At 62.2% G+C, this 226,657-nt stretch carries 230 protein-coding genes, 4 tRNA genes and 1 pseudogene (2 of these 235 running past the window's edge); 133 read left to right on the forward strand and 102 right to left on the reverse strand.

Annotated elements, in window-relative coordinates; translation table 11 throughout:
• The 10 genes in view from SM755_RS17530 to secY are tightly spaced (at most 3 nt apart) and all read left to right on the forward strand, a layout consistent with a single transcriptional unit that may run on beyond the window.
• Positions 1-125, forward strand: partial view of a 30S ribosomal protein S14 gene (locus SM755_RS17530; protein WP_006108949.1) — the 3' portion only. The gene continues 88 nt to the left of window position 1, outside the view; the window shows 125 of its 213 coding nt (coding positions 89-213); its start codon lies beyond the left edge, outside the window; the stop codon is at positions 123-125.
• Position 126: 1 nt separating this feature from the next.
• On the forward strand, positions 127-519 hold the full coding sequence (locus SM755_RS17535; RefSeq protein WP_323173792.1) for a 30S ribosomal protein S8: 393 nt from the start codon (positions 127-129) through the stop codon (positions 517-519).
• 2 nt (positions 520-521) lie between these two features.
• On the forward strand, positions 522-1,061 hold the full coding sequence (locus tag SM755_RS17540) for a 50S ribosomal protein L6 (protein WP_006666645.1): 540 nt from the start codon (positions 522-524) through the stop codon (positions 1,059-1,061).
• A gap of 3 nt (positions 1,062-1,064) precedes the next feature.
• A complete protein-coding gene (locus SM755_RS17545; RefSeq protein WP_006666644.1) occupies positions 1,065-1,778 on the forward strand; it encodes a 50S ribosomal protein L32e in 714 nt (237 codons plus the stop codon).
• A complete protein-coding gene (locus tag SM755_RS17550; RefSeq protein WP_006108945.1) occupies positions 1,771-2,220 on the forward strand; it encodes a 50S ribosomal protein L19e in 450 nt (149 codons plus the stop codon). The genes SM755_RS17545 and SM755_RS17550 overlap by 8 nt, the downstream gene beginning before the upstream one ends.
• Positions 2,220-2,768, forward strand: a complete 549-nt coding sequence (locus SM755_RS17555; RefSeq protein WP_006108944.1) for a 50S ribosomal protein L18 — start codon at positions 2,220-2,222, stop codon at positions 2,766-2,768. The genes SM755_RS17550 and SM755_RS17555 overlap by 1 nt, the downstream gene beginning before the upstream one ends.
• Positions 2,765-3,424 carry a 30S ribosomal protein S5 gene (locus SM755_RS17560; RefSeq protein WP_006666642.1) on the forward strand — a complete coding sequence of 220 codons (660 nt, stop codon included), beginning with the start codon at positions 2,765-2,767 and terminating at the stop codon, positions 3,422-3,424. Before SM755_RS17555 ends, SM755_RS17560 begins: the two co-directional genes overlap by 4 nt.
• Entirely contained in the window at positions 3,424-3,891 is a 468-nt protein-coding gene (locus SM755_RS17565) for a 50S ribosomal protein L30 (RefSeq protein WP_006666641.1), read from the forward strand. The genes SM755_RS17560 and SM755_RS17565 overlap by 1 nt, the downstream gene beginning before the upstream one ends.
• Before the next feature lie 2 nt (positions 3,892-3,893).
• On the forward strand, positions 3,894-4,400 hold the full coding sequence (locus SM755_RS17570) for an uL15m family ribosomal protein (RefSeq protein ID WP_323173793.1): 507 nt from the start codon (positions 3,894-3,896) through the stop codon (positions 4,398-4,400).
• 3 nt (positions 4,401-4,403) lie between these two features.
• On the forward strand, positions 4,404-5,870 hold the full coding sequence (gene secY / locus SM755_RS17575) for a preprotein translocase subunit SecY (protein WP_006666639.1): 1,467 nt from the start codon (positions 4,404-4,406) through the stop codon (positions 5,868-5,870).
• Positions 5,871-6,222: 352 nt separating this feature from the next.
• On the opposite strand, the gene SM755_RS17580 is transcribed toward secY, so the two are convergent.
• The 5 genes from SM755_RS17580 to SM755_RS17600 all read right to left on the reverse strand — a co-directional run bounded on the left by SM755_RS17580 (position 6,223) and on the right by SM755_RS17600 (position 13,268).
• On the reverse strand, positions 6,223-8,211 hold the full coding sequence (locus SM755_RS17580; protein WP_323173794.1) for a hypothetical protein: 1,989 nt from the start codon (positions 8,209-8,211) through the stop codon (positions 6,223-6,225).
• Between the two features lie 73 nt (positions 8,212-8,284).
• Positions 8,285-8,545, reverse strand: coding sequence for a cytochrome C oxidase subunit IV family protein (locus SM755_RS17585; RefSeq protein ID WP_006666637.1), 261 nt, complete (start codon positions 8,543-8,545; stop codon positions 8,285-8,287).
• A 241-nt stretch (positions 8,546-8,786) separates the two neighbouring features.
• Positions 8,787-11,267 (reverse strand): cbb3-type cytochrome c oxidase subunit I, encoded by a 2,481-nt coding sequence (locus SM755_RS17590; protein WP_323173795.1) that lies wholly within the window; start codon positions 11,265-11,267, stop codon positions 8,787-8,789.
• A complete protein-coding gene (gene coxB, locus SM755_RS17595; protein ID WP_323173796.1) occupies positions 11,264-12,322 on the reverse strand; it encodes a cytochrome c oxidase subunit II in 1,059 nt (352 codons plus the stop codon). Before coxB ends, SM755_RS17590 begins: the two co-directional genes overlap by 4 nt.
• 463 nt (positions 12,323-12,785) lie before the next feature.
• Positions 12,786-13,268, reverse strand: coding sequence for a hypothetical protein (locus SM755_RS17600; protein ID WP_323173797.1), 483 nt, complete (start codon positions 13,266-13,268; stop codon positions 12,786-12,788).
• Positions 13,269-13,327: 59 nt separating this feature from the next.
• Here SM755_RS17600 and SM755_RS17605 point away from each other — a divergent pair, with 59 nt between their 5' ends.
• Positions 13,328-13,963 carry an adenylate kinase gene (locus SM755_RS17605; RefSeq protein ID WP_323173798.1) on the forward strand — a complete coding sequence of 212 codons (636 nt, stop codon included), beginning with the start codon at positions 13,328-13,330 and terminating at the stop codon, positions 13,961-13,963.
• 11 nt (positions 13,964-13,974) lie between these two features.
• On the opposite strand, the gene SM755_RS17610 is transcribed toward SM755_RS17605, so the two are convergent.
• Positions 13,975-15,402 carry a hypothetical protein gene (locus SM755_RS17610; RefSeq protein WP_323174067.1) on the reverse strand — a complete coding sequence of 476 codons (1,428 nt, stop codon included), beginning with the start codon at positions 15,400-15,402 and terminating at the stop codon, positions 13,975-13,977.
• Positions 15,403-15,697: 295 nt separating this feature from the next.
• Between SM755_RS17610 and SM755_RS17615 the strand changes: the two genes are divergently transcribed.
• The 9 genes from SM755_RS17615 to SM755_RS17655 all read left to right on the forward strand — a co-directional run bounded on the left by SM755_RS17615 (position 15,698) and on the right by SM755_RS17655 (position 21,445).
• A complete protein-coding gene (locus tag SM755_RS17615) occupies positions 15,698-16,651 on the forward strand; it encodes a DUF106 domain-containing protein (RefSeq protein ID WP_323173799.1) in 954 nt (317 codons plus the stop codon).
• A gap of 79 nt (positions 16,652-16,730) precedes the next feature.
• Complete coding sequence (gene cmk / locus SM755_RS17620; protein WP_323173800.1) at positions 16,731-17,306, forward strand: (d)CMP kinase; 576 nt, start codon at positions 16,731-16,733, stop codon at positions 17,304-17,306.
• Between the two features lie 2 nt (positions 17,307-17,308).
• The gene (locus SM755_RS17625; protein WP_323173801.1) at positions 17,309-18,235 is read left to right on the forward strand and encodes an RNA-guided pseudouridylation complex pseudouridine synthase subunit Cbf5; all 927 of its coding nucleotides are present in this window, start codon (positions 17,309-17,311) and stop codon (positions 18,233-18,235) included.
• A gap of 202 nt (positions 18,236-18,437) precedes the next feature.
• Positions 18,438-18,508 (forward strand) — tRNA-Pro (locus SM755_RS17630).
• 109 nt (positions 18,509-18,617) lie between these two features.
• A complete protein-coding gene (locus SM755_RS17635; protein ID WP_323173802.1) occupies positions 18,618-18,857 on the forward strand; it encodes a hypothetical protein in 240 nt (79 codons plus the stop codon).
• On the forward strand, positions 18,850-19,128 hold the full coding sequence (locus SM755_RS17640; RefSeq protein ID WP_323173803.1) for a hypothetical protein: 279 nt from the start codon (positions 18,850-18,852) through the stop codon (positions 19,126-19,128). Before SM755_RS17635 ends, SM755_RS17640 begins: the two co-directional genes overlap by 8 nt.
• Positions 19,125-19,493: a hypothetical protein gene (locus SM755_RS17645; protein ID WP_323173804.1), complete on the forward strand. Its 369-nt coding sequence runs from the start codon at positions 19,125-19,127 to the stop codon at positions 19,491-19,493. Before SM755_RS17640 ends, SM755_RS17645 begins: the two co-directional genes overlap by 4 nt.
• Complete coding sequence (locus SM755_RS17650; protein WP_323173805.1) at positions 19,483-19,683, forward strand: sigma factor-like helix-turn-helix DNA-binding protein; 201 nt, start codon at positions 19,483-19,485, stop codon at positions 19,681-19,683. The genes SM755_RS17645 and SM755_RS17650 overlap by 11 nt, the downstream gene beginning before the upstream one ends.
• A 112-nt stretch (positions 19,684-19,795) precedes the next feature.
• Entirely contained in the window at positions 19,796-21,445 is a 1,650-nt protein-coding gene (locus SM755_RS17655) for a winged helix-turn-helix domain-containing protein (RefSeq protein ID WP_323173806.1), read from the forward strand.
• A 492-nt stretch (positions 21,446-21,937) separates the two neighbouring features.
• Here SM755_RS17655 and SM755_RS17660 read toward each other — a convergent pair whose 3' ends face one another.
• The gene (locus tag SM755_RS17660; protein ID WP_323173807.1) at positions 21,938-22,387 is read right to left on the reverse strand and encodes a hypothetical protein; all 450 of its coding nucleotides are present in this window, start codon (positions 22,385-22,387) and stop codon (positions 21,938-21,940) included.
• 555 nt (positions 22,388-22,942) lie between these two features.
• On the opposite strand from SM755_RS17660, the gene SM755_RS17665 reads away from it, so the two are divergent.
• On the forward strand, positions 22,943-23,197 hold the full coding sequence (locus SM755_RS17665) for a hypothetical protein (RefSeq protein WP_323173808.1): 255 nt from the start codon (positions 22,943-22,945) through the stop codon (positions 23,195-23,197).
• Here the strand turns inward: SM755_RS17665 and SM755_RS17670 are convergent.
• The 7 genes from SM755_RS17670 to SM755_RS17700 all read right to left on the reverse strand — a co-directional run bounded on the left by SM755_RS17670 (position 23,194) and on the right by SM755_RS17700 (position 29,264).
• Entirely contained in the window at positions 23,194-23,577 is a 384-nt protein-coding gene (locus SM755_RS17670; RefSeq protein ID WP_323173809.1) for a hypothetical protein, read from the reverse strand. The genes SM755_RS17665 and SM755_RS17670 overlap by 4 nt on opposite strands.
• Before the next feature lie 185 nt (positions 23,578-23,762).
• Positions 23,763-24,929, reverse strand: coding sequence for a hypothetical protein (locus tag SM755_RS17675; protein ID WP_006826071.1), 1,167 nt, complete (start codon positions 24,927-24,929; stop codon positions 23,763-23,765).
• Positions 24,922-25,734, reverse strand: a complete 813-nt coding sequence (locus tag SM755_RS17680) for a hypothetical protein (RefSeq protein WP_323173810.1) — start codon at positions 25,732-25,734, stop codon at positions 24,922-24,924. Before SM755_RS17680 ends, SM755_RS17675 begins: the two co-directional genes overlap by 8 nt.
• The gene (locus tag SM755_RS17685; protein ID WP_323173811.1) at positions 25,731-26,312 is read right to left on the reverse strand and encodes a hypothetical protein; all 582 of its coding nucleotides are present in this window, start codon (positions 26,310-26,312) and stop codon (positions 25,731-25,733) included. Before SM755_RS17685 ends, SM755_RS17680 begins: the two co-directional genes overlap by 4 nt.
• Position 26,313: 1 nt before the next feature.
• Positions 26,314-28,275 carry a hypothetical protein gene (locus tag SM755_RS17690; protein WP_323173812.1) on the reverse strand — a complete coding sequence of 654 codons (1,962 nt, stop codon included), beginning with the start codon at positions 28,273-28,275 and terminating at the stop codon, positions 26,314-26,316.
• Entirely contained in the window at positions 28,275-28,814 is a 540-nt protein-coding gene (locus SM755_RS17695) for a hypothetical protein (RefSeq protein WP_323173813.1), read from the reverse strand. Before SM755_RS17695 ends, SM755_RS17690 begins: the two co-directional genes overlap by 1 nt.
• 18 nt (positions 28,815-28,832) lie before the next feature.
• Complete coding sequence (locus SM755_RS17700; RefSeq protein ID WP_006826076.1) at positions 28,833-29,264, reverse strand: hypothetical protein; 432 nt, start codon at positions 29,262-29,264, stop codon at positions 28,833-28,835.
• A gap of 121 nt (positions 29,265-29,385) precedes the next feature.
• Here SM755_RS17700 and SM755_RS17705 point away from each other — a divergent pair, with 121 nt between their 5' ends.
• Positions 29,386-29,571 (forward strand): hypothetical protein, encoded by a 186-nt coding sequence (locus tag SM755_RS17705; protein ID WP_323173814.1) that lies wholly within the window; start codon positions 29,386-29,388, stop codon positions 29,569-29,571.
• A gap of 14 nt (positions 29,572-29,585) precedes the next feature.
• On the opposite strand, the gene SM755_RS17710 is transcribed toward SM755_RS17705, so the two are convergent.
• A complete protein-coding gene (locus SM755_RS17710; protein ID WP_323173815.1) occupies positions 29,586-30,092 on the reverse strand; it encodes a type IV pilin N-terminal domain-containing protein in 507 nt (168 codons plus the stop codon).
• A 344-nt stretch (positions 30,093-30,436) separates the two neighbouring features.
• Here SM755_RS17710 and SM755_RS17715 point away from each other — a divergent pair, with 344 nt between their 5' ends.
• Positions 30,437-31,228 (forward strand): hypothetical protein, encoded by a 792-nt coding sequence (locus SM755_RS17715; protein ID WP_323173816.1) that lies wholly within the window; start codon positions 30,437-30,439, stop codon positions 31,226-31,228.
• A gap of 54 nt (positions 31,229-31,282) precedes the next feature.
• Here the strand turns inward: SM755_RS17715 and SM755_RS17720 are convergent, their stop codons facing one another.
• Positions 31,283-31,537 (reverse strand): winged helix-turn-helix domain-containing protein, encoded by a 255-nt coding sequence (locus SM755_RS17720; protein WP_323173817.1) that lies wholly within the window; start codon positions 31,535-31,537, stop codon positions 31,283-31,285.
• 640 nt (positions 31,538-32,177) lie between these two features.
• Here SM755_RS17720 and SM755_RS17725 point away from each other — a divergent pair.
• From SM755_RS17725 to SM755_RS17745, 5 genes are all read left to right on the forward strand, one after another.
• Positions 32,178-33,263: a site-specific integrase gene (locus SM755_RS17725; protein WP_323173818.1), complete on the forward strand. Its 1,086-nt coding sequence runs from the start codon at positions 32,178-32,180 to the stop codon at positions 33,261-33,263.
• A gap of 331 nt (positions 33,264-33,594) precedes the next feature.
• Positions 33,595-34,074 carry an Lrp/AsnC family transcriptional regulator gene (locus SM755_RS17730; protein ID WP_323173819.1) on the forward strand — a complete coding sequence of 160 codons (480 nt, stop codon included), beginning with the start codon at positions 33,595-33,597 and terminating at the stop codon, positions 34,072-34,074.
• Between the two features lie 169 nt (positions 34,075-34,243).
• Entirely contained in the window at positions 34,244-34,504 is a 261-nt protein-coding gene (locus SM755_RS17735) for a HalOD1 output domain-containing protein (protein ID WP_323173820.1), read from the forward strand.
• Between the two features lie 304 nt (positions 34,505-34,808).
• Positions 34,809-35,660: a hypothetical protein gene (locus SM755_RS17740; RefSeq protein ID WP_323173821.1), complete on the forward strand. Its 852-nt coding sequence runs from the start codon at positions 34,809-34,811 to the stop codon at positions 35,658-35,660.
• Positions 35,661-35,697: 37 nt separating this feature from the next.
• Positions 35,698-36,405: an acyltransferase gene (locus SM755_RS17745; RefSeq protein WP_323173822.1), complete on the forward strand. Its 708-nt coding sequence runs from the start codon at positions 35,698-35,700 to the stop codon at positions 36,403-36,405.
• A gap of 164 nt (positions 36,406-36,569) precedes the next feature.
• Here the strand turns inward: SM755_RS17745 and SM755_RS17750 are convergent, their stop codons facing one another.
• Positions 36,570-37,739, reverse strand: a complete 1,170-nt coding sequence (locus tag SM755_RS17750) for an NAD(P)/FAD-dependent oxidoreductase (protein WP_323173823.1) — start codon at positions 37,737-37,739, stop codon at positions 36,570-36,572.
• Between the two features lie 175 nt (positions 37,740-37,914).
• On the opposite strand from SM755_RS17750, the gene SM755_RS17755 reads away from it, so the two are divergent.
• The gene (locus tag SM755_RS17755) at positions 37,915-38,595 is read left to right on the forward strand and encodes a metal-dependent transcriptional regulator (protein ID WP_323173824.1); all 681 of its coding nucleotides are present in this window, start codon (positions 37,915-37,917) and stop codon (positions 38,593-38,595) included.
• 251 nt (positions 38,596-38,846) lie between these two features.
• Positions 38,847-39,380 carry an Rrf2 family transcriptional regulator gene (locus SM755_RS17760; protein WP_323173825.1) on the forward strand — a complete coding sequence of 178 codons (534 nt, stop codon included), beginning with the start codon at positions 38,847-38,849 and terminating at the stop codon, positions 39,378-39,380.
• A 743-nt stretch (positions 39,381-40,123) separates the two neighbouring features.
• Here the strand turns inward: SM755_RS17760 and gyrA are convergent.
• Positions 40,124-42,625, reverse strand: coding sequence for a DNA gyrase subunit A (gyrA, locus tag SM755_RS17765; RefSeq protein ID WP_323173826.1), 2,502 nt, complete (start codon positions 42,623-42,625; stop codon positions 40,124-40,126).
• A 13-nt stretch (positions 42,626-42,638) separates the two neighbouring features.
• Positions 42,639-44,573 (reverse strand): DNA topoisomerase (ATP-hydrolyzing) subunit B, encoded by a 1,935-nt coding sequence (gene gyrB, locus SM755_RS17770; RefSeq protein ID WP_323173827.1) that lies wholly within the window; start codon positions 44,571-44,573, stop codon positions 42,639-42,641.
• A gap of 273 nt (positions 44,574-44,846) precedes the next feature.
• Between gyrB and SM755_RS17775 the strand changes: the two genes are divergently transcribed.
• Entirely contained in the window at positions 44,847-45,374 is a 528-nt protein-coding gene (locus tag SM755_RS17775) for a hypothetical protein (RefSeq protein WP_323173828.1), read from the forward strand.
• Between the two features lie 167 nt (positions 45,375-45,541).
• On the opposite strand, the gene SM755_RS17780 is transcribed toward SM755_RS17775, so the two are convergent.
• A complete protein-coding gene (locus tag SM755_RS17780) occupies positions 45,542-46,504 on the reverse strand; it encodes a transcription initiation factor IIB family protein (protein ID WP_006108914.1) in 963 nt (320 codons plus the stop codon).
• Between the two features lie 162 nt (positions 46,505-46,666).
• Between SM755_RS17780 and rnhA the strand changes: the two genes are divergently transcribed.
• Positions 46,667-47,260, forward strand: a complete 594-nt coding sequence (rnhA, locus tag SM755_RS17785) for a ribonuclease HI (protein WP_323173829.1) — start codon at positions 46,667-46,669, stop codon at positions 47,258-47,260.
• Positions 47,261-47,358: 98 nt separating this feature from the next.
• A complete protein-coding gene (locus SM755_RS17790) occupies positions 47,359-48,084 on the forward strand; it encodes a hypothetical protein (RefSeq protein WP_323173830.1) in 726 nt (241 codons plus the stop codon).
• A gap of 111 nt (positions 48,085-48,195) precedes the next feature.
• Here SM755_RS17790 and SM755_RS17795 read toward each other — a convergent pair whose 3' ends face one another.
• The gene (locus SM755_RS17795; protein ID WP_006666616.1) at positions 48,196-48,555 is read right to left on the reverse strand and encodes a PadR family transcriptional regulator; all 360 of its coding nucleotides are present in this window, start codon (positions 48,553-48,555) and stop codon (positions 48,196-48,198) included.
• A 201-nt stretch (positions 48,556-48,756) separates the two neighbouring features.
• Here SM755_RS17795 and SM755_RS17800 point away from each other — a divergent pair, with 201 nt between their 5' ends.
• From SM755_RS17800 to SM755_RS17850, 11 genes are all read left to right on the forward strand, one after another.
• Entirely contained in the window at positions 48,757-49,290 is a 534-nt protein-coding gene (locus SM755_RS17800; RefSeq protein WP_323173831.1) for an inorganic diphosphatase, read from the forward strand.
• 139 nt (positions 49,291-49,429) lie between these two features.
• The gene (locus tag SM755_RS17805) at positions 49,430-49,567 is read left to right on the forward strand and encodes a hypothetical protein (RefSeq protein ID WP_006666614.1); all 138 of its coding nucleotides are present in this window, start codon (positions 49,430-49,432) and stop codon (positions 49,565-49,567) included.
• A gap of 203 nt (positions 49,568-49,770) precedes the next feature.
• Positions 49,771-51,114: an alkaline phosphatase family protein gene (locus SM755_RS17810; RefSeq protein ID WP_323173832.1), complete on the forward strand. Its 1,344-nt coding sequence runs from the start codon at positions 49,771-49,773 to the stop codon at positions 51,112-51,114.
• 105 nt (positions 51,115-51,219) lie between these two features.
• On the forward strand, positions 51,220-51,672 hold the full coding sequence (locus SM755_RS17815; protein ID WP_323174068.1) for a DUF371 domain-containing protein: 453 nt from the start codon (positions 51,220-51,222) through the stop codon (positions 51,670-51,672).
• A 52-nt stretch (positions 51,673-51,724) separates the two neighbouring features.
• On the forward strand, positions 51,725-51,904 hold the full coding sequence (locus SM755_RS17820; protein WP_006666611.1) for a hypothetical protein: 180 nt from the start codon (positions 51,725-51,727) through the stop codon (positions 51,902-51,904).
• Between the two features lie 69 nt (positions 51,905-51,973).
• Positions 51,974-52,804, forward strand: coding sequence for an endonuclease III (gene nth / locus SM755_RS17825; protein WP_323173833.1), 831 nt, complete (start codon positions 51,974-51,976; stop codon positions 52,802-52,804).
• 104 nt (positions 52,805-52,908) lie between these two features.
• Positions 52,909-53,406, forward strand: a complete 498-nt coding sequence (locus SM755_RS17830) for an isoprenylcysteine carboxylmethyltransferase family protein (protein ID WP_323173834.1) — start codon at positions 52,909-52,911, stop codon at positions 53,404-53,406.
• A gap of 94 nt (positions 53,407-53,500) precedes the next feature.
• Positions 53,501-54,643, forward strand: coding sequence for an extracellular solute-binding protein (locus tag SM755_RS17835; protein ID WP_323173835.1), 1,143 nt, complete (start codon positions 53,501-53,503; stop codon positions 54,641-54,643).
• 62 nt (positions 54,644-54,705) lie between these two features.
• Positions 54,706-55,839, forward strand: coding sequence for an ABC transporter ATP-binding protein (locus tag SM755_RS17840; protein ID WP_323173836.1), 1,134 nt, complete (start codon positions 54,706-54,708; stop codon positions 55,837-55,839).
• 14 nt (positions 55,840-55,853) lie between these two features.
• On the forward strand, positions 55,854-56,783 hold the full coding sequence (locus SM755_RS17845; RefSeq protein WP_323173837.1) for an ABC transporter permease: 930 nt from the start codon (positions 55,854-55,856) through the stop codon (positions 56,781-56,783).
• Positions 56,776-57,582, forward strand: a complete 807-nt coding sequence (locus SM755_RS17850) for an ABC transporter permease (RefSeq protein ID WP_323173838.1) — start codon at positions 56,776-56,778, stop codon at positions 57,580-57,582. Before SM755_RS17845 ends, SM755_RS17850 begins: the two co-directional genes overlap by 8 nt.
• Before the next feature lie 314 nt (positions 57,583-57,896).
• Here the strand turns inward: SM755_RS17850 and SM755_RS17855 are convergent, their stop codons facing one another.
• Positions 57,897-58,100, reverse strand: coding sequence for a hypothetical protein (locus tag SM755_RS17855; protein ID WP_323173839.1), 204 nt, complete (start codon positions 58,098-58,100; stop codon positions 57,897-57,899).
• Between the two features lie 325 nt (positions 58,101-58,425).
• Here SM755_RS17855 and SM755_RS17860 point away from each other — a divergent pair, with 325 nt between their 5' ends.
• Together SM755_RS17860 and SM755_RS17865 are read left to right on the forward strand one after the other, a co-directional pair.
• On the forward strand, positions 58,426-58,866 hold the full coding sequence (locus SM755_RS17860; protein ID WP_006666603.1) for a hypothetical protein: 441 nt from the start codon (positions 58,426-58,428) through the stop codon (positions 58,864-58,866).
• Between the two features lie 72 nt (positions 58,867-58,938).
• Entirely contained in the window at positions 58,939-59,625 is a 687-nt protein-coding gene (locus SM755_RS17865) for an RNA ligase partner protein (RefSeq protein ID WP_006666602.1), read from the forward strand.
• 48 nt (positions 59,626-59,673) lie between these two features.
• On the opposite strand, the gene SM755_RS17870 is transcribed toward SM755_RS17865, so the two are convergent.
• Positions 59,674-59,940, reverse strand: a complete 267-nt coding sequence (locus tag SM755_RS17870; protein WP_006108897.1) for an elongation factor 1-beta — start codon at positions 59,938-59,940, stop codon at positions 59,674-59,676.
• A 9-nt stretch (positions 59,941-59,949) separates the two neighbouring features.
• Complete coding sequence (locus SM755_RS17875; protein ID WP_006666601.1) at positions 59,950-60,129, reverse strand: HVO_2753 family zinc finger protein; 180 nt, start codon at positions 60,127-60,129, stop codon at positions 59,950-59,952.
• A 440-nt stretch (positions 60,130-60,569) separates the two neighbouring features.
• Here SM755_RS17875 and SM755_RS17880 point away from each other — a divergent pair, with 440 nt between their 5' ends.
• The 3 genes from SM755_RS17880 to nhaC all read left to right on the forward strand — a co-directional run bounded on the left by SM755_RS17880 (position 60,570) and on the right by nhaC (position 63,848).
• On the forward strand, positions 60,570-61,919 hold the full coding sequence (locus SM755_RS17880; protein WP_323173840.1) for an Nre family DNA repair protein: 1,350 nt from the start codon (positions 60,570-60,572) through the stop codon (positions 61,917-61,919).
• 99 nt (positions 61,920-62,018) lie between these two features.
• Positions 62,019-62,273: a hypothetical protein gene (locus SM755_RS17885; RefSeq protein ID WP_323173841.1), complete on the forward strand. Its 255-nt coding sequence runs from the start codon at positions 62,019-62,021 to the stop codon at positions 62,271-62,273.
• 138 nt (positions 62,274-62,411) lie between these two features.
• On the forward strand, positions 62,412-63,848 hold the full coding sequence (gene nhaC, locus SM755_RS17890) for a Na+/H+ antiporter NhaC (RefSeq protein ID WP_323173842.1): 1,437 nt from the start codon (positions 62,412-62,414) through the stop codon (positions 63,846-63,848).
• A 17-nt stretch (positions 63,849-63,865) separates the two neighbouring features.
• Here nhaC and SM755_RS17895 read toward each other — a convergent pair whose 3' ends face one another.
• The 3 genes from SM755_RS17895 to SM755_RS17905 all read right to left on the reverse strand — a co-directional run bounded on the left by SM755_RS17895 (position 63,866) and on the right by SM755_RS17905 (position 66,399).
• Entirely contained in the window at positions 63,866-64,972 is a 1,107-nt protein-coding gene (locus tag SM755_RS17895; protein ID WP_323173843.1) for an AI-2E family transporter, read from the reverse strand.
• An 88-nt stretch (positions 64,973-65,060) separates the two neighbouring features.
• A complete protein-coding gene (locus tag SM755_RS17900; RefSeq protein ID WP_323173844.1) occupies positions 65,061-65,525 on the reverse strand; it encodes a DUF302 domain-containing protein in 465 nt (154 codons plus the stop codon).
• Between the two features lie 679 nt (positions 65,526-66,204).
• Positions 66,205-66,399: a cold-shock protein gene (locus tag SM755_RS17905; RefSeq protein WP_006108889.1), complete on the reverse strand. Its 195-nt coding sequence runs from the start codon at positions 66,397-66,399 to the stop codon at positions 66,205-66,207.
• 572 nt (positions 66,400-66,971) lie between these two features.
• Here SM755_RS17905 and SM755_RS17910 point away from each other — a divergent pair.
• The 5 genes from SM755_RS17910 to SM755_RS17930 all read left to right on the forward strand — a co-directional run bounded on the left by SM755_RS17910 (position 66,972) and on the right by SM755_RS17930 (position 74,845).
• Positions 66,972-69,290, forward strand: coding sequence for an amino acid permease (locus SM755_RS17910; RefSeq protein WP_323173845.1), 2,319 nt, complete (start codon positions 66,972-66,974; stop codon positions 69,288-69,290).
• Between the two features lie 232 nt (positions 69,291-69,522).
• Complete coding sequence (locus SM755_RS17915) at positions 69,523-71,853, forward strand: amino acid permease (protein ID WP_323173846.1); 2,331 nt, start codon at positions 69,523-69,525, stop codon at positions 71,851-71,853.
• Between the two features lie 77 nt (positions 71,854-71,930).
• Positions 71,931-72,872, forward strand: a complete 942-nt coding sequence (locus SM755_RS17920) for an NOP5/NOP56 family protein (protein ID WP_323173847.1) — start codon at positions 71,931-71,933, stop codon at positions 72,870-72,872.
• Positions 72,865-73,512, forward strand: a complete 648-nt coding sequence (locus SM755_RS17925; RefSeq protein WP_323173848.1) for a fibrillarin-like rRNA/tRNA 2'-O-methyltransferase — start codon at positions 72,865-72,867, stop codon at positions 73,510-73,512. Before SM755_RS17920 ends, SM755_RS17925 begins: the two co-directional genes overlap by 8 nt.
• Positions 73,513-73,606: 94 nt before the next feature.
• Positions 73,607-74,845 (forward strand): PQQ-binding-like beta-propeller repeat protein, encoded by a 1,239-nt coding sequence (locus SM755_RS17930; RefSeq protein ID WP_323173849.1) that lies wholly within the window; start codon positions 73,607-73,609, stop codon positions 74,843-74,845.
• Positions 74,846-74,959: 114 nt separating this feature from the next.
• Here SM755_RS17930 and SM755_RS17935 read toward each other — a convergent pair whose 3' ends face one another.
• Positions 74,960-76,480, reverse strand: a complete 1,521-nt coding sequence (locus tag SM755_RS17935; protein WP_323173850.1) for a TrkH family potassium uptake protein — start codon at positions 76,478-76,480, stop codon at positions 74,960-74,962.
• Positions 76,480-77,814, reverse strand: a complete 1,335-nt coding sequence (trkA, locus tag SM755_RS17940; protein WP_323173851.1) for a Trk system potassium transporter TrkA — start codon at positions 77,812-77,814, stop codon at positions 76,480-76,482. The genes SM755_RS17935 and trkA overlap by 1 nt, the downstream gene beginning before the upstream one ends.
• Before the next feature lie 435 nt (positions 77,815-78,249).
• Between trkA and SM755_RS17945 the strand changes: the two genes are divergently transcribed.
• From SM755_RS17945 to SM755_RS17970, 6 genes are all read left to right on the forward strand, one after another.
• On the forward strand, positions 78,250-78,921 hold the full coding sequence (locus SM755_RS17945; protein WP_323173852.1) for a TrkA family potassium uptake protein: 672 nt from the start codon (positions 78,250-78,252) through the stop codon (positions 78,919-78,921).
• A gap of 2 nt (positions 78,922-78,923) precedes the next feature.
• A complete protein-coding gene (locus SM755_RS17950) occupies positions 78,924-80,465 on the forward strand; it encodes a TrkH family potassium uptake protein (RefSeq protein ID WP_323173853.1) in 1,542 nt (513 codons plus the stop codon).
• 135 nt (positions 80,466-80,600) lie between these two features.
• Positions 80,601-81,395 carry a TrkA C-terminal domain-containing protein gene (locus tag SM755_RS17955; protein ID WP_323173854.1) on the forward strand — a complete coding sequence of 265 codons (795 nt, stop codon included), beginning with the start codon at positions 80,601-80,603 and terminating at the stop codon, positions 81,393-81,395.
• 1 nt (position 81,396) lies between these two features.
• Complete coding sequence (locus tag SM755_RS17960) at positions 81,397-81,657, forward strand: hypothetical protein (protein WP_323173855.1); 261 nt, start codon at positions 81,397-81,399, stop codon at positions 81,655-81,657.
• A gap of 288 nt (positions 81,658-81,945) precedes the next feature.
• Positions 81,946-83,562 carry a long-chain-fatty-acid--CoA ligase gene (locus SM755_RS17965; protein WP_323173856.1) on the forward strand — a complete coding sequence of 539 codons (1,617 nt, stop codon included), beginning with the start codon at positions 81,946-81,948 and terminating at the stop codon, positions 83,560-83,562.
• Between the two features lie 133 nt (positions 83,563-83,695).
• Complete coding sequence (locus tag SM755_RS17970; RefSeq protein ID WP_006666581.1) at positions 83,696-84,778, forward strand: glutamate--cysteine ligase; 1,083 nt, start codon at positions 83,696-83,698, stop codon at positions 84,776-84,778.
• A 341-nt stretch (positions 84,779-85,119) separates the two neighbouring features.
• On the opposite strand, the gene SM755_RS17975 is transcribed toward SM755_RS17970, so the two are convergent.
• Both SM755_RS17975 and gfcR read right to left on the reverse strand, forming a co-directional pair.
• Positions 85,120-85,437, reverse strand: a complete 318-nt coding sequence (locus SM755_RS17975) for a hypothetical protein (protein ID WP_323173857.1) — start codon at positions 85,435-85,437, stop codon at positions 85,120-85,122.
• Between the two features lie 567 nt (positions 85,438-86,004).
• Entirely contained in the window at positions 86,005-86,679 is a 675-nt protein-coding gene (gene gfcR / locus SM755_RS17980) for a transcriptional regulator GfcR (RefSeq protein WP_006666579.1), read from the reverse strand.
• 166 nt (positions 86,680-86,845) lie between these two features.
• Between gfcR and SM755_RS17985 the strand changes: the two genes are divergently transcribed.
• The 3 genes from SM755_RS17985 to SM755_RS17995 all read left to right on the forward strand — a co-directional run bounded on the left by SM755_RS17985 (position 86,846) and on the right by SM755_RS17995 (position 89,799).
• Positions 86,846-88,123, forward strand: coding sequence for an HAD hydrolase family protein (locus SM755_RS17985; RefSeq protein WP_323173858.1), 1,278 nt, complete (start codon positions 86,846-86,848; stop codon positions 88,121-88,123).
• Positions 88,124-88,459: 336 nt separating this feature from the next.
• Positions 88,460-89,200, forward strand: coding sequence for a helix-turn-helix domain-containing protein (locus SM755_RS17990; protein WP_323173859.1), 741 nt, complete (start codon positions 88,460-88,462; stop codon positions 89,198-89,200).
• Between the two features lie 50 nt (positions 89,201-89,250).
• Positions 89,251-89,799 (forward strand): HAD family hydrolase, encoded by a 549-nt coding sequence (locus SM755_RS17995; RefSeq protein WP_323173860.1) that lies wholly within the window; start codon positions 89,251-89,253, stop codon positions 89,797-89,799.
• Between the two features lie 136 nt (positions 89,800-89,935).
• Here the strand turns inward: SM755_RS17995 and SM755_RS18000 are convergent, their stop codons facing one another.
• Positions 89,936-90,169 carry a DUF5822 domain-containing protein gene (locus tag SM755_RS18000; RefSeq protein ID WP_006666575.1) on the reverse strand — a complete coding sequence of 78 codons (234 nt, stop codon included), beginning with the start codon at positions 90,167-90,169 and terminating at the stop codon, positions 89,936-89,938.
• Positions 90,170-90,288: 119 nt separating this feature from the next.
• Here SM755_RS18000 and panB point away from each other — a divergent pair, with 119 nt between their 5' ends.
• A complete protein-coding gene (gene panB / locus SM755_RS18005; RefSeq protein WP_323173861.1) occupies positions 90,289-91,101 on the forward strand; it encodes a 3-methyl-2-oxobutanoate hydroxymethyltransferase in 813 nt (270 codons plus the stop codon).
• Between the two features lie 96 nt (positions 91,102-91,197).
• On the opposite strand, the gene SM755_RS18010 is transcribed toward panB, so the two are convergent.
• Positions 91,198-91,980: an alpha/beta hydrolase gene (locus SM755_RS18010; protein ID WP_323173862.1), complete on the reverse strand. Its 783-nt coding sequence runs from the start codon at positions 91,978-91,980 to the stop codon at positions 91,198-91,200.
• A 67-nt stretch (positions 91,981-92,047) separates the two neighbouring features.
• Positions 92,048-92,518, reverse strand: coding sequence for an NYN domain-containing protein (locus SM755_RS18015; RefSeq protein ID WP_006666572.1), 471 nt, complete (start codon positions 92,516-92,518; stop codon positions 92,048-92,050).
• 276 nt (positions 92,519-92,794) lie between these two features.
• On the opposite strand from SM755_RS18015, the gene SM755_RS18020 reads away from it, so the two are divergent.
• From SM755_RS18020 to gcvH, 3 genes are all read left to right on the forward strand, one after another.
• Positions 92,795-94,387, forward strand: a complete 1,593-nt coding sequence (locus SM755_RS18020) for a S8 family peptidase (protein ID WP_323173863.1) — start codon at positions 92,795-92,797, stop codon at positions 94,385-94,387.
• 213 nt (positions 94,388-94,600) lie between these two features.
• Positions 94,601-95,698, forward strand: coding sequence for a glycine cleavage system aminomethyltransferase GcvT (gcvT, locus tag SM755_RS18025; RefSeq protein ID WP_323173864.1), 1,098 nt, complete (start codon positions 94,601-94,603; stop codon positions 95,696-95,698).
• Between the two features lie 150 nt (positions 95,699-95,848).
• Entirely contained in the window at positions 95,849-96,256 is a 408-nt protein-coding gene (gene gcvH, locus SM755_RS18030) for a glycine cleavage system protein GcvH (RefSeq protein WP_323173865.1), read from the forward strand.
• Between the two features lie 34 nt (positions 96,257-96,290).
• Here the strand turns inward: gcvH and SM755_RS18035 are convergent, their stop codons facing one another.
• From SM755_RS18035 to SM755_RS18045, 3 genes are all read right to left on the reverse strand, one after another.
• Positions 96,291-96,668, reverse strand: coding sequence for a hypothetical protein (locus tag SM755_RS18035; protein WP_323173866.1), 378 nt, complete (start codon positions 96,666-96,668; stop codon positions 96,291-96,293).
• Positions 96,646-97,356, reverse strand: coding sequence for a helix-turn-helix domain-containing protein (locus SM755_RS18040; protein ID WP_006666567.1), 711 nt, complete (start codon positions 97,354-97,356; stop codon positions 96,646-96,648). The genes SM755_RS18035 and SM755_RS18040 overlap by 23 nt, the downstream gene beginning before the upstream one ends.
• A 237-nt stretch (positions 97,357-97,593) precedes the next feature.
• Positions 97,594-97,794 carry a hypothetical protein gene (locus SM755_RS18045; protein ID WP_006666566.1) on the reverse strand — a complete coding sequence of 67 codons (201 nt, stop codon included), beginning with the start codon at positions 97,792-97,794 and terminating at the stop codon, positions 97,594-97,596.
• 239 nt (positions 97,795-98,033) lie between these two features.
• Here SM755_RS18045 and SM755_RS18050 point away from each other — a divergent pair, with 239 nt between their 5' ends.
• Complete coding sequence (locus SM755_RS18050; protein WP_006108860.1) at positions 98,034-98,384, forward strand: winged helix-turn-helix domain-containing protein; 351 nt, start codon at positions 98,034-98,036, stop codon at positions 98,382-98,384.
• Positions 98,385-98,607: 223 nt separating this feature from the next.
• A complete protein-coding gene (locus tag SM755_RS18055) occupies positions 98,608-98,886 on the forward strand; it encodes a hypothetical protein (protein WP_193364811.1) in 279 nt (92 codons plus the stop codon).
• Between the two features lie 23 nt (positions 98,887-98,909).
• Here the strand turns inward: SM755_RS18055 and SM755_RS18060 are convergent, their stop codons facing one another.
• Together SM755_RS18060 and SM755_RS18065 are read right to left on the reverse strand one after the other, a co-directional pair.
• Entirely contained in the window at positions 98,910-99,659 is a 750-nt protein-coding gene (locus SM755_RS18060) for a molybdopterin-binding protein (protein WP_323173867.1), read from the reverse strand.
• Between the two features lie 54 nt (positions 99,660-99,713).
• Positions 99,714-100,826 (reverse strand): peptidase, encoded by a 1,113-nt coding sequence (locus tag SM755_RS18065; protein ID WP_323173868.1) that lies wholly within the window; start codon positions 100,824-100,826, stop codon positions 99,714-99,716.
• Between the two features lie 337 nt (positions 100,827-101,163).
• Here SM755_RS18065 and SM755_RS18070 point away from each other — a divergent pair, with 337 nt between their 5' ends.
• From SM755_RS18070 to SM755_RS18080, 3 genes are read left to right on the forward strand one after another with little or no spacing between them, the layout of a single operon-like run.
• Complete coding sequence (locus tag SM755_RS18070) at positions 101,164-101,394, forward strand: AbrB/MazE/SpoVT family DNA-binding domain-containing protein (RefSeq protein WP_323173869.1); 231 nt, start codon at positions 101,164-101,166, stop codon at positions 101,392-101,394.
• Positions 101,395-101,769, forward strand: a complete 375-nt coding sequence (locus SM755_RS18075) for a PIN domain-containing protein (RefSeq protein ID WP_323173870.1) — start codon at positions 101,395-101,397, stop codon at positions 101,767-101,769.
• A gap of 42 nt (positions 101,770-101,811) precedes the next feature.
• Positions 101,812-103,350 carry a replication factor C large subunit gene (locus tag SM755_RS18080; protein ID WP_323173871.1) on the forward strand — a complete coding sequence of 513 codons (1,539 nt, stop codon included), beginning with the start codon at positions 101,812-101,814 and terminating at the stop codon, positions 103,348-103,350.
• 167 nt (positions 103,351-103,517) lie between these two features.
• Here SM755_RS18080 and SM755_RS18085 read toward each other — a convergent pair whose 3' ends face one another.
• Together SM755_RS18085 and rbcL are read right to left on the reverse strand one after the other, a co-directional pair.
• Positions 103,518-104,741 carry an 8-amino-7-oxononanoate synthase gene (locus tag SM755_RS18085; protein ID WP_323173872.1) on the reverse strand — a complete coding sequence of 408 codons (1,224 nt, stop codon included), beginning with the start codon at positions 104,739-104,741 and terminating at the stop codon, positions 103,518-103,520.
• Positions 104,742-104,843: 102 nt separating this feature from the next.
• Positions 104,844-106,100: a type III ribulose-bisphosphate carboxylase gene (rbcL, locus tag SM755_RS18090; protein WP_323173873.1), complete on the reverse strand. Its 1,257-nt coding sequence runs from the start codon at positions 106,098-106,100 to the stop codon at positions 104,844-104,846.
• Positions 106,101-106,372: 272 nt separating this feature from the next.
• Here rbcL and SM755_RS18095 point away from each other — a divergent pair, with 272 nt between their 5' ends.
• Positions 106,373-107,242: a hypothetical protein gene (locus SM755_RS18095; protein WP_323173874.1), complete on the forward strand. Its 870-nt coding sequence runs from the start codon at positions 106,373-106,375 to the stop codon at positions 107,240-107,242.
• 101 nt (positions 107,243-107,343) lie between these two features.
• Here the strand turns inward: SM755_RS18095 and SM755_RS18100 are convergent, their stop codons facing one another.
• Complete coding sequence (locus SM755_RS18100) at positions 107,344-107,496, reverse strand: hypothetical protein (protein ID WP_323173875.1); 153 nt, start codon at positions 107,494-107,496, stop codon at positions 107,344-107,346.
• Between the two features lie 143 nt (positions 107,497-107,639).
• Here SM755_RS18100 and SM755_RS18105 point away from each other — a divergent pair, with 143 nt between their 5' ends.
• On the forward strand, positions 107,640-107,918 hold the full coding sequence (locus SM755_RS18105) for a hypothetical protein (protein WP_006666555.1): 279 nt from the start codon (positions 107,640-107,642) through the stop codon (positions 107,916-107,918).
• A gap of 106 nt (positions 107,919-108,024) precedes the next feature.
• Here SM755_RS18105 and sucD read toward each other — a convergent pair whose 3' ends face one another.
• The gene (gene sucD / locus SM755_RS18110; protein ID WP_006108849.1) at positions 108,025-108,897 is read right to left on the reverse strand and encodes a succinate--CoA ligase subunit alpha; all 873 of its coding nucleotides are present in this window, start codon (positions 108,895-108,897) and stop codon (positions 108,025-108,027) included.
• The gene (sucC, locus tag SM755_RS18115; protein WP_323173876.1) at positions 108,894-110,048 is read right to left on the reverse strand and encodes an ADP-forming succinate--CoA ligase subunit beta; all 1,155 of its coding nucleotides are present in this window, start codon (positions 110,046-110,048) and stop codon (positions 108,894-108,896) included. Before sucC ends, sucD begins: the two co-directional genes overlap by 4 nt.
• Positions 110,049-110,348: 300 nt before the next feature.
• Here sucC and SM755_RS18120 point away from each other — a divergent pair, with 300 nt between their 5' ends.
• Entirely contained in the window at positions 110,349-111,221 is an 873-nt protein-coding gene (locus SM755_RS18120) for a UbiA family prenyltransferase (RefSeq protein WP_323173877.1), read from the forward strand.
• Positions 111,222-111,244: 23 nt separating this feature from the next.
• Here SM755_RS18120 and SM755_RS18125 read toward each other — a convergent pair whose 3' ends face one another.
• Positions 111,245-111,472, reverse strand: coding sequence for a DUF5795 family protein (locus SM755_RS18125; protein ID WP_006108846.1), 228 nt, complete (start codon positions 111,470-111,472; stop codon positions 111,245-111,247).
• 138 nt (positions 111,473-111,610) lie between these two features.
• Between SM755_RS18125 and SM755_RS18130 the strand changes: the two genes are divergently transcribed.
• Both SM755_RS18130 and SM755_RS18135 read left to right on the forward strand, forming a co-directional pair.
• A complete protein-coding gene (locus tag SM755_RS18130; RefSeq protein WP_006666552.1) occupies positions 111,611-111,847 on the forward strand; it encodes a hypothetical protein in 237 nt (78 codons plus the stop codon).
• A gap of 389 nt (positions 111,848-112,236) precedes the next feature.
• On the forward strand, positions 112,237-114,612 hold the full coding sequence (locus SM755_RS18135; protein ID WP_323173878.1) for a PQQ-dependent sugar dehydrogenase: 2,376 nt from the start codon (positions 112,237-112,239) through the stop codon (positions 114,610-114,612).
• 614 nt (positions 114,613-115,226) lie between these two features.
• Here SM755_RS18135 and SM755_RS18140 read toward each other — a convergent pair.
• The 5 genes from SM755_RS18140 to SM755_RS18160 form a co-directional block, all read right to left on the reverse strand.
• Entirely contained in the window at positions 115,227-117,221 is a 1,995-nt protein-coding gene (locus SM755_RS18140; RefSeq protein ID WP_323173879.1) for a PQQ-binding-like beta-propeller repeat protein, read from the reverse strand.
• 6 nt (positions 117,222-117,227) lie between these two features.
• Positions 117,228-118,166, reverse strand: a complete 939-nt coding sequence (locus tag SM755_RS18145; protein ID WP_323173880.1) for a hypothetical protein — start codon at positions 118,164-118,166, stop codon at positions 117,228-117,230.
• Positions 118,167-118,626: 460 nt separating this feature from the next.
• Positions 118,627-118,701: transfer RNA gene (locus tag SM755_RS18150), tRNA-Glu, on the reverse strand.
• A 212-nt stretch (positions 118,702-118,913) separates the two neighbouring features.
• Positions 118,914-120,323, reverse strand: a complete 1,410-nt coding sequence (locus tag SM755_RS18155; protein ID WP_323173881.1) for an alkaline phosphatase family protein — start codon at positions 120,321-120,323, stop codon at positions 118,914-118,916.
• Positions 120,320-121,561 (reverse strand): inositol-3-phosphate synthase, encoded by a 1,242-nt coding sequence (locus tag SM755_RS18160; protein WP_323173882.1) that lies wholly within the window; start codon positions 121,559-121,561, stop codon positions 120,320-120,322. Before SM755_RS18160 ends, SM755_RS18155 begins: the two co-directional genes overlap by 4 nt.
• 301 nt (positions 121,562-121,862) lie before the next feature.
• On the opposite strand from SM755_RS18160, the gene SM755_RS18165 reads away from it, so the two are divergent.
• The 4 genes from SM755_RS18165 to SM755_RS18180 all read left to right on the forward strand — a co-directional run bounded on the left by SM755_RS18165 (position 121,863) and on the right by SM755_RS18180 (position 125,418).
• Positions 121,863-122,663: a TatD family hydrolase gene (locus SM755_RS18165; RefSeq protein WP_323173883.1), complete on the forward strand. Its 801-nt coding sequence runs from the start codon at positions 121,863-121,865 to the stop codon at positions 122,661-122,663.
• A 3-nt stretch (positions 122,664-122,666) separates the two neighbouring features.
• A complete protein-coding gene (locus tag SM755_RS18170; RefSeq protein ID WP_323173884.1) occupies positions 122,667-123,497 on the forward strand; it encodes a sugar phosphate isomerase/epimerase family protein in 831 nt (276 codons plus the stop codon).
• Between the two features lies 1 nt (position 123,498).
• Entirely contained in the window at positions 123,499-124,461 is a 963-nt protein-coding gene (locus SM755_RS18175) for a UbiA family prenyltransferase (protein ID WP_323173885.1), read from the forward strand.
• A 108-nt stretch (positions 124,462-124,569) separates the two neighbouring features.
• Positions 124,570-125,418, forward strand: coding sequence for a sugar phosphate isomerase/epimerase family protein (locus tag SM755_RS18180; protein WP_323173886.1), 849 nt, complete (start codon positions 124,570-124,572; stop codon positions 125,416-125,418).
• Between the two features lie 219 nt (positions 125,419-125,637).
• Here the strand turns inward: SM755_RS18180 and SM755_RS18185 are convergent, their stop codons facing one another.
• Complete coding sequence (locus SM755_RS18185) at positions 125,638-126,279, reverse strand: helix-turn-helix domain-containing protein (RefSeq protein ID WP_323173887.1); 642 nt, start codon at positions 126,277-126,279, stop codon at positions 125,638-125,640.
• Between the two features lie 197 nt (positions 126,280-126,476).
• Between SM755_RS18185 and SM755_RS18190 the strand changes: the two genes are divergently transcribed.
• Positions 126,477-127,196 carry a class I SAM-dependent methyltransferase gene (locus SM755_RS18190; protein ID WP_323173888.1) on the forward strand — a complete coding sequence of 240 codons (720 nt, stop codon included), beginning with the start codon at positions 126,477-126,479 and terminating at the stop codon, positions 127,194-127,196.
• A 446-nt stretch (positions 127,197-127,642) separates the two neighbouring features.
• A complete protein-coding gene (locus SM755_RS18195; RefSeq protein WP_323173889.1) occupies positions 127,643-128,380 on the forward strand; it encodes a fumarylacetoacetate hydrolase family protein in 738 nt (245 codons plus the stop codon).
• A 15-nt stretch (positions 128,381-128,395) separates the two neighbouring features.
• On the opposite strand, the gene SM755_RS18200 is transcribed toward SM755_RS18195, so the two are convergent.
• Positions 128,396-128,683, reverse strand: coding sequence for a DUF357 domain-containing protein (locus SM755_RS18200; protein WP_323173890.1), 288 nt, complete (start codon positions 128,681-128,683; stop codon positions 128,396-128,398).
• Between the two features lie 228 nt (positions 128,684-128,911).
• Here SM755_RS18200 and SM755_RS18205 point away from each other — a divergent pair, with 228 nt between their 5' ends.
• Positions 128,912-130,225: a DUF389 domain-containing protein gene (locus SM755_RS18205; protein ID WP_323173891.1), complete on the forward strand. Its 1,314-nt coding sequence runs from the start codon at positions 128,912-128,914 to the stop codon at positions 130,223-130,225.
• A 132-nt stretch (positions 130,226-130,357) separates the two neighbouring features.
• Positions 130,358-131,677 (forward strand): FAD-dependent oxidoreductase, encoded by a 1,320-nt coding sequence (locus SM755_RS18210; protein WP_323173892.1) that lies wholly within the window; start codon positions 130,358-130,360, stop codon positions 131,675-131,677.
• 50 nt (positions 131,678-131,727) lie between these two features.
• On the opposite strand, the gene SM755_RS18215 is transcribed toward SM755_RS18210, so the two are convergent.
• The gene (locus SM755_RS18215) at positions 131,728-133,422 is read right to left on the reverse strand and encodes an HTTM domain-containing protein (protein ID WP_323173893.1); all 1,695 of its coding nucleotides are present in this window, start codon (positions 133,420-133,422) and stop codon (positions 131,728-131,730) included.
• A 241-nt stretch (positions 133,423-133,663) separates the two neighbouring features.
• On the opposite strand from SM755_RS18215, the gene SM755_RS18220 reads away from it, so the two are divergent.
• The 3 genes from SM755_RS18220 to SM755_RS18230 all read left to right on the forward strand — a co-directional run bounded on the left by SM755_RS18220 (position 133,664) and on the right by SM755_RS18230 (position 138,668).
• Positions 133,664-134,092 (forward strand): thiol-disulfide oxidoreductase DCC family protein, encoded by a 429-nt coding sequence (locus SM755_RS18220; protein ID WP_323173894.1) that lies wholly within the window; start codon positions 133,664-133,666, stop codon positions 134,090-134,092.
• A 337-nt stretch (positions 134,093-134,429) separates the two neighbouring features.
• Complete coding sequence (locus tag SM755_RS18225) at positions 134,430-136,043, forward strand: hypothetical protein (protein ID WP_323173895.1); 1,614 nt, start codon at positions 134,430-134,432, stop codon at positions 136,041-136,043.
• Between the two features lie 36 nt (positions 136,044-136,079).
• Positions 136,080-138,668 carry an MMPL family transporter gene (locus SM755_RS18230; RefSeq protein WP_323173896.1) on the forward strand — a complete coding sequence of 863 codons (2,589 nt, stop codon included), beginning with the start codon at positions 136,080-136,082 and terminating at the stop codon, positions 138,666-138,668.
• A 41-nt stretch (positions 138,669-138,709) separates the two neighbouring features.
• Here SM755_RS18230 and SM755_RS18235 read toward each other — a convergent pair whose 3' ends face one another.
• The 7 genes from SM755_RS18235 to SM755_RS18265 all read right to left on the reverse strand — a co-directional run bounded on the left by SM755_RS18235 (position 138,710) and on the right by SM755_RS18265 (position 146,731).
• The gene (locus SM755_RS18235; protein WP_323173897.1) at positions 138,710-139,234 is read right to left on the reverse strand and encodes a metal-dependent hydrolase; all 525 of its coding nucleotides are present in this window, start codon (positions 139,232-139,234) and stop codon (positions 138,710-138,712) included.
• Positions 139,218-139,832 (reverse strand): hypothetical protein, encoded by a 615-nt coding sequence (locus SM755_RS18240; protein WP_323173898.1) that lies wholly within the window; start codon positions 139,830-139,832, stop codon positions 139,218-139,220. Before SM755_RS18240 ends, SM755_RS18235 begins: the two co-directional genes overlap by 17 nt.
• Before the next feature lie 90 nt (positions 139,833-139,922).
• The gene (locus SM755_RS18245; protein ID WP_323173899.1) at positions 139,923-141,650 is read right to left on the reverse strand and encodes a sugar transferase; all 1,728 of its coding nucleotides are present in this window, start codon (positions 141,648-141,650) and stop codon (positions 139,923-139,925) included.
• Positions 141,651-141,808: 158 nt separating this feature from the next.
• A complete protein-coding gene (locus SM755_RS18250; protein WP_323173900.1) occupies positions 141,809-142,600 on the reverse strand; it encodes a VOC family protein in 792 nt (263 codons plus the stop codon).
• 48 nt (positions 142,601-142,648) lie between these two features.
• Positions 142,649-144,385, reverse strand: a complete 1,737-nt coding sequence (locus tag SM755_RS18255; RefSeq protein WP_323173901.1) for a Na+/H+ antiporter NhaC family protein — start codon at positions 144,383-144,385, stop codon at positions 142,649-142,651.
• Between the two features lie 99 nt (positions 144,386-144,484).
• Complete coding sequence (locus tag SM755_RS18260) at positions 144,485-145,522, reverse strand: hypothetical protein (RefSeq protein WP_323173902.1); 1,038 nt, start codon at positions 145,520-145,522, stop codon at positions 144,485-144,487.
• Positions 145,523-145,618: 96 nt separating this feature from the next.
• Positions 145,619-146,731, reverse strand: coding sequence for a GTP-binding protein (locus tag SM755_RS18265; protein ID WP_323173903.1), 1,113 nt, complete (start codon positions 146,729-146,731; stop codon positions 145,619-145,621).
• Between the two features lie 210 nt (positions 146,732-146,941).
• Here SM755_RS18265 and SM755_RS18270 point away from each other — a divergent pair, with 210 nt between their 5' ends.
• Entirely contained in the window at positions 146,942-147,145 is a 204-nt protein-coding gene (locus tag SM755_RS18270) for a hypothetical protein (RefSeq protein WP_006108815.1), read from the forward strand.
• A 35-nt stretch (positions 147,146-147,180) separates the two neighbouring features.
• On the opposite strand, the gene SM755_RS18275 is transcribed toward SM755_RS18270, so the two are convergent.
• Positions 147,181-148,569 (reverse strand): tRNA(Ile)(2)-agmatinylcytidine synthase, encoded by a 1,389-nt coding sequence (locus SM755_RS18275; protein WP_323173904.1) that lies wholly within the window; start codon positions 148,567-148,569, stop codon positions 147,181-147,183.
• Between the two features lie 235 nt (positions 148,570-148,804).
• Between SM755_RS18275 and SM755_RS18280 the strand changes: the two genes are divergently transcribed.
• On the forward strand, positions 148,805-149,770 hold the full coding sequence (locus tag SM755_RS18280) for a transcriptional regulator (RefSeq protein WP_006666522.1): 966 nt from the start codon (positions 148,805-148,807) through the stop codon (positions 149,768-149,770).
• A 136-nt stretch (positions 149,771-149,906) separates the two neighbouring features.
• Here the strand turns inward: SM755_RS18280 and SM755_RS18285 are convergent, their stop codons facing one another.
• Positions 149,907-150,152 (reverse strand): glutathione S-transferase N-terminal domain-containing protein, encoded by a 246-nt coding sequence (locus tag SM755_RS18285; RefSeq protein ID WP_323173905.1) that lies wholly within the window; start codon positions 150,150-150,152, stop codon positions 149,907-149,909.
• Between the two features lie 222 nt (positions 150,153-150,374).
• Positions 150,375-151,820, reverse strand: a complete 1,446-nt coding sequence (locus SM755_RS18290) for an NCS2 family permease (protein ID WP_323173906.1) — start codon at positions 151,818-151,820, stop codon at positions 150,375-150,377.
• Positions 151,821-152,003: 183 nt separating this feature from the next.
• Between SM755_RS18290 and SM755_RS18295 the strand changes: the two genes are divergently transcribed.
• The gene (locus SM755_RS18295; protein WP_006666519.1) at positions 152,004-152,654 is read left to right on the forward strand and encodes a TrkA family potassium uptake protein; all 651 of its coding nucleotides are present in this window, start codon (positions 152,004-152,006) and stop codon (positions 152,652-152,654) included.
• A gap of 3 nt (positions 152,655-152,657) precedes the next feature.
• Here SM755_RS18295 and SM755_RS18300 read toward each other — a convergent pair whose 3' ends face one another.
• The 3 genes from SM755_RS18300 to SM755_RS18310 all read right to left on the reverse strand — a co-directional run bounded on the left by SM755_RS18300 (position 152,658) and on the right by SM755_RS18310 (position 155,806).
• Positions 152,658-153,812: a DNA methyltransferase gene (locus SM755_RS18300; protein ID WP_323173907.1), complete on the reverse strand. Its 1,155-nt coding sequence runs from the start codon at positions 153,810-153,812 to the stop codon at positions 152,658-152,660.
• A gap of 150 nt (positions 153,813-153,962) precedes the next feature.
• The gene (locus SM755_RS18305; protein WP_323173908.1) at positions 153,963-154,238 is read right to left on the reverse strand and encodes a TRAM domain-containing protein; all 276 of its coding nucleotides are present in this window, start codon (positions 154,236-154,238) and stop codon (positions 153,963-153,965) included.
• The gene (locus SM755_RS18310) at positions 154,235-155,806 is read right to left on the reverse strand and encodes a Na+/H+ antiporter NhaC family protein (RefSeq protein ID WP_323173909.1); all 1,572 of its coding nucleotides are present in this window, start codon (positions 155,804-155,806) and stop codon (positions 154,235-154,237) included. The genes SM755_RS18305 and SM755_RS18310 overlap by 4 nt, the downstream gene beginning before the upstream one ends.
• A 145-nt stretch (positions 155,807-155,951) precedes the next feature.
• On the opposite strand from SM755_RS18310, the gene SM755_RS18315 reads away from it, so the two are divergent.
• The gene (locus SM755_RS18315) at positions 155,952-157,055 is read left to right on the forward strand and encodes a calcium/sodium antiporter (protein ID WP_323173910.1); all 1,104 of its coding nucleotides are present in this window, start codon (positions 155,952-155,954) and stop codon (positions 157,053-157,055) included.
• A gap of 56 nt (positions 157,056-157,111) precedes the next feature.
• A complete protein-coding gene (locus SM755_RS18320; RefSeq protein ID WP_323173911.1) occupies positions 157,112-158,116 on the forward strand; it encodes a glutathione S-transferase family protein in 1,005 nt (334 codons plus the stop codon).
• Between the two features lie 50 nt (positions 158,117-158,166).
• Here SM755_RS18320 and SM755_RS18325 read toward each other — a convergent pair whose 3' ends face one another.
• From SM755_RS18325 to SM755_RS18335, 3 genes are all read right to left on the reverse strand, one after another.
• On the reverse strand, positions 158,167-158,376 hold the full coding sequence (locus tag SM755_RS18325) for a hypothetical protein (RefSeq protein WP_006666513.1): 210 nt from the start codon (positions 158,374-158,376) through the stop codon (positions 158,167-158,169).
• 98 nt (positions 158,377-158,474) lie between these two features.
• Positions 158,475-158,900, reverse strand: a complete 426-nt coding sequence (locus tag SM755_RS18330) for a hypothetical protein (RefSeq protein ID WP_323173912.1) — start codon at positions 158,898-158,900, stop codon at positions 158,475-158,477.
• Between the two features lie 78 nt (positions 158,901-158,978).
• Positions 158,979-159,749, reverse strand: coding sequence for an NAD(P)-dependent oxidoreductase (locus SM755_RS18335; RefSeq protein ID WP_323173913.1), 771 nt, complete (start codon positions 159,747-159,749; stop codon positions 158,979-158,981).
• Positions 159,750-160,144: 395 nt separating this feature from the next.
• Here SM755_RS18335 and SM755_RS18340 point away from each other — a divergent pair, with 395 nt between their 5' ends.
• From SM755_RS18340 to SM755_RS18350, 3 genes are all read left to right on the forward strand, one after another.
• Positions 160,145-160,630 carry an SRPBCC domain-containing protein gene (locus tag SM755_RS18340; RefSeq protein ID WP_323173914.1) on the forward strand — a complete coding sequence of 162 codons (486 nt, stop codon included), beginning with the start codon at positions 160,145-160,147 and terminating at the stop codon, positions 160,628-160,630.
• 432 nt (positions 160,631-161,062) lie between these two features.
• Positions 161,063-161,209, forward strand: coding sequence for a hypothetical protein (locus SM755_RS18345; protein ID WP_323173915.1), 147 nt, complete (start codon positions 161,063-161,065; stop codon positions 161,207-161,209).
• Entirely contained in the window at positions 161,199-161,876 is a 678-nt protein-coding gene (locus SM755_RS18350; RefSeq protein WP_323173916.1) for a DUF6735 family protein, read from the forward strand. The genes SM755_RS18345 and SM755_RS18350 overlap by 11 nt, the downstream gene beginning before the upstream one ends.
• Before the next feature lie 50 nt (positions 161,877-161,926).
• Here the strand turns inward: SM755_RS18350 and SM755_RS18355 are convergent, their stop codons facing one another.
• A complete protein-coding gene (locus SM755_RS18355; RefSeq protein ID WP_323173917.1) occupies positions 161,927-163,747 on the reverse strand; it encodes a DNA mismatch repair protein in 1,821 nt (606 codons plus the stop codon).
• Between the two features lie 207 nt (positions 163,748-163,954).
• Here SM755_RS18355 and purF point away from each other — a divergent pair, with 207 nt between their 5' ends.
• Positions 163,955-165,427: an amidophosphoribosyltransferase gene (gene purF, locus SM755_RS18360; RefSeq protein ID WP_323174069.1), complete on the forward strand. Its 1,473-nt coding sequence runs from the start codon at positions 163,955-163,957 to the stop codon at positions 165,425-165,427.
• Between the two features lie 150 nt (positions 165,428-165,577).
• Positions 165,578-165,721, forward strand: coding sequence for a hypothetical protein (locus SM755_RS18365; protein ID WP_323173918.1), 144 nt, complete (start codon positions 165,578-165,580; stop codon positions 165,719-165,721).
• Positions 165,722-165,750: 29 nt separating this feature from the next.
• Here SM755_RS18365 and SM755_RS18370 read toward each other — a convergent pair whose 3' ends face one another.
• On the reverse strand, positions 165,751-166,320 hold the full coding sequence (locus tag SM755_RS18370; protein ID WP_323173919.1) for a DUF420 domain-containing protein: 570 nt from the start codon (positions 166,318-166,320) through the stop codon (positions 165,751-165,753).
• 283 nt (positions 166,321-166,603) lie between these two features.
• Positions 166,604-166,688 (reverse strand) — tRNA-Leu (locus SM755_RS18375).
• A gap of 143 nt (positions 166,689-166,831) precedes the next feature.
• On the opposite strand from SM755_RS18375, the gene SM755_RS18380 reads away from it, so the two are divergent.
• The 4 genes from SM755_RS18380 to SM755_RS18395 all read left to right on the forward strand — a co-directional run bounded on the left by SM755_RS18380 (position 166,832) and on the right by SM755_RS18395 (position 171,255).
• Entirely contained in the window at positions 166,832-167,359 is a 528-nt protein-coding gene (locus tag SM755_RS18380; RefSeq protein ID WP_323173920.1) for a multiprotein-bridging factor 1 family protein, read from the forward strand.
• Positions 167,360-167,459: 100 nt separating this feature from the next.
• Positions 167,460-168,749 (forward strand): DHHA1 domain-containing protein, encoded by a 1,290-nt coding sequence (locus SM755_RS18385; protein WP_323173921.1) that lies wholly within the window; start codon positions 167,460-167,462, stop codon positions 168,747-168,749.
• Positions 168,750-168,959: 210 nt separating this feature from the next.
• Positions 168,960-169,451 carry a redoxin domain-containing protein gene (locus tag SM755_RS18390; RefSeq protein WP_323173922.1) on the forward strand — a complete coding sequence of 164 codons (492 nt, stop codon included), beginning with the start codon at positions 168,960-168,962 and terminating at the stop codon, positions 169,449-169,451.
• 358 nt (positions 169,452-169,809) lie between these two features.
• Complete coding sequence (locus tag SM755_RS18395) at positions 169,810-171,255, forward strand: SLC13 family permease (protein WP_323173923.1); 1,446 nt, start codon at positions 169,810-169,812, stop codon at positions 171,253-171,255.
• Positions 171,256-171,503: 248 nt separating this feature from the next.
• Here SM755_RS18395 and SM755_RS18400 read toward each other — a convergent pair whose 3' ends face one another.
• The 3 genes from SM755_RS18400 to SM755_RS18410 are packed head-to-tail and all read right to left on the reverse strand — an operon-like array spanning position 171,504 to position 174,734.
• Positions 171,504-172,484: an ABC transporter permease subunit gene (locus tag SM755_RS18400; RefSeq protein WP_323173924.1), complete on the reverse strand. Its 981-nt coding sequence runs from the start codon at positions 172,482-172,484 to the stop codon at positions 171,504-171,506.
• Complete coding sequence (locus SM755_RS18405; RefSeq protein WP_323173925.1) at positions 172,481-173,515, reverse strand: sugar ABC transporter permease; 1,035 nt, start codon at positions 173,513-173,515, stop codon at positions 172,481-172,483. The genes SM755_RS18400 and SM755_RS18405 overlap by 4 nt, the downstream gene beginning before the upstream one ends.
• Positions 173,516-173,537: 22 nt before the next feature.
• Positions 173,538-174,734 (reverse strand): extracellular solute-binding protein, encoded by a 1,197-nt coding sequence (locus SM755_RS18410; protein WP_323173926.1) that lies wholly within the window; start codon positions 174,732-174,734, stop codon positions 173,538-173,540.
• 247 nt (positions 174,735-174,981) lie between these two features.
• Between SM755_RS18410 and SM755_RS18415 the strand changes: the two genes are divergently transcribed.
• Positions 174,982-176,145 carry an ABC transporter ATP-binding protein gene (locus SM755_RS18415; RefSeq protein ID WP_323173927.1) on the forward strand — a complete coding sequence of 388 codons (1,164 nt, stop codon included), beginning with the start codon at positions 174,982-174,984 and terminating at the stop codon, positions 176,143-176,145.
• 96 nt (positions 176,146-176,241) lie between these two features.
• Here the strand turns inward: SM755_RS18415 and SM755_RS18420 are convergent, their stop codons facing one another.
• On the reverse strand, positions 176,242-178,392 hold the full coding sequence (locus SM755_RS18420; RefSeq protein WP_323173928.1) for a glucan 1,4-alpha-glucosidase: 2,151 nt from the start codon (positions 178,390-178,392) through the stop codon (positions 176,242-176,244).
• 157 nt (positions 178,393-178,549) lie between these two features.
• Here SM755_RS18420 and SM755_RS18425 point away from each other — a divergent pair, with 157 nt between their 5' ends.
• On the forward strand, positions 178,550-179,626 hold the full coding sequence (locus SM755_RS18425; RefSeq protein WP_006666495.1) for a TrmB family transcriptional regulator sugar-binding domain-containing protein: 1,077 nt from the start codon (positions 178,550-178,552) through the stop codon (positions 179,624-179,626).
• A 57-nt stretch (positions 179,627-179,683) separates the two neighbouring features.
• On the opposite strand, the gene SM755_RS18430 is transcribed toward SM755_RS18425, so the two are convergent.
• Together SM755_RS18430 and SM755_RS18435 are read right to left on the reverse strand one after the other, a co-directional pair.
• Positions 179,684-181,027 carry a transposase gene (locus tag SM755_RS18430; RefSeq protein ID WP_323173929.1) on the reverse strand — a complete coding sequence of 448 codons (1,344 nt, stop codon included), beginning with the start codon at positions 181,025-181,027 and terminating at the stop codon, positions 179,684-179,686.
• 3 nt (positions 181,028-181,030) lie between these two features.
• On the reverse strand, positions 181,031-181,180 hold the full coding sequence (locus SM755_RS18435) for a DUF2080 family transposase-associated protein (RefSeq protein WP_006666493.1): 150 nt from the start codon (positions 181,178-181,180) through the stop codon (positions 181,031-181,033).
• A gap of 374 nt (positions 181,181-181,554) precedes the next feature.
• Here SM755_RS18435 and SM755_RS18440 point away from each other — a divergent pair, with 374 nt between their 5' ends.
• The 5 genes from SM755_RS18440 to SM755_RS18460 all read left to right on the forward strand — a co-directional run bounded on the left by SM755_RS18440 (position 181,555) and on the right by SM755_RS18460 (position 187,456).
• On the forward strand, positions 181,555-182,208 hold the full coding sequence (locus tag SM755_RS18440) for a bifunctional 4-hydroxy-2-oxoglutarate aldolase/2-dehydro-3-deoxy-phosphogluconate aldolase (RefSeq protein WP_323173930.1): 654 nt from the start codon (positions 181,555-181,557) through the stop codon (positions 182,206-182,208).
• 505 nt (positions 182,209-182,713) lie between these two features.
• The gene (locus tag SM755_RS18445; RefSeq protein ID WP_323173931.1) at positions 182,714-183,793 is read left to right on the forward strand and encodes a glucose 1-dehydrogenase; all 1,080 of its coding nucleotides are present in this window, start codon (positions 182,714-182,716) and stop codon (positions 183,791-183,793) included.
• Between the two features lie 64 nt (positions 183,794-183,857).
• Positions 183,858-185,096 carry a mandelate racemase/muconate lactonizing enzyme family protein gene (locus SM755_RS18450; RefSeq protein WP_323173932.1) on the forward strand — a complete coding sequence of 413 codons (1,239 nt, stop codon included), beginning with the start codon at positions 183,858-183,860 and terminating at the stop codon, positions 185,094-185,096.
• A 161-nt stretch (positions 185,097-185,257) separates the two neighbouring features.
• A complete protein-coding gene (locus SM755_RS18455; protein WP_323173933.1) occupies positions 185,258-186,415 on the forward strand; it encodes a trypsin-like peptidase domain-containing protein in 1,158 nt (385 codons plus the stop codon).
• A gap of 78 nt (positions 186,416-186,493) precedes the next feature.
• Positions 186,494-187,456, forward strand: a complete 963-nt coding sequence (locus SM755_RS18460; protein ID WP_323173934.1) for a TIGR03557 family F420-dependent LLM class oxidoreductase — start codon at positions 186,494-186,496, stop codon at positions 187,454-187,456.
• Positions 187,457-187,466: 10 nt separating this feature from the next.
• Here SM755_RS18460 and SM755_RS18465 read toward each other — a convergent pair whose 3' ends face one another.
• The gene (locus tag SM755_RS18465; protein ID WP_323173935.1) at positions 187,467-187,706 is read right to left on the reverse strand and encodes a hypothetical protein; all 240 of its coding nucleotides are present in this window, start codon (positions 187,704-187,706) and stop codon (positions 187,467-187,469) included.
• A 100-nt stretch (positions 187,707-187,806) separates the two neighbouring features.
• Here SM755_RS18465 and SM755_RS18470 point away from each other — a divergent pair, with 100 nt between their 5' ends.
• Both SM755_RS18470 and SM755_RS18475 read left to right on the forward strand, forming a co-directional pair.
• Positions 187,807-187,983, forward strand: coding sequence for a protein translocase SEC61 complex subunit gamma (locus SM755_RS18470; protein WP_006108780.1), 177 nt, complete (start codon positions 187,807-187,809; stop codon positions 187,981-187,983).
• On the forward strand, positions 187,983-188,420 hold the full coding sequence (locus SM755_RS18475) for a transcription elongation factor Spt5 (RefSeq protein ID WP_006666486.1): 438 nt from the start codon (positions 187,983-187,985) through the stop codon (positions 188,418-188,420). Before SM755_RS18470 ends, SM755_RS18475 begins: the two co-directional genes overlap by 1 nt.
• A gap of 93 nt (positions 188,421-188,513) precedes the next feature.
• On the opposite strand, the gene SM755_RS18480 is transcribed toward SM755_RS18475, so the two are convergent.
• Positions 188,514-188,801, reverse strand: coding sequence for a hypothetical protein (locus SM755_RS18480; RefSeq protein ID WP_006666485.1), 288 nt, complete (start codon positions 188,799-188,801; stop codon positions 188,514-188,516).
• 265 nt (positions 188,802-189,066) lie between these two features.
• Between SM755_RS18480 and SM755_RS18485 the strand changes: the two genes are divergently transcribed.
• A complete protein-coding gene (locus SM755_RS18485) occupies positions 189,067-189,840 on the forward strand; it encodes a PHP-associated domain-containing protein (RefSeq protein WP_323173936.1) in 774 nt (257 codons plus the stop codon).
• Positions 189,841-189,939: 99 nt separating this feature from the next.
• On the opposite strand, the gene SM755_RS18490 is transcribed toward SM755_RS18485, so the two are convergent.
• Genes SM755_RS18490 through SM755_RS18500 form a run of 3 tightly spaced genes read right to left on the reverse strand, consistent with a single transcriptional unit; the run spans position 189,940 to position 192,701 of the window.
• Complete coding sequence (locus SM755_RS18490; RefSeq protein ID WP_323173937.1) at positions 189,940-190,446, reverse strand: Mut7-C RNAse domain-containing protein; 507 nt, start codon at positions 190,444-190,446, stop codon at positions 189,940-189,942.
• A gap of 27 nt (positions 190,447-190,473) precedes the next feature.
• On the reverse strand, positions 190,474-192,255 hold the full coding sequence (gene polX, locus SM755_RS18495) for a DNA polymerase/3'-5' exonuclease PolX (protein ID WP_323173938.1): 1,782 nt from the start codon (positions 192,253-192,255) through the stop codon (positions 190,474-190,476).
• Positions 192,256-192,260: 5 nt separating this feature from the next.
• A complete protein-coding gene (locus SM755_RS18500; RefSeq protein WP_006666481.1) occupies positions 192,261-192,701 on the reverse strand; it encodes a DUF5788 family protein in 441 nt (146 codons plus the stop codon).
• A gap of 127 nt (positions 192,702-192,828) precedes the next feature.
• Between SM755_RS18500 and SM755_RS18505 the strand changes: the two genes are divergently transcribed.
• The 5 genes from SM755_RS18505 (at position 192,829) to SM755_RS18525 (ending at position 198,111) form a co-directional block, all read left to right on the forward strand.
• On the forward strand, positions 192,829-193,776 hold the full coding sequence (locus SM755_RS18505) for a rhomboid family intramembrane serine protease (RefSeq protein ID WP_323173939.1): 948 nt from the start codon (positions 192,829-192,831) through the stop codon (positions 193,774-193,776).
• 233 nt (positions 193,777-194,009) lie between these two features.
• The gene (locus tag SM755_RS18510; RefSeq protein WP_323173940.1) at positions 194,010-194,813 is read left to right on the forward strand and encodes an endonuclease V; all 804 of its coding nucleotides are present in this window, start codon (positions 194,010-194,012) and stop codon (positions 194,811-194,813) included.
• Between the two features lie 122 nt (positions 194,814-194,935).
• Positions 194,936-196,306, forward strand: coding sequence for an MATE family efflux transporter (locus SM755_RS18515; protein ID WP_323173941.1), 1,371 nt, complete (start codon positions 194,936-194,938; stop codon positions 196,304-196,306).
• Positions 196,307-196,423: 117 nt separating this feature from the next.
• Positions 196,424-197,443, forward strand: a complete 1,020-nt coding sequence (locus tag SM755_RS18520; protein WP_323173942.1) for an SDR family oxidoreductase — start codon at positions 196,424-196,426, stop codon at positions 197,441-197,443.
• A gap of 65 nt (positions 197,444-197,508) precedes the next feature.
• Positions 197,509-198,111 carry a hypothetical protein gene (locus SM755_RS18525; protein WP_323173943.1) on the forward strand — a complete coding sequence of 201 codons (603 nt, stop codon included), beginning with the start codon at positions 197,509-197,511 and terminating at the stop codon, positions 198,109-198,111.
• Between the two features lie 22 nt (positions 198,112-198,133).
• Here SM755_RS18525 and SM755_RS18530 read toward each other — a convergent pair whose 3' ends face one another.
• Positions 198,134-198,361: a MarR family transcriptional regulator gene (locus SM755_RS18530; protein ID WP_006666475.1), complete on the reverse strand. Its 228-nt coding sequence runs from the start codon at positions 198,359-198,361 to the stop codon at positions 198,134-198,136.
• A gap of 228 nt (positions 198,362-198,589) precedes the next feature.
• Positions 198,590-198,789, reverse strand: a pseudogene (locus tag SM755_RS18535) (anion permease); the annotation flags it as partial.
• A 407-nt stretch (positions 198,790-199,196) separates the two neighbouring features.
• On the opposite strand from SM755_RS18535, the gene SM755_RS18540 reads away from it, so the two are divergent.
• Positions 199,197-199,601, forward strand: coding sequence for a hypothetical protein (locus SM755_RS18540; protein ID WP_006666473.1), 405 nt, complete (start codon positions 199,197-199,199; stop codon positions 199,599-199,601).
• A gap of 242 nt (positions 199,602-199,843) precedes the next feature.
• On the opposite strand, the gene SM755_RS18545 is transcribed toward SM755_RS18540, so the two are convergent.
• From SM755_RS18545 to SM755_RS18560, 4 genes are all read right to left on the reverse strand, one after another.
• The gene (locus SM755_RS18545; RefSeq protein ID WP_323173944.1) at positions 199,844-201,100 is read right to left on the reverse strand and encodes a TRC40/GET3/ArsA family transport-energizing ATPase; all 1,257 of its coding nucleotides are present in this window, start codon (positions 201,098-201,100) and stop codon (positions 199,844-199,846) included.
• A 92-nt stretch (positions 201,101-201,192) separates the two neighbouring features.
• The gene (locus tag SM755_RS18550) at positions 201,193-201,636 is read right to left on the reverse strand and encodes a universal stress protein (protein WP_323173945.1); all 444 of its coding nucleotides are present in this window, start codon (positions 201,634-201,636) and stop codon (positions 201,193-201,195) included.
• The gene (locus SM755_RS18555) at positions 201,633-202,025 is read right to left on the reverse strand and encodes a DUF2267 domain-containing protein (RefSeq protein WP_323173946.1); all 393 of its coding nucleotides are present in this window, start codon (positions 202,023-202,025) and stop codon (positions 201,633-201,635) included. Before SM755_RS18555 ends, SM755_RS18550 begins: the two co-directional genes overlap by 4 nt.
• Positions 202,026-202,184: 159 nt before the next feature.
• Positions 202,185-203,285, reverse strand: a complete 1,101-nt coding sequence (locus SM755_RS18560) for a pyridoxal phosphate-dependent aminotransferase (RefSeq protein ID WP_323173947.1) — start codon at positions 203,283-203,285, stop codon at positions 202,185-202,187.
• Between the two features lie 165 nt (positions 203,286-203,450).
• Between SM755_RS18560 and SM755_RS18565 the strand changes: the two genes are divergently transcribed.
• Both SM755_RS18565 and SM755_RS18570 read left to right on the forward strand, forming a co-directional pair.
• Positions 203,451-204,056, forward strand: a complete 606-nt coding sequence (locus SM755_RS18565) for a CinA family protein (RefSeq protein ID WP_323173948.1) — start codon at positions 203,451-203,453, stop codon at positions 204,054-204,056.
• 48 nt (positions 204,057-204,104) lie between these two features.
• The gene (locus SM755_RS18570; RefSeq protein WP_323173949.1) at positions 204,105-204,590 is read left to right on the forward strand and encodes a metal-dependent hydrolase; all 486 of its coding nucleotides are present in this window, start codon (positions 204,105-204,107) and stop codon (positions 204,588-204,590) included.
• A gap of 23 nt (positions 204,591-204,613) precedes the next feature.
• Here the strand turns inward: SM755_RS18570 and SM755_RS18575 are convergent, their stop codons facing one another.
• The gene (locus tag SM755_RS18575; RefSeq protein WP_323173950.1) at positions 204,614-205,618 is read right to left on the reverse strand and encodes a hypothetical protein; all 1,005 of its coding nucleotides are present in this window, start codon (positions 205,616-205,618) and stop codon (positions 204,614-204,616) included.
• Between the two features lie 104 nt (positions 205,619-205,722).
• Entirely contained in the window at positions 205,723-207,426 is a 1,704-nt protein-coding gene (locus SM755_RS18580) for a thiamine pyrophosphate-dependent enzyme (protein WP_323173951.1), read from the reverse strand.
• A 157-nt stretch (positions 207,427-207,583) separates the two neighbouring features.
• Between SM755_RS18580 and SM755_RS18585 the strand changes: the two genes are divergently transcribed.
• Both SM755_RS18585 and SM755_RS18590 read left to right on the forward strand, forming a co-directional pair.
• Complete coding sequence (locus SM755_RS18585) at positions 207,584-207,871, forward strand: DUF5789 family protein (protein WP_323173952.1); 288 nt, start codon at positions 207,584-207,586, stop codon at positions 207,869-207,871.
• A gap of 9 nt (positions 207,872-207,880) precedes the next feature.
• A complete protein-coding gene (locus SM755_RS18590) occupies positions 207,881-208,588 on the forward strand; it encodes a CPBP family glutamic-type intramembrane protease (protein ID WP_323173953.1) in 708 nt (235 codons plus the stop codon).
• Between the two features lie 83 nt (positions 208,589-208,671).
• On the opposite strand, the gene SM755_RS18595 is transcribed toward SM755_RS18590, so the two are convergent.
• The 5 genes from SM755_RS18595 to SM755_RS18615 form a co-directional block, all read right to left on the reverse strand.
• Positions 208,672-209,799 carry a DUF63 family protein gene (locus tag SM755_RS18595; RefSeq protein WP_323173954.1) on the reverse strand — a complete coding sequence of 376 codons (1,128 nt, stop codon included), beginning with the start codon at positions 209,797-209,799 and terminating at the stop codon, positions 208,672-208,674.
• A gap of 84 nt (positions 209,800-209,883) precedes the next feature.
• Positions 209,884-210,753, reverse strand: coding sequence for an inositol monophosphatase (locus SM755_RS18600; protein WP_323173955.1), 870 nt, complete (start codon positions 210,751-210,753; stop codon positions 209,884-209,886).
• A gap of 177 nt (positions 210,754-210,930) precedes the next feature.
• On the reverse strand, positions 210,931-211,827 hold the full coding sequence (gene map / locus SM755_RS18605; protein WP_323173956.1) for a type II methionyl aminopeptidase: 897 nt from the start codon (positions 211,825-211,827) through the stop codon (positions 210,931-210,933).
• 299 nt (positions 211,828-212,126) lie between these two features.
• A tRNA-Leu gene (locus tag SM755_RS18610) sits at positions 212,127-212,209 on the reverse strand.
• Positions 212,210-212,504: 295 nt separating this feature from the next.
• Positions 212,505-212,900 (reverse strand): CopG family ribbon-helix-helix protein, encoded by a 396-nt coding sequence (locus SM755_RS18615; RefSeq protein WP_006666459.1) that lies wholly within the window; start codon positions 212,898-212,900, stop codon positions 212,505-212,507.
• Positions 212,901-213,003: 103 nt separating this feature from the next.
• Between SM755_RS18615 and SM755_RS18620 the strand changes: the two genes are divergently transcribed.
• Together SM755_RS18620 and SM755_RS18625 are read left to right on the forward strand one after the other, a co-directional pair.
• The gene (locus SM755_RS18620) at positions 213,004-213,843 is read left to right on the forward strand and encodes a hypothetical protein (protein WP_323173957.1); all 840 of its coding nucleotides are present in this window, start codon (positions 213,004-213,006) and stop codon (positions 213,841-213,843) included.
• A gap of 246 nt (positions 213,844-214,089) precedes the next feature.
• On the forward strand, positions 214,090-214,413 hold the full coding sequence (locus SM755_RS18625; protein WP_323173958.1) for a carboxypeptidase regulatory-like domain-containing protein: 324 nt from the start codon (positions 214,090-214,092) through the stop codon (positions 214,411-214,413).
• Between the two features lie 7 nt (positions 214,414-214,420).
• On the opposite strand, the gene SM755_RS18630 is transcribed toward SM755_RS18625, so the two are convergent.
• Complete coding sequence (locus tag SM755_RS18630) at positions 214,421-214,576, reverse strand: hypothetical protein (RefSeq protein ID WP_162832071.1); 156 nt, start codon at positions 214,574-214,576, stop codon at positions 214,421-214,423.
• A gap of 123 nt (positions 214,577-214,699) precedes the next feature.
• Here SM755_RS18630 and SM755_RS18635 point away from each other — a divergent pair, with 123 nt between their 5' ends.
• The 5 genes from SM755_RS18635 to SM755_RS18655 all read left to right on the forward strand — a co-directional run bounded on the left by SM755_RS18635 (position 214,700) and on the right by SM755_RS18655 (position 218,107).
• Positions 214,700-215,191: a DUF309 domain-containing protein gene (locus tag SM755_RS18635; protein ID WP_006666456.1), complete on the forward strand. Its 492-nt coding sequence runs from the start codon at positions 214,700-214,702 to the stop codon at positions 215,189-215,191.
• Positions 215,192-215,251: 60 nt separating this feature from the next.
• On the forward strand, positions 215,252-216,049 hold the full coding sequence (locus SM755_RS18640) for a succinylglutamate desuccinylase/aspartoacylase family protein (RefSeq protein WP_323173959.1): 798 nt from the start codon (positions 215,252-215,254) through the stop codon (positions 216,047-216,049).
• A gap of 348 nt (positions 216,050-216,397) precedes the next feature.
• The gene (locus SM755_RS18645; protein WP_049903786.1) at positions 216,398-216,829 is read left to right on the forward strand and encodes a CBS domain-containing protein; all 432 of its coding nucleotides are present in this window, start codon (positions 216,398-216,400) and stop codon (positions 216,827-216,829) included.
• A 203-nt stretch (positions 216,830-217,032) separates the two neighbouring features.
• Positions 217,033-217,377: a glutaredoxin gene (locus tag SM755_RS18650; protein ID WP_006666453.1), complete on the forward strand. Its 345-nt coding sequence runs from the start codon at positions 217,033-217,035 to the stop codon at positions 217,375-217,377.
• 148 nt (positions 217,378-217,525) lie between these two features.
• Positions 217,526-218,107 (forward strand): hypothetical protein, encoded by a 582-nt coding sequence (locus SM755_RS18655; RefSeq protein WP_049904516.1) that lies wholly within the window; start codon positions 217,526-217,528, stop codon positions 218,105-218,107.
• Positions 218,108-218,226: 119 nt separating this feature from the next.
• On the opposite strand, the gene SM755_RS18660 is transcribed toward SM755_RS18655, so the two are convergent.
• Positions 218,227-219,663 (reverse strand): hypothetical protein, encoded by a 1,437-nt coding sequence (locus tag SM755_RS18660; protein ID WP_323173960.1) that lies wholly within the window; start codon positions 219,661-219,663, stop codon positions 218,227-218,229.
• Positions 219,664-220,226: 563 nt separating this feature from the next.
• On the opposite strand from SM755_RS18660, the gene SM755_RS18665 reads away from it, so the two are divergent.
• The 4 genes from SM755_RS18665 to SM755_RS18680 all read left to right on the forward strand — a co-directional run bounded on the left by SM755_RS18665 (position 220,227) and on the right by SM755_RS18680 (position 223,968).
• Positions 220,227-220,400: a hypothetical protein gene (locus SM755_RS18665; protein ID WP_323173961.1), complete on the forward strand. Its 174-nt coding sequence runs from the start codon at positions 220,227-220,229 to the stop codon at positions 220,398-220,400.
• The gene (gene wecB, locus SM755_RS18670) at positions 220,400-221,509 is read left to right on the forward strand and encodes a non-hydrolyzing UDP-N-acetylglucosamine 2-epimerase (protein ID WP_323173962.1); all 1,110 of its coding nucleotides are present in this window, start codon (positions 220,400-220,402) and stop codon (positions 221,507-221,509) included. The genes SM755_RS18665 and wecB overlap by 1 nt, the downstream gene beginning before the upstream one ends.
• A gap of 122 nt (positions 221,510-221,631) precedes the next feature.
• Positions 221,632-222,603: a phosphoadenosine phosphosulfate reductase family protein gene (locus tag SM755_RS18675; protein WP_323173963.1), complete on the forward strand. Its 972-nt coding sequence runs from the start codon at positions 221,632-221,634 to the stop codon at positions 222,601-222,603.
• 165 nt (positions 222,604-222,768) lie between these two features.
• Positions 222,769-223,968 (forward strand): AGE family epimerase/isomerase, encoded by a 1,200-nt coding sequence (locus tag SM755_RS18680; RefSeq protein ID WP_323173964.1) that lies wholly within the window; start codon positions 222,769-222,771, stop codon positions 223,966-223,968.
• Between the two features lie 26 nt (positions 223,969-223,994).
• Here the strand turns inward: SM755_RS18680 and SM755_RS18685 are convergent, their stop codons facing one another.
• The 4 genes from SM755_RS18685 to SM755_RS18700 form a co-directional block, all read right to left on the reverse strand.
• On the reverse strand, positions 223,995-224,189 hold the full coding sequence (locus SM755_RS18685) for a hypothetical protein (RefSeq protein WP_323173965.1): 195 nt from the start codon (positions 224,187-224,189) through the stop codon (positions 223,995-223,997).
• A gap of 96 nt (positions 224,190-224,285) precedes the next feature.
• Positions 224,286-225,035 (reverse strand): hypothetical protein, encoded by a 750-nt coding sequence (locus SM755_RS18690; RefSeq protein WP_323173966.1) that lies wholly within the window; start codon positions 225,033-225,035, stop codon positions 224,286-224,288.
• Between the two features lie 119 nt (positions 225,036-225,154).
• Complete coding sequence (locus SM755_RS18695; protein WP_323173967.1) at positions 225,155-225,997, reverse strand: aldo/keto reductase; 843 nt, start codon at positions 225,995-225,997, stop codon at positions 225,155-225,157.
• 104 nt (positions 225,998-226,101) lie between these two features.
• On the reverse strand, positions 226,102-226,657 hold the end of the coding sequence (locus SM755_RS18700; RefSeq protein ID WP_323173968.1) for a geranylgeranyl reductase family protein. The gene runs 821 nt beyond the window's last position; the window shows 556 of its 1,377 coding nt (coding positions 822-1,377); its start codon lies beyond the right edge, outside the window; it ends in the stop codon at positions 226,102-226,104.

The following is a 226,657-nucleotide window of genomic DNA, read 5'->3' on the forward strand; positions in this document are numbered from 1 at the left end:
GCCAGATCGAAGAGTGCCAGCGCTGTGGCCGCAAGCAGGGGTTAGTCGGCAAGTACGATATCAACCTCTGTCGGCAGTGCTTCCGTGAGATCGCCCGCGACATGGGATTCAAGAAGTATCGATAATATGACTGGAAACGATCCACTCAGCAACGCGCTCTCGGGGCTCGACAACGCCGAGAGCGTGGGGCATCTCACCCACGAGGTAACACCCGCCTCGAACGAAATCGGCAGCGTGCTCGAGGTCTTCTACGACCGCGGGTACATCGACGGCTTCGAGTTCGTCGACAACGGCAAGGCCGGTCAGTTCGAGGTCGAACTGAAAGGAGCGATCAACGAGTGTGGCCCCGTCAAGCCCCGCTACAGCGTCGGTTCCGAGGACTTCGAGAAGTGGGAGAAGCGGTTCCTCCCGGCTCGAGACTTCGGTGCGCTAGTCGTCACGACGAGTGACGGCATCATGAGCCATTACGAGGCTCGTGAGAAGGGGATCGGTGGCCAGGTGATCGCATACGTCTACTAACCATGCGAGTCGAACTGGACATCCCTGACAACGTAACCGTCGAGATCGACCACCTCGATGTGACCGTCGATGGACCGGAAGGCACCGTTTCCCGGCGTCTCTGGTACCCCGACGTGACCGTCGACGTGGAGGATGACACCGTGGTCATCGAGAGCGAGGCCGAGGACGCAAAGACGAACGCGACCGTCGGCACCTTCGAGAGCCACGTTTCGAACGCTTTCCACGGCGTGACCGAGGGCTGGGAGTACAAGATGGAAGTCTTCTACTCTCACTTCCCGATGCAGGTCCGCGCGGAGGGCGAGGAGGTCGTCATCGAGAACTTCCTCGGCGAGAAGGCAGCGCGACGTACGACTATCCACGGTGAGACCACCGTCTCCGTCGACGACGAACGAATCGTCCTCACTGGCCCCGACAAGGAAGATGTCGGCCAGACGGCGGCGGACATCGAGCAGCTGACGAAGGTCAGCGGCAAGGACACCCGCGTCTTCCAGGACGGGGTCTACATCACCGAAAAACCCGCCACCGAAACCGGAGGTGCCTGATAGATGGCAGACGAACAACCACAGGAACTCGAAGACATCAGTGGCGTCGGTGCGAGCAAGGCAGACGCCCTTCGCGAGGCCGGCTTCGAGTCCATCGCGGACGTCAAGGAAGCCGACCAGGACGACCTGGCCGAAGCCGACGGCGTCGGCAACGCGCTCGCAGCGCGTATCAAGGCCGACGTCGGCGATCTCGAGGTCTCTGAGGAGACCGAGGCCGAGATCGAAGACGAAAGTGCCGAGGACGAAGCGGAACCTGCCGAAGACGTCGAAACCGAACTGCAGGCCCGCGGCCTGACCGAGAAGACGCCGGACCTCTCCGACGATGAACAGCGCCTTCTCAACCGCCGCAAGAGCGAAGGCAAGCCGCAGTTCAACCGGCAGGACTACCACATGAAAAAGCGAACGCCGGAGTCCTGGCGACGCCCGCGCGGTCAGCTCTCGAAGCAGCGCAAGGGCATCAAGGGCAAAGGCCCGAAAGTCGAAGCCGGCTACCGCACGCCCACCGACGTTCGGGGGAAACACCCGAGCGGCTTCGAAGAGGTCTACGTCGAGAACGTCGACGACCTCGAGGGTGTCGACGGCGACACGGAAGCGGTCCGTATCGCCTCCGCCGTTGGCGCACGCAAGCGCGAACGCATCGAGGAGGTCGCCGAAGACGAGGGCGTTCGCGTCCTGAACCCAACCTACGAAGAGGTCGAGGTGGAATCCAATGACTGATCTTTCCGCACAGAAACGACTCGCTGCCGACGTCTTAGACGTGGGCAAGAATCGTGTCTGGCTCGACCCCGAAGCCCAGGCCGACATCGCCGAGGCCATCACCCGCGACGAAATCCGTGAACTCGTCGAGGACGGCCGTATTCAGGCTGACGACGCCAAAGGGAACTCTCGCGGTCGTGCACGCGAACGGAACGAAAAGCGTGCCTACGGCCACCAGAAGGGCCCGGGCAAGCGCCGCGGCAAGAAAGGCGCACGCCAGAACGAGAAAGAAGAGTGGCAAAACCAGATTCGCGCACAGCGACGGAAGCTGCGTGAACTCCGCGACAAGGGCGAACTGACGCCCACGCAGTACCGCGAGCTCTACAAGAAGGCTGGCGGTGGCGAGTTCCGTAGCGTCCGGTACCTGTTGAACTACATCGATGAGAACTACGGTGACCAATAATGGCGACAGGACCACGATATAAAGTGCCAATGCGGCGTCGCCGTGAGGTCCGGACGGATTACCATCAGAGGTTGCGCCTGCTGAAATCGGGCAAGCCCCGCCTCGTTGCTCGCAAGAGTAACAAGCACACTACGGCGCAGCTGATCGTTCCCGGACCTCAGGGGGACGAGACGCTCGCAAGTGCACACTCGAGCGATCTCGAGGAGTACGGTTGGGACGCGCCCACGAGTAACATCTCTGCAGCCTACCTAACCGGCCTGCTGGCCGGTAAACGGGCAGTCGAAGCCGACATCGAGGAGGCAGTCCTCGACATCGGCCTCAACACGGCAACGCCCGGAAACAAGGTGTTCGCAGTGCAGGAGGGCGCAATCGACGCCGGCCTCGAAATTCCGCACAACGACAGCGTGCTCGCAGACTGGTCGCGTACTCGCGGCGAACACATCGCCGAGTACGCCGAACAGTTAGACGAGCCGCTGTACAGCGGTGACTTCGACGCAACCGAACTCCCAGAACACTTCGACGAGGTACGAGAGGCGATTCTCGAATGAGTGGAAACAACTACAACGACAACGGATGGGAACCCGTTACCCGTCTCGGCCGGAAGGTCCAGGAGGGCGACATCGATACGATGGAGGCCGCCCTCAACTCGGGACTCCCGCTCAAGGAACCCGAACTCGTCGACCAGCTCCTTCCCGGGCTGGACGACGAAGTGCTTGACATCAACATGGTCCAGCGCATGACCGACTCCGGGCGACGCGTGAAGTTCCGTTGTGTCGTCGCCGTCGGCAACCGCGACGGCTACATCGGCTATGCGGAAGGTCGAGACGACCAGGTCGGGTCTGCTATCCAGAAGGCAATCGGTATCGCGAAACTGAACATCATCAAGGTCCCGCGCGGCTCCGGTTCGTGGGAGGACCGCTCGGACCGTCCACACTCGCTGACTCGCCAGACGACCGGCAAAGCCGGCTCCGTCGAGGTCGAGGTCATTCCGGCCCCCGAAGGACTCGGGCTCGCCGCGAGTGACACGGTCCGTGCCGTCCTCGAACTGGCCGGCATCGAAAACGCCTGGACCAAGAGCCACGGCAACACGCGAACGACCGTCAACCTCGCGAAAGCGACGTTCAACGCACTCGAGAACGCCTCGCAGTCGCGACACCCGCGGGCACGCGAGACCACCCGTGACGAAGCGGAGGTGACCGAGTGATGAAGGCAGTCGTTCAGGTCCGTGGCGAAGTGAATCGCCAGCAGACCGTCCAGGACACCCTGGAAATGCTCAACATTCACGGCGTCAACCACTGCGCACTCATCCCCGAAACCGACACCTACCGTGGCATGATCACGAAGGTTAACGACTACGTCGCCCACGGGGAACCCGACGCCGACGTGCTCGAAACGGTGCTCGCAAAGCGAGCGGAACCGCTCGAGGGCCGCCAGTCCGACGTCGACGAGGAGTGGCTCAGCGAGAACACCGAGTTCAGCGACTTCGCTGCACTCGCCGAGGCGCTACTCGACGAGGAAACGACGCTTCGCGAGGAGGGACTGTCGCCGACGCTGCGACTGCACCCGCCACGTGGCGGTCACAATGGGATCAAAAAGCCAACCGCGGAGGGCGGCCAACTCGGAAAACATACAACCGAGGACATTAACGTCCTGTTAGAATCGATGCGATAACAATGACGAGCAAAAAACGACGCCAGCGTGGATCGCGAACCCACAGCGGTGGCTCCCACAAAAACCGACGTGGGGCCGGACACCGTGGTGGACGCGGCCGCGCCGGGCGAAGCAAACACGAGTTCCACAACTACGAACCGAAGGGGAAACACGGCTTCAAGCGACCGCAGGGAATCCGCGAGGATGTCGCCGAGATCGACGTTCAGAAGGTAGACGAGGACGCGATCCTGTACGTCGCAGACGACCTTGCCGAGGAAACCGACGACGGATATGAACTCGACGCTCGCGATATCGTCGAGGACGGCCACGAGGTCGATGTCGTCAAGGTTCTCGGATCGGGACAGGTACGCAACGCACTCGACGTTACTGCAGATGCGTTCTCGGAAGCGGCTCGCGAGAAGATCGAGGCGGCCGGCGGTGAGGCGATCGTCTCGGAGCGAGGACAAGAGCGGGCCGAAGCTGACGAAACTGCGTCCGATCAGGAAGCCGAAGAACAGGACGAGGAGTAACATATGGGATGGAAGGAAGCTGCTGAACCGGTCTTAACGCGGATGCCCGCAGTCCGCCGTCCGGAGGGACACGTTCCCTTTAAACGCAAGCTTGCGTGGACGGCTGGCATCCTGATGTTGTACTTCTTCCTGACGAACATCTCGCTGCTCGGGGTGCAGTCCGGTGGCGCAACCGACCTCTTCGGTGAGTTCCGTGCGATCCTCGCCGGCTCACAGGGGTCGTTGTTGCAGGTCGGTATTGGACCGATCGTCACCGCGAGCATCGTCTTGCAACTGCTTGGCGGTGCGAACCTACTCGGTCTCGACACCGACGACCCGCGCGACCAGGTCCTCTATCAGGGCCTGCAGAAGCTGCTGGTCGTCGTTATGGTGGTGCTGACCGGGCTGCCGATAGTGTTCGCCAGCGGCTTCCTGCCAGCTCAGTCGTCACTGCAGTTCGGGGGACTCACCCTCGACCATATGCAGGTCCAGCTTCTGATGTTCGCCCAGATCTTCGCCGGCGGTATCCTCATCCTCTACATGGACGAGGTCGTCAGCAAGTGGGGCGTCGGGAGCGGGATCGGGCTGTTCATCATCGCCGGCGTGAGCCAGCGACTCGTTACCGGACTCATCCAGCCAACTGCGGGTGGGTTCTTCTACGACTGGTATCAGATCATCACCGGTCAGGTGGCCGTCGGTTCGGTCTTCGCTGGTGATGGACTGTACACCATCCTGTTTCAGGAGGGACACATTATCGCGCTGCTAACGACGGTCTTGATCTTCGCGATCGTCGTCTACGCGGAATCGGTTCGCGTGGAAATTCCACTCAGCCACGCCCGCGTCAAAGGCGCTCGCGGTCGCTTCCCAGTGAAGCTCATCTACGCGAGCGTCCTGCCGATGATTCTTGTCCGGGCACTGCAGGCGAACGTCCAGTTTATCGGACAGATTATGTCTTCGCAGCTGGGAGCCAACATGCCCGAGTTCCTCGGGACCTACAACGCTAATGGACAACCCGTGAGCGGGTTCTTCTACTACGTCGCGCCGATCTACTCACCGAACGACTGGATGTGGTGGACCGGCGAAGTCTCCCAAGCGGCGTGGATGGTGATGATCCGCGTCTCCATCGACCTGGTATTCATGATCGCCGGCGGTGCGATCTTCGCCGTCTTCTGGGTCGAGACCACTGACATGGGTCCGGAATCCACAGCCAAGCAGATCCAGAACTCGGGGATGCAGATCCCCGGCTTCCGCCAGAACGTCGGCGTCATCGAGAAGGTCATGGAACGGTACATTCCGCAAGTGACTATCATCGGTGGTGCACTCGTCGGCCTGCTCGCCGTCTGGGCGAACATGCTCGGCACAATCGGGTCCATCAGTGGAACCGGTCTACTGCTGGCTGTCTCCATCACATACAAGCTCTACGAAGAGATTGCCGAAGAGCAGATGATGGAGATGCATCCGATGATGCGCCAGATGTTCGGCAAGGAATAGCTGCTGTCGCCGATCTCCGGTTTTTCTTTCTCGCAGTCGTGATCGGACCCGTAGTAACAACTGCAACGATTTACACACCACTCACACAACCGTCGTGCGTCGTGCCCGAGTATGCGAACTTGCAGTGGCTACTCGTTCCCTCCGATGGCCGTGGAGGTGAGTCCGAGTGTGAACTCTATCCACCGGCTGTCGAGAACAGTGTGCCTGAGTTGTTTATCCATCCCAGCGATAAACGCGAACTGTGCACGCACCTCTACTTGAATTGGAGATTCAGTTACGTTCGGAGACCGTTCGTCATCCCATGGTACCTGAGAGAAGCCGAACCCGGTAGTCTCTACCAACCTGTTTCGCTTTACTCTCCTTTCGCCTCGTCCCACGACCCGACCTCGTACACGTCCGTCTGTTTGTCGACGATGGGAAGGTCCGCAAGCGCCTCCCTATCGAAAGCATCAGCGTTTTCCGTAGCTACATCTCCAAGATCGTCGACAGCGACGTACGTTTTTCCGACACCGTCGTCCTGCTTCGTCGTCGGTACCAACTGATCGAGCAGTGCACCGACATCTTCGAACGTTGCGCCCCCGCGAACGCGTATCGTCTCCCCGTCGAGTTCAACGTTCGTCCGCGTGAGATCGAGATTCCACTCGTCGAGAGCGGAAACGAATGCAGCCCCGTCCGAACCACCGAGCGGATCGAACTGGACCGACTTGGCCAGATAGTCCGCAGTCCGGTTAGCAACGGTTTCCCGTGGCAACTCGAACTCTCCTTCGAGATCGACGGTGCTGCGATCGGTTGTGATCTCGAGATCAAAGGCGGTATCCGGTCGTGAACCGAGTCCGCGTGCAGCGCGTTCGTCAACGTAGTCGGACCAATTCTCGGTCGCACCGGTTATAGTCGCTGTAACACTGTAGCGCCGATCGGACTGTCCCTGCGTGCCCGTGTCGTGTGCTTGATTCGGTGTCGTCTCTCCCTCCGCGTTCCATTCGAGCACCGTTTGGAGGTCCGCCTCCCGCTGCGCATCGAGTCTCGCCTGGAGGTTCGTCTCGGTGTCAGTTCCGTTCGCGTTCGGGGACGCCCTCTCGAGGCGTTCCGGTTCGATAATCGCCCGAAGTGCCCGCTCGTAGTTTGCCAGTTTCACGTTCCAGTCAGTCCGGGTCGTCTGTCCCATCCCCTGGCCCGTCTGTTTCGGCGTCGTCTCCTGGGTGAACTCGGCAGTCTCGATCTCGAGTTCAGAGAGCGCCGTCGTAAGGACACGCTCGTTTTCCGGGGTGGATTGCTGTACAGTACTTCCCTCCGTCGTGGCCCCGTCACTTCCTGTTAGTGTCGTCGACAGCGCGCGTTCGATTCCCTCGTTGAGTCCCGTGTAGGTTACTGTGAACTCGAGGTCGAGTTCGTAGTCCGATTGTGCAGCCGTCGAAGCGGCCGTCTGATTCGAGTCCGTTGTATTCGATGCTGTCTCTTCCGCAACCAGTGCGTACTGTTCGAGTTCGACGCTGCTCTCGCCGCCGAACCTGGCCGCAATCGAGCCGAACTCCGTCTCGAGGGTATCACTGGCGTTTGCACGCGTTTGCCAGCGAGAGACGGCACTTGAATCGATCCGAGTACGGCGCTCGATGTGCATCCTGTACTCTCCGTCGGTACTCTCGCTCTCGGTGACAGAAACTGACAGATATCGCGGTGTCCCTGTCCCTGTCCCCGTCCCCGCCGTCGAGGACGTGCTCGTGGCCGTCCCGGTCGTTGTGATCGCATCCGGCGTGAGACGGATCTCACCGGTCGTTGATCCCGACAGGCGCTCTTCCATATGCTCTGTCGGCCCCGTCGCCGAGAGTGTTGCCTCGAACTCGTTTGTGTCCCGACTGAACTCGCCGGACGCATCGAGGTCAAGCGTCGATCCGTGGGTTGGCTGGTTGAGAACCTCTTCACCGTCAGCGAGCTGTGCCGGTGTCACTGGTATCTCCGTACCTTCTGTTTTGCGGTCCTGTCCAGCGAGTTCAGTGGTGAGTTCGGTAAGCGCAGTCGTTGCAGTAACGCTCCGCCGAACCGGGCTCTGCGTGTCGTTGAGTGAGTTCTCGTAGACGAGGATGGCCCCGCCGTCGGCTGTGAGATAGACGTCATCCGCTGTGCCGTGTCTAGCGCCGGCCTCGGCAGGCGTGTCGTAGGTTGGTATGTCATCCGGTAGCTGTGGACCGTTCTCGGAGAGCAGCGAGTCCTGCGGCGTTGAACCGTACATATATGTCAGTCCGAGACTGAACACAGCGAGACAGGCGAGCCCGATAACGAGAAGGGCTGCAATCGTATTACTGGCCTGTGTTGTTTCGGTGTCTGACCATGGCCAGCGATCCATGTCAGATGCTACTGGCTAGATGCGTATAAAGTTCAACAATTAGATGCGAGTCGGCTCGCCCGCGACCGTTGGCTCACTGGATCGAGTATCCAGCGGCGATGACGAGCAGGAACACCATGAATACGGCCGTTGCCATCATGTAACTGATCGCTCGTGGCTCTTCGATCAGGTGCTGATAGTAGCCGGCGATCAGCAGGATCTTCGTGACTGCCAAGACGATCGTCCCGCCGATGGCCGTTGCGTACGCGAAGTTGAACTCGAAGAAGACGAACTTCCCCGTCGCCAGTGCCACCAGGAGGATGTAGATCAGGGTGTACGTTCGAAGGTTGGCCATTAGTGTGGAATGTGGGTGACGGATACTTATACCTTCCTCATACGTACTGCCGCTCCTCCTACGGTGGTTTTATCCACCGAATCCGTTCCGTCTCGGGGAGACCGAATCAGGCGTCGAGTTCGTGGCTGGATCATCCAACGAATCGAACGAAGACGGTGCCACAGCGACTCAAACGGACAGCAGGAAATCAGTTTCTCATTGCATGTAGATCGGAATCAAGCGGTGTGACCGCTTGAGTCGTCTACATCAGGTAGAACAGTGGGAACAGGAGCACCCACACGATGTCCACGAAGTGCCAGTAGAGTCCGAAGAACTCCACCGGCCGATGGTCCTCGAGGTACGCGTCGATGCTGATGATCCGATAGATCATAAACAGCGCGACGAGGACGCCGAGGATCACGTGTAAGGCGTGGAGGCCGGTCGTCACGTAGTAGATCGAGTACTCGATGCTGTACCACCAGTAGTGGCCGTCGCCCATCTTCTGGGTGTACTCGAAGGCCTTGACACCCATGAACGCCAGTGCGAGCAACACCGTCGCACCCATCGCACCGAGGAGCCCGCTCTTGTTCTTTCGCTCTGCCATCACCAGCGCGATGATGACGGTAAAGCTCGAGGTGAGCAGGATGTACGTGTTGACCAACCCGGCCATCGTGATCGGGTCGAACTCCCAGTCCATCCAGCCCATGTGGAGGCGCATGAAGATGTACGCACCGATCGCAGCGCCGAAGACGATGACGTCCGACGCGAGGAACACCCAGATACCGAACTTCGTATTTCCAATGCCGCCGAACGGCCAGCGCTCGGCGATGTTCATCACGGGTGCATCGAACTTCTCGCGACCGAACTGGAACAGCGAGATCCCCATAATCGCCATCCCGAGCGCGATCAGCACTGGATACATGATATCCGGCTGGGTCTCGAAGCCGACCAGTCCTTCCGGCGGTTCGGCCGTCCCCTCGGCGAAGTTGGCGACGAACGGCGTCAGCCCGGACAGTCCGAGGAAGAACACGAACGTTCCGACGCCGATTCCGAACGGCCAGATACTGGCGTGGTCTGCGTGTTCGGCTTCGTGTTCGACACTCGCTTCAGCCGTGTTGCCCTGTCCGTGTGCAACACCGCCGTCAGTTGCAGCCGGCGAGTCGTCGACGAACTCGAGTCGACCGCTGGCGTAACTCGGCCGTCCGTCCCAGTTCTCGAGCGGTGGCGGCGAGGGGATTGCCCACTCGGCCGTCCGGGAGTACTCCCACGGATTGTCGGGAGCCGTGGGCCCGGAGATCCAACTCTTCGCGAACGTGAAGAACATAATCAGGAACGAGAGCCCGAGGACGAACGCCCCGACAGTCGCGATCTGGTGGTAGATCTGGGCGCTCTCGCCGTAGTGGAAGACGCGCCGTGGCGTTTCCCAGGCGAGGAACATCGGGAAGTACAGCATGTTGAACCCGATGAAGTAGACTGCGAAGTTTAACTTCCCAAGCGCCTCCGAGTACATCTTTCCAGTTATCTTTGGCCACCAGTAGTAGAGGCCGGCGACCAGCGCCGTCACCCCGGAAACCATCACGTAGTGGAAGTGAGCGACGACCCAGTAGGTGCCACGGAACTCGTAGTCGAGCACGACGGCACCGAGGAAGACCCCCGTAATGCCACCGAGGATGAACAACACGAGCGCACCCAGGCTAAAGAGGAACGGCGTCGTGAACCGAACCCGTCCCTTGACCATCGTGTAGATCAACGAGAAGACCATCAGGTCGAACGGGAGCGAAATCCCGATCGTCGTGGCCATGTACAGCGTCTTGATCTCCAGGTTGATCGTCGTCAGGAACATGTGGTGCATCCAGACGAGGAACGACTGGACCGCCACGAGAACCATCGCGATGATGACCCATTTGCGGCCGACGAGGCGCCGTCCAGTGAACGTCTGGAACGTCTCGAACATGATCCCTAACGCCGGGAAGAAGACGATATACACCTCGGGATGGCCGAAGAACCAGAACAGGTGCGCCCACAACAGGCTCGACCCCTGATCCGTCATGAAGTACTCGGTCAGGAACAACCGGTCGATCGAGAGCAACAACAGTGCTGCGAGCAACGCCGCGAAGGCAAACAGCATCATCCAGACCGTCAGGAGCCACGACCAGGTGAACATCGGCATGTTCCAGAGGCCAAGTCCTTCGGCCCGTGAGCGGTGAATCGTCGTCAGGAAGTTCACCGACCCGATCGTGATCGACATGACGAACAACGTCAGTGCGAGTATCGCTGCGTTATTGCCTGCCGTCGCGTCCATTGCAGGCGTGTACATCGGCACGTTCAGCGGCGCATACAGCGTCCACCCGCCGGCGTACGTCTGCCCTTGGAAGAACGAGAGGACGAACAGAATCCCCGAGAACAGGTAAAACCAGTAACTCAGGGCGTTCAGTCGCGGAAACGCGAGATCCTTCGCACCGATCTGGAGCGGCACCAGATAGTTCGCGAACCCGGATGCGATCGGTGAGAGGAACCAGAAAACCATCAACAGTCCGTGCGTCGAGACTGCCTGGTTGAACTGGACCGGCTCGAGGATACCGAGTCCGCCCGGTTCCCAGAGCTGCACGCGGAACAGCAGCGCCATCGCGCCGCCCAGCAGGAGGAAAAACAGCGCTGTCGTGATGTACAGAATCCCAACGTCCTTGTGGTTCGTCGTGACAAGCCAGCGCTTGACGGACGTCATCGGCGGTAGATCACTCATTCGCCGTCACCCCCCGTGTCGTCTTGCTGTTGGTCGGTTTCGTTTCCGGCACCGTCTTCGCCACCGTTCCCGCCATCAGCGTCGTTTGTTCCGTCGTCATTACTCTCTTCACCTTCCTCACCGGAACTCGCCGTTTCGAACGTATAGGTCTCGTCGACTGGTCCGGTGAAATCGACGCTCTCTTCGATCGGTTCGTACTGATCGTCAGTCGGCGTGATCGTCAGGTTGTACTGGCCACCCTGTTCGATCTCGTCGATGGTGATCGATCCGTTCTCGAACTCATCGGCCGAGTACGTGTAGGTCAGATCCTGCTCGTACTGGTCGTTCTCCTCGTGGACGAGTTCAAGTTCGTAACCGTCGGTCACGCGCTCTTCGTTTTCGTCCTCGACCGTAATCGTCATCGTGAGCTGCTCGTCGACCCACTGTTCGAACTCGTCTTCCGAGAGCACGGTAACGTCGGAGTTCATCCCGGAGTGACCGAAGCCACACAGTTCGAAGCACTCGACGGTGTAGTTCCCGCCTTCGTCCGCCTCGAACCAGGTTTCGTCGGTTTCGCCGGGAATCGCGTCGGCTTTGACGCGTAAATCTGAGATGCCGAACGTGTGCCAGACGTCCTGTGATGTTGTCTCTATCCAGATGGGCGTATCGGCAGGGATGACGAGTCCTTCATCGAGGGAGCCAGTCTCGATACCGTTCTCGTAGTTAAAGTCCCAACCGAACGCGTATCCTTCGACATCGATCTCGAGCGCGTCCTCGTCGGGGGTGTCCGGGCCGTCTTCGACGACAAGCAGCATGCCGTACGACCAGACGACCAGCGAAATGACGATGATCGCGCTCAGTCCGAACGAGAGGAATAACTTCTTGCCGCCCTGTCCGCCTGTCGGGAGTTCCCCAAGCGTTGGCAGATCCTCATCGGCTTTCGTCTCGCCGTCATCACGATACTTGTACGCGTTGTACAAGGTGTAGGAGATAACGACGACGCCGACGAGTGTCCCGAGACCGAGGAACACGAGGAAGATCTCATCGAAGATATCGACTCGGGTCTGCGCCTGCATCGGGGTCGTGTATGCGTTGAAGATCGTATTCACCTCTGTTGAAGCCGTCTATATGTCGGACCGTGGTTTCCGGGACCACTTATCTATTTGGAAACGGGCCGGGGTGCGCTCTTTCCCGTCGTAAACGGGCTCTCTGTGTCCGTCGATGGCTGGCGTCGATCCGGCCGCCCGTGACAGACCCAACGAGCCCGTTGACATGGTCCTCGGGACTCTTGTTGGAGTCAGTCCTTTTCTTTCTGTCGCTAATTCGCCGCGAGTTCAGTTGCAAAGACGAACGCTCACGCGCACGCGAGTGCAGTCATGCGAACAGGTTCGGTGTGGCGGGCGTGGTAGAGACAGCGAGCCGAGGGGTTTGCACTGCTATGGCGGCGATTCGTGCTCGCGCGCGGTTGGTGTGAGAGGAGTGACTAGTGCGAGTGGGACTGCAATCGCTCTCGAGTGGTCGCTAGTAGAGATAGTAGTCCTAGAGATCGACCACCCAGACGCGGCCGTCCGACGGAAGGTGATACACGGTCTGAAAGACGGCATCGATAAACTGCGCGATCCGGTTTGGGTCCGCCTTCGCGCTCACTCGGACGTTGATGCCGGCCGCGTCTTCGGATCGCGTGAGATCGTCGATCTTGAATACGGGAAATTCGTCGAGAAGCCCCTTGAGTCGGTCGAGTTCATCGTCGGTGCAGTCGATGTTGATCGTGCCGTCGCTGAACTGGAGCCACGGGATGCCGAGAGCGGGATCGAGGTCGGGAGCAGTGGACGCGTCAGGATCGCGTTCCGATTTGGTGTCGCGGTCGGATTGGAACTCAGATTCGGCGTCGGATGTCGACTCGAATACGTCTGGATCGGCTTCGAACGTCACGAACCCGCTGCCGCGAGTTCGGTGTGCCGTAATCGCATCGCCGTAGAGTTCTTGGCGCGCTTTCGGTGTGGTCGCATCGAACCGGGTCATACCGGGATAGATGTGCCCGTTTCTTTAAGCCTTTATGCGCCGGCGCTGAACGGGAGGATATGGTACAGCCACGAATTTTGATTCTCGGGGCACCCGGGGCGGGCAAAGGGACACAAAGTGCAAATATCGTCGACGAGTTCGGGGTCGATCACATCACCACCGGTGATGCACTTCGAGCCAACAAGGAGATGGATCTCTCGGATATGGACACCGAGTACGATACCCCTGGCGAGTACATGGACCAGGGTGAACTCGTTCCCGACAAAGTCGTCAACGCGATCGTCGACGAGGCGCTCTCCCAGGCGGATGGCTTCGTTCTCGACGGCTACCCGCGCAATCTGGACCAGGCCGAAGAGCTCGAGGAGATGACCGATCTCGATGTCGTTCTCTATCTCGATGTCGACGAGGAAGAACTCGTACACCGGCTCACCGGTCGGCGTTTGGACCCGGAAACGGGAGATATCTACCACGTCGAGTACAACCCGCCGGAGGACCCGGAAGTCGAAGCGCGACTCGAGCAGCGCGAGGACGACACGGAAGAGACCGTTCGCGAGCGACTCCGGGTATACGAAGAGAATACGGAACCGGTCGTCGAGTACTACGAGGAGAAGGGAACGCTCGAGCGGATCGATGGGAATCAGGCACCGGATGCGGTTTGGGAGTCCCTCAAGGGAACGATCGAGGACGCGGCCTAACGTCAGCTACTTCAGTCGTTCTTGACATCGATTTCGTATTCTGCAATATTGAGATAGGTAAGCTGTGGTGCCGGCTCGTATCCGGGCGGGATCACCTCGATTTCAGAACTATTCATCGGCTGCTCGTTGACGTCATTGAAGTTGCTTCGCTCGGAAATGGAGTGTGCGATAATCGAGCCGTCGAACTCCGGGCTCCCCTGTATGTGGATCTGGTACTCCTCGTCGTTGTTCGAGTTCACTTGCCAGCCGTCGAACCCGTCTTCACCGGGCGTTTTGTCGCTGGCGGCATACAACAGCCCTTCGACGTAGCCGTTACCGAAATCGACTCCCATCTCCGAAGTGCCGTAGAGTTGGAGATTCGACTCGTCATCGCCACACGTCTGGGTGAACTCGTTGTTGCCGACATCGATATCCCCGGTCGCGTAGATCTTTGCCTGGTTCGATCCATCGGGGCCACACGCGTCGACTGTGATATCGTAGCCGGAGATATCGTCGTCGAGTACGAGTACCGCATCCCCGTCTTCGAGCGAGAAGGTGAGTTCGTCGGCAGCATCTAACGACCCTTCCGCAGCGAAATATGTTCCAGCGGTGATTTCGGACCAGTCGCCGGTGTCAATGTGTGATTCGTTCTCTCTGAAATCGGCTTTCATCTCGGAGATGATACCATCTAACGGTTTGAACTGCTCGCTCCCGATATCATCGAATTCGCCGCCGGATTGGTGGGCGTCGTAGTTGGATTCGTCGCTGAGAGCGACACCTCTGGAGAACGCGTTATCGATGTCTTCGTAGCCAAGCCGGACCTTCAGTGCTCCATCGTCGTTTGCAGCGCCATAACAGCCCTGTTGTAGCGACGTATCGCCTGCTTCGCTCGTAAAGTGCTGTTCCCATCCCAGACAGTATTCGCTCTCGATTTCGATGAAGACGTGGTCGTCCTTGATGTAATTCATCGAATTCGCGTGCGCACTGGCCTGTTCAATCGCGATATCGCCCGAGTCGATCGTCTTGTTCTCGGTTAGTTCGACGACCGGAAACGAGAGCGTATTCGTCCGATGGTCGTAATTGATCGGTGGAGTCGACAGTATCCGCGTCTGCGTGCCGGTTTCACGGAATACAGCACCACCCTCGTAAGCAAGCCGCGTTCCGTCATCGGCGTCGTATTCGATGGTTCCGATCGTTCCGTTCGCGATCGGGGTGGTCGTCCCGCTATTGTTTTCCGCCCAGATTTCGTACGTTGCGGAGTCGTGATGGGCGATGGCACCGTGTTCACCGGCTTCCAGATTGGAGCCGTGGGTAACGTCGTTGTTCGTCGTCGCCGTCGAAATCTGTTGGCTCAACTCGACGAACGCCTGCTCGACTCGTTCCTGTTCGGACTGTTGTTCCGTCTGCCCGATTCCCTCTCCGGCGACAAGCAAGACGCCGATACTACCGGCTGCCACCATCCCGATCAGGAGGACGATTCCAAGCACGGACGATTGTGCCCGGCTTGATCCCCCCACCGACCGCTCCCTTCGTCGAACCCTCATAGAGACGCAACTCGTGAACGCGAGTATAATACAATCGACCGATCAAATACTTCAATTCCGTTTATCTCTTCCATCTGTGGCGTTATAATAAGGGTTCAGTAGAAGGATATCGGGACAGAGCCATCTCCTGTTGGTTTCCACCGACGCGAGTAGCTGGCTTCCGAAGATAAACACTTGTATACCGAACCTGCCCTAGCCCTAGTATACCCAGATGACACGGACAGTCGAGAAGATCAATTCCCTCGTCCACGAGGATTCCTCGATGAATGCGGCACTCGAGTCTATCCGCGAGGAAGCCGATGAAAACGGCGGCGAGGTCCAGTGGGGCGATGTGAGCGACGAGCTGACGAGCGGACAGTGGGGACGACTGATCGAGAAAGGGATACTGGTCGATGGCGACGACGGCTTCGAGATCTCCGACCGGGATGCCTATGATGAGGCACTCGACGGTGATGGTTCCAGTAGCGGAGTCAGTACCGATGTCGATATCGACGCCGAGGCATCCAAGTGGTCCCAATGGGACAAAATAGCCGGAGCCGCCTCGCTGCTTTTGATGTTTGGCTACTGGCTCAACCCGATCAAACAGATCGTCGGCAGTACACTCAACAATGCGCTCGGCCCGCTCGATGCCGCGTTACCGTTCTACGCCGTTATCCTTTCTATTGCCCTGATAACCGGCCTGTACTCGACGCTGTTGCAAGCGAACCTCATGAACCCCGAGATCATGAGCAAGTACCAAGAGCGAATGCAGGCGATGCAGGACAAACAGCAAGACGTTCGCGAACGCAAGGAAGAAGCCGAAGAACGCGGCGCAAGCGAGGCCGAAATCGAACGGCTCGAAGATGAACTCGAAGACGTTCGCGAGGAGCAGATGGAAGCGATGGCGGAGAACATGGGCATGTTCAAAGAGCAGATCCGGCCGATGGTCTGGATTATGCTGTTGACCATTCCGCTGTTCCTCTGGATGCACTGGAAGATCAACGGCGTCGGACTGACCGGAACCGAGGCGACCGTCGTCATGCCGATCGCCGGGGAAGTCCAGTGGACCGACTCTATCGCCGGTCCGATGCAGGCCTGGATCGTCTGGTACTTCCTGTGCTCGGTCGGCTTCCAGCAACTTCTTCGCAAGTCGCTGAACATCGATATGACGCCATCGGGTACCTGAACGGGCCGACCACTCATCGACTGTCGCCATCGTTCTCACGATTCAAAACCCATTTTACCGACCACCCCGCAGATCGGATATGTTACTCACCGTCTCTGGTCCGCCAGGAAGCGGAAAGAGCACAACTGCAGCGTTACTTGCCGATGCGTTCGACCTGGAACACGTCAGCGGTGGCGACATCTTCCGCCAGCTCGCGGACGAACGCGGGTATACCCCTCTCGAGTTCAACAAACTCGCCGAGGAGAACGACCAGATCGATCGCGATCTCGACCGGCGACTTCGGGAGATCGCGGTGGATGAGGACGATCTCGTGCTCGAATCCCGGCTCGCGGGGTGGCTTGCGGCCGAGCAGGCGGACTTTCGGTTCTGGCTCGATGCGCCCCCCCGCGTCCGAGGACAGCGGATCGCAGAGCGCGAGGAAAAAGCGCCCGAGCGGGCGACAGAGGAGACCCAGGCGCGCGAGGCGAGCGAAGCACAGCGGTACGAGGAGTATTACGGCATCGATATCCGAGACTTGACGATCTATGACCTCTCGGTCAATACGGCGCGTTGGGACCCAGATTCCGTGCTCGATATGCTCGTGACTGCTGTCGAGGAGTACAACGCCACGGCTGACGAGGGACAGGCACAGATCGATCTCGACGACGATTTCTAGGGATGACACGACGCCTTCGCGGTCCACCCGCCGATCGCTCGCCGGCCGAACTGCTCACCTTCGGTGTCGTCAATCTCGATAAGCCGCCGGGACCGTCCTCGCATCAGGTCAGCGGCTGGTTGCGCGACGCCGTCGCCGAGACGCTTGCCGAACGCGATACCGGCGAAGCTATCGACCAGGCTGCTCACGCTGGCACGCTCGATCCCAAGGTGACGGGCTGTCTCCCGACGATGCTGGGGGAGGCGACCCGCCTCGCGCAGGTCTTTCTCGAGGGCGAGAAAGAATACGTCGCCGTCCTCGAATGCCACGGGACGATACCGACTGACGCGAAATCGATTCTCGCCGAGTTCGAAGGGCCGATTTACCAGAAGCCACCCCGGAAGAGCGCCGTCTCGCGCCGGCTTCGCGTTCGCGAGATTTACGACCTCGATGTGCTCGAACGAGACGGTCGCCAACTTCTCCTGCGGATTCGCTGTGAAAGTGGAACATACGTCCGCAAACTCTGTCACGACCTCGGACTCGCGCTTGGCACCGGCGGGCACATGGGCCATCTGCGTCGCACTGCGACGACGCCGTTCGACGACACGGATCTGTACACAGCCACCGAGTTCCTCGACGCGCTCGCGTTCTGGATCGAGGATGACGACCCCGAACCGCTTCGGGCCGTCGTCGATCCTGCGGAGCGAATCCTCGAGGGAATTCCCCAGCTCACTATCGCAGACAGCGCCGCTCGCGAGGTCGCAAACGGTGCCCCGGTCTACGCGCCGGGCGTCCTCGATAGCGACGCGGCCCTCAACGATCCGTCGACCGACCAACCGCTCGTTGCCTGCTACACGCCGAACGGCGCCGCTGTCTGTCTCGGTGAACTCGTCGGTGACCCCGAGGCTACATCGGGCGTTGTCGTCGATCTAGAACGAGTACTCGTCTGATTGATGGAGTTATGGCCCGGTAGTCGCGCGGACATCGTCGTCACTGGCAGTCGCTCTTCGATCGACAGCCCCGATAGCCGGCTGTGATGTACTGTCCGTCCTGGTTTCACGGCGTCTTCTTTCCACTCGGTATACCGTGGCGAGTTGTGGTATCGGGTTAAAACGACACTCTTAAACGGTAGACACTCGTCCTACCACGTGCGGGACCGTGGGGTAGTGGTATCCTCTGCGGATGGGGTCCGTAGGACCCGAGTTCAATTCTCGGCGGTCCCACTCGAAATTATCTAAGTGTTCAACTCCTGGCGGTTCAGGGGGTTGAAACGCCCGAAAATCCAATTCTCGGTTTCGAGATATTTCCACCTACTAGACAGTATTTCTGGGGGTGGTCTGCGTGACGATCGCGCCGTGGCCAGCCGTCGACCACTCGACGTGCGACCACTGCGGTGCTCACGTCACCGATCGGTTCCGACGCGTCTTCGGTGACGACCAGGACCGCGCCCATCGCTGCGGTGACTGCGATTCGTACGCGCGACTGACCCGCGGGTCTGCAGCTGGCGTCGACGTTCCGGTTCCCGATCCGGAAACGTCGCCCGGCCGTCACGGAGGTGAGGCCGATGCCTGAACGGGTCGACCCGCGAAACCTCCCGTCAGGCTACTCGCCGGCGTTTCTCGAACTTCGCGACGGCCTGGTGTGCGTAGCGGACGCGACCGTCCGCGACTCGGGCTGGCTCGAGTTCACCGAGTGGTCTGGCACGACCGGTCTGCTGCCGCCGCGAGAGTGTGGCCGGGTGAAGTTCATCGCGACGGAACTCGTCGAGGACGAGCTCCGACGACGTATCGCGGACGCGGATATCCGCGCGGAATACGGTCCAAAAACGGAGGTAAGCCGATGAGCCGAACCGGTCTGCAGAAGTTCGGAGTCATGGCTCCTACGGTCGTCCGTGAGCCGACGCGAGACCGCGACAACATCCTAATTTGCCCGGAGTGCGGGCACCCTGTTCCGAAGACGAAGGGGTCACAGCGGATCGAAAAGCCCGACCTCGTGAACGTGGTTCTCGCGGCCTCTTTCGACGAAATCGTTACGTTTGGATGGTGCTGCGACCGCCACCCCTACGACATCGTGTTGCCCATGCGTGCGGGTGGCTCTGATGCCGGAGCCTTGATCGATGGGTGGACCGGCGTCAAGCTGCGATTCTCTGACGAGCACGTCCGCCACATTCCGGTCCCGGAACGGGAGGTGAGCGAGCATGTCCAGTGAGCAGGCGACGCTGGTCGACTTTGGGCCGGATCTCTCTGTACTGACCGATGCCGAACGCGAGGCGTACGTCGCCTGCCGAGAGAACGGCACCGGTGTTCGCGAGTTCGCTCGCCGGACCGATCGACGACCGGGGACGATCGGGAACCTGCTCAGCCGAGCGGAGGCCAAGCTTGAGGAGGGAACGCGATGAGCCGACCCGTCGAGAACAGCGAGTGCGAGCGGTGCGGTGAGTCGGTTGATGGGCTTCGTCGTCTCTGTGACGACTGTACGCGCGACGTTCGAAACGCGCGGGAGGGACCGCTGTGAGCGTCGATACTGCCGATGACCCGGTGCAGTTCGATGATGTCACCGGGTCCGAGTCCGATACCTTCCCGAAGCCGCGTGCGCACGGTGCCGCGGTGATGAATCATCTCGCCGATGTCCAGGAGCCGAACGCTGGCCGGAGTGCCGATCGCGGGACGCTGTACGATCGGTCGCTGTCCTATTGGCGCGAGCACGTCGGAGACCGCGACCTCGAGCCTCACGTAGCCGTTGAAGACTTCGAGGCTGATTGGTTGCCGTCTGGTGACTACGCCTTGGTCCTCACGTCGTCGCGATGGAAGGCCGGTACCGGCCGCGGTGACGACTATCGAGCGTACTACGAACAGCACTTGAAGCTCCGCGAATGGGGAGCAGAAGACGATAACGGCGAGCGTGATCTTCGAAAGCCACCGCTTGCGTTACACGTTGAGATCATGCCCCAGTTCCGCGAAATGGTCTACAAGAGCGGTGATCCCCTTGAGTGCCCATACGGCGAGGGAACGCGGTTGCTCGCCTGGACGACGTGGGCGGAAGATCCGTTCGAGATGGAGCGCCGGATGTACGATGCACTTCGAGCAGTGTACGGTGCTGACGCAGTGGACCTTGATGATCGCGTCGACGACGCCCGCCGGCTTCCAAAAGCCGAGGCGCACATTCGGTTCCACATCGATAGGAAGAACGCGCTCGTCGAGACGCTCGACCAATCGAAGCAGCTCATCGATTGGGGCGGCGAGTCCGAGATCGAAGCTCACCAGCGACGCCAGAAAGAAGGCTGGCTCGAGGCGCTCGTTGAGAGTGACCGCTGGCACCTTCTCGGATTCGATCCGAAGCGCTACAGCACGGAGATGAAAATCTACCAGGCGAACCAGTGGCACAAGAAGTCGCGCAGTGATCCGTTCCACCACCCGAAGCTCGAGGCCTCGTACGCGGGCGTCGATCGGGGAGAACTCCCGCACGTTTCCGAATGGGACGAGGTACTCGACCACCTTCGGACGGTCGTCGCGACGCATGCACGATGGGCTGGAATCGAGCGGTCGGACCTCATCGAGGATGATTTCTTCGATGGGCCGATGTCCCCGCCGTGGAAGTTCGAGCGACCCACAGGACGCCGTGAGATGCTTCGTCAGCGGTACGAGGATCTGGCGACGGACATCTATCGGGAGGCACTGAAGGAGTCGACCACGGCCGTCTACGACATCCTTCGGGTAATCGCTGAGCACGACGGGGCGACCTACGACGCCCTCGAGGAGCAGACGGGCCTGGCGAGATCGACGATTCGGTACCACGTTCGTCGACTCGCTGAAACTGGCGTCGTCTCTCGTGAAGGGAATCCAGTGATGGTATTCTTCGTCTCCCGCATCGTCTTGGAGCGAGCGCGCGAGATCTTGCGGGAAGTCCATCCGGGAGACACGGCGGAGCAGCAGGACGAACGCGCCGAGGAACGCCGTGAGAAGCGCGAAGGTGGTGACGACCAGACAGACGCGGACGACGAGGAAAGCGACGAGAGCGACGAGACGGAGACGATCGGCTTCGAGTACCTCGAGCGGTTGAGCGCGTCGATCCACGACGTCGCCTACCTCTTCGAGCGCGATCAGCTGGACGATCGCGACGTTCGGGTGCGGGCCGACGAACTCCCGCCGCCGTTGCAGTAGGCGGTCGTCGGTCCGGTTTGCGTCGCTGAATAGCGGCAGTACTCGCGTTCTCTTCTTTCTTTCACCGTTTCCTACCTGTCTCATTACACACCGAGTCAATACGTCTGTTTCCCGAGCGGTATTTTACTTTCACCAGCCTGTTAATGAGCGGTCTCGGCGAACGCTGGGCCAGTTTCGCGGTTTCGCGCGAAAAATAGAACCGGCGAATCGCGGCTTGTATGTCGCGTAATCGCTGGTATCAGTGGTTGGCGCGGGTATCGGGGTTGCCGGGTACCCCTACGGTAGGTGCCCCTAAGGGGGCAGGGTAATTGCGCGGCGCGCAGAGCGCGTGCCGCGCTAGCGCAAAGATCAGTCGGCCGGTTCAAGACAGTAGAGCGGCGCTTCCCCATTGGTAGGATGAGTCAGGACCTCGATAACCGTGATTGTCAGATATACCTACGAGGGTTTATCAGTGAAGCTAGTGCCAGACATAGTGTCATGCGACATTCTCAGTCAAAGGAAAGCCGATAAGAGTTGATCTAGTACTGCTAATAATATAGGCGATGTAAATAACACAAGCAAGATAGTGTATGAAATTACAATAATAATCTGTTTTGTACTATGATCGATTTCATACAAGGCATGCCAAGATACGAATATTGTACCATAGAAAAACAATAAGGCACCACCCACAAGTTCAATATTTTCATTAATGAAGGCAAAATATGTAAATAGTAGGACGATACTCCCTTTCAACACTATCTTCCAAAAATAACCGGTCTCTCTAGCCAAATATTCATCAATAAATCTTATGAGTTTTTCCGCACCACGTTCTAACATTGCCGCTGAAAAAGATATTACGAAAAATTGAACAAATGTCGAGTATCGATCGTCTGATATCGGTATGTAATCTATTATTGGGCTTAATATGAGGGCTATGGCCATGATTGACAGTATTGGCACGAATTGTGGATTCTTTAGTAGTTTAACATATACGTTGGTCGGAAGTTCGTCTTTGTGTTTATAATTCCTGATTATTTTCTCATTTTTATTCTCTACTCGAGGTCGCAAATCAAGAATGCCCTGATGAATTATTGCTATAAAACACAACATAAATGGAGTTGCCAAAAATAACAAAAATATGCCTACTGAATTCATTATCTCGAGTTATGAATGGCTTTCTTCGGTAGTGTGATTGTGATTAAGTTGACTAACGTTCCAAGTATTTCCGGTTCTGCGATCATTCACCAGTTTGTAATTATAGAAGGTATATAAATCATAATTCCCACTCTCTATCCTTTCTTCCTACCTCCGTCCCCCCTCGGGGTTGCACGTCGGCAAAACCGGTTTCCCGAATATGCACACGAGTTCGAGCAGACCGTGTGCATATTCCGGGCCGATCGACACCACGAGATAGAATTCTTCTCTGGTGGGCCGACAGGTTCGTCCGGGTTTGGGCCGATATGGGCCGTTCAGTGAGTCGAAAAAACTAGGATTTCGGGGGTCGTGTGTACGAGTATGCGAATCCGAACGGACGGTGACTACGCGTACCGACGAGACGCTATCGAACGTGCAGCCGACTTCTACGACTGTAACAAGACGAAAGCGGTCGTGAGTGCCTGCGACGACGTGCCGCATTTCGTCCAGGCGGCTCGCCAGGTACTCGCCCGTGATGATCTTACCCTCGAGCAGCGCCGGGAGATCGCCGAGACACTATCGACGAGAGCAGTGAGTTTCGAGGTCGACACCGAGATCGTCGTCGACACCGATTAAAAAATAGAGTCGATCGAGATTTTCGCCTGTTTCGTGTCCCGGTGATCGCCACCGCCGTGCCACGTGAGCAGCGGGAGATTCGACGCTTTGCACATCTTGTCCTTGACGATCGTGCAGCCGGACTGTCCATGCGGCCGGTAGACGACGAAACAATACCAGCCGTTGTGTCGACGCAACGTGTCGTGATAGGCTTTGTAGACCTTGAAATTCCCCGGCTGGCCGTCTGAGTGTTCGAGCATGGTCGATTTGATTTCGACCGGCGTTCCGTTCTGAAACCGCGCGTCGTGCCAGCTGGCCCGCTCGAGAGAGAAGCGCCGCTTTTTCGCCATCCGTTTCTCACACGCTGTGCCGAAGTGGTTCGCGCGTTTCGATCGGTTCATTTCTCACCTATCGATACTCCGATTGTTCACGCGTCGCGCTCGTCGCGCATCTTTATTTATTTCTCCGCTTGGTGTCGGGAACGAATAGCAGGCGATGGGCTGCGGTACGCGGCCCTGTCGGGCCGCGCCCATAGCTACAGTAAAGGGGTGGCTGTTGCCGTTGGCAGGTTGCCAACTGGACGCCCTCATGCGATTACCTCCTCGACCTTGCCAAGGGTTTCAGCGTGCTTTCCCTCTTCCCGATATTCGTTCCAGCGAGTTCGGACCCATTCGCGGCTGTACGGCACAAATTTCTCGACTTCGCGGTTTGGCATTCCCTCCTCTTTGCACCTGATGACGGTCCAGATTGCCGTCTGTCGGGCCGCCTCACCCGCCTCCATTTCCTCGGTTTCGTCGCCGTACTGCGACCAACTCCAATCGCTCGCTTCCTTCGTGTTGTACCGGAAGTCCGTCGGCGGAACGCCTTCGATCTCTCCCTCGATGTCAGCCAGTTGCGCGTTCCGAATCGAGTCGGCGATGACGGCCTTCTTCTTGCTCACCTTCTTGACGATCGTCCCGACGCGCCAGAGCATCGGATGGATCGACCGCTCGCCGTGTGCGATGTAGATGAGTGCACCGCCGTACTTCCGGATCTTGTAGACCAGCGGGGCCATTTTCTTCCGCGTCTCATGTCCCTGCTTGCCCGTCCCGCTGGCGGCGCTCGAGAACTCGTCGCCGATGTACAGTTTGTCTCGTTGGCTGTGCTCAAGTGGGTCACCGTCTTGCTCGACCCATTCCATGAGTGTACCGTAGTCTCCGATCCAGCCGTCCTGTACGTCGCCGTCGTCGTCTACCCAGCGGTCTTTCTCCTCGAGGGACTGGATGTTCGTCCCGAGGAGGGAGTTCTCCTGATGGAGCGCTCGCCACCGCTGTGCGAGCAAACAGGCGAAGTCGGTCTTTCCCGCGCCCATCTCGCCCAAGACGACGATTACCGGGGCCGGGCCGTTGATAAGTTCGTCCACTGTTCCGATCGCCTTCAGTCCGCTCACGTCCGCTCGCTTTGATGTGTCTCCGACGATGTGCTTGATAGTCGGCATATCGCCGTTTTCCATCGCTCTTCGGAAGGTTTCAGTTCCCTCTACCAGCCGGATCTGACGGTGCTTTTCGAGGTCTTTGCACTGACCGGGCATCTTGTCTGGCCGGTCGGCGTCGGTCGGATCGTAGTGAATCGATCGAACCGACATTGCTCGAGAGATATTTTCGTCTCGAACGATACCGCCGTGGTCGGCGATTTCGCGGTTCTCTCGCTCTCCGTAGCCATCCTGATATTCCCGTGCTTCTCCGGTGACGTGTAATGCATTGTCATCAGTCATGTGCTGGCCCTCCATCGGTAGCAGCCGCCTGCTGGCTTTCCTGATCGAACGTGATGGGGTCAGGGTCTGTCGGATCAAACTCCTGCTCGTACTCGCCGAGGTCGCTGATCTCGTCGCTACTCCACTCGTTGGCGTCCTCCTCGGCCGCCTCGAATCGGTCCTTCACGCTTGTCTTCTGGGTCATCAACCCGCGTTCGTCCGCCTCCGCGTGCGCGTTGATCGTGTCGCGTTCGATTTCGATTCCCATCCGGCTGATTCGCCCGCGCAACTTGTTGTAGGCGATTGCCGTCTCGACCAGTTCGCCGTGGATGTCCTCGAGCATGGCTTTCACCGTGACCAGTTTCGAGTCTGAGAGTTGCGAGAAGTAACATCCGGTAACGATGAGCGTGCCGTTCTTACCCTGGTCCGGGTGCCAGTCGAACTCTCGAACCTCGTATGCAGATTCGTCGTTACAGCGGTACGGAGACGGTCCCTCGACCGTCTTCTCATCCCACACGCCTGGTTCGACGTACAGTTTCCGGCGGACATCGTCGACGGCGTTGATGTGGTGCACTTCGACCATATTCCGGTTGCGGAGCCGACGCGCTCCTGTAACGAACAGCCCGAGCAGCGGCGGCCCAAGAAGCAACAGTGCCGCGAAGATTCCCTTCGTAACTGGCGGCACTCCTGGGATCTCCGGGCGAATCCAGAGTAGCGCCGCGCCGAGTGAGACGGCAATGCCAGCCACGAGTAGCTGGCCTTCGGCAAGCAGGTAGGTCAACCGGTCCGACCAGCTGCCGAACGTTGAACTCGTGTCCCCGCTCATGTCTCGATCACTCCGCTCTCCTCGCTGCGGACGACGTACGCGGCACCGAGGGCCGCGAGTCCGGTCGTCATGATGACGCCGGTAAATAACCCAGATTCACCGCCGAACGTGCGGAAGGGATTCGATTCGGCCGTGCCCACACTTACAAACGCGCCAGTCCCCTGTTGGAGTGATCGTCGCGTCGCGATCGCGACGCCCGTTCCCTGCCGATCGGTGACCGGCATGGTGACCGTGTTCGATCCCTCGTCTAACTCCGTCTCTTGGTAGTTGAAGCTCCCCGTGCCCTCTTCGAAGTCGCCGGCTTCGGTCATCGACACTTCTGTTTCCGATTCTGCCTCGATCTCGATCGTGAACATTCCTGGTGCGTATTCCCAGTCGGTGATCCGAGTGCCGCTGTCGATCTCTTGGAGATACTCGTCGGTCGCTTCGGCTGTCGTCTGGTTGTCCTCGAGCGACTCGTTGCCCTGGTCGCTCGTGTTGCCGGGGTCCTCCTGCGCCGCGATCGGGACGGCCGCCACGCCCATGCCCATCGCGAGCGCCACCGCTGCCACTGTTACGAAAACGAAAATCCGTCTCATCTCACTCACCCAGTCCCGGAATCATGTCGGTCACGAACCCGACGACAGCGAGCACAGCGACGGCGATAATTCCGAGTCCGATCAATCCACCGCCGTCGCCACCGAAGAACGTCGGCAGTCCGAGACCACCATCACCTCCTGTTTCCTCGATGATGACTTTCGTCGTCTCCTCGCGCGTCTCCTGTTCGCGGTCGGCCGCGTCCTCGGATCTCTCCTTGTACGTCTGGAAGTCGTCACTCGGCTCGACTTGATCGGGCACGTTGAACTCGAGGTACTTGGCGTCCGGTTTCTCGTTAACTCCGAGAACCGTGAACGAGTCTTTCAGATGGGGTACGACAACCGTCCCCTCGTCCTCTGGCGTTATCGTGTCGTCCGCGAACGGATCAACTTGATACGAAGATGAGTCAGACCCGTCGTGAGTGATCTGAACAGAGTCTCCGTCAGCTATGTCCATCGAGACGGCCGTTTCCGAGGTCGTCCCATCCTCGTCGGTGACGTAGAACGTCGTATGGCCTGCAGAGACATCGATCGTCGCCTCTCCGTCCGAGTTGACCGAGTGCGTGGTATCGCCGCCCTTCACGTCGATCAGAGCATCCGATATCGCAGTCCCTGCCCCATCGACAACTGTTATCGTCACTGTTGCCGTCTTTGATTGCGTCTCAGGGACTGTCCGCAACTCTCCAGCCATGTAGAGACGACCAATCGTGTTATCGGGGTTGATTGAGTCTCCTACCGGCAGTCCTTCGTCTGCCGGATCTGTCCAGAATAATTGACCCTCGATTTGGACGCCGTTCTCGAGTTCGATCACCGCGGCGTCGCTGGCCTCGCCCATCCACATCGCCCGGAAGATCCCTGCGGCTTCCTTCCAGCTCGACAGGTCGCCGTCGCGGGCTTCCTCAAGGATCGCCGAACCGCTTGAAATCGAATGCACGTCTATCTCGCCGTCGACCGCGGGCTGATAGAGGTTCGAGACCATCGTCTCGACGTGGGTCAGTTCGTCGTCGAGAATCGTCAGAAGCTCGTCGTGAATTTTCCACCACTCATAAGAGTCGAGCATATCGATGGTATTGCCTGACTCACGGTCTTTCGCTGTCAGGCCCCAGTAATAGTTGGAGGCCGATCCGGTGTAATTCCCGTCAGCATCGAAGTTTTGGAGCGGACTGACTGACGGGGAGGTTGATCCAGATGCCTCCGACCACGGGACAAGAGTTGATCCAGCGGTCCCGACGTTTATGATCGACACCGGGTGAGTCTCGCCATTGACGAGTTCAGCAGTGCCTTCGTAGTCCGTAGATGTCGATTCCTTGGTAATCTCCTCCGAATTCGACTCGAGGTCTCCATTCCCGACCCATCGGAACACGTCGAAAACCTCGAGATTCGAGTCGTCCGCGACTAGCGGAGATCGGTTCAGGACTTTCGTCACTTGCGCCGAATAGGCGTCGAAAAAGTTCGCCTCGACTTTCGCGAACGCATTCCGCACGGCATCCTTCGCGTTCGATTGAGCGGTTGACTCCCCCGCCTCATCGGAGGCAGCCTGCATAATCTCGAATGCAGCATCCGAACGGGATAGTTGCCGGAGCGACGACACGTCTCCCTCCAGTGATTCCATCATCGGTTCTTGGACCATTTGCATCTCGTTCGCATCCGTCCAGATCCGATCATGGAGCTCATTCGACCGCTTTTCGAGAATCTGCTCGGTCGAATCGTCGCTGCCGGTTGCGATCGCGCCGACCACAATCCCCGCGATCGCCGCACCCGACGCGAGTGTCGCGGCCGTCGCCAGCGCGATCGCTCGCGCTCTCCCGATCGGAGAGAACTGGGGAACAACCCGATCGCCGACGAGCATCATGCCGCCTAGGGCGGTCCCGGTAGCCGCCGTCCGGCGGAACAGGTCACGTCGAGTGAGTGAGACTGATTCGCCGGACTCGACCTCGTGATCCGTGGGCTGTGGGCCGGCCGACATCAGGCACCTCCCGCGCGCAGACGAGTGGCTAGTGCTACGCCGATCGCCGAGATCGCGGCGAATGCCCCGAAGCCGGGCGACCCGTCGAGCCCGCCATCGAACCAGCCGCCACCGATCGACTCGTCATCGGCCGCGACGTAGGCGCTGTCAACGTTGTTCTCGTTCCCGACCGTCAGGATGGCCCGATACTCGCTCCCGCTTGAGAACACAGTCGAGTTCAGATTGTACTGGTCGGTGACCGTGGCGTTCGGGTCGACGGTCCAGGAGTCTTCCAGGACGGGCGTCGCGCTGGCCCCGCTCTGGTTGAACTCAGATGCGTCGTAGACGGTCAACTCGGCCGTTTCGCTCGATGTGTTCTCGAAGCTATTCGCGAAAACGATGTCGGCTTCGACGTATTCGGTTTCGTTGCTCGTTTCGACTGTGCGGTTCTCGATTTCGTCATTCTGGGCGGCCGCAACGCCAGCGAAGCCAGCAACGCTGATCGTGACGAGTACCAGTGCTGTGACGACTGCGACCGTGTATGATTTCGAAAATTCCATTGTAAGCCTCCGTATCGATTACTTGTAGGCAATCAGGTAGAACGCGGCTCCGTTCAGGAAGACGGTGAACCAGCCGACGTACCACATCGACTCGAGCGCGATCGCGACGGCCGGGACCAGCGCCCCGAGTACGTTCAGGATCACCGCCAGCAGCATCACGACCGTCTCGACCTCGGTATAGTCTTCAGGCGTGTTCTCGTTGGTCAACCATCCGATCACCAGGACACCCATCGAAATGATGAACGCGTAGGTGACCTCGGTCCCGTGGGCGGCATAGAGCGCGTCCGAGAGCGAGAGGTTCAGCGGCTCGCTGAACTGCAGTGTGCCGACCGCCCCGATCGAGAACGACGCCAGGACGAAGATCGGCGCGAGGATGCTGTCCGTCAGATCAATACCGTCTTCCCGACGAATCGTGTCGGGAACGTACTTCTGCGGTAGGCTGAGTGCCATACTTCCCCGCCTGGAACCCCCCTGCACGAAAACCTCAGCAAAACCGTGGCACGGCCTTGGTGACACCTTGGTATCGCCGATAGTCACCAACCTTTATACGAAGGCGGGTTGCCCGCCGGATATGGCACTGAACAAACTCCGAAAACTCGATCAGAACTCGCTCGGCGTGACGCTCCCTAAAGACGATCTCCGTGTTGAAGGACTGCTCGACGAGAACGGCGAGTTACAAGACGAGCATCAGATCCACATCCGCCATGTCGACGACGGCGAATGGAAACTTGAACTTATTAAAGAAATTAGAGAGTAATAACCTCTACGTGTTTATGGTGACGGCTCAGTGTCGTATTCTACATCAAATGTAGTTATCTGACTTTCACTATCTCCGGAAACAGCGATAATTCTTAATTCAGCAGTGTCACCGTTACTTCTGTCGAAGCCTGCATCATAATTTGTGGAGCCATCAAGATCAGATTCGTCTGTTAAGTCGATAGAATCTCCGGTTCCATCAAACGTAAACATACTTGACTTATCAACAGCACTACTACCATCATTGAATACGTTAGTATCTGACCGGACAAAGAACTTATCTGCATCACCGGTATCAGAGAGCGTGAGAACAATCTCACCATCCTGGTAGTCAATATCACTGTCAACAACGGCATTAACCGGTCCATCACCCATACTGTCACCCATATCTAACACGAATGCCGCGATCACAGCTGCGAGAATGACAGTGATTGCGACCATTAAGATAACCCCGATAACGGGCGATACTGCGCGCTCTTCTTCGTTGCCAATCAGCTTGGCGCGGTATTTTGTAAGATCCATTGTTTGCTTTGGATTTCGTTTGCGCACCCACCAACGGTGAGAAGACTTATTCCGGAAACCCTGGTAGGCACCCGGTGACGTTCGAGGGGGTTGGAGATCGTATCCTCGATCGTCGTCTTCTCGTCGTCTTCTGGTGCTGATAGCAACCAGTAGAGTACCGGTATATATAACTAATCGATAGTGTACTCTTTTGGGTCACATCAGGAACTCCATGGGTTTCAGATCTGATAATCAGTGGTCCGCAGAAACCTTACAGCACCCCCTTGAACCGACTCCCTCTTGCGGTTTGGGGATTTGACGAGAGAACGGTAATACCAAAGCCAGTTCAGTCCTACGAGTTCCACATGACAGGGACTGTGTTCGTGACCGCTCGCGATCTCGCGCGCACCTACGACGGCGGGGCCTACGAGAACGCGTGGGAAGCGGTCGAGCAGTACCGCGAGGCAACCCGCTATGCGAACACACACGATGCCGGTTCAGGCGCTACCGCGTCGGCATTGGATCTTCCGCGTGGTCGGCTTCGCACCTGGATCGACGACGGTGGGGCACCGGATGTCGTCCACGGGATCGACACCGCACGCGAGTATGGGTGGCTCGAGTGCACACTCAATGACAATGTATTCACCGGGCTGAACGCGCTGGTTGCGAATATCTTCTCGGGCGGCGCGATTGCCGAACAGTACTATCGACCTTCGTTCGCGCTGAACCACTACGGCGCGGACTCGCACGTGATCGATGCACTCGAGCTGGTCGGCGTCGACTACGAGATCGTCGATGATCGGGACGGTCGCGCTGATGAGGCTCGTCCAACAGCGGATGGGACTGTCCTTGGGCGTGTACTTGCCGTACTCGGTGCTCCCGTCGGGCCGAAAACCAGCCAGCAACTCTCACTCCCGAGCTATCTCGTGGCCGGTTCCGAAGAGGTCAGTGAGACGTTTGTCTACGCGTATCTTGAGAACCGGGCCGTCTATCACGACGGGAAGGACACTCTGACGATCACCGAGGAACGAAACGATTCGTACCTGTCTGGACTGGCAGCGCTCATCAACGAGATTGCAGGCGGCGGCGTCACACGCGGCGAGGAATCGATCACGATCTCGGCTGACGCAGCTCGGTCGCTCGGCACAGTTCGGTAGTACGATTGAACCGGCTTCCACAAGCGAAAGCGTAGCTACACCAAGTGCCCGGGTCTATTCTTCTAGCTCCTCGGCGTCGAGTTCTCCCGTGAGATACGCCCGGCCACGGTCAGTAATTCGATAGTAGCTTCCGTTGACCTTCTCGATGAGGCCAGCCTTCTGGAGCTTGCTCATTCGTCGCGAAACCCAGTTTCGCGAATAATCTAAATTGATCGCTGTCACCGCGGGAGAGAGAATGAGATCGGACTCATCGAGTATCTCGAGAATCCGATTATCGGTCTGGTTCATCCACTCAACCCGCGGACGCATACCCGCTCATCGTAGTCTCGCATTTAACAGATAGCGAAACCTGTTTCACCAAATTACGTTCGGTGTTCGGTAGAACACGGATTGTTGGGTTAGAGTTAAGTTCCCCCCGTGTCTGGATCGGAGCAACGGAAGTCAGACGGACCCGCCGGTACCCGGTCGGGTTCTCGTCAGAAACGCGGACCCGATGCTTGGGACATCGGCCCGCCTGGCCTCCGTATTTCAGCTACGGAAGCATGCAATCGCTCGACGTAACGGGGGATAAAGCCCCCGATCGGCAGTATCGATTAGGCTACGGCCCACAGCCCACGGCCGAGCCAAACGAGTTCAGAACCACTTCCGGAAACGGAATCGGAAAGAATCGGAAATTATCGGAAACGCGCGAGAGTGTCCAGAACGGCCGAAATTCAGGTATACTGATTTATCGGAAAGAATCGGAAACGACCCTGCAACGATTAAGAAGTACCCGTCCCTTCGCTCTAATCTACCGACGGACAGCGACCGCGCGCGCCCCCGAGAACCAATCAACGGCGCGCACGGTGAGTCCGCGGTCCCACAAGTGTGAGACCATGACGAACCAGACACGCGACCACAGTAAGCGTATCGCATTTTGTAACCAGAGCTGCGCGTCCGGGGTGAATCGATGAGAACTGACCTCGAGCCGATGGCGCCGCGCGAAGCGGTCAACATGTGGATCGATCGGTTACAGTCCACGCGGGCCGACGAGACGCTAAAGAGCTACCGTTACCGGTTGAAGCCGTTCCTCGAGTGGTGTGAAAAAGAGGGAATCGATAATCTGAACGACCTCACTAGTCGCGACGTTTTCCAGTTCGATTCGCACCGTCGCGCTGATGGGCTACAAGTATCGACACTAAACAACCAGATCGGTACTCTCAAGCAGTTCATCCAGTTCTGTGAACGGATCGACGCAGTCCCGGCTGGGCTTCCGACGAAGGTCGAAGTCCCATCCGTTGACCTGGCCGAACGGGTCAACGACGAACTGCTATCCGCCGATCGCGCCGCAACGATCCGTGAGAACCTCCACCGATACGAGCGCGCGTCTCGCCGGCAGGCGATGTTCGAACTGCTCTGGCACACCGGGTGCCGACTCGGTGGGCTTCGCGCGCTCGACCTCGGCGATTGCTTCTTCGATGAGTCGGACCTCGAGCGGCTTCGGCATCAGGACGACATCGAGGGTGCCGCCCTCGATGCGGTTGAGGTTCCGTTTGTCTACTTCCGGAATCGACCGGAAACGCCGCTGAAGAACAAACGAGAGGGAGAGCGCCCGGTTGCAATCGATCGGGACGTAGCGGACAGAGTACAGGAGTATATCGGCGTGAACCGGGTTCATCGACCCGGTTCGAACGACCGCCAGCCGCTGTTCACGACGGAGAAGGGAGACAACGCCAGGGTATCGAAGTCGAGTATCCGGCGTGAGATCTACATTCTGACGCAGCCGTGCCGGTGGGGTCGCTGTCCGCACGATCGTGACACGACGAACTGCGAAGCCCTGGAACACGGGAAAGAAGCGCGGTGTCCCTCGAGCCGGTCCCCGCACCCGTTGCGTACCGGTTCGATCACGCACATGCGCGACCAGGGCTGGCCGCCCGAAGTTGTTGCCGAGAGAGTGAACGCCACCCCTGAAGTGATCAGGGAGCACTACGACCACCCCGACCCGATTCGGCGGATGCAATCCCGCCGCGAGTTCCTTACGGAGGATTCAGAATGAGTACAACCATCGATCAGAGTAGCGTGCGCAAAAGGCGAATTGTTGACCTCGGCGGTCCCACTCGAAATTATCTAAGTGTTCAACTCCTGGCGGTTCAGGGGGTTGAAACGCCCGAAAAACCAATTCTCGGTTTCGGTATATCTCTACATAGCAGACAATACAAGAGGGGCGGGCGGCGTGACCATCGCGCCGTAACTAATCGCTTGCTGTACCCTTGAGACGTGATTAGAACCCATTCCGTCGCCCTATCACTCTGCAAACGCAATTGGTGAACGGTTCGTCTAGTCGCTGTTATCACAAGTTCCTTCGACGTTCCATCCGTAGACGCCCCATGGCACAGGACGTATTAGATGAGACTGACCGCGGCATTCTGTATCTGCTCCAGCAGAACGCACGGGAGGCGACGGCAGCTGAAATCGCTGAAGCAGTCGGGGTCTCTGCGGGGACCGTTCGAAATCGAATCGATCGACTCGAAGAACAGGGGGTTCTCGAGGGGTATATTCCGGATATCGATTACGAAACGGCGGGCTTCGAGCTCCACATTTTGTTTACGTGCACGTCCGAAACCCAGCCGACGACCGAGTTCGTTGAGGAGGTGCTCGATCAGCATGGAGTCGTAACTGTTCGCAAACTGCTTGCCGGAGACCAAAACCTCCACGTTGAGGCCGTTGGGACAAGTACAGGTGATATCTCTCAGATTGCAAAGACGCTACAAGAGTGCGGGCTCGATATCAGCCGATCGGAGGTTCTCGAGGCGGAGTTTCGCCAACCGTTCAATCACTTTGGACAGAAGCTTGCGGACAAGAAGTGAGACGCGATGTCTGTACCGGCACTATCTCTTCGTCGCGTTGCTTTCGACGGTCTTGTCTAACAGACCTATTTGATCCTTTCCTTCGAAAAGCGCAGTAATAATCACTTCAGGACAGGCTATCGAGAATGCTGGGATCATTCTTATGGCCGTCGAGTTCTGGTATCCAGCTATGGCATCCCGTCCTGAGACTCATCCCCCAGAGACAGACGAACTCTGTACGAAAATCGTCGAGGCGGTCGCCGAACGGAAACAGTGTGATGCGACCGAGTTGCCGCCGCTGTACGAGACCATCGATCCCGCTGCGATCACTGGTCTCTTCGGATCGACACCGACACACTCACGCCCCACCGGACGGCTCACGTTCGAATACTGCGAGTACCGCGTCGCGGTCGATGCGGGAGGCTCGGTTTCGATCACCTCGTATGGGTGACCTGCCTGTCGGTGTCGGGGCCGTGGCTGTTTTCTCGCTTCCGCGTGGTCGTTCACTCAGAAATATCCCCCTCGTCCATCGCTCGCGTTTCCGAGGCGACGAATTTTGCGAGTTTTCGTTTCGTATGGGCTGAGACGAGATGCTCCTCGAGTTCTTGCTCTTGCACCGGAGATTCACGGCACAGTGGACATTCGATGGGCGTTCTGGACGCCATAGAATAGACACGGTCGTCTACAGGAAAAGCGTTCGCCGGTAGTGTGGATCGAGTAATTTAATCAGTCACTGCTCGTATTGAGAGGAACTGATGACAGTCGTACTCGCTGGGATCGGGGCCGACAGCACGAATCTCGGTGCACTTGGGCCGCTGTACGACGATGGCCGCTTCGAATACGTTCCGATTCCGGAGAAGACCCGTAAAACGAGCGAGACAGCGACGCTTGGATCGTGGACCCTCCGCTACGATGATCGGGCCGCCGCAGACCTGACGACTCGGATCGAGCCACAACCGATCCGAAACGGTGTTGACTCGGTCTCTGGCGCTGCACTTGCGGAGTGGCCGCTGCACCGTGATCCGAACTTCGAGGCGCTAACCTACGGTGAACATCGATCCAACGGCTACGTCTCCCGTCTTCGATCGCTCGAACCGGGCGATATCGTCGGCTTCTACGCCGGCCTCCGCCGCCCGGAGGGAGATCGCGCACACCGGTACTTGATCGGATACGTCACCGTCGATAGCGTCGCCGTTATCACCCCCGAAATGTGCGAGACGGATCGCGAGGCGATTCTCGCAGCCAACCCGGAGAACGCACACGTAAAACGCGCACGGGAACGAGACGGTGAACTCTATCGGCAGGACAAACCGGTTGTGATCGTCGCCGGCCGCGAACCAGGTGGTCTCTTCGACCGCTATCCCATCCGTCTCAGCGAGTACTACGTCAAACCGGGCAACGTACAAGCACAGTATTATCTTCGTGAGGAAATCGAAACGGAATGGAACGTCCGCGCGGGCGGGCAGAACATGCTCTTCAAGCCGGCCTACCGATGTGAACTCTCGAGCGAGGCGTTCCGGAACCTGGTTGGCCCCCGTACTGATCGAACGCCAGCCGACGCGATGGATGACAGTTCGGCCAGTACGCAACCCGACAGCGGCCGGTGAGCGACTCATGTGAGGATCGGTCAGTTTCTTGTAGTACTTGACCGACAACCCAGACGTGACCGCCGATAACTCCCGTTCCCGTCACGACCGCATTCGACGCCACCCCACGCCCGGTGTTCGGAACTCGCTCGCTCACTGGACGAGCGCAAAGCACCCGCTTCGGGTTGCGCTCAACTACCTCTTCGTCTGGTTCGCTCGCATTTCTCCGAGCCTCCGCCTGCGGCGCTGGTGCTTGCGCCGACTCGGCGTTACCGTCGGACCCGGTGTTTCCTGGGGTCTCGAGGCGACCCCTGATGTCTTCTGGCCGGAACTGATCACGATGGAGAAACACGCAATCGTCGGCTACGACGCAACGCTGCTCTGTCACGAGTTCTTGCAGGACGAGTATCGGACGGGTGAGATCGTCGTCGGCGAGCGAGCAATGATCGGTGCCGGGGCGATCGTGTTGCCGGGCGTCGAGATCGGTGCGGGTGCAAGCGTCGCGGCGAACTCGTTGGTGACGAGGGATGTCGAACCGGGGACCACCGTCGCGGGTGTACCGGCGCGGAAGATGGGAGGTGAGAGTGAGAGTGAGAGCCAGGGTGAGACTCAGAGTCAGAGCCAGAGTTGGAGTCAGGGTCAGACAGAGTGCACGGCAGACCAAAAGCGAACGGAGTGGGGACAAACGGGTGGTGTGGACGGAGATCACGGAAACGGCGATGGATCCGGAGACGCCGAAGAGAACGATGAATCAAGCAACACGTAATCGGCCGTATCGAGTTCGGCGCGGGCGGTGATGTGTGCTGGGTAGCGGGTGACGGGTAGCGGGTGACGGGTAGCGAGTGACGGGTAGCGGGTGACGGGTAGCGAGTGACGGGTAGCGGGTGACGGGTAGCGAGTGACGGGTTGCGAGTAGCGAGTGTTCGTCGCCTACAGCGCCGACCAGGATTTGCGGGCTTCGTTCCAGGAGGTGATATCGGCGATCCAGCGGGCAGCGATCATCTTCTTCAGGTTCTTTGCGGGGACGCCACCGAAGGTGTCGACGGGCAGTGAGATACCAAGGGCCGGTTTGACTTTGTGAGCGACTGCCTTCTCGCCGACGGAGATGACAGTACCCTTGTCGTCGTATTCCCAGGTTTTGAGCGGGCGGTTTTCGATCGCTCGGGAGATGTTTTCGCCGACGATCTCGGCGGCCTGCCAGGCGGCCTGTGCGGTCGGCGGCGCGGGCTGGTCGCCTTGGTCGATGAGCGCCGAGTCACCGATCGCGAAGACGTTGTCGACGGAGGTCTGGAAGTTCGCCGCAACGTTGACGCGGTTGTGTTCCTTTTCGAGTGCAGCGTCGTCGAGTGCGTCGCGGCCGGTAATGCCGCCGGTCCAGATGAGTACGTCGTGGTCGAGTGGCTCGCCTTCGTCGAACTCGATGACCTCGTCGGTCGCTTCGGTAATCGGGTCGTCCGTGTGGATGCGAACGCCGGCGTCTTCGAGAAGGTCCCGGAGGGCCTGCTGGATTTCCGGGTCGTTACCGGGGAAGATTTCGTCGAGCGCTTCGACGAGGTGGATTTCGATCGGTGCGCGGTGGGCATCGCGGAACTCGGCGATTTCGCCGGCGGTCTGGATGCCGGAAAGTCCGGCACCGCCGACGACGATCTGTGCGGGTTCGCCGCGGGTGGCGTCCTGGCTTGCTTCTTTGACGGCGTCGTGGATTTCCAGGGCGTCGTCAAGGCTTTTCAGCGTGAGTGAGTGTTCCTCAAGCCCGGGGATGCCGTAGTAGGCGGTCTGGCTGCCGAGCGCAACGAGGACGTAGTCGTATTCGACGGGATCGCTATCCGCGAGTTCGACGAGTTGGTCGTCAGTATCCAGGCCGACGACTTCGTCCTGAATGAATCGGGTCGACGGATCGGCAACCTGGGTAACGGGGAACGTGATGTCAGATTGCACGTCCGGGTCACGGATCACGCGATGGGACTCGTGTAAGACGAGGTGGTAGTCGACATCAGCGATCCAGGTCAATCGTGCGTTGCCGCCGAGTTCCGACTGGAGCTTGCTGATCGCGCCGGTACCAGCGTACCCGGCACCGAGCACGACGACGTTTTCAGTCATACCTCACAGTCTGAAACACTACGATACAAAGGTGTTGGAACTCGTATCAGTGTGTTTCTCGTTGTCATGGTGTGGTGACGCAACCGTGCCGGCCGTGATGGTCGGTCCATCCCGAACTCGACGAGGGAGCTGTCGTCGACAGGTTTAGGGTTAGATGGATCTAAATCGGTGTACGATGATGCTGAGCGACGTGATGGAGGATTACCTCAAGGCGATCTATCAGCTCCAGGGCGAGCACGAGGAACGGATCAAGACCTCCGCGATCGCCGATGAACTCGAGGTCACGTCGCCGACCGTTACCAGCATGCTCGAGAAACTAGAGGAACGCGGGTTGGTCGACCGCGAGAAGTACCGCGGCGTCACGCTCACGGACGAAGGTGAAACTGTCGCCCTCGAAGTCGTCCGTCACCACCGCCTGCTCGAGGCCTACCTCACCGAACATCTCGACTACGATTGGTCCGAAGTTCACGCCGAGGCGGATCGTCTCGAACACCACATCAGCGAGGACTTCGAGGCCCGCGTTGCGGATGCCCTCGACGAACCGGAGGTCGATCCACACGGCTCGCCGATTCCGAGTGCCGATCTCGAACCACCCGACCGCTCGGCGGGCAAGTCAGTTACCGAGTTCGCCGAGGGCGATGTCGTCGTCGTCGAAGAAGTCGCCGACCACGACCCGGAAGTCCTGTCGTATCTCGCCACTCACGGCGTCGAACCCGGCGTCGAACTCGAGATTCTCGAAGTCGCTCCATTCGGAATGGTTACCGCACGGTCGAGCGAGACCGTCGACGACGTTTCGTTACCGGAGGGTGTCGCCCATCACGTCCGCGTTACATCCCTCCCGCAAGCGGAGTCATAACGACGAGCCTGCAGTCGAGTTAGTTCTCGATATCCTCCCGCACCCGTGCCCCTAATCGCTCACTCACAATTGGCTTGTGCGATTCTGCTCGTGTTCTCTTCGCCACGAATCCGCTGCCGCAGTTGTGCGGATCTCTCATGTCCACTGTTCGGTCGTTTGAGATTATACTGGTATGTTTTCGCACGTCAAAATCGACTCAACGGCCGACCGTACCCGCCGGGTTTAAGGAATTCAACTACGAATAATCCGCTATGTCATCAATCGAGCTGACCCCCAGTCAGAAGAAAATCCTGCGTGCACTGACGAATCTCCACAAAGAATCCGAAGACGCCATCAAAGGCGAGGACATCGCCGAACAGGTAGACCGGAACCCGGGGACCATCCGCAACCAGATGCAGAGTCTCAAGGCGCTCCAGCTCGTCGAAGGTGTCCCCGGCCCCAAGGGCGGGTACAAGCCGACCGCCGCCGCCTTCGAAGCGCTCGAAATCCAGCAGATGGACGATCCGGCCTCCGTGCCGATCGAACACGAGGGCGAACCGATCACCGACGTCATCGTCGAAGAGATCGACCTCTCGAGCGTTCACCATCCTGAACTCTGTCGCGCGGAGATCCACCTGCAGGGCGCTATCAGCGGTATTCACGAGGACGACGCCGTTACCGTCGGCCCGACGCCGCTCTCGAAGCTCCTCATCGACGGCCGTGTCGACGGCAAAGACGACACGAACAACATCCTCATTCTGCGTATCGAAGACATGGTTGCTCCCGCCGAAGAAGCCGCACACTGAGGGGTCACAGAACGAACTCGTTCTCTCATCTGCCGTTTTCTCGTTCCGCACAGCGACGCGACTGTTACTGTTACTCGAATGCGTCGGAGAGCCGACCGCATTCCGGTGAACGCGTCTTATCGGCCGGCCTCCCCTCAGTGAGCTTTCCATCCACTAATTTCGTCCGCCAATGCCACGTGTGCGAACGTGAATCCGAGTAAAGCTAGCATGAAACCACCGACGGCGCTGGTTACGTGTTCGCTCGGAACGTCGACTCGCTGTCCAGTGATCAGCACCGCGACGGCGAAGAGAACGATCGCAATCGCTCGTCCAGTTGCGCCGATTTCTCGAAACCAGGTTCCAATACGTCTGCCAATCGGTGACGCAGCGACCGGGCCCAATGAAATGACACCGACGACGAACCCGATTGCCATCCTTCCCCAGTAAATCGTCTCTAGGGACGCTAGATTGACCGGGATCCACACCAGGACGAGACAGGCTACGAGCACGTCCGTCCACGTCGGTGTCCGGTCGGGGACCCATCTTTGCAGGACCACTGTCCGTCGAATACTGGACCGAACTGATATAGTTTCCGTTCGGAGCGACCGAGACTCGTACTGCCCATCTCGCGTACCGGTGCGGTACGCCGTATCGGGTCCGTACTGCACGCTCACGGGAATCTGCGACGAGTTCAGAACGATAAACAGCGGTCCCCAATCCCCAATCCAATCCAAACGCGGAATCAACAACCCGTCGGATGGGGATCAGTTCGACGCGTCCGCTTCAGCCGCCTCGGTTGCGTCGTCCGTCTTGCCCACTGACGCCGGAATCACGTCGACGCTTGCGACAGCATCGTCGGCCTCGACGTCCATCACGATCACGCCCATCGTGTTGCGGCCGACCTCCGAAATTTCGTCGACGCGCGTGCGGACGATCTGTCCCCGCTCGCTCATGAGCACGGCTTGGTCATCTTCCGACACCGCCTTCGCGGCTGTAACGGGTCCGTTTCGGTCCCCCGTCTTGATGTCGATCAGGCCCTTGCCGTACCGCGACTGGGTGCGATACTCCGACAACGGCGTCCGCTTGCCGTAGCCGTTGCGCGTGACGGTCAGCAGATCCTGCTCGTCGCCCTCGTCGGTCGCGACCAAGCCGGCAACGGCATCGTCGCCCTCGAGTTCAATGCCGTTGACGCCGCGGGCGTTGCGCCCCATCGACCGGACTTCGTCCTCGTCAAACCGGATCGTCATGCCGCCTTCGGTGGCGATGACGAGGTCCTGGCTGCCGTTGGTCACCTCGACGTCGACGAGTTCGTCGCCCTCCTGCAGGTCAGCTGCGATGATCCCGGTCGAGCGGATGTTATCGAACTCGGAGCCGGCGGTCCGCTTGACGTAGCCGTGCCGGGTCGCCATCGTGACGAACTCGTCGTCGCCGAAGGCGTCGGTATCGACGATCGCCGTGATGTCCTCGCCCTGGTCGAGATCGAGAATATTGACCGCCGATTTTCCGCGTGCGGTGCGGCCCATCTCGGGGATTTCGTAGGTTTTGAGCTGGTAGACTTTGCCCTGATTCGTAAAGCAGAGCAGGTAGTCGTGGGTGTTTGCGCGGAAGACCGTCGACACGCGGTCGTCCTCTTTGACATCCGCGCCGATGATCCCTTTGCCGCCTCGACCCTGGGGGTCGAAGGTCTCGATCGGCATCCGCTTGACGTAGTCGTCTTCGGTCATGACGACGACGACCTCTTCTTCGGGGATGAGGTCCTCGTGGGTAACTGTGCCCTGGTCCTCGATGATCGAGGTGCGCCGATCGTCGCCGTACTCGGCTTTGATCTCGCGGAGTTCGTCTTTGATGACGCCCAGCAATTCAGACTCGCTCTCGAGGATCGTCGTCAGGCGTTCGATCTCGGCTTGCACGTCTTCGTACTCGTCCTCGATCTCGGCGGCTTCCATCGAGGTGAGACTGCCGAGTTGCATCCGAACGATGTGGGTCGCCTGCTCTTCGGAGAACTCGTAGGCCTCCCGAAGCGCCGCCTTCGCGTCGTCGCGCGTCTCGCTGTTTCTGATCAGGTCGACGACATCCTCGGCGTTTTCGACTGCCGTCAGCCGTCCGTCGAGGATGTGGGCGCGCTCCTCGGCTTCGGCGAGGTCGTACTCGCTGCGTCGGCGCACGACTTCGCGGCGGTGGGCGATGTACTCCTCTAAGGTTTCCTTGAGCGAGAGTACCTGTGGCTGGCCGTCGACCAGTGCGAGGTTGATAACGCCGAAGGTCTTCTCCAAGTGGTTCTCGAGGAGTTTGTTCTTGACGACGTCGACGTTCGCGCCGCGGTTGCACTCGACGACGATGCGGACGCCGTCGCGGTCGGACTCGTCGCGCAGGTCCGAAATCCCCTCGATATCGCCCTCGTTGACGTCCTCAGCGATGCGCTCGACGAGGCGGGCCTTGTTGGTCTGGAAGGGGAGTTCGGTGATGACGATGCGCTCGCGGCCCGACTGCCACTCCTCGACTTCGAACTCGGCCCGGACGCGGATGCGCCCGCGGCCGGTCTTGTAGGCGGAGTAGATGGCGTCGCGGCCGACGATATTCGCCCCGGTCGGGAAGTCCGGCCCCTTCACGTGGTCCATCAGGTCCTCGACCGTCGCCTCGGGGTCGTCGATCAACTCGATCGTCGCGTCGATGACCTCCCCGAGGTTGTGCGGCGGGATATTCGTCGACATCCCGACGGCGATCCCCGAGGAACCGTTGACCAGGAGGTTCGGAAACGCCGAGGGCAACACCTCGGGCTCTTGCAGGCGGTCGTCGTAGTTCGCGGAGAAGTCGACCGTGTCCTTATCGATATCGGCAAGTAGCTCCTCGGAAATCGGGGACATCCGCGCCTCGGTGTATCGCTGAGCGGCCGGCGGATCGCCGTCCATCGAGCCGAAGTTGCCCTGGCCGTCGACTAACGGGTAGCGCATCGAGAAGTCCTGGGACATCCGGACCATCGCGTCATAGATCGGGCTGTCGCCGTGTGGGTGGTAGTCACCCATCGTCTCCCCGACGATCGAGGAAGACTTGCGGTGGGAAGAACCCGAGGTGACGCCCATTTCGTGCATCGCGTACAAGATGCGCCGGTGGACGGGCTTGAGACCGTCCTCGACGCGCGGGAGCGCACGACCTGCGATGACGGACATCGCGTAGTCGATGTAGCTCTGTTCCATCTCGTCTTCGATGCGGATGTTTTCGACCGAACGAGCCTCTACGTCTGTCGGATCGGGTACGTCTGAACTCATATCTCTCTCACCACTAGATGTCGATCCACTCTGCCTCCGGCGCGTTCTCCTTGATGAACTGCTTTCGCGGCTCGACCGCGTCGCCCATCAGCACCGAGAACATCTTGTCCGCTGCCGCGGCATCCTCGACCGTGATCTGCTTTAAGATGCGGTTGTCCGGATTCATCGTCGTCTCCCAGAGCTGTTCGGGATTCATCTCGCCGAGTCCCTTGAACCGCTGGACCTGCGAGGGATTGCCGTTGCACTTCTCTTCGACGATTTCGTCGCGTTCGGCGTCCGTCATCGCGTCGTAGGTCTCGCCGCGATAGCGGATGCGATAGAGCGGCGGCTGGGTCGCGTAGACGTATCCGCCCTCGAGCAGCGGCCGCATATGCCGGTAGAAGAACGTCAACAGGAGCGTCCGAATGTGCGCGCCGTCAACGTCGGCGTCCGTCGCCATGATGATCTTCTTGTAGCGGACGTCTTCGACGTTGAACTCGTCGCCGATCCCCGCGCCGATCCCGGTGATCATGTTCCGGATCTCGTCGTTCTCAAGTATCCGATCCAAGCGGTGTTTTTCCACGTTCAGTATCTTCCCTTTGATCGGAAGCACGGCCTGGAACTCCGGATTTCGCGCCTGTTTTGCACTGCCGCCGGCGGAATCACCCTCCGCGATGAACAACTCTGCCTTTTCCGGGTCTTTCGTCTGACAGTCCGCGAGTTTCCCCGGCAGGGATGTCGAATCGAGAGCGGATTTCCGACGCGTCAGCTCTTCTGCCTTCTGGGCTGCCTTCCGCGCCTTTGCGGCCTCGACGGCCTTCATCACGATTGCCTGGGCTGTATCGGGATGTTCCTCGAAGTACGTGCCGAGACCGTCGTGCATCGCGCCCTCGACGACGCCGCGAACCTCCGAGTTCCCCAGTTTCGTCTTCGTCTGGCCTTCGAACTGCGGATCGGGGTGTTTGACCGAAATAACGGCCGTCAGCCCCTCGCGGATGTCCTCGCCCTTGAGGTTCTCCTCTATGTCCGAGAGTAGATCGTTCTCGTTCGCGTAGTCGTTCACGACGCGCGTGAGCGCCGTCTTGAATCCGGTCAGGTGGGTCCCGCCCTCGCGCGTGTTGATGTTGTTCGCGAACGCGTGAATCGAACCCTGCAGCTCCTGGGTCGCCTGCATCGCCACCTCGACGCGGACGTTCTGGTCTTCGTCCTCGAAGTAGATCACGTCCTCGTGCATCGCCGACCGAGTCTCGTTCAGATACTCGACGAACTCGCGGATGCCACCCTGGTACTCGTACGTTTCCGCGAGTTCATCGCCGTCTTCGGTCGCGGACTCGCGCTCGTCGCGGAGCGTAATCTGGACGCCCGAGTTCAGGAAGGCGAGTTCGCGAAGCCGGTTCGACAGCGTCGAGAAGGCCATATCGGTCGTCTCGAAGATGTCGGTGTCCGGCCAGAACTGGATCGTCGTCCCGGTTGCCTCGCCGGGCTCCATGTCGCGGACGCGTTCCATGTCGCCGGCGGGTTCGCCGGTCTCGAACGTGTGTTCGTAGACACCCCCATCGCGTTTGACCTCGGTCTCGAGGCGAGCGGAGAGGGCGTTGACGACGCTCACGCCGACGCCGTGGAGGCCGCCGGAGACCTGGTAGGACTTGTTGTCGAACTTGCCGCCGGCGTGGAGGACGGTGAGAATCACCTCGAGTGCGGGGCGGTCGTACTCCTCGTGCGTGTCGACGGGGATTCCACGGCCGTCGTCCGCGACGCTGACCGAGCCGTCTTCGTGGATCGTGACGGTAATCTCGTCGCAGTACCCGGCCAGTGCCTCGTCGATCGAGTTGTCCACCACTTCGTAGACGAGATGGTGGAGGCCTCGAGAGTCGGTAGAACCGATGTACATTGCCGGCCGTTTTCGTACGGCTTCCAGGCCTTCGAGGACCTGGATCTGTCCGGCACCGTACTCGCTTTCCTGGGACATATAACTCTAAAACCTGCTTTCGCATAGCGGCCGGTCACTAATAAAACTCACGTACGCGCGCGAGCGCGACCGCCACGCACGGTTCGTCTCTGTCGGCGGAGCAGCTGTTTCCAGTCCCCAGTGTGGCGGTGTCACCGCTCCAGTGGCCCGATTCGAGTACGGTGAGTTGGTTGGCGGTGCGGTGTGTCTGACTGGTTCTGGGCTCGTTCTACGCGGGCCTGCAGCCGTGGGCAGCAGACTCTTTTCGACCACGGAGTGAGCCAGGTACGGACAATGACCAGACCAACCTGGGATGCAAGTGAGCACGAGCGGACCGCAAAACACGACGAGCGCGGCCGGAATGCTGACGCCGTCGCCGCTCGAGACGTGATCGAACACGAACCGAACTCGGAACGGCGAGGAACGTGGCTTTCGGCGAGTATCGTCCTCCTGGGAGCCATCGTGATCGGACAGGCAATCGCTGTCGACATTGTGCCGGGACAACGCTGGAACGCGTATCTCACCGGAACGGCGCTGATAGCCGCTGGAGGGTACAATTACGCTCGTCGGGCAGATAGAGACCTGGGAAGTACCGGTGTCGCCGCGCTGAGTACAATCGTCGGGGTCTGGCTCGTCGTATCGCCGTTCGTAATAGGTCTAGACGGCGGGCGCAGTGCAACGAACGAGTTCAGTGTGGCGGCCATGGTTGGCAGTGGACTCCTGGTGGTCGTGATCGGGAGCTATAGCACGGTTGTGACCCGCAAACGCCGCCGGAACGCCGAGATGCGCCGGACGGCAGTGTATGATCGGCGGGGACAGTGAGTTTGTGCGGTGGGTGCCACGCAGAATCGGTGGAGGCTGCGGTTGCCAACGGTTCGAGACGGCAAAACTGCGCAGTGTCGGTGGTTGACAGTGGTCTCGTGCGGGTACTGGTCAGCGGGACGGTCCCGATAAAAGTGGTAGTGGTAGTGACTGGTGAGCGAACGGTGTTACCCGTGGATTCCCATCGCTTCGATCTGTTCTTGGTACCGGTTGCGGATGGTGACTTCGGTCACCTGGGCTACGTCTGCGACCTCGCGCTGGGTCTTTTTTTCGTTACAGAGCAGTGACGCAGCGTAGATCGCGGCGGCAGCGTAGCCAGTCGGTGATTTCCCGGAAAGGAGTCCTTCTTCGGCCGTCTTCTCGATGATTTCGTTGGCCTTGGTCTGGACTTCTTCGGAGAGTTCGAGTTCAGAACAGAAGCGGGGGACGTATTTTTTCGGGTCGACGGGTCGCATCTCGAGGCCGAGTTCCTGCGAGATATAGCGATACGTGCGACCGATTTCCTTGCGTTCGACGCGTGAGACTTCCGAGATTTCTTCGAGACTGCGCGGGATTCCTTCCTTTCGACAGGCGGCATACAGCGCCGAGGTGGCGACGCCCTCGATCGATCGGCCGCGGATGAGGTCTTCTTTGAGTGCGCGTCGGTAGATGACCGAGGCGACTTCGCGGACCGATCGCGGGACACCCAGTGCGGACGCCATTCGATCGATTTCGCTGAGTGCGAACTGCAGATTTCGTTCGCCAGCGTCCTTGGTGCGGATCCGTTCTTGCCACTTGCGCAGCCGGTGCATCTGACTGCGCTTTTTGGATGAAATAGAGCGCCCGTAGGCGTCTTTGTCCTTCCAGTCGATCGTCGTCGTCAGTCCCTTGTCGTGCATCGTCTGGGTCGTCGGCGCACCGACGCGGGACTTCTCCTGTCGTTCCTGGTGGTTAAACGCCCGCCACTCAGGACCGGGATCGATTTTCTCCTCTTCCACGACGAGCCCACAATCCTCACAGATGAGCTCACCCCGGTCGGAGTCCTTTACGAGATTGTCCGATTCACACTCGGGGCAGGCACGTACCCCCTCCTGATCCTCGGTCTCGTCCGTCTCACGCGTTCGCTCCCGCTGGCGGGTGGACCGTGTCATCGCACTTTTATAGTAGTATCACGATAGTACATAAACCTTTGGTAATCTGTTTCGACTATTGACGGAAAACGCGGAATATCGACCGATATAGCGCGTCAGGACCGCAGTTTGTGATTTGAAACCGGAAAACCTTTATCCGGAACTGGCCGATCACAGGACCGAATGCCGGTTCTCGAGTGTGACGTCGACGCCGCGCGTGACCGCCTCACAGACGCCGGTGTCGCCGTCGAATCCGGAAATACGGATCACGAACGCTGGCGTGCGAGTCGCGGCGGCGCGACGGCCGTCGCCTACGACGACAAAATCGTCATCCAGGGCAGCGATCCGCGCGAACTCGAAGCCCTGCTCCGCGAGGGCGGTGGACGCGCCCACGTCTACTTCGACGGCGGCGCGCGCGGCAATCCCGGCCCCGCCGGAATCGGCTGGGTGATCGTCACGGGCGATGGTATCGTTGCCGAGGGCAGTAAACGAATCGGTCGTGCGACGAACAACCAGGCCGAATACGAGGCACTCATCGCCGCTCTCGAGGCCGCTCGCGACTACGGCTACGACGAACTCCACGTTCGCGGCGACTCCGAACTCATCGTCAAACAGGTCCGCGGCGAGTACAACACGAACGATCCGGACCTCCGCGAGAAACGCGTCACCGTCCACGAACTGCTGACCGCGTTCGACGAGTGGACCCTCGAACACGTCCCCCGCGAAGTCAACAGTCGCGCGGACGAACTCGCAAACGAAGCGCTCGATCAGGGCTGACTCGGTTTCGTCTCTCGATGGCCGCGCGTCGTACCTGACGGCGAATCGACGGCAAGGAGACCAGCAAGCGGAAAGTCCTCCGCCGCGAACGACTCGATATGAGCGATCCGAACGGAACTGAGCGCGATGAGGCGCTATCCCGGAGCGACGACACCGCCGCGGCTGACACCGATTCTGCCACAGCCGACACCGATCCCGCCACGGCGGAACCCAACGACGAACTCCCCGCCGATATCGTCGACGAGGCCGAACGCCTCACGCGACTCGCGCGCAAGACCCCCGACGAAAACGAGGCTACAGCCTACGAAAACCGACGCGCCGACCTGCTCGCCGACCACGGTTTCAGCGCGCGCGTTCGCGAGGAGGACGATGCGGTGCTCGTCTGCCACCCCGAGGAGTGGCACGACGACGATGCCGGCGTTATCAGGACCGATCGAATCGACGACCTCTCGCGCGCGATCGAAATCCCGCTCGAGGGGACCGGCGATCCGGACGACTGGGACGCGGTCGACGCGCAGAATCGTGACCTCGTCGCGCAGGTCCGAGCCGCCCACGGTGACACCCACGGCGAGAACGCACGCCTCCTCGCCGATTTCGCGGGCAACCACTACGCCAAGCCGATCCAGTCGCTGACAGCAGCTGAACTCGAGGAGTTCCTAGCAGAGTACGTCGTCCGCAACGCCTGGCCCTCGGACGCACAGCAGGCCGTTCTCTGGGAGTCAGTCGAATTGGCTTTCGAGACCGCTGGCGAGTCCGTGACGATCGATGGAGCCGTCTCGGATGACGCAAGCGGTGTGCAGGTGACGCGCGAGGAGAACTCGTAGGATTTGTCCGCCGCTTTCGGCGTTTTCGTCGTTCACCCACGTTGTAACTCGTCGCTGCTACCCGTCGCTTTCGTCGACGACAAAAGAGTTCAGTATCGAACGCGGTGGCGTTCAGTAGCTGCTCTCGATGATGTCGCGGATCTCGTCCGCGCGGTCGTCGCCGGTGACGACTTTCGAGAGCGTCCAGTTGATACCGTCGAGGACGGCCTCGTAGCCGTCGTCGGTCAGCGAGTACTGGTTGGTTCGCTTGTCGAGTTCGCTCTTTTCGACCAGCCCGAGGTCGACGAGCTCGTCGAGGTTGGGGTAGAGACGGCCGTGGTTGACTTCGGTGCCGTAGTAGTCCTCGAGTTCGCGCTTGATCGCCAGGCCGTACATCGGTTCCTTGGCGAGGATGACGAGGATGTTGTTCTGGAACGCCGTAAGTTCTCGTGCGATACTCTGTTCGCCGGTGATTGATTGTGCCTCTGACATACCTGTGCAAATGTCACCAGACTATTTAAGGCTTGCCAACTATTCGGCGATCCCGCCGGTTTCGGCGTGATTTAGGGGTTGGCGGCGAATGCGGATGGATCCACATCTGGTGCCCGTGTGTCGGCTGTCTGGCAACCGTCACGTAGAATGTGAAACGTGATTAGGAAAGTACTTTTTGATCCACCGTAGAGTGTGCGGTGCATGGTCAATCTCTGGGAAGACTTAGAGACCGGACCGAATCCGCCCGAAGAGATCTACGCCGTCGTCGAGTGTCTCAAGGGCGAGCGGAACAAGTACGAGTACGACAAGGACGTCCCGGGCGTCGTCCTGGACCGCGTGCTCCACAGCAACGTCCACTATCCCAGCGACTACGGTTTCATCCCGCAGTCGTACTACGACGACGAAGATCCGTTCGACGTGCTCGTGCTCGTCGAGGATCAGACGTTCCCCGGCTGCGTCATCGAAGCGCGCCCCGTCGCGCTGATGAAGATGGACGACGACGGCGAGCAGGACGACAAGGTCATCGCCGTCCCCACCGAGGACCCGCGCTACGATCACATCGAGGATCTCGACGATATCCCGCAGCAGCAACTCGACGAAATCGACGAGTTCTTCTCGACCTACAAGAACCTGGAGGCGGGCAAGGAAGTCGAGACGCAGGGCTGGGAGGACAAACAGGCCGCCTACGACGCGATCGAACACGCACAGGACCTCTACGAAGAGCACTTCGAGTAAGCGTTCTCGGAGCGGCGGCGTTCACACCTCACCATCTCTTTGTCGGGCGTCGATTCATCCGAGTTATGCGACGCTAACCGACTCATGCATTATGAGCATGGGTAATTTTAACCGGGTATAGGTCGTAGGTCGAATCGTCATGGCAGCAACGAACCCGTCCCCGCGCGAGTCAGTGCCGGCCGACGATCAGTCCAGTGCCGGCGTCGGAATGCGCCACCTGACGGTGGTTCCGACGAACTTCGAACCCGAGCCGGCCGACCGCGACGACGAGCACTGATCGTGGATCCGCAGTTACCTGGTCCCCGCTCGGCCCCGCTCGTTCTATCCGCTCCACTCGCCCCCATCAACCGGCATTTTTCTCCCGGTAGCGTCGGCTGCAGATGAGAGGAGGTGCGACGAAATCCGTGCAGGAGCTATCCCCCTTCTCAAAAGAGTGTCTCGAAACGAACCTTCTTGTATGCGGTCGAACTACGTCCGTCTATGGGTCTCTTCGATCGACTGCGGGGCGACGAATCCCCCCGTGTCGCCTTTATCGGAATCGACGGTGTGCCGTATAGTCTCCTCTCGGAGAACGAGGACCTGTTCCCCAACATGGCCGAACTCGCGGCCGACGGCACCGCAAGCGAGATCTCGAGCATCGTGCCGCCCGAATCGAGCGCCTGCTGGCCGTCGCTCACGACCGGCGTCAATCCCGGCGAAACGGGCGTCTACGGCTTTCAAGATCGCGAAGTCGGGACCTATGACACCTACGTTCCGATGGGCAGCGAAGTCCAGGCCACCCGCGTCTGGGACCGCGTCCAGGAGGACGGACGCAAGGCGACCGTCATGAACGTCCCCGTCACGTTCCCGCCACAGCGCAACGTCCAGCGGATGGTCTCCGGATTCCTCTCGCCGGGCCTCGAAAAGGCCGCCTACCCCGACGACGTGCGTGACTATCTCGACTCGCTCGACTACCGGATCGACGTCAACCCGAAACTGGGCCACGACGAGGACAAAGAAGCGTTCATCGAGGACGCCCACGAGACGATCGACGCCCGATTCGAGGCGTTCAAACACTACTTCGAGGAGGACGACTGGGACCTCTTCTTCGGCGTCTTCATGACGACCGACCGAGTCAACCACTTCCTCTTCAAAGACTACGAGCGCGACGGCCAGTACAAAGACGAGTTCATCGAGTTCTACCAGACGGTCGACGACTACATCGGTCGCCTGCGCGAGACGCTGCCGGAGGACGTGACCCTCATCGTCGCCTCGGACCACGGCTTTACCAGCCTCGACTACGAGGTCCACTTCAACGAGTGGCTTCGGGAGAACGGCTGGCTCTCCTTCAACACCGACGAGCCGGAAGAGCTGGGCGATATCGCCGACGAAACGAGAGCCTACTCGTTCATCCCCGGCCGGTTCTACATCAATCTCGAGGGCCGCGAGCCCCGCGGCTCGGTCCCCGAAGACGAGTACGATGCGGTCCGCGACGAGTTGAAAGCCGAACTCGAGGCGCTCGAGGGGCCCGAGGGACGGCCGGTCGTCGACCGCGTCGTCGAGAAGGAAGACGCCTTCCGCGGCGACCACGACGACATCGCGCCGGATCTGGTCGCGATCCCGAGCAACGGGTTCGACCTGAAGTCCGGGTTCAAAGCGGATTCGGAAGTGTTCACGACCGGGCCGCGAAACGGCATGCACAACTTCGACGATACCTCGCTGTACATCGACGATCCGGACGCCTCCATCGGCGACGCCGACCTCTTCGATATCGCGCCGACCATTCTCGATCTGATGGACGTCGAGTTCAATCGGAGCGAGTTCGACGGCGCGAGTTTGCTGTAGTTTCGCGCGACATCGATTGCTCGCAGGTCGCCGGGAACGATCGAAGTCGCACCTGTTTTCTGCACCAGGGCCCGTCGCTCGGGTATGACCGGCGATTCGGACGCGATGGACGAGATAGACGAGACGGACGACGACGCCGACAAATACACCGAAGTCATTCACGCAACGGGGCACGAACACGTCAGCGCCGCCCACGCGAGTACCTTCGAGATAACGACCGACGACTACCTGACCCCCGCGGGCGACTGCATCCTCGCAATCGACGCCGACCGCGCGCCCGCGGACTTCGATCCCGAGTTCGTCGCCGCGTGCCGGGACGCGGACGCGACGATTACCGTCACCGTCGAGGTCGACGGCCACCGCGAGTCGGTCACGGGCCGCGGCCATCCCAACCTCGAGTTCACCAACGAGCGCAGCGCGGTCGGGCGGACCAGCGACTACGTCGACGATCGAACGATCGTGGTCGGGGCTTCGTTCGCCGCCGAGGGATTCGATCGTGAACTCGTCGCGGCGCTTGCTTCGGGTGCCGAGACGACGGTGACGCTGACGGTCGAGTAGCGACTCGGCAGACGGCCAGAACACCAATATGGGAGAGCACTCATCGATCAGTATGTCACAACGCGTTATCTGTCCGTACTGCGAGACGAAAGTCGGTGTTGACATCAAGCGCACGGTCCTTCGAACGCGCGAACGGACCGGTTCGCTGGCCGACGGCTACGATCGGTCGGCGACGTGTGGCGAGTGCGGGGAGAAATTCGCCTGCAAGGTCGAAGATCCGCTTAGCCACTGATCTGTGCTGCGTTCCGTGTTGCAGTCCAGGAGAGAAAGACCGATAGTCATTGCTCGCTGAAACTGATCTATGAGCGACGAGTCGACTCCGAACCCGGACCCGGAGCCAGCCGTCAATATCAGCGGCGGAACGACAGGCGGTGGCGTCGCCGCCGAGTTCAACCCTGCAAGCGCGGATACCCGTGCAGAATGCGTCGTCGATCGGCTCGGCGAACGATACTGGCAGAAGACCTACGGCGGGCAGGATGCCTTTCCCTGTCTCGTCCGCACCATCCTGAGTCAGAACACGAGCGACAAGGCAAGCCAACCCGCTCATGACGCCCTGATCGACCGCTACGGCGGTTCCGATGTCGATCTCGCCGCTGAACTCGCCGCTGCGGAGCAGTCGCAACTCGCCGAAACGATCAGTTCCGCCGGGCTCTACAACCAGAAATCCGAGATGATAATCGGTGCCGCCGAGTGGGTTTGTGACGAGTTCGGCTCGGCGGCTGCGTTCGACGCCTTCGTCGCGGACGAAGCGCCCGGTGAGGTCCGCGAGACGCTGCTCGACGTTCGCGGTGTCGGCCCGAAGACGGCCGACTGCGTGTTGCTCTTCGCTGGCGGTCGCGGCGGCGTCTTCCCGGTCGATACCCACGTGCACCGGATCTATCGGCGGCTGGGGATCGCGCCGCCGGACGCGGATCACGAGGACGTGCGCGAGGTGGTAGAAGACGAGGTGCCGACCGCGAAGTGCGGGTTCGGCCACACCGCGACGATCCAGTTCGGTCGGGAGTTCTGTACGGCGCGGAAGCCGGCCTGTCTCGACGATCCGGAGGCGTGTCCGATGGCCGATATCTGCGATCAGGTCGGCGTTTACCCCGCAACCGGCGAGGTTATTGACCCGGCGGAAACGATTGAGTGAGACGACGAGCGTCACCGAGGTGACGAACTATCGTCGGATACGCGTGGAGTACATCGCTGTAACCGACGAGTACGTCTTTCATCCTTCGAACCGTCTTGTCGGACATGGCCCGATCGTTCGCGCTCCTGAAAACCGCCGTCTTCACCGCTATCGTTCCGGGTACCGTCGCCGGACTGATCCCGTGGCTGCTCGGCCGGCACGACCTCGAATATCAGGCCTTCGACTCGCCTCTCGTACAGCGGCTCGGCCGACTCTCGCTCGTCAGCGGCGCACTCTTGTACTGTCACACCGCGTTTCGGTTCGCGGACGAAGACGGGACGCCCTCGCCGCGCGACGAACCGGCCGAACTCGTCACTGGCGGCGTCTACGCCTACACCCGTAATCCGATGTACATCGGCGTCGTGCTAGTCGTCCTCGGCCAGGCGGTCCGCTTCCGGTCGGCGCTCGTTCTCTGGTGGGCCGTCGGTTGTGCGCTTGGCTTCCAGAGACGGATCGTCACCTACGAGGAGCCGAACCTGGCGGCGAAACACGGCGAGGCATACGCCGAGTACGCGGCGCGGGTTCCGCGCTGGCTTCCACGAGTTCAGCGCACGGACGGGTGAGCGATTCTGTTCGGAGCTGCAGTCCGTATAACTGAGATGTTTTTCGGACATCACAACGGTTTTATGTCGCAACCGGGGTAGAACCGGGGCACCAATGGCTGCAGGCCCAGAACGGGATGCAGAGACCAGTAAAACAAAGTCAGCGATTGAGTCGAGAACTGAATCTGTGGGCAAATCGACATCGAGACGCCGGCTACTGTCCGCAACGGCAGTGGGATCCGTTACCGCACTCGCCGGATGTGCCAAATTGCTCGGGCACGGAGATCCATTGCGCGTGAGTATCTGGAGCGGAAATTATGCGGATCGCTTCGAAGAGGGCGTCGTCGGACGGTACGAAGACGAGTTCGAAACGCCGATCGAGATCTATCCCGGCTGGAGCAACATCCTTACGGATATCCAGACGGCACCAGCGGACGACCCGCCGTTCGACGTGACCGTCGCCGAGGGAAATTTCTACTACTATGGTCGCCAGGACGATCTCTTCGAACCGATCCGGACGGAGAACGTTCCCAACGCCGAGGAGATCATCGACTTCTATCGGGAGATGCGCAACACGGAGTACGGGCTGCCGGTCGACGGCGCACCCTGTACGATCATCCATCGGGAGGATGCGGATATCGATCCCGAAACCTGGGGCGACCTCTCGTCAACCGCCATCGAATCGAGTTCGGGGATCGGCGTCGATACCGGGTTCTGGTGGTATCCCCTCTACGCTGCGGCGATCGGCATGGACGAGGAAGACGGCGCCGGGGAGATGCACGATACGGCGTACCACGAGGATGTGCTCACCCAGGTCGCAGACTGGAACGTCCAGAGCTGGGCGAGTTCGGGCGAGGACATCTGGCAAGCGTTTGAGAACGGCGTCATCGATGCGGCCCAGTGGTACTACGACCAGACGGCCTACGACATCGAGGACTACGACGGGCTGACTCACACGATGCCGGAGCAGACGACGGGCTGGCTCAACAACTGGTGTGTCGTCCGCGGAACCGACAAGCGAGACGAGGCCGAGCAGTTCATCAATTTCCTGCTCGACGCCGACGTGCAGTCGTCGTGGTCCGAGAGCCACCCTATGGTGTTTAGCAACGAGAACATCGAGTACGCCAGGGGGCTGGAAGAAGACCTTCCGACGACGACCGAGGAAGCACAGAACATCGCGTTCCCCGATTGGGAGTTCCTCTCCGAACACAACGCGATCCTCTCCGACGAGTTCACGAGTATCCAACAGCGGTCCTGATTGCACCAGCGAAAGACCACACACGAGTGTCCGAGTTCTGAGTGAACACGATACCAATACGAATGTCAGAGATCACGCTACACGACCTCGAAAAGCAGTATGGCGAAACGACCGCCGTCGAAGACGTTTCGGTCGAGATTCGAGACGGCGAACTGTTGTGCCTGCTCGGCCCGAGCGGAAGCGGAAAGTCCACGACGCTCCGCATGATCGCCGGGCTCGAAACGCCGACGAGCGGCACCATCTCGATCGAGGCGGACGACGTTACCGACCAGCCAGCGTACGAACGCAACACCTCGACCGTCTTCCAGGACTGGGCGCTGTTCCCGCACAAGTCCGTCCTCGAGAACGTCGCGTTCGGACTGAAGATGCGCGGCATGTCGAAAGACGACCGGCAAAAACGAGCGCAGTCGATGCTCGAACGCGTCCAGATGGGCGGCTACGGCGATGACGACCCGACGAACCTGAGCGGCGGCCAGAAACAACGCGTCGCCCTCGCTCGCTCGCTCGCGGTCAATCCCGATGTCCTCTTGCTCGACGAGCCGCTGTCGAACCTCGACAAACGGCTCCGCGAGGACATGCAGATCGAACTTCGCGAGATCCACGAGGACTTAGAGGAAACGTTCGTCCACGTCACGCACGACCAGGACGAGGCGTTCACGCTCGCCGACCGAATCGGCATCATGAACGAAGGCGAACTCGTCCAGGTCGGCGACCCCGACGAGGTCTACGAGAACCCGAAGAACCGCTTTATCGAGGCCTTCCTCGGTGACACCAACTTCGTCGACGCCGTCGTCACGCGCACGAGTTCGGACGCCGTTCACGTCGATACCGAACTCGGTACTGAACTCGTCTTACCGACGGACGGCGGATCGGACGTCGACGAGGGGACCGAGCTCACGCTGTCGCTGCGTCCCGAAATCCTCTCGATCAACGGCGAGGGTCGCCCGGAGGCGGCCGGCAAACAGCCGGTCGCCACGGATGGAAGCGCACACAACGCCGTCACCGGCACGGTCGAAAACGTCATCTACCGCGGGTCGACCGTGCGCTACTCCGTCTCGATCAACGGATCGTCCATGTTCGCCGAACGAACCGACGCGAGCACCGGCGCTCACGCGTCCGGCGACGACATTCGACTCGAGTGGGACGGCGAGGACGTGCTCGCGTTCCGTGACGATGGCACACGCGTTACCCTATAACACCTGAGATACCAATGACTACTACGAACACGCGCGACCCGAGTTCACTCGACCGAATTCGAGATGCGGTCGTCGGCCAGTCGAACTCGCGGCGGGCGCTGGTGTTGATGGCACCGCTGATCGCGTTCGAATTACTGGTCTTCGTGATTCCGTTCTTCATCCTGCTGCGGATTAGCGTCGCATCCGGATCGGCTGATCTCCCCTACGAACCGGGGACGTGGTCGCTCGATGCGTATTCGTCGGTGATCGAGAACATCCTCTCGTTCGATCTCTTCTGGAGTATTCTCGTCTACTCGTTCGTCCTGGGCGGGGCCGTGACGATCGTAACCGTCGGTATCGCCCTGTTCTACGCGTACGCGATCTGGCGCTCGAACGGCCTCGTCAAGTCGCTCCTGTTGTTCTCGGTTATCCTGCCGTTGCTTACGACGTTGGTCATCCGGACCTACGCGTTCACGCCGCTGCTCTCGCCGACGGGCACGGTAAACGAGATTCTGCTCTCGTTGAACCTCGTCTCGGAACCGATTCAGTTCGTGCCGGGTGTAGTCGGTGTCGGGATCGGTCAACTCTACATCGTCCTTCCGTACGCTGTCCTGGCGATTTACAGCGTCATGGCGACGATCGACTGGGACATCGTCGAGGCGGCGCGCGACCTCGGCGCAAGTCGACCGCGGTCGGTGGTCGAAGTCGTCGTCCCCCAGGTGATGCCGGGCGTGATCGTCGCGACCGTCATTTCCTTCGCCTGGAGCGTCGGCTCGTACGCCGCGCCGGGGCTGCTCTCGGACAATTACACGTTCGCAATCTACATCGAGAGACTCCTCCTGACCGACCAGCGCTACCCCACCGCCGCCGCCTTTTCGGTCATCATGCTCGTCCTGATGCTCATCAGCACGGGCGTGCTCTTTGCGATCCTCAACCGCTTCGGAGGTGACTTCGACCTTGCATAGAGAAACCGTCGAAAACCGTGTGTTCCGAGCCAGCTACCTGGCGCTGCTAGTGTTTATGCTGTTGCCGCTGTTCGTCGTCGTCGTCACGTCGTTCTCGCAGGCGGGCCGACTCGCCTTCCCGCCCGAAAGCTACTCGCTCGCCTGGTACGGCGAGTTCTTCGAGAGCACACGCTGGCTCAGAGCCTTCACGAACAGTATTCTCATCGGCGTCGGGACGGCGCTGCTCGCGTCGCTTCTCGGCGTGACCGGGGCCTTCGGGCAGGAACTCGACACTGACGACTCCCTCGGGGCGATACTGCAACCGCTCGTGCTGATCCCGCTGTTGATCCCGCCGGTGGTCCTCGGCATCACGCTGTTGATGTACTTCAGCGAGGTCGGCCTGCGCGGCTCCTACGCGAGTATCATCCTGGCGCACACGCTCTGGGCGACGCCGCTCGTCTACTTCGTCATGCGATCGGTCTTTAGCCGGTTCGACTGGCAGCAACTCGATGCGGCCCACGACCTCGGTGCGGGACCGGTGCGCTCGTTCGTCCACGTCGTCCTGCCGAACGTGAAACACGGCATCCTCGTCGGCGCGCTGCTCGCGTTCATCATCAGCCTTCAGGAGTTCGTGATGGCGCTGTTCCTCTCGACGCCGAGCACGACGACGATTCCGGTGCTCGCCTGGACGCAGATCCGCCAGGCGCTCGATCCGATGGTGAGCGTCGTCTCGACGTTCCTCATCCTGATCTCGATCGGGGCGATCGTTCTCGCGGCGATCGCGACGAATCTGGAGTGGCTGTCGAAGCAACTGTCCTGAACTCGGCGTTTCCGAACGCAACAGCTGTTCTCCGCGTTTCTCTCGGCGCTTTCGAGACCGCGTGCTGTCGATAGGGATGAGGCGTCTGGTGACGAGTTACGAGTTCAGTGAAGCGCGTGCGAGTGCACCCGGGCGTCGCGTTTGCGGGCCGAGTTGTGCGGTGGTGTCGGTAGCTGTCGCCGTGGTTCCGATGGCTGTGGTGGTGATGGTGATGGTGATAGTGGTCGTCTCGAACACCCCCGCCAACTCGGCTGCCCGCCGCGACCCGAGTTCACCGACGCGGCTGGGACGTGGCTGAACTCGGTTCGCGAGGATCAGTCGGACCCGGATCGGTCGGGGTCCGGCGGGGCGACGCGACAGCCACAGGGGCCGGCGACGGCCTCGCCCGGACCGATCATGGAGGTCTGCGTGATGGGTGTCCCACAGCGGGGACAGCGCGGGAGGCTGACGGTCTCCGGATCGTCCGTCGTCCCGGTGTCGCCGCTTTGCGCATCGCTCGCGCCGGTGTCGTCGGTCATGCCGACCGGCACCTCGTTTCTCCCGTCCTCTCGACAGAACGCGTTGCTACTGATCGAATCGAACGATGCGTCAGTCGTGCGGGATGTTTATATCCCGTGAGAATGTACGCAAACATGGCTTCGAGCTGCGCGTTAGAAGCCACGTCTCGGGTGTTACAGCACCCGGGGCACTTTCGTACCCGGCGTCGTGGCTTCCGTTCTAATTGTTGAACGGTAGTGACTTATATCTACCGTTGGCCAACAGGAACGAGTTCGTGCGGACGGCGCGTCGACCGGTGGGAGCCAAGCGGAATTCTCATCGGGCTGGGGGACCAACCGACGGGCAATGCGAATCGAACTCCGCGTCTGTCAGCACTGTCTCGACGGCGATCACGCGAGCGCCCAGAAGTCGGCACTCCTCCAGGACATGGTCGACTGCGCTGAAAAGATTCAGGAGTACAAGGAGGTTCTCGATCTCGACGCCGTCCACATCCGTCGCGTCCGCGACGACGAACCCGGCAAGCCCGAGGCGCTGCCGGTCGTCGCCGCGACGATTCAGAACGACCAGATCGTCCTGAACGACACGCAACTCGTCGCCGAGGGACAGGACGGAAACATGCTCCTGTACGCAAACCCCGACGACATCCTGACGGTGCTTGCGGGCAATATCGACGAAATCAGCAAGGCCGTCACCGAAGACGTGACCGTCGACCTCTCCGACCGCGGCGCACAGATCGTCTCCCAGGCCGACCTGGGTGCCAACCGCGACCGGCAACCCGACCCGTGACGTAACTGCCTCTCGAGACCGGCTGCTCTCGCTGCGATGGGGTTATTTCCCCGTTCGACCCCTACACTCCCCATGGCCACGGCCACCTCCGGCGGGGCGTTCAAACAGCGGTTCGTCCTCGATACCTCGCTGTTTCTCACCGAGGAAATCCGACGCGACGACGAGTCACTCGAGCCGGCCATCCTTCGACTCCTCGAGCTGATCGCGAACGCCCGGCTCAACCTCGGCATCTCGTGTTACGTCCCGCCGACGATCCACGACGAGCTCACGACGATGCTCGCGGACCGCGAGGTCGACGATGCGGTCTTCTCCCGGCTCAACACCTGGGTCATCCGCAAACACCCAGACCGATACGCGGTCACCATTCCCGCCCACGTCGTCTACAGCTTCGTCGACGAGATGAGCGGTCGCGTCGACCGCGGCCTCCGCGTCTCCGAAACCGCAGTCCGTCGCGCCGAAACCGCAACCGACGAGACGGTTCCGGACCACGACCACAAGACCGAAACCGACGCGATCATCTCCGACCTCCGCCAGAAGTACCGCAGCGCCATGCGAACCGGCGTGCTCGACTCCCGGGAGGACTTCGACCTCCTGATCCTCGCTCGTGAACTCGATGCCGGCGTCGTCACCGAGGACACGGGTATCATCGACTGGACCGAGGACTTCGGTCTGCGCTACATCAGGGGCCGAGAGTTCCCGGACCTCCTCGAACAGTATCTCACGGCGATCGATTCCGACGCCAAACGAACCGTCGACTAACCGAACCAACACTCTCACGAAAAGCAATCCGCAATCTGCAGTAGCGCGTTATATCCGACCGACGTTGTCGACATCGACGCTTTCGACGCCGTCAACGCCAGTGAAGTTCTCCTCGACGGTCTCCGTGCCGCCCGCACCGTCGGGAACGATCACGGTCGGGTACAGTGCGACGAGACCGAACGCGACCTCCTCACGCTCGACGCCGTTGATCTTCGCACCCTCCGGAAGGGCGGTCTCGAGACGCTCCTGGAGCGCGTCCAGGTCGATCTCTGGGCTGTCCGGCATGACCTTGATTTTGGCAGCTACTTTTCCCATCGTAACACCTCAGGGTCCCATAAACCCGCAGTCGGGGCACTCGTACAGGTTGCTCTGCTTTCGACACTTGGCACAGCGGTAAATCTGCTGGCCGCACTCCGGGCACTTGAACGCGGCTGCGTTCGTGCCGGCGATATTGATCCCACAGGAGACGCAGGACCGTGTCTGACGATCGTCCGTCGTACTCATACCCCTCCTTTTCCGCCCGCCGTTTTTAACGGTTGTCTTTTGCGCGTTCGAACACGACCGAACTCGATCCGGATTTGGATTCGGGTCGTGGACTCGGACGTGCACGTGTACCCGATTCGGCAGTCACCGAATCGACTCCTTGCCGTCCCCTCCCTCTCTTCGAGGATTCTCTGACTCAGAAAACGCCCGAGAGGTTACTTTATGTCCCGGGGGAAATCAGTGAGTGCGGCCTGGTGCCCGCTGTCTGCTAGCCACTGGCTGCTGGCTGATTGGCGATGGTCGATTCGCGGTGCCCGATACTCGACCACCTCGCCCACCTGCCGGGCCGCTGCCTCTGACATTTCGCCTGGGGCCCACCGAGCACGATACCTCTAGTGATTGCTCGCGTGGGCCACCCGGCAACTCAACATTCAAACGCCAGCGCTTCCTATAGCGAGTGAATGCGCCTCGACGATTACATCGAGGAACTCGAACCCGACGAGGAAGCAAAACGCCGCCGCCTCGCAAAGGAAAAGTCCTACGCGATTACGGACCACCTGGAAGAGTTCGAACAGCGGTTTGACGACGCCCTCAGCGGCGACACCCTCGTCGGATCGACGGCGCCCTCCATCTTCGTCGGTCGATCGAACTACCCCGACATTCCGATCGGCGTACTCTCGCCCGTCGGCGACGAGGACGCCGCCGAGGAGTACGTCACCGACGGCAACTGGTACCAGCAGGGGTACGCCATCGACGATGTGCTCCAGCGCCGGACCGGCCTGCTGAACTCGAACAAGCGCGCGAACGTGGACTCGCCGAGCATCGCGAGCCGGCTCACCCCCTCGGTCCACGATAGCTGGGACGGCTTCGTCGGCGTCCAGCGCGAGGTTGCCATCGCGGATCGACCGGTCGACCTGGAGATCGGACTCGACGACACGCCCGACCTCAGTCTCGATGCGGGGACGGACGTTGCGACGCCACGGGGCCCGCGTGCAAACGCTCGCAACGCCGAACTCCGGGAGAATCCCTACGTCCCGAAACCGGTCAAGAAAACGTTGGAGGACGACGACTGGCTGGCCCAGGGCGCGATGACCTACCTCTACCGGCGCGGCTTCGACGTCTACGACATCAACTCGATCCTCTCGGCCGGCGCGCTCGGCGAGACCAAACAGCGCCGGCTCGTCCCGACACGGTGGTCGATCACCGCCGTCGACGACACCGTCGGCCAGTTCCTCCGCGGCCGTATCCGGTCCGAACCGAGCATCGACGAGGTGCAGGTTAGAGTCAACGAGTACATGGGCAACCGCTACTGGATCGTCCTCGCCCCCGGCAACTGGGAGTTCGAACTCGTCGAGATGAAAGCGCCGGGCAGCATCTGGAACCCGAACCAGAACGGCGACATCTGGCTCCAGAGTGCGAACGAGGGCTACGACGGCCGCACGAGCTACGTCGAAGAAACCGCCGGCGCGTACTACGCCGCGCGACTCGGCGTCCTCGAATACCTCGAGTCGATCGGCCGCCAGGCGAAGTGTCTCGTCCTCCGCGAGGTATCGGACGACTACTGGGCCCCCGTCGGCGTCTGGCAGGTCCGCGAAAGCGTCCGCAACGCCTTCGACGGCACGCCCGGCAGTGCGAGTTCCCATCCGGCCGGCAAGCGAGAATCGCTCGCGGGCGAGTACGGCGAAGCCGAAACCTTCCACCAGGCGGTAGCGGCAATCGCACCGCAGTTACCGGTCTCCTACGCCCGACTCCAGCGCAAATCCGAACTCGCGGCGGGACTGCAGACGAACCTGAGCGCCTTCTCACACTGACTCCTGCTCGTCCCAACGTCGATACGAACCGGCGAGGTGATGGGACGACACAGCCGAAACGGGGGAACGCCTTTGACCGCACGGCGTCTCGATACCGGTATGCTCACACCGACTCCTGGGGCTCTCCCGCCCGACATCGGGACCGCACTGGCCGCCCTTTTTCTCCTGTTCGGCGTCCCCACGCTCATCTTTGGCTTCATCTTTCTCTACACCGGGTACGTCCGCTACGATGCCGAACAGTACCTCGCTGAACTCGACGCGACCGAGGACGCCGACACAGCACCGAGTTCACCAGGATCACAATCACGGTCACGTTCTGACGACGCGGAATCGTCACAAACCGACGGCGAATAACCGGTTTTTGCTCGAGCAACCAGCTTCCTGTCCGATAGGGAGACTGTGAGACGTGCATCCGTGGCGCTCGGTACCAGATTGCATGCTTAGAAGTAATAAACCATTGTTCTTTTATTCTCGTGCTGCATATCACGGCCAATGGCACTCGACTTTACGCCGACGTCGATCGACGAACTCGACCCAGAGCGCCGGCCCTCGTTCAGGCTGGCGCTCGTTCCGGTCTTGCTGATCGTCGTCTTCCTCGGCATCGGTTCGGCCGTGCTCGGGCTCGATCCGCACGCGCCGTTGCTCTGGAGTATCGTCGCAACAGGGGCCTACGGGTACTCCCTTGGCTACTCATGGGATGAACTCTACGAGGGGATTTCGAACGCCCTCATGATGGGGCTGCAGGCGCTTTTGATCATCTTCACCATCTACGCGCTCATCGCGACCTGGATCGACGCCGGAACGATTCCCGCGATGATGTACTACGGCCTCGAGTTGCTGTCGCCGTCGGTGTTCCTCCCCGTTGCGACGATCCTCGCCGCCGTCGTCGCGTTCGCGATCGGCTCCTCGTGGACGACGGTCGGGACCCTCGGCGTGGCGTTCGTCGGCATCGGTTCGGGACTCGGCGTCCCCGCGCCGATGACCGTCGGTGCCGTCATCTCTGGAGCCTATGCTGGTGACAAACAATCGCCGCTTTCGGACACGACGAACCTCGCGGCCGGCGTGACGAACACGCCGCTTTACGACCACATATACCGCATGCGAACTGGAACCGCGATCGCGTTCGGCATCACGGTCGCGCTCTTTGCACTCCTCGGGCTCCAGACGAGCGGCTCCGTTCCCGGCGGCCAGATCGCCGAGATCCAGTCCGCCGTCGCGAGTTCGTATTCCCTCTCGCTGCTCGCGTTCCTCCCGCTCGTGCTCACCTTCGGCCTCGCGCTGCGGGGTTATCCCGCCCTCCCGACGCTCGTCGTCGGCGCGATCGCCGGCGCGCTGACGTCGGTCGTCGTCCAGGGCCACGACTTCGTCGCCGCCTGGGAGGTTTTCATCGGCGGTACCGAACCCGCCACGGGCTCTGAACTCGTCAATGAACTCCTCAACGTCGGCGGGCTCACGGGTTCGGCCTGGACGATCACCGTCGTCGTCGCCGCGCTCTCGCTCGGCGGCCTGCTCGAGCGGACCGGCGTGCTCGCCGTACTCGCCCACCACCTCTCGAAGGGCGTCGGCAGTTCCCGCGGTCTCATCGCCGGTACCGGACTGTCCGCCATCGCGATCAACGTTCTCACCGCCCAGCAGTACATGAGCATCGTCCTGCCGGGGATGACGCTGCGGAATCTCTACGACGAGTTCTCCTTGGATAGCGACGAACTCTCGCGCGCCGTCGAGGCCGCCGGGACGCCGACCGGCGCACTCATCCCGTGGCACGCCGGCGGGGTCTACATGGCTTCCGTGACCGGCGTCGGGACGCTCGAGTACGCGCCGTTTTACCTGTTCGGGCTGCTTTCGCCAGTCGTGCTCTTCCTGATGACGCTGACGGGCGTCGGCGTTCCATCGACGACCCGGTTCGACCAACCCCAGCACGCGGACTGAGACGCGACGCTCGTCGGCTACTGTTCTGCCGGCGGCGTCGCCGCCGACTCCGGATTCGAAACGGGTTCCGTCGCCTGTCCGGTCGGCTCGGATCGCGTCCGCCGCTGCGGTTTCAGCGATGTCTTGTTGAAGACATTCAGTCCCGCTTTAAACACCGCCAGCAGCACGGGGCCGAGGAACAGACCCATAATGCCGAGCAGGTAGATCCCGCCGATAACGCCGACGATGACGACCGCCGGATGCAATCCGGAGCCCTTGTCGACGGCGTAGGCTCGCAGGTAGTTATCGACCAGCGACAGGACTGTGAGCCCGTACAAGAGCATCGCAACGGCGCGGGCCGTTCCGCTCGTCAACAGCAGGTAGCCGACTGCGGGTGCCCAGACGAGCCAGACTCCGACCGCGGGCAGAAAGGAGAGAATAACCATGATGACGGTCCAGAACGCGACGTTCGGAACGCCGAGGAGGTAGAAGCCGAGTCCGCCGAGCAGCCCCTCGACAACCGCAACGAGGACGTGACTCTCGATGACCGCCCACGTGACCACGTAAATCTCATCGAACAGTTCGTCCCGAACGCGATCCTCGAGCGGTACGACCTCGCGGAGCCAGTCGACGAGTTCGTCGCCGTCGGCGAGCAGGTAGTACAGCAGGAAGACGAACACGAGCAGGCCGACGCCCATCTCGATACCCCGGTTTATCAGGCCCGGCAGTTCTGAGAGGGCGATTTCGACGGCATCGGAGAGCGAGGCTTCGAGTTCGTCGAGGGCGGCGGTTTCGAGCGACTGCACGTGCTCGGTGTCGAGACCGAACTCGTCGGTTGCGACGGTGCGGAGCCGGTCGAGCGTGGTGGCGACGTCCAGGTCGGTCGCAAACGAGACGACGGTGTTGAGGACGGCCAGTGAGACGATCAGGAGGGGGACGATGGCCCCGACGATAGCGAGTGCCGTGAGGACGAGGGCGGCGATGCGAGCGCCGACGTAGGGTTCGAGCCGTTCGAACGCGGGGTAGAGGATGAACGCGAGGAGCGCGGCACCCATCACGTACTGAAGAAGCGGTGCGACCATCAGGGCGGCGATTGCAGCGAGGACGAGGAGGAGGAGGGCGAAGGAGGTCGTTCGAACGTCCATACGCCTACGTGAACTGTTTGACACGTAAGTGTTGACATTCGGTACTATCAGGAATTCGTGATTACTGAGAGAATCGGCGTCGGCCCAGTTACTCCGACACGGAAGCGTCTGCGGACCTGAGCTCGTCGAACAGTTCGTCGGTGAGGTCGCCGGTCTCGTCGACGATCTCCGCCCAGGCGTCGGTATCGGGTGCCATGCCGAGCAGCCGCGCAATTTTCATAATCGAGATGTGATAGACTCGCTGCCGGCCCGGTTCCTCCTCCCAGACGATCACGTTACAGGGGAACAGCCCGCCGATTTTCATCGTCTCGTCGAGTGCCCGATCCGCGATCTCGGGGTTGCAGGCACCGAGCACGTAGTACGGGTCGCGGTCGGCGTCGACTTTCTCGTTTAACAGCTCCGAGGGGGAGAACTCGGCAGGGATACCGAAGCCGGTGTCCAGACAGACCTCGCGGACGTATTCGATCGCTTCCTCGTGGTCCATCTCGAGGACCGCCTGTTTCTCGCCAAACGCTTCCGGGTCAATCGTCGCGGGGTCGATCGGGAGACTCATAGTAACCAGTTTCTCATCCCGGGTCTTAATCGATGGGCATTCAGTGCTGTCGTCGAGAGCGAACTCGAACTGGACCACAGTACGACAGCTCCCTACCAGTCGTTGGTAGCACGGCTTTTATTCAGAATACGATTGAGGATGAATTAGGTGGGTAACTACGTGTGCGAGTAGCCCATGCCACCATACTGAGTGCGAACTACTGTGAGTCCACAGATCGTTCGAGAGTTTTGAGACCAAGATAGACGACTGCTCCTACGAAAAGACCCTCTATAGCTGCGTTCGCCACAGTAGATTCGATGAAAGTTAGCTGTAGTAATTGAGTGACTGCCGTACCAAGAACCGCAAAAATGCCGGCGGCGAACGCAAATTTGAACCTAACCATATCGTAGTTAGAAAATATACACCTGGCTGTTTTGGTGGTAGATAGTCCTCATTATATTTCCACCAATTGTCTCTCCCGTGCTGATACGATCCCTGTACGTAACGCGAGTTCACGCGACCATCTGAATAACGAACTCGTGCGACTATCTATCGTTACTCGCTCGGCCGTCTGTGCCATTGGCTACGCGAATAGTGATCGTACGGTGGCTATCGCGCCGCTTGTCACGTGTACTGACTCGGTCTGCGAGAAAAACGAAGTCACACAGTCTCGTCTGCTGACGATCCGGTGAACTCGTCGTTATTCGCGAACGACGTTCGTTGCGCGAGGGCCTTTGGGGGCCTGTTCAATGTCGAATTCGATCTCGGTCCCTTCCGTCAGATCCTCGCCGCCAACGTCTTCCATGTGGAAGAACACGTCGTCGTCAGCATCTTCCGTCTCGATGAAACCGTAGCCGCCTGTGTCGTTGAAGAAATCAACCGTTCCGTTTGCCATTGCGACTATACAAAATCCGGGTACACGGTTAAGTCTTCTGAAGCCCTCCTCAAAATATTCGATTAGGTATTCAAACGTACTATTTTCGATATCTATTGTGGGTGTTTGACCACACCACGTCTTCTTCGGCGGATCGCCGCCGTTCCATCACAATCACGGCCAACTTCTGTGGTATCTCCGTTTCTCGGGGTTTCCGAGGGACAGTGCCCGTATTTACCGCCATCGTCCACCGACTCGTGTGCGTTCGTTCGGGCGTCCGTCGGTTGTTGTCCCGGATCAGTGATCCTCGACGAGTCACTACCCGTCGGTATTACTTCTCGAAATTCTCGCCCGGCAAACGAACCAGTTAAGAGGAAAGTCCCACTTCGGTCACGTATGTTTGAATCGTCGCGAAACGTCTCCGACCAGATACAGCTTTCCCCGCTCCGTCGCGTCCGCAGAGCGTCGGGGTACAGCATCGACGAAGGATAACGGATGAGCCACCACACCACACCGTTCACAGCAATACCAATGACTCACTCACTTTCGATTCTCGATTCCTACGGACGGCGACAGCGGGGGCGATCGCACCGATGAGCGCCGCCGACGAAGAACTCGCCAAGGACCTCGGGCCGCTCGCCGCGCTCACCATCGGCGTCGGGACGATGATCGGTGCCGGTATCTTCGTTCTTCCCGGTACCGCCGTGGCTGAACTCGGGCCGCTCGCCGCGCTCGCGTTCGTTATCGGCGGCGTCGTTGCGATGTTGACCGCCCTCTCCGCTTCCGAACTGGGGACCGCGATGCCGGTCTCGGGCGGCGCGTACTACTACATCAACGAGGGACTCGGCCCGCTGTTCGGCTCGATCGCCGGCTGGGGGAACTGGATGGGACTCGCGTTCGCCTCGGCGTTCTACATGTACGGCTTTGGCGAGTATATCAACCAGTTCGTCTCGATCTCGGGGCTGACGATCGGCCTGGTCGCCCTCGAACCGGCGCAGATAATCGGACTGATCGGCGCAGCGTTTTTCATCTTCGTCAATTACGTCGGCGCGAAGGAGACCGGGCTCTTGCAGAATGTCATCGTCGTCGTACTAATGGGGATTCTGGCCGTCTTTACGTTGTTCGGGTTGCTCAACGCCGAACTCGAAACGCTCCGGCCGGTCGACCCGTTCGGCTGGTCGCAGCTGTTCCCGGTGACAGGGCTCATCTTCGTCTCCTACCTCGGCTTCGTCCAGATCACCTCCGTCGGGGAGGAGATCAAGAACCCTGGGAAAAACCTTCCGCGGGCGGTCATCGGCAGCGTTCTTATCGTCACGGTGTCCTACGCCGTTATTTTGCTGGCGATGCTGGCGGCCGTGGAGACCGACGTGGTCGCAAACAACGAAACGGCGGTTGTCGAGGTCGCGGAGCTCCTGATTGGCCCGCTCGGCGGCTACGCGCTGCTGTTTGGCGGGCTACTCGCGACCGCGTCGTCGGCCAACGCATCGATTCTCGCCTCGTCGCGGATCAACTTCGCCATGGGTCGTGACAAACTCGTGTCGCCGAAGCTCAACGAGATCCACCCGCGCTTTGCAACGCCGTACCGTGCAATCGCGATTACGGGTGCGCTCATTCTGGTGTTTCTCACCTTTGGCGGCCTCGAAGCGCTGTCCACCGCGGGGAGCGTGCTCCATCTCATCGTGTACGGACTCCTGAACCTCGCGCTGATCGTGTTCCGGGAGGCCGAGCCGGCGGGATACGATCCCAGCTTTCGCGTCCCGCTGTACCCGATTACGCCGATTCTAGGGGCTATCTTCTCGTTCGCGCTCATCGCGTTCATTGACCCGAGGATCATCATCCTGTCGATGGTGTTCGTCATCCTCGGTGCGATCTGGTACCTGATATACGCCCGATCGAAGATCGAAACCGGCGGCGTCCTCGGGCAGTACATCCTCGACCGTTCCGAGGAGTTCCCCAACGCGGCCGTCTCGGCGACGGCCTCGGTCCAGCCGACCGGAAACGATTACCGGGTAATGGTACCCCTGGCGAATCCCTCGACCCAGAAGCACCTCATCACGCTTGGGTCGGCGATCGCCGACCAGCACGACGGCACCGTTGTCGCCGTCAATATCGAGACGGTTCCCGACCAGACCTCGCTCGCGGCTGCACGCGATCAGAACGAACGGGAGCTGGCTGCTGATCTGCTCGAGCGGGCGCGGGCCGATGCCGAAACCTACGGCGTCGACGTTGAAACGCACGCCGTGCTCTCACACCGCGGCTTCGAGGAGATGTTCGACGCGGCGACGCGGTACGACGCCGACGTGTGCGTCATCGGCTGGGGGCCGGAAGCGACCGGCTCCGACGCCCGCATCGAAACGGCGATCGACGAGTTCACCCAGTCGTTGCCGTGCGATTTCCTGGTGCTTCGGGATCGCGGGTTCGATCCGGATCGGATTCTGCTGCCGACCGCCGGCGGGCCGGACTCCGATCTCGCGGCGGCGGTCGCCCAAACGTTGCGGGCGCAGTACGACAGCGAGTTGACGCTGCTGCACGTCGCCGAGGACCGCCAGCAGGGAGAGGCGTTCCTGCGGTCGTGGGCGGCCGAGCACGATCTCGAAGACGCGACGCGGCAGGTGGAGACCGGCGACGTACAGACCCGAATCGACGAGGCGGCTACCGACGCGACGCTGTTGATCATCGGGGCGACGGAGAAGGGTGTGCTCTCGCGGCTCATTCGGGGCTCGCTCGTGCTCGATGTGCTCGAAGATGTCGAGTGTTCGGTGCTGCTCGCGGAGAAAAAACACACGCGGAGCATTCGCGATCGGCTGCTCGGAACGACGGGTGGCGACGGCGAAAGCACCACCGACATGGGCGTTACGCCGGAACCGTCGACGCCCGAGCGCGAGTCGGAATACACTCAGTCTCGTCCCTGATGTCCGCGCACTGACTGTCCCGATTTCGACATCGTTTGCGAAACCTGGGTATACTTTTTGACCGGATAATCTAAGGCCTAGAACGCCATTTGGATACCGTACAGACGGCGTTGTTCGGAACTGAAACACGCCCTAGGGGTGTTTTGGAATCGAAACGGCAGCGAACCGACAACAGACGCCCGATGCGATTTCGAGGCCAGTCCTGTACAGGACAGACCAGAGACAGCCACCGATGACGGATTCAACCGACGAACTCGCCAAGGACCTCGGACTGCTCTCAGCACTTGCAGTCGGCATCGGAACGATGATCGGTGCCGGCATCTTCGTCCTCCCGGGCGTCGCCGCCCAGGAAACGGGGCCGATCGTCGTCCTCTCGTTCATCATCGGCGGCCTGATCGCGATGGTCAACGCGTTCTCCGTCAGTGAACTCGGGACGGCCATGCCCAAAGCCGGCGGCGCGTACTACTATATCAACCGCGCGCTCGGACCGCTGTTCGGTTCCATCTCGGGGATGGGCGACTGGATGGGCCTCGCGTTCGCGAGCGCGTTCTACTGCATCGGCTTCGGCGGCTACCTCGCGACGCTACTCGACGGCATCGTCGTCCCGATCCCCGGTCTCGGTGAACTCGCGCTCCTCCCGACGCTCGTCCTCGGCCCGCTCACGCTCTCCGAGATCCAGATCGGCGCCTTGCTCGCCGGCGTCGTCTTCATCGCCATCAACTATCTCGGCGCGAAGGAAACCGGCGGTATTCAAACCGCGATCGTGACGCTCCTCCTGGCGATCCTTACCCTCTTCGCTGTCGTCGGCTTCTTTTCTTTCGACTGGGGAACCGTCTACGTCGACGACAGCATCGCCCCGCTCGGCTACAGTGAACTCCTGCCGGGGACGGCGCTCGTGTTCGTCTCCTACCTCGGCTACGCGAAAATCGCGACCATCGGCGAAGAACTCGAGAATCCCGGTCGAAATCTGCCGATCGCTATCATCGGCAGCGTCGCGGTTGTTATGGGGCTCTACGCGATTCTCGTCGGATTACTCGTCGGCATTATCCCCTACGATCTGCTCAGCGAGGAGACGCCGATGTCCGACGCTGCAAGCATCGTCTTTGACGGAAACCTCGGCATCATCGGCATCACCTCGATCACGCTCGCCGCCCTCCTCGCGACGGCATCGAGCGCGAACGCCTCGATTCTCGCCTCCGCACGGATCAACTTCGCGATGGGGCGCGACAAAATCGTCAGCGACTGGTTAAACGAGATCCATCCTCGTTTCGCAACGCCGTACCGCTCGATCGCGGTCACCGGCGCGATGATCCTGCTGTTCATCGTCATCCTCGGCGGGCAACTCGAAGTCCTCTCGAAGGCCGCGAGCGTCCTTCACCTCATCGTCTACGCGCTCATCAACATCGCGCTGATCGTCTTCCGAGAGACCGACGCCCCCGAGTACGATCCCGACTTCCGAGTCCCGTTGTACCCGTTCACGCCGATCCTCGGCTTCGTTCTCTCGCTCGGACTGATCTGGTTCATGAAAGCCGAAGAAATCGCGATCGGATTGCTCCTCGTCATCATCGCGGTCGGCTGGTACGGGGTCTACGCCCGCCACGAAACCAGTCGCGACGGAATCTTGAGCACCTATATTCTCTCGCGGTCCACGGAGATGCCGGATGTGGCTGTCTCGGCGGCGACCGCCGCAAAGCCGACCGGAGCCGACGAGTTCACCGTCGTCGTACCGGTCTCAAATCCGAGAACGGAATCGGCGCTGCTCTCCCTTGCGAGCGCGCTCGCGAAGGCGAACGACGGGACCGTCACGGTGGTGCACATCGTCGAGGTTCCTGACCAGACGCCGCTCGAAGCGGGAGCGGAGCACGTACAACGAATCGATGCGGAATCGCAGACGCTGCTGGCGACCGTCCGCGAGCGGACGGAGACCTTCGACGTGCCGGTCGAGATCAAGACGGTGGTGTCCCACCGCTCGTTCGAGGAGATATTCAACGTCGCCAGGCGCGAGCGCGCCAATACCGTCGTCATGGGGTGGGGATCGGATCGGCCCTGGGGGGCGGGTCGAGCGGAGCGCCCGATCGATGAACTCACGCACGATCTGCCATGTGACTTTCTCGTCCTCGACGACGGCGAGTTCGATCCGGATCGGGTTCTAGTACCGACCGGCGGCGGGCCGAATTCGGATCTGAGCGCCGAGGTGGCCCGAGACCTGCGCGAGCAGGTCGGAGCCTCCATTACACTGTTGCACGTCGTCGACGACGACTCGAGCAGGGCCGACGGCGAGGCGTTTCTCGCCAAGTGGGCGAGCGACCACGACCTTGCGGACGCCTCGATCCGCGTCGATACGTCCGGAAACGTCGACTCCGCGATCGCGACGGCCGCCCGCGATCACTCCCTGACGATCATCGGTGCGACCGAGCGCGGCCTCCTCTCCCGACTGCTTCGCGGCTCGCTCGCCTACGATATCGCCGCCGAACTCGATCAGTCGGTCCTGCTGGCCGAGCGGCCGACGCGGCGGTCGCTCTGGGATCGACTGTTTGGCCGGCAGCGCGGGCGGGACGAGTAACCAGATGCGGGCCGGGACCGTCGGCCACGCTCACCGTTCGGGAACGCATATACGAGCCCGGTCACTACGATAGCAGTATGACCGACAGCGCCGCCCGGACCGCGGGCTGGTTCGCGGACGTCGACCCCGACGAGTTCGATGGGCTCGACGATCGCGACGCCGGCGACGCCCGCGATGCTCGAGACGGGTCCACCGTAGTCACCGCGATTCGCGAGGGACAGACCGAAACACCGCAGGACTGGCCCGCCCTGGCCGTCGACGACGAGTTCGCCGACGACGAGGCGGCCTACTACGACCGACTCCACGACGCGACGATGGCCGCCACCCGAGCCGCCGTCACCGAACGCGAGGCGGCGGACGACCGCCAGCTCGTCCACGCCGTCCGCGCCATGGACGACTGCGAGCGAACCGCGAACGAACTCGCCGAGCGCCTCGCCGAGTGGGCCGGCACCGTCGACCCCGACGCCGGCACCGGCGTTTCGTTCGCCCGCGAACTCGCGCACGGTGACCACGAACTCGAATCCGAATCGGAGCCGATCACGTCGCTGGCCGAACGCGTCGTCGATCTCGCGGACGAGGCCGCCGAGCTCCGAGAGTTCGTCGAGCGCCAGACGCCGACCATCGCGCCGAATCTGGCCGCGCTGGCCGGGCCGGTGCTCGCCGCGCGGCTGATCTCGCTGGCCGGCGGCCTCGAAGACGTGGCGAAAAAACCGAGCGGAACGATCCAGGTGCTCGGCGCGGAAGACGCGCTGTTCGCCCATCTTCGGGGTCACGCGCCCTCCCCCAAGCACGGGCTGATCTACGTCCACGACGCGGTTCGGGGCACGCACCCGGACGAACGGGGCTCGGCGGCGCGCGCCGTCGCGGGCAAACTCTCGATCGCCGCCCGCGTCGATCACTACTCCGGCGAACGCAAACCCGAACTCGAAGCTGAACTCGCCGAGCGGATCGAGACGATTCAGGCGCGGACGGCCGAAGACGACGACCGCGGTGACAGCGGAGGCGAAACGGATGAGTGACGGCCTCCCCGCCGGCGTCGAACGCCACACGTTCGACGGCACGGATCGACTCGCCACCCGCGGCGACCCCGTCTACGGCGAACCCACCGACGGCGACTGGCGCGCCTGGAACCCCACCCGCTCGAAACTCGGTGCCATGCTCGAACTCGAGATGGACACCGGGCTCGAGGGCGGCGACGAGGAGACCGTCCTCTATCTCGGCGCGGCCAGCGGAACGACGGTGAGCCACGTCGCCGACTTCGCCGGCCCCACTTACGCCGTCGAGTTCGCCGCGCGCCCCGCGCGGGATCTCCTCGAGACGGCCGCCTCGCGTCCCCGGCTGTTCCCGTTGCTCGCGGACGCCCGCAAGCCGGCGACCTACGCCCACGTTGTCGAATCGAACGTCGACGCCATCGTCCAGGACGTTGCGACGCGCGGCCAGGCCCGCGTGGCGCTCGAGAACCGCCGGTTCCTCGCCGACGATGGCCGACTGCTGCTCGCCGTCAAGGCCCGTAGCGAGGACGTGACGCGCGACCCCGAGGACGTGTTCGCGGACGTGCGCGCTGAACTCGAGGCGGAGTACGAGATACTGGAGACGCGCCGGCTCGAGCAGTACCACGCGGACCATCTCGGCGTTGTGGCCCGACCGCAGTCCCGGTAGGGCGGCAAGTCCGATGGGCGTCAGCCGGAAGCGTTCGACGATCCTGTTACAGAAAGACCATATATCGGGATAGCGGACGGTCACACAGAAACGAATGAACGGACAGTGCGATCGGCGAACGTTTGTGACGAGTGCAGCGACCGGCTGTCTGCTCGGCCTGGCGGGGTGTCTGTCCGGATCGAGCGAGAAGGTAAGCGTCGACGACGCGACGCCGGACGTACCGTCGCCCGATCCGGACGCGAGCGTCTCGTGGGAGACGTTCCAGTACGACGCGGCGAATACGGGCGTTGCGCCGGGTGCAGGTCCGACCCCCGGATCGTCCGGCGAGATCGTCTCTCGGTGGGAGTTCGAAACCGGCGGTAGCGTCTACAGCAGCCCGGCAGTCGTCGACGGCGTGGTCTACGTCGGGAGCGACGACGGCTCGCTCTACGCGATTTCGGCGTCGTCGGGAACCGAGCGCTGGTCGTTCGAGACGGGCGATTCGGTAACGAGCAGTCCGGCAGTTGTTGACGGAACGGTCTATGTCGGGAGCGGCGACGGGAGCGTCTACGCGATTCCAGCCGACGCCAATTCGACTCCCGACGCGGAGTGGCGCGTCGAAACCGAAGGGGCGGTCGCCGGGAGCCCGACGGTCGCCGACGGGGTGGTCTACGTCGGCAGTAGCGACAACCACCTGTACGCGATCTCGGCGGCCGACGGTGAGGTACTGTGGCGGTTCGAAACCGATGAGACGATACTGCGAGCGCCTGCGGTCGCCGACGGGACCGTCTACGTCGGCAGTAACGACGGCTCGCTCTATGCGATCGATACCGACTCGGAAACCGAGCGCTGGCAGTTGGAGACGGACGACCGAATCCAGAGTCGACCGACGGTCGCCGATGGGGCGGTCTACGTCGGGAGTAACGACAACACGATCTACGCTGCCGAAGCCGACTCCGGCGAGATTCACTGGACGTTCCAGATCGAGGGCTCGGTAACGGCGAGCCCTGCTGTCACCGACCACGCGGTCTACGTCGGTGGATTCGATAACCGAGTGCATGCGCTCTCGCCTGCGGCCGAGTCCGAGTCGGAGGGTGACCAGCCGGCCGATCCAGCGAGCTATTTCTGGACCCACCGCGGCTTGAACGCCGTTCGAAGTAGTCCGGTCGTCGTCGGAGACGCGTTATATGTCGGTAACGAGGACGGCACCATCACATCACTCTCGGCCGAGACGGGCGAGGAGAACTGGCAGTTCGCCACGGGCGGGTGGGTTGCCGGGAGCCCGGCAGTCGTCGACGGCGTCGTCTACGTCGGCAGCGGTGATGGGACGGTGTACGCACTCGAGGAGGCCTGATCCGCGGGATAGGTACACGGATTCGTGCGGTAGTCTGGCTTCAATTCTTGATTCCGCGTCGCTGGTGCAGTGACAGGACGGTGATCGGCTGAATAGACGCGTGCTGTGACTCGGTTACGACCGCCAGTACGCCTGCGTCAAGAGTACGAGTACCGGGAATATCTCGAGTCGACCGAGCCACATGTACAGCACCATCAGGAGTTTTGAACTCCATGGGAAGCTCGCATAGTTTTCCATCGGGCCGACGGCACCGAATCCCGGGCCGATGTTGCCGAGCGTCGCGATCGAGGCGCTGACAAGGTCGATCGTCCCGATGTTGTACCCGACCCGTGCGGCGTCAGTGGCGAGCAGTAGCACGCCGACGAAAAAGAGCACGAAGTACAGAAGCGTAAACGCGTAGATTCCACGGATCGCATCCTCGTCGAGGACCGAGCCGTTCATGCGAACAGGACGGACCGCCTCAGGGTGGATCGACGTGAAGACCTCCCGTCGAAGCGATTTGAGGATGACCAGCCAGCGGAGCATCTTGATCCCGCCGCCGGTCGAACCCGTACTCCCGCCGAGAAACATGACGAACAGCAAGAGCGCCTGTGCCGGACCCGCCCAGTTGTTGAAATCGGTACTCGCGTACCCGGTCGAGTTCATCATGGAGACGATCTGGAACGCGGCGTGGCGGAACGCGGATTCGATCGAGTCGGAGAACCCGGCACCCGTCGTCTCGAAGAAGAGGATGCCCGTCCCGATGAGTGTAAACAGCGTGGCTGCGCCGAGGTAGAATCTGAACTCGGTGTCACGGACCAACGCCCATCGGTCGCCCGAGATCATGTGCCACCAGAGGACGAAGTTGATGCCGGCGATGAACATGAACGGGACGAAGAGCCACTGAACGACAGGAGAGAAGGCTGCGATACTATCCCCTTTTGGGGAGAAGCCGCCGGTTGGAAGCGCCGTCAGCCCGTGGGCGATGGCGTTGTACAGGGTCATTTCCGTCGCGTATCCCGTGATCTGCAGACAGTACAACAGCACGATAAAGAGGACGGTAAACCCGAGATACGCGAACCAGAGGACGCGGGCCGTCTCTGCGATGTGTGGTGTGAGCTTCGAAATCCCGGGGCCGGGCGTCTCGGCTTCCATTAACTGCGCCCCACCGACGGCAAGTTGGGATAGGATCGCGACGGCGAGGACGATGATTCCCATGCCGCCGAGCCACTGGGTCAGCTGTCGCCACATCATGATGGCGTGGGAGTGTTCCTCGACGGAGATCGTCTCCATCACGGTCGCGCCGGTCGTCGTGAACCCGCTCATGCTCTCGAAGATCGCATTGATCGGCTGTGCGATGCTGCCGGTTCCTGCGAGGATGTACGGCAGGGCTCCAAAGAGCGTCGCAAACAGCCAGGTGAACGCGACGACGAAGAACGCCTCCCGCGCGCCGGGCGTTGGCTCCGGATCGAGTTCGCGAAGTGCGAGTCCGAACGCGGCGGTGACAACCATCGAGACGACGAATTCCCAGAGGTCTTCCCCGCCGTACAGGAGCGAAACGAGAATCGGGACTGCGAACGCAACCGAGAGCAAGGCAAGCAATGTTCCCACTAGCGCCAATCCGGCCCGCCAATCGACGTAGAGCCGCCGCCCCATCAAATCACCCGTGAGACCGTATCGAGGACGGCCGCATCCACGAAGACGACGACATGGTCGCCGGGTTGGATAACCGTCGTGCCGCGAGGCGTGATGAGTTCCCCGCTGCGCGAAATTGCGCCGATCACGACGCCGTCCGGGAGTTCGGTCGTCGCATCGGCGATCTGTCGTCCCGTGAGAACGCTGTCCTCACTGACCTCGATCTCGATAACCTCCGCCCGGTCGCGTTCGACCATGGCGATTTTCTCCGTCTTGTCGGTTCGGGTGAAGCGAACGATCTCCTCCGCGGTCACCTCGCGTGGATTAACGGCCACGTCGATGCCAACCGTCTCGAAGAGTTCGGCGTACTCGGGGTTCTCGATGACGGCGACCGTTCGGTCGACGCCGAGGCGACGGGCCAGCAGGGAGACGAGCAGGTTCTTCTCGTCGCCGTCGAGAGCCGCGACGACGATGTCCGCCTCGTCGATGTGTTCACGGGAGAGGAACTCGGCGTCGGTCGCGTCGTTTTCCATCACCATCGTGTTCGGCAGTTTTTCGGCGCACTCACGGGCGCGGTCGTGCTCCTGCTCGATTAGGCGCGGGCGGAAGCCGTGCTCTTCGAACTCGCGAGCGGTCTGAAAGCCGATTTCGCTGCCGCCGACGATAACGACCTCGTCGGTGCTGTTGTCGTGCGTACAGACGATATCGTCGGCGAACCCGGTGACCGAATCGGGACTGCCGATGACGACGACGCGATCGCCGGCCCGAATATCAGTTTCACCCGTCGCGACGATCATCTCGTCGTCACGGAAGATCGCGGCGAACGTCAGCGAATCGTACTGGTCCGCCTCGCTGACCGTCGAGTTCGCGACCGGGCTGTTCGGCCCGATTCCGAACTCGACCATACGAACGAGCCCGCCAGCGAACATCTTCACGTCCTGTGCGGCCGGAAGCCCAGAAATGCGAAAGATCGTCTGTGCAGTAAGCAAGTCCATACAGACCATGAAATCGACGCCGAACGCTTCCTGGGAGCCGGTCCAGGTTTCGAGGAGTGTTCGCCGTCGCACGCGGGCGATCGTAAACGTCTCGCCGACCGCCTTCGCGGCTCCGCAGATGACGACGTTCGATTCGTCGTTATCCGTGCAGGCGATGACCAGTCCCGCCTGTTCGATACCGGCCTCCTGCAAGGTCCCGATTTCGGTGCCGTCTCCCTGAATCGCCAGTACGTCGAGCGAGTACGTGAGTTCCTCGACGGTGTCCCCGTCTCGGTCGACGACGACGACCTCGTGTGTCTGCTCTAGATTCGCAGCGATCGAGCGACCGACCCTGCCAGCGCCGACGACGATTACGCGCATTCGTCGCTCACCTCATCCATGAACGCACCGTCGTTCGCCGATACTAGTGTATGTATCGATCACCGCTCGTACCAATCGAATGCGAATGCTGAGTAGATCATATAACACCACTTCTGGAATCGAAAGTGAATAGAACTATATTCGGTTATCAGAAATACTGTCATCGACGCACAAATGCAGTTTCCATCGAAAATCGAGCGCTATCGCTGCGCTATCCCCCGCTTTGCGCTCTGGCTCACCCTCGACTGCCCTGTGTCGGCCGGACCGTCCCGACATCCAACCGATTATACTTCACGCTACACTACGCATCCACACGCGTTCACGACACTCTCGCACTACCACAACCACCCTCCCCACTGTCACGGACCATTGGCCACTGACCACAGATCACGGACCATTGGCCACTGACTACTGAGCACCCATCACCCATCCACCATGTATATCGTCATCGTCGGCGCAGGCAATATCGGATCGAACCTGATCGACCTCGCAATTGCGGACGGCAACGATGTCGTCGTCATCGAGGAGGACGACGAACAGGCAAGCGCCGTTGCGTCCGAGTACGACTGTCTCGTCCTCAACGCCGATGCGACCTCCCACAGCACCCTGGAGGACGCAACCATCGACCGTGCGGACGCCGTCATCACCACCACGAACATCGACGCCGTCAACATCATGGTCATGTTGCTCGCACAGGAACACGACGTTCCGAACCTCGTCAGCGTCGTCCACGACCCCGAAAACCTCCCCGTCTTCGAAAAGATCGGCGTCACCCTCATCGAAAACCCACAGCGGCTGATCGCCGACTACCTCTATCACTCGATTCGCTACCCGAACGTCAGCGACTTCATCGAACTCGAAGACGACACTGAACTCGTGGAGTTGACCGTCACCGAAGACGCGCCGATGAGCGGCGAACCGCTCAAAACAGCCACGAGTTCAGGCGTGCTTCCCGACGGGTGTCTCGTCGTCGCGCTCAAACGAGGCGAGGAGATACGCGCGCCGAAAGGGGAGACGATCATCCGCCCGGGTGACCAGGTTACAGTGTTTACGGACGATGTCGCACTGGCTGATGCAGTTGCAGCGTTTACGGGCGATCACCCGTAGCAATGCAGTACGAGACAGTTGGGCGGGACGTGGGCCGAATCGTGCAGGTCGTCTCGCTGATGGCGTTTCTCTCCATTCCGGTCGCACTCATCAATGGCGAGTTCTACGCGGTGCCGGCGTTCGCGGTTTCGGGGGCCGTGATGCTGGCGATCGGGGTGGCGCTTGCCCGCACGTTCATCGATGCGCCCGATCCGGGCAAACGCCACGGGATGCTCATCGCGGCGACGGCCTGGGGAGTCATCGGCGTGCTCGGGGGGCTCCCGTTCTTGCTGATCGCCTGGACGATCACCCTCGATCCGTTTCCGGCCTGGCTACACACGCCGGGGATCACCGAGACGACCGCTGCCTTTCGGCTGCCGCTCAACGGTATTTTCGAAAGTATGAGTGGCTTTACTGGCACGGGATTGACGATGGCCGCGGTCGAGGAGGACCTTCCGCGGTCGCTGCACTGGTGGCGGTCGTTTATCGAGTGGATCGGCGGCGTCGGCGTCATCGTGCTCACGGTGGCTATCCTCGCACGACCCGGAAGCGGTTCGTTGACGCTCTACGAGAGCGAGGCCCGGTCGCGGAAGATCCATCCCAGCATCGTTTCGACGGTCCGTGAAATCTGGAAACTCTATCTCGGATTTACGCTCGCCGGAATCGCACTGTTCGTCGTCGTCGGCATGCCGACGTGGGACGCGATCAACCACGCGATGACGGCTATCGCAACCGGCGGCTTCTCGGTCCGCGCCGAGTCGATCGGCTATTACGGAAAACCGCTTATCGAGTACGCCGTCATCCCGGTTATGGTCGCCGGTAGCATCGCGTTCCCGATCCACTACCTCATCCTCAAAGGCGAGATTCGAAACATCTACGCGGATCTCCAGACGAGATGGGTGCTCGGCTGGTTCGCCCTCGGTGGAGTCGCATTAACTGCCGTGTTGCTGCTCAACCAGCAGTACGAGGGGATCGAAGCGACGTTTCGGACCGCGCTGTTCCAATTCGTTTCTGCGACCTCGAACGCCGGGTTCGGAACGACGACGATCGGGAACGGAACCGAAAAGATCTGGACGACCGGTGCGACGTTACTCGTCTGTCTCGGCATGCTAACCGGTCCAGCGGCCGGTTCGACTGGCGGTGGTCTCAAACTGATCCGCGTCGCCACGCTGATCAAGGGAACGCTGTGGCAAATCCAGAGCGTGTTCGTCCCCGCGAGTGCGGTTCGACAGCTCGAACTCGGCGATCGAACGCTCGACGAAGAACAGATCCACCGCGAGTTCACGGAGGCCGCGATCGTCCTCATCCTCTGGCTTGCAGTTCTCGCGCTCGGGATCGCCGTTTTCCTGTGGGCGCTCGCTCCGGACTATCCGCTCGAATACATCATTTTCGAGGTGATGAGCGCACAGAGCACCGTCGGACTCGATGCGGGTATTACCGGACCGGAAATGCCGACCGTCCCGAAGACGATGCTGATCCTCAATATGTGGGTTGGTCGTCTGGAAATCATCCCCGTTGCTGTGTTGCTAAGTGCCGTCCTCCGTAATGGGACCCACTCGGCGTAGCCGAACGCCGGCGCGCCGTTTCACTTTCGTGTGACACCGACTATCCGTGCTGTTTTCGCATCGAAAATATAGCCCCCGTCGCGTATTGGATAGACGTACCGTAGTTATATATTCTCTCGTCTCACAGAAATATACATGGGACACGGGACCGACGGTAGTTACCGACTCGATGAAATCGATCGTCGAATTATCTATTCGTTGATGACTGATGCCCGAAACACGTCGGCCCCCGCCATCGCCGAGGATGTCAGCGTCTCCGGGGCGACGATCCGAAACCGAATCTCCCAACTCGAAGACCACGACATCATTGACGGCTACCACGCAACCGTCGACTTCGAACACGCCGATGGGTCGCTGATGAATCTCTTTCTCTGTCACGCCCCGTTCGGCGATGTCGAGGGGCTCGCCCGTCGAATTGGCACGATTCCTGGCGTCATCAACGTCCGCGAACTCATGGGCGGCCGGCTGAATCTCCACGTCCTCGCCGTCGGCACGAATACGAGCGACCTGCGTCAGATCGGTCATGAACTCGCGACCTTAGACGTCGAAATCGAAGACGAGTTCCTCATGCAGAACGAACACGACTTCCCCTACGGCCCGTACGGTCCGGCGGACGATCACCGCCGCGAACCGCTGGCGGATTCCATCAGTCTGACCGGCGGTGCCGAAGTGGTCGAGGTAACCGTCCACGAGGAGGCTCCGATTGCCGGGCGCACGCTCGAGACGGCAGCGGACGACGGCATCCTCGAAGAACAGACACTCGTCATCGCGATCGAACGCGACGACACGGTTATTACGCCACACGGCGATACCGAAATTAGACCCCACGATGTCGTGACGGTGTTCTCACCGAACGGCACCGACGAACCTGCACTCACGGGCTTTCGTGGGCCGGATGGGGCCACACAGACGGCGACACGACTCACGTAAGATGCCACTCCACAAACTCCTCCCGGAGTTCCTCCAGCGGGAGGACGAGACGGCGAACGAGCCGGACGGGCCGGTCCTTCACGAGTGTCGACACTGCGGCTCGAAGTTCGATGACGCCCCGACGACGTGTCCGGTCTGTGGGGCGAGCGAGATTGCAACCTACGAGTTCAGTAGCGAGTCTCCCGATGACTCTTCGAACGGGAACGAAACCGACGACGGGCCGGATGGGACGGATACTGACGGCAATTCTGAGCCCGACTAACAGTGCAGGAGGGCCGTGGAAAACGCTTCCAGTAGCTGCAGCCAATCGAGCGAACGGACCGGTCTGTATTTGCGGGGTCAACTGATTGCTTCTCTAGCAACCACCGAAAGTCACTGCACACCCGATCGCACACCCCTCGTCCGATCGTGGGTAAATCGGTCCAGGTGACACTATAGCACGTCGACACCATCCCGTACGTGAGGTCGTGCGAAGTGATAGGCAAGAAGCGATAGCGCGACCGCAGACACCCGAACAGCTATCCGAGCCGCCGTCGAACCACCGCGTCATATGTCACATTATACCACGGTTGGGGAGACGCTCGAACAGACCGTCGCGCGGTATCCGGACCGCGAGGCCATCGTCTACCCGCGCAAAGGCCACCGCTTTACGTACGCGGAGTTCGACGAGCGCGTCAATCGGCTGGCGAACGCGTTCGCCGACCTCGGAATCGAACGCGGGGATCGAGTCGCGACGGTGTTGCACAACGGCTCCGAGTTCGTCCTCACCGTCTACGCCTGTGCGAAACTCGGGGCCGTCATCACGCCGCTGAACTTTCGGCTGGCCGCCGGCGACATCGAGTTCATCGTCTCCGATGCCGCGGCTGAACTCGTCGTCTTCGAGGCCGCGACGCGAGAGGCCGTCACGGCCGCGAAACCTGAACTCGAGTCGGTCGAGGAGTACGTGTATATCGATGAGGAGGGACCGTCGTACGCCCGCGAGTTCGACGCGTTGCTTGCGTCCGGGGCCGCCGAGCGGCCGTCGATCGACGTCTCCGAGGACGATACCTACGCGTTCATCTACACGTCGGGGACGACGGGCCGGCCGAAGGGAGTGGTCCACGAGCATCGGGACATGGTGGATCACAATCTGTTGTGCATCGCCGAGATGAACGTCACGCGGGACGACGTCGGACTGTCGGTCATGCCACTGTATCACTGTGCGGAGTTACACTGCAGTCTGTTCCCGCGCGTTCAACGCGGCGCGACGACGGTTATTCTCCACGAGTTCGACCCGGCGGTCGCGTTGGACGCGATCGAGGAGTACGACGTGTCGTTTCTGTTCGCCGCGCCGACGGCCTGGAACGGGCTGTCGTTGGCGGCCGCAGACCGCGATGTCGACGTCTCCTCGCTACGACTCGGCCTGTACGGCGCTGCGCCGATGCCCGAGCAGGTGCTGGAAAACTGCCGTGAACACCTCTGTGAGGACTACATCCAGGCGTACGGCATGACCGAGATCGGTCCCGCGGGCGTCTTTCAGCGGCCGGAAGATCAGCTTTCGAAGCAGGGGTGTGCAGGACTGCCGGCGCTCAATCACGAACTCCGGATCGTCGAAGCCGGTGCGGACCCGGATCGGGAGGTCGCACGGGGTGAGATCGGCGAGATCCTCATCGCAGGTCCGTGTACGATGCGCGAGTACTGGAACCGACCGGACGCGACCGCACGGTCGCTGCGCGAGGCCGGCGGGACGACCTGGTACTACACCGGCGACCTCGGCTACCGCGACGCGGACGGCTACCTCTACGTGGTCGATCGGAAGGACGATATGATCGTCTCCGGCGGCGAGAACATCTATCCGGCCGAGGTCGAGGACGTGTTGTTCTCTCACGACGGCGTCGAAGCGGCCGCCGTCGTCGGTGAACCCGACGAGGAGTGGGGTGAACGCGTCGTCGCCTACGTCGTCGGAGACGGCGTCACCGCGGATGACTTGGACACGTTCGCCCTCGAGAGCGACCAGTTGGCCGACTTCAAACGTCCGCGAGAGTACACTTTCGTCGAGGAGCTTCCCACGAACCCGAGCGGAAAGGTCCAGAAATTCAAACTTCGCGAGTCCGACGACGCGGCGCGCGACGCCGAGACGGAGGAGGCCTCCGGAGCCGATTCGGATGTAGACCCAGCGGAGCCCTGAGGCCCACTAGCTGCTACAGTCACGTCCGTATTCTGTGCCCCGAATTCTCACTCAAAAATGAGTATCGCTCGCGTTGATACGTCTGCGACCAACTCCAAACCGTATTTACTGCCGCGGCTAAAAGGACTCCACGATGGAACGCGGGTCGCCGGATTCGTTTACGCGTATGGGCACACTGGGGATCGAAGAGGAGTGTTTCGTCGTCGACGAGCGCGGTCGGCCCACGAGCGGTACCGACGAACTCGTCTACGAACACGACCCCCCCGAAATCCTCGCCGATCGACTCGATCACGAACTGTTCAAGTTCGTCATCGAAACCCAGACGCCGCTCATCGAGGACCCCGCAAACGCGCGGGCGGCGCTACTCGAAATCCGCCGCGCGCTCGTCGACCACGCCGAGCGCCACGGCTTTCGGATCGCTGCCGCCGGCTTGCACCCGCTCGCGAAGTGGCGCGAACTCGAGCACGCGGAGAAACCCCGCTACCGAGCCCAACTCGATCGCATCCAGTACCCACAGCACCGCAATACGACCGCCGGCGTTCACGTCCACGTCGGCGTCGACGACGCCGATAAGGCCGTCTGGATCGCCAACGAGCTGCGGTGGTACGTCCCGATCATGCTCGCGCTCTCGGCGAACTCGCCGTACTGGGACGGCTTCGACACCGGCCTCCAGTCCGCCCGCGCGAAACTCTTCGAAGGACTCCCCAACACCGGCATGCCGACCTACTTCGAGGACTTCGACGCCTTCGACCGCTTCGAACGCCGCATGCTCGCGACCGACTCGATCAATGACCGCGGCGAACTCTGGTACGATGTCCGCCCACACACGGAACACGGCACCGTCGAACTCCGAACACCCGACGGCCAGGCCGATCCGGATATCGTGATGGCGTTCGTCGAGTACGCCCACGCCCTCGTCGAGGCGCTGGCCGAGGAGTACGAGGACGGCACCCCCAACTCCCGCCATCGCCGCGAACTCTTAGACGAAAACAAGTGGCGCGCCCTGCGCTACGGACACGAAGCGTCGTTCATCGACCGGGAACTCGACGGTACCGTCTCCCTCGGCGAAGTAGTCGACCGCGAGTGCGACCGACTCGGCATCGACGGCATCAAACGAGTCTACGAGCGCGAAAGCGGCGCGAGCAAACAGCGGCGACTCCTCGAAAACGCGGGCCCGGACGCGCTCTGTGACAGTCTGCTCCTTGAACTCGAGTGACGGACCGCTTCTCTCTCTCTCTCTCTTTCTCTCTCTCCGGTATCGCGGCGGAACGGCCCCGTCTCACGGCTTCGATCACCACCGGGTGTAGAGGCGGTTTTCGATCAGTATCAGCCGCGGATGCGTTTTCACAGGGCGTGTACGCGTCCCAAGACGGTAGCTATGCCGCAGTTTGAAACGACGTGACAAGCAAACGTCGTCTCTGGCCGGCCGGGGAGGCGAGACTGTTTCGCTTCCGAAGGCGGTCTCCGCCGGCTATCGTAGCAACTGAAACGATCCACACACTGATCGTACAGCCGTCGTGCGATCAGGTATGCATTGACTTTCAGTGGCTACTATAGTTACATATCCTCGTCGCTCGTCTCGTTGTCCATACCGTTCTCGTCACCAGTGTCGTTCTCATCGCCCATCCCGTCCGTTTCATTTCCGTTCTCCTCACCGTCTGTTTCGTTCCCCATCCCGTTCTCTTCGCCGTTCGTCTCATTACCCATCCCGTTCTCATCGCCCATCCCGTTTTCGTCGCCGGTTTCGCCATCAGTCGCCCCGTCATCCGTCTCGTTCTCCGGATCTTCACCGGTATCGCCACAGCCTGCGAGTGCGGCTGCACACACGGTACCACTGACTGCGATCAACCGTCGCCGCGTACATCGATCGGTCATTATCGTACCCTCGGTCCATATCCGGACGCCATCCCCCAAGAGAATGTGCCACCTATTGGGTTCGCGGAGAGTGACAAATGCGATTTAAATTCTTAAAAATAAACATGGAATAAATACGTGATAACACGGCACTTGAACTCGTTCTGCTGAAGGTATGCATACTCTCGAAATCGTACACGGACGCCGAGTTCACATCTCTCAGACGCCAGTTACGTACGTGGTAGCCGTCCGCTGTCTCTGGACTACCCAGGCGGTGTTTTGTGAGACTACTTGGGTTCGCTATCGACTCGGACCTCGACACCGGCAACGAGCACGAGCGAGGGTTCCGCGGTACCGAAACCCGCTCTCAGCAATGACGCTCGCGCGGCCGGCCGCGATCGACGTTCGGTCCGAAACACCGGCGCGGTTGGCCGACGGCTGCGAACATGATCGAGATGTCCACTAGCGTCCCGCCCGTTCTCACTCGATGACAGTCCGTTCGTACGGGCTGCCGTCAGTCAGTTTCGGCGCGCTCGCGACCCGTCCTGTGTCCTGCGAGTGCGCGGAAAATCGGTACCGCAGACTTTCTCAGTCGTCCTTCCCGACGCTGATGACCTGCACGAGCGAGTAGACCGGGACGCCGTCGATTTCCTCGAGCCCCTGTTTGTCGGCGAGGACGACGCAGGCAAGCGGTTCACCGCCTTCAGCACGGATCGCCTCGATCGTCTCTCGCATCGTCGTCCCGCTGGTTATGGTGTCGTCAACGATGTAACACTCGCGGTCACGGATACCGGCGAAGTTTCGGGAAAAGGTCCCACCGAGGTCCTCGATGTCGCCTTCCTCCCACTGGTGTTTTGCCGGCGTGTAGGTGCCGAGATCGGTCTCGAGTTCACGTGCGACGAGCGTTGCGATGGGGCCGCCGGCCTTTTCGATCCCGATGGTGAGGTCGACGTCCTCGCCGTGTTTGGCCAGCAGATCGGCCATCGCGGCGGCGACGTGACTCATGCGCTTGCTGTCGCGGCCGATAGCGGCCCAGTCGACGTGGATGTCCTGTGGACGGCTCCCGTTTTCCGTCGTCGCGTCCGCTCCCGTCGGTGCCGACTGTGCTGGCCGCCCTTCGGACTGGGTCGTCGCGTCGCTTCGCTCGACGAGCCAACTCGCCGTCTCCCGGGAGACGTTCAGTTCGTCCGCGATTTCGCCCTTCGAGAGGCCGCGGGCTGCGAGTTCAGCCGCGCTCTCGATGAGATCGTCGACGTTCTTCATATGCCGTTCCTTCGGACGCGGTTTTTATAGTCGTATCGTCCGATGAGAAATGAGCCGCGACATGACGTGTAGTTGACTTTCCAATGGCGGCTGCCCGAGTCGATCACCGTCAAGTACTGCCACAGGACGGAAAACGATTATCTCCCTGCCACTGGCTCTACGTACCATGGAGCGATACGACCTCGTCTATCGGCTCTACGACGAGTACGAGACGGAGACGTTGCGAGAGTACCAGGAGTTCGTCGATGTCTTTCCCGCGGTCGACTCGCGAGTCGCACTCGAACACTGGCAAGATGCAAGCGATGAACTCGAGGCCCGAAAGGACGAGATTCGCGGCGACTTCGCGGCCGGCGGAACGTTTGCGGAAATCGTCGCGCGGGCGACCCGCGAGCAGGCCTTTACCGCGCTCGATCTCGAAGCCAAGTACGGACGTGACGTAAACGTCCTCGTCCTGGACGTCGACGAAACGCTGCGGTCGGCGGGCGGGACGGACAACGAGATTCCCCGCGAAACGCTTCACGTGCTGACCGAGTTCCACGAGGCCGGCGTTCCCATCGTCATCTGCACGGGCCAGACCTTAGAGAACGTCAAGGGATTTGCCATCCAGGGGCTCGGTAGCGAAATCGTTCACTCGGGGAACCTCTCGATCGTCTACGAGGCCGGAACGGGCGTCTTCACCCCGGGCCACGGCGCGGAGACGAAGCAACTGCTCTATGAGGACCTGGACGCCGAGATCAGGGACGTGTTCGACGACGTGCGCTCGCGCGTGCTCCCCGAGGCATCCGAAGACCTCCGGCGGGGCTGTCACTTGCAGGGCAACGAGTTCAACGTCACGATGAAGCCGAACTACGAGACCGGGTCGTCGAACGCCCGCGAGATCATTGATGAGGCGCTGGTCTATCTGCTCGACCTGCTTTCGGACGCAGTTGCGACGATTTTCGCGTCGACGGACGCTGACGGTGACGGCGACCACGAACTCGACGAACAACCGATTACGGACTGGACGCGCACCTTTTACGCCGCCCAGGACCCCGAAATCAGGTCCGTCCTCGAGAGCGAGGGCGGCTATCCCGACCTGGATGCCGCCGCCGTCCCGGACGAACTCGAACAGGTCCTCGAACGGATCGACGTGGCCTATTATGAGGCCGATGCGGCCGAAATCGGGAGCCTCGAACTGAACAAGGTCGTCGGCGTCGAACGCGCGCTGGACGTGCTCGATGTCACGGACCCGTTCGCGCTCGTGATGGGCGACTCGAAGAGCGACCTGCGAGTCATGCGGTGGGCCGCCGAGAACGGAACCGGTATCGCGGCCGCGCCGGAACACGCCTCCCGCGATACCATCGAGCACGTCCTCGAGACGGACGAACTCGTTTTCGACCGCGGTCGAAGCGTCGATATCCTGCGAACGGTGTACGCCCTCAACCGGTTTGCGAGACTGGGATAACGCACTCGCCGCGGCACGGCGCTGTCGCCGTATTCGATCCCCTATTTAAACCGCTGGAACACAAAGGCCGGGCCATCAACCGACAAGACGACATGTTTTCGTACTAGCGCGATCCGGCCAGGGCGATCACGAGCGAGCGTGTCGGGCCACTCACAGGCGCGTTGAGCGGTCGCCACGTATCGCACCTGCTGCCGCGATCGGAGGTCCTGAGATGTTTCCCCTCAAACTCAACGTCTCCGACGACCGCGGTGTCGTTCGCCAACCGACCCGTCGGACTGTGGAGAGTACCACGCTTTCCGGCGGCAGACCGGACGCTTCGGTCGGGGTGAGATTCCGATGACGACCATTGCCGTCATCTCCCTGCCGGTCGACGAGTTCGCGCTCGGCGAGACGGTCGACCGGCTATCGACCGTTTCCGTTCGCGTCGAGAGCGTCATCGCCGAGGGACCCGCTCGAACGGTTCCGTTCGTCTGGTTCTCGGACGTCGACAGGGACGAACTCGAGGCGGCGCTCGAGTCGGATCCGACGATCGAAGCGTACTCACACCTGCTCACGAGTTCGGCCGACGATGCGGGGGCGGACGCGACGAGCGAGGTGACCGAAACGACCGACGCGAACGCGGAACCGACCGACTGGTTCTACCAACTTCGGTACGGCGAGGGAGTGCGGTCCGTCTGCAGTTCCATCTACGAGGGCGACGGGGCCGTTCTCGACGCCCAGATAACCGATAATCGGTGGACGTTGCGGCTCCTCTTTCCCGAGCGCGAGGATCTCTCGGACGCGGTCGCTGCAATCGAATCACAGGACGAGTCCGTCCACGTCGACGTAAAGCGACTGGTCGAAGCCGGCGACGACGAAATCGAGACCACGGCCGCGCTGACGGATCCGCAACGGGAAGCCATCGCCGAAGCCTACCGCCAGGGCTACTACGACGTTCCCCGCGAAATCTCGCTCGAAGAACTCGCATGTGAACTCGACATCTCGCATCAGGCGCTCTCGGAACGGCTCCGGCGGGCGAACCGCGTTCTTGCTGGCGAACAACTCGACGATCCGACGGGCGAGGTCGCAATGGAGTAGCGAGGTCGCGGAGCACACAGTATATTCGTCGGCGGCTTCTACTGTGGCACGTGACCGCTCTGAACGGGTACGATGCCATCGTCTACGACCTGGACGGGACGCTCGTCGATCTCGACGTCGACTGGGACGCCGTCGCGTCCGACGTTCGTGCAGTGTACGACGACGCAGCCACCGAGCCGCCCGGGGACGATCTCTGGGCGATGCTCGAGGGCGCAGCCGAGGCGGGCCTCCTCGAAGCGGTCGAGGAGACGATCGCCAGCCACGAACGAACGGGCGCACGGACCGCACCGCGACTCCCGTTCGCGGCCGATCTCGAAGCCCGATCCGTCCCGATCGGCGTCTGCTCGCTCAACTGCGAGGCCGCCTGCCGGCACGCACTCGAGAACCACGGCCTCACGCCGGCGGTCGATGTCGTCGTCGGTCGCGATACGGTCGCCACCCAGAAACCCGATCCGGAACCGTTGCTTACCGCCGTCGGTGAACTCGGTGTCGAGCCCGAGCAGGCGGTCTTCGTCGGCGACTCCGAGCGAGACGAGCGGACGGCACAGCGAGCCGGCGTCGACTTCCAGTACGTCGGTGATGGCCCGTCCGGCGTCTGATACGATCTGCTGTACGATTTCCCGGCGCACGCGCAACCTGTCCTGTGGATGCCTCGGAACTGGCTTCCAGCAGTCCGTCTGAGCCTGTGGCTCACTTCGAGTTCACCGAGCGGCTGAATCCAGCGTTCCGGAGCTGTCAGCGCTGTGCTCGCTTTGCGTAGACGAAGACGCCCACCGCGACGAACAGCCAGATGACTGCCCCGACGCGGATCGCGAACTCGGCCCGCGAGCCCCACGTCGGCAACTCGGCAGTCGTCGAGAGGAGCGCAACGAGCGGCGAACCGGCGATGATCGTGACGACGAAGGTGACCTGCATCACCCACCCGTAGTCGACGCCCTCGGGCGTGGTCGTTTCGACGGGTTCTGGCACGGTTCAGACTCCCGACCCAGTCCTCTTAAGCGTCGCGGGTCACCCGCTCGCCTCGCTGGCGCTCGCGCCGGTGAAGAGAAGAACGGTGCTGTTTACTACTCGAGCGCCAACACGTGACTATGCCCACAGTCAGGGACCTGACCGCGATGGCGGGTGAGAATCCGATCACGATGCTGACGGCCTACGACGCGCCGACGGCCGAACTCGTCGACGAGGCCGGCGTCGACGTTATTCTCGTCGGTGACAGCGTCGGCAACACCTCGCTCGGCCACGAGTCGACGCTGCCGGTAACCGTCGACGACATTGCACGCCATGTCGGGGCCGTCTCGCGCGCTACCGACGACGCCCTGGTCGTCGCCGACATGCCCTTCCTCTCCGTCGGCGTCGACGACGCCGAGAGCATCGAGAACGCCGGCCGCATGCTCAAAGAGGAAAACGCCGAGGCGGTCAAACTCGAGTGCGGGCCCCACACGGTCGATCTCACCGAGAGGATGGTCCAACTCGGCATTCCGGTGATGGCTCACCTCGGCCTGACACCCCAGCACGTCAACCACTACGGCGGCTATCCCCGACAGGGGACCGACCGGGAGGCCGCCGATCGCATCCTCGACCTCGCTCGGAAACACGAAGCCGCCGGCGCGTTCTCGCTCGTCCTCGAACACATCCCGTCGAACTTGGCGGCCGAGATCACGGCTGAACTCGATATTCCGACGATCGGAATCGGTGCCGGGCCGGCGTGTGACGGTCAGGTGCTCGTCGTCGACGACGCGGTCGGGCTCAGCGAGTGGTCACCGTCGTTCGCCGAGCAGTTTGGCTCCGTACGTGAGGAGATGGAATCCGCGATCGACGACTACGTCTCCGCGGTCGAGTCCGGCGCGTTTCCCGCCGATGAACACAGCCACGAGGCCGAGGACCTCGACGAACTGTACTGATCTGCTTTTCTGCGTTCCGGTCTGTCCGCCGTTCAGCCAGCAACTCGCAGGACTGCACCTCAACTGTTATCTAGCCGCCACCCCGAAACTCGATCGTCACTCCCCAATCGACTCGACAAAGCCGCTCACAGCGTCGTTGAACGCCGCCGGTCGCTCGAGCATCGACAGGTGCGCCGCGTCGTCAATCTTGACCGCTCGAGCATTGGTGATTCCGTCGGCGAGGAACTCGTGATACCGCGGCGGCGTCAGCATATCAGCCTCGCCGTAGACGACGAGCGTCGGCACATCGATCTCACCGAGTTCAGCGCGAACGTCGAACGCGTGGCAGGTCTCGAAATCCCGGCGGGTGACCGCCTGCCCGCACGCGCGCATCTGCTCCTTCGAGTGTTCGACGAGTTCAGGATCGGCATCGTGGAAGAGCCGATCGGGACCGTGGAGGAACTCGATCGCCCGCTCGAAGTCGCTCGCGAGCCACTCGCGCAGGTCGTCGAGGACGCCGAGGCGGGCACCCGTCCCGGTCAACACGACGGCTGCCGGGCTGAACTCGTCGGCGCGTTCGAGCAGCACGTGCAAGACCAGTGCCCCGCCGAGTGAGTTCCCGACCAGAACCTGACTGTCGGTTTCCGTTGCGACGGCGATAACGTCGTCGGCGTAGGCCGAAAGTGCCGTATATCCCCCGCTCGCGTCGACGTCGTCCGAGTCGCCGTGGCCGCTCAGATCGAGCGTGACGACCGGTGTTCGATCCGCGAGGCGGTGCTGGGACTTCCAGACGTCTTTCGTGCCGCCGCTGCCGTGGACGTAACAGACCGTTGGACCGTCACCACCTCGATCGGTGCACTCGTAGGCCGTCTGCCGGCCGTGGTGAGATACCTGCTGCATAGGTGATGAACGACCGGGGAGCGTATAAAGACTCCATCGGGGCGGCGGGGCGGTGGGGGCCTGTACTTCAGGTCCCGAGCGTCACCGCCTCGTCCGCCGCGTTCTGAAGCGCATCGGAGCGGCCGTGCGATCCCGGTGCGATTGCGATCGTTTCGATACCTCGCGTTCCGGCGTGTTCGAGAGCGGGCTTGAAGTCCGTATCTCGCGAGGCGATCGCGAGGCGGTCGATCGTCCCGTCACAGGACAGTGCGGTCGCGTCGACGGCGAGTTTCACGTCGACATCGCCGCTCGTCACGACGACTTCGAAGCCGCGCGCCTCGGCCGCCTGAATGAGGCCGGGGGTCGCGTGTTCGTCCAGATAGAGCCTGATAACGCCGACGCGGCCGAGTTCACTCGCGGCCGAACGGAGATCGTCGAGATCGACATCGAACTCGTCGCGGAAGACGTTCGGTCCATCGACGAGCAGCCCGACGGCTAGTTCCCGCTGTTGCTCGGGGGTAGAATCGGGGGCGAGACGGGCACGAACACGATCGAACATACCGAGCGGTAGCCACGGGCCCGGGATAGGTGTAGCGAAACGAGTCGTGATAGCTCAGTATGGCGGTCGAGTTGGCGCTCCAGGCGACCCGTTGAATCGGAAACTATAGTGCTGTTTATCGACAAACCGATGAGCTATTCGAAAAGACAATTGTCATTGGTTATTTATTAATGATATTTGTCGATAGGAGAGCTCTACATCCGCACAGGTACAGTAATAAATTCTAACCTGTTTCATAACACTTTAATAGAATATCAGTATTTCTCATGTCGTATCATGTCTCGTGATACCAAGAGGAATATCGGACGGCGATCGGTATTGAAAGCAACCAGCGCACTGGGGGCATTCCTGGGACTTGGTGGAGTTACCAGCGCAACACCTGGACGGAGTCCGGGTCCGAAAAAGGACGAGATTGTCGTCGGGGTATCGGACTCCGTCTCGGCCAGTAAGGCGACGATCGACTCGAAACTGCCGAGTAAGGCGACGATCGTTCACACGAACGAGACGCTCGGATACGTCGCCGTCGAGTTCCCGAGCAGGGCCTCGACGCAGGCACGGGAGAATTTCAAGCGAAACGTCCTCGAAGCGGACGACGTCGAATACGCGGAGGACAACGCGACCTACGAGGCCATCGCAACGCCGAACGATCCGCAGTACGGCCAGCAGTACGCTCCACAGCAAGTCAACTGTGAGGCCGCCTGGGACGTCACCTACGGCGATCCCGGCGTGACGATCTCGGTCGTCGACCAGGGGATCCAGTATGATCACGAGGATCTCGAAGGGAACATGGATGAGAGCGTCTCGAACTACGGCGACGACTTCGTCGACAACGACGGCGATCCGTACCCGGCCAGTGCCAGCGAAAACCACGGCACTCACGTCGGTGGAATCGCCGCCGGCGGAACGGACAACGGAACCGGTCACGCCGGAATCAGCAACTGTTCGCTCCTGTCGGCCCGCGCACTTGGCGATGGTGGTGGCGGGTCGCTTACGGACATTGCCGACGCAATCCAGTGGTCCGCCGACCAGGGTGCCGACGTGATCAACATGTCCCTTGGTGGCGGCGGCTTCAGCCAGACGCTTTCAAACGCCTGCGAGTACGCCAACAACCAGGGCTCGTTGCTGGTCGCTGCCGCCGGTAACGACTATGGCAGCAGCGTCTCCTATCCCGCAGCCTACGACACGGTCATGGCCGTCTCCTCGCTCGACGAGGGCGAAACGCTCTCGGCGTTCTCGAACGTCGGGCCGGAGATCGAACTCGCCGCACCCGGCGGGAACGTCCTCTCCTCGATTCCGTGGGACGACTACGACACCTTCTCCGGCACGTCGATGGCGTCACCAGTCGTCGCCGGCGTCGCCGGGCTCACGCTCTCCGCTCACCCGGAACTCTCGAACGCGGAACTGCGCAGTCACCTGCAAAACACCGCCGTCGATGTCGGTCTCTCCTCGGAGGAACAGGGTCACGGTCGTGTCGACGCCGGACAGGCCGTTACGACCGATCCCGGCGACGGTGACGGTGGCGACGATCCAGGCGATGGGACTTGCGGTGACGAGACGAATACCGAAACCGCAGAGGGCAACCTTAGCAGTAGTAACTCGAGCGACTCCTACTCCTACACGCTCGAGACGGCGAATCCGTGCAGCGCCACCGTCTCGCTGAGCGGCCCGTCGAGTGCCGACTTCGACCTCTACCTGACTCTCGACGGTCGCACGCCAACCACATCGGACTACGACCGCCGCTCGTACAACTGGGGCTCGGACGAGGAGATCACGGTCGACCTCTCCGGTAGCGAGGAACTCGGCATCCTCGTTAACCAGTACAGCGGCAGCGGCTCCTACACGCTGACCATCGAAGAACTCGGCAAGTAACCCATCACCCGAGTTCACAATTCACTCACCTGACAGCAGTGCGCTGGTCCGGGTTCGGTGCCACGTCACATCCGGCAGTCGTCTCACCACAGCGCACTCGGTGCAGCCAGCACCGCCAGCACTCATCTGGCAGTTTCTTTTATCGGCCATCGTCCGCTGATGGACTATCGAAATCACAAAAGACCTTACTACCCCGGGCGTGTCCTCCCGAGTATGCCGCTTCAGACGCCGCCATTGCGTGGAATTCACGACGAACGGGGGGCCAAGTTTACGGAGTTTGGCGGCTGGGATATGCCGGTCGAGTTCGACTCGATCCAGGCCGAACACGAGGCCGTCCGAGACGCCGTCGGCATCTTCGACGTCTCCCACATGGGCCAGATTCACGTCACCGGGCCGGATGCGACGACGCTGATGCAGCGGCTCACCTCGAACGACGTGACCCGTCTCGACGTCGGTGACTCCCAATACGCCGTCCTCACCGACGAGGAAGGTATCATCATCGACGACACGGTGATCTACCGGCTGCCGGACGAGGACGACGACCCGACCTACCTCTTCGTCCCGAACGCCGGGACCGACGAGGAAACCCACGAACGGTGGATCGACTACCGCAACGAGTTCGACCTCGAGGCGACCGTCGACAACCGCACCGACGAGTACGCCATGTTCGCCGTCCAGGGACCGGACGCAGCCGAACTCGTCGCAGCCGTCGCCGACGAGTCCATCACCGATCTGAACCGGTTCCAGGCGATGACGGCGACGATCGACGGCGTCGAGTGTTGGACCGCCCGAACCGGCTACACCGGCGAGGACGGGTTCGAACTGATCGCTCCGTGGGAAGACGCCGAACGGATCTGGTCGCAGTTCGAGTGCCAGCCCTGCGGTCTCGGCGCACGAGATACCCTCCGCATCGAAGCCGGACTCCTGCTCTCGGGCCAGGACTTCGACCACGAGTCGAACCCTCGAACCCCCTACGAGGCCGGCATCGGCTTTACCGTCGCGCTCGACACCGAATTCGTCGGCCGCGACGCGCTCGACCGGGCGCGCGAAGACGGAGCCGAGGAAGAACTCGTCGGCTTCCAGCTGATCGACCGCGGGATTCCGCGCCACGGCTACGACATCACGAACACCGACGACCGCGTCATCGGGACGGTCACGAGCGGCACCATGAGTCCGACGCTGGACCAGCCGATCGGACTCGGATACGTCCCCAGCGAGTACGCAGAGCTCGGTACAACCCTCAACGTGGTCGTTCGCGGCCGATCGAAAAAAGCGCGCGTCGAACCGACGCCGTTTATCGATACGGTATAAGTACGGTTGTGTGTATACGGATACGTAGCGGCACAGACTCGTACTCGCCGTCTCCCGGTACCGTCCGAGGACCGTCCAGAGACGGAGACACGACCAGCGACACGAAGCGCACAGACACACGACGACAGACGCAGATTCCAAGACACACCAATGAGCTTCGACATCCCCGACGACCGACGATATCAAGACTCCCACGAATGGGCACTCGAAACGGAACCGGAAACCGAAACCAACGCAGACGGCCGAATTCGCATCGGCATCAGCGACTTCGCACAGGACGAACTCGGCGACGTCGTCTTCGTCGAACTCCCCGACGAGGGCGAGGACATCCAACAAGGCACCGAGTTCGGCGTCATCGAATCCATCAAAGCCGTCTCCGATCTCTACGCGCCGGTCAGCGGCGAGGTCGTCGCCGTCAACGACGACCTGTTCGACGCTCCTGAACTCGTCAACGACGACCCGTTCGGCGACGGCTGGATGCTCGAAGTCGACGCCGCCGACGCCGACGAACTCGACGCGTTGCTCTCGGCCGACGAGTACGAAGCGCAGGTCGCCTGATCGAGGATCGCTTTACACAGAGAGTTCGCAGAACTCAGTCCCGTTCGGCGTCCGAATTCGTTTCCGCTCCGTTCTCGGTAGCTGCCGGGTTTTCAGTTTCAGTCCCGGTTCCAGTTTCGGTTCCAGTCCCGGTCTCAATCCGATTCTCAGTCTCAGCGCCAGTCTCCGCCTCCGTCGTAGAGACCGCCTCGCCGCTCTCACTCGCGACCGGAACGGCCCGTGATCGATTGACCGCGAGCAACACGACACCGACGATACCGACCGCTCCGGCCGCCCAGAGGACCCAGAGAATCGGCTCGTCGATGACAAAGACAGCTGCCAGCGTCACGAGGTAGCCGGCCGTCAGCGCGAGCGTCAGTCGTTCCGTCCACCCCATCTGCTCGACCCGCTCACTCGAGACTCGCGAGTTCATCGAGTAATTCCTCGAGCGGCGTCGATGTCACGGCGAGCGAGTAGCCGTCGATCCGTGCCAGATCGGCCGCGTGCGGCCAGAGATCCGCTTCGTCGAGGCCGTGCAGGATCACCGCGTTCGGCGTCGGATTGAGGACGCGAAGCGCGACCGCGGTGGCCTCGCCGCGGGTCACGCTCGTAAACACGAGCACGCGGTTCGTGCTCTGTCCGTAGAGCCGGAAGAACTCCTCGCTCGAGAGGCGGGTGATCGCCTCGATGCTATCGATGACGGTGTGGCCGTTGATTCGGTCCGTGTGTCCGTCGACGACTTCCGTCGCGCCGACGTTGTCGTACACCTCCGAGAGACGAACTGAACTCGGGTACTCGCGCAGATCGAGGACGACATCGCTGTCGAATCCGGCCGAGAGAACGCGTCCGTACTGGCGAATCCGGTTACCGCCGCGGCGTTCGTCGATTGCGAGCAGCCCGTCGACGAGCCGACCGACGACGCCGATCCCGGGGCTCTCCCGCCGACCGCTCTCGTAGTCGGAGATGACCGACGAAGAGACGTCGAGTTCGGCGGCGAGGTCCGTCTGGGAGGTGTCGAAGTCGGTGCGCCACTTGCGAAGCGTCGCACCGGGGTCGTCACTCAGGGTGATTTCGCCGGCAATCTTCTCTGCGAGTTCACGTTTCGGCCCGCGTCCGCCCATAGTCATCTCATGGGTCGGACGGTTGACTCAAGTAGCTACCGGACCGATCACGGCAGGGTAATCAGCTCGAAAAGTAACTGTACGGCGTTCAGCCTGCAGAATTCGATGCGGCCGCTCCCAGTCCGTTCACACTGCCGGACAAAACTATTCACACGTCGATCGCACTCGAACGGTCATCGCCACGAGCGACGATCCGTGAGACGCGATCGAGTGTTCACTGACTTTTGTCCGGCAGTATCAGGCGTTGTTCATCCGCTTGCTCTCACGGTTTCCACAGCGCTGGCACTCGCGAACGCGGTACGGTTCTCGCGAGTAGCGTGCATTGTCCCCCTCGCCGCCTTCGGTAACGAGTTGTACGGATACTTCGTGTAACGTGTCAACTTCACAAACTTCACAGGGCTCGGTCATCCCATTTGACACCCCATCAGTCGTTGCCATACTCGTCACTCTCACCTAGAGGTGATATATTCCGGTCAGGGACTTCTTGCACGGAGAAGAGGTATATATAGGTATTTTCACGATCTGAGAATAGCGGCAAGTATAGATACTACATCGCTGACACGACGTTGAATCGTGCCGATACAAGCTGTTTGTTGTCGGCCAATAAAAATATAACGGAGGGAGATATTCAGCCAACCCGGAAAACCTTTTTCTCTGAATCACACTACGCGTTAGACATGGAACACGAGTCCTCTATCGAAGAAATCCTCGATACTATCGGGGACGAGCACGCACGAACCGTCCTCGCCTCGATTAGTCGTGAGCCAGGATCTGCCAAAGAACTCGCAGAGCGACTCGACCTCTCGCGGCCGACGATCTACCGGCGTCTCGACCTCCTCAAGGAAAACGAGTTGATCAACGACCGCACGCTCGTCGCCGACGACGGCAATCACTACAAGGAGTACACGTGCAACTTCAACAGCACCGTCATCTCACTGGAAGACGACGAGTACGACGTTCGCATCTTCCGCGAGGAGAATCTCCCCGACCGGTTTAGCCGCCTCTGGGACGAACTCGGTGCGAAGTAGTGACGATTGTGATGGCTGTCACGTCTCCCACACCTCCATCGAACGTACCGCTCATTGGCGATGTCTCTTGTCTCCGAGATCTCACTCGCTCCGGCGTCGATTCCGCCGATTGTCGATCCGGACCGTGCGCCCACAAGACACATCACCGTTCCCACTCACGGCAGTACCACCTACATCCATACCCGTCCCAATCCCATCACGAAACGGGTGACTCGATATAGATATGATGCTCGCTGAACTCGCCGAGGCCGTTCTGATGCTGATGCAGTTGACCGTGTTCGCCCTGGCGCTTGGACTCACGCTCATCAGCTTTCAATCGTATACGAAAAACCAATCAAAACGTCTCGAGTCGGCGTTTATCGGCTTTGCCTTCCTCAGTATGGGCGTCGCTCTCACGACCATCACGTCCCAACTTCCCTCGGCAGCAACCGCCTTCTACATCGTCGAAACAGTCCCCTTCATCGTCGGCTTCGGGATGCTTTATCTCTCCTTGTATCGGTGACGGTCGGCTGCTGTTGAGATCGATCAGGACGACGGGGGCTCGACCGTCTCGACGCGCGCTTCGAGCCACGAAATCGCCCGCTCGACCGCCTCCGGATCGGACCCCGAGACGCGAATCCGCCCCGGCCGATCCGAACCCCGAGGATAACTTCCCACGCTCACGCTGAACTCGTCGGTAACCGTCTCGAGGACCTCGTGTAGCGCCCCCTCCGGTGCAGGCGTGAAAATCGTCTGTGAGACTGTCTCGCCGCTGAACTCCGCGGCAACCGACTCGAACATCGCGTGCATCTCCTCGGGAATCCCCGCGAAGACGTAGACGTTCTCGACGACGCAGCCGGGGGCCCACCCCTCGTCTACGACGATCGGCGTCGCGCCTTCGGGCAGGGAGGCGGCGACCTCCAGATCGAGTTCGAGATCGTACTCCGCGACGAGGTCGGGGTTTTCCTCGCGGAACGCAGTCGCCTTCTCGCGCAATCGGTCGTACATCTCCTCGAAGACGACGAACTCGCGATCGAGCGCGTCCGCGACGGCGGACACCGTCACGTCGTCGGGGGTGCCGCCGATCCCGCCGGTGGCGATGATCGCATCGATCTCGGAGTCGTCCTGCCAGCGAGCCACTGTCGCCGCGATCAACTCGCGGTCGTCGGGGACCGTCAGGATGCGACGGACGGTCGCGCCGCGTTCGGTGAGTCGGGCGGCGAGCCACGAGGCGTTGGTGTTGGTCGTCTCGCCGGCGAGGAGTTCGTCGCCGACGGTGAGGAGTGCGACGTTCATGGCTGCCGTTCGTGCTCGAATCAGTTAGCGTCCGCGGGTCGAGAAACGGGACGGTCAGTCTGCGTTGGCGGTCTCACCACCGGTGGTTTCGGCGGTCGTCCCAGCTTCGGCGCGAAGCCGTTCGATCCGCGCACTCAACGACGGGGTCGACGAGAACCAGTTCCGACTCGGAGTTTCTGTAACCGTAATGCCGCCTTCCACAGCGACGCGTTCGAACGCAGCCGCGAGTTCAGTTGCGCCGACCGTCTCGGCAGCGCGGTCGTCGGTGTAGTATCGCAGGCGTCGAAGGGCGCTGAACTCGAGCAGTGTGAGTGCGAGTGCGAGTATCGCCACGAACAGGACCGAGATGTCATCGATGAGGAGTCCGAGAAGAATACATTCGCCCGAGATGGTGAGCGATGCGGCTTTGAGTAGATACGTATAGTACCGTTTCTGTTCGCGGCGGGCGACGAACAGCGCCCTCAGCGTGGCATCGTCGCAGGCGTCGACTGTAACCCGTGAAACGAACAGATACCGAGAGAGGGGAGAATCCAAGAGCCACCCATCGAGACCGTGGATATCGGAATCGATGATCCGGACGCTGTAGGTCGAGAGGTCGCTCGCATCGAGCACGGCCTCGAGACGATCACGTTCGGTGGCGGTCGGTCGACGGACGGGAACCGTGAGCGGGAAAATAAACGGTGTAGCGACCCAGCAGAGGGAGATGAGAACGGGAAGCATTCCGAGCCCGGCGAGTGGCTCGCGCTGAACGATTGGCAGAGCGACGACGATGATACCGAAAGCGAGAGCGAAAATGCTCGTCAGATAGCGAGCGTAACGGCGGCGAACGTTCGAGGGAGATGTTGAGAACAGGGACGGATCGCTTCGGAGGACACCGGTGATCGTGGCGGTCCCGACGCAGCCAGCAGTGAGTCCGACTACGATCGCTGCGATTCCGCCGGAAACGACAGTGTGCATATCGAGTCCGGCGCGTACGAGATACCACGTGGGATAGCCGGCGACGAACCCGAATCCGATCGCACAGATGTTCGCTCCTCGGATTGCCGATTCGTCGCTCAGGTGAGGGGCGAGAAGTCCGTACAGGTAGCCGAGACAGGCGACGACGAGGGCGACGAATCCGACCGCGAGGACGAGGAGGAACCACAGCCAGACGGCGACCAGCGACATATGTGTGACTTAGAAATAATTTACAAGTGTCTTGTGATTCTCCAAGAACGAGTTCACACCGTTCGATGCGGACATCTCAACTTGAAGCGAGTACTGAAGACAGTCGGCGAGGAGTGACGCTCCGCACCACTAAACGCGACTCACTCCAACGATTTTGGAACGAGCGACTGGACCGAGAAGTCGGGAAAATGTGATGTAGATTCGGTGTGCTGAGAGCGTCGAATACGCATCGCTGTTTGCTCGTGGATGCGGAGACAAGTTCCGGACCGACGCGCACAGAATGGGTAATTCCCTATGTCGGGGAACATTTTTATTTTCGCCCACCGTACCTCGGGATATGTCTGACGTAGCGCTGGACGACCGTGGTCGCCTCACGCTCCCGAAGGAGGTTCGAGAGCGATATGGAGACCGGTATCACGTCGTTCAGCTTCCCGACGGGATCAAATTGGTTCCGGTCGCCGACGACCCGCTCGAAGCACTCAGGGACGAATTCGCAGATATCGAGAAGTCGGCCGACGAACTTCGTGAAGAAACTCGCGAAGCAGCGCTTGACGAGGCTGGACGATAGATGTATGCAGAAACCGATTTTCTTCTCACGCTGATTAAGGACGAAGACTGGCTCGGAGACACCGCCGAGTCGGTATACCGGAAACACCGAGATGAGTTGTGGACATCGCAGTTCACGCTCATCGAACTCCTGATGGTCGCCTACCGCGAGGAACGTGATACCGAACGCGTCGTCTCGAACGCTGCTAACCTCGTCGAGGTACGTGGTGATGTGGAGACGGTCGTTACGGCGGCGACATACGTGGAAGACCACGAGTTCACACCGTTCGACGCACTTCACCTCGTCGAATCGAACGGCGATACCATCGTCTCGAGCGACGAGACGTACGAGGACGTCACACCACGTCTCGACCTGAAAACAGTCGACGACGAGTAGCGCTCCGCAATCCCTAAACGCGGCTCACACCAATACCCGTCAATGAGCGACTGGACCGAGAAGTACCGTCCGACGACGCTGTCGGAGGTACGCGGGAACAACAAGGCCCGAGACAAACTCGAGGAGTGGGCCACGACCTGGGAGGACCACCGGGATGCGGTGATCGTCCACGGAAGCCCCGGCGTCGGGAAAACCTCGGCGGCCCACGCACTGGCCAGTGATATGGGCTGGCCAGTGATGGAACTCAACGCCAGCGACAGCCGCGGGGCCGACGTGATCGAACGCATCGCCGGCGAGGCCGCAAAGAGCGGCACGCTCACCGGCGGCGAGTCGGGACGGCGGCTGGTGATCCTGGATGAAGCCGACAACTTCCACGGCAACGCCGACTACGGCGGCTCACGGGAGGTCACCCGCGTCGTCAAGAGCGCGAACCAGCCGATCGTTCTCGTAGCCAACGAGTTCTACGACATGAGCCAGTCGCTTCGCAACGCCTGCGAGACGATCGAGTTTCGCGACGTGTCGAAGCGCTCGATCGTGCCCGTCCTCCGTGATATCTGCCGGCGCGAGGATATCGAGTTCGAGGAGGAGGCACTCGAGAACATCGCCGAGACGACAAGCGGCGACCTGCGCTCGGCGGTCAACGACCTGCAGGCCGTCGCCGAGGACACCGGTCGGCTGACCGTCGATGACGTAGTCACGAGTGAACGCGACACGACAGAGGGAATCTTCGACTTTCTCGACGCGCTCATCAAGGAGGAAGACGCCGAAGGCGCGCTCAAGGCGTCCTACGACGTCGACGAGAACCCCGACGAGATGTTAAACTGGATCGAAGATAACGTTCCGAAGGACTACCACGGCGCTGAACTCGCGGACGCCTACGAGTTCCTCGCGAACGCCGACCGCTGGCTGGGACGGGTTCGATCGACGCAGAACTACTCGTTCTGGCGCTACGCCGCGGATAACATGACCGCGGGCGTCGCGGCCTCCCGCCGCGAGGACAAGGGCGGGTGGACCCGCTACGGCCCGCCGAGTTACTGGTCGAAACTCGGCCGCACGAAGGGCTCGCGAAACACGCGCGATTCGATCGCCGAACGGATCGCCGAACGCGAGGGCACGAGCATCGGGACGGCTCGCCGCGAAGTCATGCCCTTCCTCTCGGCGATGACCCACCACTGCAAGAACCGCGAGCTGACTGTTCGCATGGCGGCGACATATGAACTCGACGAGAAGGAGGTGTCGTTCGTCACGGGGAGCGGCAAGGACACGAACAAAGTTCAGTCGATCGTCGAGGACGCCGAGGAGATGATCGCCGAGGAGACGGTCGAGCATTCCGGTTCGGCGTTCTTCGATGCCGAGGGAGCAGCGGCGGACGAAGCCGAATCGGCAGCTGAGGGCGAACGCGGCGGTGAGGACGAGACGAACGCCGACGCCGGTACTGGCGGCTCGAACGAACAGGAAACGCTTGCAGGCGCGACCGGAACATCGGGCGGAGACGGTGGCGATGAACACGAAGCCACAGCCACCGAAGCCGACCCAACCGAATCCAGCGACGATCAGTCCGGATTGAACGATTTCCTGTAACGCGACTCCTGCGCTTTTGCGGATAGTACGATCGACTGGTCCCACGACGATGCCGACGGCGATAGCGACGAGCGGGTGGAGATAGCGACGAGCGGGCAGATTGTGAGAAACGAGCGACAGTCAGCACGTCCGCGTCCGGACCCCGCCGGAAGCGTGCGATCACACGATCACAGGAGGCCTAACTCCGTGCCGACCGTTCGGAACGCCTCGAGACACGAAACGACGTCCTCGCGGCTGTGGGTTGCAATCGGCGCGACGCGGAGGCGACTCGTTCCCTCGGGTACCGCCGGCGGTCGGATCGCCGGGACGACGATCCCGCGAGCGCGAAGCCCATCCGCGAGCGTGAGGGCATCCCGCTGATCGCCGACGAAGACGGGCAAGACCTGCGATTCACCAGGAATCGAAAAGCCCATCGTCTCCAGCCCGTCCCGGAGGTGGGCGACGTTCTCCCAGAGCTGTTCGCGCGCATCGCTGTAGCGTGCGAGGTGCAACGCCTCGCTCGCCGCCGCGGCCGCCGTCGGCGCGAGTCCCGTCGAGAACGCGAACGACCGCGCGTCGTTGAGCAGACACTCGATCAACGCGTTGCTGCCCGCGACGTAGCCGCCCTGGCTGGCGAGCGCCTTCGAGAGCGTTCCCATCTGGACGTGTACCCGGTCTTCGAGTCCCTCCGCCTGAACGACGCCGCCGCCGTCCACGTAGAGTCCCGTCGCGTGCGCCTCATCGACCATCACCCACGCGCCGAACTCTTCGGCGAGTTCACAGATGGTCGAGAGCGGGGCCACGGTCCCGTCGACGCTGAAGACGGAGTCGGTGACGATCAGCCAGGATTCGTCGTCGTTGCCATCGTCAGCCGCGCGGTCGGCCCGGTCCTCGAGTTCGGCGCGCAGACTTGCCGGATCGCAGTGATCGTAGACGGCCGTCTCGCAGCCGGCAAGCCGGCAGCCGTCGATGAGACTTGCGTGGTTGAACTCGTCGGAGAAGATCACGTCCGGGTCGAGCGCGGTGATCGTGCCGACGTTGGCGGCGTATCCGGAGGAGAACGTCAGTGCGCGTTCGGTCCCTTTCGTCTCGGCGAGCAGTCGTTCTAAGTCGTGGTGGACCATCGTATCGCCGGTGACGACTCGGCTTGCGCCGGAGCCGGTGCCGACGGTTGCGGCGGCCTGGCGCGCCGCGTCCTGGACGCGCTGGTCGTCGGTCAGACCGAGGTAGTTGTTCGACGAGAACACGAGCGCCTCCTCGGAGTCGAGAACCGGGAGGTCACCGCCGGCACTGTCGGCGAAGTACCCGCGCTCGGCGACCCGATCGACGGGCGACAGCGTTCGTTTCTGCTTGCGCTCCTCGAGGGTGCCGAGTCGGTCCTCGAGGTCGAACCCGCGGTCGCAGTCTTCCATTCGCCTGAAGGGAGTCCGCGACGTGGTTTTACTCTCACGGTTCTGTTCCGCGTCTCCCGATGCGCTGAACTCGGCTGGGTGAACGAAACGGGCAGTGTCGGGCTACCGTGGCGTCTCGGCACCCCATTTGTCGAGTGCAGTCGCGAGTTCGGCGTGCTCTTGAGCGTACTCGTCGAGTGACACGCCGTCGAGACTGGCGTCGACGGACTGGCGGAGCGCTTTCGCGCCGGCGTGAGTGCCGTCGGGATGGCCGTGGATGCCGCCGCCGGCCTGGATGCAGATGTCGGTGCCGAGCGCGTCGATGAGTTGGTCGACGACGCCCGGGTGGAGCCCGCCGGAGGCGACGGGGAGGACGGGCTTGAGCCCGTGGCAGTCGCCGTGGAGCCAGTCGTTGATACCCGGCGTATCCTCGTTTGCGAGTTTGCCGAGGCCGGCGGTGCCGGTGTGGATGTGGTCGACGCCACAGAGGCGGGCGATCTGGGCGAGCACGCGCATCGAGACGCCGTGGTGGTCCAGCCGGTCGAAGGCGGCGTGCATGGCGCGGTGGGCGTGGATCGCCAGCCCGTGGTCCGCACAGCGCTCGCGGACGGACTGGACGGCCGCCCAACCGCAGGTGATCACGTCGACCATGACGAACCCGCCGCCGTGTTCGGCCACGAGGTCGACGCGGTCGAGCATTTCGGTCGTCTCACCGGTGACGTTCACCAGGTAGTCCTTTCGTTCGCCGACGTCCTCCTCGACGCGGTCGCGGGCGGCGAGGCTCTCCGCGAGTCGGTCCTCGAAGGGATTGAAGTCCTGATCCGTGAGGTTTTCGTCGTCTTTCAGCAGGTCGACGCCGCCGCGCCAGGCCTCCTTGCCGACGCGGGCGTGGGCGGCCGTCGAAAGCCCGACCTTGGGTTTCGGGACCGTTGCCAAAATGGGCCGGTCGCCGGCGTCGAGTTTTTCGCGCGCGACGCCAGTCCCGAACTGTGGACCGGGGAAGCCGGAGACGATCGGTTCGGGCCAGTCACAGTCCTCGAGCCGGATGGATTCGACGGCTTTCATGCCCATGATATTGCCCGCGATACACGAGAGGATCTGGGGCATGCTCCCCGCCTCGAATAAGTCGGCGGGATAGGCGACGGTAATCTCGTTCTCGCTCTCATCGATTTCGCAGGCGACCGCGCCGAGATGGGTCAGTTCCGACTCGTCGACGTGCAACGTCGCCCAGGTGCCGTTCGACGACTCTGAGGCAACCCGACTCGCTGCGGCCTCTATCGTCATCCCCTCGGCCGGTTCGATCCTGAAGGTACAGACGAGTTCAGTCGCGGCAGGGTCGTACGTACGGTCGAGAAAGTCGTCGTACTCGATACCGGTCATGGTATCTGCTGACGTTCACCGTGGCAGCTAATAGTGTTTGCGTCGTTTCGCACAGTGAAGCAACCCGCACCACGGAGCGTTCGGTTCGATGACCGGTCCGATTCCGACGATTTTGTGGAAAATTCGGCGACTAGTTTCCGTTCGGTCACATTTGACCGCTCCGGGACCCGGAATCGGCCGACACGCTAATACGGCACGTCTCTCAGGGCTCGTGACAGAAAAAATTGCAAAAATTAATTAGCTGGTATAATATAACAGCTACTCGGGAGTGCATGACCGATACGACGATTGACGAACACACGGGCGATGGGGGCGTTGATGTCGGCGCGAGCGCAACCGATCTCTTCGGTGAACTCGCGGACGACACGGCCGACGAGCCGGCGAGCGAACAGGGTTCCACTGCTGCGGCCGGGAGCGACGCTGAGACCGATACTGAGGCCGATTCCGAAACCGATTCCGGGACTACCGGCTCCAATAGCAGTGATTCCACCGGAACTACCGACGATGCTCCCGCTGAGCCGCGTGGCATCGAGGATCAGACCGCCGCCTCGATCTTTGGCCAACTCAAGGACGATGACGACGGAGCCGCCGTCGACGACGTTCTCGACGACAGTCCCGAAGCGATCATCGCCAGTGCGAACGAACCGGTCGACAAGCCGACCGACCTCGATGACGACCTCCTCGCGGACGACGGTGAACTCGAGGCGCTCCTGTTGACCGGGCGAACGAAAGAGCAGGAGTTCCTGTGGGTGGACACGGAGACTGAATCCGAATCCGAATCCGAATCCGAAGTTGAGGTTGAGGCTGAGGCCGAGGCCGAAGCCGACTCTCAAACCGAACCCGATCCCGATCCCGGTTCAGCACCCGAACCGACACCGGACTCCCCGGCAAGCGATCGTCGCTCGGAACCGGACGGTTCACAGACTGACGACGCAGCGAAGCAGCAAGGACGGGACGATCACGATTCCGCCCACGAGCGGGCCAGCGACTCGAACACGGAGACACACGTTCCGTTCGATGCCACGAGTTCTGCGTCCGAACCCGAATCCGAAGCTGAGTCAGAACAAAACGCTGTCGCAGCTGACGATGAATCGGATGGCGTTTTGAGCCGTCTTCGGTCGACGCTAACCGACCTCATCTAGGCGCCGGTCTGCACTCGTTTCTTCCAGTAGTTAGTACTGTATTCCAGTATCCAGTACGAGGTGAATGAATCGTCTGGGTCGTTACGCGCAGGTGCGAACGTTCACGGCGGATGCCACCCGAGTTCAGTTCGCCGAACCGTATACGACTCGTCGCCGCAGTTCGGACAGACGGTCCGCCTGAACTCGGGGTCGAACGTGCGTTCGGGGATCGTGTGTGCGTAGCCACACGCATCGCATTCGATGTGGACGGACACAGCCTAGACTGGACACGGCTGCTCGTCAGTGTGGTGCCGGTGAGTGTCGGGGGCGGCGGCCGTCCACCCGCGTAACGACAATCAGTTCACATCTAGCCCGACCACCGGATACACCTTTAGGATTCTGTGTGGTCACTGTTATCATGGGAACACAGTATCGAACGAGCCCTGATCCACCCGAAGAACCGACGGAACGAGGTGCCGAGGATGCGGCTGAGACGGCGACGGCGATGCGCCGCGGCGCGCTCGTCGCAACGTCGTCGTTGTTCGGCCTGGCATTTCTCGTTGTCGCCCTGATGCAGGTGACGCGCGTCCTGGCAACGTCCTCGCCTTACAGTGCCCTGAGCGTCGTCGACGGGGTCGTGATTGCAATCGTCGCGCTTGCGTTCGTCGCTGGACTCGTCATTGGTCGCCGACGATAGAAGCAAAGAAAAGTGCATTCGGACGGCGAGCCACCACAAACGACCACGAGCTACCACGAACCACAACGTCGGCCGCCGCCTGCATCCGTGCGGAGTGCTGAACTCGTTACTCGAGGAACGATTCGATGTTGTCGGCGACTTCTTCGGGCGTGTCGCCGACGGGGACGCCGGCGTCGTTCAGCGCGTTGATCTTGCTCTCTGCGGTGCCGGTCCCGGAGCCGGAGACGATCGCGCCGGCGTGACCCATACGCTTTCCTGGCGGTGCGGTACGGCCCGCAATGAAGCCGGCGACCGGTGTGTCGACGTGCTCGTCGATGTAAGCTGCGGCCTCTTCCTCGTCTTCGCCGCCGATCTCACCGCACATGACGATGGCTTCGGTTTCGTCGTCGTTCTCGAAGAGTTCGAGCGCGTCGACGAAGTCGGTGCCGATGATGGGGTCGCCGCCGATGCCGATGGCAGTGGTCTGGCCGATACCGCGGTTGGTGAGGCTGTCGACGACCTGGTAGGTCAGCGTCCCGGAGCGGGAGACGAGACCGACGTTGCCGTCGGCGAAGATGTTGCCGGGGAGGATGCCGAGTTTGGCCTCGCCGGGGGTGATGAGACCGGGGCAGTTCGGCCCGACGAGTCGGGTGTCGGTTTCGGTCAGGCGCTTGTTGACCTTCGCCATGTCCTGGGTCGGGATGCCTTCCGTGATCGCGACGGCGAGATCGAGGTCGGTGTCGAGGGCTTCGAAGACGGCGTCGCCGGCGAACGCCGGCGGGACGAAGATGACCGAGGTGTCGGCGTCTTCCTCGGCGACGGCTTCGTGGACCGTATCGAAGACGGGGACGCCGTTGACCTCCTGGCCGCCCTTGCCGGGGACGGCCCCGGCGACGACGTTGGTGCCGTACTCCATCATCTGTTCGGCGTGGAACTTGCCCTCCCCGCCGGTGATGCCCTGTACCACGACGCGCGTGTCGTCGTCGACTAGTACGCTCATTGTTCGGTCACCTCCTCGGCGTACGCGACGGTACGCTCGACCGCATCCTCGAGGGTCTGTTCGACCGTCACGAGGTCCTCGTTCAGAATCTCCATGCCTTCCTCCCAGTTCGTGCCGGCGAGGCGGACGACGACCGGCTTGGGGATTTCGTCGAACTGCTCGAGCGCCTCGTTGATGCCGCGGGCGACCTCGTCGCCGCGGGTGATGCCGCCGAAGATGTTGAAGACGACGCTGTCGACGTTGTCGTCGGAGAAGACCATATCCAGCGCGTTCGCGATGCGTTCGGCTTTCGCGCCACCGCCCACGTCGAGGAAGTTGGCGGGTTCGCCGCCGTAGTAGTCGACGAGGTCGAGCGTGGTCATGACGAGGCCGGCACCGTTGCCGATGATGCCGACGTTGCCCTCGAGTCGGACGTAGTCGAAGTCGTACTCGTCAGCCTTCTGTTCGAGTTCGTCGCCGCCGCTTGCGGCTTCCTCTTCCATCTCGGCGAGTTCAGGCTGGCGGAAGAGTGCGTCCTCGTCGATGTTCATCACGGCGTCGGCTGCGATGACATCGTTGTCTGCGGTGACCATCAGCGGGTTGATTTCGGCGTCGGAGCCGTCGCGGCTCTCCCAGAGATCGTAGAGCGTGGTGAGAACGCTCGCGACGTCGTTCGCGACCGACTTGTCGACACCGGCGTCGTAGACGGCCTTGCGGGCCTGGAACGGGTGCATTCCGAAGGCGGGGTCGATGTGTTCGCGGGCGATCGCGTCGGGGTCCTCCTCGGCGACCTCCTCGATGTTGACGCCGCCTTTGGTCGAGACCATCGCGACCGGCTTGCCCTCGCCGCGGTCCATCGTGATCCCGACGTAGAGTTCGTTCGTAAAGTCGACCGCTTCCTCGACGAGGACGCGCTCGACGCGGTAGCCCTTGAGGTCCATGCCGAGGATCGACTCGGCCGCCTCGCGGGCCTCGTCTTCGTCCTCGGCGAGTTTGATCCCGCCGGCCTTGCCGCGGCCGCCGACCTGTACCTGCGCCTTGACTGCGACTGGATACCCGATCTCCTCGGCCGCGGTTAGTACACCGTCGACGTCGGAGGCGAGTTGGGACGACGGCGTTGGAACGCCGGCGTCGGCGAAGACGTCCTTCGCCTGGTACTCGTGCAGTTTCATAGCCATTCGAACGGGCGTTCTGACCTTGCTTAAATCCTGTTAGTTCCACTCGTACGGGGATTCAGTGTCGGGTAGATGGCAGGTATATCGGCTATCGGCGGAGGATTACGCACAGGGGCTTCCACCGGCGGATACCGTGGTGACAGGGAGCACGGACCGAAGGGTTTGACCCGCGACGGTTCCAATCTCGACGCACGTGTCCCCCCGAGTTCAGCCGACGGGCACCGGTGACGCCACACCGGTCACAGAGAGACGGTCGCTGCCCGCTCGCTCGCGGGCCGGTGCCGGAGTTGTCTCCGAATGACGACATCGATCCCGGCGAACGGTGCGGAGCGATGGCGGTCGTCGATCACGCGCGCGCTCGAGTTGCTAGTCCACAGCAACCTCTTTATCTCGCTGGCGACGATGAGCGTCGTCCTCACGACGATGCTGTTGGCCGGGTTGCCGGTCGACCCGCTGCCGCTTTTTTTCGTCTTCGCGGTCACGATGTTCGTCTACACGATCAACCGGCTCACCGATCTCGCGGAGGACGAGACGAACGTCCCACGGCGGGCGGCGCTGACGAGGCAGTACGGCCACCTCTGGCTGGCGGCGGGAACCTGTCTGTACCTCGTCGCGATCGCCATCGCCGTCCACCTCGGTGTTCCCGGTGCCGGCTACATGCTCGTCCCGCTCGTCGTGGCGGTGTTGTACTCCACGGTCGGCATCAAGCAACTCTTTCTCGTGAAAAACTGCTTCGTCGGCCTCGCCTGGGGATTGCTCCCCGCGGGTGCGGGCTACTACTATCGCGAACTCTGGACGACCGACATCCTGTTTCTGGCCGGCTACGTCGCGGCGATGATCACCATCGCGGCGGTGATATTCGACATCAAAGATATCGAGGGCGACCGCGAAGAAGGGATCGCGACGGTTCCCAACGTCTTCGGTCCGCGACGGACCCGGTCCGTCACGCAGGGTGCGAACGTCGCCGTCGCCGTCGTCGTCATCGCACTCGTCGCAAGCGGTGTCCTCTCGTCGGCGTTTCTCGTCGTCCTCGCGATGAACGGGTACGTCGCGCTCTACATTCCGTTCGCAAAACCGGAGTACGGGCCGCTGTACTACGGATTCATCGTCGACGGCGAGCACGTGTTTCTCGCCGCCGTCGTCTGCGCGCTGGAACTGCTCGTCTGGTAGCTGTCGGCGCTCTCGGCGGCCGGTCACTCCCGGTCCGTCTCCGCCCAGTCGCAGTCCTGGCACTTGCGGCCGGTGACGAACTCGGTGACCGACGGCATGTACCCCACTTCGAGGACGTTGCCGCCGCACTCGGGACAGTCCGCGTCCGCCTCCGCGATCGATTCGGCCTCCATCACCGACTCTCCCTCGATCAGTTCCGCAAGTCTCGTTGCCGTAACCATTCGCCCCTGAACGACGCGATTCTCGCTCACACTCGTGTATGCGAGTGCCACCCCCTAAGCCTTTTCAGGTCGATCGCACTATCGACCGTTCAAACACGTTCGGCGTGAAACAGGTCGGATCGGAGAAGGATTGAAGTCGTTCGAGCACATTGTGTGTCTTACAGTACCATGGGTGTAAATATCACGATTGAGCGAGTCGAGAACGTCCCCGCCGACTCCCGCGTCTGTCATTACGACGAGCTCGGCGAGGACGCCAAAGTAGCGCTCGCCCACCTCACGGACAGCCACGAGGACACCGTCGATGCCGCCGATACCGCCGATTTCCTCGATGCCACAGCCACGACCGGCTTTCACGACTGTGAACTCGTCAAGTACACCGACTACTACGAAATCTCGGTTCACTGAACCGCGATCCACCACTGTTTCTGTCCCCCGCTGGACAGCCACAGTCGAGTTCTAGAAACCAGACAGCTCTTCGCGTGACGAGTGTCGTTCAACGCCTGCAGTAACGACTGTTTGCTCAAACTGACACAGACGTTTATCGCTCTGTCTCTCGTTGCGGCGAATACGTCCAGAGCAGCAGTTTTCCGCGGCGGGAACACCTCATTACCGATCGCTAAATCCGTCTTTCGTCGGCGACTCTTCAGGACGGCAGGGCCAAGGAGAGATTAGCAGGGGAACGATCGCTCCGGTTTATTGTCCGAGGAGGACACGTCGCTATTCGACACAGAGTGTGTCGACAGCGCGATACGATCGGCGACCAAGCGAACCACATTCGGAGACACTCACACACTATGACAACACATCACCCTGACTCGAAAACGCTCTCCAGACGACTCCTGTTGCAAGCGACTGCACTGGCTTCCGCCTCGGGCTTTGCAACGACCGCACTCGCCCAGGACGACGGCTTCGGAAACGAAATCGAACTCGGCGGCAGAACCAGCGGCTGGGTCGGCCAATCACCCGAACAGATCGCGGACGAAGACAATCCGACACTCGAGTTAGTTCCGGGCGAATCGTATACGCTCACCTGGGAGAACTTAGACGGTGCCGGCCACAACTTCGCCATCGAAGGCGCAGACGGCGAGGAGAACTTCGTCGAAACCGAAATCGTCTCCGGGGTGGGCGAGACCCAGGAAGTCGAATTCACCGCCGAGGAGGGAATGGCGGAGTACTACTGCCAACCCCACCCGACGAGCATGCGCGGTGAGATCGAACTGGCCGGCGAGGGCGGGAACGGCGACGAGGAAATGGAAGCCGAGGACGAATCGCAGACGATCATCGGCGAGGGGCCGACGATCGGTCTCGAGACGATCGCCGACGGGCTGACGGCCCCGCTCAACTTGCAAGTAGCTGACGAAGCGCAGGATCGACAGTTCGTCGTCGACCAGGCCGGCGAAATCTGGATCCTCGACGACGACGGCCTCGCAGACGAACCCTTCCTCGACGTGACGGATCGCATGGTCGAACTCGAGGGCGATTTCGACGAGCGCGGACTGCTCGGACTCGCCTTCCATCCGGACTTCGAGGAAAACGGCCGGTTCTTCGTCCGGTACAGCGCGCCGCCGACCGACGAGGTTCCCGACGGCTGGGACCACACGTTCGTGCTCGCGGAGTTCGAAACGGCCGACGACGAGAACTCGCAGGCGGACCCCGATTCCGAGCGGCGGATTCTCGAAATTCCGGAGCCGCAGTTCAACCACAACTCCGGGGCGATCACCTTCGGGCCGGACGGCTGTTTGTACGTGGCAACAGGCGACGGCGGTGGCGCGAACGACGTCGGCGAGGGCCACGTCGAAGACTGGTACGACGGGAACGAGGGCGGCAACGGTCAGGATACCTCCGAAAACCTCCTCGGCGGAATACTCCGGATCGATATCAACAGCGAGGGCGAGGACGGCCAACCCTACGCGATTCCGGAGGACAACCCGCTCGTAGACATGGAGGGTGAACTCGACGAGTACTGGGCCTGGGGTCTGCGCAACCCCTGGGGGATCTCGTTCACCGACGACGGCGAACTGCTCGTCGCCGATGTCGGCCAGGCGCTGTTCGAAACCGTCAACCACGTCGAGGCGGGCGGCAACTACGGCTGGAACGTCTGGGAGGGAACCCACTGCTTCAGCACGGAATCCCCGGACGATCCGCCCGAAGACTGCCCCGCCGAAACGCCATCGGACGTCCGCGGCGGCGAACCGCTCCGCGGCCCCGTCATCGAATACCCGCACCAGGCCAACATGGGTCGCTACGGAGACGGCACCGCCCAGAACGGTGACGCTGAGAACGGTGATGACGGCGGCAATGGCAACGAAACCGATGCTGATGCCGATACCGAAAACGGAAACGGCAACGGCAACGGCGAGGACACCAACGCAACCGAGGACGCGGAAGAGACGAGCGACGACACCGGCGACATCGAACAGATCGGCGTCTCCATCACCGGCGGCTACATGTACGAAGGCGGGTCCGTTTCCGAACTCGAGGGGACGTACGTCTTCGGCGACTGGAGTCGCGACGGCGAGGGACCGGGCCGCCTCTTCCTCGCGCGGCCGCCGGAGGGGTGGCCGAACGGAGAGACGGACGGTGACGACGGTGCGGACGAAACGACCGACGAGAACGGAACCGACACTGACACGGACACCGAGAACGGCGGTGACGACCTCCACGCACCCGAGGAGGACACCGGAAACAACACCGAGGAAAACGCCGAGAACGATAGCGGGCCCGACTTCGAACCGATCGACCCCGAGGGCAACGGCGAGAGCACCGGCGAAAGCGACGGAGCGGCGGCCGACCAGAACACGTACTCCCCGCCCAACGAGGTCGACCTCTGGCCGATCGAAGAACTCGGCGTCGAGTCCGAGGACGATGTCGGCAGCGACGGCTCGATGAACCACCTCGTCTACGGCTTCGGTCGCGACGCAAACGGCGAGATGTACGTTCTCTCGTCCGATACTCCGACGCTCGACGGAGAGGGTTACGTGAGCCGAATCGTCACGGCAGACGAAAGCGACACTGCCGAAGACGACGGAACGGAAGATGAGGACGCGGACACCGAAACGGAGTCAGAAACCGACACCGATTTGAACGAGACCGAGACCGACACTGACACCGAGACCGGGACGGACGCCGCCGAGAACGAGTCAACCGCAAACGAATCGACCGACGCCTGACGAGTTCAGCGGCGTCGGTCGCGGTCGAGTTGGAAGTCGCCCGTAGCGTCTCCTAAACTGCTTTTTCCAGGACGAGTTCGTCACCTGTTGTCTATCATCCGTCATCCCTCATCCCTCATCCGTTGTCCCTCGTTATGGCCGTCTGCTCAGATGCGCCGCATATGCAAACAGGACGGCGGAGACAGCGAACCACACGACTGCTGGGATCTGGTACTCGATGATGTCGGCCAATGATGCCACACCGAACACGATACCAGCCAGTCCGATCCCGAGTTGCAGACCGAATCGAATTCGGTCAAGTATGCGATCCTCCGAATCTACTGTCTCAGTCGGCACGGTTCGACATTGATTGGTTCGGGGTAAAGGAGTTGCGTAATAACAAAATCAGTTTGGCGTGTAATACTGTCTCTAAAGGGGACCGATCCACGGATTCACACGCCACACTGCCAATCACTGCGACGACTCGGGTATGAGAAAAGCGATCAGTACTGAGTCACGACCGAAAGGCGAGGCGATCGAACGCCGGTCGCTCGAGATTGTGCCGTCGACCGTCACCGATTCCGGGAGGAAGGTGACGATCGATGCCGTCGATCATCCGGGGGTTTCGACCGTCGTCACCCCTGGAGTGAGAAGACGGCCACCGTGTTTCCTTCCTCCTCGACTTGATTGCCGCCACCGCCGGGGATCGCGACGTACTGTTTCTCCTCGTGTGGATCGTACCAGCTTATTGGCGCGCCATCGACGCCGTGGTCGCCGACCTCGTGCGTCGCGAGTTCTTCGCCGGTTTCGGTGTCGAGTGCGTGGAGGAGCCCAGTTGGTCCGCCCGCGAACGTGACACCGGTTGCCGTGGTCAACGAGCCGCCCCAGGGCGGGCCGGCCTCCCAGCTGAACCAGTGTTGCCATTTGACATCGCCGGTCAGCGGATCGAGACCGGCGATGACGCCCGCGTTCTGGTTCCACTCCGGAACCGGTTCGTCGATGAGGCTCTCTTCTTCGGTGCCGTTTTCCTCTTCCTCTTCCTCTTCGTCTTCATCGCCGTTCTCGGCTTCCGCTTCCTCCTCTTTCGCAGCACCCTCGTCGGCTCCGTCGGCGTCCTCCTCCGGTGCGTGGAGTTCGTCGCCGCCGTTGTCGGCTACCGTTTCGTTTTCCGGCGTTTCGTCACCTTCGCGCTGTTCGCCCGGCTCGAGTTCCTCGGCGTCGGCCGGGACGTCCTCTTCCGGCTGGTCGCCCTCCTCGGGTTGCGTCGGTTCCGTCTTCCGGACCGTGTCCATGCCGATATATCGCTGGCCGGGTTCGTACTCCACCTCGAACCAGGAGAATTTCATCGGGTAGTTGGTCCCCTTGACGACTAGCGTCCGCGATTCCGGATCGAACGCGCTCGGCTGCGGGTTCGTCCCCCCGATGAGGTCCGGCATGATCCAGGGTGCGCTCTCGAGATCGTCGTACGGCGGCAGGTTGAACGTGTTGAGGTGCTGGACGTACTCGTCGCTGCGCTGGTGAAGCTGGCCGGTCTCCATATCGACCGTGTACACCCAGCCCGTCTTCCCCGGCCAGGTCGCGAACTTCCGAGACTCGCCCTCGTGTTCCGCCTCGAAGACGACCGGCGGACTCGGTGAATCGTAGTCCCACCAGTCGTGCGGCGAGTCCTGGTGGTGCCACTGGTACTCGCCCGACTCGATGTCGACGGCGACTTTCCCACACGAATAGGGGTTGTATCCCGGTCGAACGGTGCCGTACCACGGTCCCGGATTCGCCGACGGAATCACGACCGTTCCCGAGTCGGGTTCGACCGCTCCCGCCGCCCAGGCAGTCGCGCCGCCGTGCATCCAGGAATCGCCGACCCACTCGTGTTCCGGCGTCATGTTCACGCGCCACTGCGGATTTCCTTCGAGGTCGATGCAGTCGAAGAAGCCGCTGACGCCGAACTCGCCGCCGAAACTCCCCTTCATGATCCGCCCGTTGTAGATCAGCGGCGGGAACGACGAGGTCGTCCCGCGGGAGCGCTCCCAACTGAGTTCTTCGTGCGTGAGTTCGTCTGCGACCTGCCCGCGGTAGAACGCTGCCCCGTTGTAGTACCAGCGTTCTTCGCCCGTGTAGCGATCGATCGCGAGCACGCCGAGATCGAGCGTGCTCTTGTAGACCGTATCGCCGAGAACGGCCGCCCCGCGTTCGGCGGGCGGCGTCTGTTCCGACGCCCCGTCGCTGTTCTCGTAGAAGTGCGTCCAGAGGATGTCCCCCGTTCGAGCGTTGAGCGCGTACAGCATGTCCGGCCCGACGGTGGTGTACATGATCGGCGGATCGCCATCGACGACGATCGGCGACCCCTGGAAGTCGTTCGGGTCTTCCGCGATTTCGAGTCGATACTCGAGTTCGAGATCGCCGACGTTCTCCGGTGTGATGACTTCGGCCGTCGTGTGTCGGTGGCCCTCATAGCCGCCGCCGGCGATCAGCCAGTTCGTCTCGTCGGTCTGCGTCTCCGCGAGATCGGACTCGGTAACGTCTCGTTCGGGAATCTGGTCCGTATCCCCCTGCTCGACGATGGACTCGCCCGGTTTCTCGTGCCACGGTGCGTCTTCCGGTAGGTCGCTAAGGTGTGATTCGTAGGTCATGGTCCGCTAGTTCGATACCGCGCTCCGCGGCGCGCGTTTCTCGTCCGTAATCCGGATCACGTCCGTGATCAGGAACTCTTGGCTGATGATCATGAGTGCGGTACTGGCGGTCGTCAGCGTCGTCAGGTGGTCGTCCGCGATGTCCTCAGCCGCGAGGTCGCGCGCGGCTGAGCCGAGCAGGTAGTACCCGCCGAGCATGGACTTGACGTCCCAGAGGCCGCGGTCGATCATCTCCCCGGTGACCAGCGGCTCGCGCTGCCAGAGGTAGTGATCGAGGCCGTCGATCCACAGCAGTGACCCTTCCGCGGCCCGCTGGTGGAGCGGCGCGACGTACTCGTAGACGACGCCGTCATCGACCGCATCTGCGGGCGGATAGTCCGGCGTCGCCATCCACCACGAGAGCTGATCTCTCGCGTTGACGATGTTGACGACGAGCGCCGTCTGCTCGCGCTCCGCGAAGCCGACCTCCGAAAGCGTCGCCGGCAGCCCCTCCATGTGGAGTAACTGCCGCGTCGTCGTTTCGATATGGTCGGGTGAAAACGCCGGCAGCGTCTCTTCTGCGCTCGCAAAAAAGCCGACTTCCGCGAGGTGGTCGTTGATTTCCCACGCCGGTGTCGTCAACGACTGATACGCCTCCGCTCCCGCGTCCGGAATCCCCATCGCCTCGAGTTCGGGCAGGGACTCGACTGACTCCGTAAGCGCCGCGAGTTGCTCGCTCAACAGCGCCGCGTCGAGCGTCCCCGTCAATCCATCCTGCAGTGCGGTCCCCATTTCCGCCAGGCCGCTCGTTGTTTCGGTCGAAACGTTCTGTCTAAGGTCGTTCAGTGTTGCTCCCGCAACGCTGCCGCCCGCGATTACCCCGAGCGCTTTCAAGAACTCGCGGCGATCGCTGTCACTGACCTCGCCGTAACTGTATCGGTCTCTTGGATCGGTACCGTATGCCATGACACGTTTTGGCAGGTGACGGGCCAGCCATTAGCTGTTTCCACAGTTTCGGCCGCTGATTGATATTTCTCCGCGAAGATTTCTCCCCGTATTTGCTTCCGATGACGATGGATAGTTGTCACGTCAGTAATACTGCTTTGACCGACGACTTCGGTCGTCCCAATCACCGATTTTGTGCGGAGAGAGCCGCCGAGAGGGACTGTGAGCGTTCCAGAAGCTGCTAATGCGTGATTGGAGTCTCCTATGGGGAGACTACAGTAGCCACTCCGTCGCTATGCTGACGGTCAACACGGACACGGAGCGGTCCGACGGTCGCTTCCGCTCTGTGCAAGGTTGACCGCTCGGAAGAACGCTCTGTCTGGGATTTGAACCCGATACAAATTCCCGCTTCGCTCGAATTTCCGTGCTTCAAATCCGATCCGTGCGCGCTTTGCACCCTCGTAAAACTCGGCCGCTATAGTGCTCCGTCTGGGATTTGAACCCAGGTCATCGGCTCGAAAGGCCGAAATGATTGGCCGGACTACACCAACGGAGCGCATACACTGCGCCACTCCGAGCTTCGACGGACACCGTCCGTCTCACCAACGGAGCGCACCTCGTACGCACTCACTGCTTGCCGAGGGTTAATAAAAAACGTTCCGTTCCGAGCCGATAGTGTGACGCACTGACGTGCGCGTGGGTTCCGTTCCGAACGCTCCGCTTCACAGTGCCGCTCTGGCAGTCAACTCCTCGCGCAACGCCGCCGGCTCACGTGATGTCGAGCAACGCCTCGATCGTCGGCGTGACGGCCGTCGCGTCGACCGTCCCCTCGAGTTCGGGCGCGAGTTCAGCTGCGGCCGGGCCGCCGAGTCCGTAGCAGCCGACGGCCGACTCGTCCGCGCGGCCGTGGGAGCCGCTGACGGTTGTCGCGTCGAGAGACACGAGGCCGTCGTCGCCGAAGAACAGCTCGCAGGGGTCGAAGCCGGGCTTGTCGTGGATGTCCATGTCGGTCGCGTACGGCGGCGCGTTCGCGCGGTCGGTCCACCAGTAGTACTGGAACCAGGCATCGCGGTCGGCGACGAGGATGAACTCGCCCGTGTTCGGGTGGTCGATCCCCCACTCGGCCTTCTCGGCGTCGCCGATGACGGTATCGACGCCGTCGAGTTCACCGAGCAGTTCCCGAGCCGTCTCGACCGCCCCCTCGTCGGCGTAGACGTGCGCGATCTGGTGGTCGACCATGGCGAACGCTGCGGAGGCCGAAATGTCGGCGTCGCCCGCCGAATCGGTCTCGAGCAGCCCGGCGTCTCGGAGGACGCGATTTGGGAACAGAGGCCGTTCCACGTCGTGGAAGCCGTATTCGCTGACGAGGTTGACGACGGTTTCGTCCCAGCGGTCGGTTTCGGCGAGAAACGCGATGAACTCCTCGAGCAGCCCGTCGACGGTCTCGAGTTCAGTCTGAAACGCCGCGGAACCGGGACCGTCGCTCTGGCCGACGTAGTCGAGGTGGGGGACGTACACCCACAGCAGGTCGGGATCGAACCGGTCGACCGCCTCCTTCGCTGCGGCGAGAATCCACCGGCTGCCCTCCTCGTTCGCCCCCGGCCCCCAGTAGTTGTGCAGCGGGAAGTGGGCGTAGTCGTCCCGCAGGTCGTCGTAGAACCCGTCGGGGTTCGTCCAGCAGTTCATCTCGAGTAAGTTGTTATCCTCGTCCTCGATCGGCGAGGGCGTCACCGCGACGTCGGCGGTCGTCCCGATCAGATGCTGGAAGAACAGCGCCCCGGTCGTCAGGCCGGCCTCGCTCGCGGTCTCCCAGATCCGGTTTCGATCGCCGCGGTCGCGCTCCCAGAACTCGGCGACCTCGCGCTCGCGGTCGAACTCGCCGCTCGAGACGTCGCCGTGCTCCTCCGGACCGACTCCGGTCGCAAGCGTCGTCTGGACCGGCACCGTCACCGCCGGAAACGGCGGCCGGAGATCGGCGACGCGCTCGGCGGGGAACAACGAGTGCAGCGTCGGCGTTCGTTCAGCATCGATGTGGTGGGACTGTAACCCGACCACGTCGAGGACGATGACGCGTCCTGTCGCGTCGGTCGCTTCCGCGCTGAACTCGAGCGGTGTGGTCGCGGCTTCTCCGTCGGTGTCGTGCGGGGTGGCACTCGCGGTGTCTGTCTCGTCAGTCATGCATCACTGTGGCGAGCGGCGTACTCGTACAGCCAGTGCAGTTGCGCCGAGAAATCGTGTTCGTCGACGCCGATCGGGGCCTTGAAGAACGACGCCAGGTGCGGCTGGAGACCGCCCTCACCGAACTCGTCGGCGTGGACGATCAGCCGGACCAGATCGAGCACGAGCGGCGCGGCCAGGGCCGAGTCCGAGCCCTCCCAGGTGAACTGCATCGTCATTTCGGTGTTCAGAAAGCCCTCGAAGTGGATGTAGTCCCAGGCGGTCTTCCAGTCCGCGAGCGAGGGCGTGTAGTCGATCCGGACGCGGTTGTGGCCGATATCGGGCAGGATGGATTCGAGCACGTCGCCCTTGCTTGAGAGTTTGCCGGCGGCGTTTTCCTCGTCCTCCAGCACGAGGCCGTCCTTGTTGCCGAGAATGTTGTGGCCCTCCCAGGACAGGACGTTCAGATTGCGGCCGGCGAACATCGGCGCGAGCGCGGACTTGACCAGCGTCTCGCCGGTCTTGGCGTCGCGGCCGGCGTGTGGCACCCCGCGGTCGACGGCGAGTTCTCGAATCCCGCCGAGAGCGTTGCCCGTGCTCGGCGTGAAGTTGATGAAGGGGTGGCCGGCGTCGATCGCGGCGTAGGCGTAGAGGACGCTCGCAGGCAGGTCGCGATCGTCCGAATCGATGGCGTCCTCGAGCGTCTCGCGGGTATCGTATCGGTCCGGCGAGGCGAGTTCGGGTTCGGTGGAGGCGACGTTGACGACGACGAGTCGATCGATCTCGTGGGCGGTCCGGAAGGACTCGTAATCGTCACGGATCTGGTCGACGACGGTTCGTATCGCGAGTTCGCGATCGAGGTGGTCGCTGTCGGCCGTGACGGCGGCCCCGCAGTTTACCGCCGTGCCGACTTCGATGCGCTCGTCCACGGCGGCGAGGTCGTCGCGGACGCTTGCGAGCGTCTTCTCGTCGGGAACGCCGTTTCGCTCGCACTGGCGCTCGGCCTGGTCGACGAGCGAGGTCGGATCGATGTCGTGGCCGCCGAAGACGAACGTCGAAACGGGCGGCAGCTCGAGACTCGAGACGGGGTCGCGCTCGGTGACCATGCCGGTCGTCTCGGCGCGACCGGTCGCGATCGCCCGAGCGCCGACGATCGACATGGTTGCGACGTTCCCGCGCGCACCGACGAGCCAGACGCCGATTCGCTCCGCGTTCGTCGGCTGGGCCGGCTCGTCCCGGGACGGTGACTCGGCGGTCATTTGGCCCCGCGGAGGGTCGACGGTCGGGCACGATTCGTTCTGTCGAGTTCTCCAGCGGTCCGCGGCGATCGTCGCGCGATCGGTCGCGAGTTCGTCGACGGCGACCGGGAGTGGTCAGTCATCCGGAAGCCCTCCGTTCGGCACGGGTTTTGTTATGCCCGGCGTAGCACTCGTAAACACGTATTGAGCGTTCGAAAGACGATATTCCCCGCGAGTCGCGCCACCGTCATTCAGGGACAACGGGAGGTTGCTCGTGTGAACGACCGACATTCCAAAAGCGAGTCATCGCCGTACTGCGGTTATGCGCATTATCGACCCGCACATGCACATGGTGTCACGCGCCGCGGACGACTACAAACGAGCGCGGCGCGCCGGCATCGAGTGCTGCATCGAGCCGGCGTTCTGGAGCGGGCAGGACAAGCATCACGCGGGTGCGTTCTTCGATTACTTCGAACAGATCATCGAGCACGAGACCGATCGCGCCGAGCGGACAGCGAACGTGGACCACTACGTCACGATCGGACTCGAACCGAAGGAGGCGAACTATCGGGACATGGCCGAGGAGGTCCTCGAGCGCATCCCCGAGTACTTGGACCGCGACCCCGTCGTCGGTGTCGGCGAGATCGGCTTCGACCAGGTGACAGACGACGAGGAGTGGGCCTTCCGCGAACAACTCGAGATCGCCGAGAACCGCGACCTCCCCGTCATCGTCCACACCCCCCACACCGACAAGCCGGCCGGTACCGAGCGCATCGTCGAGATCATCGAAGAGATGGGCGTCACCCAGGACCGGATCATCATCGACCACAACACGGAGCACACGATCGACATCGCCGCGCGGACCGACTGCTGGATCGGCTTTACCCTCTACCCCGGCAAGATCGAGGCCGATGCGGCGATCGACCTCCTGGAGGAGTACGGCACCGACAACATGATCTTCAACAGCGCCGCCGACTGGGACCCGTCGGACCCGCTCGCGGTTCCCAAAGCCCGCGACGAGATGATCGACCGCGGCTGGGACCGCGAGGAGGTCCGCAAAGTCGTCTTCGAGAACCCCTACGAGTTCTTCGAGCAGTCGCCGAACTTCGAGTACGAGGCCTGACCCATGCAGTTTGGCTTCTCCACCAACGCCTTCAGGGAGTACCAACTCGAGGACGCGATCGAAGAACTCGCCGCCGCGGGCTACGATGGCGTCGAAATCTTGCTCGACGAACCGCACCTCTACCCGCCGAACGCGACCGAGGACGAAATCGCGCGCGTCCGCACTGTCCTGGACGATAACGACATCGCCATCAGCAACGCGAACGCGTTCATGCTGACGGCGATCGAGGACTTCCACCACCCCTCGTTCATCGAACCCGACGAGGACTACCGCCGCGAGCGGATCGACTACACCCTCGCGGCGCTCGATACCGCCGCCGACCTCGGCGCGCCCCACATTTCGATCGAACCCGGCGGCCCGATTCCCGAGGAGAAATCCCGCGAGTGGGCGATGGACACCTTCGTCGACGGCCTCCGCGAGGTCGCAGACCGCGCCGAGGCAGTCGGCGTCGACGTCATGGTCGAACCCGAACCCGACCTCCTGATCGAAACGTCCGACGAGTTCTTCGACCTGGTCGCGCGCATCGACTCGGAGCGCGTCCGGTGTAACTTCGACGCCGGGCACCTCTACTGCGTCGGCGAGGACCCCGTCGCGCTGGTCGCAGACCTCGACGAGTTTACGACGCACTACCACCTGGAGGACATTCCCGCGGACCGCCGGCACGAACACACCCAACTCGGCGAGGGGTCGATGGACATCGACGGGTTTCTCGGCGAACTCGACGACCGCGGCTACGACGGCTTCGTCACGATCGAACTCTATCCCTACGAGGAGACGCCGGTCGAAACCGCCCGTGAGGCGATGGCGTACCTCGAGGAACGCGGGTGGGCGTAGGGTGGCCGGCGGCGTCGATTGTAGTGACGATGCGCGTGACCGCTCGCTCCGTCCGACCCTCGCCGATATCGCCGAACTGGTTCGCGTTCCGAACCTCTTTACCGCGCCACCCGATGTCATCCTCGGCGCGGCACTCGCGGCTATCGCCGGCGCTGAACTCGCAATTCCAACCGGCGCCGGCCTCGCCGTCGTCTCCATCCTGCTCTACGCCGCCGGGACGACGCTCAACGATGCGTTCGACGCGCCGATCGACGCCCGCGAGCGACCCGAGCGCCCGATCCCGTCCGGTCGCATCTCCCGCCGGAGCGCGTTCGGATTCGGTGCCGCACTCCTGGTCGTGGCCGTCGCCGTCGCGTTCGGCGTCGCCGGGGCCACGGCCGCGGCCGTCGCCGCTGCACTCGCCGGTGCGATCGTTCTCTACGACGGCGCGCTCAAGGGCACGGCTGCGGGCTTTCTCGCGATGGGGTCGACTCGCGGGCTGAACGTCCTCCTCGGCGTCACCGGAGCGACCGCCGGGGCGGGCGACCCGGGCCTGACTGAACTCGGGCCGACGCTGCTCGCCGTCCCGGCGGTCGTCGTCGCCTACATCGCCGCCGTGACGTTCATGGCGGCGCGCGAAACCGAGGGTGGGAACAGGGGCGCAGTCGTCGTCGCCGCCGCGGGCGCGCTCGCGGCGCTCGCGGTTCTCGTCCGACTTCTCGTCGCCGTTCGGCCGCCGGCGCTCGAAACCGCGGCGGCCGTCACCTTCGCCGTCGCCTTCTGCTGGTGGGTCGGCCGCCCGCTTCGCGCCGCCTACGCGGATCCCGTTCCGGCGACCGTCGGCCCCGCGGTCGGTGCCTGCGTGCTCGGGCTCGTCCTCCTCGACGCGGCCTTCGCCACCGTGGCCGGACTCGGCTGGGGACTCCTCGCCGGCGCGTTCCTCGTCCCGGCGGTCGGCCTCGCGCGCGTGTTCGATGTCACGTAATCACGTAATTCCGCAATTCCACCCTGACCACCCTCGACTCGTTCCCCGTCATACCATCCCTGCACACCCCGCACAAACCCCTTAGTAACCCATCGGTGTACCCCGCCCATGGTCGACCTCGCCTTCTCGACGAACGCCTACACGCGCTACTCGCTGTCCGACGCGATCCGCCACATCGCAGACCACGGCTACGCCGGCGTCGAACTCCTCGGCGACGAACCCCACGCGTACTTCCCCGAGTTCAGCGACGCGGACCGAACCGACCTCCGTGACGAACTCGACGAAACTGAACTCGCGGTGTCGAACATCAACGCGAACACGGCGACGGGGTACTACGACGATGCCCCGCCGTCGTCGTTCTTCGAGCCGAGTATCATTCGGGCCGACACGGACGCTCGCCAGTGGCGCATCGACTACACGAAGCGCGCCGTCGACCTGGCCGACGCGGTCGACGCACCCGCAGTCTGTCTCGCGACCGGGCGGCCGCTTCCGGGAACCCCGCCCGAGGAAGCCCGCGAGTACCTTCACGAGTCGCTGCACGAGATCCTCGACTACGCCGAACCGAGAGGGGTAGACGTGGGCATCGAGTTCGAGCCCGAACTCTTGATCGAAAACACCGACGAAACCCTCGCGCTGATCGACGATCTCGACCGCGACGGGCTCGGCGTCAATCTCGACCTCGGCCACGCCGCCGTCTACGGCGAAGACCCGACTGAAAGCATTCGCCGCAGCGCCGGCGCGATCACCGGCATCCACCTGGAGGACATCGTCGGCGGCCGCCGCGGCAAACACTATCACCGGATTCCGGGCGAGGGCGACCTCGACTTTCGCGCCATCTTCGACGCGCTCGACGACATCGGCTACGACGGCTTCGCGACGCTCGAACTCTACACCCATCCCGACGACCCCGACCGGGCCGCCCGCGAGGCCTCCGCTGAACTCGCTGCGTACGTGTGAGCGAGAGCACTCCCACGATGAAGGGTGTAGCACCCGTACTGTCGGCGCTATCGGCGGCGGAACGTCACTCGCGTTTATCGGAGTCGACTCGGTTCGTGGCGGTCGGTGCTTCGAGTTCTTCGCGTCCGAATCCGGACCGATTCTCCCCCACCGAGAGGCCGTTCCAGCCGTATCGAGGCGGATGTGTTGAGATGACTGTCTCGTTGACCGAGATCGATGTCAGACGAGTTCCGTAATCACTTTCGTTTCGATTTTCCGAAGATGCTCGCCAACCGTTCCCACGGAGATATTCTCTCGATCCGCGAGGTCGCGGAGGGTCGCACGCCGCGGCATCTCGTAATAGCCCTCGTCGATCGCGAGTTCCAGCAGTTCTTGCTGGCGTTCCGTTAGCAGCGACGCGAGTCGGCGCATATCCGAGTGATACTCGCCGATCCCTTCGAGCGTAACCTGAACGCCGTCGGGGATTTCTGCGATCGCCTCTCGGATCTTCTCGTCCGCTCCGAGCATGGTTATCCGAAGTCCGCCCTGATCGGTGTATTCCATCGGCCAGTCCACGACGATCTCGTACTGTCGGAAGATACCGAGGAGGTCGGTCATGAGAGCAGTTGCTCGAAAATGGAGGTAGACGAGTCCGTCCGACGCCTCGGACGTTTCGCAAGCCAGCACGTCCGGACTCGCCTCCAATACGTCCGCGTTCCGTTCGAAGTCGCCGCGGAGTTGATACAGTCCGACGCCGGTTCCGTCATCCAAGAGGTTGATGTAATGAATCGCGTCACCCGTTACTGCGTGCTCGGGAGCGCACTCGCCGTTAGAACAGCGTTCATCGTCGATCCGAGGAATGACGATCGTAATATATCTCATACCATCGATCCGTTCGTTGTGGCCAGCGTGCTCAGGACAACCCTGTTCAGTCGCGCCGTCGAGTAACGGGTCGATCGGGCTTCGTCTGTCGCAGCCGGTGCCGAATCGAAGAAGAGTACGCAGTATACACACTTAAACCCGCCTCAGATGTACGGCACTATTCGCATGTGTCGGTGGGCCGTCTCTACCACCAACGCATGCCGAGTAGAACAGCTGAAAAATCCGACGCGAACCGGCCGGAATCGAAACCACCGACTTCCGGTCATCCGATCGTCGCCGCGCTCTCTGCGCGGTTTGATCTTTCCGAACATCGGCGATATCTCGCGTGTGAACTCGACGGGGTGATACTGGATCTCGGTGCGGGGAGCGGTGCAATGGTCCCGTACCTGCAAACGGCAGTCAAGCGTGAGCCGGCACTCCGCCTGCACGCACTCGAACCGGATCCCAACAGACAGAGGCAAGCGAAGCAAACGGCCGCCGCCCACGATCTGGACATACACCTGCAATCAGGACGGGCTGAATCCCTCCCCTATGCGGACGATACGTTCGACGTGGTCATCGCCGCCGCGGTGTTCTGTACGGTACAGGATCCCTTTCTGGCCCTCGAGGAAGTCCATCGCGTCGTGAAGCCGGACGGCGAGTTCCGCTTTCTCGAACACGTCCGGTCGGACGGGCTGCGCGGCTACGTCCAGGACGTGATGACACCGCTCTGGAAACGGATCGACAACGGCTGCCATCTGAACCGTCGAACGGACGACTGGATCGCAGCGGGACCCTTTGCTCTCGACGAAATCGAAACGCTGCGTCTCGGTGTGAGTCCATCTAGGCCCTTCGTGCGCGGAACTGCCACGCCGGTGAGCCACACCGAAACTGACAGCCGAATCTCATCTGCTGATGGATTCAAGGAGTCACGCTGAATCATGAACACGAAAGCGACTCTATTGACGATTTTCGGCACCATCGTGGCGCTTCTCGGGGCCTTATGGGTGGTTCAAGGCCTCGGAATCGTCCAGATCGGTCCTCTCTTGTGCGTCGCAGACTGCGAACCGATCACTGGACGATCAGTGCAGTGGACGGTCATCGGCACGATAGCCCTGTTCGTGGGGATCGTCACTGTCCGGGCGGGGCTGAGACGCGTAAATCGATAGTGGATCCTCTTCGAGTTCGAGTTCGGACCGCGATCACGCCCTGTTCGACATACATCTCCGCCAAATCGGTCCGCTGAATGTCATCGCCGTATTCAGCGCGCGATTCTCGCGGACGATTCCGACTAACGCAACCGTACTCTTGTCTACCGATAGACACGGTCGCGAGCGCCGCCGCCACCTCAACGTTTTTGCCCCGCCGAGACAACCCCTCGGCCATGAAATACGTCCGATTCCGCGACCCGGCCGGTGCAGTCCGACGCGGCGAGTTCGAGAGCGGCCACGTTCACTTCGCGAACGAAAGCTACAGTCTCGACGGCGACGAGATCGACGTGCTCCCGCCGTGTGACCCCTCGAAAATCGTCTGTATCGGCCGCAACTACGCCGACCACGCCGACGAGATGGGGTCCGACCTGCCGGACCGCCCAATGCTCTTTTTGAAGCCGCCGAACGCCCTCGCGGGTCACGGCGATACCGTCACCGTCCCCGCCGGCAAGGACCGAATCGACTACGAGGCTGAACTCGGCGTCGTCATCGGGGAGCAGTGTCGCCACGTCTCCCAAGCCAACGCGATGGATGTCGTCGAAGGCATCACCTGCATGAACGACGTGTCGAACCGCGAGGATCAGCGCCAGGAGCAAAACTGGGTTCGCGGGAAGGCCTTCGACGGATCCGCCCCGCTCGGACCGGTCCTCGCCACGCCCGACGAGGTCCCCGACGACGCGCGCGTGCAGTCGCGAGTCAACGGCGAAGTGAAACAGGACGGCTCGCGCGACCAACTCATCTTCTCGATTCCGGAACTGATCGCCGAGATCACGACCTACCTCACGCTCGAACCCGGCGACGTGATCGCGACCGGCACACCCGAGGGCGTCGGCCCGCTCTCCGACGGCGACGCGGTCGAAATCGAGGTCGAAGGCGTCGGGACGCTCGAGCACACGGTTCGTATTCCCTGATCGCGTGATCGTGCGCTATTCGACGGTAAACAGGTGTCCCTCGGTGGGCACGTCGAACAGCCCGATGCGTGCTCCCGCGTCGAGCCACGCGTGGCCGTAGGAAAACGACGCCAGCGCGTTGACGCGATCGTCGTTCTCGCGGAAGTGCCGGCCGTCTTCGAGGTACGACTCGGCCATCCCGTAGCAGTCCGCGGCCGCGTCGGCCATCGGCGTCCCCTCCCGCGGCGCAACCGTCGCCTCAGCGAGCGCGTCCGCGAGTAACGATTCGTATCGATCGGTCTTCTCCTCGAGATCTGCAGCCATAGTCATCACTTCTCGGAAGGACCCGTAAGTTCGTCGCCCGCTCGCCGCCTTCAACCCTCACTCACCTCTCGAACGGTGGCGAGCGGTGAGCCGAGTCGGCCTCACAGCGATCGGACAGGTGAACTCGTCGAGGCTGCCTGAAGCGTCTCAGAACACAGCGCAACCGGAGGATTCACTGCCTGGAGAGCATCGGCATCCATTTCACCTGGAGTAATGTACGGTCGCTGAATGCGCCTGCTCCAGGTGCTCGTCCCGGGGGAGAGACGAGACGACGCACTTCGCGTTCTCGAAGACGAGGGGCTCGATTACGTCCGCACCAGCGAGTGCAGCGACGGGACCGACGCTGAACTCGTGACCTTTCCGGTGCCGACGCAGGCCGTCGACCACGTGCTTACATCGCTTCGGGAGGTCGGCATCGAGGACGAGTTCATCATCGTCTCGTCGATTGAAACCGCGCGGACGCCGCGGATCGAGGACTTGGAGGATCGGTTCGTCAGCGGACAAGAAGAGGATGACAGTATTTCTCGCGAGGAGATCCGGACGAAGGCGTTGAACATGACGCCGGGTCGGGTCACCTACTACGTGATGACCCTGTTGAGCGCCGTCGTCGCGACAGCAGGGCTGCTGTTGGATTCGCCCGCGATCGTCGTCGGCTCGATGGTGATCGCACCGCAGGTGAGTGCGGCGTTGACCGGCACCGTCGGTCTCGTGCTCAACGACCGCCAGATGTTCGGTGACGGCGTCTTGTCGCTGGTTCGTGGACTGTTCGTCGCGATAGTCGGTGCCTTCGCGTTTGCCTGGGTGATCCGAACGGGAGCAATCGTTCCGGTAACCATCGATATTACGGCTATCACGCAGGTTCAGAACCGCATCTCACCCGGCTTACTCGCGCTCGTTGTCGGCATCTGTGCCGGGGCTGCGGGTGCGTTTGGCCTCGCAACGGCGATTCCCGTCTCGCTGGTCGGCGTCATGATCGCCGTTGCTCTCATCCCGGCCGCGTCGGCGGTCGGTATCGGACTCGCGTGGGGAGAGATCGGCGTCGCTCTCGGTGCGTTCGTCCTGCTCGCGGTCAACGCGACGTCGATTCTCCTCGCCGGACTCGCCGTTTTCTGGTATCTCGGCTACCGGCCGACGGGGTGGGAACCCGGCTCGCTCCGGGCGAACGTCTCGAGCGATCGAACCGCGACGCTCGCGATCATGTTCGTCGTCGGAATCGTCGTCCTCGGTGGTGCTGGTATGGTACTCACCCAACACGTGGCATTCCAGAACGCGGTCAACGACGAGGTCCGGACAGTTCTTGCCGAAGACTCGTACGCTGAACTCGAACTCACCGAGGTTCGAACCGAGTTCGAGGACGGCGGCGTGGTCAGCGACGAAACGGAGGTGACGGTCGTGGTACGACGCCCCGCCGATACCGCGTATCCGGCGCTGCCACCGGATCTCGAGCGGGCGCTCGAAGAGCGGGTGGACCGCCCCCTTTCAGTCGTCGTCGAGTTCACCGAGCGAACTCGTGCGCCGGCGGCTGTGGGGGCGGGCAATTGACTGGCCGAGTCGCACAGTGTGGGTCTGGGAGCGCAGCGGTGCGTGGATGGCGGTGAGTGAGACGATAACAGGTACAACAGGGCAGTTGCTGGGAACGCAAGGGGTTTACGCCCTGTTTCCCAAGTACTGTGCATGAGCGAGCAGCCTCGAGTCGAGATTTATACCAAAACGGATTGTCCCTACTGCGAGAAGGCAAAGGATCTCTTCGACAGCAAGGGAGTCGAGTACGACGAGTACAACGTGACCGGTGACGACGAGCTGTTCGAGGAGATGATCGACCGCGCCGACGGCCGCCAGACCGCGCCGGAAGTCTTCATCGACGACGAACTGATCGGCGGCTGGGACGAGACCAGCGCGCTCAACGAAACCGGCGACCTCGACGAGAAACTCGGCATCGAAGCCGACGAGAGCGACGGCGTCGAACACCGGAAACTCATCATCACCGGCACCGGCATCGCCGGCCTGACCGCCGCCATCTACGCCGGCCGCGCGAACAACGATCCCCTCGTCATCGAGGGCGACGAACCCGGCGGGCAACTCACCCTGACCACCGACGTTGCGAACTACCCCGGCTTCCCCGAGGGGATCGGCGGCCCCGAACTCGTCAACAACATGAAAGAACAGGCTCGCCAGTTCGGTGCCGAACTGAAAAACGGCATCGTCGAGTCCGTTGACGCCGATTCGCGCCCGTTTCGCGTCGAACTCGCTAACGGCGACAGCTACACCGCAGACGCCGTGATCGTCGCCTCCGGTGCGAGCGCCCGCACGCTCGGTATCCCCGGCGAGGACGACCTCATGGGCTACGGGCTCTCGACGTGTGCCACCTGCGACGGCGCGTTCTTCCGCGGCGAGGACATGCTCGTCGTCGGCGGTGGCGACGCCGCCATGGAGGAAGCGACCTTCCTGACGAAGTTCGCAGATACCGTCTACCTCATCCACCGACGCGAAGAGTTCCGCGCGGAGGACTACTGGATCGACCGCGTCGAGGAGAAGGTCGAGGACGGCGAGATGGAGATCATGAAAAACACCGAACTCCTCGAGATTCACGGCTCCCAGGAGGAGGGCGTCGACCACGTCACGCTCGTCGAGAACGAGCAAGGTCACCCGACCGACCGACTCGACGACCCCGAGACGAACGAGTTCGAGTTCGACGTCGGCGCAGTCTTCCTCGCGATCGGCCACACGCCGAACACCGAGTACCTCGACGGTACCGGCGTCACGCTGAACGATGAAGGCTACCTCCGCACCCAGGGCGGTGTCGGCGGTGGCCAGACCGAAACCGACGTGCCCGGCCTCTTCGGCGCCGGCGACGTCGTCGACTACCACTACCAGCAGGCGGTGACGGCGGCCGGCATGGGCTCGAAGGCGGCACTCGACGCCGACGAGTACCTCGACAACCTCGAACGCGCGGAGTCAACCGCCGGGACGGAAACGGCTGCAGCAGACGACTAAGGCGTTACTCGCGGCTGCAACCGTCGCAAGTACCGTTCAAAACTGGCATCTCACTCGGGAGTGACCACGATTGCATCCGACTCCTCCTCCTGGATGAACTCGCCCGAGCAGTCGTACTCGATGACCTCGGATTTCGAGATGTCGGGTTCGTCCGTGTACGGCCCGGAGCGATCCGACATCCCGTAGATCGTCAGATTCTCGAGGGTCGTGTCGTGCTCGCGGTTCCACCGATCACAGAGGTAGTTTGCGTAGTACGAGTGGTGATTCTCGTTGCCCGCAAAGCGCATGTTCGAGAGATACTTGCGCTCGCGAGCGGTCTCGTAGGTCCCGTCGACGTTCGGCGGTCTGTCCCAGTCGACCCCTGATCCGTGGAGTGCGTCGACGGTCGTCCCGTTTTCGAGTTCACCGGGAACGACGAACCACTGGGCCGTCGACGTCGGGTTCGGGGCGAACATCCGCCAGCTCTGGCTGGCCTGCAGGGTGTCGAGCGCCTCGTTTCCGGCGTCGGGAACTTCGGTGTAGCCGACCGCTTCGGCGTTCGAGAGGACGACGAGAACGAGCAAGAGCCAGGGGATAATCGTCGTGACGAACACGCGTCCCCGGCTCGCGACGGCCGTGAGCGGGTTTGTATCGTCGCCCATGCGATCCTTCCTGCGATCATCCGTCGCGTCCTCGGCGTCCGAGTTTTCGTTCGATACGGACGTAATAGAGTGCAGCCACGACCCGGGAGCCCAACGCGCGAGCACGGGTGCACGAGACTGCAGTCTGTCGAGCGTGCGCCGGAGCGGGCCGGCGATACCGACGCGGGCCGCGAGTGAACTCGCAGTGTCCCAGACGACGGGCGGGTAGAACAGGAGGAGGCCGGCGACGACGATCAGCGGAAACAGGCCGATCCGGAGCGTCACGAGCATGCCCAGATGCATTCCGGCGAACCCGGTTACGAGCAATGCTCGTGGCACCCCAGTAAGCAGGAGCAAGAGCGGCGAGAGGACGATTAAAACCATCCACGCGGACGTAAAGACCTCGAGCAGGGCGGTGTACTCCGGAAGGACGTTTCCGAGCAGCACCGTCAGATGGTCGGCCTGGAAGATGTGGACGACCGCCTCGCCGCTCATCCACATGTCGCTTCTGGTCTTGTGGACGGCGTTGGTCAGGTACATCAACAACACCTGGAGCAGAACGGCTATCGTTCCGATCGTCGCGATCGTCGGCGCGGCGTCTCCCGATGACTGCGCCGGGTTACGCCGGCGAGCGTCTATCGACCACCGGGAACCGAGCGGCAGGAAGATACTCCAGAACAGCAACATTCGGAGCAACACGTCGCCAGCGTTGAGCACCATCGGATTGCGGACGTGGAGTGAGACGAGCAGGAGCCACGAAACGATCGTCGCGATCCGCGTTCGATACCCGACAAGCAGCGCCAGCGCGACGAGTCCGGCGACGAGGAACAACAGCCACTGCGCCCACGCTTCTCCCGAAAGCGTGTGCACCGAGTACGCAGTCAACGACGAGTAGTCCGAAAACAGCGCCTCGCGCGGGAGCACGCCCGCGTCCGTATAGAACATCCCGAGGAGTCGCGTTCGGCCCACCAGGTCGGCGATGAGGAGGGCGGCGATCGAAATCCGAAAGGCAGCGAGCGCACGGCGGTCGATAGCGACCCGCCGCCGAATCGCACGCCCGAACCGGTCGGTGCTCTTGCCGAGTCGCTTCCGCATGGTGGAGGGGGCGGACGGTTCCTGTGACATCGTCGTGACCGTTCGTCTATCCCGAGTCTCGCCTAGACTGGCATAAGTTTGTTGCACGGTACAGTCGCTCTCTCAGCTTCGAGACGATCCTGAATCCGCTGTCGGCACAGCGAACAGCCATCGAGACGCGGTGCGCAGTGACCGAACAACCACCGGACAGACCGCATATCGAGGACCCGCAACTGCGCTACCCATCGGACCGAAACGCTGAACTACCACGCGAGCCAACTTTCAGCCCCGAATGAGCGCGAGTTCAGAGCCGGCGATCCCCGACGAGAATCCGATCGTCCTCTTCGATGGCGTCTGTAACCTCTGTAACGGGTTCGTCCAATTTCTCGTCCCGCGTGACACCGACGAACAGTTCTACTTCGCCTCCCTCCAGTCGGACACCGGCCAGAAACTCCTCGCCGAACACGGACTGCCCACCGATGAACTTGAATCGATCGTCCTGATCGAGGGCGACGATTGCTATGTGAAGTCCGATGCGGTCCTCCGGATTGCCACGCTTCTGGGCGGCATCTACCGACTGCTCTCCCCGTTTCGGTTCGTACCGCGCGTTATCCGCGATCGCGTTTACGAACTCGTCGCGGCCAACCGATATCGGTTGTTCGGCCAGAAAGACCAGTGTCTGATGCCGACCGGCAACGTTCAACAGCGGTTTCTCGAGTAGGGCTATTTGGGCCGGGGACGGGACTTGCAAATGACCGACTCGAGTTCAAGTCGATCGCTGGTGGCGACTGTTCACACGACGACTCGGACGGACTGCTGACGGTCGATGCAACGCTGGTATCGACGACTGCATTGCTGGTACCTTCTGAGTATGTTTCAGTCGGTATGAAAGACTCCTTGACTGAACGTTCAATCAAAAGAGATATATCCTAACTAACGAGTTATCGGATAATGACACAATCTGGGCAGTTGTCGCTGTGGGTCGCCCGCACACGATACTCGACGGTCGGCGGAGAGCCACGAGACACGGGCCATCCCACTCCCAGCGGAGGGCGGGTATGAGTCACGGTCGACGGCTTCCAGCGGTTCTGCTCGCTCTCGGGGTTGTCGTCCTCGGACTACTCGTCGTCCCCGCTATTGGTGGGGCACTCGACCGAGGCGAACCAAACCTGGAGGTCTACCTCCCGGAAAACGAGGTCTCTCCTGGAAGCGTCGACACGCTCGAACTCGACGTGCAAAACGACGCTGAACTAACCGTGGGAACTGGCCAGGAGGTCCTCACCGCCCGCGCGACGACAGTTGAACTCGAAGATACCGGTCCATTCGAGGCACAGTCGGGCGAGACTCCAGTTGGACCGATTCAGGACGGTCAGATCGTCTCGGTTCCACAGCAACTCGAGGTACCGGACGATGTCGAACCCGGCGAGTACGAGGTGACGGTTCGCGTTCGCTATGCGTACACGAGTATGGTTTCGGACAAAGCAGGCGTCTCACAGCGTCTGACCGCCTCGGAAACCCACGATGTTACAGTGGTCGTTCCCGACGAGCCTCGGTTCGAGGTCACCGATGTCTCGACCGCCGTCGAACCCGGCGCGAGCGGTCCGGCGACGATCAGCGTGACGAATACGGGAACCGAACGAGCAAACGCGACGCAAGCGCGTCTGACCGGTGGAACCGGTGTCACGATCGATGGGAGCACTCCCGAAGCACCCGCCGAGGAGATCATCGGCGACCTCGATCCGGATGAATCGACCACGTTTTCGGTCGATGTCGGGTTCGATGCCGCTCTGAGTAGCGGCGAAAAACCGCTCGAGATTCAGTTCAGCTACCGCGATACAGCCGGAATCGAGCGCGAATCGGATCTCGAAACGGCAAGTCTCTCCCCGTCGTCCGAACAGTCGTTCTCCCTTTCCGATATCGATGATACCCTTTCGGTCGGCTACAACGGTGAGATCACCGGTACCGTCACCAACGACGGTCCGCGAGCGGTCGACGATGCCGTACTGATCGTCGAGCCGATGAGCGAATCACTGTTTATCGAGGACACCCGATACGCCCTCCCTGCACTCGAGGCCGGCGAGTCGGCCTCGTTCCGCTATCCAACTGACGTAAGCGGCCAGGCGGATGCCGGCCCTCGGCAGTTGCGATTCTCGGTCGAGTTCACCGCGAGCGACGGCGAGACGACGCTCGAAGACGGACCTATTTCCGACCGCGTCATCGTCGACGACGAACACGACGAGTTCGGTCTGGCCGGCACAAACGCCACCGTTTCGCAGGACGGCCAGTCGTCCATCGAACTCGAACTCACCAACGAGCGCCAGGAGACGCTGTCGAATATCGACGCGAAACTGTACGCAGACAACCCGCTCGCGACCGCAAACGGAAACGATGCGGCGTTCGTCCCGTCTCTCGATCCCGGCGAGTCGACGACGATTTCGTTCGACGTGGCTGCGTCGGCCGATGCTCCCGTCGAACTCCATCCAGTTGAACTCGATTTCGAGTACGAAACTGAGCGGGGCGAGACGATCGTTTCGGATGTCTATCAGCAACCGATCGAGGTCTCGCCCGCCGAGACTGACGACGGCGGTGGGTTCGTCGGATCGCTGGTCAGCGTGATGGCGGTGTTGACTGCTGTCGGACTCGGATTCGGGTTCTGGTGGCGACGTGACTGAGACGATGACTACTGTGGCCTCCCTCGAATACGAGGAATGACTGCGCAGGATCGCCAGCCACCGGAGACGGCACCGGAAGACTCGGATACCAATCGTTCGAGTTCGGTGATTAGCCGAGTGACGAACCGTGACGGTGGCCCGGACGAAACGACGCGCGGTGACGATCCCATCACCAGACGAATCAATGCACTAATCACGAACCGGCCGTGGACGGTCGTTCTCGCGTTTGTCGTCCTTACGGCGCTGTTTCTCGGCGGTGCAATGGTCGGTGGCGGCGAGCAGGAGGCTGGCACCGACCAGTTCACGGAGGGGACTGCAGAGGCAGACGCGCTCGAGGACATGCAGGAGGACTTCGAGCGCGGAGAGCGAGCGAGTGGCGGGACGACTGCACAACTGTTCGTCACCGACGAGCACAACGTGCTGTCGAAACCGACGCTACTGCGGATGCTCGAGTTCCAGGACCGCATCCAGACGGACGATGACCTTCGGGTCGCCTCGGCGACCAGCCCGGCGTCGCTGATCGCGATGGAACTCGATCCGAAGGCGACGACGGCGGAAGCACAGTATCGGGCCATCGATCGTGCGTCACAGCGCCAGCTCGAAGCGGCGATCTCGACAGCGGACGAAACCCGCGGCCTCCCGGTGAGCACCGACTTCACCCCCGAATCGGCGCGTGCGGATGTCGCCCAGATCGCGATCACCTACGAGACGCCACCGATGGCGCAGACGGATGATTACGCGGACCTCCAGTTCGAGACGCAGGCGATCGCCGACGACATCGAGGGGTTCGACACGGACGACAACGTCGTCATCTTCGGCGATGCGATCCTCGAGGAAGAGACCCTCCAGTTGCTCGGCGATACCGCGATCGTCGTCTTTCCGGCCGCACTATTGCTCATCCTGTTCTTCCTGCTCGTCGCCTATCGGGACCCGATCGATCTTGCACTCGGTCTCGTCGCCCTCGCGATGACGATGATCTGGACGTTCGGGTTCATGGGTATCGCAGGGATACCGTTCTCGGACGCGTTGATCACCGTCTTTCCGTTGTTGCTCGCGGTCGGAATCGACTTCGGGATTCATATCATCAACCGCTATCGAGAGGAACGGACCGCGGGCGCGTCGATCGGCGATGCGATGGAGATTACGACGACACAGCTGTTCGTCGCGCTTCTCATCGTTACGCTGACGACCGTCTTTAGTTTCGCGGCGAACCTGTTAAGCGAGATGACCCGGGACTTCGGCATCGTCGCCGCCGCCGGTATTCTCTTTACGTTCCTCATCTTCGGCGTCTTCCTCCCAGCGGGGAAAGTCGGCTTCGACCGACTCCGCGAGAGAACTCGGATTCCCTCGTTCGGTCAGACGCCACTTGGGAACGACCAGTCACTGCTCGGTCGGGTACTTCCTGTTGGAGTCTACATTGCCCGGGCAGTACCGGTTGTCTTCCTCGTCGTGGCGCTCGTCGTCGGTGCAGGAAGTGCAGCCTACGGGACAGGGGTCGAGACGGAGTTCGACGACGAGGCGTTTTTCCCTGACGAAGAACGACTGGAGCAGTACGAAACACTTCCCGAACCGCTGGCTCCCGGGGAATATACGTTCCTGACCGTTCTGGACTACATGGAGGAAGACTTCGAGCAAGGGCTCGACGGATCGGTAACGATCTACGTGGATGATCCGGCGTTACGCTCGGACGGGGCGTTACGAGAGATCAATTCGTCACTACAGCATCCGCCGGAGGCGTTCAAGACGGACGGCAGACAGGCTGATGCTGACACGATTCTCGATACGATCGAGACACAGGCTGCGGCCGATCCGGAGTTCGCGGCAACGATTGAACGGTACGATAGTACGGGTGACGGAATCCCGGATCGGAACATCGACGTTGTCTACGATGCGCTGTTCGACTCGGCGGCAGCGGACGAGGCTGCAAATCGGTTGACGACTGATCGGAGTGCAACGCGGATCGATATCCCGGTCGATGTCGATGCAGACCAGGACGAGGCAGTTGCCGCTGCCAGGGACGTTGCCGACGATATGGACATGGACGCCACGGCGACCGGCCAGCTCGTCATCTTCCAGGGCGTGATCGAACAGACGACGGAGTCTTCGATCACGAGTTTGATCGTTGCGTTTGTCCTGACGGTCGCCTTCCTCGTGGTCTCGTACTGGTGGCTCGAAGGGCGGGCAATCTATGGGCTGATCAACCTCGTTCCGGTTCTCGTCGCGGTCGCGTTGCTCGCCGGATCGATGCGCCTGTTCGATATTCCGTTGAGTCCGATCAACGCACCGATCCTCTCGGTTTCGATCGGACTGGGTGTCGACTACACCGTCCATCTCATGCACCGGTTCGTCGACGAGTTCGAAGCGCGCGATGACACGTACGAGGCGCTTCTCGTGACGGTGCAGGGAACGGGCGGGGCGCTTACGGGAAGTATGCTCACGACTGTCTGCGGCCTCGGCGTCCTGTATTTCGCCTTGATCCCGCTGATCATGGAGTTCGGCCTGCTACTCGCACTCGGCGTCTTCTATGCCTGGCTCACGTCGTTGCTCGTACTACCCTCGACGGTCGTCGTCTGGGATCGTCTCGAGACGCGCTACGGATCGAGTGATCGATTGCCCTGGACGTAGACGGAGCAGTCGTCGATTATTCTCCGACTGTCGTTCTGTCTCTAGAGGCGCGAGGGATCGTCCTCGGGGGTCGTGATTCGGTGCCCGACCAGCCAGATTGTAAGCGCGAGTCCACCGGCCACCAGTGCCGGCCACCGGTCACTACTCAGGAAGAGGTCGGCAGCCGGGAACCGGTACGTCGTCAACGGCCAGAAGACGGCGTAGGAGTAGCCCGTTGCCGTCACGAGCGCAACGTCGAGGACGTGGTGAGAGAGTGCGCCGACCACGAAGAGGCCGAACGCGCGCCAGCGAAGCGCAGGCGCGATGAGCAGCGTTCCGAGGACGAGTGCAACGAGCAGCGAACCGACGAGCGTGTGCAGCGGTGCCCACGAAAACGGGATGCCGAGGAGGAACCCGACGAGGCCGTCCGGAACGAGCAGATCGATTTTCATGAAATCCGGCGAGAGTGCCCCGATCATAACCAGCGTTACGTGTGCCGGTCGGAGCCACGCGTATCGAAACGAGAGCAGGGTCCCGATGCTGTACCCGACGAGGACGTGCGTCAGCACGTCAGGCACGCCGATCATCTCCGGTCCGATCTGACTGGGTCGACGATCGGCCGTCACGAGAACCGCGCCGTGACCGTCGAGGCTGCTCGTTGTTACCGAATAGGCGCGAGAGACTCCAGGGGCGCTCTCGCGGGACGAACGCGCGTGTCTTCCAGTCGAACCGCCAGCCACGAACGAACCGACCGACTACCCACAGCCCGCCGAGGAACGAAACGAGATACATGTACCCCGCCTCGCTTGACTCGCGCGTCAGCGTTCGTTCGGCGACGAGCGTGGACTCGTCTTCGAGCGTGCCGTACGCAGTGACGTGATCGCCGCGCTCGAGTGGTCCGTCCGTATTCTGTAGCGCTTCGGTCGCGTCGATAACGGTGAACTGCCCGTATCCGCTCGCCCTCGTCGCGATGACGACCGGATCGGTATCAACGACCTGCCCGCCGAGTGTCACCGTCGATCCGACGTAGGCATCTCGGTCCCCGGGGACCTCCGTCTCGTCTGCCGCGGGTTGTTCCAGCGGATCGGTCGGCATCGTCCCCGCCCAGACGAACAGCCCGCCGAGAACAGCAACTACCGCGACGATTGTGACTACGCGAGTCCATCCCGTTCCCGGTCCCCTCATGCAGCCGTTACTCGTTAGAAGCGAACGGAACCGTCGGAATAGGTGTTCCGATTCGGTTGCCAGCGACTCGCTTTCGCTGCACCCCCCACCTCAGCTCCTGAACTCGTCGATGACCATCCAGACTTGCCGGATGACGATCAGGCAGTCGACCCAGACCGATTGCGTTCGAATGTACTCGAGATCGTACCGGAGTTTCATGTTCGGATCGGTACTCTTTGCCCCGTTGATCTGTGCAAGCCCCGTTAGTCCCGGCTTGACGAACCAGCGTTTTCGCCAGGCGGGCGCATCCTGTTCGAGTATCGGTTCCTCGTCGGTCCAGACTGCCCGCGGACCGACGACACTCATCTCCCCGAGTAGAATCGACCAGAGCTGCGGGAGTTCATCGAGATGCGTCCGCCGGAGGACGTGTCCCACGCGCGTGATCCGGTCGTTTTCCTCGTCGGTCGTCGGTATCGCCGTTTCACCCTCCGGGATCATCGTCCGGAACTTGTAGATGGGAAACGTTTCGCCGAAGCCGGCGGTTCGATCCTGACTGTAGAGTACCGGTCCCGGACTGTCGAGTTTGATCGCGGCCGCAATTGCTACCATAATCGGTGCGAACACGATGAGTCCGATCAGCGCAAAGATTACGTCGAAGACGCGCTTGAAGAAGTGATCGAACGGATCCCACGGTTCGAGGTCGACGTCGACGAGTTTGTCCACGGCACCGGGCGAGACGAGGACGCTGTCGGCGTATTGGCGATGCACCTTCACACTGACGCCGTGTTCCTGGCACGTATCGAGCGCACCGAAGAACTCTGCGCGATCCGGCTGGTGGAAGGCAAGAACGACCGTATCGATGTCGTCTTCGACGAGAACGGTCTCGAGCCTCGACAGGCCACCGCGTCTGGGTAGCGTATCGAGTGCAGTCTGGTGGGAGTCGGTGTGCTGTGAGTGGGTGTTGTGTGAGTCGGGGCTGCGATTTTGATTGGGGGTATGATTGTGGTTGTGGTCGTGAGTGAGTGTGTGATCCTGGGTCTGCGTTTGGCTCTGGGTCTGAGCCTGAGTCCGGGCCTGGGTCTGCGTTTGGGCTTGGGCGTGGGCCTGCTGTTGCGTTTGGGTGGTGGAGGAGTTCACAGTCGCGTTCGAACGCTGTTCGTGAACGTGGGTGTGAGACTGTTGCTGTGGCGTGTCCGCGTCCGTGTCTGGTTCCGGTTCCGGTTCTGATTCCGGTTCCGAATCACTGAGGGCAACGCCGCCGTCGGCCGTCAGTGATTCCTCGTAGATGCGGTCCTCGTCGAACGAAAGCGTCGTCGCGGTTGAGGGACAGAGATAGCCGACGAGCGGCGCATCGACGGCGGGGGAGATGTCTTCGATCTGAGGGAGGTCGTCCCCGACGATGAGCGTTCGGCCGGTCGACCCGGCGGGCCGCCGTCTGATGGCCAGAAACAATGCGGGGATCGTCACGAGCAAAATCGTGGTCAGCATCACGAGCGTTGCCCGCGGGAGGCGATGTGACCACTTGAAGTAGCCAAGCGTTGCGAGAACGAACGTTGCGACGAGCACTCGTTTCTGGGCGAACAGGGCCGTATCGAGGGTTCGTCGAGGACGCGGTTTATAGAGCGGGAGCAGACAGACGGTTACGGCGAAGACGCTCAACAGGATCGCCCAGAAGAACGATTCACCGGTCAGGACGGTGACTTCGAGCCGATTGAACAACGGTACGGCGCTCGTAAACAGTGCTTGTGAAACTGGGTGGTTGGCGATGGTAACGGCAAGAGCCGTCAGGAATATGACGCCGAGAACGCTTCCGATTCGAAATCGCCACCCGGTTACCATTCGTCCGGAGGAACGAACGGCCGTCGGCATAAAGTTGTTGAAGGTATCACCTTCTGGCAATATCAGAAATGGACGTATATTTCAACTGACTGCCTCGAGTTGCGGTAGTGATCGGAGAGAAGATCGATTCGGGTAACTAGTCGTTCCGTGCGAAATCCTTAGAACGGGAACAGCGAGTCGGCGCTCGGATCGCGTTCGAGGAGTTCGATCTCGTGGCCGTCCTGATCCTTCGTGAAGGCGTACATGTTGTCGTTGCTCTCCGGATCGCGGTAGTCGGCCGTTTCGCGGGTCAGCAACTGGTCCCAGTCGTCTTCGAGGTCGTCGACGCGAACGCAGAGGTGCCCCCAGGCGTCGCCCATGTCGTAACTTCGACCGTCGTAGTTGTAGGTGAGTTCGACGGACATCTCCTCGGGGGCGGCCCCTTCGGGTTTCATGAAGTAGTTCGAGAAGGAGTCGGCCTCCCAGCGACCGGTGTGTTCGTACTCGAACTTGCGAGTCCAGAATCCGAGTGCCTCGTCCGCGTCCTCGATTCGGATCATCGTGTGGTCGAGCGACCAGCGTGCGCCCTGATCGCGCTGGACGATTTCGATTTCGTGGCCGTCGGGGTCTTTGACGAACGCATAGCGACCGCCGCAGGATTCGGGATCGCGGTAGTCCTCGACGCCGTCGTCCATGAGTTGCTGGTAGGCGTCCTCGAGTTCACCTTCGGGAACGCGGACGGCGATGTGGCCCCAGGCGTCGCCGACATCGAGGTCGTCCTCGCCCTCGTTGTGGGTGAGTTCGAGCATCGCGCCGTCCTCGTGCATGTCCTCGGGGCCGAGGTAGACGATGGTGAAGCCGTCGCCTTCGTGGCGATCTTTCTCCTCGTAATCGAGGTGGGTTTCGTACCACTCGAGGGAGTCGTTCAGATCTGCGACACGAAGCATTACGTGGTCGAGCGTGCCGTCCATACGCGAGGTCACGCTCGGCGGTACAAAAAGCGTGGCGAAGGCGGCGGTTCACTCGGCGTCTTCGGGGTCGGGACCGGAGGGCGCCCCGACGGTCCGGCCGTCGCGGGAGACATCGGTCGAGACGGTCGACGGTTTCGGATCGACGCCCGTGAGCAGACCCTGCAGTTCGGAGAACGCGTAGACGAGGCCGACGAGCAGAATCACGCCGAGGGGGAGGAAGACGACGGGCGGGACGCTGAGGTAGCCATAGAGGAGGTAACAGACGACGACGACGAGAGCGACGGTGCTTGCGTAGTACAGTTGCGTACGGATGTGGTCGATGAGGTCCGCGCCGGTGAACGTCGAGGAGAGTACGGAGGTGTCCGAGATCGGCGAGGTGTGATCGCCGAAGATCGCTCCGGAGAACACTGCGCCGACGACGATCGGCATCAGTTCGAAGTTCCCGGTGAGGTTGTAAGCGACCGTGATAGCGGTCGGCGTGACGATGCCCATGGTCGCCCACGACGAACCCATGGTGAACGAGACGAACGCGGAGACAAACAGGACGGCGATCGGGAGGAGTTCGGGCGAGACGACGCCCTCCGCGACGGTTGCGACGTAGTCGCCGGTGCCGAGGTCCTCGGCGACGGCGCTGATGGCCCAGGCGAGGACGAGCACGGTGACGGCGGTGAGCATGAGGTGGAATCCTTCGAGTACGGTCTCGATGCCGTCGTCGATGTCGAAGAGATCGTAGACGATGCCGATGGCGATCGCCGTCGCGACCATTGCGAACGAGCCCCAGATGAGGGCGGCGGCGAAGTCGCCGTTGCCGAGGATGTCGATGAACTCCCCGACAGCGTTCGAACTCGTCGCGAAGAGGTCGTCACCGGCTACCGCGGTGACGAGCGAGGTCGTCTCGCCCGCGTCGGCCTGGTCGGTGAGCCACGTCTGGTACCCGGTCCAGAACGCACCCGAGAGCGCGACCGCGATCAATACGCCGATCGGGGCGAAGAACGTCCGCAGCATCGGTCGTTTCTCGATCGGCGCACGGAGGTCGTCCTCGGCTTCCTGTAACGGCTGTGCATTATCGCGGTTGACTTTCCCGGTTTGCCAGGCGCGGTGCTCGGCACCGAGCATCTCCCCGTAGTCGCGACGCGAGATGATGATGATCCCGACCATCACGATCGCAAGCAGCGAGTAGGTGTTAAAGGGGATCGAGGCGGCGAACGTGTCGAACGCATCCGGCGTCTCCGCTGCAGCCACGTTGACCTCCTCGCTGTCGACGAGGCTCGCATACCCGTCTTCGATCATCGAGAGCTGGAAGGCGACCCAGCTCGAGAGGCCGAGCGTCGCCACCGGTGCGGACGTCGAGTCGACGATGTACGACAGTTTCTCGCGGGAGATCCGCATCTGATCGGAAATCTCGCGCATCGTACTCCCGACGATAGCCGTATTGGCGTAGTCGTCGAAGAACAGGAGCATTCCGAGGATCCAGGCCGCGAGTCCGGCCTTTCGCTGGGTCTTGAGCCGTGCGGTCGCCCAGTTTCGAACCGCAGTTGCGCCGCCGAGTCGCCAGATGAGTGCAACGCCCGATCCGAGCAACAGCGTGAAGATGAGAATCTGAGCGTGGAACATATCCGCCATCGAACCGGCGATCCAACCGAACGCTCGTCCGAGTCCGATACTCCCGGTTGCGATGACGCCACCCGACCAGATCCCGATGAACAACGACAGGATCGGCCGACGCGTCACGATCGCGAGCAGAATCGCAAGCAACGGTGGCACGAGTGAGAGCGCTTCCGCCATATGCTCATACTCAGCGAGTCGCAGTATAAATAGGACCGGCATCCGAAGTCGCCGTGTCTCTGCTCCGAGTATCGGCGAACTGTGGGTTGTCAGCCATCCTCACTCGACACCGCCAGTATTGCTCCATTCGGTAGTATCCAGTTCGACCGACACCGCAACTGCGAACTCGTCGTCCGCGAGTTCGTCTCGGTAGTCCGTTTCGCCCGCGCGTTCGAGGAGCCGGTTTGCCTGTCTCTCGTGGGCCGATCGAGCGGCCTCGAGAACGCCCTCGTCGGCGTCGAGTTCAGCGCCGACCTCGCCCATCCAGGCGTCCGCGGGGACGGGGAAGATGACGCGGCTGCCGATCGAGAGCGGTTCTCGACCGGGAACGATATCCTCGATGGTCAGGAGGTCGTGCTGGTGGATCGTCTCGAGTGCGTCGACGAGTTCACTCTCGGTGGTTTCGGTTTCGTCGACGACGGTTGCGATGATCTCCGCATCGATCGGTGCGTCGACGGTTTCGGGGCGCGGCGTCGCCCTGGTTGTGGCTTCGGTATCGGTGTCAGTATCAGTATCAGTATCAGTATCGGCGTCGGCCTCGAACTCGTGAGCGAGTGTTTCCTCGGCGACGGGATCGCTTTCGGACGGTGTTTCAGGGAGCGGCTCGGCGTCGAACGGCGTTCCGTCGGCGAACCTGGCCGGGAGGAGTCCGATCGTCTCGTCGGTCGCGACGGCTTCGAACAGCAGCGGGTTGTCGTCATCGTAGGTCGCCAGGTCGATACCGAGTCCGCTGTCCGGATCGACCCGCAGCAGGTCGTCGGGAACGGGCGCGTACGTTCCGTCGTCGGTCTCGATGACTCGTCGCGGGAAGGCCGCGCTGTCGATTTCGTCCGGCGGAAGGGGTGCGAAGACGAGCATCGGATCGGCATCCCGGTCGTCGGTGTTCCAGTCGATAACGGGGTCGGATGGAAGTTCCGTGCGCTCGACGAGGTCGGTTATGTCCACGACGTACGTCCGCTCGTCTCCGCTCTCGGTGCGGCGCTGATCCGCGTCGGTCGGAAGCGGGTCCGAATCCTCCTCGGCCGGGAGCACGGCATCTGCCACGCGGAGTTCGAGGAGCCGATCCACGTCCATCGTTCCGGTCGGGCGTTTCGACATCGGTGGTCGTAGAACGGCACGACCGGTAAGTCTCGTGCCGGCGAACGACTGTGCATCCCCAGGTACAGTCGACACCGGACTCCGCTCGATCGACCGCTACCGCCGTAAAATGAGCTTCAACACGTCCTCGTCTTCAAGCACGTGGCCCTCGCCGACCTGCTGCTCGTCGTGAGTCGCACTCGGTCCGCTCACGCGGGCGAATCGGAAGCGCTCTTCCATCTCGCCGCCGAGTTTGGAGACGGCTTCACCGACGGTGGACCCTCGTTCGACCACGAGCGGTTCCTCCCAGTCGATGCCGCGACCCGGCTTGTCCATATAGATGCGGATCAAATCGAGGTTGTTCCAGATCCGATCCTTGAGCGCGTCGAGTCCCTTCTCTTTCTCGGCGCTGATGAACGTCACCTCCTCGGGATCGAGGTCGCGCTCGCGAAGTTGCTCGTCGACCGTCTCCTTGTAAGACGGTTCGATCAGATCGACCTTATTGACACAGGTAATCGACGGCATGTACTCCCGGTTCTCCATCAGACCGTCGATCAGCCGGTCGATCGTAACGTTCTCCTGTAAATTGAGGTCGGCGTTGACGTACCCCTGATCGCGCAACACGTCCGAAATCGTCTCTTCATCGAGGTCCTGCTCGGTACTCGAGGTGATCTTGATCCCATCTTTTATCTTCGGCCGCACCGTCACCCGCGGCGGCTTCTGATCGACTCGAATGTTAATGTCGTACAGCTCCTCCCGCAACCGATCGTACTGCTCGATCTCGAACACCGACAGCACGAACACGATCAGGTCCGCGTTTCGGACGACCGCGAGCACCTGCTGTCCGTCACCGCGCCCCGACGCAGCGCCCTCGATCAACCCCGGCACGTCGAGCATCTGGATGTTCGCGCCACGATGCTTGAGCATCCCCGGGTTGACATCGAGCGTCGTGAACTCGTAGGACCCCGTCTCGCTCTCGGCGTTGGTCAACGAGTTCAGCATCGAGGACTTCCCGACGCTCGGGAAGCCGACGAGCGCGACCGTCGCGTCGCCGTGCTTTTCGACGGAGTAGCCGCCGCCACCGCCGGAGCCGGATTGCTGGTTCTCGAGTTTTTCCTTTTTCTCCGCGAGCTTGGACTTGAGGCGACCGATGTGGGCCTCGGTCGACTTGTTGTAGGGGGTGTTGGCGATTTCGTCTTCGATCTCCTCGATATCCTCCTCGAGCCCCATTTGTCTATACCCAGCCGGTCGTCCCGAAAAACCCTTTCCATGCGACGGAACGAGCAGCGGGAACTGCGATGCGGTGACGACGGGCTCCCAGCGAGCCCCAGGTATCACTCGCGGTTCGTCCCGTATCCGGTGTCGTCCAGCCACACCGTCACCAATACAAATAAATTTCGACACACATAAACGGGGTGCGAATAGACGATCCCTAGACGAATGTCGGATCCGTCGCAGTTGCGCGAGAGTACGCAGATCGTGCTCCCTCGGGAGACGCTCGAGAACCTCGAGCCACGGCTCGACGACGAGTTCGTCGTGACGATCGTTCCGGAGGGCGAGCGCTACTATCGGATCATCGGCAGTCCGGTCGAGATCAAGGACGCAAGCGAGTTTCTCGTGCGCCGCGGCGTCAGTATGCCCTGACTGTCTCTGATCGTCCCGGCTGGAGAGCCCGGCGATCAGCGCTCCGGGTGAACCGGGCCGTCGAATCCGCCCCGGACCAGCGGCTTCGCGATGTGTCGTCGCGCACACGGCGGCACCTCGTACCAGCCGCGCTCGAGCGAGCGCTCGATCGGTACCCGCTCTTTTCCGGCCGCACTCGTCTTGCAGTCGCGACAGCGATACCCCTGATTTCGTCCGGCGCTTTCCATCGTCCGCTCGCAGACCGGACAGGTAGGAGTGACGAGTTCAGTGGTCACGAGGTCGCGGACGGCGAACTTCTCGAGTTTGAGGGTGCCGCCCGCGAGTTCGCCGCAGACGGTGAGGTCGTCGCCGGGACGAAGGTTACGAACGCGGTCGCGAAAGCGTTTCGTGGGTTCGAAGGCGGCGCAGGTGAGTGTGGGGCGTGACCGCGGAGCGGGAACAGTGTCTCCGTCGCCGGCCGTCGCTCGAGTTCCGTCGGAGTCTGTAGCCACGTCGACGAACACGTGCCCTCCGCGCCGCGTTTCGGGCGGTTCGGCGACGCGTACATCGAGCTGATAGGAACGGCCGTCCTGCAGTTCGACTGGCGTATGGCTGGCTTTTGACTCCGGTTCCTGCGCTCGTCCGCCCGCTTCGTCCCCAGTCAGATCCCGCAGATGCACGTCCGTCCCCTGGTTCGTGACGAACAACTGGCTCGTCCGAACCGGCTCGCTCTCGATCCGGTCGGCGACCCGACAGACCCGATCGGGATCGTCCCCGCGGATGCCGTGCAGAATCGGCCCCGGAGTGTGGGGCACGCAAACGGTCTCGTTCTCGCCGCGGTCGACGGTGTCCCAGACCGCAGGATACCCCCGCTCCGCCGCGGCGAAGACGCTCTCGGGATCGACCGTCCGCGTCGTCCCCCAGCGCTCCCGCTCGCGATAGGAGATGAACTCGTAGGTCCACGCAGAGAGCGCGCGCCAGGCACCGATCGCGGCCAGCGCGCCGATCCGCCCGCGACCGTTACCGGCGTGCCACGACCGGTAGCCGTAGCCGTCGATTACGGCCCCGGCCTCCTCGATGGACAGGTGCTCTCGAATCGCCCGCATCGCGAACCGGCCGAGTTCAGCCGGCAGGTCGTCGGCATCCGGGCGGACATCGGCGACGACCAACCCCGGGTTCGTCCGTTCGTCCTGCGTTTCCGCGAGCGACTCGAGTTCAGCGCGTGCGAGTTCGAACGCGCGGGCGGGATCGCAATCAGTGTGAATCGCGAGCGCCGCGTTTCCGCGCGTCTTGAACTCGACGGCGGGGTTGAGTCGGACGAGGAGAATGCGATCGATCGAAGCGCCGGCGTCGCGGCGCAGTTGCTCGGCAATCGTCGCGGCGGCGTAGGTCGTACACATGCCGCGTTCGCGGGAGTCCGTATCGTCGATCCCGACGACGGTCATCGACGGTGGTTGTACCGGCGGCGAGTAACGCCTTTCGATGCGGGTGGCGTGTGTTAGCTGGGGCGGGACGGATGCCGTGAGGACGGCGGCGGTGGAGCGGCGGCCGGAACGAACAATTATCACAACGCAACGGAAGCAGTATATAAGTATACTGCTGATACACCCCGCAATCGCGACACCGCAGACGGGCATCGCGGGGAAACGCTCTTATACGAGGAATAGCTTACATCCCCCTATGTCCCGCTCCGCACTGGTCGGCAACGTGACCGCGATGTTAGAGGACGCGGGATTCGTGGTGAGCGACCGGTGTGCGATCCGACCGAAGAGTTTCGATATCGCTGCGCGTCGCGGCGAGGATCTGTTACTCGTCAAGATTCTCGGCAACATCGATGCCTTCAACGAGGCGACCGGCCACGAGATGCGTCGTCTCGGTACCTACCTGCAGGCGACGCCGATCGTGATCGGCTTGCGCAGTCGCGACGAGGATCTCAAACCGGATGTCGTCTACTTCCGGCACGGCGTTCCGGTCTTCAGCCCCGATACCGCGTACAACCTGTTTATCGAAGGCGTCCCGCCGCTGATCTACGCCGCACCGGGTGGTCTCTACGTCAACATCGACGGCGATTTGCTCGCCGACGAACGCGAGGACCGCGACTGGAGTCTCGGCCAACTCGCGAGCGAACTCGGCGTCTCCCGTCGGACCGTCTCGAAGTACGAGGACGGGATGAACGCCTCCGTCGAGGTCGCCATGGCGCTCGAAGACCTCTTCGAGGCACCGCTAACCAGTCCCGTCGACGTCCTCGACGGAACCGACGATGTCCACGAGACGGAGTCGACGCCGGACGACCCCGAAGCCGACCCCGGCGACGAACAGGTCGTCGCCGTCCTCACGCGGGCTGGCTACAGCGTCCACCCGACGATCCGCTCGCCGTTCAAGGCCGTCAGCAAGGATGAAGACGACAGCGAGGTCGTCCTCACCGGCCACTCCGAGTTCACCAAAGCCGCCGAAAAACGCGCCCGCATCATGAGTTCGATCGGCCGCGTCACTCGCACGCGCTCCGTCTACGTCGTCGACCGGGCGAAACGCGACGCCGTCGACGGTACCGCGCTCGTCGAGCGCGACGAACTCGCGGATCTACACGACACGGACGAACTTCGGGACGTGATTCGGGAGCGAGCAGAGCACGAGGAGGCGGCTTGAGTTCTCCGACGGTATATTTCCGGACAATATGCATAGTATTTAGTATTACTGGTGTGGTGTGAACCAACGGCTGATCGTCCGTTCTGGTGAACGTCAGTAACCAACGAATAGCCGCTTGTTCGCCCGAGAATCGGCTCTACGCGTAGGTTTCTTCTAAGTATTCGACGATGTCGTCGCTTTCGTGCATTCCGTCGATACCGTTGTCCTCGTCGGTGATGACGGGGACGCCGGTCTGGCCGCTTACGTCCTCGACTTCGGTCCGCTCGCCGTGTGAGCGTGGTACTTCGATGGTATCGTATTCGAGTTCGAGTTCGTCGAGTTTCGAGCGGACTTTCGCGCAGTACGGACAGCCGGGGAGTTCGTACATGGTAATGGCAGCCATAGCGCAAGATAATGACGCGGAACGTATGAGCGCACCGGTCGCGGCGGGTATCGGCCTCGAGTAGTTGAGGTTCCGCGTTCGAGATTCCGTCGGCGGTGTCCTGGTGTTTGGCGACTGATTCTCGTGTCACTAACTCTGCGGGGCAGAGTAGGTGGACCGAACCGGGAAAATCGGGCGAAAGAGGCCTAATTGTGGAACGAAGCGGAGTGGAGAGAAAGAGAGTTAGAACGTCAGGAATCCGGCGTCGGTGGCGAAGTACGCGCCGAAGTAGAGGACGAACGCGACGGCGAGGGCCCACTGGCCGGGCGAAACGTCGGCGCGTTCGCCGACGGCGGCTTTGACGAGAGGGTAGCTCATGATCCCGGCGGCGAGTCCGTTCGCGATCGAGGTGGTAAGCGGCATGACCGTGATCGTCAGGCCGCTGGGGATGAGCCAGGCCGGGTGCTGCCAGTCGATGTCCGCTGCGCCCTGGAGCATGATGAGACCGACGACGACGAGGGCGACGTAGATCGCGTACTGCGGGATGATGGCCATTAGGGGGACGAAGAGCAACGAGAGGACGAAGAACCCGCTGACGACGAGCGCGGTGAAGCCGGTTCGGCCGCCCTCCTCGAGTCCGGCGGAGGACTCGACGAACGTCGTAACGGTCGACGTGCCGATCATCGCGCCGACGGTGGTGCCGACGGCGTCAGCCAGTAGCGGCTTTTCGATTTCGGGGAGATTCCCCTCCTCGTCGAGGAGGCCGCCGATCTGGGAGACGCCGATGAGCGCGCCCGCCGTATCGAAGAAGTCGACGAAGAAGAAGGTAAAGACGACGAGTGCGAAGACGACCGGATCTTCGGCGATCATTCCGAGGCCGTCGACGAAGCCGGCGATGAGCGGCGTAAAGTCGTACTGGACGTTCAGAATTAAGTCGATGATACCGCTTAGTCCGTCGTTCGTGACCAAGTTATACTCTCGTTCGAGTGCGAGTTCACTCGGTGAGACGATGCCGAGAAGGGTCACCAGCCAGCCGGCGAGGGCGGTGAAGACGATCCCGATGACGATTGCACCGCGGGTGCCATGGGCGTAGAGGGCGAGCGTCAGGGCGAGGCCGACGACCGAGAGGGCGGCGATGGGGCTGGTCGCGGCGTTGCCGAGGGTGACGGCCGTTTCGGGGTCGGAGACGACGAGTTCCATTTCCTGCAGGCCGAGAAAGAGCAGGAAGATCCCGATCCCGGCACCGACGGCGAACTTGACGGGTTCGGGGAACAGTTCGATGATGTAGCGGCGCGCGCCGACCACCGTCAGGAGAATGAAGATGAGTCCTTCGACGAAGACGGCGGCGAGGGCGACTTGCCAGGGCACGCCGAGACCGAGGACGACGGTGTACGCGAAGAACGCGTTCAGACCCATGCCGGGTGCGAGTCCGAACGGGCGATTCGCCCACAGCGCCATGACCGTGGTCCCGACGACCGACGCGAGGATGGTCGCGACGGCGATCATCTGCGTCACCTGCGCTCCGGAGTAGCCCTCTATCTCGATCGCCTCCCCCAGGATGAGCGGATTGACGACGATGATGTACGACATCGCCAGAAACGTCGTCAGCCCCGCGATCAGTTCGGTCGAGAGGTCCGTCTCGTACTCGTCGAATCCGAAGTAATCCGCGATCGTTTCGGTAACCCCCATGTTGGATGGTCAAGCATAACCACAGACCTTAGTTAAGAGTTTTCGTCTGCCTTCCCGCCAGTGGCATACACATTCGTGTATACACCCGGCCACGCGGAGCGCCGTCCGCACACCGTTGAACGACTGCGACCGAGGTTCTATCAGGACCAACGTATTTTAGCCCCGGCTACGTACTGTGGTACCATGAGATTCGTCATCGTGGGATACGGAAGAGTCGGCTCGCGAACGGCCCGCATCCTCTCGGAGGAAGGCCACGAGGTCGTCATCGTCGACAACGACCACGACCGGATCGACCGAGCCGCGGACGAGGGCTTCGAGACGATCCACGGCGACGGCTCCGATGAGGCAGTCCTCACCGACGCCGGGATCGCAACCGCCGACGCTATCGGCGCGTTTACACCCAACCTCAACGCCAACTTCGCCGCCTGCATGGTCGGCAACCACCACGGCTGTCGGACCGCACTCCGGATCGACGAGGACTACCGCGAGGACATCTACGAACAGTACGCGGACGAAGTCGACGAGATCATCTACCCCGAACGCCTCGGTGCCGCCGGCGCGAAGACCGCCATGCTCGGTGGGGACTTCAACGTCGTCACCGACCTAGCGGCAACCCTCCAGCTCACCGTCCTCAAGATTCCGGACGAGTCAGCCGCTATCGGCAAACGAATGAGCGAACTCGACCTGCCGGAGTCCGCCCGCATCTACGCTCACGGTCGCGCGCGCGAATCGCTTACTATCCCGCTTCCCGGTACCGAACTCGAGGCCGGCGACGAAGTCGCCGTCGTGACGGAAACCAGCAGTGCAGACGAGGTCCGAGCGGCGCTACAGTAGCCGCTATGCCCGGTCAGCCGTGGATTCCCCGTCCGGTCGAAACACGAGTATATTCTGGTGGACCATCGACGGCACGAACGAGAACGGATAGCCGTAGACATGCAAGTCCTTCGTCGGATCGTACCAGATCAAATTCGCCGCGAGCGTCACCGGCGCGGTCGACTCGATTGCCCGTGCGAGTTCAGCCGAGAGGAACTCGTAGGACTGGTCGCGGTACATGTCGCCGATGAAGACGACGATGTGGCCGTCGGGGGCGACGGCGTCGGTGAAGCGGTCGAATTTCGCGGCCATGTCGGCGAGCCAGTCGGCTTTCGTTGCGGTTGCTGATTCGGATTCGGATTCTGATTCTGATTCGGACTCGGATTCGGACTCGGTTCCGATCCCGGTCTCTGCTGTTCCCTCACTGTTTGCATTCGTTGCGTCTGCTCCGTCTGTTGTGTTCGCGTCGAACGACCCCAGCTTGCTCTCCCGCGTCTCGCGTTCGTTTCGCGTCTGCTCGAGTTCGTCCATGTGCCAGTAGGGAACGTCGGTCAGGAGGAGATCGACGCTGTCGTCGGGCACGTCCTCGATCAGATCGCGACAGTCGCCGTGGCGCAGTTCCTGTGCGGCGAGTTCGGGTTCGCCGCGTGCGCTGCGGGCGTCGTTCTCGCGCTCGAGGACATCGTCGTAGATTTCGATCCAGCGTTCGGTACGTTCGAAGCCGATAGCCTCCCGGAGACCGGTGCCCTCGTGTTCGCAGAAACTCGCGCCGAGGAGGGTCCCGCCGACGCCGGCGAACGGATCGAGAACCGTGTCGCCGGCCTTGCTGAACCGGTCGATAAGGTCCGCACAGAGTCTGGGCGGTTTCTGTCCGCCATGTTCGCTGCGCAAGTCGTGTTGCACGTCTGGCGGATAGCCCTCCGCGATTACCGATTTGGTCGCGTACTTCCACTCCTTGCCGGTGAGGTCGTTGACCCGGTTTCGGTCGTCGTAGATCCCTCTCCCCTCGACATAGTGCTGGTGGTCGGCGAGTTCATCCGTGTCGATGATGTCGCCGTCTTCGATCGGGAGGGATTCGGTGCGGGCGCGCTCGGCATCGAACTGGCCGTCGTCGTCGGTGACGAGTCGGCTCTGTCGGTGTCGCCCTGTTTCGTCCGCGTCGCCCTCGTCGTCTGCCATGCTCAGTATCTCCTGTATCCTCTGGGTGCACACCCACCCGCCTTAAAGACTTGATTCCAGTCTGCACGCACACCGTTCCGACAAAACGCGCAGCGGCGACTAAAAACTCGTAGCGGAGCGAAAACGGCCCCATCGGGATCGCCGTCAGCCCTAGTTCGTGTACGAACTCTCGCCGACGACCTCGATGAACTCGGCGCGGCCGGTTGCGTTCGTCTCGTCGAACTCGGTGACCGCTATGCGAACGCGTTTTTCGGCCGTCTCCGGGCCGGCACCCTCGACGAGCAGGTGCGTGTCACCGATGTAGACGTGGCCGTTGCCGTCGCTGTTCGTTTCTGCAACGAAGACGCTACACTCGTCGCCCACGGCGAGCGACGGACTCGAGTCGCGGAATTGCCAGCCACGAAGGAATTTCGTGAAGATGCTCATAGTCGTGCCACCTCCTCGCTTTCGCGATCGATAATGTACTCCCGGCCGAAGCCGGTCAGCGCTGCGATGATGAAGACGGCGACGAGCAACCAGCCCTGAAAGACGAACGGGACGACGTCGATCGGCGTCACAAGCATGCCGGTGTCGAACCACTCGAACTCGCCTGGCAGTTCCTGCATCGCCGAATAGCCGGCGAGCACGCCGCCGGACCACGGGAAGATGTAGCCAAGCGCGGCGGTCTGTGCGTCCAGAATGTTCGCTCGCCGGTAGCCGTTCAGGTTGAACCGTTCGCCGATCTTCGAGATGTACGGCCCGATCGCGACCTCCGCGGCCGTGTTGATCGTGATGACGGCGTTGATCAGCGCCGCCGAGCCGACCATCGTGAGTTCGGCGTTGCGGACGTTCGTCGCGAGGTTCTCGATCGACCAGTCCAGAATCGCCTCAAAGGCCCCGCCGCGGATCATGATTTGGGCCGCTGCGATGATCAACAACACGAGAATCGCGAGTTCAAAGAAACCGGCCGCTCCCTGGATGAGGCTGCCGCCGACGCCGACCGCCTCAGGATCGTCAACGATCGTCAGGATCGGCAAGAACTCGAGCGGCTGGGAAAGCGGCGCGTCCGCCGGCGCGTTAAAGGAGACGATGTCGCCGAGCGACAGCAGGCCGAGCGCGAGACTGGAGACCGCCGCGACGACGATGCCCCACGAGATTGCCTCGACGATGTGGCGGCCGGCGACGGCCGTGCCGATCACGACGCCCATCGAGAGGAGGTGAACGAGCCCGATCGGTTCGCTTTCGGCGACGAGAAGCTCCTGCGCGTCGCCGCCGATCCCGAGGCCGCCCATGAACTGACCGGCGACGAGGTAGCCGGCGAACGCCACGATCGCGGCGACGATGACGTATTTGAACCGCGAGGCGACGACGCCGCCGATGTCCGAATCCTGCGTGACGGCGCTGACGATCGTCGTGTCGCTGACGGGTGCGAGGTTGTCACCGAAGATCGCCCCCGAGAGGATCGCGCCGAACAGCAAAATCGGGTTGGCTCCCAATAGGAGTCCGGCCGGGAAAAACAGCGTGACGAACGCGATCGACGCGCCGTAGCCCGTGCCGATCCCCGTCGTGAACACCGCGGCGAGGACGAACGTCGCCGCAGGGAACAGCGCGCCACCGATGCCGGCGGCATTGGCGAACCAGACCAGCCCATCGACGAAGCCGCCGTCCTGGAGCAACTGGGCGAACATCCCGGCCCAGATCCACGCGACGATCGCCGTCACGGCGACCGGCTGGGTCATCCCCTCGAAGATCGTATTCGCGTAGGTCTTCCAGTTCCCCCGAACGAAGAACATTCCTCCAATCAAGCCGACCAGAATACCGATGACGAGTCCGCCTTCATCCGAGATTCGCCAGAAGGCCGTCTGGGCAATCGCCCAGAGGATGAAGAACACGATCGGAAACGCACTCATTCCCCGGCCACCGTAGAACTGGATTCGTGGCCCCTCTTCACCGGTGTCCTGGACGAATGACTCACTCGGATCCGAGTCGGGTGAGTCACTGTTGTCAGTACTCATCGTAACACACGAGATCGGTTATCAAACTCGGCAGATAAGTGTTGTCGAATAGGGGCGGCCTTTCCCCCGTTCTGTCCCGGTTACGAAATGTCAGCCCTGCAGCAGTGAGGCGGGTTTTTGTCGCAGTCTGACGATTGTTCGACTCGTGTCGACGCTCGTCACCGTCGTCGCACTGCTTGGTGCTGCGATCGGCCTCTGGCTCGGCGCACGATGGCTCGTCGCTGCTGCGACGAACATCGCGAGCGCAGCCGGTATCTCCCCGCTTGTGATCGGTCTGACCGTCGTCGCGTTCGGCACTTCCGCCCCGGAACTGGCCGTCTCGGCGGTCGCCGCATTCGAGGGAACCGGCGACGTTGCCGTCGGAAACGTCGTCGGCTCGAACGTGTTCAACCTGGGCGTGATCCTCGGCATCGTCGCCATCCTCGCTCCGTTTCGCGTTACCGAAACGATGATTCGCCGCGATGCCCTCGCGTTGGCTGCAGCGACGGTGATCGCGGCGGGCGTTCTCACAAACCGCGTCGTCTCGCGCCCGGAAGGCGCTCTCTTGCTCGTGCTGCTGATCGCGTATCTCGGGGCAATCGGCGTCGAGATCCGGCGCACAACCGAGGACGAAACGGCTACAGCGCCCGCTGCGAGTGATGTACCCTCGCAGACTCGAGACAACACTGTTGGCGCCGCCGAGTCAGAACGCAGCACGAGCGGTTCGAACCCCGACACCACGACTGCCGACCCGCGCGATCGGCAGACGCCGCCCGGTCGACAGGGACCACGACAGGACCCGAAGCGGGAACAACCGCGATCCCTGCACCGCAGCTACGAAAGCGCCCGCTTTCTCGTTGGTCTCCTCCTCGTCATCGGTAGCAGTCGCTTACTCGTCGATTCCGCGACGACGATCGCCCTCTCGATCGGGCTCTCCACGTGGCTCATTGGCGTCACGGTCGTCGCCGCCGGCACATCGCTTCCCGAACTCGTCACGGCCGTCGTTGCAGCCCGCCGCGGCGACGTTTCGATCGCCGCGGGAAACGTCATCGGTTCGAACGTGTTCAACCTCTTCGGCGTTCTCGGACTCGCCGCGACTATCCGACCACTGGCCGTCGATCCCGCCGTCCTCCCCGGGCTGGCGTGGCTGCTCGTCGTGACGCTCGTCGCAACGGTGCTGCTCGCGACCGGACGGCGGGTAAACCGACTCGAAGGCGTCCTCCTTCTCGCCGTCGGCGTGGGATACTGGGTCGGGAGTGCGATCGTCTGATCGCCGGTCTGCCGTCTCGGCGAGTTCCCTTTAGGGCTCGCCCGAGTAGGGTCCGTATGAACATGCTCGTCGACGGCGAGTGGCGAACCGATGCTGTCGAATCGACCGACGACGACGGGGCGTTCGATCGACAGGAGACCACGTTCCGGGACTGGGTTCGCGACGATCCCGACGCACGGTTTCAGCCGGCGGCGGACCGCTATCATCTGTACGTCTCCTACGCGTGCCCGTGGGCACACCGAACGCTCGTGACACGCGCACTGAAGGGACTCGAGGATTCCATCTCGGTCTCCGTCGTCGACCCCTTCCGCGAGGCGGGCGGCTGGCAATTCACACCCGACAAGGACGGCTGTACGCGCGATCGCGTCCACGACGCCGATTACTTGCGCGAACTGTACGTGCGGGCCGATCCGAACGCGACCTGTCGAGTGACGGTGCCGGTGTTCTGGGACACGCGGGAAGACACCATCGTCAACAACGAATCTGAGGAGATCATGCGAATGCTCGATACCGCGTTCGACGACCTGGCTACCCGCGATGTCGATCTCTACCCCGACGGCTACCGCGACGAAGTCGACCGGATCATCGACAAGATCTACGACCCGATCAACAATGGCGTCTATCGCGCCGGCTTCGCCACCGAGCAAGAGCCCTACGACGAGGCCATCGACGGCCTGTTCTCGGCGCTCGAGCACTGGAACGACGTGCTCGAAGAGCAGCGATACCTCGCCGGCGACCGACTCACGGAGGCCGATATCGCGATGTTCACGACGCTGATCCGATTCGACCAGGTCTATCACACCCACTTCATGTGTAACGTCAAAGCCATCCACGAGTTCAGTGCGCTCTGGCCGTACCTGCGGGATCTCTATCAGACGCCGGGGGTCGCCGAGACGGTGAATATGGCCCACATCAAAGAGCACTATTACACGACGCATCCGGACGTCAACCCGAACCGGATCGTCGCTCGCGGACCCGACCTGGCGTTCGACGCGCCGCACGAGCGGGACGAGCTTCCGGGCGGACCGCCAGCTGAACTCGAGTCGTTGGTGGCCGAGTGAGCGGGGTCAAGAAGGAGTGACTGCACGGAACGGACCGCTACAGCCACCAGCTACCGGTTCTGCGTCTCTGTGCGCCAGTCCTCGTAGCTCGACTCGACCGGCTCCTCCGCGAAGAAGACGCGCCAGAGGATCCACGCCAGAACGATGATCGGCAGCGCGGGCAAGAGCAACACCGCGAGTGCCGCGGCCATCACGTAGCCGAACACCGACATTTGGGGATTCGGCACGTAGCCCGTCGAGTCGGACACCTTCGTGGACATACGAGACGGTACGAACGTCCCGATATTCGGTCTTTCGATCCGAAAGGGACGCCCGAGACGGTCGCATCGCCGCGCAACACGGCTGCACCCGGCCGTTCTCACTGGACGGAAACGTCCGCCGTTCGCCGCCAGCGACGACCCGTGCGAACGGCTCCCTGCAAGAGCACGACCGCCGCGAGGACGATTCCGCTCAGGAGCGTAAACGCGCCGCCGACGAAGACGCCGCCGGCCTCGGCGGCGTACAAAATGTACATGCTCATCGTCGCCAGAAACAGCGTCAGGGAGCCGAGGACACCGACGATCGGCGTTGCGCCACTGAACTCGTCGGTAATGAGTCGTGAGAGCATGACCAGACCAAGTAGCCCCGGGACCACGAGTTCAGGATTCACCGGGACGGAACCGAGCGTCGGCCGTGCTGGGTAGGGCTCTGGGACGCCGGTGAACGTCCACACTGCAACGGCCACCACGACGACGGCGAGTGCGTAGTCGATGACCCGTGGCAGCGACCGTCTCCCAATCCTCATTATACAGAGACATTCGCGTATCGATATAAAAACGTGCGTGTGGAGCGTGTAGAGCGGGGTGGCTGTGGGCTGACTGGCTCACTCGAGAACGGCTGCCGAGTCGTCCTGCGGACGGTAACCCAGTTCAAGGAGGGTTTCCGAGAGCGAGAGGAATCGTTCTGCGTTGTCCGAGATGCCGTGAGCAGTGAGGGGCGTTTCCGAGAGCGAGGCCGTCACGGAGACGCGCATGAGTTGTTGGCAGTCCGCGGGGCTGAGCCACATCGCGCGGGCGAATCGTTCGCCGGCACCGTCCCGGTCGGCGACCTCCGATCGCAGTTCATCGCGCGTGAGGAGCCAGCCGATCCGGAGGTTGAGCACGTCCAGGCCGTGACGTTTGGCGTAGTACGAGCCCATCGCTTCGCCGAAGACCTTGGTCACCCCGTAGTAGGTGTCCGGATCGAGGGTATCATCGGGCCGAACGATGTCGGGGCTGCCAACCGTCGACTCCGGTCGCGTCGGGGAGACGGTGTTCGCCATATTGACCGCGTGATTCGAACTCGCGAAGACGACGCGCTGTAGATCGTTCTCGACGGCTGCGGCATAGATATTGTAGACGCCCTCGATATTTGGCTCCACGACGGCGTCCCACTCGGCGCGCGGGTCCGGATTGGCGGCGAGGTGGAGCAGTACGTCCTGGCCTTCGAGTGCGTCCGCGACCGCCTCGCGGTCGGCGATTTCGATCGGCGTCGTCTCGAGGTCCTCTGACTCGCTGTGTGAGAACAGCGTAAGCGACTCTTCCCGGTCTGCAAACGCCTCGATAGCTTCTCTGCCGACCCGACCGGATGCACCGGTGATCGCGACGTTCGTCATAGGAGCATAGACACTAACTGTGGGGAAATAGGTCGGGCCGGCGCGTTCCGGGACGATTCCTGGTTACAGTCCCCGGTGAGACCGTTCCCGAAATGCTTCTTCCCACATCAATACGGGTCGTAACTGCAGATCAGTCTTTTCTCGATCACACCGGGGCGCCACCGTCCTTCTACAGTTTTCCGAGACGTTTCACGGGTCATCCCCTCCGCGACGGACGACGGATGTAGAGAGAGTCTCCCAGGATTTTATAACAGCTCTAACAGACGCAAATAGCTAAGTGGTGGGTTATGGCAGTCTACGAACGGGCTCGATACGAACACTGGCGCGCAATCGCGCCGATACTCGCGGAGTAACGATCGGATGCACGAACTGTGACCGGAACGGTAACAACCACCATGAACGTAATCGAAGTCTTCGAGGATATCGATGCCCCACCAGCCGTCGTCTGGGACGTACTCCTCGAGTTCGACAGCTATCCCGAGTGGAATCCGTTCGTCCGGTCGATCGAAGGGGACCCGGCGGTGGAAGCAGAGCTGGAGGTTCGAATTGAGCCGCCCGGATCGCGGGGGATGACGTTTACGCCGGTCGTCGTCGCTGTCGAGGAGAACCGCCGGTTAGCCTGGCTCGGCCGACTCGGCGTCCCCTTCATCTTCGACGGCTATCACGAGTTCCATCTCGATCCGATCGACGGGGGCGACCGAACCAGGTTGCTCCACCGCGAGACGTTCCGCGGGATACTTGTCCCGTTCCTGTTCGATGAACAGGAACTCGAACGAGGGTTCAGGTCGATGAACAAGGCGCTCAAAGCGCGAGCCGAGGAGCGAGTTCAGTCTCAGACGAACGGCTCCAACGATACCGACACTAATCCTGAAACGTCCTGAAGCCTCCTGTAGTCTCTTACAGTCTCTTGAAGCTGCCGTGAACTCGGAGAGTCGGGACGGCATTCCTGTTTCCCACCAGAATTGCACGGACAGCGAGATCGATCATGAATCCCATTCCCTGCTACTGACGGTCCCTTCGAATGCCGGAGCTATCCTTTTCGCCGGCCGAACCGACGTTCGCATATGCGCGAGTCCACCGGCCCATCGACTGAGCCAGCCCCGCAGGGGCCGTGTCCGTACTGTTCGACGGAGAACGACTATTTCTATACGTTCTGTCGGAACTGCCTTCAGGAGCTGCCGAGTCGAACCAGATAGAATCGATTCCGCTACCGGGAGTCGCTATTTCGAACTCGTTCCGAGCGGACTCTCGCATCATTGCAGTTCCGGCTTTCGCCCCGAGGTTCAAATACCGGGACGGAACCAGAACCAGCAATGGATCTCGAACCAGGTGGCCGCCGGCTGCCGGACCACTGGCGTGAGCGCGAGGCCGCGGATCTGTGTGGAACGACCGTTACTGCGGTGACCGGAGCGAACGACGCGAGCACGCTATTCCGTTTGGAGGGATCGAATGGGGCATAGAGCGCTCGTCGCGTACCGTCGGCCCGACCGCCTCTACGACCTCCGATACAGCCACTGGGGCGGGACCGATCTCACGCTTGCAGACGAGATTACCGCTGAGACGCCACTCGCCGATGGCACCGTCTCGTCGGAGTTACTCGCGGACTCGATTGCCCGCGACCGAATTCTGACCGCGCATCTCGATCCGTGCGTTCACGAGGCGCTGTTTCTCGTCGACCCCGCCGCCAACTATACCGTCTCCTCGTATCACGTCTGCTGGCTCGAGTGGGGGGATGGTCACGGCGACGAACGCGGCGCGATCGTCGAACCCGACCCGCACGACGACACTGCGATCAGGACCTGGTTTCGCGCGACGAAGACGACGCTTACGGACGTAATCGAGATGGGTGTTCTCGCGCGCCCTGCCGCACAGGCGTACCTCGAAGCGCGGGTTTGTGAGGAGTACGGCGGCATCGTCTACACCCATCTCGGAAGCGAACAACAGGCCAGTCACGACGCTCGAGCGCCATCCAGCAGCGTCGCCTCATCGAGCATGGAGAACACGGCGAACACGACGGACACGACAGATTCGACAGATTCGACAGATCCGACGGACACGTTCGACACCGACCACTGGCCATCGGAACGAAATTACCGGTTCGACACCGGCGACGACCGAGAGCCCTGACGGTCGCTGCGGTCCGCAGCCCAATAATCACGTACGCCGGCCACAGCGACCTACTCGCTCCAGCGCGCATCGGCCAGCGTCCGCTGGATCACGTCGTTCCCGACCGCTTCACCCAACGTTTCAAAGCCCGCTCGCTCCCCCCGGTCGTCCGCGTTCGCAACCAGGCGCGAGACGATGAACTCCGGCGTCGACCGCCCGACCGTATCGAACCGCGGCTGGTAGTCGACCAGCAACTCGAGTTCAGGATTGAGTCCTTCGGCGAAGATGCCATCGACGCGGGCTTCGGGCGGCAGCGGCTCCAGGTCGTCGGCGAGGTGCGTGACGAACACGCCGAGGGCGTCGCGGTCGACGGTCAGCGTCACGAGGCCGTGCAACAGGTCGGCTGCACTACCGGGTTCCGTGATCGCTTCGAACTCGTCGACGAGCATCAGCGTGCGGCCGTCGGCGGACGAGGACAACGGCGGTACGATCGAGCGCAGCGTCGACTCGAGCACGCCGGCGTTGAAACTGGCGTGGCGGCGGTGGAAGACGAGCGAGTCGACGGGCGTGACCTCGGCCCGCTCGGCGGGGACGGGCAGCCCCATCGACGCGAGCAGGACGACCTGACAGAGCGTCTCGAGCAGGGTCGTCTTCCCGCCGCTGTTCGCGCCCGTGAGGACGGAAACGCGCTGGCGGCCGGGAGCCGTGTCGGTGCTCCCGGGGACGGCAGTCGGATCAGTGACGCCGTGGTCGCCGAGCGCGTAGGTGATCGGCTGCACCGTTTCCTCGACCTCGGTTCGCTTGGCGTCGGTCACTGGCGAGGCGAGCGTCAGGTTCCGCGCTTCGACGACCGATACCGCGGCCGATTCTCCCTCGACGAACGTCGGCCGAGTGCAGTCGTACGCGAGCGCAAAGCGCGCGAGCGAGAGGTGCAAGGCGATGTCGTCGACCGCCTCGACGGCCTGGTCGATGGCCGCCCGGGAGTCCTCGAGCACGTTTCTGAACTCGCCGGCGACCCGCTCTTCACGTTCGTCGATCGCCGCGGTGAGGTCGCCGCGCAGCGTGCGCAGCGTCCCGCCGACGAAGTCCGTCGCGTCGGTCGCGTCGGCGGGCATCGCGTCGCGAACCTGCTCGACTGTGACTGCCGTCTCCGAGAGCAGGTGGTCTTCGAAGGCCTCACGGAACTGGCTCACGTCGCGGACGCCGTCCGAGCGCAACTCCTCGATCAGTTCGAGCGCGTTCGCGTCCATGTCCTCGACCGTTCCGAGCGCGTCGCGGAGCCGATCGAGTTCGTCGTCGGCCCCGCGGACGAGTCGGCCGCTGCCGCCGTCGTTCTCGAAGGCCGAGAGCGCGTCGGCGGCCGCCGCGAGCGTTTCGGGGTCGAGTTCGGCGATCGTTGCGAACGGGCCGGAGTCGACGCCGGCCTCGAGCAGCGCGAGTGCGGTTTCGACGGCGGCGCGCTCGCTCTCGTCGCGGTCGTCGTAGCGCTCGTAGGCCGCGAGGACGGTTTCCCGGTTTCCCTCGTCGAGGGCGGCCCAGGCATCCCGAGCCGCGAGCACGTCGTCGAGTCGTGATTCCATCTCTGCGCGGGTGGCAAGCGGCGTGAGAACACGGATTCGGTCGGCCGCGCGCTGCGTGACGGCGTGCTCGACCGCCAGATCGAGCAGGTCCTTGTACGCCGCGCGGGCGTCGCTCGTCGCCAGCATGTCGATACCGTCGCCGCCGGTCGCCCGGCGCAGGATGCGCGTCGCTCGCCCGCGGGCGAGGCCGGCGGTCGCGAGTTCGCGAACGTCGCCGCTCTCGATGGCTCTGGTCGCGCGTTCTCGCCCCAGTTCGGCGACCAGCGTCTCCCTCGTCTTCGGGCCGACTCCCCAGTACTCCTCGAGTCGCATACGCAAGGTGTTCGAGTCAATACGCTTGAATACTGTGTCATCGGTTTCGCCGCCCGCCCGCGGTATGCCGACGAGATATCCACGCACGTGGATAGATATTCGTTCCATCCGCCAGAAGGGAGGCACAAACACGGGGATTTTTATCGGGTCGAGGTCCTATGGACGACCATGACTGATGGGCGGGGCGAGACTCCCCGGCGAACAGGAATGACCGAAAAGTGCGGCGTCGTCGGCGTCTCACTGGACGGTCGAGACGCGGCACGACCGTTGTACTACGCGCTCTATGCACTCCAGCACCGCGGCCAGGAGTCCGCCGGGATCGTCACCCACGACGGCTTCCAGCAACACAGCCACGTCGATATGGGCCTCGTCGGGGACGTTTTCGGCGAGGGCGATCTCGACCCGCTCGCCGGCTCCGCGGGGATCGGCCACGTCCGGTACCCGACCGCCGGGTCCGTCGACTCCTCGTGTGCACAGCCGTTTTCCGTCTCGTTCAAAAGCGGCTCGCTCGGCCTCTCGCACAACGGCAACCTCGTCAACGCCGACGAGATCCGCGACGAACTCGCCGCCCTCGGCCACGCCTTCACGAGCGACGGCGACACCGAGGTCATCGCACACGACCTCGCGCGCAACCTCCTCGAGGAAGACCTCGTCCGCGCGGTCAAACGCACGATGGGGCGCATCCACGGCTCCTACGCGCTGACGATCAGCCACGACGACACCGTCCTCGGCGTCCGCGACCCGCAAGGGAATCGGCCACTCTGCATCGGTGAACTCGAGGACGGCTACATCCTCGCCTCCGAATCCGCCGCGATCGATACCTTAGACGGCGACCTCGTCCGGGACGTTCGTCCCGGTGAACTCGTCGTCCTCGGCGAGGACGGCAGCGGATTCGACTCCTACCAGCTCGTCGAGGCGGACAACACCGCACACTGCTTTTTCGAACACGTCTACTTCGCGCGTCCGGACAGTATCATCGACGACACGCTCGTCTACGAGGCCCGGCGAAACCTGGGTCGCAAGCTCTGGGCGGAAAGCGGCGTCGAAACCGACGTCGTGATGCCGGTCCCCGACTCGGGACGCGCCTTCGCGTCGGGCTACGCCGACGCGGCGACCGAGACGACGGCCGACGGCGAAGCGCGCGACCAGGACGATGACGGCGTCGAGTTCGCCGAGGGGCTGATGAAAAACCGCTACGTCGGCCGGACGTTTATCATGCCGACGCAGGACGAACGCGAGCGCGCCGTTCGCCTGAAGCTCAACCCGATCAAATCGACCGTCGAGGGAAAGACCGTCACACTCATCGACGACTCCATCGTGCGGGGGACGACCTCGACGCAACTCGTTCAGTTGCTCAAAGACTGCGGTGCCGAGGAGGTCCACATGCGCATCGGCGCGCCGGAGATCGTCGCGCCGTGTTACATGGGGATCGACATGGCCACTCGCGACGAACTCATCGCCTCGGACAAGTCGGTCGGAGAGATCCGCGACGCGATCGACGCCGACAGCCTCGCGTACCTCTCGACCGATGCCGTCGCTGACGTTCTCGGAAAAGAACGCATCGACCTCTGTCTGGGCTGTGTGACCGGCGAGTACCCCTACGACATCGAGGGTGAAGAGACGGATCGCGACGTGCAACGACCGACGCTCGACGGGCCGACGCTGTCGGCCGACGACTGAGACGGTCTGCTGTATCGATTTACCGGCGCAACCGAAGGACGGGCGCGGTTGCACCGGAAATGACTTACAGCAGTCCGTCTGAACGGCCGCTCGGCTGACCGCTCGTCGGTTTGCGCTAATTTTAAAATAGAGACGCGTGAACACCCAGCTATGGATATAAACGAGTTCCTCGAGGGGAGTTCACTGACCGGGAGGCAAGCAGTGGTTATCTTCTTTACCTTCCTGCTGTTGATCATCGCCGCAGCACTGATCCTGATCCTCTTCAGCGACTTCTTCCAGCAGCTCATTTCGTAGCCCGTCGTCTCGGGCTCGGTAACTCGGTATCAGTAGATAACGTAGCCGAGCAGGTAGACGACGATCCCGAGCGAGAACGAGATCAGCCAGAGCGTCGCGGCAAACCGGCCGACCCGGGCGTGAGCGGTCCGACGGAGCGCCGCGATCGGCCGAGAGAGCGCCAGGAGGAGGACGTAGTACAGCAGCGGGATACAGACGACCGCGAGGAAGATGTGAATCGCGAGTACCGGGAGGTACACGTACAGATAGACCTGTTCGGGTCCGGGAAAGGACGCCGGGCCGCCGGTCGCGACGAGCCGGTAGAGATAGAGCCCGAGGAACGTCACGAAGAGGGCGAACGAGCCGAGCATCGCCCGGCGGTGTGTCACGACGGCTCCGCGGCGAATCGCCCGCCAGCCGATCGTGATCGTGACGATCGCGGTCGCACTGAGTGCGACGTTTAGGTGCGGGATCAGTTCGAGAATCCACGCCGGAGCGGCCGGCACGGCCGATTGCGGCACGCGACCGCCCGCCGCCGAAAAGACGACCGCGAGTGAGACCACGCTCAGAACGGCCGTGAGCGACCTGACGCGTTCGCGCGGAACGAACTCCGTGTCCATACGTGATCGTCGGCTAGCAGGACGAAGTGCGTATCGACTTCGGGTCAGACGCAGACTGTTTGCACTGTAAGCGATATCGTGACGACGGTGGCGCTCGAGAGCTCGCTCTCCGGTCGGGACCGGTGTGGAAACGGGTGGAAACCGGAAACCACACCGAAACCCGTCACTCTCGATCAGTAGCACCGAAAGGAATTATGCGTGGGTGATGTCCACGAAGGGAAATCACCTGCATCGTTAGCGGTGGACAATCGTTCACTGTACGTGAACGACTTCCACCAGGCGATGCGTGGGACCGGATTCGAACCGGCGGACCCCTACGGGACAGCGCCCTCAACGCTGCGCCGTTGGCCTGGCTTGGCTACCCACGCTCGCACTTGTGTTCTCTTTGTCCGCACTCAATCGTATCCAGTGTGGTTATAAAAGCCCTTTCCTTTGTGCTTGCGTCTGCGGCGAGGTCACACGGGACCGGCCGGAACGGAGATTTCAAATGTCGCAGTTGCCAAAGAATACCATGGCTAAGTACTCGACCGGCTCGTCCGGCGGCGGTGGCGGGACGAACTGCGAACTCTGCGGAGCCGAAAGCGATTCGCTCCGACGTGCATCGGTCGCCGGCGCTGAACTCGAGGTTTGTCCGGACTGTGCACCCCACGACGACGCACAGAAGACACAGCGTCAACAGCGTTCGACGCGCGATACCGACAGCTCCAGCGACTCCCGCGACGAACCCAGCCGCAAACAGAAGGCCGCCCAGAACGTCGCCAAAGCGAATCCCGTCTGGGACGACGACTCCGAGCACTGGGAGCAAGACGGCACCAACTACGACGACGACCCGCTGCCGTACCTCGTCTCGGACTACGGCGAGACGCTCGTCGATTCCCGCCGCGATGCCGGCCTCCAGCGGTCCGAACTCGCGGACGAACTCGACGTTCCCGAAAAGGACCTGCTCGCAGTCGAGCAGGGTCGAGCGACGCAGGCCGGTATCGGCGGCGGCCTGATCGAGGCGCTCGAGGAGCGACTCGGCGTGACGCTTTCCGAGTAACGGATCGAATACTGACCGAGTAACACCGAGCAACGAGACCGACGCGACCGACCGCGGATCGGCGAGCAGCTTTTTGGTACCGGGCAACGGAGTGAGATCGATGAGTGGGCAACGCGCGGCAGCGGAGCCGTACGCCACGCGGTTCGAGACCGAAGTGACGGCGATCGACGGCCGACGAGTTCGGCTCGACACGAGCTACTTCTACGGCGAAAGCGGCGGCCAGCCGGCCGACCGCGGCACGATCGGCGGCATCGCGGTCGACGATGTCCGACTCGAGGGCGGCGAGCACATCCACGTGCTGGCCGACGACCCGTCGTTTCGCTCCGGCCAGCGCGTCCTCTGTTCGATCGACTGGACCTTCCGCATGTACTGCATGCGCGCACACACCGCCAGCCACGCACTCTATGGCGCTGGCCGCCGCGTTCTCGATGACCTCGGCTACGGCGGCTTCGACATCGGCGAGGAGAAGATCCGCGTCGACTTCGAGACGAGTTCAGAAATCGACGATGAAACGCTCCTCGAACTCGAGTCGCTCGTCAACCGTGCCGTCTGGGAGTCACGTCCCGTTTCCTGGGAAGACGTGCCGGTTGCGGACGCGCGCGATCGGGACCGCATCGCGTTCAACGAGGCGACCGAAGACGGCGCGTTCCAGCAGGGACGCGTTCGCATCGTCACGATCGGCGGTGCGGACGAGAACGGGGGCAGGAGTGGAACGCGAGCACGAACCCCGTCCGGCGGTCCCACCGTAACCACGAGTACCGACGGCTCGGCCGAGCCGTGGGACGTCGCCGCCTGCGGCGGCACGCACGTTCGGAACACGCGAGAGATCGGCCCTGTTACCATACTCGACCGCTCGAATCCCGGCGACGGACTCACCAGGATCGAGTTCAGCGTCGGCCCGGACGCGATCGAACGCCGCCGCGCGGAGAAGGCGGCGGCGCTGACCGCTCGCCGAACGCTCGGCGTGCCGCTGTCGGCTGTCGGCGACGAATTGGCGCGGCTTCGGGACGAGCGCGAAGCGGAAAGCGAGCGGGCGCGGTCGCTCGAGCGCGACCTCGTGGAGACGAAACTCGAGGGGAGCGAGCCGTTCGAGCGGGATGAACTCGAGTGGGTGACGACGGTCTCAGAGGTGGAGATAGACACGAACGACGCGGGGGAGATCGCGCGCGAAGCGGCGGGCGAGGTTGCGGATGTCGTCGTGATCGCCGGGAGTACCGACACCACCTACGTCGTCGTCGCTACCGACGCCACGTCGTCGCTCTCCGCCGAGACGGTGGTCGCGGAGGTAACCGATGCGTTCGGCGGTGGCGGCGGCGGTTCGGCTACCCTGGCGCAGGCTGGCGGGTTCGATGCGACTCCGGCGGAGATCACCGCGGCGCTGGAGCCCTGATGTCCGGGCTGTAATGTCGGGGGTGCTCGGGATACGGCAGTCGAGCACCGGGGCGCTCTGAAGCCAGGTCAAGCCGCGGTCCCGTCTGCCGCGGTTCCGACCACCGCGGTTATCGCGGCACAACTCACGCATATCAACGCCGGTTACGACCGCGAACGCGCCGACAACTGCCGGGACTACCGCTTTCGGTCTCCATCCCATACACTGCGTATGGATCCCGAGGTCGTCTCGCTCGAGTTCCCGAACGTGGGAGCAGGCCCCGACCCGGTCTCGGTCGCCGCACTCGGTTCGAACTCGGCGGCTGTCGTCTTGCTCTTGATGCAGAGCCATCAGAGCGGCACGTGTCGACAACAGGCTCGCGAGGTCGCGGATGCGTACGACCGCTTTCGGCGGCGGGACATCGCTGTGGCAGTAGTCGTGCCGGGCTCGTATCCGAAGGTGCGCTCTTGGCGGCGACTCGTCGAGCCGCCGTTTCCGGTCCTGGCGGACAGCGAGACGGCGCTCGCGGCGGCCTTTACACAACAAACCAGATACGGGAAACTCGGACGAATGGTTCAGGCGATCGGTCGAGCACCGATGACGATCGTCCTCGAGTTCCGGAACGGCGAGCCGACGGTCACGACCAGCTATCAGGGGATGAACTCGTTCGATCGGCCGTCGGTTCGCGAACTGCTAATGCTGATCGACGATCCCGTGGGCTGACTGTATACACTCTGCAGTTCGTCTGTACGTGGTTGTAGAGACGCCCCGCGAGACCGACGCTTCGTTCTCGAGTGCGACCATTCGAAAATATGTTCCACCACTGATCATTTCGGTCCGGTGGCGGACCGTCCAGTCAGCGATTTGCCGCGTAGATGCCGGATATATAACAATTTCAGGGAGTGCTCGAACCGAGTGTACGCACACACATATCTGATAAGTATTGTTGAATCCTTTCCTCGAATCTCGATGGCTACTCTTTACTCGTCCATTAATAAATAACAACAATGGATATATGGGTGCTTTTGATCCCTGTTCTATATGATGAAATATAATACGGATCAGCGTGTCCAAGTTAGCCATGGCAATCGGTAACCCCCTGATCGTCTTTGTGATCGGGTTGATCGCAGTCATCGCATTACTCGTCTGGCTGAAACTACCAGCGTTTCTCGGACTCGTTATCGCATCGTTGATCGTCGGTGCTGCAACGGCGGCGGTGCCGCTCAGTGAGGTCCCCACCGAAATCGCCGGCGGGTTCGGCGAGACGATGACCAGCGTCGGTATTCCCATCCTGATGGCCGCACTCATCGGCAAGGGAATGATGGAAAGCGGCGCTGCAGAGCGCATCGTTCGGTCGTTCCAGTCGGTAACCGGCGAAGAACGGTCCTACCTCGCGCTCTGGGGGAGCAGCAGCGCGCTCTCGATTCCGGTGTTTTTCGACAACGTCTTCTACCTGATGGCACCGCTCGCTCGCTCCATGCGAGCCCGCACCGGCCGCGACTACGCGCTCTTTCTCTGTGTCGTCGGTGCAGGCGCATCGACGACGCACGTATTCGTCCCGCCGACGCCCGGCCCGCTCGCGATTGCGCTCGAACTCGGCGTCGATCTCGGCACCACGATGATCGCCGGCGTTCTGGTCGCCATTCCGACGACCGTCGTCGCCGGCATCCTCTACGGGCGGTGGATCAACGACCGCCTCGACGACATCCCGCTCCGCGAGACGATGGGGTCAAACGCCCGCGAAGTCGAGGAACTGGCGGAACTCCCCGATAGCGAACTGCCGGGACTGTTCGAGGCAACGCTCCCGATCCTGCTCGCCGTCGTCCTCGTTGCACTCAGTACGACCGCCAATTACCTCCTCGAGATGGCCTCGACAGGCGTTAGCGCATCCCTGGGACCGCTGGGAACGCTCAACTTTGCCATGTTTGAAGGCCCGCTGGAGACGATCCAACCGGCGACGGCCTTCCTCGGCGATCCGAACTTCGCGCTCACCGCGGCCGCCCTCGCAGCAGCGCTTACGTACCTGCGCGTTCGCCAACTCGACCGCGATATCTGGACCGATGAACTCGTCGAAGCGCTCAAAAGCGGTGCGCACATCGCCGCCATCACCTCCGCCGGCGGCGCGTTCGGCGGCCTCCTCGCGACGTCCGGCATCGGCGACTACATCACTGACCTCGTCTCCGTCGGCGGTGGCGGCGGCGTCATGGTACTCGTCTCGGCGTGGGCCATCGCCGCCGCTATTCGCATCGCGCAGGGCTCTGCGACCGTCGCGATGATTACGACCGCGGGCATCATGGCCCCGCAGGTGCCGGAACTGACGGTGCACCCAGTCTACCTGGCGCTAATCATCGGCGCCGGTGGAAACATCTGCTCGTGGTTCAACGACAGCGGATTCTGGCTGGTCAAAGAAATCGGCGGCCTCACGCAGACCGAGACGCTCAAAATCTGGACGGCGCTGACGACCATCGTTTCGGTGACGGCGTTCGTCATGATCGTCTCCGTCGCGTCGGTCCTCCCGCTGGCCTGATCGTCACAGCGACCAACAATCAGCGATCAGCGAGCAGCGACCGGCGATCACTAACGCGAACTTTCCTTGCGAGTTCAACGGATCAGTTCGACGAGCAGCGTTCGAAGCCGAGTCGATCGTCTGACGCCGGTCCTGAGAACTGCAATCCGTGGCTCGCAGTTCGAACTTCGAACGGGACACGGGGCGAGGAGAACAGCGAGAACGAGAGAACGAGAGAACGAGGAAACGAGGAAACGAGGAGAACGAGATTACCCTTCCATGCCGCCGAACGAGAGCCCGCTCTCGACGTAGCTCTGGGCGAAGAAGTAGATCAACGCCACCGGCATCGCAAACAACATCGCAAACGCCGAGAACTGCGTCCACGGCGTATCGTACTGCCCGGCCGTCGCGAGCGCGTAGAGTTCAACCGAGAGGGTGTAGTTTTCGGGACGAAGCAGCGTCCGGGCGACGATGAACTCGTTCCAGCCCGCGAGGAACGTAAAGACCAGTACGACGGCGATACCGGGTTTCGAGAGCGGCAAGATCACTTCGCGGATGACCTGCCAGCGGCCCGCGCCGTCGATCACGGCGGCCTCCTCGTAGGAGACCGGAATGTTGTCCATGAAGGTTTTGAGCAGCCAGGTGTTGAACGGAACCGCACCCGCGGCGTAGAACAACCCGAGCACGAGCAGGTTGTTGCTCAGCCCGACACTGTTGAACAGCACGTACAGCGCGATGAGCGTCGCAATCGATAACCCGGCACCGACCTGCGTGAACAGTACGTAGCCGTAGAGGATCTTCTTCCGGCCCCTGAACTCGTGGCGCGAGAGCGCGTACGCGCCGGGGATGACGACCGACATGGAGACGGAGACGGTGACGAAGACGACGACCAGGCTGTTGCGGAGGGCATCCACGAACGGGGATTCGAAGAGCACCCAGCGGTAGGCGTCGAGATTGTACGTCGTCGGATCGGCGAAGAGACCGTCAGTGCTCATCAGCCCCGTCCCCGACGAGAGCGAAGCCGCGAAGATCCAGTACAGCGGGAACATGAGCACGGCGAGAACGGCGAGTGCGCTTCCGGTCCCGAGTACCGTCTTGGCGAGGTCGAGAACGCTCCGGTTCCCCGCTCGAACTCGTCGGACGGTTAATCGAACGGTGTGGATGACCCGCAGCGGCCTGGCTGCCTTTTTGCGGGTCCACAATGCGACGGTGCTGATGACGCTGCCGAGGACGGCGATAATCGCGTTCATGCACCGTTCACCCCCGCAGCAAGATCGCCTTTTCTGACGGCGAGCCACATGAACAGTCCGATGAACGCGATTGCGGTGACCATGATCGCGGATGCGAAGGCGTACTGGTTGAGTTCGATCGCCTCCCGATAGCCGTAGACGATGAGCAGTTCGTTCTGTCGCGAGGGGCCGCCGCCGTTGAAGATCCACGGAATGAGAAACTGCTGGAAGGATGTCGCGGCGGTCAGGATCGATGCGAACATGACCGGGCGCTTCACTGCCGGTACGGTAACGTGGACGAACCGGTACAGGTAGCCCGCGCCGTCGACCTTGGCCGCGTCGTGCAGTTCCATCGGGACATCCTGCAGCGCGCTGACGATGATGATCACCATGAACGGATACGCGAGCCAGACCTCCGTCATCACGTACGCCAGGAACGCACTCCAGCGCCCACTCAGCCAACTTATCGGAAGATCCACGAGGAGTAGCTCCGGTGCAGAGACCGCAGCGAAGAAGACGGCCTGATCGAAGAGGCCGACGACGCTGGTGATGATGTCGTTATAGGACGCGAGTAGCTCGTTAAACGGTCCGAATCGAGCGCCGCTGAACAGTCCGCGCCAGACCGTGACGATAAAGATCGCGGGCAGTCCCATCGGGATGATGACGACGGCTCGCATGTAGCGTTTCCCGATGACGCGTGCGTGCGTGAGCAACATTGCGAGGCCCAGTCCGAGGACGATCTTGATCGCGAGACTCACGGCGAGGAACAGCCAGGTGACCGTCAGCGAGGTCCAGAACTGTGCATCGGTGACGAGTTCGATGTAGTTTTCGAGCCCGACGATGGTGGCGTCGCCCCCGATGACGGTGCCCGCGTGTGTCGCGTCGGTCAGCGAGAGATAGACCAGGAACGCGATGGGGAACAGCATGAACGAGAGGAACAACACGACGCCGGGGGCAGCGAGCAAGAGACCGAACAGGTTGTCGTTGCGCGCGTCGAAGGGGAGCCGTCGCTGGCTCACCGCGGACACACGTTCGAGGAATGAGGTGGACATATCTGAGTATCGGACGTGGGTGTTAGTCCCAACGGCTGCGGATCTCGGCGGCTGCCGATTCCATGGCTTCGGCAGCGTCTGCGTCGCCGTTGAACACCCGTTCGAGTGCGTCTTCGAGCGGCGTAAAGACGAGATCCATCCGCGGATCGGCCGGCATCAACGTGCCCGTCTCGACGGTTTCCAGGAACGTTTCGACGTCCTCGCCGAGGTCGTCGCTATCGGCGTACTCCTGATGAACCGGGATCAACCCGTGCCGATTCGCGTTGGTGGTGATCACGTTCTCGGTGGTCGCGTACCACTCCGCCCAATCCATCGTCGTCTCGGTCGCCGCTTCGTCCGCATCGCCGAGTGCGGACGTGAAGTACCACACCTGAATCCCGGTGTACGGCGTCGGCGAGCCGCCGTCGATATCGGGCAACGGGGCGAGCGTCGCGTCGATCCCGGCATCCCGGAAACCGCTGACCTGCCATGGCCCGTTGATCGCGAACGGGGCGGTCCCGTCGTTGAACGGCGTCATCTGACTCTCGTACGACGGGTCCCCCGGCACGTACTCCCAGAGATTGTCCCGAAGTAGTTCGAGACCCTCGATGAACTCGTCGTCCTCGATACCGAGTTCACCGCTGTCCGTGTGGAACGTTCGGCCGCCGAAGGCGTGCAGGAACGCGCTGACGAAGTACGGATCTATCGGCGGGTACGAAAGTCCGAACTGATTGCTGGACGGATCGTGATGCTCCTCCATGATGTCGACCATCTCCGAAAGCGTCTCCGGCGGCTCCTCGACCAGTTCCGGATTGTACATCAGCGTCACCGTTTCGGCCGCGTACGGCACGCCGTAGGTGCCACCCTCCCACTGGACTGCGTCCGCGGCGTCGGCCGTGAACTCGCTCCCGAGATCGAGGTTGAGGCTCCCACCGGCGTCGTGGAGGAACTCCTGGTCGTGCAAGCGCCCGAGCCAGTCGTGGGCCCACGCGAACGTCTCGGGACCGTCGCCGGCCGGAATCGCCGTGTTGAGTTGCTCTTCCATGTCCGCGATGTTCTCCGCTCCGAGTTCGTCCTCTCGCCCCTCGTTGAACGCGTCGAGGTGTTCCTCGAGCGTTTCCTCTTCGCCGTTTTCGAACTCGTTCCAGAGCGTCGTTCCCTGGTCGTCGGTACCGAGACAACCGGCGACCGACAGCGTTGCAGCCCCGCCGATCCCCGCGATAACCCGCCTGCGTTGCATTGGCATGGTGGAAACAGTGATGAATTATGTCTTCATATATTTAATTGTTGGGATCGATCATCCAGTAGCACGATATCCGATTCAGTGGAGCAAGATTCGGTGACCGGTCCGTGAGTTCACGCAACGGGCGTTATCTCAGGCGGTTCGATCTAAAAGGTCACCCTCCAGCAAATATGATGTAATTATTCTTCTCGAATTTCGATTTTTGGGAAAAGAATTTATACCCTCTTGCCGAACCACCAGGGAAATGGCACGTGTCAGGGTCGAATCGCTCCGGAAGGAATACGACGTGGGGACGGTCGTCGCCGTCGACGACCTGACGCTCGACATCGAAGACGGCGAGTTCGTTACCGTCGTCGGCCCCTCCGGCTGCGGGAAGACGACGACGCTCCGAATGCTAGCCGGGCTCGAGGAGCCGACGGCCGGTCGAATCGAAATCGGCGACGAGGACGTCACCGACGTCCACGCCAAAAACCGGGACGTCGCGATGGTGTTCCAGAACTACGCGCTGTACCCGCACAAGACGGTCTTCGAAAACATGGCTTTCGGGCTGCGCATGAGCACCGATCTCGGCGCGGACGAACGCGAACGACGCGTCGTCGAAACCGCCGAGATGATGGACATCGAATCGCTGCTCGAGGACAAACCCGACGAACTCTCGGGCGGCCAGAAACAACGCGTTGCACTCGGCCGCGCGATCGTCAGAGAACCCGATCTGTTCCTGTTCGACGAACCGCTCAGCAACCTCGATGCGAAACTCCGGACGAGTATGCGCGCGGAGATCCAGCGGCTCCAGGACGAACTCGGGATTACGGCGGTTTATGTCACCCACGACCAGCACGAGGCGATGACCATGGGTGATCGGATCGTCATCCTCAACGACGGCGAACTGCAACAGCAAGGGGCCCCAACGGCAGTCTACGAAAACCCCACGAACCGCTTCGTCGGCGGCTTCATCGGCTCGCCGTCGATGAACTTCATCGAAGTCACCGCCGAACGGATCGGTAACGGCGTTCGCCTTCGCGGTCCAGACAGGTCCGACGAGACGGTCACGTTCGACCTCTCGAGCGAGTACGCCACCGCCAACACTGCCGTTCTCGAGCGGTCCCAGTTCACCCTCGGTATCCGCCCCGAGAACGTCGAAATAGCCGGTGAGAACGCCCAGAACCCAATCCGGGCCGGTGTCGATGTCGTCGAGCCGGTCGGCTCCGACAACTTCCTCCACTTAGACGTTGCACCCGAGTTCATCGCCAGAGTCGCCTCCGATGTCGAACTCGCGGCGGGTGACGAGATCGCGATTACGTTCGACGAGTCCGATCTCCACCTGTTCGACGCAGAATCCGGACGAGATGTATTCGAACAGGCTCGCGAGGGCGACCGCGAGCACCAGTCCCGAGCGACGCCGTCGTAAATTCCTCTCAACGGTTTTCGAGCGGTCAGCTGTCTTCTTGAGAGCGGTAGCAGCGTCGTTGAACGAGCGACTGCGAACTGAAACGAGTTTCTGAGTTCAGTCTTGCAGCGGCGCGTGATCGACGCCGCCCATCAATTCTGACTCGTCGGCCGCGAGTTCAGCCGCGGTTGCGAGGCGCAACGCGTGGGGCCACCCGAGCGGGGTTGCGCTGTCGGGGGTGCCATCGTCGAAGAACTGTTCGGGGAGATAGCCGGTTGCCGCTCGAAGCGGGCCGCCGGGCGCGACGAGTTCGAGCAGTTCGCGTGCGCGCTCGTCGAATCCGGCGGCCGCGTCGTGATCGTGTGCGGCCAGCAGTGAACTGAGCGTTGCGGCCGCGTGGGCCGCCCAGGCGGTCGTCACCGTCCAGATTTTAGGGGCCGACTGGTCGGTGGTGCGCCACGGGTCGTCTTCGATCCGGGCAAGCCCTTCGATCGGCCCGTCCGGATCTCGATAGAGGCCGTCGATAGTCGTCTCGAGGTGTGTCACCAGTCGATCGAGCCGGTCGGCGGCGACGCCCGTTCCCGCCTCCGGCCCAGCGCCGAGCGCGTTGAACTCGCGGTGGGCCGACGCCAGCGCGACGGTGCTGCCGTCGAGTCGGGCGTCGAGTTCGCCGTCGTCGAGGCGGAGCGCGTACCGTTCTTGGTCGGGAATCCATAGGTCGTCAAGAGCCGTGTAGACCGTTCGGGCGCGTGCCAGCGCGCGGTCGCGGTGCTGGTCCGCGATCGGCGCTCGTGCGATCGTGGCGTAGGCTTCGAGATAGGTTGCGGCGGTGTGGGTGAACCGGCCGGTCATGTTCTCCCAGGCGTTCTGAACTCGGGTAGGGAGCCCGTCGGCTCCGAGCGCGGCGTCGAGGCCGTCGAGTGCGGCGACGAGGGACTGCCGAGCCTGCGTGTCGTCGCTATCGACGACGCGAAGGTAGGTCGCGAGGTAGGCGGCGACGCTTGCGGTCTGGTCGGCCTGATAGTCAGTCGATTCGTCGGTCTCTTCGATGCGACCGTGTGCCCAGCCGGGGGCGAGGCGGCCGTTGTGTGGCCAGACGCGGTGTGGCCAGGTGCCGTCGTCGAGTTGCGTCTGCGCGTAAAAGTGTGCGCTCTTGCGGTGCCAGTCCTCGAGCCCGAGTTCAGCCCGACGGTCGGCGGCGAGCAGAAAGGTCGCGATTTCGGCGTCGTCTCTGAACCAGGTGTAGCCGTAGCCGCCCGAGTAACGAAAGAAGGGATCGAACTCGGGGCCGGCGATTCGCGGGCCGTTCGGGGCTCGAAGCAGACGGAGTGCCCGGAGATCGACGACCGGATCCGTCAGTTCCAGGCCTGGAGCCGCCTCATCGGACGCCGTCGCGAGAACACCGGCGAAGGCCTCTGCCGCCTGCGTTCGGCCGGCGTCGAGAACCGCCCTGCGAGTGGCGTGCGCGTTCGCACCATCGCGGACGCGATCGAGGGAGTCTGTGCGCGAGCCGTCGTCCGAGTCAGTGAGAAGCGTCGCGACGGTGGTCGATGGCGTTGCGCCCGTGAGTTCGATCTCGGCGAGCGTGATCGGGCTGAGGCGGTCCTCCTCGTAGCGGCCGGCGTCGTCGGTCCGGGGGAGGGGTGTCGGACTGGTCTCGAGCAGTTCGGTGAAACACGCGGGGACCTGCCCAGAAATCGCGAGGTCGGTCGAGGCAGCGAGGTAGTCGCGTTCGCGGTCGTGGTGGATTTCGACGGCGTTGTCGTGTCGGAGTTGACCGACGCGGCTGGCCCGGTCTTCCGGTGCGAACGCGAGGCAGGCGTGGAGTGTGGCGTCGATGGTGCCGTCGGTTGTGTTACCAGTATTGTCGGCGTCGGTTCCACCGGTGGGCTCGTCGGCACCGGCGAGCGAGAAGTGAGTGAGATGGAGTCGGCCGACGGTGATGTCGTACTGGGTGAGTGATCGACCGTCGAGATCGTGTCTCGTCTCGACGATCGCCGTCTCATCTACGTAGCGCTGAGTGGCGGTCGTATCGCTATCGAGCCAGGAAACGGTGTCGTCGAGTTCGATGCCAAATCGGGACCGGTCGATTCCGACGAGTCCGGAGAGCGGATAGGAGTAATCCCTGAGCGAGCCATCCGGCGCGACGTGGACGAGCCTATCATCGAAACCCGAGAAACGGCCCGTCGTCGACCGACGCTCGCCGGGAAAGAGACGACTTTCTCCCTGCGAACGTTTGACATCGTTCAGGGCGCTGTGGAGTTTCATCGTGTCCCGGCGTACGCGCCCCGTTGGTTAAAGTTTGTTGTAAAATGTATTCCTATTTTCGAGGAGCCGGCCGTGTGCGCGTCGCGGGACTCGCGACGACGGCGTGACCGCGAATCTTTTTGCCGCCCCACCGCAATCCGTGACGTACTGAATACTCATGGATACTGACGGGCTCGCCGACCTCCTCGACCGGTTCGGTCTCTCTGAGAAGGAGATCGACACGTATCTCGCGGTTCTCGACCGCGGCGCGTCGAAAGCGAGTACGATCGCCGACGCCGCCGATGTCTCGAAGCGCTACGTCTACAGCATCAGCGAAGAACTCGAGGATCGCGGGTTCGTCGAGGTCGACGATCACGCCGTGCCGACCGTAATCCGGCCCGTCGATCCCGAGACAGTCGTCGACCGACTCACGAAAAGCGTCGAGGAGATCGAACCCGAACTGCGCGAACGCTACACCGCGACCGAGCGCTCCGGCGAACAGTTCGAGGTCATCAAGTCGCGCCAGACGGTCATCAAGCGACTCGAAGAGCTGCTCGCCCGCGCCGAAACCGAAGTAACGCTCTCGCTCCCGATCGACGTGCTCCCCCAGATCCGCTCGACGCTCGAAGCGACCGTCGACCGCGGCGTCCTCGTTCTCCTGCTACTGGGTGCAACCGGCGACGACGAACAGGACATCGCTTCCCTCGCGGGCGCTGCGAGTACGGTTCGGACGTGGGACGCTCTCGTCCCGACGATGCTCACGGTCGACCGACAGCACGGGCTGCTCGCGCCGAGCCAACTGCTGACGAGTTCGACGAGCGATACGCGCGCCATCACGCTCTCGCAAGAACAGCTCGTCCCGGTGCTCGCGGGGTCGTTCCTGGCGAACTACTGGCCGACCGCCGATGAACGATACGTGACGACGCCCCGGGACCTTCCGCAGACCTACGACGGGTTCCGCAACGCGGTCTTCCAGATCGCGCTGCATCGGGCGACGGAGACGAACCTCGAAGCGACGGTGACTGGCGCACCGGTCGCCGACGAGGACGACGCGCTCCCGTCGACCCTCTCGGGAGAGATCGTCGACGTTCGACAGAGCCTCGTCCGCCCGGTGACCTCGTCGCTGCCGATCGAGAACTCGTTCACGATCGACGTCGACGGCGCGCAGTACGTCGTCGGCGGCACCGGCGCGTTCCTCGAAGACTTCGAGGCGGACTCGGTGACGCTCCGGCCGCTCGCCGACGCGAGTCACTGAAGAATAGCCGCCGTCGGTCTCAACGATAGAGTCACCTGTGAGTGACTTCCTCCCACCCTACTCGCTCACGGCTGACGCCGTTCGCTCCTTGAGAGTGGGGCTTCCTGTTTCCACGACGCGCTTTGCAGGAACCGAAGTGGTTTCCGTAGGGAGCGCAGTCTCCGCAGGCGTTCGAAAATCACAGTGCGATTTTCGCAGTCCATCAGAACCGAACGGTTCTGAGGACGTTGATTCGGGACAGCCCGTCCCTACTTGCTTCAGACCGCGTACCAAGATGTTGTAGGCCGCGTTCCAGTCCCTGTCCGCCGTGAACCCGCACGAGGGACAGGAGTGCTCGCGAACCCACAGTGGTTTGTCCGTCTCGACGCCACAGGCCGCACACTCTTTGGTCGTTCCGGCCGGATCGACGGCCACGAAGTGCGTGCCTTCGCGTTCGCACTTGTACTCGAGCATTCGGAGGAACGTTCCCCACGCCGCTCCGGCACGGTTGCGGCTGTTCGACGGGAGTTCCATCAGACCCTTCACATCGAGGTCTTCGACCGCAACGAGGTCGTACTCTCGAGCGTAGTGGTTCGAGAGCTTGTGCAAGAAGTCCCTGCGCTTTCGCTTCAGATCGGCGTGACGTTTGGCGACGACACGCTGTTGCTTGCGGTAGTTCGCTGATCCGTGATCTTTGTGCGAGAGTTTGCGTTGCTCGCGTTCCAACCGCTCGCGTTCGTCGGACAGGTCGGGACGTTCGACAGCCGTACCGTCGGTGTCATGTGCGTACTTCAGGATACCCACGTCGATCCCGACACAGTCCTCGAGTTTCTTGGGCTTCGGTGGCGCGTCGCCCTCGGTTTCGATTCCAAGGACGGCGAACCACTCGCCGGTCGGTTCCTGCTTGACGACGACCTCTTTGATCGTGGCGTCGTCCTCAGAAATCGAAGATTTCTGATGGGCTGCACAAGAGCTGTCGCTCTTGTGAACGTCGGGAACGTCGCGGTGGTAGACCATCGGAATATCGCCGATTTTGGAAAGAGAAAGCACAGTACGGCCACTCGTGTTGTTGAGTTCGAAGCCGGTTTGACTGTACGTGAGCGAGCGATATTCCTTCGGAGCCTTCCACTTGAGTTCGCCGACGCGGTAGCCGTTGTCCTTCCGGCCCTTCAGTGTTGAGCGGTTGTCGTACAGCCGCTGTACGACTTTCTGCAGCACTTTCGAGTGGACTTGGTTGAGGTCGGTCCACCAGTTCTTGAGGTCGGGAAGGACTGACTGCTCGGAGTATGCCGAGGTTCCGTTCTCTCGGTTGAGTCGGTGCAGAAAGTGGTTGTAGACCTGTCTGCAGGTATCGACAGTCCACGCTAACTGTTCGTGGAGTTCGTCGGTCGGGTTGAGCCGATACCTGTAGTTGTAGCGCATGGTCTACTCGTCTTCGTCGGACGGATCGGTGACGCGGACGACCTTGACGGTGGCACCTCGCCACCGCTTGGGAACGAGCACGTGAGCGCCGTTGCCGGTTGGTTTGACTTCGGCTTCGTGGACTTCGTGTCCTTCGACCTCGTATCGATCCATCACTAATGTTTAGACTACGTAGAAACATAAAGCTACTGATAACGGTGGTCTGCGGGCCTGCTGTAGAACAGTGCAAGAAACACGAGCGGCGTTGACGAGATGCTCCGTGTCTCGTTCGCACACCAGAAATCGAAGATTTCTGGGGACGCTGTATCCCCTCCCTGCTCGCGCCTTCGGGCGTCGTCAGAAATCGTTGATTTCTGACTGCCAATCAGAACGTGTCGCGTTCTGATGACGCTCGCTGAGGAAGGGGCAGTAGCGCCTCGATTTAGGTAAATTTCTTTGCGCCCCCGGGAGAACGCGGAGACGATGCCTTCGAACCACGCCGACCCATGCGAGAGGAACTATCCGTCACGCACACGTGGAGGAAACCGATGACCGACACGCGAACCATCCTAGACCGAATCGTCGACAGCGGCGTCATCGCCGTCGTTCGCGGCGTCGACGAGGAGCAAGTCGTTCCCGTCTCGCGCGCGCTCTATGAGGCCGGCGTCGAGGCCCTCGAAATCACGGCTGATGGCACCCGCGCCGCCGAGATGATCGCCGCCGTCGACCGCGAACTCGCGGACACCGACGCGATACTCGGTGCCGGAACCGTCCTCGACGCCGCGACGGCCCAGTCCGTGATCGACGCGGGCGCGACGTTCGTCGTCTCGCCTTCCACCAGTCCCGAGGTCGTTCGCACCTGCAACCGCCACGGCGTCCTCTCCGCACCGGGCGTCATGACGCCCACCGAGGCCGTCACCGCGATGGAGGCCGGCGCAGACGTGCTCAAGATGTTCCCCGCCTCGACGGTCGGTCCCGGACACATCAGCGCGCTCAGCGGCCCGCTCGGCGACGTCGACATCATTCCGACCGGCGGCGTCTCGGCGGACAACGTCGACGAGTTCTTCGACGCCGGCGCGGTTGCGGTCGGCGCAGGCGGAGCGATTCTCGACGCGGACGCCATCGACCGCGGCGATATGGATCAGGTTCGAGCGACCGCCGAATCGTTCGTCGCCGCCGTCGAGGACGCCCGCGGCAACTGACAGTCTCACTTCCTGCCGTTCTGAACTCGTTTTCCTCCCTTCGAGTCACCCGTTTCGTCTCCCGTTCGCGTTCCGACTCGATGATAACCCGTCGACTAGCCACCTCCCTGGACTGTCGTTATCCCACCTGTTCCCCAATTCGTTACTGATGGTCTAGAACCACCATTCAAAAATCGCTGCTGCCCGGCAGGTAGTGCCGATCTATGACGAAAAACCACCGCATTCCGAACGCACCGACCGTCTCGAACACCAGTTACGGATCGTGAGAGTCACGATATACAGAATATACTGCCAAACGTAGTGTGGGCAGCAACCGAACTCGGATCGAGTTCGGCCGAACGAGCGCCTCACAGCCCGTTACTCGCCGTCGCTGGGAAACGATTGAAGCGAACTCGGTCGGCCATTACTATAAAATAGATTATAAGTACTACCGACGGCCGACCCGTATTCAGAGATTTACTACTAGAGAGGTAAATTTTTATTTCGGCGGTTCTCAGATCCGGGTATGAAAGCGATCGCTGTCGAACCGGGTGCTGGGGAGCCTTCGCTCGTCGAGCGGCCCCGTCCCGAACCCGAACCGGGAGAAGCGCTCGTGCGCACGCTTCGCGTCGGGATCGACGGGACCGACCACGAAGTAATCGCGGGCCATCACGGAAACCTGCCCGCGGGCGCTGACCGACTCGTCCTCGGCCACGAGGCCGTCGGCGTCGTCGAAGAGCCAAACGGCACCGACCTTGACGCCGGCGAGTTCGTCGTGCCGACCGTCCGTCGCCCGCCGGGTCGCTCCAATGAGTTCTTCGAGCGAGGCGAGCCGGATATGGCACCCGAGGACGAGTACTTCGAGCGCGGGATCGTGGGTGCACACGGGTTCATGGCGGAATACGTCACTAGCCCCGCCGAGTATCTCGTTTCGATCCCGCCTGAACTCGCCGAACTCGGCTTTCTCGTCGAACCGATCAGCATCACCGAAAAGGCCATCGAGCACGCCGTCGCGACGCGCTCCGCGTTCGACTGGACCCCCGAGACGGCGCTCGTCCTCGGTAACGGCCCGCTCGGGCTGCTCACGCTCGCGATGTTCGAATCGGTCCTCGACATCGACCGCACCTACTGTCTCGGTCGGCGGGATCGCTCCCATCCGACCGTCGAACTCGTCGAGGATCTCGGCGCGACCTACGTCGACTCCCGCGAGACGCCGGTTTCGGAAATTCCGGACGCCCACGAAGCCGTCGATCTAGTCTACGAGGCGACCGGCCACGCCAAACACGCCTTCGAGACGGTCGACGCGCTCGCACCCAACGGGGTCGGCGTCCTGCTCGGCGTCCCCGAACCCTGGGAGTTCGAGGTCGACGGCGGTCGCCTCCACCGCGAACTCGTCTTGCACAACAAGGCACTCCTCGGCACCGTCAACTCCCACCGCGGCCACTTCGAGGCCGCCATCGACACGCTCTCGCAACTTCCCGAGTGGTTCACCGACGAACTCGTGACGGGCGTCTACGATCTCGGCGAGTACACGGAAGCATTCAAAAACGGCGACGATGTCGTCAAAACTGCGGTCGAGTTCGACGCGCCGGCGGGCGGCTTCTGAGTGAGACTCGTGAACCCACCACGGATTCAAAACAATTACTACCATAGGTGTAAGTGGGGTTTCTATGGGAATCGATTACTCGCAGCTTCACGACCCGAACGCCGAGTACACGATGCGCGAACTCTCGGCGGAGACGATGGGCGTCACCCGAGAACGCGGGGGTGGCCGCGATGTGGAGATCACGGACATCCAGACGACGATGATCGACGGCAACTTCCCGTGGACGCTCGTGCGAATCTACACGGACGCGGGGACCGTCGGCACCGGCGAGGCGTACTGGGGGGCGGGCGTTCCAGAGCTGATCGAGCGCATGACGCCGTTCCTGCAGGGCGAGAACCCGCTTGACATTGATCGACTCACGGAACACCTCGTCCAGAAGATGTCCGGCGAGGGCTCGATCGGCGGCGTCACCGTGACCGCAATCGCGGGAATCGAAGTTGCACTCCACGACCTCGCGGGGAAAATCCTCGACGTGCCGGCCTACCAGTTGCTCGGCGGCAAGTACCGCGACGAGGTCCGCGTCTACTGCGACTGTCACACTGAGGAAGAGGCCGACCCCGACGCCTGCGCCGACGAAGCCGAGCGCGTCGTCGAAGAACTCGGCTACGACGCCCTGAAGTTCGACCTCGACGTCCCTTCGGGCCACGAAAAGGACCGCGCGAACCGCCACCTTCGCGAACCCGAGATCGAACACAAGGCCTCGATCGTCGAAGCCGTCACCGAACGCGTCGGCGACCGTGCCGACGTGGCTTTCGACTGTCACTGGACGTTCTCCGGCGGCTCCGCCAAGCGTCTCGCGGAACGCCTCGAAGCGTACGACGTCTGGTGGCTCGAAGACCCCGTCCCGCCGGAGAACCACGACGTCCAGCGGGAGGTCACGCAGGGGACCACGACGCCGATCACCGTCGGCGAAAACGTCTACCGCAAACACGGCCAGCGCCGCCTGCTCGAAGAGCAGGCCGTCGACATCATCGCCCCCGACATGCCCAAGGTCGGTGGCATGCGCGAAACGCAGAAGATCGCCGACCTCGCCGACCTCTACTACGTGCCCGTTGCGATGCACAATGTTTCCTCGCCCGTCGCGACGATGGCGAGCGCCCACGTCGGCGCGGCGATTCCGAACTCGCTCGCCGTCGAGTACCACTCCTACGAACTCGACTGGTGGGCGGATCTGGTCGAAGAAGACATCATCGAGGACGGCTACATCGAAATCCCCGAGAAACCGGGACTCGGCGTCACGCTCGATATGGACGCCGTCGAGGAGCACATGATCGACGGCGACGAACTCTTCGACGAGGCCTGAGACGGTCCGCTGTAGCGATTGCCCGCCATCACCCCGACGGGTGCGCTGGAACTGACCGTCCGCAGTTCGGATGAGGCACGCGCCACCGTCTGATTCTCCGTTTCCGCGCCCGTGCTGGGGCGTGTTTTATAGCGTTCGTCGGGGTGGGGACCCCCACGACGATGCAACGACAACGAGAGCGAGCGCTTGCGCGACGGCAGTTCCTTCGAACACAGGCCGGCCTGGTCGGCACAGCTGCCCTGATCGGCGGCGGGACCACGACTGTACTGGCACAGGACTCCGAGAACGAATCCGGGTCCGAAACCGGATCCGACTCCGGAACCGAATCCGAGAGTCCGTACACCGAAATCTACGACGAGAGCATCGACGATGTCGTCCTCGTCGTTGTTGGGGGCACCGGCGACGGTACCGGGACCGAAAACCAGCAGGGCGGACTCGGCTCCGGATTCGTCGTCGACGACCACGTCATCACCAACGCCCACGTCGTCGGCGAGGCGAGCGATGTCGAACTCCAGTTTCGCGACGAGCAATGGCGAACCGGCTCGGTCGTCGGCGCCGATCCGCACAGCGACATCGCCGTTATCGAGGTCGACGACTTTCCCGACATCGTCAACGGACTCTCCTTTGCCGACGACGACCCCGTCATCGGCCAGGAGGTGCTCGCCCTCGGCAACCCGCTCGGACTTGACGCCTCCGTCTCACAGGGACTCGTCAGCGGGATCGACCGCTCGCTTCCGAGCCCGACCGGCTTCGCCATCCCCGCCGCGATCCAGACCGACGCGCCGGTCAACCCCGGCAACAGCGGCGGCCCGCTCGTCACTCTCGACGGCGACGTGCTCGGCATCGTCTTCGCCGGCGCCAGCCAGACGATCGGCTTCGCTATCTCCGCCCTGCTCGCGGAACGAGTCGTCCCGCAACTTATCGACACCGGGACGTACGAACACGCCTACATGGGCGTCGGCGTCCTCCCGGTCGGGCCACAGATCGCCGAGGCGAACGACCTCGACGAACCGCGCGGCGTACTCGTCGCGGAAACCGTCCCCGATTCTCCCGCCGACGGCGTCCTCGAACCGGTCTCCGAGGAGACGACCGTCGACGGAACGCCCGTCCCCGTCGGCGGCGACGTAATCGTCGCCATCGAAGGCGAACCGATCCCGAACGAGGACCGCCTTTCGACCGTTCTGGCGCTCGACACCTCCCCCGAAGACACGATCGAAATCGAGATCATCCGCGACGGAGACCACCAGACGGTCGATCTCACCCTCGAAGAGCGACCCGAACAAGAGACGCCGACCCAAACGCCGCCCGAACCGCCCTGAGCAGCCGATTGCCGAGACACGGCAGTTGCAAGCGCGCAATTGTCGGCGTCGGATCTGGTGTGACCGATCACCCGACCCATGACCGACATCGGCTACAAACTCATCTGCGAGGAACACGGCCCCAACGAACTCGTCGACTACGCCACCCTCGCCGAACAGTCCGCCTTCGAGTTCGCGATGATCTCGGATCACTTCCATCCGTGGACATCGATCCAGGGCGAGAGTCCGTTCGCCTGGAACGTGATCGGCGCGATCGCACAGGCGACGACCGATCTCCGACTCGGCACCGCGATCACGTGCCCGATCATCCGCTACCATCCGGCGATCATCGCCCAGGCGGCCGCAACGGCCGGCGTCCAGCTTCCCGGCCGGTTCTTCCTCGGCGTCGGCACCGGCGAGCAACTGAGCGAACACATCCTCGGCGACCGGTGGCCGGAACACGAGATCCGACTCGAGATGCTTCGCGAGGCCGTCGACATCATCCGCACCCTCTGGGAAGGGACCACCACGAGCTATCACGGCGACTACTACACCGTCGAGAACGCTCGCATCTACACGCTCCCGGATGACCTCCCGCCGATCCACGTCGCCGCCGACGGCCCGAAAACCGCACAAGCCGCCGGCGACATCGGCGACGGTCTCGTCGCCGTCCGTCCCGACGACACCCTCGTCGACTCCTTCGAGACAGACGAAAACGAGACCGCGGACGCACCCCGCTACGCTGAACTCGACATCTGCTACGCCGAAGACGAACAGGAAGCGATCGAGACGGCTCACGAAATCTGGCCGCAAGCGGCACTGCCGGGGAAACTGATGTGGGAACTCGCGACGCCCGCTCACTTCGAGCAGGCGACTGAAGCGGTTACGGCGGACGAAATCGCGGAGCGAGTCGTCTGCGGGCCGGATCCCGAAGCGCACATCTCGGCGATCCAGGAGTACGTCGACGCCGGCTTCGACCACGTCACGATCCACCAGATCGGGCCGAACCAGGCCGAGTTCGTCGAGTTCTACGAGAACGAAGTGATACCGGCGATCGAATAGGTAGCGTGCGTTAGCCGGTTGTCTCCGCTTGGTCGTCTTCCTCGTTCTCCGCTTCCTCGCTCGTTTCTTCGAGTTCATCGTCGGCAGCCCCGCCGCGGTCGTCGCGCCGTGGGGCGCTCTGCGAGCCGACTTCGGTGCTCCCGTCGTCGGCTTCGTCGGGATCGCGGTCGATCCGTTCGAGTTCGTCTTCGATCTCCGCCTCGCGTTCGGATTCGTACTCGTCCGCGCGGTCGGTATCGTCTTCTGCCATGTGTCTGGCTTCGTTGCCGAACGGTTTGGACGACAGGCCGTCGAGTGCAACGTGGGACACGAAAGACAAATAAAAGACCCCGCGCTGTGAATAGACAAATATGGACGTTCCCTACGACCTCACCTCGTACGTTCGGGTATTGAAAATGGCGACGACACCCACCAGTCAGGAGTTCTTCCAGGTGTCGAAAATCGCCGGTGCAGGAATCCTCCTGGTCGGATTGCTCGGATTCATCATTGGAGGGATCATGCTTCTGTTACCGGGCGGTGGTCTCTGATGGGCATCTTCGCTGTCAAAACGACGGCGAGTCAGGAACGCACCGTCGCGGACATGATCATCAACCGCGAGGAACCCGAGATTCACGCCGCACTCGCGCCGGACTCGCTTACCTCCTACGTGATGGTCGAGGCCGACGGTGACGCCGTCCTGAGCCGCGTCCTTGAGGACATCCCACACGCCCGCAACATCGTCCCGGGCGAGTCGGATATCTCCGAAGTCGAGCATTTCCTCTCGCCGAAGCCGGACGTCGAAGGGATCGCCGAGGGCGACATCGTCGAACTCATCGCCGGCCCGTTCAAGGGCGAGAAGGCCCAGGTCCAGCGCATCGACGAGGGCAAAGATCAGGTGACGGTCGAACTCTACGAGGCGACGGTTCCGATTCCGGTGACGGTCCGCGGGGACCAGATTCGCGTGCTGGACAGCGACGAGCGCTAAGACGACCACCGTCCGGCGCATCTCGTCTCGAATTGCGAATACCTACCAGCACCGCTTTTTCTCGACTGGCACTTCGACTGTCGCGTCGACCCGCTACCGATCTAACTCAGTTGCGATCGCTTCGGTGTCCGCCACATCCTCGATTGCCGACAGCAGTTCCTCGCGCTCGCGAACCTCGGCTGAACTCGCGCCGTACGCGCGGACGTACTCCGCACGACTATGTTCCGTAAAGGCGTGCCGAATCGCGAGATAGCCGTCCGGAACGACCGTTCCACAGACGTTGCACTCACACTGGTCGTGCTCGGTCGCCTGATGGACGACGGCCGATTCGACATCCGCGAAGACCTCGCCACAGCCATCGATTCCACATTCCCAGGCCATTCGTCTTCACAGTGAACTCGAGAGGCCGTCCTAATGGTCTTTTCGCAGTCTATGTGATCGCAAACAGACATAGAAGCGGCACCGCCAGGGAGCGGGATGGAACTCGTGACCATCGAATCGGTAGCGACAGGTGTAGAAATGACAAGAAATAATCGTGAGATGCCGAGTCTGATAGTGACAGCCATACACCATTCCGGCCCAGATCCAACCGTTAACCGAGTTCAGAATCAGAATTCATAACTTTTCGGTCGCGAAACGGGGGCATGTGAGTGACGTGAGCGACGGAGTGGCGTCTCGAGTCGACTGTCACACGAAGGTCCTCAACGAGGCTGTGATCGAACGGGCGACCGAGGCAGGGCTCGACGCGATGGTCTATGCACCGCACTTCCGGCGGCTACCGGAGATTCGCGAGATTGCGGCCCGGTATTCGACCGAAGAGCTGTTGGTCATCCCCGCCCGCGAGGTGTTTACCGGCACCTGGACGGACCGGAAACACGTCCTCGCGCTGGGTCTCGAGGACCCAGTTCCCGATTTCATCTCGCTCGAAGCGGCGATGGCCGAGTTCGACCGCCAGGACGCAACGGTTCTCGTTCCGCATCCCGAGTTCGCCACCGTCAGTCTCACGGCCGCCGATCTGTACCGGTACGAGGGGACGATCGACGCGATCGAGATCTTCAACCCGAAGCATCTGCCCCACCACAACCGGCGGGCGCGGGAACTCGCAACTGAACTCGAGTATCCCCCGTATACGTCGTCCTACGCCCATCTCCCGCGTTCGATCGGGAGCGCCTACACCGTCTTCGAGCGGGCAATCGAAACGGAACGGGACCTCCTCGATGCACTCGACGACGGCGTCTCGCGGCGCGTCGTCTATAAGAACGGCCTGCGACGGTGGCGAACGACGGCGAACGAGTTGCTCCATCTGGGCTATGAGAACACCTGGGAGAAGGCCGACCGGCTGTTTCTCTCCGGCACGGAGCCGACGCATCCGGATCACATCGCATACGACGGCCGGTTCGACGATGCGGCCGTTTACTGACGGCGTCGGTCGTTTCTCATCGAATCACGGCATCGTTCCGTCCGCTCCTCCTCCACGCACTCTCCCCCCCCTTCCTAGCGCCGCAGTCCAGAGCGTCGATCAGCAACCGGGAAGCATCTCGCCGACCCGATCCCAGTGACTGCCGCGCCAGAAATACTGCCCGCACGACTGACAGCGCCAGACCGGGGTGGGCCCCGTCGACGACCGTGACGATCCGTCGTCCCGACCGGCGGCCGGCGTTTCGCTCTCGAACGCGCCGGGTTCGGGCGCGTACTCCGGCGTCGATTCCGACGGCTCGACCCGTTCGAGCCGTCCGTTACACCGCCCGCAAACGGCCGGTTCCGGCGGGAGTTCGAGTTCGACGCCGGCCTCGTGCAGTTGCGCGAGTTGCTCGTCGACCTCGTGTGCCGTCAAGAGAATCGCGTCCGCGGCGCGGGTCGCGAGTTCACTATCGCGCGTCACGATCGTTCGGTCGTCGTCGCGAGCGGCGGCGATCACGTCGTCGTCCGCCTCCAGATTTCGGTCGCCGGCGTAGACGGTGTCGTAGTTGCACATTCGGAGGTACGAGACGAGGCCGCCGCACATGGTATCGAGGAGAAATTGCATGGGCTGTTCGAAAACGGGCACAGCCGATCAGTGCAAGAACTCGCGTACCGCCTCGAGTTCCCAGGTGTTGATCACGTCTCCCGGTTCGGCCCACCCGCGGCGGGCCGTGTGAACGCCCCAGCGCATGAACTCGAGCGTCGACGGCTGGTGGGCGTCCGTGTTGATGGCGATCTTTGCGCCCGCGTCGATGGCGGCCTGGACGGCGCTACCCCACAGGTCCAGGCGTCGCGGGTTGCTGTTGACCTCGAGTGCGGTGTCGTGTTCGGCGGCCGCCTCGCCGAGGGCGGTCGCGTCGAAATCGAGTCCGGAGCGTTCGTTCAGCAGTCGGCCGCTCGGATGGCCCAGTACGTCGACCGCGGGATTTTCGACCGCGCGAACGAGGCGGTTCGTCGCCCGCTCGGTGTCCTGATCGAGGGCGCTGTGCGTTGAGGCGACGATCACGTCGAGGGCGTCGATGGCCTCCGCGGAGAGGCCGATCTCGCCGTCGGCGTCGACGTTCGCCTCGATGCCGGCGAAGACGTCGATGTCGCTCGCGGCGTCGACTTCGCGGATCTGTTCGACCTGCTCTAGGATTTCGGTGTCCGACAGCCCCATGCCGCCGACGATACCCGGTCCCTCGGCGTGGTCGGCGAGTCCGAAGTAATCGTAGCCGCGCTCGTCGGCGGCCCCGACCATCTCCTCGATGGTGTTGTTGCCGTCCGACCACTCCGTGTGGCTGTGGAAGTCGCCGCGGATGTCCTCGCGCGTAAGCAGGTCCGGAAGCGTTCCCGCTTCTGACGCCCCGATCTCGCCCCGATCCGTCCGCAACTCGGGCGGCATCCAGTCCAGCCCGAGCGCCTCGTACATCCCCTCCTCCGTCTCGCCCGCCAGCCGGTCGCCGATGCGCTGACTGCCATCCGCCCCCGAGCCCGACCCGTCGCCGTCTGGGCCGGCGTCGACCTCGCTCACGTCGAACACGCCATACTCGTTTACCTTCAGCCCCCGATCGATCGCGTAGTTTCGCAGGCTGACGTTGTGGTCCTTGCTCCCCGTAAAGTACTGCAGCGCCGCGCCGAACTCGTCGGGGACGACGACCCGAAGATCGACGCGAATCTCGCCGACGCGAACGCTCGCCTTCGCCGGTCCCGACTCGATCTCGCTGTCGACGGAGTCCCACCCGACGAACTGCTCGATGACGGCCTCGTTGTCGGTCGTGCCGACGAGGACGTCGACGTCGCCGATCGTCTCGCGCCACCGCCGGATCGAGCCGGCGACCTCGCAGCGTTCGACTTCCGCGATCCCCTCGAGTTCGGCGAGCACGTCGTCGGCGAGCGGGCGCGCCTCGCCGAGCAACTGGCGCGTTCCGACCTCGCGGGCGAACTCGATGTTGTCGCGGATGTTCTGCTCGGTTTTCGGGCCGAAACCTGAGACCGCCTGTATCTCGTTCGCTTCGGCGGCCGCCTCGAGATCGTCCAGGGTTTCGATACCCAGCTCGTGGTACAGCTTCCCGGCCGTCTTCGGGCCGACGCCCTCGATCCGGGTGATGTCGGCGATGTCGATCGGGAGTGCAGCCTGCAGTTCCTCGAGTTCATCGATCGAACCCGTTTCGACGTACTCGACGATTTTGGTGGCGATCGCATCGCCGACGCCGTCGATGTCTTCGATGGCGTCGCGGTCGCCCGCCTCGACGTAGTCGGCGATCGGTGACGGGTGCGCACGGACGTTTTCAGCCGCACGGCGGTACGCGCGCGGTTTGTACTCCACGTCGTCGGCCTCGAGCAGGTCGGCGAACTCCTCGAAGCGGCCGGCGATTTCGGCGTTGGTCGCCATCGCGATCAGCGCCCCCTCCGTGAACTCGCGTCGTCCTCGCGGCCGAGCGCCTGTTTCAGGAACGACATCCAGCGTTTCGTGTCGGCGGCCTGCTGGGCTTTTTGTTCGCGCTCGAGATCCGTCGGCCCGAGGTTCTCGAGGGCGTTCAGGCCCCGGTCGATCCCGATGATGCTCTGTGCCAGTTCCTCGCCCTCCTCGCGGGTGATGTCGCCCTCTTCGATCGCTTCGATGCGCTCGACGCGTTCCCGACGGAGGTTGCGTTTCGCCTGCTCGACGCGGTCGCGCTCGCCGGCTGGCACGGTCTCGCGGCGTTTGATCTCGAAGACGAACGTTCGGAGGTCGATCTCCTCGCCCTGGACCGTGATCGTCTCCGGAATGTCCGCGCCGACGGTCGCGCCCTCGCGCTCGACGCGCTCGAGCAGTTGCTTGCGCTCGAACTCTTGCACGTCTCAGTATGGGGCTCGCGGCGCTAAAAATGTACAGTCCGGTCAGAACTCCCATACTGCTCTCGTCATGCACCCGTCAGTCACACGAACCCCAAACCCCTTAGCGACGCCGTGCATACCCCCATCAATGGCTACGTGCGACGTGTGTGGGAAAGACGAAAACATGCCGTACAACTGTCGGCACTGTGGCGGCACTTATTGTGCCGACCACCGGCTGCCAGAGAACCACAATTGTTCCGGCCTGCAAAACTGGAACGATCCGAGCGGCGTCTTCGATAGCGGCTTCGACGAGAGCGTCAACGGCGGGACAAGCACGTCAAAGAGCGCGAGTTCGCGCGTTCTCGACGCCCTCCCAATCGATACCGGACCGGGCGGGCCGCTTGCCTACTTCCGCGGGAACATGACGTATACGTTCCTCGCGTTGATATGGCTCACGTTCCTCGCGCAGTGGCTCACGCTTCTTATCGGGGGTGGGGCCCTCCACCGAACGCTGTTCATTCTGACTCCCCAACATCCTGAATACGTCTGGACCTGGGTAACCTCGGTATTCTCACACAATCCAGGTGATATATTACACATCGTGTTCAACAGCATCGTGATATTCTTCTTCGGCCCGCTCGTCGAGCGCTACGTCGGGTCGCGGAAGTTCGCGGCGCTGTTCATCGTCAGCGGTGCCCTGGCCGGACTCAGCCAGGTTGCCATCCAAATCTATCAGGGGCCGGTCATCCCGGGCGTTGGCGGCGTCCTCGGTGCCAGCGGTGCAGCCCTCGCGATCATGGGCGTGCTCACCGTCCTGAACCCGAAACTCACCGTCTACCTCTACGGGCTCGTCCCGGTCCCTATCTGGCTCCTCACGGCCGGAACGGCTGTCATTAGCCTCGTCCTCATCGGCACCGGTGGCGGCGGAAACGTCGCCCATGCCGCCCACCTCGTCGGCCTCCTCGTCGGCCTCGCCTACGGCGAGTACGTCAAACGAACCAAAACCGTCCGCACGTCGGGGAAGTTCAGACTCGGCGGTGGCGGACCGGGTGGCCCGGGCGGTCCCGGCGGCCCCGGCGGTCGTCGGCGCTTCTAACGCGACCCCTTCGTCTTCTTCACGTCCGCACCTGTAATTCACCACACCGTCCTTCTCACGTCCGCAGTTTTGCACACCGTATCATCGACTACGCAGCGCTTCGGCACGTCTTCGCAGAATCATCCCCTACACACCGCCATCCGTTTTTCCACATCCAACCGCTATACCGCCACCGCGCTCCATCATCCTCAACGCCTATTTTCGCTCGGTCACAACACCTACTACCACGACCAATGTGTGCACCTCCGCCCCGCCCCGATCTCGCACCCGATCCCGAACTCGACCGCGCGGCAATGGAATCCCTCCAGCGCGAAATCGCCGACACCGCCGTCTTCACCGACGAGTTCACGTTCGATTGCGAGTCGCTGACGAATCCGCTGGCCGCGAGCGCCGCGGCCGACGCCGATCCGCCGACCGTCGTCGGCATCGACCAATCGTTCCTCACGAACGACGCGGGCGACCAGGACCGAGCGCTGAGCGCCGTCGTCGCCGTGCGCGGCGGCGAAGTGATCGAGCGCGTCGCCGCCGTTACCGACCTCGAAACGCCCTACATTCCGGGGTTGCTGTCCTTCCGCGAGGGCGGCGCTATTCTCGCGGCACTCGACGAACTCTCGGTCGAGCCCGACCTCTTTTTGTTCGATGGAAGCGGCCGCATTCACTTCCGACAGGCGGGCATCGCGACCCATATCGGCGTCGTGCGTGACGTGCCGAGTGTCGGCGTCGCGAAGAGCCTCCTCTGTGGCACGCCGTGCGAGGAAACGGCGGATCTGCAGACCGGAACGCGCGTCGGCATCGAGGCGAACGCGAAGGTCGACGCACCGGCGGGGACGCTGCTCGGCTACGCCGTCCAGACGCGCCAGTACGACTCGCCGAATCGGTACATCAACCCGCTGTACGTCAGCCCCGGCCACCGCGTCGGTCCTGAGACGGCCGCCGATATCGCGCTCGCGTTGGCGTCTTCCTACAAGCTGCCGGAGCCCGTCCGCCTCGCCGATAGCTACGCCACCGAGGCCAAACGCGGCTACGTGGACTCCTGAATCCTGGTCTCTGAATTTGCATTCACGTCCCGCCGAAGCGGTGTTCGATACGCAGACGGCACCGGGGTTCCGCTATCGGCAGCCTGATATGACGGATCAACCTCTTGCCAAAACGGATACAGATGGTCGACCGATCGCGCGTACTCGGCGTCTGGCGACGGACGATCTCGCTGTCCTGGCCGATCGCGCTCCAACAGACGTTCAACACGCTGATGCGGACGGTCGACATCGTCGTCACCGGACTCTTCTCGCCGGCCGCCGTCGCCGCGATCGGGCTCGCGGACCTCTACGCGCAGATTCCACTTCGCATCGGCCTCGGACTCGGCACTGGTTCGATCGCCCTCTCCAGCCAGGATACCGGCAGGGAGGCGACGGCGACGCGCGACCGGGCGATCACCCAGGCGATCCTCATCGGGTTCCTGGCCGGCCTGCCGCTGATCGCCGTCGGCCTCGCTCTCTCGGACTCCCTGATCGCCATCCTCGGTGCCGAACCCGAGGTCGTCCGAATGGGCGGGCAGTACCTCGCGCTCGTCTTCGTCGCAGCGCCCATGCGAATCGTCGGCCTCGTCGGTGCCCGATCGCTACAGGGAACCGGCGACACGCGGACACCGATGGCCGTCAACGTCGTCGCGAACGGGGTTAACATCGTCATGACGGTCGGACTCGGACTCGGGATCGGCGTCTTTCCCGAACTCGGCATCGTCGGCGTCGGGTTGGCGACGGCGGTCAGTCGAACGATCGAGGCCATCATGATAACCGCCGCAATCGCGAGCGCCTGGACCGAACTCTCGTTCGCCCGCCCGCGGTCGCTGACGATCACGCGTCAGTTGGTCGCCGTCAGCCTCCCGAACTTCGCGGAGGGGATGAGCACGTCGCTCGCGAACTTCCCGTTCAACGCGCTGTTGCTCACGTTCGGCACGGAGGTCAACGCTGCCTACCACATCGGCCGCCGAATCTACCAGCAACTCACCGGGCCGCTGTACCGGTCGTTCAACGTCGCCGCGAGCATCGTCGTCGGGCAGACCCTGGGTGACGGCAGACCGGATGATGCACGGTTTTCGGGGCTCTCAATGACCGCGCTCAGCGTCCTGACGCTCGGAATTGCCGGTGTCGTTCTGGTCGTCGGCGCAACGCCGATCGCCCGCGTGTTCACGAACGACGCCGAAACGCTCACCCACGCCGCCACGTTCACCCGCGTCTTCGGCGTCTCGATGCTGTTCTTCGGTATCTTCTTCCCGATCTCCGGAAGCCTCCGAGGCGCAGGTGACACGCGGACGCCGTTTTACGCCCGTTTTACCGGCACGTTCGGCTTCATGCTCGGCGTGTCCTACCTCGCGGGGATCACACTCGACTACGGCCTTCCCGGCGTGTACGTCGGTATCGTTCTCAGTTACGCCTGGTGGACGCTCGTCGTCACGGCGGGCTTCCTCTGGAGCGACTGGGCCGACACGGCAGCAGCACTCATGAACGAACGGCGAAACCTCTCGGAGTGAGATGCCGCTGCACCGATCCCAGTCCCGATCACACGACTGACCGTCATCGCCGATAGAACTTCCACCGAGCGCGACAAACCGTCGATACTTAGGTATCGTCTCACGAACGGGTCACACATGGCCACCGCTGAGGAAGACGAGAGTCCCGCGGAATCCGACGAGGTCGGGGCCGACAGCGCCGACACGGACCGATCCCGGGGACCGACCGATCCCGAGACCGCGACCGCGACCGGAACGACGACTCCAACCCAGTCCGACCGTGACGATCGCACGTCGTCGAACACGGACGCCGACGACGACCGCTACACCCGCAAACAATCCGTCCTGATCACCGGCTGTTCGTCGGGTATCGGACGCGCCACTGCCACGGCATTTCTCCAGCGAGACTGGCAAGTCATCGCAACGGCCCGCAACGCGGACGACATCACCGATCTCGAGGAGGCCGGCTGTACAACACTCGAACTCGACGTAACCGATCCCGACCAGATCGCGTCCGTCGTCGAACGAACCGTCGATCTCACCGGCGCAATTGATTGTCTCGTCAATAACGCCGGGTACGCCCAGATGGGCCCCCTCGAAGACATTTCGACGGCGGATCTCCACCGCCAGTTCGATGTCAACGTCTACGGCCCCCATCGACTCATCCGCGCCGCACTGCCGCACATGCGCGCCCAGGGCGAGGGCCGGATCATCAACGTCTCGAGCGTGATCGGCCGCATCTCTATCCCCGGCTCCGGCACCTACGCCGGCTCGAAACACGCACTCGAGGCGATGACCGACTCGCTGCGCGCCGAGGTCGACGAGTTCGGTATCGATGTCACCCTGATCGAACCTGGCCCGGTCGAGACGAACTTCACGAACCGCGTCGACGAGGAACTGCCCGACGACGAGCGGACCCCAGCCTACGAGTCGCTGTACGAACTCTACGACGAGGCGCAGTTGATCGGGGGCGGCGCAGGCGGCCCCTTCGCATCCGAAGCCGACGATGTTGCGGCAGCGATTCTCGATGCGGCCTCGACGCCGGAGCCGCCGGCGCGGTATCCCGTCGGGCCGCTGGCCCAGTACGGCGTCTACGCTCGGTTCCTACCGGATCGGCTGCGGGATGCGGCCTACGGTCTCCTTCGGAAACTCGCCTGACGCTGTCGTGTCACGATAGTAACTATTTTTACAAATCCCCGAATAGAAAGAAACGGTTACCGGTCATGTCGAACTCGGAACTCGATACCGTTGAACTCGCGGACGCAGTTTCGAACGTCCTCTACAGTATCGCCGGTTGGCTCTCGATCATCGTTGGACTTCTCGGGACGCTCACAGTCGCTCTAAAGCTCGCGGACGAAGGACTCACAGATGGTGAGCTACTGCCGCCAGCGATTGTCCTTGCCGTCATGCTCGGTCTCGTCGCTCTCGGTATCTTCGTGACGCCCAGGTTCCGACGCCGACTGAACCGACGAGACGCATTGTCGCAGTTCGGATACACCAACTCCGTCGACAGTCGTGTCATCCGTCCAGAAGCGGAGTGTACCGAACGCTGTGCGAGCTGTCGCTCCCGGATTGAGAAGGGCCTGGTGCGGCGGTATCGAACCGAGTTCACAGTCGCCGGTATTCCAGTCTACACGGGTTCCGAGGGACGCAACCACTACTGCTTCGAGTGCGCACTCGAGGAGGTGTTTCCAGCGGGGAGCGGGCGCTCGGCTCCGGAGAGGGCGGATTTCGACGACAAGGACGATACAGAACTCGACAGCAAGGCCGGCAAGGATACCGACAGAGACACGGCCAACTCCGTTGCACTCACCACACGCGACTAGTCGCGCCGTGGTTGGCGACAGGTCAATCCGCAGCCGCCTGCCGTACTGACGCTCCAGAACAGGTCAATGTGTACGCGCCACCCGGGCGTCTATTCACGTAGCCCGCCCGCTGCAGCGCTCGACAGTGTCGGTCGACCGTCATCGGGTGGATCGTCATCTCGAGCGCCGTCGCGATCTCCGCGACGGTTATCGCCTGCGTCGTCTCGAGAACAGCGAGAATCGAACGTTCCTGGGCTGAAAGCGATGTCATGGGACAGAAGGGCCGAAGGATGACGAGTTCACTGCTATGGGAGCGCGGTCTCCGGGTGTGGCGTTTCGCCTGGGGGGAGGCCGGGCGTCAGCTGAACTCGGCTGCATCGTCGCGTCGTGGTCATCGTGCCCGTGACTATCGTTGGCGAGTTTCCCAATCAAGCGGCGCGCTGATTCTCAGTTGGTGGGAACGGTCCGGTATCCCGGACGAACGTCGGCTCGGGTGGAGTTAGCTGCCCCAGGCCTCGACGAACTCGGTGGGGAGCGTTCCCAGGTCGATACCCCACGCCATCGGGAGCCACAGCAGTGCGACGAGCGTGATCAATACGATCCCGATGACGTTGAGTCCGACGCCGACGCGGGCCATCTGGGAGAGCGAGATGTAGCCGCGAAGACGATGGCGTTGGGCGGTGTCGCAACCGGGAGCAGTATCGATTCTCGTCTTTGCGACGGAGCTGGGCGGTATCACAGACGTTCAGCCACCGGTCGTCTGGAGATGACGGAGTTCTACTCACCGTCGTCACAGCAGCACAATCGCGAAGCACGACCGGTTGTGACGGATGGACTACTCTGAGTCGATCTCATCCCGTTTCTGCGTCTGCCACCAGTGGATCGCCCAGTTTGGGAGAAATAGCAGAACCACGGCTACGACGCTTACAAACGCGATTATCAGTATCTCGATCATCGATGCTGAAACCGAATACAACACGATTTGTCGTGTGTGTTTTGCCGCCGTACCGAACGAGTTCAAAGCGGTGCCTGCCGGTGGAAATCCTGCCGGATAGGGAGGGTGCCGATCAGTATCGATATATAGCGACTTCCCGTCCACGCGATTGATGGAACACAGCGGCACCGAGACGCCTTCAGGCGAACCTGCTCTTGGTGTCAAAACTCTTGCGGGCGTCACGGGCCTCTGTGCGTTCGCCGTGGCCGGTTTCGGCATGGTCTCCATCGTCGACCTTGAGCCACGTCTCGCGTCGAAAACTCTGCTGTCGCTCGTCGCCCCAGCGTTGCTGCTCGGGTTCGGCCTCGGTATGCTCGTTCTAGCCGCGGGATTGTGGAACGGGCTGTACTGGGCCTGGAGTTGGATGGTTCTCCTCTATACTGGGAGTACGTTCGGTGGCCTTGCCGCAGGGATCACCACCGGTGACCCCTCAGCGCTCGGTAGCGCCGTGGTTTCGGGACTCATTGCAGCATACCTCTACCGTCATCGCAACGAGTTCAACGCGACGAATCGCTGAGCGCGGTGTTCCGTTGCGGTCGTAACCGGCGCGGCCGATACAGGTGACGGCACGCCGAGACGGACAGCAGAAAATCACTTTCGGGCCCACATCGAATCATCGCCTACGTATCGCGCGTTGCTTCCCATCGACGAGCAGGAATAATCGGGCGTAAGCGCAGGTAAACGCCGTTCTCGACGTGGCGACCGGATTGCCTCGACGGATTCGAGAGCGGTTTCGAGGCGAGACGATCGAGTGGCCGACTACCGGAGACAGGCCGCAACGACTTCGAGCATTCCCACGCCGCGAACCTCGTCGGCGAACAGCGGCACTCGTCGCACGTCCGGCCCCCGAAAGAGGTCCTGGGCCTCCGCGAGCGCCGACTGCTGGACGTCCCAGCGGCGCTGGCAGAACTCACAATCGTCCAGGTTCGGCTGCAAGAACTCGCCGTCGACGTCGTCGGTGACGTTCGAAAGCGGCTCCATCACGCGGTTGACGACGACCGTGCCGACGGGTATCTCGAACTCCCGTAACTGCTCGCGCAGCCGCGTCGACTCGTAGACGCTCATCTTCTCGGGGATCATCACGATCCGAAAGTCCGTGCGCGTGGGATCCTGGAGCGCCGACCGGAGCCGTTCGATACGCGTTCGCAACTCCTTCAGGTCGGACAGATCCTGCGTCTGCTCCTCGTCGTCCTGGCCGCCGAACAGCCCCTTCATGCCCTCGAACATGCCGCTTAGTCGCTGGCGGAACTTGAGCATCCGGCCGACCATCGTGTCCATGACCTCCGGTAACTGAAGCAATCGCAAGGTGTGACCCGTCGGTGCCGTGTCGACGACGACGCGGTCGAATCGCTCGTCGTCCATGTACGCGAGCAACAACTGCATCGCCGCGGCCTCGTCCGCACCGGGCATCGCACCACCGAGCATCGCTTCCATGGGATTCTCCCCGCCGAGCATGTCGCCGAGACCCCCGAGTTCACCCAGGCCGCCGGCCCCGCTCTGGTCGCCGGAGCCGCCGAACGGGCCGCCCTCGCCGAATCCCTCGGATCCGTCGCCCGCACCGAACTCGGCGTCCTCACCGCCGCCACCGAAAATCGCCTGGCCGCGTTCCGCAGCCGCTTCGGGGTCGATCTCGGCACCGTAGAGCGGAACGTCCTCCCGAAGTCGGGCCGGTTCGGCGGGCACGTCGATCTCGAACGTATCGGACAGTGAGTGTGCAGGGTCCGTCGAGACGACGAGCGTGCTGGTTCCGCCGCGGGCACTGTCGAGCGCCGTTGCGGCGGCCATCGTCGTCTTGCCGACGCCACCTTTCCCGCCGTAGAGGACATATTCCGGGCCGTCGATCGGCTCGTCGGATGGCTCGACATCGATCGTTTCCCGCGCCGGCTCCTCGTCGGGCGAACTCGTCGGTGTGACCTCGATCGTATTCGAGTCGTCGCTCTCGGTTTCGCCACCGTCCGCACCGGCGACAGTCTCCGTCTCGTCCTCGTCGACGACCTCGACGTCGATTCCACTCATGCCAGCCGATTCGGTTCGATCACACGAGTATTCGTCGGTCCAGCGTGGATCTCGGGCCGAACGAAGGACAGGGACACGACAGAACACACGAGTTATCGGACGACCGCAACCGGAACCGGTGACCGCCGAACGACGCTCTCCGCGACGCTCCCGAGCAACACGCGAGACACGCCCTCCCGCCCGTGGCTCCCGATAACGACCGTCTCGTAGCCCTCATCGGCCGCCCGATCGACGATCCGCCGCTCTGGCTTGCCCGCTGCAACTTCCGTTTCGAGTTCACGATCCGCGCTCGCAGCGAGCGCGGTCGCCTCCTCGAGGAGGTCGGTCGCGTACTCGCGGGCCTGCTCGGTGACGGGGAGTCGGAGTTCCGGCCCCTCGAGCGGTTCGACCGTCGTTTCTGCGATCGGGATCACGTAGAGGGCGGTGATCGCCGCGTCGGGGAACGTTTCGAGCGCGAACTCGAGTGCGGCCGTTGCCGGTTCCGAGCCGTCGTAGGCGACGAGTATGCGGCCGTCACCGACGTGCTCTCGGGTCATTCGAGAGTTGACTCGTCGATCAGTTCGAACAGCGGATCGAAGTCCTCCGGCAGGCCGTTCCGCACTTTTTCGATGTTCCCCGGGGGAACCACAGCCGCGACGATGGCGACCAGTTGCTGGGCGTGGTAGTTCGCGTCGGAACGATCGACGCCTTCCCGTTCGGCAACCCGGTCGAGAAACTCCTGATAATCAAAGCGCTGTCCGTGGTCGGCCGTGATCAGATACCGGTCGATCTCCATCGGGAGCGGGCTGGCGAGATCGGTTGCCTCTCCCTCATGGAGCCGTTCTCCCAGCGTCGTCAGGACGGCTCGGCTCGCCCGAACGGCCTGGCCGGCCTGTGCGTACTCGAGTTCGTGTTGGACCTGGCCGATGAACTCGGTGTAGTTCATAGCGATAGGGATGACGACATCGACCCGGCTGATAAAGCTAGCAGTGGAAGCGGTACCCGGTATCCACTCGCTCTCGCTGCTTCGGCGGCGTTCGAAAGCGCGAACTCGAGGGCTGTCGGTGTTCGAACAGCGGAGAACTCGATTCGCGGGAGCGGCCGGTCAATCGAAGTACTGCGCCAACCGTTCGGCGGCTTCCTCGACGCGCGGGGTAACGAGGGCGAACCGGAGCCAGTCGCTGCGAGAGTCCCCGAATGCGTTGCCGGGCATCCCCGCGACGCCGATCTCGTCGATCAATTGCTCGATGTTTGCGAGCGTCCCCGGATACCCTTCGAACCGAGCCATGACGTAGAACGCACCGTGGGGCGTTGTATAGGCCGCGCCCGCGGCGTCCAGCGCATCGGTGAACGTCTCGACGCGTTCGCGCAGCAGCTCGCGGTTGCGCCGATAGTAGTCCGGTCCCGTCTCGCGCAGGGCGTGTAACACCGCGTACTGGGCCGGGCGGCTCCCGGCGACGTTGACGAGCATGTGCCGACTCCGCGCGTTTGCGACGAGTTCAGGCGGGAAGATGGCGTACCCGACCCGGAAGCCGGTGATCGCGAGCGATTTCGAGAAGGCGTTGGTGACGATTCGGTGCTCGGAGTCGACGCCGAGGGCGCTCGAGAACTGGCCCGAGAGATCGAAGTGGTCGTAGACCTCGTCGCTGATGAGGATTGCGTCGTGCGCTTCGACGGTGGCGACGAGTTCGCGAACGGTTTCCTCGGGGTACACCGCGCCCGTCGGGTTATTCGGCGAGTTGACGACGATGGCGGCCGTCTCGTCGCTGGCGGCGGCGCGCACGTCGGCGGGATCGAGTTGGCCCGTCTCGTCCGTCGAGACGAAACGCTGTGTGCCGCCGAGCATCGTCGTCTTGCCGGGGTAGTAGGGGTAGACGGGTTCGGTCAACAGGATCTCGCTCCCCCGGTTGCGTTCCATCGCTCGGGCCATCGCGAGATAGTTCGCCTCGCCCGCCCCGTTCGTGATGACGACCTGGTCAACGTCGACGCCGCGGCGGTCGGCGATTTCCGCGCGGAGTTCGACCAGCCCGTCGCTCGGGGGATACTGGAATCGGTCCGGGTCGGCGTCGGCGAACTCGTGGAGGCCGGTTCGAAGCGCCTCGGGTGGCTCCCAGTCGGGGTTGCCGCTGACCATGTCGATGACGTCGGTCTCCGCACGGTCGGCGTACTCCATGACGTGGAAGAAAAGCGGCGTCTCGTACTCCATGAGTGTGTATGGGTCTGCCCGTACCGTCGTTCTTTCCGTTCGTTCTCTCCGTTTCGTCGTTCTCTCCGTTCGCCGTTCTCGGCGGCCTCCTGGCCGTCCCATCCGTCGCTCATCCGACGGGGAGTCAACCGCGCCTTGACAACGCTGGATCCCCTTCGGACAGCTATGAACGACGACATCGATCGCACCCTCCCGATGGACGTTGCCGACGCGCTTCGAGAGACCGAAGAGACGCTTTCGGTCGCCGAATCCTGTACCGGCGGCCTGATCGGGGCGGCGATCACCGCCGTGCCGGGCGCGAGCGACTACTTCGAGTCCGGGCTGACGACCTACGCCTACGACGCCAAACGCCGCCACCTTGGCGTCGGTCGGGAACCACTGGACGAGCACGGTGCCGTCTCCGAACCGGTCGCACGGGAGATGGCCCGCGGCGTCCGCGACGTGACGAACGTTACTTGGGGCGTCTCGACCACCGGCGTCGCCGGTCCCACCGGCGGGAGCGAGGAGACGCCGGTCGGCACCGTCTTCATCGGCATCGCCTACGCCGGCCCCTGGGGAAGCGAGTCCTCCTACGCGACGGTCTCGCGCTACGAGTTCAGCGGCGACCGGGCGGACGTTCGCGCGAAGACCGTCGACCGAGCGCTCGCGGATTTGCTCGCGGAAATCAATGGCCAGCATCCTGAGGCGGTCGACGCCGAAACCGATATCGATCTCGAGACTAACGCTGACACTGACGCCGATACCGGCACCGATACCAATTCGGCCGAGTGAGAGTCACAAAAGAAAGCTATTCGGCGGTCGGATTTCGAGTATCGGGTGATGAACAAGAAGGGGCACGTCCTCAACGCCGCGCTGTTGAGTATCGGACTGGGATACCTGCTCGAACCGGCCGGGAATCTGGCGACCTTCGAGACCATCGTCTCCATCGGCGTTCCGATCACGCTCGGCGCGCTGTTTCCGGACGTCGACACCGCGTTCGGCAAACACAGAAAGACGCTGCACAACCTGCCGATCCTGGCCGGCTTCATCGTCTTTCCCGAACTCTTCGGTAACCTCGAGTGGGTCTGGGTCGGGATTCTGACGCACTACGTCCTCGACGTGGCGGGGAGCAAGCGCGGGATCGCGCTCTTCTATCCCCTCTGGAAGCAGGAGTTCGGCCTGCCGGTCGGCGTCGCGGTCAGCAGTCGACGCGCCGATCTCGTGACGGTCCTCGTGACCGCCGCGGAGGTCGCACTGGCGGCGGTTCTCGTGTTCCGGTTCCCGCAGGAAGGAATTGAACTCGCGCGGCAGTCGATCGGCTTCTGATTGGGGCCGCCGACTACTATCACTTATCGGCGGTTCGGCGTCCACTCCTCGCAGGCGTCCATATCGTCCATGCCCTGTTCGTGGTAGGCGCAGTAGGGGACCATCCCCGAGGACGAACGCACGTATTCGAAGTGCCGGCAGTTCCCGCAGTAGCGGTCCGTCGGTTCGGTCGCCGCGGGTTCGCTGTCGGCCGTCGTGTCCGTGACGATTTCCGCGTCCGTGCCGTCGCCGAGTGGCTCGGACTCGGTCGGCGAGGAGAGTTCAGTTGCGGTTGCGCCGCCGTCGCTCGTGACAGCTTCGGAGGCAGCTGTCGACTGTGTCGTGGCCGCCTCTCCCGTCTGTCCAGCTTTCGAGGTGGCTGCGGTGGACGAAGTCGATCGGGAAGAGGATGGACCGCCGTCGGTTTCGTCGCCGTTCGTCTGCGTTTCGACGTCGCCGTCGGGGGTCCCACCGAGGAACCCGATGCCGCCGAGACCACCCGGGTCCGACGATTCCTCGACTTCGACGACCGTCTGATTGTGCCGCGTCACGTTCATCTCGAGCATGCCGCCGGGATCGTTTCGCGTTTTGAAGTTGACGACGGCGACGAACAGACACCAGACGGCGATGAAGAGGCCGAGGAGATAGATCGCGGATACGTGTAGCGTGAGCTCCTTCCCGTACCCCCGCCAGTGGTGGGGATAGGCGTACCAGAAGAGCACGACACCGAAGAGACAGAGACTCGCACTGATTGCGGCGGCCGCGCGGACGCGGCGACTCGCTGGCAAAACAGTGAAGACGCCGACGAGCGCCGCCGGGACGCCGATCCCCGCGAGGACGCCGGCGATCGCGACGATCGCAAACTGGTCGGCCATCCCCCAGTCGGCGAACCCGACCGCGAAGTTGGCGGCGACGTCCGTCGTGGCGACGAGTACGGCGACGACGGCGAGAATCGCACCCACCAGGACGAGCCCCGTGCCGGCGTACAGCCGCCGTCGGCTCGTCACCTCCCGGGTGTTCCCCTCGTACGCCTCCGTCAGGCTTGTCATGCTGGCTCGTTCGCCCTCCCAGCACAAAACGATACGTCAGACACATATGGGTAAACAGATATGTTTGCTGCACAAGTGTATAGTCGAAACGGAGATCCCACCTCTCAACGGTCGACGACTGGCACGTCGACGACGACCGCCCCTTCGTGCTCGAGCGCCTCGCCTATCGTCTCATCGATCTCGCTCGGCGACTCCAGGGTGATACCGCTCGCCCCGTGCGCCTCGGCGCTTCCGACCAGATCGACCGGCGGTTCGAACTCGATGCCGGCGTAGTCGAACTCGTCCGGGTCGCCGCCCATCAGCGCCGCCGTGTTCTCTTTGAGGATGCGATAGTTCTGATTGTCGGGGATGACGACGGTCAGATCGAGGTCGTACCGCGTCGCTGTGTACAGCGTCTGCGGATAGTAGAGGTACGAGCCGTCGCCGACGTACCCCAGGACGGACCGATCGCCGCCCGCCTCGCGTTCGGCGACGGCAGCTCCAACCGAGGCGGGCAGTCCGTAGCCGAGGCCGCCGCCTTTCGTCCCCAGTAACTGGGCGGCCTCGAACGGGAACTCGTCGAGGAGCGGCGGCGACGCGGTGATGGCCTCGCTGACGACGAGCGCGTCCGGCGCGACGCGGCGAAACGCCCGCGCGAGACCGGCTTTCGTGAGCGTCCCGTCGACCGTCTCGGGCGTCGCCGAACCGGCCGCCTCGTTCTCTGCCCACGCGCGAACGCCCTCGAGTCGCCGCTCCCGTTCGTCCTTGTCGACGGCCGCCGCGACCCGATCCGCGAGTTCAGGCAGGACCGCCGCCGGATCGCCGAGCACCGCCGTATCGGCGGGGGCGTGTTTGCCGAGTTCCCAGGCGTCGGCGGCGATATGGACGCAGTTTGCGTCGTCGGGGACCAACCGTCTCGTCGGTCGCGTGACCGTCGTGTTCGTCGAGCAGCCGACGAAAACGAGCGTATCGGCTTCCATCGCCGCCGCCGTCGCGGGCGCTTTCGTCGAGAGGACGCCCTGCCACTGCTCGTGACCCGTCGGAAAGTTCACCTCGTAGGCCAGAATCTCGTTGTGAACTCGTGCGCCGGCGGCCTCGGCGAGTTCGACCGCGGCTGCGACCGCTTCGGAGCCCCGCCGCCCGACCTCGTCGCCGAGGACGATGACGGGTTCCTCGGCGTTGGTAAGCGCTGTGGCGGCCTCGCCGATGGCGTCCGCGTCGCCGCGTCCGGCGGTCGGAATCTGGCCGAGTCGTTCGGGCGACTGCTCCGTCTCGGCCTGCTGGACGTCGACGGGGAGCGAGAGGAAAACCGGCCCTGTCGGCGGCGTCAGCGCGGTTCTGACGGCCCGGCGGACCATCCGCGGAAGCGCTGCAACGTCTTTCACCTCGGCGCTCCACTTCGTGAACGGTTCGGCCATCGAGACGAGATCGCCGCTCAGGATCGGTTCTTCCTGTTGAAAGTCCCGGCTGTGCGTCCCGGCGGTGAGCAATACCGGCGCGCCAGAGATCTTCGCGTTGTAGAGGTTGCCGAGTCCGTGTGCCAGCCCGCCGGCGAGATGGAGATTCGCGACGCCGAGCGGGAGGACATCTGTCTGTGCCGCACTTCGGGTTTCGTCCGTAGCCGCATTCGCGTGGTGTCGCCGTCGCATCGCGTACCCCGCCGCGGCCCCGACCGCAACGTCCTCGTGGAGTCCGAGTACGTACTCGAGTTCGCTGTCGACGACCGACTGCATCAGCGGGAGTTCGGTCGTTCCCGGATTCCCGAATAAGTGGGTCACGCCGTACGATTCGAGACTGTCGACAAGGAGATCGGCCCCCGTATATCCCATGTGAAAACCTCTCTCGATAGCGCCCTTATAGAACTATCGTGGGTTCGTTGACGTGTCTGGCCCCAGAGGGCGGGCAATAGCGCGGAGAGACGTGCTGGCGAGACCTGTCGGGACCGGAAACGAAACCTTGAATCGACGCGCTCGCAAAGTTTCGGCTATGAGTGACGAGGATGACTCGGAGCCGGCCGTCGCGCTCGGCGAGCACACGCCCGTCGAGGGTGCGCCGCTCGCCCGCGTGAGTTCGCGACTGACCTGGCCGAAAGAGCGAAGCGAAGTCGACCGCCTCGAAGGTGACAGCGTCATTCGCACGCCTGCCGGCCCGAAAGAACTCTCGGCCGTCCTCGAGGACGTAGACGAGACGTACTTCCAGCGCCGACAGGAGTTCGAGGCTCACGTTCGCGAGGTTATCGGAACGGGACCGGTTTCGACAGCAGACGGCGAGTAATAGTAATCCGTGGCAACTGGGGACGAACAACACGCAAGCGGGCTGCTCCGATGGGTTCAGGAGCAGGGAAACCGCCTCTCCTGGGTCCAGAAATCACTGCTGGTCGGCGCTGTTCTGACGGTGGTGTGGATGCACGCCGTTCCCGGCGAGTTAGATCGCCGTGCCGTCATCGATAGCGTTCTCCTGATCGGCGGTCCGCTCGCCCTCGGGCTGACCCACGGCCGACACGTCGGCTGGAACATTAACCGAGTGGCAATCCGAAACGCCGTCTTGCTCTCGCTTTTCGTGCTCCCGTTCTACCTCGTCGGCTCGACGCTGCCGACGATCCGCGAGTTCTATCCGATGTGGGGAACCTCCGCTGCGCCGGCCGAGTTCGTTCCGCACGCGATCAGGCTGTTCGTGCTCGCGCTGGCGGCCGAGACGTACTACCGCGGCTTGCTCTGTGTTGGGATTCGAGAAATCGGCATCAAAGCGGTGTTCATCAGCCCGATCGTCTACATGATTCACCACGCTGCGAAGCCGCCGATCGAGTTCGTCCTGTCGGGGCCGACGGACGTGCTGTTCGGTGCGGTAGACTACGAGTCGGACTCGATTTTGCCTTCGGTCATCGCCCACGGAGCGGGGCTCGTCTTGCTCGACTGGCTCGTTCTCCATGACCCGCTGTTCGATCCGACGCCGGTCCTCGAACTCGTCGAGTGGCTGCCGGTGCCGTTGTAGGTGTCCAGAAATCCGTCCGCGCCCGACGGAACGCCGTCCGAGCTGAATTCCATCTGAGCTGAACTCGAGCGGGTACGAGGGAGTCAGATACCGAACGTCGCCCGAAGCATGTCCCGCGTTCCGGGGCCGAGACCGACGGCGACGACGGTAATCAACAGGAGGATCGCGTAGCGTGGACTCTCCTCGAAGATCGTGTCGTCGAAGATCCAGACGACGAAGACCGCTGCCGCGAGTTTGACGAGGAGGAACGGCCAGGCGTCGCCGGTGACCGCGACGATGCTCTCGGGAAGAATCGAATCGGTCAGATCGACGACCGCTGCGTTGATCGGGTGTTTCGGGATCAGGTTACTGTCGTGGCCGAACGCTGTCGCCCAGTCGAGTCCGACGACGTTTGCGACGCCGTCGATCGAGTGCGCCCAGATGACGACTGCACCGATGAACTTCGTCCCGCGGTTGACTCCGGGGGCGAACCGATCGATCAAGGACCAGGTGATCGCCGTGGCGACGGTCGCACCGCCGAGGATCGTGAGCAGGAGCAACGGATAGAACTGCACGTAGTCCGTCGTCGCGGAGAGGTACCCGAGGTAGCCGACCGTTCCGACGAGCAACGTCGTCCCGATTGCACCGAGTGGATACTCGTAGCCCGACACGTAGTCGTTTCGCTCGAGCCAGACCGAGACGACGACGGCCAAAAGCGCCAGGAAGAAGACGGTGAAGTAGATGAGCGGACTGATGATGATGCCCGACCACGGGAGCTGAATGGGGAGTTCGCCGGTCGCGCGATAGGCGGCGACGTTCGAGTCCTCCACGACGCGCAACGCCCCGCCGAAGAGCATGAACGGGAACAGGCCGTAGAAGCCGGCCCGATAGCGCTCGATCTCGAGGCGGTCGATCAGGAAGACGACACCGACGACGGACAGAATGAGCGTCGGGATGTAGCCGGCGTAGGAGACGAACGTGTAGCCGGGCGACGCCGTCGGTCCGGCATTGACACCGGCCTCACCGCACGGTAGCTGCTCGCCGCCTGCCCAGGCGACGCAATTCCACCCGTGAGCGTCCGCGACGACCGGGCCCCAGAAGTACTGCCAGATGATGTCGACGTACACTGGCTGGTAGAAGGCAGTCGCGGCGAGGGCCACCGCTGCGACGAGAGTGACGACGGTGAGGGCCCACACTTTCAACGGGCCGTACCGCTCGATCGACTCGTACATACCGAATATCCGTTCGAGCGAGCGCTTACCGTTTCCGGTTTCCGTCGTCTCTCGATTACACTGAACTCGCCGTCCGGTCGCCGACTACGCGGCGTCGATCTCCCGTGCAACCGCAAGCACTTCGTCGTGCAACGCGCCGTTCGAGGCGACCAGCCCGTCGCTATCGTGTCGCCAGCGGTCTCCCTCGAGATCAGTGACGACCCCGCCCGCCTCCCGGATCAAGCCGACGCCGGCAACGGTATCCCACGGGTTGGCTCGCCGGTTCGTCACGACGCCCTCGAGCGCCCCCGACGCAACCATCGCGAGTTCGAGTTGTGCACAGCCGAAGCGTCGCATATCGCTAAACCGGGTGACGATCGCTCGCGTCGCCGCGGCGTACTGGTCTCGCCGGTCGGTCGGCCACCAGTAGGTCGGACACACCGTGCTCGTCTCCGGATCGGTGCGGTCGCTGACAGTAAGCGGATCACCGTTTACCGACGCGCCGTCCGGACCGAACCGGTAGGTGTCATCCAGGGCGGGACAGACGGTCGCCGCGCCGATCGGCTCTCCGTCGACGACGGCCGCGACCGCGGTGCCGAAGGCGCGGATCTCGTCGACGTAGTTGTTCGTGCCGTCGATCGGGTCGACGATCCAGGCGGGCCCGGTGTCGGGAACGGTCTTCAGTGCGTCGTCCTCCTCGCCGACGATAGGATCGTCCGGGTACGCCTCGCGGATAACGTCGATCACGGCCGCCTGCGCGTCGCGGTCGGCCTGGGTGACGACGTCCGTCTTGCCGTCTTTGAACTCGAGTTCGAGTTCGGTGCGAAAGGAGTCGAGGGCGACCGCCGCGCCGGCGCTCGCTGCGCGGGTGGCGAGGGCTGCGCGGTGGTCGCTATCTATCTCTGTGTCCGTTTGTCCGTCCGCGTCCGGTTTCGGATTCACACCTGACTCGGAATCACCCTGGCGATCGCTCATTGCACAGCAGTGCGGCGTCTGTCCTGATAAGCACTGGCGATTTACGAGCGTCCCGTCCTCGCAACTCCCGGTGAGCTCCGGATATACTGATCGTGTATCGCTGCCGGTCGATCAGCGTCCGACGGGGTCAGAGGCGCGTGCTGAACTCGCACCCGGTACCGGAGACGTAATTCCTAGTCATCGCGTCGTCACCGTGCAGCCGTTCGCCGTTACGATGGCGGTGTGCTCGGACTGACTGACAAGTGCTCCTCGTTCCGCTTTGAGAACGGGGTCGCTCTTGAGGACGCCCTTGCGTTCTAAGTTTCGAACGGTCATTGTAAGTCCGGAGATATCGTACCAGCGAGTCGTAAACGGGAGCTTTCGTCGTGTCTCGCGGAGCGTGTCGAGCAATTTTCGGCTGCGTCGATCGCGAACAGGTCGGTCAGCGTCGAGACGGAAAATGCGTTCGTCGCTTCCCTCCGTAACGCGGCCTCGACCGGTGGTGGCGAACGTCTCGACGGCGAGAACGTCCCCTTCGGAAAGCTCGATTCCAGTGTCACTACCGGTGTTCGGGAGCATCGGATCCGTATGAGCGTCGTAGTGACCGAGACCGTGACCGGCGAGATTCACAACCGGGCGAAATCCGCGGTCCCGGATCGTTTGCTCGATACTGTGACCGACTGTCCCGGTATGGACGCCGGCTTCGATCGTCCGAAGTGCCGCCGCTAACGCAGCGTCGCTGGCAGCAACGAGTTCGTCGTGCGTCCCCGAGAGATCGATCGTTACAGCGGCGTCAGAGCACCAGCCGTTGACGTGGACGCCCATATCGAGCGTCACGAGATCCGTGTCGTCAAACGTCCTCTCATCAGCCGGTGCCGGAATCGCGTGTGATGCTTCTTCGTTGACATTGATGTTGACAGGGAACGCTGGGCTCCCGTCGAGGTCCCGGATTCGCGTTTCGGCGAAGTCAGCGATTTCGAACTGACTGACCCCGGGTTCGATTCGAGGGATCGTCTCGTCAAATACCTGCGAGAGAATCTCGCCTGCTTTTTGCAGATCGGACCACGTTTCTTCCGATACGTCGCCGGGAGCCATAGTTTTTGCATCGATCCGCCCATACATAGTGATTTGTCTCAGAGCGTGTTTCAGTCGTTCCAATGGGCTGTGTGATCACTGGGCCGAACAGAGGAACAGAGAGTCAGCGGGCAGCAGCAGCTACCGTTCTGTCGTCCGTCTGTGAGAATTTGCGAGGGCAAGAGGCTCGCTCTTGCCGCACTGTGGTGAGTGCGAGGGGAGGGGATCGAACCACCTCCGAGAACCTGCGCAAAGCGCAGACCCTCGGCGTCATTCGACCCCTCCTGCATCTCGCTCGGCGCATTTGCGCTTTGCTGCGATGCGAGGGGAGGGGATCGAACCCACGAACGTCTACACGAGCGGATCTTGAGTCCGCCGCCGTTGACCGCTTGGCTACCCTCGCACGCATCCGGTCGTTCGGGGGTCGTCGGGTTAAACGGTCCGGTTTCGATTCCACGTCGCACTCATCGCCGCGTTCATCGCGGCCCGTCTGGAACCCCGACGACTGTCAGTAGTTGGAAATCTGGGTTCGGTATTCAGCGTTGATCGTGGAACTCGCGTTCAGTCTATAGTAGCCACTGAAAGTCAGTGCACACCTGATCGCTCGATGGCTGTGCGATCAGCGTGTAAACCGTTTCAGTTGTTACTATAGGTGAAGCACATGCTAAAAGTTCCTTGAGGCGGTTTCTGGCAGATCGTCACTCCTCGCCGTCTCGAATAACCATTACCTTGACCCGATTTACGCCGTCAAAGTCGCGGAGTCGGTAGGTGAGGTTACGTACCTGCTCAGCTGGTCCCCGACAAAACAGTGATTCGAGGCACCACTCCCCTTGGTGCGTATGGCTTGTGTTGAGAATAACGTCTTGATACTCGTGTTGGACTGCGTGGAGTTCCTGTATCACCTCGTGGTGACGATAATCGAACGCGATGAGTGCGACGATTTCCCCGCTTGTCGCTTCGAGGCGGGAGTGAGACTCGATATACTCCAGCATCGCTTCTCGGACCGCCCGCGACCTGTTTTCGAGATCCTGCTCTTGCCAGACTCGGTCGAACTCTTCGACGACTTCATCTGGAATATTGAAACTCGTTCGCATAGGTACTGGTTCGTCGGGATTCTACAAGAGGTTCTCGTATGACGATGCACCCATTTCGGTATTAACAACCGTTATTCACGTCGGTAGCAGACTCTCGATCGGGATGTTACACGGCGAAGCACTCGGTCTCTTCTTTGGAGCGGTCGCTCTTGGTGCTGTTCATGGCATCGAACCAGGTCACGGATGGCCCGTTGCCGCCTCGTACGCTCTTGACCAGACGAACAAGTGGATATACGGGTTCGCGGCGAGCCTCATTATCGGCGTCGGCCACCTTATCAGCAGTATCGCGATGGTGGGAGTATTCTTCTACGCGAAGGACTACTTCAATCTCACGCAGGTCAACGAGCCAATGACGATACTCGGTGGTATCCAAATCGGCGGGCCAGTCGGTCTTGTTGCCGGTGTCCTGCTCGTCGTGCTTGGGATTCGTGAATACTCTCACGGACATTCTCACGGCAATCACGATGATGATGATGATGGCCATTCCGACCATCACAGCCACGACCACCAACACGATCTGAACGAGCAGGGCCATTCGCATGACCTTGACCACGGCCGTTCACACGAACACAACGATGGACTGATCACTCGTTTGAAAGGCTTCGCACCATTCCTCGGCGGGCACACTCACTCACACGAGGATCCCAAAGAGACCACTGACCGTGGCCTCCTCGGGATCGCGTGGTTCGCGTTCGTTCTCGGTTTTGCCCACGAAGAGGAGTTCGAGATTATTGCGCTCTGCGCCGGGTCAAACCACTGTCTCGAACTGATGAGCGCGTACGCCCTCACCGTCATCGTGGGTATCGTCGGACTGACGATGCTGTTGATTGCAGGCTACCAGCACTCCGAGGAGAAAGTCAAGCAGTACACGCCGTACCTCCCAGCGTTTTCCGCAACCGTCCTCATCATCATGGGATTTGGTTTCATCGTCGGAGTATTCTGACTTTGTTCAATTCGCACACGTAGTTGCCGAATCAGCCATTTTGTTTCATAGCTATTATTGAACGAAGCGAATACGACACTAGCTACTGGTATCGTACCAACTGCACCGATGTACACACAGATCACACAGCCCTCGCGCGATCAGGCGTGCAGGACTTGCAGTAGCTACTAGAGGCATCCCTCCCAGCTCCCATCGCCCGTCACGGGCAGGGACCGCCTTTTTGGATCATCTGTGTGTCCGAATACCATGGCGAACAGGAGATCGCTCGTCGTCGAACTCGAGGACCGAGAAGCAACCGTCGGACAGCCGTTTCAGCTCCGCGTTCGAACCTCCTCGCACCGCCCGATTGACGGCGCGACGGTCACGACGATGACGGGCTCAAAGCGGGCGATAACGGATGCAAACGGTCGCTGTCAGCTGACGTTTCGATCACCCGGCTTCTGGAAACTGCTCGCGATCGCTCCCGAAACCGACTGCGAGGCGTACCGGCCCGCAACTGAACTCGTGCGAGCAGTTACGTCGTCCGCGACGACACAGCGTGCACGACGAGCGCTCGTCTGTCGCGCGTAACTCGTGACTACGGCGTCTGTGGCGTCTTCGGGACCGTTGGCGTCTCCTCTTCGGACGAAGCGTCCGTAGACTCGGTCTGGCAATTCGGACAGCGATAGCCGCCGGAGACGTTCCCGTAGAGTCGCTCGCCACAACAGTGACACCGTCCGTCGGGATGAATCATCTATCCTGACGTTAGTCGCAACCGAAATAAACACTTCGCTTACCTGATCGATTGCGTGACAGTCACGATTGCTTGCGGGGAACGACGAGTATACATAACTATCAGCGCGACCGAGGACTGCGTATGGACGAGCACACGAACGATCCCTCCGTCGACCCGCCTCCGAACGCACCGACCGGCTGGATCGAACGCGAAGATGGCGGCCGCTGGGAGCACGCAACACTTCGTCGGGCAACGGTTCACGGCGTCCGGCTCTTCAACGACGGCGCGTTTCACGAGAGCCACGACTGCTTCGAAACCGAGTGGTACAACTACGGCCGCGGCACGGTCGAAAGCTCGTTCTGTCACGGCATGGTCCAGGTCGCTGCGGGCGTCTACAAACGCATCGAGTTCGCCAACGATGATGGGTTGCGCTCGCTCTTTCGGACGGCACTCCAGTACGTTCAGGGCGTTCCGCGAGACTTCTACGGCGTGGATCTACTCGACGTACGGACCGTCCTCACGAACGCGATTGACACTCCGGAACGCGTCGACGAGTGGCAGATTCGTCTCGACAACGACTACCCCACCGCCGACTCGGCCGACTACGAGTTCGCCGCGACGCGTGCGGACTAAGCGGTCGCCCGGTGGCGAAGATCGAATTGCCTTTGGGCTCGAAGCGGTAATGGATACCTAATGAGAGTTGCACAGCTCGGATCAGGGACGCCGGAGATCGCGATTGTGGCCGGTGTTCACGGCGACGAACCCTGCGGTGTCCGAGCGATCGAGCGATTGCTTGACGAACAGCCGACCGTCTCCCGGCCGGTCAAGCTAATCGTCGCGAACGAGAAAGCCCTGGAGCGACAGGTCCGGTTCGTCGACGAGGATCTCAACCGTGCGTTTCCCGGCGACCCCGACGCCGAGACGCACGAGGGTCGGCTCGCGACCGAACTCGTTTCCGAACTCGGCGACTGTCTGACGTTCTCGATGCATTCGACGCAAAGCCACGCCGAACCGTTTGCCATCGTCAACGAGGTCAACGAGACCGCGACGACGGTGTGTCCACAGCTTCCGGTCGTCGCGACGGTCGAAACGAGCGAGTTCGCCGAGGGACGGCTCTTCTCGACGGTCGAAACGATCGAGGTCGAGTGCGGACTCCAGGGCTCGGAGACGGCAGCCCAGAACGCGGATCGACTGACGCGAGCGTTCCTCACTGCCGTCGGTGCGCTGCCGGGTGATACCGTCCGGCGCGACCTGCCGGTCTTCCGGCTCACCGACGTGATTCCGAAAGAGCGAGCGGAGAAGTACGAGGTTTTCGTCGAGAACTTCACCGAAGTTCCGGCCGGTGATCCGTTCGTTGCAGCGGACGGCGTCGAACAGATCGCTGAAGAAGCCTTCTACCCGGTTCTCATGTCGTCGAACGGCTACCGGAACGTCTTCGGATACTCCGCGGAAAAGATCGACGTGATCACGTCGTCCCCGACTGCAGAGTGAACTCGATCAGTTGGGTCGCGACTATCTTATATCGCTTCGGTGGGCCGATCTCGACACCCAAAACGCGCGGCCGAAACGCACCCGCTCGCTGGATAGCATTCATACGGACTGCTGTAAGTCATTTCCAGCGCAACCGCAGGACGGACGCGGTTGCGCCGGTAAATCGTTACAGCAAACCGTATCAGTCCCTTACTGTGACGATAGACCCGGAAGAACGACCGAATTGCTGTGTGCTGCGTTCTCGCTTCGGGACGAAGCTATTAGTTGCTCTCCGTGGTAGCTCAATTGTGGTCTATGTTCACAAATAGCATGGGCTACACTCGATCCCCGAACTGGGGTGTGATTTCCGTGCCAATCAAAGACATCGCTCGCCCGCGTAACGAACTCGTCTCGGCGGACCCGACAGCGTCCCTTCGAGAGATCTGTCAGCTCATGGATGACAGGCGGGTCGGCTGTGTGGTGATCGAATCGGATGAACGGCCAGCCGGCATTATTACTGACCGCGACATCGCGATGGAGTTCAGCAGCGGAGCAACGCTTGACGACCTAACAGCGGACGATATCATGCATCGTGACCCGTACACGATCTCGTCTGATGACGGCGTGTTCGACCTCTGTGCGACGATGGCCGAACACGGCGTCCGGCGCATGCCTGTCGTTGAAGGCGATGAACTCGCAGGCATCGTCACGTTCGATGATCTGGTCGTCCTCCTCGATGATGAACTGAGCAATCTCTCCGAAGTCGTCCGGACTGAATCACCGCCGTATGAGGAACCCTGAGAACTGGTTTCAGTACCCCTTTTTACGCACTCGAGCTGGGACTCAGAACGCCGATTATCGGTGCCGACGGCTAGCTGCAAATCAGTTTTACAAGTAGTTCCCTACGGGTATTTCGTGTGCTACTACGTAGCCCCAAACTGGCAGACCCGATCGCCGATCAAGGCGCAAGGTCTATCCCGCCTACCGACATAGACCAAGAAGACATGGACTTTCCACCGAACCAGGGCCTCGATCAGGAGGACGTGACCGAACAGGTCGAGACGGCCATCGACGACAATGAGGTCGTGCTCTTCATGAAGGGCACCGAACTCATGCCCCAGTGTGGCTACTCCCGCCGCGCGCTCGGACTCCTCTCCGAGCACCGCGACGAGTTCGAAACCGTCGACGTGCTCGAGTCGCTCGACGAGTTCCGCGTCGCACTCGAGGACCGAAGTGGCTGGGAAACGATTCCCCAGACGTACGTCGACGGCGAGTTCGTCGGTGGCTCGGACATTCTCGCCGAACTCGACGATCGTGGTGAACTGGCTGAAACGCTTAACGCCGAGTGAGTTCCCGACTCCGGCCTCGACCCCGACCTCGCCACCGTCGTCGCGGCGGACATTCATCCACTCCTGTCGTTGACGGTTTCAATGGCAGGTCATATAAGCCCGGCACTCGTACTAGTACCCAACGCCTGTCGCTGCACACCTTCCCACTATGTCAACAGAGGAATCCAGACACGTTTATCGGCTGCATTCGACGCTCGAATTGCCCCTCGAAGACCTTCGTGACCACATCGCTGACGCGACGTATCCGGACGGGATCGACGACGTAGAGATCACGCGCCGGAACAACACGCTCATTCTAAAGGCCGTCGCCGAGGACCAGTCGGTCAGCAAGTACACACCGACGGCCCAACTCAAGGCCAGCGTCACCGAAAACCGCGTCTACGAGGAAGACCCCGACGAGCGGCGCAACTCCTTCCGCTGGGACGAAGAGGAAGAGGAAGAAATCGAATCCGAACTCGTCGAGTTCGCCGCGTTCAAGGGCGACCGCGAGACCGTCCTCCAGAACTCGCTTTTGCAGTACGAGATGTTCCTCGTCCTCTGTGAGATCGCCTCGGCTGCCGAGAAAGGCACCCTCACGGCGATTTCGGAACACGACGGTGAACTCGAGGCGACGCGAATCGTCGACGGTGAAACCCGACCGGCGGATATCGAAGTCGTCGAAGGGCCTCGAGATCGTGGCTCCGGCGAGACGGGTGTTAACTGGCGCGATAACAAGTTTATCAGCGACTGACAGCTGTTCTGCGTTGTTTCTCCGAGCCGAGATTGACCGAGGTCGATCGAAGTCACTCGAGGTCGATCGATAGCTGCCCGAGTTCAGTGAGGCCGCCACTAGCCAGTTTCATCGTCGGATCAGCGGCCGTCGACGAGTCGATCGTACAGATCCGGGTATTCCCGAAGTCTCGCACGGCCGACGAGCGCACTGAGGTAGGATTGAACGCGTTCGTTCCAGGGTTCCCACGACCCGTCCTGCCAGGAATCACGATCCACGTCCGCGGTCCGGATATCGCTGATCGCCGGCTTGGCGAGGACGATCATGAACGGGGCTTGGCCTCCTACGACCGTCCGATAGACCGATCGTGCTCGGCGCTGTTCGGCCAGTACGTGTCCGGAATCGAAATCGTTGTCGCCGGCACTGATCTCGAGTTCGGCGACGGCGTCGTCGTAGGCTCGCCAGTCCGCAAGCGCTCGCGTCGCCTCGAGAACCTGGAGTAGCAGGAAGTCGTCGTCGATCGTCTCCCGCGGCGACGGTGCGTCCCAGTCCCCCCACCGTACGAGACGCTCGTGGGCGAACCCATATGGGCCGTGCGAGCTGGTATCGTCGTCCAGGGACGACAGGGCCTCGTCTCGGGTCGGTATCGACTCGAGGTCGGTTTGCAGTTCGTCGGCGACCCGCTGGAGGTGGTCGACGTATCCGTTGGCTTCGTCGACGGTCTCCCATAGCAGGTCACGGTATCGTTCGGCGCTCTCGACTGCGATTTCGGCTCGCAGAAGGCCGGACGTGATCGTCCCGATAGTCTCTGGACCGGAATCTGTGCGATCCGGCTCGGCCTCGCTGTCAGTCATGCCATCCTCACGTTCGGCGGTGTCGCTTTGGGCGGCTTCCTCAGCGCTCTCATCGTCTTCATCGCTTCCCGTGTCCGTCTTTGTATCCGCTTCCACAGCATCGTCGCGGACCGTCTCGAGCCCGCTCCAGTCGGCGAAGCTGCGACCGCGCCGGAGTTCGCGTTCGATGTGGACGTACCACGCCAGATCGCGTTCGGGGTCGGCGACCGGATACGACTCGATATCGGCGACGACTGCATCAATCCGGTCGAACAGCGCGACGGCACGGTCCGCGAGTTCCTTGAGATTGGCGTCACCGAGTTCGGCCCGCGCCTCGCCGAGAGCCTGCCCGGCGAACTGCATGCCGTAGCTGGCATCGGACAGTGCGTCGGCGTAGTCGCCGTTTTCGAGCGCCGCCTCGGCGTTCGAACGCCAACCGCCCGAACCGGAGCCGTGCGTGCGCTCGCGGTCGAGTTCTGCCCAGCGGTTCCGCGATTCATCCTCGGTTTCGGCGAGGAGCGTGACCGCCGAGCGGGCGTGCGCCTCCGTAACCGTCGGCTGCCAGAGCGAATCCGCCGGCGGTGGCGTCGGGTAGACGGTTGTCGCCCAGTCGGTTACCCGGTCCGGCAACGCCGTCGGAAGGGTCGCCCCGGTAGCACCGACGACGAGGCCGCCGAGTTCGGCGCTGCCGGCGAGTCCGACGAGGAGCTGACGTCGGCTGAGAGACGAGATGTCGGGAACCATACTATTCGTTGATGAATAGTGTGTATATAAAACAACTCGTTCTCGGTCACAGCCAGGACGGCCGAGCAACCGTTCGAACGATGATCCAACGGCCGTTCACGCTCGACTGCGACAGTGACCGCTCTCCGTCGTGGGAGTAGGCGGTAGCCTTCAGTACGCCGTGTGAACCCGTCGAGTTCGCAGCCGATCACGTGCGGTAGTCGCCGTTTTCCGTCTGTAACCGGTCCGTATCAACGGTTCGAGCGTCGGTTCGAGTGCAGTCCGGCGCGGACTGCGGAGCCGTCTCGATGGGCGTTCGATTGCACGACGGTCTTCTGTTTCGGTCGGTCAGGCGGGCCGAACAGTCATCGTGTCGATAGTAGTTGGTTCATTCGATAGTTCGGCCGCGGATAGCGTCGCGATACTCATCAGGTAGTTGCCAGTCTCGCAAGTGCCGTCTCACCACCCACTCATTCGAAATCAAGACTTTCAGCGGTATCTGGTGCTTCCGTTCGGTAGCGCGCTGATAACGATATGACTCGTCCCGGAAGTCATGACTGCCATGATTCACGAGGTGATCCGACGTGCGCTGTCTCTTCTGTAACATCCCGCCAGCACACGTCACGCTGTACACCGAGATCGGCTCACGGCCCGGTGCGTCGGAGCACGATGTCCTCGTGCAAAGCGACGAATTGGCAGTTGAAAACGTGACGCGGCGACACACCGGTGACGCCCGCACAGAGGTGACGGAGAACTAATGCACGTCTGTTCCATCGTCGGTGCCAGACCCCAGTTCATCAAGGCCGCGGTCGTCTCTCGAAAACTTCGCACCGTCGCCGACGAGACCCTGATCCACACCGGGCAGCACTACGACGAAGCACTCTCGGACGTCTTCTTCGACGAACTCGACATTCCCGAACCCGAGTTCAATCTCGGCGTCGAATCGGACACCCACGGGCGACAGACCGCGAAGATGGTGGCGGCGATCGAACCTGTGATCGAGGAGACTAACCCGGATGTCATCCTGCTCTACGGTGATACGAACTCGACGCTCGCGGGCGCGCTCGTCGGCTCGAAGCGGGAGGTCGCCGTCGCTCACGTCGAGGCCGGACTCCGCAGCGACAATCGGTCGATGCCCGAGGAGATCAACCGGGTGCTGACGGACCATGCGTCGGACCTTTGTTTCGCCCCGAGCCGAGATGCGATCGAGAATCTCACGGCAGAGGGGATCACCGACGGCGTCTTCTGGACGGGCGACGTGATGTACGACGCCATTCTCGATGCCCGCGACCGATCACGCGAGCAGTCGACGATCCTCGACGACCGCGGACTGACCGCGGACGAGTTCATCCTGGCGACCGTCCACCGGGCGAGCAACACGGACGACCGCGCAAATCTCGTGGCGATCCTCGACGGCCTCGCGGACGCACCGCTGCCGGTGGTCTTCCCGGCGCATCCACGGACAGTCGATCGACTCCGGGAGTACGGGCTCTGGGAGCGCGCGACGAGTGAACTCGACGTGATCGAGCCGCAGGGGTATCTCGACTTCGTTCGACTGCTCGATGCTGCAGAGCGGGTGGCGACGGATTCGGGCGGCGTCCAGAAGGAGGCATTTTTCCTCGAAACGCGCTGTGTGACGCTGCGGGAGGAGACGGAGTGGGTCGAAACCGTCGACTGCGGCTGGAATCGGCTTGTCGGTCCCGACCGGTCGCGCATTCGGGAGGCCGTGTCGGCGGACTGGCGGCCGGAGTCGACGCCGCGGCCGTACGGCGACGGACTGGCCGGCCAGCGGATCATCAGCCTCTTACAGCAGCGCCTGGCCGACAGCGACCCGGACGAACGCCTCGAAGCGCCGCCGCTCGGCTGAGCCGTGGGTTGCAACCGGTACGGCCTTACTCTCGAATGTGGTCGGCATCGATCACAGATGGCGACAGAGGTTTCCGGTCCCCCAAAGGGTTTAATCCTGGTAATTATATGTAATTACACGCGATGACTGAGAACTTCCCCGATTACGTCGATGTCGATTACGACGACGGTACCGGCGAAGATCCGGCGGACTATCCGCACATCAACGACAAGATCGAAAAGGCGATCGAGGTCACCCGTCAGGGCTTAGAACAGTACGAGAATCCGGCAGTCATGTGGACCGGTGGCAAGGACTCGACGCTCGTCCTGTACTTCGTCACCCAGGTCGCAGAACGCTACGACCTCGACGTGCCGCCGGCGATTTTCATCGACCACTACCAGCACTTCGATGCGATTCACGATTTCGTCGACCGCTGGGCCGACGAGTGGGGTCTCGAGGTTATCTACGCGCGCAACGAGGATATCGGTCAGTACGTCGAGGAGAACGACTTAGAGCCCGGCGACGACATCCCTGTCAATGAACTCGACGAGCACAATCAGCACCACGTCGAGAACATCCTCGAGTACGAGGAGGACACCTTCCCGTTCCTGCTCGACACCTACGCGGGCAACCACCTGCTGAAGACGGTCGCACTCAACGACGCCTTGGAGGAGCACGACATCGACGGCATCCTCTCGGGCGTCCGCTGGGACGAGCAAGAGGCTCGCGCCGACGAGACGTTCTTCTCGGAGCGCCACGACCCGGACATCTACCCGCCCCACGACCGTGTCCAGCCCATCCTGCAGTTCGACGAGGCCGCGGTCTGGGAGGCCTTCTGGGATTTCGTCGTGCCCGATACCGTCGGCGAGTTCCCCGACGATGGCTACGTCCCCGACGGAAAGGACGACCTGCCGGACGATCTCGAGCCCGCGGACACTCCGGTCTCGCCGAAGTACTGGGAAGGATTCCGCTCGCTCGGCAGCGAAATCAGCACCGAAAAGACCGAGGACGATCCCGCCTGGTTGCAGGATCTCGAAGGGACGACCGAGCGCGCGGGCCGCGCCCAGGACAAGGAGGACCTGATGGAGCGCCTGCGCGACCTCGGCTACATGTAAGACAAGTGATTGCCTAACGGCGGCGATCCGCCCGCCTATCGACACGCTCCGTTCTCACGCTTCACCTCACGCCGTCGCTTCACAGCCCTTTCTATCCACGCGTCTATTTCATCCGCCGCCACTTTCCCGGAGGTATATGGTGTCTGCCTCGGTACCCTCGGACACGTGACGATCTACCGAACTCGAGCCGCCCTTCGACATCAATTCAGAGACGTTCTCAACTTTTACTATCCGGACTGTCTCGACGCTCGAACCGGCGGCTACGTCGCCCAACTCGACGAACGGGACGGCCACGTCTACGACGAACGCACCCGACACCTCGTCGCCACGGCCCGCGGCGTCCACAACTTCAGCCTCGGCGTCCTGGCCGACGGCCCCCACTGGTGTCGCCACGCCGCCGAACACGGCTTGCGCTTTCTCTCGACGGCCCACTGGGACCCCGATAACGAAGGGTACGACTGGCTGCTCGACGGCCGAACGCCGACCGACCGAACGCGATACTGCTACGGCCACGCGTTCGCCCTCCTCGCGAGCGCCCGCGCGCTCCAAGCCGGGATTCCCGGCGCACGCGCCGAACTCGAGCGTGCCTTCGCCGTGCTCGAAGAGCGCTTCTGGGAGCCGACTCACGAACTCTACGCCGACCAGGCCGCGCCGGACTGGGAACTGATCGATCCCTACCGCGGTCAAAACGCGAACATGCACGCCTGCGAAGCCCTGCTCGCAGCCTACGAGGCGACCGACGAGGAGCGCTATCTGGACCGCGCCTACACGGTTGCCAACCGGTTCACCCGGCAACTCGCGCGGACGCACGACCCAGACGGCCTCCTCTGGGAACACTACACCGAGTCCTGGGAGTCCGACCGATCGCACAACGCCGACAGCCCGCGCCACCAGTTCCGCCCGCCGGGCTACCAGCCCGGACACCACGCCGAGTGGGCGAAACTCCTCGCACTCCTCGGGGACCACCACTCGGCCGACTGGCTCCTGGCGCGCGCACGCGAACTGTTCGACGCCGCGGTTGAACTCGGCTGGGACGACGAGTTCGGTGGGCTCTATTACACGGTCGAAGCGGACGGGACGCCGATCGTCCCTGACAAGTACGGCTGGGCACACGCGGAGGCGATCGGCGCGAGCGCGTTGTTGAGTCGGGCGGACGAGGCCTATCTGTCGTGGTACGACCGTCTCTGGGAGTACGCGGAGTCACACCTGATCAATCCGCGATACGGCAACTGGTACGAGCGGTTGGCGCGCGACCACGAGCGCGACGGACCGAACCGCGGGACGGCGGTCGAGCCGGGCTACCATCCGCTGACGAACTGCTGGCTCGCGATGGATACCGTTGCGGACGATGCGGGTAAGAAGTGAGGCGTGGCGACGGCGAATCGTCGGTATCAGCGCGTCGCGCGGTACTCGCCGTGTTTGACGCCGATCGCGAGCATGATCGCGCCGAACACGGCCATCGACGGCGTGACCATCATCAAGATTGTGTCCGTGCCCATACTAACCGGCATCATCACCATCGCGGCCGTTCCGATGGCGACGATCAGGACGAACGCGCCAATCGTCTTCGGCAGGTCGAGTGCCATACTCGTTTCTCGGGACCGGATCGGCCTAACGTTATCGAAACTGACTGTTCGTTCACCGGCAATCAAACGGGTACCGATTCGAAGAATCGCCGAAACTCACTCGGAGGGGCGAACCAGATTCGCCAGCGCCACGACGCTCCCGAAGAACCAGCCGAGCGGGAACGAAATGCCGACCCACATCGCCGCGTAGGCCGCCCCTTCGAGTTCGTAGTTCGACCGCAGGAACTCGTTGAGGCCGCCGACGTGGAGGACGTTATCGAGCGCCCAGGCGGCGAACTCGTAGCTGGGTTCGAGGATGACGCCCTCGAGCGAGGGGGTGACGAGGGCGGCGACGACCGGCGGGAGGAACAGCGCGGTCATCGCGAACGGATAGGCGAGGAGCACGGAGACGAACCGTCCGCCCGCCTTCGAGAACCCGGCTGCAAGCGCCGTCGAGACGGTTGCGACGGCACTGGCAGCGGCGATTGCGACGGTTTCGTCCATCGGGAGTTGCAGGTGAGCAACGACGGTTAGCGTCCCCCAGACCAGGAGGGCGATACCGGTAACGCCAACGATGCCGAGTCGCGTCCGTGTCGAGTCGAGTTTCGCCGCGTAGTAGCGGGTTGCAAAGCCGAGAACGGTAAGCGGATACATGACGAGTAGCCCGATCGTTCCGAGCACGCTCCAGGTGTAGTAGGCACTTTTCTGTGGAAGCGTTTCGGGTTGCCACTTTCCCATGACGGAGTGGCCGCGGCCGCGCTGTCGCGGGAAGACCAGTTCCATCCAGGCGCCGTGTAACTGGGTCAGGTCGGCCCTGATCGCGCCGACGATCCCCCCACCGCCGCCACGTTGCGTACGGGTTGACATACGTGAGCCAAAAAACTGACGTACCGTAAACTTTCCTCCTTTTCTGTGTTTCAGCCTTCTCTAGACGTATAGAATTGGACGGCGTCTCGATCCGACGGCCCGAAAGCGAGGTCCGCCTGTCAGTTCCAGGGACCGAACTCGGGATCGACCTGGCGACTCGTTTCGTCGATCGCGTCGATCGCGTCGATGTCTTCCTGCTCGAGTTCAAGCGCCAGGGAGTCCCAGTTGTCTTGAATGTGTTCTGCACCCGTTGCCTTCGGAATCGCGGTGACGCCCTTCTCGCGAAGCCAGGCGAGGCTGACCTGCGCTTCGCTGGCGTCGTGTTTGGCCGCGATATCCTGAATCGTCGGCTGTTCGAACACGTCACCGCGGGCCAGCGGCGAGTAAGCGACGACTTCGACGTCGTTTTGCTCGCAGGTTTCGCGGATCTCCTCCTGTGGCAGTAGCGGGTGGAGTTCGACCTGGTTTGCGAAGATCGGCGCGTCGCAGATGTCGACGGCGGTCTCGACCTGCTCGGGGAGGAAGTTGCTGACGCCGACGTTCTCGATCAGCCCCTCGTCGTACAGTTCCGAGAAGGCCGATAGCGTCTCCTCGGCGTCGTACGTTCGGGACGGCCAGTGGATGTACAGCAGGTCCAGATAGTCGACGCCGAGGCGGTCGATACTCGCGCGAGCGGTCTCGAGGACGTCGTCGTGGGAGAGGTTCGAGATCCAGATCTTGGTCGCGAGGAAGATGTCCTCGCGGTCGACGTTCGCGCGAGCGATACCCTCGCCGACCGCTTCCTCGTTGTCGTAGGCCTGCGCGGTGTCGATGTGGCGATACCCCGCTTCAAGCGCCGTTCGAACGCTTTCCGTACAGTCCTCCGGGTCGTCGTTCTGCCAGGTTCCGAGTCCGAGCATCGGCATGCCGTTTGCGGTCGGACACGTCTCTGGAGTGATCGTCTCACCGTTGTCAGCAACCATGTCCGAATCAAGGAACGGAACGCGAAAATGGGTTTGGGTTACGGATGGACTGTGATCACCAGAGACACACTCACACCGGCGGCGAACCGCCGGACCGAGTCGGGTTAGTACTTCGGACTGGCTCCCGTAATATCGTACACCTGGTCCATCAACGCATCGCGTTCTGCCTTCCAGGCGTCGAAGTGACCGGGGCTATCGGGATAGCTATCGTACACGTCCTTGAGCGAGCCGGCGGCGTCCTGGACCTTGTAGAGTTCATAAAGGGTTCCCCAGTGGCCGAAGGTCTTCATGACCGTCTTGAGCTTGAGCCCGAAACTCATCTCGGCGGTCCCCTTCTTGCCGATCGCGTCGACGAGTTGTTGGCCCGGAATGGCGGTGACGACAGAGACGAGTTCACCGAGGTCGTGGGCGGTGCCGAAGATGTTGTAGAGGTCCATCGCGGCGAAGCGCTTGCCGAAGTCGGTCTGGACGCGTTGGTTGTACTCCCAGAGGGCGGCTTCGCTCACGTCGCCGTCGGAGATCGCGTCGACGGCGACCTGTGCGGCCCAGTGGGCGGCCTTTGCGGCACCGGGGATTCCGCCGCCGGTACAGGGGTTGACGTGCCCCGCGGCGTCGCCGACGGCCACGTAGCCGGGGTGGACCGCCGAGTCGTAGGGTCGA

The organism is Natrialba sp. PRR66 (assembly GCF_034808065.1).
Taxonomy (GTDB): Archaea; Halobacteriota; Halobacteria; order Halobacteriales; family Natrialbaceae; genus Natrialba; species Natrialba aegyptia.

Coding starts and splice junctions, on each gene's coding strand:
- SM755_RS18055 (WP_193364811.1), top strand. CDS start 98,608: ATGATGCTCGCTGAACTCGCCGAGGCCGTTCTGATGCTGATGCAGTTG.
- SM755_RS18335 (WP_323173913.1), bottom strand. CDS start 159,749: ATGACGAACGTCGCGATCACCGGTGCATCCGGTCGGGTCGGCAGAGAA.
- SM755_RS17535 (WP_323173792.1), top strand. CDS start 127: ATGACTGGAAACGATCCACTCAGCAACGCGCTCTCGGGGCTCGACAAC.
- SM755_RS18275 (WP_323173904.1), bottom strand. CDS start 148,569: ATGACCGTCGTCGGGATCGACGATACGGACTCCCGCGAACGCGGCATG.
- SM755_RS17670 (WP_323173809.1), bottom strand. CDS start 23,577: ATGAACCGATCGAAACGCGCGAACCACTTCGGCACAGCGTGTGAGAAA.
- SM755_RS17720 (WP_323173817.1), bottom strand. CDS start 31,537: ATGCGTCCGCGGGTTGAGTGGATGAACCAGACCGATAATCGGATTCTC.
- SM755_RS18410 (WP_323173926.1), bottom strand. CDS start 174,734: ATGCAACGCAGGCGGGTTATCGCGGGGATCGGCGGGGCTGCAACGCTG.
- SM755_RS17905 (WP_006108889.1), bottom strand. CDS start 66,399: ATGGCAAACGGAACGGTTGATTTCTTCAACGACACAGGCGGCTACGGT.
- SM755_RS18340 (WP_323173914.1), top strand. CDS start 160,145: ATGAACGTAATCGAAGTCTTCGAGGATATCGATGCCCCACCAGCCGTC.
- SM755_RS18435 (WP_006666493.1), bottom strand. CDS start 181,180: ATGGATCGATACGAGGTCGAAGGACACGAAGTCCACGAAGCCGAAGTC.
- SM755_RS17900 (WP_323173844.1), bottom strand. CDS start 65,525: ATGAGTCTCCCGATCGACCCCGCGACGATTGACCCGGAAGCGTTTGGC.
- sucD (WP_006108849.1), bottom strand. CDS start 108,897: ATGAGCGTACTAGTCGACGACGACACGCGCGTCGTGGTACAGGGCATC.
- SM755_RS18285 (WP_323173905.1), bottom strand. CDS start 150,152: ATGGCTGCCATTACCATGTACGAACTCCCCGGCTGTCCGTACTGCGCG.
- SM755_RS18660 (WP_323173960.1), bottom strand. CDS start 219,663: ATGGTTCCCGACATCTCGTCTCTCAGCCGACGTCAGCTCCTCGTCGGA.
- SM755_RS18300 (WP_323173907.1), bottom strand. CDS start 153,812: ATGGCAGACGACGAGGGCGACGCGGACGAAACAGGGCGACACCGACAG.
- SM755_RS18045 (WP_006666566.1), bottom strand. CDS start 97,794: ATGGCAACGACTGATGGGGTGTCAAATGGGATGACCGAGCCCTGTGAA.
- SM755_RS18595 (WP_323173954.1), bottom strand. CDS start 209,799: ATGTACGAGTCGATCGAGCGGTACGGCCCGTTGAAAGTGTGGGCCCTC.
- SM755_RS17585 (WP_006666637.1), bottom strand. CDS start 8,545: ATGGCCAACCTTCGAACGTACACCCTGATCTACATCCTCCTGGTGGCA.
- SM755_RS18010 (WP_323173862.1), bottom strand. CDS start 91,980: ATGCAGCAGGTATCTCACCACGGCCGGCAGACGGCCTACGAGTGCACC.
- SM755_RS18230 (WP_323173896.1), top strand. CDS start 136,080: ATGACTGCGCAGGATCGCCAGCCACCGGAGACGGCACCGGAAGACTCG.
- SM755_RS18080 (WP_323173871.1), top strand. CDS start 101,812: ATGAGCGACTGGACCGAGAAGTACCGTCCGACGACGCTGTCGGAGGTA.
- SM755_RS17665 (WP_323173808.1), top strand. CDS start 22,943: ATGCGAATCCGAACGGACGGTGACTACGCGTACCGACGAGACGCTATC.
- rnhA (WP_323173829.1), top strand. CDS start 46,667: ATGCCGGTTCTCGAGTGTGACGTCGACGCCGCGCGTGACCGCCTCACA.
- SM755_RS17985 (WP_323173858.1), top strand. CDS start 86,846: ATGGAGCGATACGACCTCGTCTATCGGCTCTACGACGAGTACGAGACG.
- SM755_RS17885 (WP_323173841.1), top strand. CDS start 62,019: ATGCTCACACCGACTCCTGGGGCTCTCCCGCCCGACATCGGGACCGCA.
- SM755_RS18390 (WP_323173922.1), top strand. CDS start 168,960: ATGGATCCCGAGGTCGTCTCGCTCGAGTTCCCGAACGTGGGAGCAGGC.
- SM755_RS18530 (WP_006666475.1), bottom strand. CDS start 198,361: ATGACATCGCTTTCAGCCCAGGAACGTTCGATTCTCGCTGTTCTCGAG.
- gcvT (WP_323173864.1), top strand. CDS start 94,601: ATGCCGCTTCAGACGCCGCCATTGCGTGGAATTCACGACGAACGGGGG.
- SM755_RS17615 (WP_323173799.1), top strand. CDS start 15,698: ATGACACGGACAGTCGAGAAGATCAATTCCCTCGTCCACGAGGATTCC.
- SM755_RS17965 (WP_323173856.1), top strand. CDS start 81,946: ATGTCACATTATACCACGGTTGGGGAGACGCTCGAACAGACCGTCGCG.
- SM755_RS17970 (WP_006666581.1), top strand. CDS start 83,696: ATGGAACGCGGGTCGCCGGATTCGTTTACGCGTATGGGCACACTGGGG.
- SM755_RS17600 (WP_323173797.1), bottom strand. CDS start 13,268: ATGACCCGGTTCGATGCGACCACACCGAAAGCGCGCCAAGAACTCTAC.
- SM755_RS17640 (WP_323173803.1), top strand. CDS start 18,850: ATGCCTGAACGGGTCGACCCGCGAAACCTCCCGTCAGGCTACTCGCCG.
- SM755_RS17875 (WP_006666601.1), bottom strand. CDS start 60,129: ATGAGTACGACGGACGATCGTCAGACACGGTCCTGCGTCTCCTGTGGG.
- SM755_RS18395 (WP_323173923.1), top strand. CDS start 169,810: ATGGCAATCGGTAACCCCCTGATCGTCTTTGTGATCGGGTTGATCGCA.
- SM755_RS18465 (WP_323173935.1), bottom strand. CDS start 187,706: ATGGCAGAAGACGATACCGACCGCGCGGACGAGTACGAATCCGAACGC.
- SM755_RS18310 (WP_323173909.1), bottom strand. CDS start 155,806: ATGAGTACTGACAACAGTGACTCACCCGACTCGGATCCGAGTGAGTCA.
- SM755_RS17715 (WP_323173816.1), top strand. CDS start 30,437: ATGACAGGGACTGTGTTCGTGACCGCTCGCGATCTCGCGCGCACCTAC.
- SM755_RS18425 (WP_006666495.1), top strand. CDS start 178,550: ATGGATACTGACGGGCTCGCCGACCTCCTCGACCGGTTCGGTCTCTCT.
- SM755_RS17690 (WP_323173812.1), bottom strand. CDS start 28,275: ATGTCGGCCGGCCCACAGCCCACGGATCACGAGGTCGAGTCCGGCGAA.
- SM755_RS18120 (WP_323173877.1), top strand. CDS start 110,349: ATGACGACATCGATCCCGGCGAACGGTGCGGAGCGATGGCGGTCGTCG.
- gfcR (WP_006666579.1), bottom strand. CDS start 86,679: ATGAAGAACGTCGACGATCTCATCGAGAGCGCGGCTGAACTCGCAGCC.
- SM755_RS18050 (WP_006108860.1), top strand. CDS start 98,034: ATGGAACACGAGTCCTCTATCGAAGAAATCCTCGATACTATCGGGGAC.
- SM755_RS18630 (WP_162832071.1), bottom strand. CDS start 214,576: ATGATTCATCCCGACGGACGGTGTCACTGTTGTGGCGAGCGACTCTAC.
- SM755_RS18520 (WP_323173942.1), top strand. CDS start 196,424: ATGGCCACCGCTGAGGAAGACGAGAGTCCCGCGGAATCCGACGAGGTC.
- SM755_RS17645 (WP_323173804.1), top strand. CDS start 19,125: ATGAGCCGAACCGGTCTGCAGAAGTTCGGAGTCATGGCTCCTACGGTC.
- SM755_RS18155 (WP_323173881.1), bottom strand. CDS start 120,323: ATGACTGACGAGACAGACACCGCGAGTGCCACCCCGCACGACACCGAC.
- SM755_RS18225 (WP_323173895.1), top strand. CDS start 134,430: ATGAGTCACGGTCGACGGCTTCCAGCGGTTCTGCTCGCTCTCGGGGTT.
- SM755_RS17955 (WP_323173854.1), top strand. CDS start 80,601: ATGGGACACGGGACCGACGGTAGTTACCGACTCGATGAAATCGATCGT.
- SM755_RS18450 (WP_323173932.1), top strand. CDS start 183,858: ATGGGAATCGATTACTCGCAGCTTCACGACCCGAACGCCGAGTACACG.
- SM755_RS17680 (WP_323173810.1), bottom strand. CDS start 25,734: ATGAGCGGGGACACGAGTTCAACGTTCGGCAGCTGGTCGGACCGGTTG.
- SM755_RS18255 (WP_323173901.1), bottom strand. CDS start 144,385: ATGGCGGAAGCGCTCTCACTCGTGCCACCGTTGCTTGCGATTCTGCTC.
- SM755_RS18320 (WP_323173911.1), top strand. CDS start 157,112: ATGAACATGCTCGTCGACGGCGAGTGGCGAACCGATGCTGTCGAATCG.
- SM755_RS17840 (WP_323173836.1), top strand. CDS start 54,706: ATGTCAGAGATCACGCTACACGACCTCGAAAAGCAGTATGGCGAAACG.
- SM755_RS17730 (WP_323173819.1), top strand. CDS start 33,595: ATGGCACAGGACGTATTAGATGAGACTGACCGCGGCATTCTGTATCTG.
- SM755_RS18570 (WP_323173949.1), top strand. CDS start 204,105: ATGAACAAGAAGGGGCACGTCCTCAACGCCGCGCTGTTGAGTATCGGA.
- SM755_RS17650 (WP_323173805.1), top strand. CDS start 19,483: ATGTCCAGTGAGCAGGCGACGCTGGTCGACTTTGGGCCGGATCTCTCT.
- SM755_RS17915 (WP_323173846.1), top strand. CDS start 69,523: ATGACGGATTCAACCGACGAACTCGCCAAGGACCTCGGACTGCTCTCA.
- SM755_RS18015 (WP_006666572.1), bottom strand. CDS start 92,518: ATGTTCGATCGTGTTCGTGCCCGTCTCGCCCCCGATTCTACCCCCGAG.
- SM755_RS17920 (WP_323173847.1), top strand. CDS start 71,931: ATGACCGACAGCGCCGCCCGGACCGCGGGCTGGTTCGCGGACGTCGAC.
- SM755_RS18020 (WP_323173863.1), top strand. CDS start 92,795: ATGTCTCGTGATACCAAGAGGAATATCGGACGGCGATCGGTATTGAAA.
- SM755_RS18460 (WP_323173934.1), top strand. CDS start 186,494: ATGACCGACATCGGCTACAAACTCATCTGCGAGGAACACGGCCCCAAC.
- SM755_RS18580 (WP_323173951.1), bottom strand. CDS start 207,426: ATGGGATATACGGGGGCCGATCTCCTTGTCGACAGTCTCGAATCGTAC.
- SM755_RS17545 (WP_006666644.1), top strand. CDS start 1,065: ATGGCAGACGAACAACCACAGGAACTCGAAGACATCAGTGGCGTCGGT.
- SM755_RS18525 (WP_323173943.1), top strand. CDS start 197,509: ATGTCGAACTCGGAACTCGATACCGTTGAACTCGCGGACGCAGTTTCG.
- SM755_RS18690 (WP_323173966.1), bottom strand. CDS start 225,035: ATGTCAACCCGTACGCAACGTGGCGGCGGTGGGGGGATCGTCGGCGCG.
- SM755_RS17830 (WP_323173834.1), top strand. CDS start 52,909: ATGGCCCGATCGTTCGCGCTCCTGAAAACCGCCGTCTTCACCGCTATC.
- SM755_RS18510 (WP_323173940.1), top strand. CDS start 194,010: ATGTGTGCACCTCCGCCCCGCCCCGATCTCGCACCCGATCCCGAACTC.
- SM755_RS18615 (WP_006666459.1), bottom strand. CDS start 212,900: ATGCGAACGAGTTTCAATATTCCAGATGAAGTCGTCGAAGAGTTCGAC.
- SM755_RS18695 (WP_323173967.1), bottom strand. CDS start 225,997: ATGGTTGCTGACAACGGTGAGACGATCACTCCAGAGACGTGTCCGACC.
- cmk (WP_323173800.1), top strand. CDS start 16,731: ATGTTACTCACCGTCTCTGGTCCGCCAGGAAGCGGAAAGAGCACAACT.
- SM755_RS18585 (WP_323173952.1), top strand. CDS start 207,584: ATGAGTGACGAGGATGACTCGGAGCCGGCCGTCGCGCTCGGCGAGCAC.
- SM755_RS18205 (WP_323173891.1), top strand. CDS start 128,912: ATGCGCCTGCTCCAGGTGCTCGTCCCGGGGGAGAGACGAGACGACGCA.
- SM755_RS18370 (WP_323173919.1), bottom strand. CDS start 166,320: ATGGACACGGAGTTCGTTCCGCGCGAACGCGTCAGGTCGCTCACGGCC.
- SM755_RS17805 (WP_006666614.1), top strand. CDS start 49,430: ATGGCAGCAACGAACCCGTCCCCGCGCGAGTCAGTGCCGGCCGACGAT.
- SM755_RS18260 (WP_323173902.1), bottom strand. CDS start 145,522: ATGTCGAAACGCCCGACCGGAACGATGGACGTGGATCGGCTCCTCGAA.
- SM755_RS17960 (WP_323173855.1), top strand. CDS start 81,397: ATGCCACTCCACAAACTCCTCCCGGAGTTCCTCCAGCGGGAGGACGAG.
- SM755_RS18105 (WP_006666555.1), top strand. CDS start 107,640: ATGGGAACACAGTATCGAACGAGCCCTGATCCACCCGAAGAACCGACG.
- SM755_RS17845 (WP_323173837.1), top strand. CDS start 55,854: ATGACTACTACGAACACGCGCGACCCGAGTTCACTCGACCGAATTCGA.
- SM755_RS18250 (WP_323173900.1), bottom strand. CDS start 142,600: ATGGACGGCACGCTCGACCACGTAATGCTTCGTGTCGCAGATCTGAAC.
- SM755_RS18440 (WP_323173930.1), top strand. CDS start 181,555: ATGACCGACACGCGAACCATCCTAGACCGAATCGTCGACAGCGGCGTC.
- SM755_RS18185 (WP_323173887.1), bottom strand. CDS start 126,279: ATGAGATATATTACGATCGTCATTCCTCGGATCGACGATGAACGCTGT.
- SM755_RS18505 (WP_323173939.1), top strand. CDS start 192,829: ATGGCTACGTGCGACGTGTGTGGGAAAGACGAAAACATGCCGTACAAC.
- SM755_RS17880 (WP_323173840.1), top strand. CDS start 60,570: ATGCGCCTCGACGATTACATCGAGGAACTCGAACCCGACGAGGAAGCA.
- SM755_RS17705 (WP_323173814.1), top strand. CDS start 29,386: ATGGCACTGAACAAACTCCGAAAACTCGATCAGAACTCGCTCGGCGTG.
- wecB (WP_323173962.1), top strand. CDS start 220,400: ATGCACGTCTGTTCCATCGTCGGTGCCAGACCCCAGTTCATCAAGGCC.
- SM755_RS17590 (WP_323173795.1), bottom strand. CDS start 11,267: ATGAGTGATCTACCGCCGATGACGTCCGTCAAGCGCTGGCTTGTCACG.
- SM755_RS17810 (WP_323173832.1), top strand. CDS start 49,771: ATGGGTCTCTTCGATCGACTGCGGGGCGACGAATCCCCCCGTGTCGCC.
- SM755_RS18405 (WP_323173925.1), bottom strand. CDS start 173,515: ATGTCCACCTCATTCCTCGAACGTGTGTCCGCGGTGAGCCAGCGACGG.
- SM755_RS17700 (WP_006826076.1), bottom strand. CDS start 29,264: ATGGCACTCAGCCTACCGCAGAAGTACGTTCCCGACACGATTCGTCGG.
- SM755_RS18170 (WP_323173884.1), top strand. CDS start 122,667: ATGCAGTTTGGCTTCTCCACCAACGCCTTCAGGGAGTACCAACTCGAG.
- nth (WP_323173833.1), top strand. CDS start 51,974: ATGAGCGACGAGTCGACTCCGAACCCGGACCCGGAGCCAGCCGTCAAT.
- SM755_RS18380 (WP_323173920.1), top strand. CDS start 166,832: ATGGCTAAGTACTCGACCGGCTCGTCCGGCGGCGGTGGCGGGACGAAC.
- SM755_RS18475 (WP_006666486.1), top strand. CDS start 187,983: ATGGGCATCTTCGCTGTCAAAACGACGGCGAGTCAGGAACGCACCGTC.
- SM755_RS18210 (WP_323173892.1), top strand. CDS start 130,358: ATGAGCGAGCAGCCTCGAGTCGAGATTTATACCAAAACGGATTGTCCC.
- secY (WP_006666639.1), top strand. CDS start 4,404: ATGGGATGGAAGGAAGCTGCTGAACCGGTCTTAACGCGGATGCCCGCA.
- SM755_RS17975 (WP_323173857.1), bottom strand. CDS start 85,437: ATGACCGATCGATGTACGCGGCGACGGTTGATCGCAGTCAGTGGTACC.
- SM755_RS18065 (WP_323173868.1), bottom strand. CDS start 100,826: ATGTCGCTGGTCGCCGTCTGGCTGTGGTTCCTCCTCGTCCTCGCGGTC.
- SM755_RS18145 (WP_323173880.1), bottom strand. CDS start 118,166: ATGGCATACGGTACCGATCCAAGAGACCGATACAGTTACGGCGAGGTC.
- SM755_RS18070 (WP_323173869.1), top strand. CDS start 101,164: ATGTCTGACGTAGCGCTGGACGACCGTGGTCGCCTCACGCTCCCGAAG.
- SM755_RS18195 (WP_323173889.1), top strand. CDS start 127,643: ATGAAATACGTCCGATTCCGCGACCCGGCCGGTGCAGTCCGACGCGGC.
- SM755_RS17760 (WP_323173825.1), top strand. CDS start 38,847: ATGTCATCAATCGAGCTGACCCCCAGTCAGAAGAAAATCCTGCGTGCA.
- SM755_RS17935 (WP_323173850.1), bottom strand. CDS start 76,480: ATGGGGCGGCGGCTCTACGTCGATTGGCGGGCCGGATTGGCGCTAGTG.
- SM755_RS18560 (WP_323173947.1), bottom strand. CDS start 203,285: ATGGAGTACGAGACGCCGCTTTTCTTCCACGTCATGGAGTACGCCGAC.
- SM755_RS18330 (WP_323173912.1), bottom strand. CDS start 158,900: ATGAGGATTGGGAGACGGTCGCTGCCACGGGTCATCGACTACGCACTC.
- SM755_RS18600 (WP_323173955.1), bottom strand. CDS start 210,753: ATGAGCGATCGCCAGGGTGATTCCGAGTCAGGTGTGAATCCGAAACCG.
- sucC (WP_323173876.1), bottom strand. CDS start 110,048: ATGAAACTGCACGAGTACCAGGCGAAGGACGTCTTCGCCGACGCCGGC.
- SM755_RS17775 (WP_323173828.1), top strand. CDS start 44,847: ATGACCAGACCAACCTGGGATGCAAGTGAGCACGAGCGGACCGCAAAA.
- SM755_RS18420 (WP_323173928.1), bottom strand. CDS start 178,392: ATGAAACTCCACAGCGCCCTGAACGATGTCAAACGTTCGCAGGGAGAA.
- SM755_RS17860 (WP_006666603.1), top strand. CDS start 58,426: ATGCGAATCGAACTCCGCGTCTGTCAGCACTGTCTCGACGGCGATCAC.
- SM755_RS17625 (WP_323173801.1), top strand. CDS start 17,309: ATGACACGACGCCTTCGCGGTCCACCCGCCGATCGCTCGCCGGCCGAA.
- SM755_RS18650 (WP_006666453.1), top strand. CDS start 217,033: ATGGACTTTCCACCGAACCAGGGCCTCGATCAGGAGGACGTGACCGAA.
- SM755_RS17855 (WP_323173839.1), bottom strand. CDS start 58,100: ATGACCGACGACACCGGCGCGAGCGATGCGCAAAGCGGCGACACCGGG.
- SM755_RS18130 (WP_006666552.1), top strand. CDS start 111,611: ATGGGTGTAAATATCACGATTGAGCGAGTCGAGAACGTCCCCGCCGAC.
- SM755_RS17685 (WP_323173811.1), bottom strand. CDS start 26,312: ATGAGACGGATTTTCGTTTTCGTAACAGTGGCAGCGGTGGCGCTCGCG.
- SM755_RS17580 (WP_323173794.1), bottom strand. CDS start 8,211: ATGGATCGCTGGCCATGGTCAGACACCGAAACAACACAGGCCAGTAAT.
- SM755_RS18675 (WP_323173963.1), top strand. CDS start 221,632: ATGACTGAGAACTTCCCCGATTACGTCGATGTCGATTACGACGACGGT.
- gyrB (WP_323173827.1), bottom strand. CDS start 44,573: ATGTCCCAGGAAAGCGAGTACGGTGCCGGACAGATCCAGGTCCTCGAA.
- trkA (WP_323173851.1), bottom strand. CDS start 77,814: ATGCGCGTAATCGTCGTCGGCGCTGGCAGGGTCGGTCGCTCGATCGCT.
- SM755_RS17870 (WP_006108897.1), bottom strand. CDS start 59,940: ATGGGAAAAGTAGCTGCCAAAATCAAGGTCATGCCGGACAGCCCAGAG.
- coxB (WP_323173796.1), bottom strand. CDS start 12,322: ATGCAGGCGCAGACCCGAGTCGATATCTTCGATGAGATCTTCCTCGTG.
- SM755_RS18470 (WP_006108780.1), top strand. CDS start 187,807: ATGGACGTTCCCTACGACCTCACCTCGTACGTTCGGGTATTGAAAATG.
- SM755_RS18245 (WP_323173899.1), bottom strand. CDS start 141,650: ATGGTAACCGGGTGGCGATTTCGAATCGGAAGCGTTCTCGGCGTCATA.
- SM755_RS18565 (WP_323173948.1), top strand. CDS start 203,451: ATGAACGACGACATCGATCGCACCCTCCCGATGGACGTTGCCGACGCG.
- gcvH (WP_323173865.1), top strand. CDS start 95,849: ATGAGCTTCGACATCCCCGACGACCGACGATATCAAGACTCCCACGAA.
- SM755_RS18290 (WP_323173906.1), bottom strand. CDS start 151,820: ATGGGGGTTACCGAAACGATCGCGGATTACTTCGGATTCGACGAGTAC.
- SM755_RS17675 (WP_006826071.1), bottom strand. CDS start 24,929: ATGACTGATGACAATGCATTACACGTCACCGGAGAAGCACGGGAATAT.
- SM755_RS18265 (WP_323173903.1), bottom strand. CDS start 146,731: ATGGGGCTCGAGGAGGATATCGAGGAGATCGAAGACGAAATCGCCAAC.
- SM755_RS18095 (WP_323173874.1), top strand. CDS start 106,373: ATGACCGATACGACGATTGACGAACACACGGGCGATGGGGGCGTTGAT.
- SM755_RS18345 (WP_323173915.1), top strand. CDS start 161,063: ATGGATCTCGAACCAGGTGGCCGCCGGCTGCCGGACCACTGGCGTGAG.
- SM755_RS17560 (WP_006666642.1), top strand. CDS start 2,765: ATGAGTGGAAACAACTACAACGACAACGGATGGGAACCCGTTACCCGT.
- SM755_RS18270 (WP_006108815.1), top strand. CDS start 146,942: ATGTCGGATCCGTCGCAGTTGCGCGAGAGTACGCAGATCGTGCTCCCT.
- SM755_RS17735 (WP_323173820.1), top strand. CDS start 34,244: ATGGCATCCCGTCCTGAGACTCATCCCCCAGAGACAGACGAACTCTGT.
- nhaC (WP_323173842.1), top strand. CDS start 62,412: ATGGCACTCGACTTTACGCCGACGTCGATCGACGAACTCGACCCAGAG.
- SM755_RS17610 (WP_323174067.1), bottom strand. CDS start 15,402: ATGGTGGCAGCCGGTAGTATCGGCGTCTTGCTTGTCGCCGGAGAGGGA.
- SM755_RS17725 (WP_323173818.1), top strand. CDS start 32,178: ATGAGAACTGACCTCGAGCCGATGGCGCCGCGCGAAGCGGTCAACATG.
- SM755_RS17710 (WP_323173815.1), bottom strand. CDS start 30,092: ATGGATCTTACAAAATACCGCGCCAAGCTGATTGGCAACGAAGAAGAG.
- SM755_RS18550 (WP_323173945.1), bottom strand. CDS start 201,636: ATGACCCGAGAGCACGTCGGTGACGGCCGCATACTCGTCGCCTACGAC.
- SM755_RS18365 (WP_323173918.1), top strand. CDS start 165,578: ATGGATATAAACGAGTTCCTCGAGGGGAGTTCACTGACCGGGAGGCAA.
- SM755_RS17930 (WP_323173849.1), top strand. CDS start 73,607: ATGAACGGACAGTGCGATCGGCGAACGTTTGTGACGAGTGCAGCGACC.
- SM755_RS18545 (WP_323173944.1), bottom strand. CDS start 201,100: ATGAGTGGAATCGACGTCGAGGTCGTCGACGAGGACGAGACGGAGACT.
- SM755_RS18350 (WP_323173916.1), top strand. CDS start 161,199: ATGGGGCATAGAGCGCTCGTCGCGTACCGTCGGCCCGACCGCCTCTAC.
- SM755_RS18575 (WP_323173950.1), bottom strand. CDS start 205,618: ATGACAAGCCTGACGGAGGCGTACGAGGGGAACACCCGGGAGGTGACG.
- SM755_RS17990 (WP_323173859.1), top strand. CDS start 88,460: ATGACGACCATTGCCGTCATCTCCCTGCCGGTCGACGAGTTCGCGCTC.
- SM755_RS17755 (WP_323173824.1), top strand. CDS start 37,915: ATGATGCTGAGCGACGTGATGGAGGATTACCTCAAGGCGATCTATCAG.
- SM755_RS18635 (WP_006666456.1), top strand. CDS start 214,700: ATGGACGAGCACACGAACGATCCCTCCGTCGACCCGCCTCCGAACGCA.
- SM755_RS18040 (WP_006666567.1), bottom strand. CDS start 97,356: ATGGGCGGACGCGGGCCGAAACGTGAACTCGCAGAGAAGATTGCCGGC.
- SM755_RS18240 (WP_323173898.1), bottom strand. CDS start 139,832: ATGAGGGGACCGGGAACGGGATGGACTCGCGTAGTCACAATCGTCGCG.
- SM755_RS18400 (WP_323173924.1), bottom strand. CDS start 172,484: ATGAACGCGATTATCGCCGTCCTCGGCAGCGTCATCAGCACCGTCGCA.
- SM755_RS18540 (WP_006666473.1), top strand. CDS start 199,197: ATGGAACACAGCGGCACCGAGACGCCTTCAGGCGAACCTGCTCTTGGT.
- SM755_RS17945 (WP_323173852.1), top strand. CDS start 78,250: ATGTATATCGTCATCGTCGGCGCAGGCAATATCGGATCGAACCTGATC.
- SM755_RS18165 (WP_323173883.1), top strand. CDS start 121,863: ATGCGCATTATCGACCCGCACATGCACATGGTGTCACGCGCCGCGGAC.
- SM755_RS18035 (WP_323173866.1), bottom strand. CDS start 96,668: ATGAACTCGCGAGTCTCGAGTGAGCGGGTCGAGCAGATGGGGTGGACG.
- SM755_RS18325 (WP_006666513.1), bottom strand. CDS start 158,376: ATGTCCACGAAGGTGTCCGACTCGACGGGCTACGTGCCGAATCCCCAA.
- SM755_RS17555 (WP_006108944.1), top strand. CDS start 2,220: ATGGCGACAGGACCACGATATAAAGTGCCAATGCGGCGTCGCCGTGAG.
- SM755_RS17800 (WP_323173831.1), top strand. CDS start 48,757: ATGGTCAATCTCTGGGAAGACTTAGAGACCGGACCGAATCCGCCCGAA.
- SM755_RS18200 (WP_323173890.1), bottom strand. CDS start 128,683: ATGGCTGCAGATCTCGAGGAGAAGACCGATCGATACGAATCGTTACTC.
- SM755_RS17795 (WP_006666616.1), bottom strand. CDS start 48,555: ATGTCAGAGGCACAATCAATCACCGGCGAACAGAGTATCGCACGAGAA.
- SM755_RS18685 (WP_323173965.1), bottom strand. CDS start 224,189: ATGGCACTCGACCTGCCGAAGACGATTGGCGCGTTCGTCCTGATCGTC.
- SM755_RS18075 (WP_323173870.1), top strand. CDS start 101,395: ATGTATGCAGAAACCGATTTTCTTCTCACGCTGATTAAGGACGAAGAC.
- SM755_RS17820 (WP_006666611.1), top strand. CDS start 51,725: ATGTCACAACGCGTTATCTGTCCGTACTGCGAGACGAAAGTCGGTGTT.
- SM755_RS18280 (WP_006666522.1), top strand. CDS start 148,805: ATGTCCCGCTCCGCACTGGTCGGCAACGTGACCGCGATGTTAGAGGAC.
- SM755_RS17950 (WP_323173853.1), top strand. CDS start 78,924: ATGCAGTACGAGACAGTTGGGCGGGACGTGGGCCGAATCGTGCAGGTC.
- SM755_RS17740 (WP_323173821.1), top strand. CDS start 34,809: ATGACAGTCGTACTCGCTGGGATCGGGGCCGACAGCACGAATCTCGGT.
- SM755_RS17895 (WP_323173843.1), bottom strand. CDS start 64,972: ATGGACGTTCGAACGACCTCCTTCGCCCTCCTCCTCCTCGTCCTCGCT.
- SM755_RS17910 (WP_323173845.1), top strand. CDS start 66,972: ATGAGCGCCGCCGACGAAGAACTCGCCAAGGACCTCGGGCCGCTCGCC.
- SM755_RS18655 (WP_049904516.1), top strand. CDS start 217,526: ATGTCAACAGAGGAATCCAGACACGTTTATCGGCTGCATTCGACGCTC.
- SM755_RS18480 (WP_006666485.1), bottom strand. CDS start 188,801: ATGGCCTGGGAATGTGGAATCGATGGCTGTGGCGAGGTCTTCGCGGAT.
- rbcL (WP_323173873.1), bottom strand. CDS start 106,100: ATGACCGGTATCGAGTACGACGACTTTCTCGACCGTACGTACGACCCT.
- SM755_RS18625 (WP_323173958.1), top strand. CDS start 214,090: ATGGCGAACAGGAGATCGCTCGTCGTCGAACTCGAGGACCGAGAAGCA.
- SM755_RS18190 (WP_323173888.1), top strand. CDS start 126,477: ATGCCGAGTAGAACAGCTGAAAAATCCGACGCGAACCGGCCGGAATCG.
- SM755_RS18355 (WP_323173917.1), bottom strand. CDS start 163,747: ATGCGACTCGAGGAGTACTGGGGAGTCGGCCCGAAGACGAGGGAGACG.
- SM755_RS17695 (WP_323173813.1), bottom strand. CDS start 28,814: ATGGAATTTTCGAAATCATACACGGTCGCAGTCGTCACAGCACTGGTA.
- polX (WP_323173938.1), bottom strand. CDS start 192,255: ATGGCGACCAACGCCGAAATCGCCGGCCGCTTCGAGGAGTTCGCCGAC.
- SM755_RS17750 (WP_323173823.1), bottom strand. CDS start 37,739: ATGACTGAAAACGTCGTCGTGCTCGGTGCCGGGTACGCTGGTACCGGC.
- SM755_RS17780 (WP_006108914.1), bottom strand. CDS start 46,504: ATGACACGGTCCACCCGCCAGCGGGAGCGAACGCGTGAGACGGACGAG.
- SM755_RS18215 (WP_323173893.1), bottom strand. CDS start 133,422: ATGTCACAGGAACCGTCCGCCCCCTCCACCATGCGGAAGCGACTCGGC.
- SM755_RS17835 (WP_323173835.1), top strand. CDS start 53,501: ATGGCTGCAGGCCCAGAACGGGATGCAGAGACCAGTAAAACAAAGTCA.
- SM755_RS18140 (WP_323173879.1), bottom strand. CDS start 117,221: ATGACCTACGAATCACACCTTAGCGACCTACCGGAAGACGCACCGTGG.
- SM755_RS17925 (WP_323173848.1), top strand. CDS start 72,865: ATGAGTGACGGCCTCCCCGCCGGCGTCGAACGCCACACGTTCGACGGC.
- SM755_RS18295 (WP_006666519.1), top strand. CDS start 152,004: ATGAGATTCGTCATCGTGGGATACGGAAGAGTCGGCTCGCGAACGGCC.
- SM755_RS18620 (WP_323173957.1), top strand. CDS start 213,004: ATGTTACACGGCGAAGCACTCGGTCTCTTCTTTGGAGCGGTCGCTCTT.
- SM755_RS17565 (WP_006666641.1), top strand. CDS start 3,424: ATGAAGGCAGTCGTTCAGGTCCGTGGCGAAGTGAATCGCCAGCAGACC.
- SM755_RS18235 (WP_323173897.1), bottom strand. CDS start 139,234: ATGATCGGCGTGCCTGACGTGCTGACGCACGTCCTCGTCGGGTACAGC.
- SM755_RS17815 (WP_323174068.1), top strand. CDS start 51,220: ATGGACGAGATAGACGAGACGGACGACGACGCCGACAAATACACCGAA.
- SM755_RS18430 (WP_323173929.1), bottom strand. CDS start 181,027: ATGCGCTACAACTACAGGTATCGGCTCAACCCGACCGACGAACTCCAC.
- SM755_RS17790 (WP_323173830.1), top strand. CDS start 47,359: ATGAGCGATCCGAACGGAACTGAGCGCGATGAGGCGCTATCCCGGAGC.
- SM755_RS18060 (WP_323173867.1), bottom strand. CDS start 99,659: ATGAACGTCGCACTCCTCACCGTCGGCGACGAACTCCTCGCCGGCGAG.
- SM755_RS18445 (WP_323173931.1), top strand. CDS start 182,714: ATGAAAGCGATCGCTGTCGAACCGGGTGCTGGGGAGCCTTCGCTCGTC.
- purF (WP_323174069.1), top strand. CDS start 163,955: ATGACCGAAAAGTGCGGCGTCGTCGGCGTCTCACTGGACGGTCGAGAC.
- SM755_RS18555 (WP_323173946.1), bottom strand. CDS start 202,025: ATGAACTACACCGAGTTCATCGGCCAGGTCCAACACGAACTCGAGTAC.
- SM755_RS18135 (WP_323173878.1), top strand. CDS start 112,237: ATGACAACACATCACCCTGACTCGAAAACGCTCTCCAGACGACTCCTG.
- SM755_RS17605 (WP_323173798.1), top strand. CDS start 13,328: ATGGTACAGCCACGAATTTTGATTCTCGGGGCACCCGGGGCGGGCAAA.
- SM755_RS17540 (WP_006666645.1), top strand. CDS start 522: ATGCGAGTCGAACTGGACATCCCTGACAACGTAACCGTCGAGATCGAC.
- SM755_RS18490 (WP_323173937.1), bottom strand. CDS start 190,446: ATGCAATTTCTCCTCGATACCATGTGCGGCGGCCTCGTCTCGTACCTC.
- SM755_RS17550 (WP_006108945.1), top strand. CDS start 1,771: ATGACTGATCTTTCCGCACAGAAACGACTCGCTGCCGACGTCTTAGAC.
- SM755_RS18160 (WP_323173882.1), bottom strand. CDS start 121,561: ATGACCGCCGAGTCACCGTCCCGGGACGAGCCGGCCCAGCCGACGAAC.
- SM755_RS18385 (WP_323173921.1), top strand. CDS start 167,460: ATGAGTGGGCAACGCGCGGCAGCGGAGCCGTACGCCACGCGGTTCGAG.
- SM755_RS18305 (WP_323173908.1), bottom strand. CDS start 154,238: ATGAGCATCTTCACGAAATTCCTTCGTGGCTGGCAATTCCGCGACTCG.
- SM755_RS18515 (WP_323173941.1), top strand. CDS start 194,936: ATGGTCGACCGATCGCGCGTACTCGGCGTCTGGCGACGGACGATCTCG.
- SM755_RS18640 (WP_323173959.1), top strand. CDS start 215,252: ATGAGAGTTGCACAGCTCGGATCAGGGACGCCGGAGATCGCGATTGTG.
- SM755_RS18220 (WP_323173894.1), top strand. CDS start 133,664: ATGAGCGCGAGTTCAGAGCCGGCGATCCCCGACGAGAATCCGATCGTC.
- SM755_RS18455 (WP_323173933.1), top strand. CDS start 185,258: ATGCAACGACAACGAGAGCGAGCGCTTGCGCGACGGCAGTTCCTTCGA.
- map (WP_323173956.1), bottom strand. CDS start 211,827: ATGGCTCCCGGCGACGTATCGGAAGAAACGTGGTCCGATCTGCAAAAA.
- SM755_RS18180 (WP_323173886.1), top strand. CDS start 124,570: ATGGTCGACCTCGCCTTCTCGACGAACGCCTACACGCGCTACTCGCTG.
- SM755_RS18415 (WP_323173927.1), top strand. CDS start 174,982: ATGGCACGTGTCAGGGTCGAATCGCTCCGGAAGGAATACGACGTGGGG.
- gyrA (WP_323173826.1), bottom strand. CDS start 42,625: ATGAGTTCAGACGTACCCGATCCGACAGACGTAGAGGCTCGTTCGGTC.
- panB (WP_323173861.1), top strand. CDS start 90,289: ATGCCCACAGTCAGGGACCTGACCGCGATGGCGGGTGAGAATCCGATC.
- SM755_RS17865 (WP_006666602.1), top strand. CDS start 58,939: ATGGCCACGGCCACCTCCGGCGGGGCGTTCAAACAGCGGTTCGTCCTC.
- SM755_RS18085 (WP_323173872.1), bottom strand. CDS start 104,741: ATGGAAGACTGCGACCGCGGGTTCGACCTCGAGGACCGACTCGGCACC.
- SM755_RS17570 (WP_323173793.1), top strand. CDS start 3,894: ATGACGAGCAAAAAACGACGCCAGCGTGGATCGCGAACCCACAGCGGT.